The sequence below is a fragment of the Streptomyces sp. CC228A genome, from assembly GCF_021390935.1.
GTDB lineage: Bacteria > Actinomycetota > Actinomycetes > Streptomycetales > Streptomycetaceae > Streptomyces.
This window is the reverse complement of record NZ_JAJPUI010000010.1, coordinates 1-230686: the sequence shown is the minus strand read 5'-3', so window position 1 is coordinate 230686 and position 230686 is coordinate 1. Positions and strand designations below refer to the sequence as shown.

The 230686-nt window shown below is 74.9% G+C and carries 184 protein-coding genes, 2 tRNA genes and 18 pseudogenes (1 of these 204 cut by a window edge); 102 read left to right on the top strand and 102 right to left on the bottom strand.

Annotated elements, in window-relative coordinates:
- Positions 1–283: the end of an ABATE domain-containing protein gene (locus tag L6E17_RS25775; protein WP_236243116.1), read on the top strand. Its footprint begins 302 nt before the window's first position; 283 of the gene's 585 nt are visible here — the last part of the coding sequence; the start codon falls outside the window, past its left edge; its stop codon occupies positions 281–283.
- Positions 284–684: 401 nt separating this feature from the next.
- On the opposite strand, the gene L6E17_RS25770 is transcribed toward L6E17_RS25775, so the two are convergent.
- Positions 685–1383 (bottom strand): copper homeostasis protein CutC, encoded by a 699-nt coding sequence (locus L6E17_RS25770; RefSeq protein WP_236243083.1) that lies wholly within the window; start codon positions 1381–1383, stop codon positions 685–687.
- Between the two features lie 232 nt (positions 1384–1615).
- Between L6E17_RS25770 and L6E17_RS25765 the strand changes: the two genes are divergently transcribed.
- From L6E17_RS25765 to L6E17_RS25755, 3 genes are all read left to right on the top strand, one after another.
- Entirely contained in the window at positions 1616–3913 is a 2298-nt protein-coding gene (locus tag L6E17_RS25765; RefSeq protein WP_236243082.1) for a cation-translocating P-type ATPase, read from the top strand.
- A 50-nt stretch (positions 3914–3963) separates the two neighbouring features.
- A complete protein-coding gene (locus tag L6E17_RS25760) occupies positions 3964–4632 on the top strand; it encodes a hypothetical protein (protein WP_374109147.1) in 669 nt (222 codons plus the stop codon).
- A 149-nt stretch (positions 4633–4781) separates the two neighbouring features.
- Entirely contained in the window at positions 4782–6035 is a 1254-nt protein-coding gene (locus L6E17_RS25755; protein WP_236243115.1) for a Cmx/CmrA family chloramphenicol efflux MFS transporter, read from the top strand.
- Here L6E17_RS25755 and L6E17_RS25750 read toward each other — a convergent pair.
- Positions 5983–6257: pseudogene (locus L6E17_RS25750) on the bottom strand (DUF4031 domain-containing protein). The gene L6E17_RS25755 and the pseudogene L6E17_RS25750 sit on opposite strands and share 53 nt — an antisense overlap.
- 153 nt (positions 6258–6410) lie before the next feature.
- Positions 6411–6767, bottom strand: a complete 357-nt coding sequence (locus L6E17_RS25745) for a hypothetical protein (RefSeq protein WP_236243079.1) — start codon at positions 6765–6767, stop codon at positions 6411–6413.
- Between the two features lie 57 nt (positions 6768–6824).
- Between L6E17_RS25745 and L6E17_RS25740 the strand changes: the two genes are divergently transcribed.
- The 3 genes and pseudogenes from L6E17_RS25740 to L6E17_RS25730 form a co-directional block, all read left to right on the top strand.
- Positions 6825–7769, top strand: a complete 945-nt coding sequence (locus L6E17_RS25740; protein ID WP_374109146.1) for a MurR/RpiR family transcriptional regulator — start codon at positions 6825–6827, stop codon at positions 7767–7769.
- A 17-nt stretch (positions 7770–7786) separates the two neighbouring features.
- The gene (gene murQ / locus L6E17_RS25735) at positions 7787–8728 is read left to right on the top strand and encodes an N-acetylmuramic acid 6-phosphate etherase (RefSeq protein ID WP_236243078.1); all 942 of its coding nucleotides are present in this window, start codon (positions 7787–7789) and stop codon (positions 8726–8728) included.
- 75 nt (positions 8729–8803) lie between these two features.
- A pseudogene (locus tag L6E17_RS25730) lies at positions 8804–10287 on the top strand (PTS transporter subunit EIIC); the annotation flags it as partial.
- A gap of 442 nt (positions 10288–10729) precedes the next feature.
- Here the strand turns inward: L6E17_RS25730 and L6E17_RS25725 are convergent.
- Positions 10730–11635: an NADP-dependent oxidoreductase gene (locus L6E17_RS25725; RefSeq protein ID WP_236243077.1), complete on the bottom strand. Its 906-nt coding sequence runs from the start codon at positions 11633–11635 to the stop codon at positions 10730–10732.
- Positions 11636–11806: 171 nt separating this feature from the next.
- On the opposite strand from L6E17_RS25725, the gene L6E17_RS31205 reads away from it, so the two are divergent.
- A complete protein-coding gene (locus L6E17_RS31205) occupies positions 11807–12190 on the top strand; it encodes a helix-turn-helix transcriptional regulator (protein WP_308315937.1) in 384 nt (127 codons plus the stop codon).
- Positions 12172–12738 carry a hypothetical protein gene (locus tag L6E17_RS31200; protein ID WP_308315936.1) on the top strand — a complete coding sequence of 189 codons (567 nt, stop codon included), beginning with the start codon at positions 12172–12174 and terminating at the stop codon, positions 12736–12738. Before L6E17_RS31205 ends, L6E17_RS31200 begins: the two co-directional genes overlap by 19 nt.
- 302 nt (positions 12739–13040) lie before the next feature.
- On the opposite strand, the gene L6E17_RS25715 is transcribed toward L6E17_RS31200, so the two are convergent.
- Entirely contained in the window at positions 13041–13754 is a 714-nt protein-coding gene (locus L6E17_RS25715) for a GDSL-type esterase/lipase family protein (RefSeq protein WP_236243076.1), read from the bottom strand.
- 60 nt (positions 13755–13814) lie between these two features.
- Between L6E17_RS25715 and L6E17_RS25710 the strand changes: the two genes are divergently transcribed.
- Positions 13815–14831, top strand: a complete 1017-nt coding sequence (locus L6E17_RS25710) for a WD40 repeat domain-containing protein (RefSeq protein ID WP_236243075.1) — start codon at positions 13815–13817, stop codon at positions 14829–14831.
- Between the two features lie 157 nt (positions 14832–14988).
- Here the strand turns inward: L6E17_RS25710 and L6E17_RS25705 are convergent, their stop codons facing one another.
- From L6E17_RS25705 to L6E17_RS25690, 4 genes are all read right to left on the bottom strand, one after another.
- Positions 14989–15762 (bottom strand): aminotransferase class IV family protein, encoded by a 774-nt coding sequence (locus L6E17_RS25705; protein ID WP_236243074.1) that lies wholly within the window; start codon positions 15760–15762, stop codon positions 14989–14991.
- Between the two features lie 271 nt (positions 15763–16033).
- Positions 16034–16609 (bottom strand): hypothetical protein, encoded by a 576-nt coding sequence (locus L6E17_RS25700; protein ID WP_236243073.1) that lies wholly within the window; start codon positions 16607–16609, stop codon positions 16034–16036.
- Positions 16610–17235: 626 nt separating this feature from the next.
- Positions 17236–17913: a DUF4360 domain-containing protein gene (locus L6E17_RS25695; protein WP_374109145.1), complete on the bottom strand. Its 678-nt coding sequence runs from the start codon at positions 17911–17913 to the stop codon at positions 17236–17238.
- 432 nt (positions 17914–18345) lie between these two features.
- Positions 18346–18693: a helix-turn-helix domain-containing protein gene (locus tag L6E17_RS25690; protein WP_236243072.1), complete on the bottom strand. Its 348-nt coding sequence runs from the start codon at positions 18691–18693 to the stop codon at positions 18346–18348.
- A 126-nt stretch (positions 18694–18819) separates the two neighbouring features.
- Here L6E17_RS25690 and L6E17_RS25685 point away from each other — a divergent pair, with 126 nt between their 5' ends.
- Entirely contained in the window at positions 18820–19719 is a 900-nt protein-coding gene (locus L6E17_RS25685) for an NAD(P)-dependent oxidoreductase (protein ID WP_236243071.1), read from the top strand.
- A 162-nt stretch (positions 19720–19881) separates the two neighbouring features.
- Here L6E17_RS25685 and serC read toward each other — a convergent pair whose 3' ends face one another.
- From serC to L6E17_RS25655, 6 genes are all read right to left on the bottom strand, one after another.
- Entirely contained in the window at positions 19882–21000 is a 1119-nt protein-coding gene (serC, locus tag L6E17_RS25680) for a phosphoserine transaminase (protein WP_236243070.1), read from the bottom strand.
- Positions 21001–21096: 96 nt separating this feature from the next.
- Positions 21097–22362 (bottom strand): cytochrome P450, encoded by a 1266-nt coding sequence (locus L6E17_RS25675; protein ID WP_236243069.1) that lies wholly within the window; start codon positions 22360–22362, stop codon positions 21097–21099.
- Positions 22359–23597 (bottom strand): cytochrome P450, encoded by a 1239-nt coding sequence (locus tag L6E17_RS25670; RefSeq protein ID WP_236243068.1) that lies wholly within the window; start codon positions 23595–23597, stop codon positions 22359–22361. The genes L6E17_RS25675 and L6E17_RS25670 overlap by 4 nt, the downstream gene beginning before the upstream one ends.
- A complete protein-coding gene (locus tag L6E17_RS25665) occupies positions 23594–24244 on the bottom strand; it encodes an ATP/GTP-binding protein (RefSeq protein WP_236243067.1) in 651 nt (216 codons plus the stop codon). The genes L6E17_RS25670 and L6E17_RS25665 overlap by 4 nt, the downstream gene beginning before the upstream one ends.
- The gene (locus L6E17_RS25660) at positions 24225–24593 is read right to left on the bottom strand and encodes a DUF742 domain-containing protein (RefSeq protein ID WP_236243066.1); all 369 of its coding nucleotides are present in this window, start codon (positions 24591–24593) and stop codon (positions 24225–24227) included. Before L6E17_RS25660 ends, L6E17_RS25665 begins: the two co-directional genes overlap by 20 nt.
- Positions 24590–26602 (bottom strand): roadblock/LC7 domain-containing protein, encoded by a 2013-nt coding sequence (locus L6E17_RS25655; protein ID WP_236243065.1) that lies wholly within the window; start codon positions 26600–26602, stop codon positions 24590–24592. Before L6E17_RS25655 ends, L6E17_RS25660 begins: the two co-directional genes overlap by 4 nt.
- A gap of 995 nt (positions 26603–27597) precedes the next feature.
- On the opposite strand from L6E17_RS25655, the pseudogene L6E17_RS25650 reads away from it, so the two are divergent.
- Together L6E17_RS25650 and L6E17_RS25645 are read left to right on the top strand one after the other, a co-directional pair.
- Positions 27598–30406, top strand: a pseudogene (locus L6E17_RS25650) (FAD-binding and (Fe-S)-binding domain-containing protein).
- 64 nt (positions 30407–30470) lie between these two features.
- Positions 30471–31469 carry a DMT family transporter gene (locus L6E17_RS25645; protein ID WP_374109144.1) on the top strand — a complete coding sequence of 333 codons (999 nt, stop codon included), beginning with the start codon at positions 30471–30473 and terminating at the stop codon, positions 31467–31469.
- Positions 31470–31831: 362 nt separating this feature from the next.
- Here L6E17_RS25645 and L6E17_RS25640 read toward each other — a convergent pair whose 3' ends face one another.
- From L6E17_RS25640 to L6E17_RS25620, 4 genes and pseudogenes are all read right to left on the bottom strand, one after another.
- Positions 31832–32473: a fasciclin domain-containing protein gene (locus L6E17_RS25640; RefSeq protein WP_236243064.1), complete on the bottom strand. Its 642-nt coding sequence runs from the start codon at positions 32471–32473 to the stop codon at positions 31832–31834.
- Between the two features lie 247 nt (positions 32474–32720).
- Positions 32721–34369, bottom strand: a pseudogene (locus L6E17_RS25635) (molybdopterin-dependent oxidoreductase).
- A gap of 77 nt (positions 34370–34446) precedes the next feature.
- Positions 34447–35192 (bottom strand): annotated as a pseudogene (locus tag L6E17_RS25630) (anti-sigma factor domain-containing protein).
- Positions 35189–35782, bottom strand: coding sequence for a sigma-70 family RNA polymerase sigma factor (locus L6E17_RS25620; RefSeq protein ID WP_374109143.1), 594 nt, complete (start codon positions 35780–35782; stop codon positions 35189–35191). Before L6E17_RS25620 ends, L6E17_RS25630 begins: the two are co-directional and overlap by 4 nt.
- Before the next feature lie 474 nt (positions 35783–36256).
- On the opposite strand from L6E17_RS25620, the gene L6E17_RS25615 reads away from it, so the two are divergent.
- The 12 genes and pseudogenes from L6E17_RS25615 (at position 36257) to L6E17_RS25560 (ending at position 48283) form a co-directional block, all read left to right on the top strand.
- Complete coding sequence (locus L6E17_RS25615) at positions 36257–36607, top strand: DALR domain-containing protein (protein WP_236243062.1); 351 nt, start codon at positions 36257–36259, stop codon at positions 36605–36607.
- Entirely contained in the window at positions 36604–37176 is a 573-nt protein-coding gene (locus L6E17_RS25610) for a 2OG-Fe(II) oxygenase (protein WP_236243061.1), read from the top strand. Before L6E17_RS25615 ends, L6E17_RS25610 begins: the two co-directional genes overlap by 4 nt.
- A 55-nt stretch (positions 37177–37231) precedes the next feature.
- Positions 37232–38404 carry a serine hydrolase domain-containing protein gene (locus tag L6E17_RS25605; protein ID WP_236243060.1) on the top strand — a complete coding sequence of 391 codons (1173 nt, stop codon included), beginning with the start codon at positions 37232–37234 and terminating at the stop codon, positions 38402–38404.
- A 483-nt stretch (positions 38405–38887) separates the two neighbouring features.
- Positions 38888–39760, top strand: a complete 873-nt coding sequence (locus L6E17_RS25600) for a maleylpyruvate isomerase family mycothiol-dependent enzyme (RefSeq protein WP_236243111.1) — start codon at positions 38888–38890, stop codon at positions 39758–39760.
- Positions 39757–41427: an acyclic terpene utilization AtuA family protein gene (locus L6E17_RS25595; RefSeq protein ID WP_236243059.1), complete on the top strand. Its 1671-nt coding sequence runs from the start codon at positions 39757–39759 to the stop codon at positions 41425–41427. Before L6E17_RS25600 ends, L6E17_RS25595 begins: the two co-directional genes overlap by 4 nt.
- A complete protein-coding gene (locus tag L6E17_RS25590) occupies positions 41424–43022 on the top strand; it encodes a carboxyl transferase domain-containing protein (protein WP_236243058.1) in 1599 nt (532 codons plus the stop codon). The genes L6E17_RS25595 and L6E17_RS25590 overlap by 4 nt, the downstream gene beginning before the upstream one ends.
- 11 nt (positions 43023–43033) lie before the next feature.
- Positions 43034–44907 (top strand): annotated as a pseudogene (locus L6E17_RS25585) (biotin carboxylase N-terminal domain-containing protein); the annotation flags it as partial.
- Positions 44908–45089: 182 nt separating this feature from the next.
- Positions 45090–46235 carry an acyl-CoA dehydrogenase family protein gene (locus L6E17_RS25580; protein ID WP_236243057.1) on the top strand — a complete coding sequence of 382 codons (1146 nt, stop codon included), beginning with the start codon at positions 45090–45092 and terminating at the stop codon, positions 46233–46235.
- Between the two features lie 22 nt (positions 46236–46257).
- Positions 46258–46991, top strand: a pseudogene (locus L6E17_RS25575) (enoyl-CoA hydratase family protein).
- The gene (locus tag L6E17_RS25570) at positions 46979–47575 is read left to right on the top strand and encodes a TetR/AcrR family transcriptional regulator (protein ID WP_236243056.1); all 597 of its coding nucleotides are present in this window, start codon (positions 46979–46981) and stop codon (positions 47573–47575) included. Before L6E17_RS25575 ends, L6E17_RS25570 begins: the two are co-directional and overlap by 13 nt.
- A gap of 40 nt (positions 47576–47615) precedes the next feature.
- Positions 47616–47885, top strand: coding sequence for a type II toxin-antitoxin system CcdA family antitoxin (locus L6E17_RS25565; protein ID WP_236243055.1), 270 nt, complete (start codon positions 47616–47618; stop codon positions 47883–47885).
- Positions 47882–48283, top strand: coding sequence for a DNA-binding protein (locus L6E17_RS25560; RefSeq protein WP_236243054.1), 402 nt, complete (start codon positions 47882–47884; stop codon positions 48281–48283). The genes L6E17_RS25565 and L6E17_RS25560 overlap by 4 nt, the downstream gene beginning before the upstream one ends.
- A 167-nt stretch (positions 48284–48450) precedes the next feature.
- Here the strand turns inward: L6E17_RS25560 and L6E17_RS25555 are convergent, their stop codons facing one another.
- Positions 48451–49551 carry a citrate synthase 2 gene (locus tag L6E17_RS25555; RefSeq protein WP_236243053.1) on the bottom strand — a complete coding sequence of 367 codons (1101 nt, stop codon included), beginning with the start codon at positions 49549–49551 and terminating at the stop codon, positions 48451–48453.
- A 176-nt stretch (positions 49552–49727) separates the two neighbouring features.
- Here L6E17_RS25555 and pdxH point away from each other — a divergent pair, with 176 nt between their 5' ends.
- From pdxH to L6E17_RS25535, 4 genes and pseudogenes are all read left to right on the top strand, one after another.
- Positions 49728–50477 carry a pyridoxamine 5'-phosphate oxidase gene (gene pdxH, locus L6E17_RS25550; RefSeq protein WP_374109142.1) on the top strand — a complete coding sequence of 250 codons (750 nt, stop codon included), beginning with the start codon at positions 49728–49730 and terminating at the stop codon, positions 50475–50477.
- Positions 50478–50906: 429 nt separating this feature from the next.
- On the top strand, positions 50907–52337 hold the full coding sequence (locus tag L6E17_RS25545) for a PAS domain-containing protein (protein WP_236243051.1): 1431 nt from the start codon (positions 50907–50909) through the stop codon (positions 52335–52337).
- A gap of 82 nt (positions 52338–52419) precedes the next feature.
- Positions 52420–52668 (top strand): annotated as a pseudogene (locus L6E17_RS25540) (Scr1 family TA system antitoxin-like transcriptional regulator); the annotation flags it as partial.
- Positions 52649–52864, top strand: coding sequence for a DUF397 domain-containing protein (locus L6E17_RS25535; protein ID WP_236243050.1), 216 nt, complete (start codon positions 52649–52651; stop codon positions 52862–52864). The pseudogene L6E17_RS25540 and the gene L6E17_RS25535, both read left to right, overlap by 20 nt.
- 18 nt (positions 52865–52882) lie before the next feature.
- Here the strand turns inward: L6E17_RS25535 and L6E17_RS25530 are convergent, their stop codons facing one another.
- Positions 52883–53638: an SIS domain-containing protein gene (locus L6E17_RS25530; protein WP_236243049.1), complete on the bottom strand. Its 756-nt coding sequence runs from the start codon at positions 53636–53638 to the stop codon at positions 52883–52885.
- Between the two features lie 158 nt (positions 53639–53796).
- Between L6E17_RS25530 and L6E17_RS25525 the strand changes: the two genes are divergently transcribed.
- Positions 53797–54489, top strand: coding sequence for a metal-dependent transcriptional regulator (locus tag L6E17_RS25525; RefSeq protein WP_236243048.1), 693 nt, complete (start codon positions 53797–53799; stop codon positions 54487–54489).
- 512 nt (positions 54490–55001) lie between these two features.
- Entirely contained in the window at positions 55002–55880 is an 879-nt protein-coding gene (locus tag L6E17_RS25520) for an alpha/beta fold hydrolase (protein ID WP_236243047.1), read from the top strand.
- Between the two features lie 64 nt (positions 55881–55944).
- Here L6E17_RS25520 and L6E17_RS25515 read toward each other — a convergent pair whose 3' ends face one another.
- The 3 genes from L6E17_RS25515 to L6E17_RS25505 form a co-directional block, all read right to left on the bottom strand.
- Complete coding sequence (locus L6E17_RS25515) at positions 55945–57594, bottom strand: transporter (RefSeq protein ID WP_236243046.1); 1650 nt, start codon at positions 57592–57594, stop codon at positions 55945–55947.
- On the bottom strand, positions 57591–58406 hold the full coding sequence (locus L6E17_RS25510; RefSeq protein ID WP_236243045.1) for an ABC transporter ATP-binding protein: 816 nt from the start codon (positions 58404–58406) through the stop codon (positions 57591–57593). Before L6E17_RS25510 ends, L6E17_RS25515 begins: the two co-directional genes overlap by 4 nt.
- Positions 58407–58529: 123 nt before the next feature.
- Positions 58530–59216, bottom strand: a complete 687-nt coding sequence (locus L6E17_RS25505) for a bifunctional DNA primase/polymerase (RefSeq protein WP_236243044.1) — start codon at positions 59214–59216, stop codon at positions 58530–58532.
- Between the two features lie 309 nt (positions 59217–59525).
- On the opposite strand from L6E17_RS25505, the pseudogene L6E17_RS25500 reads away from it, so the two are divergent.
- A pseudogene (locus L6E17_RS25500) lies at positions 59526–60907 on the top strand (transcriptional regulator).
- Between the two features lie 106 nt (positions 60908–61013).
- Here the strand turns inward: L6E17_RS25500 and L6E17_RS25495 are convergent.
- Complete coding sequence (locus tag L6E17_RS25495) at positions 61014–61367, bottom strand: hypothetical protein (protein WP_236243043.1); 354 nt, start codon at positions 61365–61367, stop codon at positions 61014–61016.
- A gap of 57 nt (positions 61368–61424) precedes the next feature.
- Here L6E17_RS25495 and L6E17_RS25490 point away from each other — a divergent pair, with 57 nt between their 5' ends.
- Positions 61425–62501, top strand: coding sequence for a hypothetical protein (locus L6E17_RS25490; RefSeq protein ID WP_236243042.1), 1077 nt, complete (start codon positions 61425–61427; stop codon positions 62499–62501).
- 42 nt (positions 62502–62543) lie between these two features.
- On the opposite strand, the gene L6E17_RS25485 is transcribed toward L6E17_RS25490, so the two are convergent.
- Complete coding sequence (locus L6E17_RS25485; RefSeq protein WP_236243110.1) at positions 62544–63815, bottom strand: ABC transporter substrate-binding protein; 1272 nt, start codon at positions 63813–63815, stop codon at positions 62544–62546.
- A 248-nt stretch (positions 63816–64063) separates the two neighbouring features.
- On the opposite strand from L6E17_RS25485, the gene L6E17_RS25480 reads away from it, so the two are divergent.
- From L6E17_RS25480 to L6E17_RS25465, 4 genes are all read left to right on the top strand, one after another.
- On the top strand, positions 64064–64510 hold the full coding sequence (locus L6E17_RS25480; protein ID WP_236243109.1) for a hypothetical protein: 447 nt from the start codon (positions 64064–64066) through the stop codon (positions 64508–64510).
- Between the two features lie 88 nt (positions 64511–64598).
- Complete coding sequence (gene purU, locus L6E17_RS25475; RefSeq protein ID WP_236243041.1) at positions 64599–65450, top strand: formyltetrahydrofolate deformylase; 852 nt, start codon at positions 64599–64601, stop codon at positions 65448–65450.
- A 489-nt stretch (positions 65451–65939) separates the two neighbouring features.
- A complete protein-coding gene (locus L6E17_RS25470) occupies positions 65940–66323 on the top strand; it encodes a hypothetical protein (protein ID WP_236243040.1) in 384 nt (127 codons plus the stop codon).
- 448 nt (positions 66324–66771) lie between these two features.
- Positions 66772–68352, top strand: coding sequence for an IS1182 family transposase (locus tag L6E17_RS25465; protein WP_236239647.1), 1581 nt, complete (start codon positions 66772–66774; stop codon positions 68350–68352).
- Between the two features lie 82 nt (positions 68353–68434).
- Here the strand turns inward: L6E17_RS25465 and L6E17_RS25460 are convergent, their stop codons facing one another.
- The 3 genes from L6E17_RS25460 to L6E17_RS25450 all read right to left on the bottom strand — a co-directional run bounded on the left by L6E17_RS25460 (position 68435) and on the right by L6E17_RS25450 (position 71201).
- The gene (locus tag L6E17_RS25460) at positions 68435–69319 is read right to left on the bottom strand and encodes an IS982 family transposase (RefSeq protein ID WP_236238908.1); all 885 of its coding nucleotides are present in this window, start codon (positions 69317–69319) and stop codon (positions 68435–68437) included.
- A 62-nt stretch (positions 69320–69381) separates the two neighbouring features.
- The gene (locus tag L6E17_RS25455; RefSeq protein ID WP_374109141.1) at positions 69382–70608 is read right to left on the bottom strand and encodes a zf-HC2 domain-containing protein; all 1227 of its coding nucleotides are present in this window, start codon (positions 70606–70608) and stop codon (positions 69382–69384) included.
- On the bottom strand, positions 70605–71201 hold the full coding sequence (locus tag L6E17_RS25450; protein WP_236243039.1) for a sigma-70 family RNA polymerase sigma factor: 597 nt from the start codon (positions 71199–71201) through the stop codon (positions 70605–70607). Before L6E17_RS25450 ends, L6E17_RS25455 begins: the two co-directional genes overlap by 4 nt.
- Positions 71202–71390: 189 nt before the next feature.
- Here L6E17_RS25450 and L6E17_RS25445 point away from each other — a divergent pair, with 189 nt between their 5' ends.
- From L6E17_RS25445 to L6E17_RS25435, 3 genes are all read left to right on the top strand, one after another.
- A complete protein-coding gene (locus L6E17_RS25445; RefSeq protein ID WP_236243038.1) occupies positions 71391–71771 on the top strand; it encodes an STAS domain-containing protein in 381 nt (126 codons plus the stop codon).
- 75 nt (positions 71772–71846) lie between these two features.
- On the top strand, positions 71847–72362 hold the full coding sequence (locus L6E17_RS25440) for an EF-hand domain-containing protein (protein ID WP_236243037.1): 516 nt from the start codon (positions 71847–71849) through the stop codon (positions 72360–72362).
- A gap of 437 nt (positions 72363–72799) precedes the next feature.
- Positions 72800–73273 (top strand): ATP-binding protein, encoded by a 474-nt coding sequence (locus L6E17_RS25435; protein WP_236243036.1) that lies wholly within the window; start codon positions 72800–72802, stop codon positions 73271–73273.
- 904 nt (positions 73274–74177) lie between these two features.
- On the opposite strand, the pseudogene L6E17_RS25430 reads toward L6E17_RS25435, so the two are convergent.
- From L6E17_RS25430 to L6E17_RS25415, 4 genes and pseudogenes are all read right to left on the bottom strand, one after another.
- Positions 74178–75878, bottom strand: a pseudogene (locus tag L6E17_RS25430) (acetate--CoA ligase family protein).
- A gap of 154 nt (positions 75879–76032) precedes the next feature.
- Positions 76033–77307 (bottom strand): NAD(P)/FAD-dependent oxidoreductase, encoded by a 1275-nt coding sequence (locus L6E17_RS25425; protein WP_236243035.1) that lies wholly within the window; start codon positions 77305–77307, stop codon positions 76033–76035.
- A 523-nt stretch (positions 77308–77830) separates the two neighbouring features.
- Positions 77831–78519, bottom strand: a pseudogene (locus L6E17_RS25420) (pyridoxal 5'-phosphate synthase).
- Between the two features lie 560 nt (positions 78520–79079).
- Entirely contained in the window at positions 79080–79727 is a 648-nt protein-coding gene (locus L6E17_RS25415) for a TetR family transcriptional regulator (protein WP_071277708.1), read from the bottom strand.
- Between the two features lie 579 nt (positions 79728–80306).
- Between L6E17_RS25415 and L6E17_RS25410 the strand changes: the two genes are divergently transcribed.
- Positions 80307–81110: a VOC family protein gene (locus L6E17_RS25410; protein WP_236243034.1), complete on the top strand. Its 804-nt coding sequence runs from the start codon at positions 80307–80309 to the stop codon at positions 81108–81110.
- Positions 81111–81300: 190 nt separating this feature from the next.
- Positions 81301–83737: pseudogene (locus L6E17_RS25405) on the top strand (PQQ-binding-like beta-propeller repeat protein).
- 215 nt (positions 83738–83952) lie between these two features.
- On the opposite strand, the gene L6E17_RS25400 reads toward L6E17_RS25405, so the two are convergent.
- Entirely contained in the window at positions 83953–84681 is a 729-nt protein-coding gene (locus tag L6E17_RS25400; RefSeq protein WP_236243033.1) for a hypothetical protein, read from the bottom strand.
- A gap of 187 nt (positions 84682–84868) precedes the next feature.
- Here L6E17_RS25400 and L6E17_RS25395 point away from each other — a divergent pair, with 187 nt between their 5' ends.
- Positions 84869–85408, top strand: coding sequence for a hypothetical protein (locus L6E17_RS25395; protein WP_236243032.1), 540 nt, complete (start codon positions 84869–84871; stop codon positions 85406–85408).
- Positions 85409–85591: 183 nt separating this feature from the next.
- On the opposite strand, the gene L6E17_RS25390 is transcribed toward L6E17_RS25395, so the two are convergent.
- Both L6E17_RS25390 and L6E17_RS25385 read right to left on the bottom strand, forming a co-directional pair.
- Entirely contained in the window at positions 85592–85771 is a 180-nt protein-coding gene (locus L6E17_RS25390) for a sigma-like protein (RefSeq protein ID WP_236243031.1), read from the bottom strand.
- A 254-nt stretch (positions 85772–86025) separates the two neighbouring features.
- Positions 86026–88899, bottom strand: coding sequence for a BTAD domain-containing putative transcriptional regulator (locus tag L6E17_RS25385; protein ID WP_308315935.1), 2874 nt, complete (start codon positions 88897–88899; stop codon positions 86026–86028).
- Positions 88900–89766: 867 nt separating this feature from the next.
- Between L6E17_RS25385 and L6E17_RS25380 the strand changes: the two genes are divergently transcribed.
- The 7 genes from L6E17_RS25380 (at position 89767) to L6E17_RS25350 (ending at position 95690) form a co-directional block, all read left to right on the top strand.
- The gene (locus tag L6E17_RS25380; RefSeq protein WP_236243029.1) at positions 89767–90618 is read left to right on the top strand and encodes a proline hydroxylase; all 852 of its coding nucleotides are present in this window, start codon (positions 89767–89769) and stop codon (positions 90616–90618) included.
- A gap of 54 nt (positions 90619–90672) precedes the next feature.
- A complete protein-coding gene (locus L6E17_RS25375) occupies positions 90673–91602 on the top strand; it encodes a serine/threonine dehydratase (protein WP_236243028.1) in 930 nt (309 codons plus the stop codon).
- Between the two features lie 266 nt (positions 91603–91868).
- Positions 91869–92294: a PaaI family thioesterase gene (locus tag L6E17_RS25370; protein ID WP_236243027.1), complete on the top strand. Its 426-nt coding sequence runs from the start codon at positions 91869–91871 to the stop codon at positions 92292–92294.
- Between the two features lie 315 nt (positions 92295–92609).
- Entirely contained in the window at positions 92610–94178 is a 1569-nt protein-coding gene (locus L6E17_RS25365; RefSeq protein WP_236243026.1) for an APC family permease, read from the top strand.
- A gap of 217 nt (positions 94179–94395) precedes the next feature.
- Positions 94396–94713, top strand: coding sequence for a cupin (locus L6E17_RS25360; protein WP_236243025.1), 318 nt, complete (start codon positions 94396–94398; stop codon positions 94711–94713).
- 117 nt (positions 94714–94830) lie between these two features.
- The gene (locus L6E17_RS25355) at positions 94831–95445 is read left to right on the top strand and encodes a hypothetical protein (RefSeq protein ID WP_236243024.1); all 615 of its coding nucleotides are present in this window, start codon (positions 94831–94833) and stop codon (positions 95443–95445) included.
- Positions 95364–95690: a hypothetical protein gene (locus L6E17_RS25350; protein ID WP_236243023.1), complete on the top strand. Its 327-nt coding sequence runs from the start codon at positions 95364–95366 to the stop codon at positions 95688–95690. Before L6E17_RS25355 ends, L6E17_RS25350 begins: the two co-directional genes overlap by 82 nt.
- A gap of 258 nt (positions 95691–95948) precedes the next feature.
- Here L6E17_RS25350 and L6E17_RS25345 read toward each other — a convergent pair whose 3' ends face one another.
- Entirely contained in the window at positions 95949–96155 is a 207-nt protein-coding gene (locus L6E17_RS25345) for a hypothetical protein (protein WP_308315934.1), read from the bottom strand.
- Between the two features lie 166 nt (positions 96156–96321).
- Here L6E17_RS25345 and L6E17_RS25340 point away from each other — a divergent pair, with 166 nt between their 5' ends.
- The 3 genes from L6E17_RS25340 to L6E17_RS25330 are packed head-to-tail and all read left to right on the top strand — an operon-like array spanning position 96322 to position 97558.
- On the top strand, positions 96322–97170 hold the full coding sequence (locus L6E17_RS25340) for a helix-turn-helix transcriptional regulator (protein WP_236243021.1): 849 nt from the start codon (positions 96322–96324) through the stop codon (positions 97168–97170).
- On the top strand, positions 97149–97367 hold the full coding sequence (locus L6E17_RS25335) for a DUF397 domain-containing protein (protein WP_236243020.1): 219 nt from the start codon (positions 97149–97151) through the stop codon (positions 97365–97367). The genes L6E17_RS25340 and L6E17_RS25335 overlap by 22 nt, the downstream gene beginning before the upstream one ends.
- Entirely contained in the window at positions 97364–97558 is a 195-nt protein-coding gene (locus L6E17_RS25330) for a DUF397 domain-containing protein (RefSeq protein WP_236243019.1), read from the top strand. Before L6E17_RS25335 ends, L6E17_RS25330 begins: the two co-directional genes overlap by 4 nt.
- A gap of 318 nt (positions 97559–97876) precedes the next feature.
- Here L6E17_RS25330 and L6E17_RS25325 read toward each other — a convergent pair whose 3' ends face one another.
- The 3 genes from L6E17_RS25325 to L6E17_RS25315 form a co-directional block, all read right to left on the bottom strand.
- Positions 97877–99316: a hypothetical protein gene (locus L6E17_RS25325; RefSeq protein ID WP_236243018.1), complete on the bottom strand. Its 1440-nt coding sequence runs from the start codon at positions 99314–99316 to the stop codon at positions 97877–97879.
- Positions 99317–99608: 292 nt separating this feature from the next.
- Positions 99609–99938: a putative quinol monooxygenase gene (locus L6E17_RS25320; RefSeq protein WP_236243017.1), complete on the bottom strand. Its 330-nt coding sequence runs from the start codon at positions 99936–99938 to the stop codon at positions 99609–99611.
- A gap of 46 nt (positions 99939–99984) precedes the next feature.
- Positions 99985–100806: an IclR family transcriptional regulator gene (locus tag L6E17_RS25315; RefSeq protein ID WP_236243016.1), complete on the bottom strand. Its 822-nt coding sequence runs from the start codon at positions 100804–100806 to the stop codon at positions 99985–99987.
- A 371-nt stretch (positions 100807–101177) separates the two neighbouring features.
- Here L6E17_RS25315 and L6E17_RS25310 point away from each other — a divergent pair, with 371 nt between their 5' ends.
- Positions 101178–102008 (top strand): LLM class F420-dependent oxidoreductase, encoded by an 831-nt coding sequence (locus tag L6E17_RS25310; protein ID WP_236243015.1) that lies wholly within the window; start codon positions 101178–101180, stop codon positions 102006–102008.
- Complete coding sequence (locus L6E17_RS25305; RefSeq protein WP_236243014.1) at positions 101986–104751, top strand: bifunctional FO biosynthesis protein CofGH; 2766 nt, start codon at positions 101986–101988, stop codon at positions 104749–104751. Before L6E17_RS25310 ends, L6E17_RS25305 begins: the two co-directional genes overlap by 23 nt.
- Here L6E17_RS25305 and L6E17_RS25300 read toward each other — a convergent pair.
- Together L6E17_RS25300 and L6E17_RS25295 are read right to left on the bottom strand one after the other, a co-directional pair.
- Entirely contained in the window at positions 104664–105413 is a 750-nt protein-coding gene (locus L6E17_RS25300) for a permease prefix domain 1-containing protein (RefSeq protein WP_236243013.1), read from the bottom strand. The genes L6E17_RS25305 and L6E17_RS25300 overlap by 88 nt on opposite strands.
- A complete protein-coding gene (locus L6E17_RS25295) occupies positions 105410–105760 on the bottom strand; it encodes a PadR family transcriptional regulator (protein WP_236243012.1) in 351 nt (116 codons plus the stop codon). The genes L6E17_RS25300 and L6E17_RS25295 overlap by 4 nt, the downstream gene beginning before the upstream one ends.
- A gap of 80 nt (positions 105761–105840) precedes the next feature.
- On the opposite strand from L6E17_RS25295, the gene L6E17_RS25290 reads away from it, so the two are divergent.
- The 3 genes from L6E17_RS25290 (at position 105841) to L6E17_RS25280 (ending at position 107857) form a co-directional block, all read left to right on the top strand.
- A complete protein-coding gene (locus L6E17_RS25290; protein ID WP_236243011.1) occupies positions 105841–106281 on the top strand; it encodes a DUF2269 family protein in 441 nt (146 codons plus the stop codon).
- A gap of 143 nt (positions 106282–106424) precedes the next feature.
- Positions 106425–106637: a hypothetical protein gene (locus tag L6E17_RS25285; protein ID WP_308315933.1), complete on the top strand. Its 213-nt coding sequence runs from the start codon at positions 106425–106427 to the stop codon at positions 106635–106637.
- A 101-nt stretch (positions 106638–106738) separates the two neighbouring features.
- On the top strand, positions 106739–107857 hold the full coding sequence (locus L6E17_RS25280) for an ADP-ribosylglycohydrolase family protein (RefSeq protein WP_236243010.1): 1119 nt from the start codon (positions 106739–106741) through the stop codon (positions 107855–107857).
- Between the two features lie 229 nt (positions 107858–108086).
- Here L6E17_RS25280 and L6E17_RS25275 read toward each other — a convergent pair whose 3' ends face one another.
- From L6E17_RS25275 to L6E17_RS25265, 3 genes are all read right to left on the bottom strand, one after another.
- Positions 108087–108287, bottom strand: a complete 201-nt coding sequence (locus L6E17_RS25275) for a DUF397 domain-containing protein (protein WP_236243009.1) — start codon at positions 108285–108287, stop codon at positions 108087–108089.
- A 241-nt stretch (positions 108288–108528) separates the two neighbouring features.
- The gene (locus L6E17_RS25270; RefSeq protein ID WP_236243008.1) at positions 108529–109395 is read right to left on the bottom strand and encodes a helix-turn-helix transcriptional regulator; all 867 of its coding nucleotides are present in this window, start codon (positions 109393–109395) and stop codon (positions 108529–108531) included.
- A 249-nt stretch (positions 109396–109644) separates the two neighbouring features.
- Positions 109645–110382 carry a GPP34 family phosphoprotein gene (locus tag L6E17_RS25265; protein WP_236243007.1) on the bottom strand — a complete coding sequence of 246 codons (738 nt, stop codon included), beginning with the start codon at positions 110380–110382 and terminating at the stop codon, positions 109645–109647.
- A 424-nt stretch (positions 110383–110806) separates the two neighbouring features.
- Between L6E17_RS25265 and L6E17_RS25260 the strand changes: the two genes are divergently transcribed.
- Together L6E17_RS25260 and L6E17_RS25255 are read left to right on the top strand one after the other, a co-directional pair.
- Positions 110807–113224 carry a serine hydrolase gene (locus tag L6E17_RS25260; RefSeq protein WP_236243006.1) on the top strand — a complete coding sequence of 806 codons (2418 nt, stop codon included), beginning with the start codon at positions 110807–110809 and terminating at the stop codon, positions 113222–113224.
- A gap of 221 nt (positions 113225–113445) precedes the next feature.
- Positions 113446–115383 (top strand): MFS transporter, encoded by a 1938-nt coding sequence (locus L6E17_RS25255; protein ID WP_374109140.1) that lies wholly within the window; start codon positions 113446–113448, stop codon positions 115381–115383.
- A gap of 302 nt (positions 115384–115685) precedes the next feature.
- On the opposite strand, the gene L6E17_RS25250 is transcribed toward L6E17_RS25255, so the two are convergent.
- The 3 genes from L6E17_RS25250 to L6E17_RS25240 all read right to left on the bottom strand — a co-directional run bounded on the left by L6E17_RS25250 (position 115686) and on the right by L6E17_RS25240 (position 120294).
- Positions 115686–117227 carry a vanadium-dependent haloperoxidase gene (locus tag L6E17_RS25250; protein ID WP_236243005.1) on the bottom strand — a complete coding sequence of 514 codons (1542 nt, stop codon included), beginning with the start codon at positions 117225–117227 and terminating at the stop codon, positions 115686–115688.
- 659 nt (positions 117228–117886) lie between these two features.
- Positions 117887–118525: an HD domain-containing protein gene (locus L6E17_RS25245; RefSeq protein ID WP_236243004.1), complete on the bottom strand. Its 639-nt coding sequence runs from the start codon at positions 118523–118525 to the stop codon at positions 117887–117889.
- A gap of 728 nt (positions 118526–119253) precedes the next feature.
- Positions 119254–120294: a hypothetical protein gene (locus L6E17_RS25240; protein ID WP_236243003.1), complete on the bottom strand. Its 1041-nt coding sequence runs from the start codon at positions 120292–120294 to the stop codon at positions 119254–119256.
- Positions 120295–120504: 210 nt separating this feature from the next.
- Between L6E17_RS25240 and L6E17_RS25235 the strand changes: the two genes are divergently transcribed.
- A complete protein-coding gene (locus L6E17_RS25235) occupies positions 120505–121281 on the top strand; it encodes a hypothetical protein (protein ID WP_236243002.1) in 777 nt (258 codons plus the stop codon).
- Positions 121282–121588: 307 nt separating this feature from the next.
- Here the strand turns inward: L6E17_RS25235 and L6E17_RS25230 are convergent, their stop codons facing one another.
- Complete coding sequence (locus L6E17_RS25230; protein ID WP_236243105.1) at positions 121589–121807, bottom strand: cold-shock protein; 219 nt, start codon at positions 121805–121807, stop codon at positions 121589–121591.
- A 344-nt stretch (positions 121808–122151) separates the two neighbouring features.
- On the opposite strand from L6E17_RS25230, the gene L6E17_RS25225 reads away from it, so the two are divergent.
- The 3 genes from L6E17_RS25225 to L6E17_RS25215 all read left to right on the top strand — a co-directional run bounded on the left by L6E17_RS25225 (position 122152) and on the right by L6E17_RS25215 (position 124121).
- Entirely contained in the window at positions 122152–122364 is a 213-nt protein-coding gene (locus L6E17_RS25225) for a prevent-host-death protein (RefSeq protein WP_236243001.1), read from the top strand.
- Positions 122354–122836 carry a hypothetical protein gene (locus L6E17_RS25220; protein ID WP_236243000.1) on the top strand — a complete coding sequence of 161 codons (483 nt, stop codon included), beginning with the start codon at positions 122354–122356 and terminating at the stop codon, positions 122834–122836. Before L6E17_RS25225 ends, L6E17_RS25220 begins: the two co-directional genes overlap by 11 nt.
- Positions 122837–123458: 622 nt before the next feature.
- Positions 123459–124121, top strand: coding sequence for an HAD family hydrolase (locus L6E17_RS25215; protein ID WP_236242999.1), 663 nt, complete (start codon positions 123459–123461; stop codon positions 124119–124121).
- Positions 124122–124318: 197 nt separating this feature from the next.
- On the opposite strand, the gene L6E17_RS25210 is transcribed toward L6E17_RS25215, so the two are convergent.
- From L6E17_RS25210 to L6E17_RS25150, 13 genes are all read right to left on the bottom strand, one after another.
- Positions 124319–124391: transfer RNA gene (locus L6E17_RS25210), tRNA-Arg, on the bottom strand.
- A 406-nt stretch (positions 124392–124797) separates the two neighbouring features.
- Positions 124798–125793 (bottom strand): hypothetical protein, encoded by a 996-nt coding sequence (locus L6E17_RS25205; protein ID WP_236242998.1) that lies wholly within the window; start codon positions 125791–125793, stop codon positions 124798–124800.
- 5 nt (positions 125794–125798) lie between these two features.
- Positions 125799–126638 carry a dimethylargininase gene (gene ddaH / locus L6E17_RS25200; protein WP_236242997.1) on the bottom strand — a complete coding sequence of 280 codons (840 nt, stop codon included), beginning with the start codon at positions 126636–126638 and terminating at the stop codon, positions 125799–125801.
- Positions 126635–127270, bottom strand: coding sequence for a 4'-phosphopantetheinyl transferase superfamily protein (locus L6E17_RS25195; protein ID WP_374109139.1), 636 nt, complete (start codon positions 127268–127270; stop codon positions 126635–126637). The genes ddaH and L6E17_RS25195 overlap by 4 nt, the downstream gene beginning before the upstream one ends.
- Positions 127177–127701 carry a hypothetical protein gene (locus L6E17_RS25190; protein WP_236242995.1) on the bottom strand — a complete coding sequence of 175 codons (525 nt, stop codon included), beginning with the start codon at positions 127699–127701 and terminating at the stop codon, positions 127177–127179. Before L6E17_RS25190 ends, L6E17_RS25195 begins: the two co-directional genes overlap by 94 nt.
- A gap of 78 nt (positions 127702–127779) precedes the next feature.
- Positions 127780–128484, bottom strand: coding sequence for a 3-oxoacyl-ACP reductase FabG (gene fabG, locus L6E17_RS25185; RefSeq protein WP_236242994.1), 705 nt, complete (start codon positions 128482–128484; stop codon positions 127780–127782).
- A 173-nt stretch (positions 128485–128657) separates the two neighbouring features.
- Positions 128658–132554 (bottom strand): amino acid adenylation domain-containing protein, encoded by a 3897-nt coding sequence (locus L6E17_RS25180; RefSeq protein WP_236242993.1) that lies wholly within the window; start codon positions 132552–132554, stop codon positions 128658–128660.
- Positions 132555–133354: 800 nt separating this feature from the next.
- Positions 133355–134635, bottom strand: coding sequence for an aspartate aminotransferase family protein (locus L6E17_RS25175; RefSeq protein WP_236242992.1), 1281 nt, complete (start codon positions 134633–134635; stop codon positions 133355–133357).
- The gene (locus L6E17_RS25170) at positions 134632–135843 is read right to left on the bottom strand and encodes an ATP-grasp domain-containing protein (RefSeq protein WP_236242991.1); all 1212 of its coding nucleotides are present in this window, start codon (positions 135841–135843) and stop codon (positions 134632–134634) included. The genes L6E17_RS25175 and L6E17_RS25170 overlap by 4 nt, the downstream gene beginning before the upstream one ends.
- Before the next feature lie 31 nt (positions 135844–135874).
- Positions 135875–137281: an MATE family efflux transporter gene (locus tag L6E17_RS25165; protein ID WP_236242990.1), complete on the bottom strand. Its 1407-nt coding sequence runs from the start codon at positions 137279–137281 to the stop codon at positions 135875–135877.
- 28 nt (positions 137282–137309) lie between these two features.
- On the bottom strand, positions 137310–137561 hold the full coding sequence (locus L6E17_RS25160; protein WP_236242989.1) for a hypothetical protein: 252 nt from the start codon (positions 137559–137561) through the stop codon (positions 137310–137312).
- A 44-nt stretch (positions 137562–137605) separates the two neighbouring features.
- The gene (locus L6E17_RS25155) at positions 137606–138694 is read right to left on the bottom strand and encodes a hypothetical protein (protein ID WP_236242988.1); all 1089 of its coding nucleotides are present in this window, start codon (positions 138692–138694) and stop codon (positions 137606–137608) included.
- 11 nt (positions 138695–138705) lie between these two features.
- Positions 138706–139476 carry a 2OG-Fe dioxygenase family protein gene (locus tag L6E17_RS25150; RefSeq protein WP_236242987.1) on the bottom strand — a complete coding sequence of 257 codons (771 nt, stop codon included), beginning with the start codon at positions 139474–139476 and terminating at the stop codon, positions 138706–138708.
- Positions 139477–139867: 391 nt separating this feature from the next.
- Between L6E17_RS25150 and L6E17_RS25145 the strand changes: the two genes are divergently transcribed.
- From L6E17_RS25145 to L6E17_RS25125, 5 genes are all read left to right on the top strand, one after another.
- Entirely contained in the window at positions 139868–140080 is a 213-nt protein-coding gene (locus L6E17_RS25145) for an acyl carrier protein (RefSeq protein WP_236242986.1), read from the top strand.
- Between the two features lie 45 nt (positions 140081–140125).
- Positions 140126–141052 (top strand): beta-ketoacyl synthase N-terminal-like domain-containing protein, encoded by a 927-nt coding sequence (locus L6E17_RS25140; protein ID WP_236242985.1) that lies wholly within the window; start codon positions 140126–140128, stop codon positions 141050–141052.
- A gap of 17 nt (positions 141053–141069) precedes the next feature.
- Positions 141070–142263, top strand: a complete 1194-nt coding sequence (locus L6E17_RS25135) for a beta-ketoacyl synthase N-terminal-like domain-containing protein (protein WP_236242984.1) — start codon at positions 141070–141072, stop codon at positions 142261–142263.
- Positions 142260–143066 (top strand): enoyl-CoA hydratase/isomerase family protein, encoded by an 807-nt coding sequence (locus L6E17_RS25130; RefSeq protein ID WP_236242983.1) that lies wholly within the window; start codon positions 142260–142262, stop codon positions 143064–143066. The genes L6E17_RS25135 and L6E17_RS25130 overlap by 4 nt, the downstream gene beginning before the upstream one ends.
- 814 nt (positions 143067–143880) lie before the next feature.
- Positions 143881–144252 (top strand): CAP domain-containing protein, encoded by a 372-nt coding sequence (locus tag L6E17_RS25125; protein WP_236242982.1) that lies wholly within the window; start codon positions 143881–143883, stop codon positions 144250–144252.
- 563 nt (positions 144253–144815) lie between these two features.
- Here the strand turns inward: L6E17_RS25125 and L6E17_RS25120 are convergent.
- Entirely contained in the window at positions 144816–145322 is a 507-nt protein-coding gene (locus L6E17_RS25120; protein ID WP_236242981.1) for a nuclear transport factor 2 family protein, read from the bottom strand.
- Positions 145323–146140: 818 nt separating this feature from the next.
- A complete protein-coding gene (locus tag L6E17_RS25115; protein WP_236242980.1) occupies positions 146141–146410 on the bottom strand; it encodes an acyl carrier protein in 270 nt (89 codons plus the stop codon).
- Positions 146411–147006: 596 nt separating this feature from the next.
- Between L6E17_RS25115 and L6E17_RS25110 the strand changes: the two genes are divergently transcribed.
- Positions 147007–147327 carry a hypothetical protein gene (locus tag L6E17_RS25110; protein ID WP_236242979.1) on the top strand — a complete coding sequence of 107 codons (321 nt, stop codon included), beginning with the start codon at positions 147007–147009 and terminating at the stop codon, positions 147325–147327.
- A gap of 792 nt (positions 147328–148119) precedes the next feature.
- On the opposite strand, the gene L6E17_RS25105 is transcribed toward L6E17_RS25110, so the two are convergent.
- Positions 148120–148887 carry a response regulator transcription factor gene (locus L6E17_RS25105; protein WP_236242978.1) on the bottom strand — a complete coding sequence of 256 codons (768 nt, stop codon included), beginning with the start codon at positions 148885–148887 and terminating at the stop codon, positions 148120–148122.
- Positions 148888–149283: 396 nt separating this feature from the next.
- Here L6E17_RS25105 and L6E17_RS25100 point away from each other — a divergent pair, with 396 nt between their 5' ends.
- Positions 149284–150123 (top strand): ScbR family autoregulator-binding transcription factor, encoded by an 840-nt coding sequence (locus tag L6E17_RS25100; RefSeq protein ID WP_236242977.1) that lies wholly within the window; start codon positions 149284–149286, stop codon positions 150121–150123.
- 108 nt (positions 150124–150231) lie between these two features.
- Here the strand turns inward: L6E17_RS25100 and L6E17_RS25095 are convergent, their stop codons facing one another.
- The 5 genes from L6E17_RS25095 to L6E17_RS25075 all read right to left on the bottom strand — a co-directional run bounded on the left by L6E17_RS25095 (position 150232) and on the right by L6E17_RS25075 (position 157045).
- Positions 150232–151506 carry a lysine N(6)-hydroxylase/L-ornithine N(5)-oxygenase family protein gene (locus L6E17_RS25095; protein WP_236242976.1) on the bottom strand — a complete coding sequence of 425 codons (1275 nt, stop codon included), beginning with the start codon at positions 151504–151506 and terminating at the stop codon, positions 150232–150234.
- A gap of 240 nt (positions 151507–151746) precedes the next feature.
- Positions 151747–153423, bottom strand: a complete 1677-nt coding sequence (locus L6E17_RS25090; RefSeq protein ID WP_236242975.1) for a radical SAM protein — start codon at positions 153421–153423, stop codon at positions 151747–151749.
- 424 nt (positions 153424–153847) lie between these two features.
- Positions 153848–154681, bottom strand: a complete 834-nt coding sequence (locus L6E17_RS25085; protein WP_236242974.1) for a TIGR04283 family arsenosugar biosynthesis glycosyltransferase — start codon at positions 154679–154681, stop codon at positions 153848–153850.
- Complete coding sequence (locus L6E17_RS25080; protein WP_236242973.1) at positions 154678–155466, bottom strand: MTAP family purine nucleoside phosphorylase; 789 nt, start codon at positions 155464–155466, stop codon at positions 154678–154680. The genes L6E17_RS25085 and L6E17_RS25080 overlap by 4 nt, the downstream gene beginning before the upstream one ends.
- Before the next feature lie 157 nt (positions 155467–155623).
- Positions 155624–157045: an NAD(P)/FAD-dependent oxidoreductase gene (locus L6E17_RS25075; protein ID WP_236242972.1), complete on the bottom strand. Its 1422-nt coding sequence runs from the start codon at positions 157043–157045 to the stop codon at positions 155624–155626.
- A gap of 504 nt (positions 157046–157549) precedes the next feature.
- Between L6E17_RS25075 and L6E17_RS25070 the strand changes: the two genes are divergently transcribed.
- The 3 genes from L6E17_RS25070 (at position 157550) to L6E17_RS25060 (ending at position 160852) form a co-directional block, all read left to right on the top strand.
- On the top strand, positions 157550–158308 hold the full coding sequence (locus L6E17_RS25070; protein WP_236242971.1) for a class I SAM-dependent methyltransferase: 759 nt from the start codon (positions 157550–157552) through the stop codon (positions 158306–158308).
- Positions 158309–158786: 478 nt separating this feature from the next.
- On the top strand, positions 158787–159428 hold the full coding sequence (locus L6E17_RS25065; RefSeq protein WP_236242970.1) for a TVP38/TMEM64 family protein: 642 nt from the start codon (positions 158787–158789) through the stop codon (positions 159426–159428).
- A 302-nt stretch (positions 159429–159730) separates the two neighbouring features.
- Positions 159731–160852, top strand: a complete 1122-nt coding sequence (locus tag L6E17_RS25060) for a methyltransferase domain-containing protein (RefSeq protein ID WP_236242969.1) — start codon at positions 159731–159733, stop codon at positions 160850–160852.
- A 102-nt stretch (positions 160853–160954) separates the two neighbouring features.
- Here L6E17_RS25060 and L6E17_RS25055 read toward each other — a convergent pair whose 3' ends face one another.
- From L6E17_RS25055 to L6E17_RS25040, 4 genes are all read right to left on the bottom strand, one after another.
- Complete coding sequence (locus L6E17_RS25055; protein WP_236242968.1) at positions 160955–161350, bottom strand: anti-sigma factor; 396 nt, start codon at positions 161348–161350, stop codon at positions 160955–160957.
- 298 nt (positions 161351–161648) lie between these two features.
- Positions 161649–161948: a zf-HC2 domain-containing protein gene (locus L6E17_RS25050; protein ID WP_236242967.1), complete on the bottom strand. Its 300-nt coding sequence runs from the start codon at positions 161946–161948 to the stop codon at positions 161649–161651.
- Between the two features lie 5 nt (positions 161949–161953).
- Positions 161954–162532 carry an RNA polymerase sigma factor gene (locus L6E17_RS25045; RefSeq protein ID WP_236242966.1) on the bottom strand — a complete coding sequence of 193 codons (579 nt, stop codon included), beginning with the start codon at positions 162530–162532 and terminating at the stop codon, positions 161954–161956.
- Positions 162533–162897: 365 nt separating this feature from the next.
- Positions 162898–163581: a TetR family transcriptional regulator gene (locus L6E17_RS25040; protein WP_236242965.1), complete on the bottom strand. Its 684-nt coding sequence runs from the start codon at positions 163579–163581 to the stop codon at positions 162898–162900.
- Positions 163582–163705: 124 nt separating this feature from the next.
- Between L6E17_RS25040 and L6E17_RS25035 the strand changes: the two genes are divergently transcribed.
- The gene (locus L6E17_RS25035; RefSeq protein WP_236242964.1) at positions 163706–165211 is read left to right on the top strand and encodes an FAD-dependent oxidoreductase; all 1506 of its coding nucleotides are present in this window, start codon (positions 163706–163708) and stop codon (positions 165209–165211) included.
- A 139-nt stretch (positions 165212–165350) separates the two neighbouring features.
- A complete protein-coding gene (locus L6E17_RS25030) occupies positions 165351–167552 on the top strand; it encodes a class I adenylate-forming enzyme family protein (protein ID WP_236242963.1) in 2202 nt (733 codons plus the stop codon).
- 33 nt (positions 167553–167585) lie between these two features.
- Here the strand turns inward: L6E17_RS25030 and L6E17_RS25025 are convergent, their stop codons facing one another.
- Positions 167586–168974 carry a M6 family metalloprotease domain-containing protein gene (locus L6E17_RS25025; protein WP_236242962.1) on the bottom strand — a complete coding sequence of 463 codons (1389 nt, stop codon included), beginning with the start codon at positions 168972–168974 and terminating at the stop codon, positions 167586–167588.
- 530 nt (positions 168975–169504) lie between these two features.
- The gene (locus L6E17_RS25020) at positions 169505–170023 is read right to left on the bottom strand and encodes a MarR family winged helix-turn-helix transcriptional regulator (RefSeq protein WP_236242961.1); all 519 of its coding nucleotides are present in this window, start codon (positions 170021–170023) and stop codon (positions 169505–169507) included.
- A gap of 87 nt (positions 170024–170110) precedes the next feature.
- Here L6E17_RS25020 and L6E17_RS25015 point away from each other — a divergent pair, with 87 nt between their 5' ends.
- On the top strand, positions 170111–170905 hold the full coding sequence (locus tag L6E17_RS25015; protein WP_236242960.1) for a dioxygenase: 795 nt from the start codon (positions 170111–170113) through the stop codon (positions 170903–170905).
- A gap of 125 nt (positions 170906–171030) precedes the next feature.
- Here L6E17_RS25015 and L6E17_RS25010 read toward each other — a convergent pair whose 3' ends face one another.
- Positions 171031–172059, bottom strand: a complete 1029-nt coding sequence (locus L6E17_RS25010; RefSeq protein ID WP_236242959.1) for a questin oxidase family protein — start codon at positions 172057–172059, stop codon at positions 171031–171033.
- 795 nt (positions 172060–172854) lie between these two features.
- Here L6E17_RS25010 and L6E17_RS25005 point away from each other — a divergent pair.
- Positions 172855–173844 (top strand): RNA polymerase sigma factor RpoD/SigA, encoded by a 990-nt coding sequence (locus L6E17_RS25005; protein ID WP_236242958.1) that lies wholly within the window; start codon positions 172855–172857, stop codon positions 173842–173844.
- Between the two features lie 478 nt (positions 173845–174322).
- Here L6E17_RS25005 and L6E17_RS25000 read toward each other — a convergent pair whose 3' ends face one another.
- Positions 174323–175342 carry a YafY family protein gene (locus tag L6E17_RS25000; protein ID WP_236242957.1) on the bottom strand — a complete coding sequence of 340 codons (1020 nt, stop codon included), beginning with the start codon at positions 175340–175342 and terminating at the stop codon, positions 174323–174325.
- A gap of 275 nt (positions 175343–175617) precedes the next feature.
- Here L6E17_RS25000 and L6E17_RS24995 point away from each other — a divergent pair, with 275 nt between their 5' ends.
- Positions 175618–177087 carry an MFS transporter gene (locus L6E17_RS24995; RefSeq protein ID WP_236243104.1) on the top strand — a complete coding sequence of 490 codons (1470 nt, stop codon included), beginning with the start codon at positions 175618–175620 and terminating at the stop codon, positions 177085–177087.
- Positions 177088–177262: 175 nt separating this feature from the next.
- Here the strand turns inward: L6E17_RS24995 and L6E17_RS24990 are convergent, their stop codons facing one another.
- The 3 genes and pseudogenes from L6E17_RS24990 to L6E17_RS24980 all read right to left on the bottom strand — a co-directional run bounded on the left by L6E17_RS24990 (position 177263) and on the right by L6E17_RS24980 (position 180665).
- Positions 177263–178039 (bottom strand): DUF6227 family protein, encoded by a 777-nt coding sequence (locus L6E17_RS24990; protein ID WP_236242956.1) that lies wholly within the window; start codon positions 178037–178039, stop codon positions 177263–177265.
- Positions 178040–178174: 135 nt separating this feature from the next.
- A pseudogene (locus tag L6E17_RS24985) lies at positions 178175–179400 on the bottom strand (P1 family peptidase).
- Positions 179401–179450: 50 nt separating this feature from the next.
- A complete protein-coding gene (locus tag L6E17_RS24980) occupies positions 179451–180665 on the bottom strand; it encodes a low temperature requirement protein A (protein ID WP_236242954.1) in 1215 nt (404 codons plus the stop codon).
- 451 nt (positions 180666–181116) lie between these two features.
- On the opposite strand from L6E17_RS24980, the gene L6E17_RS24975 reads away from it, so the two are divergent.
- Positions 181117–181317, top strand: coding sequence for a hypothetical protein (locus L6E17_RS24975; protein WP_236242953.1), 201 nt, complete (start codon positions 181117–181119; stop codon positions 181315–181317).
- A gap of 350 nt (positions 181318–181667) precedes the next feature.
- On the opposite strand, the gene mscL is transcribed toward L6E17_RS24975, so the two are convergent.
- The 6 genes and pseudogenes from mscL to L6E17_RS24945 all read right to left on the bottom strand — a co-directional run bounded on the left by mscL (position 181668) and on the right by L6E17_RS24945 (position 188083).
- Positions 181668–182153, bottom strand: a complete 486-nt coding sequence (mscL, locus tag L6E17_RS24970) for a large conductance mechanosensitive channel protein MscL (RefSeq protein ID WP_236242952.1) — start codon at positions 182151–182153, stop codon at positions 181668–181670.
- Positions 182154–182267: 114 nt separating this feature from the next.
- Complete coding sequence (locus tag L6E17_RS24965; protein WP_236242951.1) at positions 182268–182438, bottom strand: hypothetical protein; 171 nt, start codon at positions 182436–182438, stop codon at positions 182268–182270.
- Between the two features lie 1015 nt (positions 182439–183453).
- Positions 183454–184290 (bottom strand): S-methyl-5'-thioadenosine phosphorylase, encoded by an 837-nt coding sequence (locus tag L6E17_RS24960; RefSeq protein ID WP_236242950.1) that lies wholly within the window; start codon positions 184288–184290, stop codon positions 183454–183456.
- Between the two features lie 142 nt (positions 184291–184432).
- Complete coding sequence (locus L6E17_RS24955; RefSeq protein ID WP_236242949.1) at positions 184433–184747, bottom strand: FmdB family zinc ribbon protein; 315 nt, start codon at positions 184745–184747, stop codon at positions 184433–184435.
- 68 nt (positions 184748–184815) lie between these two features.
- Positions 184816–186098 (bottom strand): annotated as a pseudogene (locus L6E17_RS24950) (MFS transporter).
- Positions 186099–186532: 434 nt separating this feature from the next.
- Complete coding sequence (locus tag L6E17_RS24945; RefSeq protein WP_236243103.1) at positions 186533–188083, bottom strand: potassium/proton antiporter; 1551 nt, start codon at positions 188081–188083, stop codon at positions 186533–186535.
- A gap of 400 nt (positions 188084–188483) precedes the next feature.
- Here L6E17_RS24945 and L6E17_RS24940 point away from each other — a divergent pair, with 400 nt between their 5' ends.
- The gene (locus L6E17_RS24940; protein WP_236242948.1) at positions 188484–191327 is read left to right on the top strand and encodes a penicillin acylase family protein; all 2844 of its coding nucleotides are present in this window, start codon (positions 188484–188486) and stop codon (positions 191325–191327) included.
- A gap of 46 nt (positions 191328–191373) precedes the next feature.
- Here the strand turns inward: L6E17_RS24940 and L6E17_RS24935 are convergent, their stop codons facing one another.
- Complete coding sequence (locus L6E17_RS24935; RefSeq protein WP_236243102.1) at positions 191374–191940, bottom strand: 5-formyltetrahydrofolate cyclo-ligase; 567 nt, start codon at positions 191938–191940, stop codon at positions 191374–191376.
- A gap of 392 nt (positions 191941–192332) precedes the next feature.
- Between L6E17_RS24935 and galU the strand changes: the two genes are divergently transcribed.
- The 7 genes from galU to L6E17_RS24900 all read left to right on the top strand — a co-directional run bounded on the left by galU (position 192333) and on the right by L6E17_RS24900 (position 197657).
- Entirely contained in the window at positions 192333–193235 is a 903-nt protein-coding gene (gene galU, locus L6E17_RS24930; protein WP_236242947.1) for a UTP--glucose-1-phosphate uridylyltransferase GalU, read from the top strand.
- Between the two features lie 5 nt (positions 193236–193240).
- Positions 193241–194551, top strand: a complete 1311-nt coding sequence (gene glp, locus L6E17_RS24925; protein WP_236242946.1) for a gephyrin-like molybdotransferase Glp — start codon at positions 193241–193243, stop codon at positions 194549–194551.
- A gap of 93 nt (positions 194552–194644) precedes the next feature.
- Positions 194645–195124 (top strand): cyclic pyranopterin monophosphate synthase MoaC, encoded by a 480-nt coding sequence (gene moaC / locus L6E17_RS24920; RefSeq protein ID WP_071266700.1) that lies wholly within the window; start codon positions 194645–194647, stop codon positions 195122–195124.
- Positions 195121–195654, top strand: a complete 534-nt coding sequence (locus tag L6E17_RS24915) for a molybdenum cofactor biosynthesis protein B (protein ID WP_236242945.1) — start codon at positions 195121–195123, stop codon at positions 195652–195654. The genes moaC and L6E17_RS24915 overlap by 4 nt, the downstream gene beginning before the upstream one ends.
- Positions 195651–196274 carry a GNAT family N-acetyltransferase gene (locus L6E17_RS24910; protein WP_236242944.1) on the top strand — a complete coding sequence of 208 codons (624 nt, stop codon included), beginning with the start codon at positions 195651–195653 and terminating at the stop codon, positions 196272–196274. The genes L6E17_RS24915 and L6E17_RS24910 overlap by 4 nt, the downstream gene beginning before the upstream one ends.
- A gap of 141 nt (positions 196275–196415) precedes the next feature.
- On the top strand, positions 196416–197498 hold the full coding sequence (gene glpR / locus L6E17_RS24905) for a gephyrin-like molybdotransferase receptor GlpR (protein WP_236242943.1): 1083 nt from the start codon (positions 196416–196418) through the stop codon (positions 197496–197498).
- A gap of 85 nt (positions 197499–197583) precedes the next feature.
- A tRNA-Ala gene (locus L6E17_RS24900) sits at positions 197584–197657 on the top strand.
- Between the two features lie 546 nt (positions 197658–198203).
- Here L6E17_RS24900 and L6E17_RS24895 read toward each other — a convergent pair.
- The 4 genes from L6E17_RS24895 to L6E17_RS24880 all read right to left on the bottom strand — a co-directional run bounded on the left by L6E17_RS24895 (position 198204) and on the right by L6E17_RS24880 (position 201009).
- Positions 198204–198581, bottom strand: a complete 378-nt coding sequence (locus L6E17_RS24895; RefSeq protein WP_268985634.1) for a DUF5958 family protein — start codon at positions 198579–198581, stop codon at positions 198204–198206.
- A gap of 14 nt (positions 198582–198595) precedes the next feature.
- Positions 198596–199252 (bottom strand): Fic family protein, encoded by a 657-nt coding sequence (locus L6E17_RS24890; protein ID WP_236242941.1) that lies wholly within the window; start codon positions 199250–199252, stop codon positions 198596–198598.
- Entirely contained in the window at positions 199249–199920 is a 672-nt protein-coding gene (locus tag L6E17_RS24885; RefSeq protein WP_236242940.1) for a hypothetical protein, read from the bottom strand. The genes L6E17_RS24890 and L6E17_RS24885 overlap by 4 nt, the downstream gene beginning before the upstream one ends.
- Positions 199921–200451: 531 nt before the next feature.
- Positions 200452–201009, bottom strand: coding sequence for a TetR/AcrR family transcriptional regulator (locus tag L6E17_RS24880; protein WP_236242939.1), 558 nt, complete (start codon positions 201007–201009; stop codon positions 200452–200454).
- A gap of 97 nt (positions 201010–201106) precedes the next feature.
- Between L6E17_RS24880 and L6E17_RS24875 the strand changes: the two genes are divergently transcribed.
- The gene (locus L6E17_RS24875; protein ID WP_236242938.1) at positions 201107–201715 is read left to right on the top strand and encodes a DUF2867 domain-containing protein; all 609 of its coding nucleotides are present in this window, start codon (positions 201107–201109) and stop codon (positions 201713–201715) included.
- Positions 201716–202212: 497 nt separating this feature from the next.
- Here L6E17_RS24875 and L6E17_RS24870 read toward each other — a convergent pair whose 3' ends face one another.
- Positions 202213–202578 (bottom strand): hypothetical protein, encoded by a 366-nt coding sequence (locus L6E17_RS24870; protein WP_236242937.1) that lies wholly within the window; start codon positions 202576–202578, stop codon positions 202213–202215.
- 142 nt (positions 202579–202720) lie between these two features.
- Positions 202721–203943, bottom strand: a pseudogene (locus L6E17_RS24865) (serine hydrolase domain-containing protein).
- A gap of 284 nt (positions 203944–204227) precedes the next feature.
- On the opposite strand from L6E17_RS24865, the gene L6E17_RS24860 reads away from it, so the two are divergent.
- Both L6E17_RS24860 and L6E17_RS24855 read left to right on the top strand, forming a co-directional pair.
- Positions 204228–204953 (top strand): GbsR/MarR family transcriptional regulator, encoded by a 726-nt coding sequence (locus L6E17_RS24860; protein ID WP_236242936.1) that lies wholly within the window; start codon positions 204228–204230, stop codon positions 204951–204953.
- 192 nt (positions 204954–205145) lie between these two features.
- Positions 205146–206042 (top strand): S-4TM family putative pore-forming effector, encoded by an 897-nt coding sequence (locus L6E17_RS24855; RefSeq protein ID WP_236242935.1) that lies wholly within the window; start codon positions 205146–205148, stop codon positions 206040–206042.
- A 136-nt stretch (positions 206043–206178) separates the two neighbouring features.
- Here the strand turns inward: L6E17_RS24855 and L6E17_RS24850 are convergent, their stop codons facing one another.
- The 3 genes from L6E17_RS24850 to L6E17_RS24840 form a co-directional block, all read right to left on the bottom strand.
- A complete protein-coding gene (locus tag L6E17_RS24850) occupies positions 206179–208755 on the bottom strand; it encodes a hypothetical protein (RefSeq protein ID WP_236243119.1) in 2577 nt (858 codons plus the stop codon).
- Positions 208756–210901: 2146 nt separating this feature from the next.
- Positions 210902–211819 carry a hypothetical protein gene (locus L6E17_RS30720; RefSeq protein WP_268985622.1) on the bottom strand — a complete coding sequence of 306 codons (918 nt, stop codon included), beginning with the start codon at positions 211817–211819 and terminating at the stop codon, positions 210902–210904.
- Between the two features lie 722 nt (positions 211820–212541).
- Complete coding sequence (locus L6E17_RS24840) at positions 212542–213756, bottom strand: hypothetical protein (RefSeq protein WP_236242934.1); 1215 nt, start codon at positions 213754–213756, stop codon at positions 212542–212544.
- A gap of 339 nt (positions 213757–214095) precedes the next feature.
- Between L6E17_RS24840 and L6E17_RS24835 the strand changes: the two genes are divergently transcribed.
- The 6 genes and pseudogenes from L6E17_RS24835 (at position 214096) to L6E17_RS24810 (ending at position 220471) form a co-directional block, all read left to right on the top strand.
- Positions 214096–214719, top strand: coding sequence for an XRE family transcriptional regulator (locus L6E17_RS24835; protein WP_236242933.1), 624 nt, complete (start codon positions 214096–214098; stop codon positions 214717–214719).
- Between the two features lie 676 nt (positions 214720–215395).
- A complete protein-coding gene (locus tag L6E17_RS24830; protein WP_236242932.1) occupies positions 215396–215965 on the top strand; it encodes a toxin in 570 nt (189 codons plus the stop codon).
- Between the two features lie 2 nt (positions 215966–215967).
- Entirely contained in the window at positions 215968–217551 is a 1584-nt protein-coding gene (locus L6E17_RS24825) for an MAB_1171c family putative transporter (RefSeq protein ID WP_236242931.1), read from the top strand.
- Positions 217548–217724, top strand: a complete 177-nt coding sequence (locus L6E17_RS24820; RefSeq protein WP_236242930.1) for a hypothetical protein — start codon at positions 217548–217550, stop codon at positions 217722–217724. Before L6E17_RS24825 ends, L6E17_RS24820 begins: the two co-directional genes overlap by 4 nt.
- A complete protein-coding gene (locus L6E17_RS24815) occupies positions 217721–219064 on the top strand; it encodes an MAB_1171c family putative transporter (protein WP_236242929.1) in 1344 nt (447 codons plus the stop codon). The genes L6E17_RS24820 and L6E17_RS24815 overlap by 4 nt, the downstream gene beginning before the upstream one ends.
- Positions 219054–220471: pseudogene (locus L6E17_RS24810) on the top strand (NAD(P)/FAD-dependent oxidoreductase). Before L6E17_RS24815 ends, L6E17_RS24810 begins: the two are co-directional and overlap by 11 nt.
- Here the strand turns inward: L6E17_RS24810 and L6E17_RS24805 are convergent.
- Positions 220454–220909 (bottom strand): Lrp/AsnC family transcriptional regulator, encoded by a 456-nt coding sequence (locus tag L6E17_RS24805; RefSeq protein ID WP_236242928.1) that lies wholly within the window; start codon positions 220907–220909, stop codon positions 220454–220456. The pseudogene L6E17_RS24810 and the gene L6E17_RS24805 sit on opposite strands and share 18 nt — an antisense overlap.
- A gap of 113 nt (positions 220910–221022) precedes the next feature.
- Between L6E17_RS24805 and L6E17_RS24800 the strand changes: the two genes are divergently transcribed.
- The 3 genes from L6E17_RS24800 (at position 221023) to L6E17_RS30715 (ending at position 226360) form a co-directional block, all read left to right on the top strand.
- Positions 221023–222159, top strand: a complete 1137-nt coding sequence (locus L6E17_RS24800; protein WP_236242927.1) for an asparaginase — start codon at positions 221023–221025, stop codon at positions 222157–222159.
- A gap of 261 nt (positions 222160–222420) precedes the next feature.
- Positions 222421–224247 carry an aspartate ammonia-lyase gene (gene aspA / locus L6E17_RS24795; RefSeq protein WP_236242926.1) on the top strand — a complete coding sequence of 609 codons (1827 nt, stop codon included), beginning with the start codon at positions 222421–222423 and terminating at the stop codon, positions 224245–224247.
- A 496-nt stretch (positions 224248–224743) separates the two neighbouring features.
- The gene (locus tag L6E17_RS30715) at positions 224744–226360 is read left to right on the top strand and encodes a ricin-type beta-trefoil lectin domain protein (protein WP_268985621.1); all 1617 of its coding nucleotides are present in this window, start codon (positions 224744–224746) and stop codon (positions 226358–226360) included.
- Positions 226361–226411: 51 nt separating this feature from the next.
- Here L6E17_RS30715 and L6E17_RS24785 read toward each other — a convergent pair.
- The 3 genes and pseudogenes from L6E17_RS24785 to L6E17_RS24775 all read right to left on the bottom strand — a co-directional run bounded on the left by L6E17_RS24785 (position 226412) and on the right by L6E17_RS24775 (position 228636).
- Positions 226412–227433 (bottom strand): annotated as a pseudogene (locus L6E17_RS24785) (serine protease).
- Positions 227434–227592: 159 nt separating this feature from the next.
- Positions 227593–228078 carry a GNAT family N-acetyltransferase gene (locus tag L6E17_RS24780; protein ID WP_236242924.1) on the bottom strand — a complete coding sequence of 162 codons (486 nt, stop codon included), beginning with the start codon at positions 228076–228078 and terminating at the stop codon, positions 227593–227595.
- Between the two features lie 312 nt (positions 228079–228390).
- A complete protein-coding gene (locus tag L6E17_RS24775) occupies positions 228391–228636 on the bottom strand; it encodes a hypothetical protein (RefSeq protein WP_236242923.1) in 246 nt (81 codons plus the stop codon).
- Between L6E17_RS24775 and L6E17_RS24770 the strand changes: the two genes are divergently transcribed.
- Positions 228629–229030, top strand: a complete 402-nt coding sequence (locus tag L6E17_RS24770; protein ID WP_236242922.1) for a hypothetical protein — start codon at positions 228629–228631, stop codon at positions 229028–229030. The two genes, L6E17_RS24775 and L6E17_RS24770, sit on opposite strands and share 8 nt — an antisense overlap.
- Positions 229027–229821: an IS21-like element helper ATPase IstB gene (gene istB / locus L6E17_RS24765; protein ID WP_236242921.1), complete on the top strand. Its 795-nt coding sequence runs from the start codon at positions 229027–229029 to the stop codon at positions 229819–229821. The genes L6E17_RS24770 and istB overlap by 4 nt, the downstream gene beginning before the upstream one ends.
- A 179-nt stretch (positions 229822–230000) precedes the next feature.
- Here istB and L6E17_RS24760 read toward each other — a convergent pair.
- Positions 230001–230686: pseudogene (locus L6E17_RS24760) on the bottom strand (dienelactone hydrolase family protein); the annotation flags it as partial.

Here is a 230686-nt window from a genome sequence, read left to right as displayed (position 1 = left end):
GGAACCGGTGGTGCCGCGCCTCGACTGGCCGGAAGGCGTTGCTCCATCCGTGCGACTGCTGTCGGCCGAGACCGACCCGCGGATACGGGTCCTCGGGGCACTGGCCCGCGACGCGGCCGAGTTCCTCAGCGGGGCGTGCGCGCAGCACCTGCGGTCCTGTACGGCGCCCCGCTGCGTGCGCTACTTCGTGAAGAACCACGGCCGCCAGGAGTGGTGCAAGCCCTCGTGCGGCAACCGCGCCCGCGCGGCCCGCCACTACCGCCGCCGCCAGGCCCCGGCCTGACCCCGGGCTCCCGGACTGCGGCTCCACGGCTGAGCCGAGAGGGGTCCGACCGAGGCGCGCGCGCCGGGCCGCAGCGGCGGGCGTTCCGGTGGGCGGGGGCAGGTGGGCCCCCGGTCGAGCGGCGGGCGTTCCGGCGGGGCCAAGGCCGTGCCGCCTTGGCGGCCGCCGGGGATCCGGCCTGCCCGGCGTCCCGGGGCGAGGCCGCCGCCCACGCCCCGTGCCCCGAGCTGTCCCCGCCACCGCCCGCACGCCCCGGTCGCCAGGCCCGCCTGCCCCGTCGCCTGCGAGCCCCGGTGTCCAGGCCCGCCTGCCCCACCGTGCGCACGCCCCGCCCGCCAGGCCCCGCCCGCCCCGTCGGCCTGGGCTGCGCCCGCCAGGCCCCGCCCTGCCGCCCGCCAGGGCTACGCCGCGTCGGTGTCCAGGGCGCGGCGCCAGGCCCGTACCGCGCCCTGGGCGACCGGGGAGGTCCAGCCCGCGGGGCGGGCCGCGCCGCCGATGTGGAAGGCGTCGACGCCGGCCGCGCGCAGGACCGGCACGTGGTCGAGGCGCAGGCCGCCGCCCACCAGCAGCTGCTGCTCGTGCCCCGGCTCGCCGCGCAGGCCCGCCTCGGCGCGCAGCACGTCGAGCCCGGTGTCGACCCCGGCCGCCGATCCCGCCGTCAGGTACGTGTCCAGGCCCGGCAGGTCGGCGAGCTGCTTGCGCAGGGCGGCGCGGTCGGCGGCGTGGTCGATCGCCCGGTGGAAGGTCCACCGGCAGCCCTCCAGCTCCGCGGCGAGCTGCTCCAGGACCGTGAGGTCCGGGTTCCCGTCCGCGTCGAGGAAGCCGAGGACGAACTCGTCCGCCCCCTCCGACCGCAGGTCGCCGGCGACCCGCTGGAGGGCCTCCACGTCGTCGGCCGTGAAACCGTCGGTGAGGCGCAGCATCACGCGCAGCGGGAGGTCGACGGCGGCGCGGATGCGGGCGTACGTCTCGCGGGACGGTGTCAGGCCGTCCGCCGCCATGTCGGTGACGAGTTCCAGTCGGTCCGCTCCTCCGGCCTGCGCGGCGATGGCGTCCTCCGCGTCGAGGGCGATCACCTCCAGGACTGCACGGTTGCTCATGGTTCCCATTCCTCCGGAAGGCGACGGGTCGACAGGTCTAGTCCAATAACGCCACCAGACTAATGCGCCGCGCCCGATCCGCCGCCCCCTCCGCAGCCCTTCCGGTCTGCCGGGCGGCGCTTTCCCGCCGCCCGACACTTGGCCGTCGATACCCCCATGGGGTATACAGAAGTCCGACATGGTTACCCCCTCGGGGTATAGTGAAGACCGAGCGACCAAGGAGCGCGCAGTCATGAGCAGCCACGCGACCGCATCCACGCCCGCCGCGGGCACCGGCGCCACCGCCGAGGTCGAGCTGGCCATCGGCGGCATGACCTGCGCCTCCTGTGCGGCCCGCATCGAGAAGAAGCTCAACCGCATGGACGGCGTCGAGGCGACCGTGAACTACGCCACGGAGAAGGCCAAGGTCGCCTACCGCGGCGCCGACGTCTCCGTGCAGGACCTCATCGCCACCGTCGAGGCCACCGGCTACACCGCCCGAGAACCCGAGCCGCCCGCGCCGAGCCCCACCGCCGGCGGGGCGCAGGGCGACGCCGCCGAGGACGACCCCGAGCTCACGGCGCTGCGCGGGCGGCTCGTCACCGCCGTCGTCCTGTCCGTACCCGTCATCGCCATGGCGATGATCCCGCCGCTCCAGTTCACGTACTGGCAGTGGCTCTCGCTGACCCTCGCCGCACCCGTCGTCGTCTACGCCGGCTGGCCGTTCCACCGCGCCGCCTGGACCAACCTCCGGCACGGCGCCGCCACCATGGACACGCTGATCTCGGTCGGCACCTCCGCGGCCTTCCTCTGGTCCCTGTGGGCGCTGTTCTTCGGTACGGCCGGCATGCCCGGCATGTCGCACCCGTTCACGTTCGCCGTCTCCCGCGGCGGGGGCGCCGGGAACATCTACCTGGAGGCCGCCGCCGGCGTCACCGCCTTCCTCCTCGCCGGGCGCTACTTCGAGGCCCGCTCCAAGCGGAAGGCCGGGGCCGCCCTGCGGGCCCTGCTGGAGCTCGGAGCCAAGGAGGTGACCGTCCTGCGCGACGGGCGGCAGCAGCTCGTCCCGACCGCCGACCTGCGCGTCGGCGACCGGTTCCTCGTCCGGCCCGGCGAGAAGATCGCCACCGACGGGACCGTCGTCGAGGGCTCCTCCGCCGTCGACGCCTCCATGCTCACCGGCGAATCCGTGCCGGTCGAGGTCGCCGTCGGCGACCCGGTCGCGGGCGCCACCCTCAACGCCGGGGGCCGCCTCGTCGTCGAGGCCACCCGCGTCGGCGCCGACACCCAGCTGGCCCGCATGGCCAAGCTCGTCGAGGACGCCCAGAACGGCAAGGCCGCCGCGCAGCGGCTCGCCGACCGCATCTCCGCGGTGTTCGTGCCGGTCGTGATCCTGCTGGCCCTCGCCACCCTCGGCGGGTGGCTCGCGCTCGGCGCCGGACTGACCGCCGCGTTCACCGCCGCCGTCGCCGTACTGATCATCGCCTGCCCGTGCGCCCTCGGACTCGCCACCCCGACCGCCCTCATGGTCGGCACCGGGCGGGGCGCCCAGCTCGGCATCCTCATCAAGGGCCCGGAAGTCCTGGAGACCACCCGCAAGGCCGACACCATCGTCCTCGACAAGACCGGCACGGTCACCACCGGCCGGATGACCCTGCTCGCCGTGCACCCCGCCGCCTCCACCACCGAGCACGAGGTGCTGCGGCTCGCCGGGGCCCTGGAGCACGCCTCCGAACACCCCGTCGCCCAGGCCGTCGCCGCCGGGGCCGCCGAGCAGACCGGCACCCTCCCCGACCCCGAGGACTTCGTGAACGTCCCCGGGCTCGGCGTCCAGGGCGTCGTCGACGGGCACGCGGTCCTCGTGGGCCGCGAGAAGCTGCTCGCCCAGTGGGCCATCGAGCTGCCCGAGGACCTCGCCCGCGCCAAGGAGGCCGCGGAGCGCTCCGGCCGCACCGCCGTCACCGTCGCCTGGGACGGCGAGGCCCGCGCCGTCCTGGAGGTCGCCGACGCGGTCAAGGACACCAGCGCCGAAGCCGTCCGCAGGCTGCGCGCCCTCGGGCTCACCCCGATCCTGCTCACCGGCGACAACCGGACCGTCGCCGACGCCGTGGCCCGCGAGGTCGGCATCGACGCCGCCCACGTCATCGCGGAGGTCATGCCCGAGGACAAGGTCGACGTGGTCAGGCGGCTCCAGGCCGAAGGACGCAGCGTCGCCATGGTCGGCGACGGGGTCAACGACGCCGCCGCCCTCGCCCAGGCCGACCTGGGCCTCGCCATGGGCACCGGCACCGACGCGGCCATGGAGGCCGGCGACCTGACCCTGGTACGGGGCGACCTGCGGGCCGCCGCCGACGCGATCCGGCTCTCCCGGAGCACCCTCGCCACCATCAAGGGCAACCTCTTCTGGGCCTTCGCCTACAACGTCGCCGCCCTGCCGCTCGCCGTGGCCGGCCTGCTGAACCCGATGATCGCGGGCGCGGCGATGGCCTTCTCGTCCGTCTTCGTCGTCGGCAACAGCCTGCGGCTGCGGGGATTCAAGGCCGCCGCCTGAACCACCGGCCGCCGTGCCCCCGGAGCGCCCTGCCGCGCCCCGGGGGCACAATGGCGTCCATGCCACGTGAGTCGCCCGAGCACCCCGCCCACGACGCACTCGTCCGCCGCTGGGTGGACACCGTGCAGCGGGCCGCCGGCCGGGCCCCGGAGGCCGACCGGTACGCCCGCGAGCTGCTGCGCCGCTGGGCCGAGCCGCAGCGCCGCTACCACACCACGGACCACCTGCTCGCCGTCCTGCGCCGGGTCGACGAACTGGCCGGGCACGCCGAGGACCTCGCCGCCGTGCAGCTCGCCGCCTGGTTCCACGACGCGTACTACCTGCCGGACCGGTCCACCAACGAGGAGCGCAGCGCCCGCCTCGCCGAACTCGCCCTGCCCGAACTGGGCGTCGCCCCGTCCCGTACGGCGGAGGTCGCCCGGCTCGTCCGGCTCACCGTCACCCACGACCCCGCCCCCGGCGACCGGGACGGCGAGGTCCTGTGCGACGCCGACCTCGCCGTCCTCGCCTCCGAGCCGGAGCGGTACGCGGCGTACGCGGCCGCCGTCCGCGAGGAGTACGGCTTCGTGCCGGACGACGCGTTCCGCGCCGGGCGGGCCGCGGTGCTGCGGCAACTGCTGGCTCTGGAACGGCTGTTCCGCACCCCGTACGGCGCGGAGCACTGGGAGGACGCGGCCCGGCGCAACCTGCGCGCCGAGCTGGGGCAGCTTTCCGTGTAGCAGGAATGCATCTGGCGCGGCCGGTGTTGGCGACTGTCATGCCCACCGATGACCAGCCCGATCCGTCCGCCTCCCCCCGCGCCACCGCTTCCCCCGCCGAAGCCGCAGAAGCCGCCGCTCCCGCCACTCCTGCTTCCCGCGGGGGCCGTATGCCGGTCGCCGTGTACATCCTCGGCCTGTCCGTCTTCGCCCTCGGAACCAGCGAGTTCATGCTGTCCGGGCTGCTGCCGGCCATCGCCGGCGACATGGACGTGTCCATCCCGAAGGCCGGACTGCTCGTCTCGGCGTTCGCCATCGGCATGGTCGTCGGCGCGCCGCTCCTCGCCGTGGCGACACTGCGGCTGCCCCGCAAGGCGACCCTCCTCGCCCTCCTCGCCGTCTTCGGCCTCGGACAGGTCGCGGGCGCCCTCGCCCCCACGTACGAGGTGCTGTTCGCCTCACGGGTCGTCAGCGCACTGGCCTGCGCGGGGTTCTGGGCCCTCGGCGCGTCCGTCGCCGTCGCCATGGTGGACCAGGGCTCCCGCGCCCGCGCCATGGCCGTCATGATCGGCGGCCTGTCCGTCGCCAACGTGCTCGGCGTCCCCGCGGGCGCCTTCCTCGGCGAGCACTTCGGCTGGCGGTCCGCGTTCTGGGCCGTCGGCGCCGCCTCCGCCGTCGCCCTCGCCGGGGTCCTCACCCGCGTCCCGCACCTGCCGCTCCCCGACCGGAAGCCCGAGCTGCGCCGCGAACTCGCCGTCTACCGGGACCGGCAGGTGTGGCTCGCCGTGGCCTTCACCGCCTGCACGGCGGGCGGGGTCTTCGGGGCGTTCTCGTACCTCGCGCCGCTCCTCACCGACGTCGCCGGACTCGCCTCCGGCTGGGTGCCCGGCGTGCTGGCGCTGTTCGGGGCCGGTGCGCTCCTCGGCACGGCGCTCGGCGGCCGCCTGGCCGACGCGCACCTCTTCGGGGTGCTGCTCAGCGGCACCGCGGCCGCGACGGTGCTGCTCGCACTGCTGGGCCTGCTCGGCGGCAGCCCGGTCGTCGCCGTCGCCGTGTCGTTCCTCGTCGGCGTCGCCGCCTTCTTCACCGCGCCCGCCCTGAACGCGCGGATGTTCCAGGTCGCCGGGGCCGCCCCCACCCTCGCCGGGGCCACCGCCACCGCGGCGTTCAACCTCGGCAACACCGGCGGCCCGTGGCTCGGCGGGCTCGTCATCGACGCGGGCCTCGGCTACCGCGCCCCCGCGTGGGCCGGTGCCGCCATGACCCTGGCCGCCCTGGCGCTGGTGGCCGTCGCGCTGCGGCGGCAGTCGCGGGAGCGCGGCGCGCCGAGCCGGGTGGTCATGGGCGCCGCGGCAGCGGGCGGGGCGGGGCTCAGGGACGCGGTGCCGGACGGCGCTTCGGGCGGCGCAGCCCCGCGGCGGTGAGCAGCCGCACCAGCTCCTTCGAACCCACCTCGACCGCGCCCGCCGCCACCGCGTCGGCGTAGCGGGTCGACGGGATGTCGTAGTGGTCGCCGTCGAAGGCGTGCGGCGGAGCGCCGAGCGCGGCGGCCGCCGCGTGCAGCTCCTCGAACGACACGTCGCTGATCAGATGCGACCACATGCGTCCGTGGCCGGGCCAGTTCGGGGGTCGATGTAGAGCGTCACGCCGCACGACCCGCCGCACGACCCCCGCCGCGCCCGCGGCCGGTGCCGCCCGCGTCACCGCAGGCTCCGCCGCCCGCGTCACCGCAGGCTCCGCCGCCCGCGTCACAGCAGACTCCGCTGCCGCCCGCGTCACCGCAGGCTCCGCCGCCCCCGTCACCGCAGGCTCCCCACCGGGGCGACCACCACGCCCGCCCGGCCGCACACCCAGTGCGGGTCCGGGCCGAGCTCCGGTTCCACGTCCAGGGCGTGCGGGTCGCCGCTGTCGCACACCGGGCACAGCGGCCACCGCCCGTACCGCTCCAGCAGCGCGTCCTGCACGTCCTGCGCGACCAGCCCGGCCACGAACGTCACCCCGTCCGGCCACTGCTCCACCCACCAGCGGCGCTGGGCCACCGCGTCCTCCACCAGCGACACGATCTCCGCCTCGGCCACCTCCCGGGCGGTCAGGTCCGCGAGGACCAGCGCGCGGGCGGCGTGCAGCGCCTGCTCCAGGGTGTCCGGGTTGCTCATGCAGCCATTCTGACCCGCGGGGTTGACGGTCACCATCGCTGAAAATACGTTTCGGATGTGACCGACAAGGCGAAGGAAACTTTCATCACGGGGTCCGGTGGCCTCCCCGTCGGTGCCGCGCCCGACGTCCTCGCCGCCAAGGTGCGCACCCTCGCCCCCTCCATGACCCGCTCCATGCAGCGCGTCGCCGAAGCCGTCGCCGCCGACCCGGCCGGGTGCGCCGCCCTCACGGTCACCGGTCTCGCCGAGCTGACCTCCACCAGCGAGGCCACCGTGGTCCGCACCGCCCGCGCCCTCGGCTACTCCGGCTACCGCGACCTGCGGCTCGCCCTCGCCGGGCTCGCCGCCCAGCGCCGCTCCGGCCGCGCCCCCGCGCTCACCGCGGACATCGCCGTCGACGACCCGCTGGAGGACGTCGTCGCCAAGCTGGCCCGCGAGGAGCAGCAGACCCTCGCCGACACCGCCGCCGCCCTCGACACCGCCCAGCTCGCCGCCGCCGTCGCCGCGGTCGCCGCCGCCCGGCGCACCGACCTGTACGGCGTCGGCGCCTCCGCCCTGGTCGCCCACGACCTGGCGCAGAAGCTGTCGCGCATCGGGCTGGTCGCGCAGGCGCACAGCGACCCGCACCTCGCCGTGACCAGCGCCGTGCAGCTCCGCCCGGGCGACGTCGCCGTGGCCGTCACCCATTCGGGCGCCACCAGCGACGTCATCGAGCCGCTGCGGGCCGCGTTCGACCGGGGCGCGACCACCATCGCCCTCACCGGCCGCCCCGACGGGCCCGTCGCCCGGTGCGCCGACCACGTCCTCACCACGTCCACGGCCCGGGAGACCGAGCTGAGACCCGCCGCCATGGCGTCCCGCACCAGCCAGCTCCTCGTCGTGGACTGCCTGTTCACCGGGGTCTGCCAGCGCACGTACGCGGCGGCCGCGCCCGCGCTCGCCGCGTCGTACGAGGCCCTCGCCCACCGCAGGGCGGCCCCCCGCCCCCGTACCAGCAGGTGAGCACGTAAGGAGCCGACATGACCGACCCGGCGACCGACGCCGCCGCCCTCCGCAGCCACCTGGACACCCTCACCACCGAGGGGTTCCGCCCCGACCTGGCCGATGTCGACACCCGGCCCACCCTCGACATCGCCCGCGCCATGAACGCCGGGGACCAGGCCGTGCCCGCCGCCGTCGCGGCCCAGCTGCCGAGCATCGCCGCCGCCGTCGACGCCGTCGCGGACCGCATGGCCCGCGGCGGGCGGCTCGTCTACGCGGGCGCGGGCACCGCCGGGCGGCTCGGCGTGCTCGACGCCAGCGAGTGCCCGCCCACCTTCAACACGGACCCCTCCCAGGTCGTCGGCCTGGTCGCGGGCGGGCCCGCCGCGCTCGTCCGCTCCGTGGAGGGCGCCGAGGACTCCGCCGACCTCGCCCACGCCGACCTCAAGGCCCTGGAGCTCACCGACGCCGACACCGTCGTCGGCGTCTCCGCCTCCGGCCGCACCCCCTACGTCCTCGCCGCCGTCGCGTACGCACGCGACCTGGGGGCCCTGACGGTCGGCCTGGCCTGCAACCCGGGCAGCGCCCTCGCCGCGGCCGCCGACCACGCGATCGAGGTCGTCGTCGGGCCGGAGTTCGTCACCGGCTCCACCCGCCTGAAGGCGGGCACCGCCCAGAAGCTGGTGCTCAACATGATCTCGACGATCACCATGATCCGGCTCGGCAAGACGTACGGGAACCTCATGGTCGACGTGCGCGCCACCAACGACAAGCTGCGGGCCCGCTCCCACCGCCTCGTCGCCCAGGCCACCGGCGCGTCCGACGCGGAGACGGCGGAGGCCCTCGCCGCGACGGGCGGCGAGGTCAAGCACGCGATCCTCGTGCTGCTCGGCGGAGTCGACGCCGCCACGGCCGCCCGCCTGCTCGCCGCCCACGGCGGACACCTGCGCGCCGCGCTCGCCGCCGCGGCCGCCCCCTGACCCGTACGAGCACCGCGGCCGCCCCCTGCGGCACCGCGGCCGCCCCCCGACCCGTACGAGCACGGTGAGAGGCCCATGACGACGACAGAGGAAGCCCACAGACGGACCGCCGCGGAGCTGCTCCCCCTCGTCGGCGGGGCCGCCAACGTCGCGGCGGTCACCCACTGCATGACCCGCCTGCGCCTCACCCTCCGGGACCGGTCCCTCGTCCGCGACGAGGAGGCGCGGGCCCACCCGGCGGTGCTGGGCGTGGTGGAGGAGGCGGCGTCGGGGTCGTACCAGCTCGTCCTCGGGCCCGGCGCGGTGGCGAAGGTGACCCGCGAGTTCGAGGCGCTCGTCACCCCGGCGGCCCTGAAGGAGGCCCAGCGGGCCCGCAACGCCAAGCCGTTCAAGCTGCTCCTGCGCCGCGTCGCGAACATCTTCGTGCCGCTGATCCCGGCGCTCATCGGCTGCGGGGTCGTCGCGGGCCTCAACGGCCTGCTGGCGAACCTGGGCTGGCTCCCCGGGCTGACCCCCGCCCTCACGGCCGTCTCCTCCGGCTTCATGGCGCTGATCGCGGTCTTCGTCGGGGCCAACACGGCCAAGGAGTTCGGCGGGACACCGGTGCTGGGCGGCGCGGTCGCGGCCGTCGTCGTCTACGCCGGGGTGTCCCGCATCGAGGTGTTCGGGCAGGAGCTCAGGCCGGGCCAGGGCGGGGTCCTCGGCGCGCTGGCGGCGGCGTTCCTCGCCACCCGCGTGGAGCGCTGGTGCCGCCGCCACGTCCCGGAGGCCGTCGACGTCCTCGTCACGCCCACGCTGACGGTCCTCGTCGCGGGCCTCGCCACGGTGTACGGCCTGATGTACGCGGCGGGGGAGGCGGCCGAAGCGATCGGCACGGCCGCGGACCGCCTCCTCGCCCACGGCGGCGCGGTCGCGGGCTTCGTCCTGGGCGGGCTGTTCCTGCCGCTGGTGATGCTGGGCCTGCACCAGGCGCTGATCCCGCTGCACGCCACGCTCATCGAGCAGCAGGGCCACACGGTGCTGCTGCCCGTGCTGGCGATGGCGGGCGCGGGCCAGGTGGGTGCGGCGGCCGCGGTGTACGTGCGGCTGCGCCACGACACGGCGATGCGCCGCACCATCAGGTCCGCGCTGCCCGCCGGGCTGCTGGGCGTGGGGGAACCGCTGATCTACGGCGTGACCCTGCCGCTCGGCCGCCCGTTCGTGACGGCGTGCCTGGGCGGCGCGGTCGGCGGCGGAGTGGTCGGCCTGTTCGGCATGTGGGGCCACACGGTCGGCTCGACGGCGATCGGCCCGTCCGGCTGGGCGCTGTTCCCCCTGCTCGCCGGCCCCGGAGGGCCCTTGGCGACGGTCGCCGCGTACGGCGCTGGCCTGCTCGCCGGGTACGCGGCGGCTTCGCCGCGACGTACCTCTGGGGGCTGCGGGGCGTACCGGCGACGGGCGCCACGCCCCAGGCCGGACCGGCGGAGGGCGGGGTGGCGGAGGGCCTACCCGCGGAGGGCGGGGCAGCGCACGGTGAGGCGGCGGAGGGCGGTGCGGCGCGGGCTGATGCCGGGGCGGACGGCGGCGTGCGGGGCAGTGCCGCCCGCGGCCGCCCCGCGCGGGGAGGCCCCGCAGGACACCCCGGCGGAGGGCGGCGCCGGGCGGCGGCCCCGCTGACGGGAGGCCGCCGCCGGAACGTACCCGCCCCACCGCCTCCGAGAACCGGCCGGCCCGGACGCGGACCCGACCCGCCCCGCCGCCTCCGAGAACCGGCCGGCCCGGGCGCGGACCCGACCCGCTCCGCCGCCTCCGAGAACCGGCCGGCCCGGACGCGGACCCGACCCGCCCCACCGCCTCCGAGAACCGGCCGGCCCGGGCGCGGACCCGACCCGCTCCGCCGCCCCCGAGAACCGGCCGGCCCGGACGCGGACCCGACCCGCCCCTGCGAAACGTCCCGGGACCGGCCCGCCCGTGGGAAACGGCCCGCCATGGGTGCCGGGGCGCGCCGTGCGGGCCCCGGCCTCAGAGGGCCAGGACGAGCTTGCCGCGGACCCGGCCGTCCGCGCTGAGCCGGTGGGCCCGCGCCGCCTCCTCCAGCGGCAGGACCTCCTGCACCTCCACGTGCACCGCCCCGGCGTCGACGAGGGCGCCGATCCGCCGCAGCGCCTCGCCGTCGGGCGCCACGATGACGCGGCGCGCCGCGACTCCCGGCACGCGGTGCGCCTCGTCCACCGGCTCCGGCAGCGTGATGAGCGTGCCGCCGTCCCGCAGCATTCCCCACGACGCGGCCTGCACGGGGCCGCCGACGGTGTCCAGGACCATGTCGAACGGCTTCAGGTCCGCCGGGTCCACCACGGTGCGGTCCACCGGCTCGTCCACACCCAGGCGGTGCAGGAACTCCACGTTCCGCCCCGAAGCGGTGGCCGTGACGTGCGCCCCCAGGTGCTTCGCGAACTGCACGGCGAAGTGGCCGACCCCGCCCGCACCCGCGTGCACCAGCACCCGCTGCCCGGCGCCGGCCCCGGCCGCCTCCAGGGCCTGCCACGCCGTCAGCCCGGCCAGCGGCACGGCCGCGGCCTGCGCCCACGACAGGCCGGCCGGCTTCGGCGCCACCGCCGACGCGGGGATCGCGGTCAGCTCCTGGTAGGCCGCCCCGTACGGCAGCGGCAGCATCCCGTACACCTCCTCGCCCACCGCGGGCCCCCCGGGGACGGTGGCGCGGACCACGCCCGCGATGTCCCAGCCCATGCCGAGCGGGAACGGCCGGTCGCTGCGCACCGCCCCCTCGCGGTGCTTCCAGTCCACCGGGTTCACCCCCGCCGCCCTGACCTCCACCAGCAGCTCCCCGGCCGCCGGTACGGGCGCGGGGCGCTCCACGAGCTCCAGAACGCTCTCGTCGCCGTACTGAGAGAAGACCACCGCACGCATGAATGCTCCCGCCATGTCGTCGCACGAACCGCCCCGCCGCCGGAGCGGTCCGGCACCGGCGGGGATGGTGCCCTCGCACCTGCCCCCACCCTCCCGGCAGCCGGCGCGCCGAACCATTACCCCGCCGGTACCCCCCTCGGGGACGGCCGCGGCGCACCGATACTGGTGGGCATGAACGCACCCAGCGAACTCGGCGGGTTCCTGCGGTCCCGCCGGGCCCGGGTCACCCCGCCGGCGGCCGGACTGCCCGACCGCGGCCGGCGCAGGGTCGCGGGGCTGCGCCGCGAGGAGGTCGCCGAACTCGCGGGCGTCAGCCTCGTCTACTACACCCGGCTGGAGCAGGGCCGCGCCCGCAACCCCTCGGACGCCGTGCTCGCCGCACTGGGCCGCGTGCTGCGCCTCGACCCCGCCGAGCAGGCCCACCTGCGGGACCTCGCCCGCGGCGTCCGGGCCGGCGCGCCCGCCACCGCGGCCCCGCAGCCCCGTCCGGCGCCGTACGGGAGAACCTGCGGCGCCTGGTGGCGGCGGTCGGTGCCGTGCCCGCGTACGTCCTGAACCCGGCCATGGACGTCCTCGCGGCCAACGACCTGGCCCGCGCGCTCGTCGCCGCCCCCGACCGGGAGCGGCTGCCTCCCAATCTGGCGCGGCAGGTCTTCCTCGACCCCGGGGCGCGGCAGCTCTACCCGCACTGGGACGAGGTGGCCCGCCAGACGGTCGGGTTCCTGCGCTACGCCGCGGGCCGCCGCCCCCAGGAGCCCGCACTGCTCCGCCTGGTCGCCGAACTCACCCCCCGGAGCGCCGAGTTCCGCGCGCTGTGGGCGGCGCGGGAGGTCGCGGAGAAGACGTACGGCACGAAGGAGTTCCGGCACCCGGTGGTCGGCGGTTTCCCCCTCGCGTACGAGACGCTCGACCTGCCCGGCGACGAGGGCCTGTCCCTCGTCGTGTTCACCGCGCCCGACGCCCGCGCGGACGCGGCGCTGCGGCTGCTGGGGAGTTGGACGACCCCCTGCCCGGCGGACGCTCCGCCGCCCGGCCGCCAGGTGCCGGGCGCGTTCGTCCCGTCGGCGGACTCCGGCGGCCGGGGCGCCGGCCACGGCGGCTGAGCGCGGCCGCGCGTCCCGCCGAACGGCGACAGTGACGGCGAGGGCGGGACGCGGATCGCCGGACGGCGACGGCGGGAGACGGCCGGAGCACGGGGCGGCGACGCGGGACCCCGCCCCGCCGGACGGCGGCGCCACCTCGCGCCTGGGCGGCGACGGCGGGAACCCGGCCCCGGCGCGACCGGTCGAGTCCCGCACCCGCACGAGGGGGCAGGCCGCAGACGAGGGGGCAGGCCGCAGACGGGTGGCCGGGCCCCGGACGAGGGTTCAGGCCCCCGACGAGGATTCAGGCCCCGGAGGAGGAGTCAGGCCCCGGCCGGGAGGTGCGCGCCCCGCCGGTACGGACCGCCCCACCCCCACGCCGCGTACAGGGCGTCGGCGAAGGCTGCGGCCACCTTGTGCTCGCCCGACGCGCTGGGATGGGTGCCGTCGTAGGTGTCGGTCCGCAGGTCGTACGGGTCCGGGGCGGCGGCCATCACCAGCGGGGACTCCGGCCGGTGCAGGTCCTGCACCGCCTGCGCCAGCAGGGCGTTGAAGCGGGCGCACTCCGCCGCGAACGACGGGTCCTTCTCCGCGCGGATGTTGGGCAGCACCGGGAGCAGGACCGCACGGACGCGAGGGTTCGCGGCGCGCGCGGACGCGAGGAACGCCCGCGCGTTGTCCGCCGTCTGCGCGCTGTTCGTGTAGAAACCCAGGTCGATCAGGCCCAGCGACACCAGCAGCACGTCCGCGCCGGACACCGCCACCGCCTCCTCGACGAGCGGCGCCATGTGCACCCAGCCCTCGCCCCAGCCCGCCAGGTGGCGCCGCGCCTCCGGCGGGAACGCCGGGTCGGCGTACGCGGACGAGACGGCGGCGTCGGCCTCCACGTCGTACAGCGCCGTGCGCGGCCCCACGATGCTGAACCCGCCGGGCCCGAGGGACGCCCGGAGGTGCTGCCACATGCGGTAGCGCCAGGTGTACTCGCCCGCGCTCCCGATGGTCATGGAGTCGCCGACGAACAGGAAACTGGGACGCATGCGCGCCATCATGGCCGGTCAACGGGCCGGAACGCCACGTGACCATGGACACTGGGAGGCATGCGCCTCGCCTCCCGTGCGGTCCCGGCCGCCGTCGCCGCCGCCCTCGCCGGCCCGCTGCTCCTCGCGCCTCCCGCCGCCGGTGCCGACGGCGACGGGTTCACGCTGAAGGACCCGCGCATCACCGAGTCCAGCGGGCTCGCCGCGAGCCGCGCCCACCCGGGCGTCTACTGGACCCACAACGACCAGGACGAGCCCCGGGTCTTCGCCGTCGACTCCCGCACCGGCGAGACCGTCGCGACCGTCACCCTGCGCGGCGTCGGCAAGCCCCGCGACATGGAGGCGGTGTCGGTGGGGCCCGACGGGCACGTGTACGTGGGGGACATCGGCGACAACCTCAACGGGTCGTGGCCGTATGTGTGGATCTACCGGTTCAAGGAGCCGGAGCGGCTGCGCGACCAGTCCGTGGACGCCGTCCAGTACACGGTGACGTACGAGGACGGGCCCCGGGACGCCGAGGCGCTGATGGTGCACCCCAAGACGGGGCGGGTGTACATCGCGTCCAAGAACGAGGAGGGCGGCGGCCTCTACGAGGGGCCCGCCCGGCTCAGCGCGCAGGGCCGCAACGTGTTCCGGCGCGTCGGCGAGGTGCCGTGGGTGACCGACGGGGCCTTCTCCCCGGACGGGACGCGGCTGGTGCTGCGCTCCTACTTCAGCGCCCGCAGCTACGCGTGGAAGGACGGGCGGCTCGGCGCCGACGAGCGCGTACGGGGGCCGATCCAGCCGCAGTCGGAGTCCGTGACGTACACGGCGGACGGGTCGGCGCTGCTGTTCGGCAGCGAGGGCGCGCAGAGCAGGGTGGTGCGGGTGCCGGTGGAAGGCACCGGCGCGGCGCCGTCCGCCCCGGCCGGCGGCGGCACGGACGCGACCGGCGGCCCGTCCGGCCCCGGCGGCGCCACCGCCACCGGCGCCGACGACGGCGGCAGCGGCACGGGCCTCACCCTCGGCGTGGTCGCGCTGGCCGCTGCCCTGCTCTTCGGCGCACGCCGCCTGCGCCGCGGACGCACGGGCGACTGAGCCGGGACTGCTGCGCCCGGCCCCGGGCGTCGGCGTCGGCTCGGCCGTGCGGCGCTTGAGCAACCCGCGCCGACCCGGACCTGGCGATCAGGTCCCGAGCTGGACCTCGCTTCCGCTGCGCGACTCCCGCCAGACAGTGAGCCCCGGGTGCGGAGTGCTACAACACGTCGCACTCGATCTCCATGTACTCCTTGCGGAGCGTGTCGATGATCGCGTGGGATGCGGGCAGCTCGACTCCGTCGATCGCACTGACGGCACGGACGCCGATGGCCGCGTTGGTGGCGAATGCGGCTCGCATGTTCGTCAGGTCGTCCAAGCGGAGTGAGCGGGTTTCGTGGTCGTGCGTCGCTTTCAGGAGGTCCATGGTCACACCGACGAGGCAGTCGGCATTCGGCCAGATCACTCGGCTTCCGTCGAAGAAGCCGATGTTCCAGGTGCCTCCCTCCGAGATCACGCCCTCCTGGTCGATGAAGAGGGCGTCGTCGAATCCGTGCAGCTGGGCCTGCCTGCGGTGGTGCAGGGCTGCGAAGAGGCCGACGCTCTTGACGCTCGGTACGTCGCGTACGTAGGTCGTCGACCGCACCTTGAGCGGCGGGAGCGGAAGGGCGCCCGCCGGCCGGGAGGTCACCAGGATGTGCGGGTCGTCGGCCTTGTTCGGATGGCCCAGGTCGAGGCTGGGGTCGAACACGGTGACGCGGACCGCGGTCGATCCGGTGGCAGGAGCGGCACGCCTGGCCAGCTCGCGTACGCGCTCCGGGTCGAGGTCAGTGCCGAACAGCGTTCGGCAGTCGCGCTGAAGCCGCTCCATGTGCAGAGACAGGCCGCGCACGCGCCCGTCGTCCACGCGCATGGACGTGAAGTGGCCGTAGTTGGTCAGGGCCAGGTTCTGAAGCTGGGCCGGCTCGACCGGTTCTCCGTTGAGTTCTGCCATGCGGGCCAGCGTGTCACCTCGCTCGCACATCCCCGCTGCGAACGATGCTGCAGTGCCACCCACGTGCGGTGAAAGTTCGGTCCTGGTGCGGTGGGAGGCCGTTCCGGGGGGACGGTCCAGACAGCAGCCCTGTGGCACGAGCTCCCGCCATGCCCTTGCTGACGCGTGGGGAGAACAGCTCCGTCCGCGGTCGGTGCACCACCTCCCCCCCTCTTCGGTGGGAGGTGATCACGGCCGTGGCCACCAACGTCAGACCGCCCGCCCCCGGGGGTCAGCCGCAGGTCACCGTGGGGCCGTCGATCATCGCGCCCGCGACCTGCTGCCCCCGCGGGGTCCAGTAGCCGAGCTTGGCGACGACCGTGGAGCAGGGGGCGCCCGGCGGCAGGGTGGCGTGGACGGTGACGGTGGCGGGGCGGCCCGGCTGGAGGTCGGTGAGGGCGCAGTCCACGGCGTGCGGGGAGCGGTCCGTCGACGGGTAGCGCCCGGTCAGCGGGTTGACGCAGCGCACGTCCGTCGAGGCCAGGCGGATGCCGGTCGGCGCGTCCCCGATCAGGCCGAGCCGGGCGCTGCCGTCGCCGTCGTCGCCGACCCGCTCGACGGTGTACGTGAGCGTGGTCGTCGTCCCGGGGCGCAGCTCCGCCGGGGCGACCTCGATGCGGTGCGACGCCTCGGGGAGGGGCGCGGCGAGGGTGAAGGTGCCGGTGACGGCGCCCGTGGCGGTGGCGGAGCGGCGGGTGTCCGCGACGCGGACCTCGGCGGTGATCTCGTACGTGCCGGGGCCCGGGTAGGCGGCGCGGAAGCCGAGCGTGCCGGAGCCCGCGGGCTCCTCCCGCGCCGCGCGGTCCACGTGCCGGAGGTCGTGCAGGCGCAGTCGGCGGAGGCGGTCACCGTCATCGACGCCCCGGCCGCGGTCACGCACAGCCCGGCGGCGACCGGCCGCCCGTCGGCGGTGCGCAGGGACGCGGCGGGCGCGCAGACGGTCGCCCCGGCGGCCGCCGCGCGGCCGGCTCGTGCGGGGGCGGCCGCGGTGCCGGGCGCCGGGGCGGGGACGGTCGCGGCGGGCGCGGAGGCGGGGCCGGGGGCGGCGCGGCCTCCGCCGGAGGGGTGCAGAGCAGCGCGGCGGCCGCGGCGGTGACGGCGGCCGCCGCGGCGGCCAGGGCGGTACGGGCGGGTGCGAGGCGCACGGGTTCCTCCTGCTGCGGTCCGGCGGATTCCCCACCCGATCCTGCGGGCCCGCACCCGGCCGCGCCCGCCGGGTGGGCCATCAGGAGGTCCGGGCCGCGGCTGTCGGGTGGGTCGTCAGGGGGCGTGCGGGGCCGTGTCCGCCGGTGATCACGGCCGTCGCCCTGCCGTCGGCGGTGCGCCGCTTCCAGCGCCTCGGGTGCTGAACGGCCCGCCGCCGCGGGGACGGGCGGGCCCGCGAAGGGGGGACGCGGGCCCGCCCGCCGGTTCAGGGAAGCGGCGCGGCGCGCCCTACTTGCGGCACTCCTTCCAGGCGAGGTTGTAGACCGTCTTGATGTCGCCGTCCGTGGAGTCCATGGCGATGAAGCTGTGGGTCTTCTTCGGGTCCGACGTGCCCGCGCCGACCCGCAGTTCGGTGTTGATGTTGAAGTTCCGCTTCACCCCGCAGGGCGCCCAGACGAGCTGGCCCCACTCGGTCTCGTCGGTCACCTGCCAGTTGTTGTCGAACGGGCCGCGGAAGGCGTGGGTACGGGCCGCCGTGTCGGACGAGCCCTGGAAGTAGTACGAGGCCTTCTGCATCGCGTTCGCGCCCTTCTCCAGGTGCGCGTAGCCGCGGTAGTCGGCGCTGGCGACCGCGTACGTGAAGCCGTGCGGCACGTGCACGATCAGGCTGAGCTGGCAGTTCTTGCGGAAGTCGGTCGGTTTGGCGCCGGGGCCCACCTGGGCGAGGTAGTCGCTGTAGGTGACGGTGAAGGCGGTGTTGTCCGGGGCGACGGCGACGGCGGCCGTACCCGCGGGGCAGCCCGAGCCGTTGACCGTCGCGACCTCGATGACGATCTTGCCGGGCGGGGCGGTGATGCCGCTGGGGGCGGCCCCCGCCGTGCCGGGTGCGAGGAGGGCGGTGGCGAGGAGGGCGGTGCCGGATCCGTAGGCGGCCAGCACGCGGCGCGGTCTTCTCGACGTGTTCACGGGTCTCCGTTCGGTTGCCGGTCGAAGTGGGGGGTTCAACCGAGATGGTCGTGCACATGTCAAACATTCAACCGGTTCGGGCCGTTCTGTCCGCACCGGAGAACGCTTCGGATCGTAGGGACCGCGCGGGCGGCTGGATAGGTCGCTTATCGGCCCCGCTCGCCGCCCCCGCCCGCCGCAGGCGGGCAAGCAGCGCGGCGGGGCGGGGTGCCGGGCGGGGAGTGCCGGGCGGGGGCCGGGGCGGCGGGTGCGCCAGGCCCGTACGGCCTGCGGGCGCGGGTCGTCAGCCGAGAAGGAGGCACGTACCACCGCCGCGGGCCGTCGCCGAGGAGGAGGCCCGTACCGCTGCCGCGGGTCGTCAGCGGAGGCGGAGGCCGTACCACTGCCGCGGGTCGTCAGCGGAGGCGGAGGCCGTACCACTGCCGCGGGTCTTCAGCCGGCCCGCGGCAGTCCTCCGGCCAGGACGTGCTCCTCGCCCCACGCGTTCAGCGGCTCCAGCGCCGTGTTGAGGGCCTGCCCCCGGGGCGTCAGCGAGTACTCGACGCGGGGCGGCACCTCGTCGTACACCTCGCGGTGCACGATGCCGTGGGCCTCCATCTCCCTCAGGTGGGAGGTGAGCACCTTCTCGGTGACGCCCGGGATGCGGCGGCGCAACTCTCCGAAACGGCGGGGTGCGCTGTGCAGCTCCCAGAGGATGAGGACCTTCCACTTGCCTGCGATCACGTCCATCGCCGCGTCGACACCGCATGTGTACGGCTCCGGTCGCCGCATGACCGCCATCTCCGCCCGCCTCCCGCCGCTCCCGCCGTGCTGGGCCGGCCGCTGCCTGCACGCTTCCCTGAAGGTAACCACCCACTTCCAAGTGGGTACTTGAGCGTTCGCACGCCTCAGACCAGCCTAAACGGCATGACTGACACTCCTTCCCGCCCTCCTCTCACCCTGCTCGGCACCGGCGACATGGGCACCGCTCTCGGCCGCGCCTGGCTGGCCGCCGGCCACCGGGTCACCGTCTGGAACCGCACCCCCGCCCGGACCGCCGCCCTCGCGGCCGCCGGCGCGACCGTCGCCGCCGGCGCCGCCGAGGCGGTGGCGGCGAACCGGCTCGTCGTCGCCTGCCTGCTCGACGACGCGTCCCTCGGCGACACCCTCGACGGCGCCGACCTGACCGGCCGCGACCTGGTCAACCTGACCACCGGCACCCCCGCCGAAGGCCGGGCCAGGGCCGCCTGGGCGCAGGCCGCGGGCGCCCGGTTCCTGGACGCGGGCATCATGGCGGTCCCGCCGATGATCGGCGCCCCGGAGTCCGGCGCGTACGTCTTCTACAGCGGTTCGCGGGCGCTCTTCGAGGAGCACCGGGAGACCCTGGCCGTCCCTGCCGCCACCACCTACGTCGGCGAGGACCCGGGCTTCGCCGCGCTGCACGACGTGGCGCTGCTGAGCGCCATGTACGGCATGTTCGGCGGGGTCCTGCACGCCTTCTCGCTCATCCGCGGGGAGGACATCGCGCCCAAGGAGTTCGCGGACCTGCTGGTGCCGTGGCTCGGCGCGATGGCGGGCCTCGCCCACCAGACCGCCGACCAGCTCCAGAGCGGCGACTACGCCAAGGGCGTCGTCTCCAACCTCGCCATGCAGGCCGCTGGCGGCACCACGCTGCTGCGCACGGCCCGCGAGCAGGGCACCAGCCCCGAACTGCTGGCGCCCTACCTGGACCTGCTGGAGCGCCGGGTCGCGGCGGGCCACGGCCATGAGGACCTCAGCGGCGCGGTGGAACTCCTCGACACCGGCGACCGCGCCGGCGCCTCCTGAGGCGCGGGGCGGCGGCGCGGGACGCGGCACGCACCGGCCGCGCACGACACCCGCCCGGCGGTCGTCCCGAGCGTCCGGCACGGGCCGCGCCGCGGCCGGGAAACGCCGAGGGCCCGGTCGCCGCGACGGCGGCGGACCGGGCCCTTCGGTGTGCGGCAGCGGTCAGAGCTGCTCGATGACGTAGTCGATGCAGGCCGTCAGCGCCTCGACGTCCGCCGGGTCCACCGCCGGGAACATCGCGATGCGCAGCTGGTTGCGGCCGAGCTTGCGGTACGGCTCGGTGTCCACGATGCCGTTGGCGCGCAGCGCCTTGGCGACGGCCGCCGCGTCGACCTCGTCGGAGAAGTCGATCGTGCCGATGACCTGCGAGCGCTTGGCCGGGTCGGACACGAACGGCGTGGCGTACTTGGACTCCTCGGCCCAGCCGTACAGGGTCCGCGACGAGGCGGCGGTGCGGCGCACGGCCCAGTCGAGGCCGCCCTGGCCGTTGATCCACTTCAGCTGCTCGTTCAGCAGGAACAGCGTGGCGAGCGCCGGGGTGTTGTACGTCTGGTTCTTCAGCGAGTTGTCGATCGCGGTCGGCAGGGAGAAGAACTCCGGGACGTGGCGGCCCGAGGCGTGCACGGAGCGGGCCCGCTCCAGCGCGGCCGGGGAGAACACGCCGATCCACAGGCCGCCGTCGGCGGCGAACGACTTCTGCGGCGCGAAGTAGTAGACGTCGGTCTCGGTGATGTCGACCGGCAGGCCGCCCGCACCGGACGTGGCGTCCACGAGGACCAGCGCGCCCTCGTCGGCGCCCGCGACCCGCTTGATCGGGGCGGCGACACCGGTGGAGGTCTCGTTGTGGGTGAAGGCGTACACGTCGACGCCCGCCTCGGCCTGCGGCTGCGGGTGCGTCCCGGGCTCGGAGGAGATGACGGTCGGCTCGGCCAGCCACGGCGCCAGCTTGGCGGCCTTCGCGAACTTGGACGAGAACTCGCCGAACGACAGGTGCTGGGACTTGGACGCGATGAGCCCGTGCGTCGCGACGTCCCAGAACGCGGTGGAGCCGCCGTTGCCGAGGACGACCTCGTACCCCTCGGGCAGCGAGAACAGGTCGCGCACGCCCGTACGCACCTCGCCCACCAGGTTCTTCACCGGGGCCTGGCGGTGGGACGTGCCCATCAGGGACGTGCCGGTGGCGGCCAGGGCGTCCAGCGCCTCCGTCCGCACCTTGGAGGGGCCCGCACCGAAACGGCCGTCGGCGGGCTTGATGTCAGCGGGAATCCGGATCTCAGCCACGGTGGGAGCCTAGCCCCTCCGATGCCTCACCGAGCGCCGTGTCCGCCCGGTGAGACATCGATGCGGGGCCGCGGGCGCCGCCCGCGGCCCCCGGGATCAGCCGCGCCGCAGCCGCACCGGCAGCTCGTACAGGTCGTTCTGGGTGACGACCGGCTTGTTCCGCAGCTCCGACGCCGGTACGGCCAGCGAGAGTTCTGGGAACCGGGCGTACAGCGCGGGCAGGGCGACGCCGGCCTCCAGACGGGACAGCGCGGCGCCGGGGCAGACGTGCGGGCCGTGGCCGAACGACATGTGCCGGATGGGCGAGCGGGTGATGTCGAACACGTCCGCGTCGGGGCCGTGCTGCTCCCGGTCCCGGCCGATCGCCGCGTACGACACGATCAGCGCGTCCCCGGCAGGCAGCACCGCGTCGCCCACCTTCACGTCCTCGGTGGCGAACCGGATCAGCACGTGCGAGGTCGGGGTGGACCAGCGCAGCGTCTCCTCGACCACCGCGTCCCAGCCCACCCGGCCGGAGCGGACCAGCTCCAGCTGCTCGGGGTGCGTCGACAGGTTCACCACCGCGTTGACGATGAGGGAGATCGTCGTCTCGTGGCCCGCCGCCACCATCAGTTGCAGGGTGGAGACGATCTCCTCGTCCGTCAGGCGGTCGCCGCCCTCGGACGCGGCGATGAGCGCGCTGGTGAGGTCGTCGCCCGGGGCGGCGCGGCGGGTCGCGACCACGTTCGCCATCATCGCGGCCAGCTCGCCGAGGGTCGCGACGACCTCCTCCGGCGGGGTCTGCGTGGAGAAGAACTTGTCGAACAGCACCTTCAGCCGCGGGTGGTCCGCCGCGTCGAGGCCCATCAGGTCGCTGATCACGTACATCGGCAGCGGGTAGGCGAACAGCGCCTTCAGGTCGACGACCGCGCCCGGCTCCTCGGCGTCGCGGGCGGCCAGCGCGTCCAGCAGGCCGTCCGCCAGCTCGGTGACGCGGTCCCGCATCAGCTCCACCCGGCGCGGGGTGAGCGCCTGGGCGACGAGGGACCGCAGGCGGCGGTGCTCCTCGCCGTCCACCGTCAGCATGGACCGCCCCGGGTTGGCCAGGCCGATCAGCGGCCAGTCCAGCGGTATCTCGCCGCGCTGCCACATGCCCCACACGCCGATGTCCTTCACCACGCGCGGATCGGTCAGCAGGGCGCGGGCCTCCGCGTGGCCGGTGACCGCCCACACCGGCACCCCGCCGGGCAGTTCGACCCGGACGAGCGGGCCGGCCTCGCGCAGCCGGGCGGTCTCGCCGGCGAGGTCCGACACGAACGGGTCCAGGGCGAGCGGGCAGCGGCCGGGGGCGGCGGTGTCGGCGGGGCGGGCGGGTCCGGTCATGCGGTGCCTCCCAGGGCGGGGGTGGGGGTGAACGTCACGGGCAGGCCCGTCAGTCCGCGCAGCCACGGCGAGGGGCGCCGGGTCAGCGTCGCGGCCGGTACGGCGAGGTCGATGTCCGGCAGCCGGTCGAGCAGCACTTCGATGCCGGTGCGGGCGATGACCTCGGCGATCTCCTGCGCCGGGAACGGGCAGCGGTGCTCGCCGTGCCCGAAGGAGAAGAAGGCGCTGTTGCCCCCGGTGAGGGAGGCGCTGTCGACGTGGACCTGCGGGTCGGAGTTGGCGGCGGCCAGCCCCAGCAGCAGCAGGTCGCCCTCGCGGATGCGGCGGCCGCCCAGGTGGGTGTCGCGGGACGCCCAGCGCCCGGCGACGTTCTGCGTCGGGGTGTCCGCCCACAGCACCTCGTTCATCGCCTCGGCGACGCTGTTGCGGCCGCCGAACAGGGAGGCGGCGAACCGCTCGTCGGTGAGCATCAGCCGCAGCGAGTTGCCGATCCAGTCGGCGGTCGGCTGGTGCCCCGCGGCCATCATCACCATGAGGTCCTGGGTGATCTCGTCGGCCGTGAAGCCCGACGTGTCGGCCAGCATGCGGGACACCACGTCGTCGCGGGGCTCCTCCTGCCGCGCGTGGATCAGCCCGTACATCGACGTCGCCAGGTGCTGCTGGCCCTCAAGGGCCCGCTCCCGGCCGTCGATCATGTCGTTGAGCGCGGTGACCAGGCCGGGGCCCTCGTCGTCCGGCACGCCGTAGATCTTCACCAGGACGCGGACCGGCAGCAGCATCGCGTACTGCCCGACGAGGTCGGCCCGGCCCTTCCCGCAGAACGCGTCGATCAGCTCGTCCGCGAAGCCCTCGGCGTACCGGCGCAGCAGGAACGGGTCGACCGACTCCAGCGCGGTCTCGATCATGCCGGCGCGCTGCCGGTGCCGCTCGCCGACGGTGTACAGGATGGACGGCTGCTTGCGGCCGATCATCGGCAGCAGCGGCCAGTCCTCGGGGATCCGGTCCCACTGGTTCCACAGGTCCGAGTCGCGGCTGAAGAGGACCGGGTCGCTCGTCACCTGGTGCAGCTCCCGGTAGTCGAGCACCAGCCAGGCCGGTACGTCGCCGTCGAGGAGGACCGGGGCGACGGCGCCGTGCTCGCGGCGCAGCTCCCGGTACAGCTCCGCCGGGTCGCGCTGGAAGCGGTCACCGGAGAGCGGGAAGGGCGCGCCCTCGGTGGTGGCCTCGGTCGTCATCGGGATCCGGCCTCCTGCAGGCGCGCGGTGGGAGAAGGGGGGGACTGGAGGGAGCGGAGGTGCTGGAGGTACTCGACGAGCGTCAGCAGGACCTGCTTGCCCGAGGCGCGCTCGCGGGCGTCGCAGACCAGCAGCGGCACGTGGGCGGGCAGGTCGAGGGCCTCGCGGAGCTGCTCCTCGGTGTGCGCGGGGCCGCCGAAGTCGTTCACGGCCACGACGAACGGCATGCCGTGGTGCTCCAGCCGGTCGATCGCGTACCAGGAGTCGGCGAGCCGCCGCGTGTCGACGAGGACGACCGCGCCGAGGGTGCCGGAGAAGAGCCGGTCCCACAGGAACCAGAACCGCTCCTGGCCCGGCGCGCCGAACAGGTACAGCACGTTCCGCGCGTCCAGCGTGATGCGGCCGAAGTCGAACGCCACGGTCGTGGACGTCTTGGCGGCGACCTGCGTCGTGTCGTCCACGTCCTCGCCGGCCCGGGTCATCGTCTCCTCGGTGTTGAGGGGGCGGATCTCGCTGACGGAGCGGACGAGGGTGGTCTTCCCGACGCCGAAGCCGCCCACGACGACGATCTTCAGGCCGTTGTCGGCGGTGGCGGCGAGCGGTGTGCGCGGGCCGGGCGCCGCCCGGTCAGAGGTTGCGGAGTCCAACGAGCACCTGCTCCAGGAGGTCGGGTTCGGGAAGGACGTACGCGGAGGGCGAGGGGCCCGTACGGGGATGGCGGGCGCTGATCCGGCCCGTGCCGAGCAGGTCGGTCAGCAGGATCCGCACGATGCTCACCGGCAGCCCGAGCTCCGCCGCGATCTCCACGACGGCGGTGGGCCGCCGGCACATCAGGAGGATCGCCGCGTGCTCCGACTGCATGCCGGCGGTCGGGTCGGACTCCGACACCACCAGGGTGACCAGGTCGAACGGTGTGTCGGGGCCGCTGCGCGTACGGCCGCCGGTGAGCGTGTACAGCCGGTCGGGGGACTCGTCCCTGGCACGGGGGCCGCTCACGAGGGGGAACTCGTGCGGGGTGCGGCGGTCAGATGCGGCCCGAGCTGCTCGACGAGCTCGCTCATGTTGTGCCCGACGAGACCGACGTCGGCGCTGTCGGCCGCCACGACGGCCAGGTGGGCGCCGTGCCCGGCCTCGACGATGAGCAGGACGCCGCCGTAGAACTCGGCCATCGCCGAGCGGACCCCGCCCGAGCCGTCGCCGAACTCCATGGAGGCGCCCTGGGAGAGGCTCTGGATGCCCGCGGCGATCGCCGCGAGCTGGTCGGCCTGGTCGACCGACAGGCCGGCGGTGCGGCACAGCTTCAGCCCGTCCCGGGACAGCACCAGGGCGTGGCGGGCGTCGGGCGTGCGCTCCAGCAGGTTCTCCAGCAGCCAGCTGAGCTTCTCGTCGGTGGTGGCGGTGGCGGTCATCGTCGGTCGGTGCCTTCCGTGGTGGGGCGTACCGCTTGGCGGAAGCTGCTGAAACGGTCCGCCGCGCGCGCGTGGGAGGGAACGGGGATGTCGGCGCGGTCCGGTGACAGGCCGGGCGCCCCGTCGGGGTGCGCGGCCGCGAGGGTGCTGCCGCGCCGCCGCCGGGGCAGCGCGGAGCCGCCGGTGGTCTCCTGGCCGTCCGCGGGCGTCTCCGGGGCGGGGCCGACGCCCGGTGCGCCGCCGGCGGCGGCGGGGGCGCGGTGGCGCGGGGGCGGTGCGGACGGCGGGCGCGGGCGGGGCCGGCAGTCCGCGCGGCGCGGAGGCGCCCGGCGCCGTGGGAGGCGCGGCGGAGGTGAGGGCGAGGCGGCCCAGCCGGTCGTCGTCGCGGGTCCGTACGACCAGCTCGTGCGGGATCAGCATCAGCGCGCCGGTGCCGCCCCGGGCGGACGGCCGGTAGGACACCGTCAGCCCGTGCTTGCGGGCGAGCCGGCCCACGACGGCCAGCCCGAGGCGGGTGCCGGACAGGCCGGACAGCCCGGAGTCCTGGTCGCAGCAGACGGCCTGCTCGGCGCGGCGCAGCTGCACGTCGCTCATGACCAGCCCGCTGTCCTCGACGGTGACGACGACCCCTGCGGGGACCTCCTCCACGTACACGTGGACCTCGGCGGTCGGCGGGGAGAAGTTGGCGGCGTTGTCGAGGAGTTCGGCGAGAGCGTGCATCACGCCCTCGGCGGCGTGCCCGGCGACCGCCGCACGGCTGGTGCAGTGCGTGCGGATCCGCTGGTAGCCGGCGATGCGCCCCATGGCGCCGCGCAGGATGGACTCCATCACGATGGGCTTGGCCCAGCGGCGGCCCGACCGGGCGCCGGTGAGGACGGCGATCGAGTCCGCGAGCCGGCCCGCCTGAGCGGTCCTGTGGTCGAGGTGCAGCAGGTCGTGCAGGACGTCCTCGTCGGTGTGCCGGTGCTCCATGGCGCGCAGCTCGGCGAGCATGCCGGTCGCCAGGGCCTGCATGCGGGCCGCGGCGTTGGCGCAGGCGGTGACCGCGGTGGTGCGGGCGGTCTCGCTGCTGCGCGCCTCGGCGCGGGCCCGGTCCGCCTCGGCGCGGGCGGCGGCGAGGGCGCCCTCGCTCTCGGCACGGGCGGCGGCGACCGCCTGCTCGGACTCCGCCCGGGCGCGCGCGGCGTCGGCGCGGGCCGCCTCGACGGCCCGGTCCGCCTCGGCGCGGGCGGCCGCGGCGGCCTCCTCGCTCTCGGCGCGGGCCGCGGCGACCGCGTGCTCGGCGTGTGCGCGGGCCTCGGCGAGGGCCCGGTGCGCGTGCGCCCGCACCTCCGCGACGGAGCGCTCCGCCTCGGCTCTCAGCGCCGCGGCGGTGTGGTCGGCGCGCGCCCGGAGCTCGGCGGCGGTGGCCTCGGCGCGCGCGCACGCCTCCCGGGCGGTGCGGGAGGCCCGCAGGGCGCGCAGGGCGGTGAGCGCGGCGGCGGTGAGCAGGACGGCGGCCAGGGCCGCCGTCCAGGCCACGGCGGTGCGCGCGGGTGCGGGCGCGGCGACCGCGGCCAGCACGGCCAGGGCGGCCGCGGCGGCGGGGACCGACACGGTCGCGGCGGTGTCGCGGCGCGTCCGGACGGACCGGAGTGAGGTGCGCAAAACGTCAGCCCTCCGGGCGAACGGGGGAGCGGAGGCATTACTTCTGGGCAAGTCGTGGTCACTATAGGTGAATTGACGATCAGTGAGGGAGCTTCCTGGTGCGTTATCGGGTTATCCCTGGTCGGTTGTGATCGAGACGTCCTTGGAGCCCGGTTTCTCCGGCTCCGCTTCCTCCGGGGAGGGTGCGCTGACGGACCGCGGGGCGCGTGCGCTTCCGGGCTGCCGGGCAGGTCCGTTTCCGGGCTCCGGGTGCATGCCCTTCCGGGGCGGGGCGCAGGGCGGGTGGGCTTCCGGGCTGCGGGGTGGGCGGGCTTCCGGGCTGCGGGGCGGGTGGACTTCCGGGCTCCGGGGTGGGCAGGCTTCCGGGCTCCGGGGCGCAGGGCGGTGGACTTCCGGGCTTCGGGGTGGGCGGGCTTCCGGGCGCAGGGCGGGTGGACTTCCGGGCTGCGCGGACCGCCCCGGGCGGTTGGGCCTGCCGGGACGGCCGGGAGGCCCTGGGCGGTTCGGGAGCGGGCGCCCCTGCCCGGGGTGGGCCTGTTCCGCGCGGCGAGCAGGCCGCAGCCCGCCGCGCGGCTGCACGCGGACGCCTGGCGCGTACCCGTTCGCCATGCACCCCGCGTGCGCGCCTGCATGCGGGGGCTGCCGCGCTCGCGGTCACAAGAGTCCGCACGCGGACGCTTGGCGCGCGTACCCGCTCACCGCGCACCTTCCGCGTGGGCGCCTGCACGCGGAAGCCCGCCGCGCACGCGCACCCGCACGCCTGCACGCGGAAGTCCGCGACGCACGCGCACCCGCACGCCTGCACGCGGAAGCCCGCCGCGCACGCGCAACCGCACGCCTGCACGCGGAAGTCCGCGACGCACGCGCACCCGCACGCCTGCACGCGGAAGCCCGCCGCGCGGCTGCGCGGGCGCGGGGGTGCGGCCGGTCGGCATCATGGGGGCATGGCTCACCGTACGGACCTGGCCCGGGACCTGCGCCGCGCCGTGCGCGGGGACGTGGACTTCGGGGCGGCGGCGCGGGCGCTGACGACCATGGACGCGTCCAACTACCGCCGCGTCCCCCTCGGCGTGGTCGCCCCGCGCGACGGCGACGACGTGGCCGCCGCCCTCCAGGTCTGCCGGGCCCACGAGGTGCCCGTGACGGCCCGCGGCGGTGGCACGTCCACCGCCGGCCAGGCCACCGGCCGGGGCGTGGTCCTGGACTTCACCCGCCACATGCGGGGCCTGCTGGACCTGGACCCCGCGGCCCGCACCGCGACCGTGCAGCCCGGCCTGGTCCTGGACCGGCTGCGGGAGGCGGCCCGCCCGCACGGGCTGACCTTCGGCCCCGACCCGTCGACGCACAGCCGCTGCACCCTCGGCGGCATGATCGGCAACAACGCCTGCGGCGCCCACTCCGTGGCCTGGGGCACCACCGCCGACAACGTCCACGAGCTGGCCGTCCTCACCTACGACGGGGACAGCCACCGCCTGGGCCGCGACGGCCGCGGAGCACCGCCCGGCCTGACCGACCTCGTCCACCGCCACCTCGCGCTCATCCGCACCGGCTTCCCGCCGGGCCTGCCCCGCCGCATCTCCGGCTACGCCCTGGACGCCCTGCTGCCGGAGCGCGGCACGGACGTGGCCCGCGCCTACTGCGGCAGCGAGGGCACCCTGGCCGTGCTGACCGAGGCGACGGTGCGGCTCGTGGAGGCGCCGCCCGCGCGGGCGCTCGCGGTGCTCGGGTACGCCGACGAGAGCGCGGCGGCCGAGGCCGCGGCCGGGCTGCTGCCGCTGGCGCCGCTGACCGTGGAGGGCATGGCCGAGGACCTGGTCCGCGACCCGGCGGCCCGCGCCCTGCTGCCGCGGGGCGCGGCGTGGCTGTTCGCGGAGGCGGGCGGCGCCACGCCCGCCGAGGCCGCGGCCCGCGCGGCGCGGCTGCTGCGCGCGGCGGACGCCCTGGACGGCGCGGTCGTCGCGGACCCGGCCGGGCAGCGGGCCCTGTGGCGGGTCCGGGAGGACGCCGCGGGCACGGCGACCCGGATGCCGGACGGCACGGAGGCGTGGCCGGGCTGGGAGGACTGCGCGGTGCCGCCGCCCCGCCTCGGCGCGTACCTGCGGGACTTCCGCGCCCTGCTGGCCGAGCACGGCCTGCGCGGCACGCCCTACGGCCACTTCGGGGAGGGCTGCGTCCACGTCCGCATCGACTTCGGGCTGGCGGAGCCGTCCGGCGTACGGGCCTTCCGGCGCTTCTCGGAGGAGCTGGCGGACCTGGTGGCGGCCCACGGAGGCTCCCTGTCGGGCGAGCACGGCGACGGGCTGGCCCGCTCGGAGCTGCTGCCGAGGATGTACGGGGACGACCTGGTCCGCCTCTTCGACCACGTCAAGGAGGTGTGGGACCCCGCGGGCGGCCTCAACCCCGGGGTGCTCGCCCACCCCGACCGCCTCGACCGGCACCTGCGGTTCGCGGCGCTGCCTCCCGAGCGCCCCGTCACGGCCTTCGCCTACCCGGACGACGGCGGCGACTTCCGCACCGCCGTGCGGCGCTGCGTCGGCGTGGCGAAGTGCCGGGCGGAGGGCCCCGAATCGGGCCCCTCCGTGATGTGCCCGTCGTACCGCGCGACCGGTGAGGAGCAGCACTCCACGCGGGGCAGGGCGCGGCTGCTGCACGAGATGCTCGCGGGCGGTCCGGTCGCGGACGGCTGGCGGTCGCCGGAGGTGCGGGAGGCCCTGGACCTGTGCCTGGGCTGCAAGGGCTGCCGCAGCGACTGCCCGGCGGGCGTCGACATGGCCACGTACAAGGCGGAGTTCCTGCACCACTACCACCCGGGCTGGGTGCGGCCGGTGAGCCACTACACGATGGGCGGCCTGCCGTCCTGGCTGCGGGTGCTGGCCCCGGCGGCGCCGCTGCTGAACGCGGCGGCCCGGGTGCCGCCGCTGGCCGCGCCGGCGAAGTGGGCGGCCGGGGTCGCGCGGCAGCGCCGGATCCCCGCCTGGCCCGCCGCACCCTCCTCGCCAGGACGCGCGAGCGGCCCCCGGTGGAGTCCCCGCAGGCGTACCTGTGGCCCGACACCTTCACCCACCACTTCGACCCGCAGGTCGGCGAGGCGGCGCTGCGGGTCATGGACGCGGCGGGCCTGCGGGTCGCCCTGCCGCCCGGCCCCCGGGTGTGCTGCGGCCTCACCTACGTCTCGACGGGCCGCCTCGACCGGGCCCGGCACGTGATGCGCCGGACCCTCGACAGGCTGGAGCCGGTCGCCGGCCGGCCCCTGGTGGTGCTGGAGCCGAGCTGCGCGGCGACCCTGCGCACCGACCTGCCGGAGCTGCTCCCCGGCGACGCGCGGGCCCGCGCGGTCGCCGCGTCCGTCCGCACCTTCGCGCAGACGCTGGAGGAGCTGGCCCCCGACTGGGAGCCGCCGCGGCTGGACCGCCCGGTGGCCGGGCAGACCCACTGCCACCAGCACGCGGTGCTGGGCGACGCGGCCGAGCGGCGGCTGCGGGAGCGCGCCGGCCTGGCCGGGGATCTCAGCGGCGGCTGCTGCGGACTGGCCGGGAACTTCGGCTTCGAACGCGGCCACTACGACGTGTCCGTGGCCTGCGCGCAGGACCGGCTGCTGCCCGCGGTGTCCGCCGCGCCCCCGGCGCCGCGCTGCTGGCGGACGGCTTCTCCTGCCGCACGCAGCTGGCGGAGCTCGCGGACCGGCGCGCCCGCCACCTCGCGGAGCTGCTGGCGGAGGCGCTGCCGGCCGGGGAGGACCGTCCCAGCACCTGAGACCGGGAACGGGTGCCATAGCCATGGCGGGGTTTCACTGCTTACCTAAGATGGGCCCCGGTCCGTGGGGCACCCCTGCGCACGGCGCGAGAGAAGGAAGAGGTCCCGTGAACGACGCCCGTACCGCCCAGCCCGCCGCGACCGGCCGTCCCGCCGCGGCCGCCCAGGCCGGGGCGGCCGCCCCGGGCGGCTCCGCGCAGCCTCGGCGGGGCCGGTGGCGCTGGTGGTGGCGGGCGGACTGTCGGTGCAGTTCGGCGCGGCGGTGGCGGTGCTGCTGATGCCGCGCGCGGGCGCCTTCGGCGTGGTGACGCTCCGCCTGACCCTGGCGGCGCTGGTCCTGATCCTGCTGTGCCGGCCGCGCGTGCGCGGCTACAGCCGGGCGGACTGGGCCACGGTGACCGCCTTCGGCGCGGCGCTCGCGGGCATGAACGTCTGCATCTACCAGGCCATCGACCGCATCCCGATGGGCGCGGCGGTCACCCTGGAGGTGCTGGGGCCGCTGCTGCTCTCGGTGATCGCCTCCCGGCGCCTGCTGAACGCGGTGTGGGCGGGGCTGGCCCTGGCGGGCGTCGTCCTGCTCGGCGGCGGGGGCTTCGACCGGCTCGACCCGGTCGGCGCGGGCTTCGCGCTCGCGGCGGGCGCGATGTGGGCCGCGTACATCGTCTTCAGCGCCCGCACGGGCCGCCGCTTCCCGCAGGTCGACGGCCTGGCCCTGGCGATGGCGGTGGGCGCGGTGCTGAGCCTGCCGCTGGGCCTGGTGGAGGCGGGCGGCGCCCTCCTGGTCCCGACGACCCTGGCGCTGGGCCTGGCGGTGGCGCTGCTGTCGTCGGTCCTGCCGTACAGCCTGGAACTGATCGCGCTGCGCAGGCTGCCCGCGGCGACGTTCGCGATCCTGATGAGCCTGGAGCCCGCGATCGCGGCCCTGGCCGGCTTCCTGGTCCTGCACCAGGCGCTGTCCGTGCTGGACGCGGCGGCCATCGCCCTGGTGATCCTGGCCAGCATGGGCGCGGTCCGCTACCGGGCGGGCCGCCGCCGGACGGCCGGGGCGGCGCCGGCGGGCTGACTGGGTAGGGCGGGGCCTTTCGGGCGCGCCGGGCGGGCGTGCAGCCGGGCCGCGGGTGGTGCGGGCGGCCGGAAGAGTCGGCCGGGGCGGCGTCGGCGGCACACTGCGCAGGGCGGGATTCTTCGGGAGCTGACTGCGCAGGCGGTCGCCGGGGCGCCGCCCGGCGGGCGTGCGGTCGGCCGGGGGCGGGAGCGGGGCGGCGCGCATCCGGGGTCAGGCGGTCCCGGGACGCGGCGGCCGGAGGAACCGGACGAGACGGAAGTCCCGGGCCACGCGGGCGGCAACGCCCCCGCAGGGCATCGGCCCGTCGGACCGGCGGCCTCGGGGGGCGGGCTGTCGGTCCGACGGGAGCAGGTCGGCCGCTACTCCGGCATGAGCACGGTGTCGATGATGTAGACGTTGGCGTTGGCCGTCTTCACATGGCCGCAGACGACCTTCGCGGTGTCGTTGACCGTGTACGACTCGCCGGAGCCCGACGTGGTGAGGGTTCCCTTCTGGAGGGTCTCGAAGGAGCCGCTCTCCAGCTGCTGCGGCGTCAGCTTCTGGCCGACCACGTGGTAGGTGAGGATCTTCGTCAGCGTCTCCTTGTCGGCGAGGACCGCGTCCAGGTCGGCCTTCGGGATCTTCGCGAAGGCGTCGTTGGTCGGCGCGAAGACCGTGATGTCCTGCGCGTTGTTGAGGGTGTCGACGAGGCCGGCCTTCTGCACGGCGGTCACCAGGGTCGACAGGGCCGGGTTGTTCGAGGCGGCGGTGGCGACCGGGTCCTTCGCCATGCCGTCGAAGCTCCCCGCGCCGTCCTCGGGCACGGCGGCGCAGGCCGGGCCGAACGGGCCGTCCATAGCCTGGGCGGCGTCGCCGGCGGGCGACGAGGCCGCCGAGCCCTCGGCCGCGGGGGCCGAGGAGGAACCGCTGCCCGCGTCCGAGCACGCGGTGAGCGTGAGCGGCAGCACGGCGGCGGCGGCCAGCGCGAGGGCGGTCCGGCGGAGGATCAGCTTGCTGGTCATGATCGTGAACTCCTTGGTGGGTGCGCGCACCGGGACCGGTGCGCGGGGGTGACGGGAAGACGGGGACGCGGCGGCGCCCCGAAGGGCAGGGCCGGGGCGTGACGGAACGTCGGGGGGCCGGGCACAGGAGCAGGTACGGGAACGGGGGCCGGTACGGGCACGGGCACGGGGACGGGGCGCGGTTCGGGGGACCGCGGCGGGGGCACGGGAGCCGAGCCGCCGGGCCCGGCTCGCGGCAGCGGCGGGTTCACGTGACCGTCACGAAGACGCTGTGGTGGCCGCTCGCCCCGTCCGGACGGGTGGGGGCGCGCTGCTCGGTCTGCACGGCACCGGTGCCATCCGTGGCGCGGACGGTGAGGGTGTGGCCGCCGGGGTCCGCCCGCCACGCGAAGGACCACTGCCGCCAGGTGTCGACCGTGGCCGGGGCGGCCAGGCGGGCCTCCTGCCACGGGCCGTCGTCCACGCGGACCTCCACCTTGCGGATGCCGCGCCGCTGGGCCCACGCCACTCCCGCCACCATGACCGTGCCGGCGGCGGGCCGCGCGAACGGTGCGGGGGTGTCGATGCGGGACTGCGTCTTGACCGGGGCCTCCCGTGCCCAGTCCCGCTTCACCCAGTACGCGTCGTACGCGTCGAAGGTGGTCAGCTCGATGTCCTCGATCCACTTGCAGGCCGAGACGTACCCGTACAGGCCGGGCACCACCATCCGCACCGGGAACCCGTGGTCGAACGGCAGGGGTTCGCCGTTCATCCCGACGGCGAGCAGGGCGTCCCTGCCGTCCATGACGTCCTCGACGGGCGTGCCGAGCGTCATGCCGTCCACGGACCGGGCGACGAGCTGGTCCGCGGGGCCGCCGCGGGAGGGCGGCCGCACCCCGGCCTCGCGCAGCAGCTCGGCCAAGGGGACGCCGAGCCACCGCGCGGTGCCGGCGTACGGCCCGCCGACCTCGTTGGAGACGCACGTCAGGGTGATGTCCCGCTCCACCAGAGGCCGGGCGAGCAGGTCCGCGAAGGTGTGGGTGCGCTCCTGGGCGACGCCTTGGCCGTGGAGGCGCAGACGCCACGTCCCGGCGTCCACCTTGGGGACGAGCAGGGCGGTGTCGACACGGTAGAAGTCCTTGTTCGGGGTGGTGAAGGGGCTGACGCCGGGCGCGGGCGCCCGAGCCTCCGCGGGCACGGGCGGTGCGGGTGACGCCGGGGCGGGCAGCCGTACGGCCTCCCGTGAGGCGACGGCGCCCCGGCCGCGCCGCGCCGCCGCGGCACGGCCGAGGGCGCCTATCCCCGTGGCGGCGGCCGTGCCGGCAGCCGCCGCCACGAGGAACCCGCGCCGGTTCCAGCCGCGGCCGGTGCCCTCGGCGGCACCGGTGGCGGCTTCTCCTCGGTTCCCCCGGCGCGGGCCACCCGGGCCGTCCCCGCGGCGCGGGGGACCCGGGAGACGAGCACGAGCAGCAGGGCGGCGGCCGCGGCCCCGGCCACCAGCGACGGCACGGCGTCCGCGGCGCCGGTCGCGTCGGGCCGCGTCACCGCCGCCGCGGCGCCCACGAGGCCGAGCAGCCCCGCGGCGGCCGCCGCCGCGAGGCGGTGCCGCAGCGCCAGCAGGCCCGCGCACACCGCGAGGGCCGCCAGCACGGCGACGACACCGGCCTGGAGGACGAGCTTGTCGTCCTCGCCGAACGTGCGGATCGCCCAGTCCTTCACGGCCTGCGGCGCACGGTCCACGGCCGCGCCGCCGACAGCGGTGACGGGGCCCGCCTGCGGGCGGACCAGTGCGGCGGCCGGTTCGGCCGCAGCGAGGCCGCCGTACGCCGCCACCAGGCCGGCGACCGCCCCCAGCGCCCGGCGCACCGGGCGGGTGACGGGGGCGGGGCTCCTTCGGGGGCTGCTCACATCCCGTATTCGGAGCCCGCCGTCCGGTGGATTGCCCCTTCACCCGGAAGAGTGAGAACCGGTTTCCGCGGTGACGGTCCCGGGGGTCAGGACGGCAGCTCCATCACGGCCAGGGGGTCCGTGGTGGGCTCCGCCGAACCGCCCGCCGGTTCCACGCTGATGCCCATGCCCGTCGCGGTGCCCACCGGGCCGTCCATGACGAGGGCGCCGTCGTCGGGCAGCAGCCCCGCCGGGCGCATGGCGCCGCCGCCGTCCGCGAACCACAGCTGGTACGTGCGGCCCTCCGGCAGCTCCGGCAGCCCGGACGCCAGGAACACCGCCCGGTCCTCGGTCCGGGACACGACCACGGTGGCGCGGGCGTCCCCGTCGACGGTGCCGCTCGCCGTGCGGGCGTCGGGCGCGGCCAGCACCCTGGCCATGGCGTCGGCCTGGCGGCGCGCCTCCTCGGCCCGCTGCTCCGCCTGCCGGGCCTCCTGGTGCTGCCAGACCGCCGCCCCGCCGAACGCGGCCGCCGCCGCGAGGCACGCGGCCAGCACAAGGCGCGACCCGAGGACGCCCCGCGCCGGGCCGCCGGGGCGGGCGCCTCGGGCCCCACGTGCGGCGGCAGTTGGCGGACGGTCGCGACGCGGTCCATCACCCGCTCCTTCATGCCGGGCGGCGGCGCGGCGGCGACGGCGGCACCGAGCCGGGCGGCGGTGGCGGTCAGCTCCCGCACCTCCTGGGCGCACGCCGAGCAGTCCCGCAGGTGCCGCTCGAACGCCGCCCGCTCGTCGTCGGGCAGGGCGTTCAGGGCGTAGGCGCCCGTGGGCGCGTGCAGGTGTTCCTCGGTCATGCGTCCACTCCCATGCAGTCCCGAAGCCTGATGAGCCCGTCGCGCAGCCGCGTCTTGACCGTCCCGAGCGGTGCCGAGAGGGAGGCGGCGACCTCACGGTAGGTGTAGCCCCGGTAGTAGGCGAGCGTCACCGCCTGCCGCTGCAGGTCCGTCAGGGACCGCAGGCAGCGGCGCACCTGCTCGCTCTCCAGCCGCACCGCCACCTCCTCGCTGACGTGGTCGTACGGCGGCGTCCCCGCGGCGCGGGCCGTGCGCTCCTCCCGGTCCGCCGCGGCCTGCTCCGAGCGGACCCGGTCGACGGCGCGGCGGTGGGCGACGGTCATCACCCACGTGAGGACCCCGCCCCGGTCGGGCCGGTAGCGGGCGGCGGAGCGCCACACCTCCAGCATCACCTCCTGGGCGACCTCCTCGGACTGCGCGGGGTCCCGCAGGACCCGCAGCACCAGGCCGTACACCGGTCCGGCGACGGCGTCGTACAGCCTGCCGAACGCCTCCTGGTCCCCTTCGGCGACCCGGGCGAGGGTGCCCGCCAGGTCGGCTCCGCGGTCCGGCGCGCACCCCTCACCGGGGATGCGGGCGATCTCCTTCACCCCGTACCTCCGGCGCGGTGCCCGCCCGCAGCGGGGGCGGGGATGCCTTGGACGCCCATGCGTCACCCTTTCCACGAGACGACGGCAGCACTGCTTCCTCTCCTGGAGGTGATTCGGAGCCGGGCCGCACTCGGATGGGTGGATTCCCCGCCGAATCCAGACAGCGGCCCGGCTTCCGTGCTGCCCCGGAGCCGGGGTCCCTGGCTCCGCTCGGCGGGGTGCCGCGCGGGCGCCCCTGTGACGGACGACCACTCGGCGGGCCGCGGGGTCAGTCCGAGCGGCACTCGATGCGTTGGACTCCCACCCCAGGACGCGGCCCGCCGACGACCTGAGTGGCTACTGCGATCTGCCGGTTCCTGTGCGACCGGGTGCACAGGAGCCGGCAGACTGGACGACTTCACCGACGCCTTCCGGAACTTCGCCCGGACCATCGACCCTGCGCACACCGACAGCCAGGCGAACGCCGTACGCGCGATGGACGCCTGGAAGGAGATGCGCGAGCGCCTGGACGACGACTTCGACACGCCTGGTGCCCTCGCCGTCCTGTTTCAGTACATCCGCGAGCAGAATCGCATGGAGGAGCCGGCCGGCCCGGCCGCCCTGCGGCTGATCGAGGACGTGAACAACCTCTTCGGAACGTTCGACATCCCCGGCTCCGCCCAGAGCGACGCCGCTGTCGACGAACTCGTGAAGGAACGCGACCGGCTCCGCGCGGCGAGGAAGTTCGCCGAGGCTGACGCGATCCGCGACCAGCTCACCCAGCAGGGCGTCGTCCTCGAGGACTCGCCCGAGGGCACCCGTTGGTGGAAGGAGGCCACCTCATGACCTGGAAGAGCCGCTTACCGCTCGTCGTAGAGAGCGCCATCCCCCTCAGCCTCTGCGGAACGCTGATGGACCGCATGAAGAACCAGACCGCCCGCCCGCGCACCTACCGGGGCGTCATCGACGAAACGCTGCGCAAGAGCGAGTACGTCGAGATCCCTCCGCACCACCTGGAAGGGGCGGTTGTCTCCCACTGCGCCGCCCACCTTCGCAGCCACTTCGGAATCGCCCCGAAGCGCATACCCACCCAGCCGGCGGTCGTCTACCGCTACGGCCCGGGCGTCGGCTTCGTCGCCCACCACGACGAGGTCACCGACATCGAGCGCGAGCGGGCCCGGACCAACGGACAGCCCGTCGTCGGCGGAGACCTCACCCTCCTGGTCTGGCTCAACACACCGGACTCCTATGGCGGCGGGGAACTGTTCTTCGAGAGCCCGGCTCAGGAGATCAAGCCGCCCTGCGGCACCCTGGTCGCCTTCCCTGCCACCCGCGACCACATCCACGGCGTACGGCCGATCACGAGGGGCGAGCGCGTGACACTCGTCGTACGTATCGATGCCGAACGCCCTTGAGAAACAGCCGGTTTCGCCTGTCGGTGAGAGCAGCACGGTTGCCAGGATGAACGGCATGACGACGATCAACGGTGAGGTTGCGCCCGGATTCGAACCGGTCCGCGAGGCGTTTGCAGCGAACTTCACCCAGCACGGGGACATCGGCGCGGCCGTGTGCGTCTACCGGCACGGCCGCCCTGTGGTCGACCTGTGGGGCGGCGTCGCCGACGTTGACACCGGCCGTCCGTGGACACGGGACACGCTGCAACTGGTCTACTCGGCGACCAAGGGAGCCACCGCGACCGCGGCGCACATGCTGGCCGAGCGCGGCATGTTGGACCTCGACGCGCCGGTGGCGAAGTACTGGCCGGAGTTCGCGGCGAACGGCAAGGCCGGCATCCCCGTCCGCTGGCTCCTGTCCCACCAGGCCGGCCTGATCGCCCTGGACGAGCCGCTCTCACTGGCCGAGGCGCTGGCCTGGGAACCCATGACAGCAGCGCTCGCGGCCCAGCGCCCGCTGTGGAACCCGGGCACTGCACACGGGTACCACGGGCGAACCTGGGGCTGGCTGGTCGGAGAGGTGATCCGCCGCGTCTCCGGCCGCTCGCCGGGCCGTTTCTTCGCCGACGAAATCGCGCGCCCCCTCGGGCTGGACTTCTTCATCGGCCTGCCGGCGAGTGAACGCGGCCGGGTCAGCCGCATGGTGTACCGATCGCCGGCCGTCGACCTCACCACCGTGCCCGCCGAGGCGGTTCCCGAGGAACTTCGCGAGCAGGTAGCCGCCTGGCGCGACCCGAACTCCTTCAGCAACCGGGCGTTCGCGGTCACCGACCCAGCCGCCATCGACTTCGACTCGCCGGAGGTGCAGGCCGCAGAACTCCCGTCCTCCAACGGAATCGGCACCGCGCAGGCACTCGCCCGCATGTACGCCGCCCTGATCGGCGAGGTGGACGGCGTGCGCCTGCTCACCCCGGAGACTCTGTCGTCGGCGACCGCAGAGCAGGCCAGCGGGAAGGACCAGGTGATGGTGATCCCGAGCCGATTCAGCACCGGATACATGCTCCCCACCGAGGGCAACCCCATGACCGGCCCGAACGCCTTCGGCCACACCGGCCGCGGCGGCTCACTCGGCTTCGCCGACCCCGCGCAGGGAATCGCCTTCGGGTACGTGATGAACCGCATCGTCAGCGGCTCCGATGACGGGCGCGCTGCTGCACTGGTCGAAGCAGTGCGGACTGGGGTGGCATAGCGATCGGCCTCGCGGCTGACGGCCTTGCTGCGCAACCGAGGCGTCATGGGTCGCTGTGGGGAACGCGTCGCCCACCGACCCAGCACCCCGGAACGCGCCGCCGCGCCGGATACGTGCTGACTCGTACCGCCCCGCCCAGCCCCCGAAGGCGTGCCCCCGCGCCGGATAACGTGCTGCCCGCAGCCGCTCCCACCGGCCCCGCCCTGGCCCGCGAAGGTCCGGCCCCCACCGGCCCCCGAGGGCGCGGCCCCCGAAAGCCCGGCCCCCGGAAGCGCGGCCCCCGGAGCCGCCCCCACCGCCCCCGAAAGCCCGGCCCCCGCAGCCGCCCCCACCGCCCCCGAAAGCCCGGCCACCGCAGCCGCCCCGCGTCCCGGTCGCCCGTCCGCAAAATTCAAGCAAGCATGCTTGATTGTTTCTGCTTCCGCTGCCATGCTCCCCACCGCACGCCGACGTGGCCCGCCCCGGAGGGAGCACACCGTGTCCGTGTCCGAACCCGCCCGCGCGCCGGGCGGTGTCCTCGACGACCTGCGGGACGAGAGCGACGCGCTCGACCGGCTCGTGGCCGCGCTGCCGCCCGAGCGGTGGGCCGCGCCCACCCCCGCGCCCCGCTGGAGCGTCGCCCACCAGATCGCGCACCTGGCGTGGACCGACGAGGCCGCGCTGCTCGCCGCCACCGACCCGGAGGCGTTCGCCGGCCACGTCGCCGAGGCGGCGGCCGCGCCCGGCACGTTCGTCGATGCCGCCGCCGCAGCCCTCGCCGCGCAGCCGCCCGACGCGCTGCGGGAGCGGTGGCGCGCGGCCCGCGCCCGCCTCCAGGACGCCCTGCGGGCGCTGCTGCCCGGTACCCGCGTCCCCTGGTACGGGCCGCCCATGAGCGTCACCGCCCTCGCCACCGCCCGGCTCATGGAGACCTGGGCCCACGGGCAGGACGTCGCCGACGCCCTCGGAGCCGTCCGCACCCCGACGGCGCGGCTGCGGCACGTCGCATGGATCGGCGTACGGGCCCGCGACTACGCCTTCGCCGTACGGGGACTGACCCCGCCCGCAGAGGAGTTCCGCGTCGAGCTCGAAGCGCCCGAGTCCGCCGTACGGGGGCTGACCCCGCCCGCCGAGGAGTTCCGCGTTGAGCTCGAAGCGCCCGACTCCGCCGCCACCTGGGCCTTCGGGCCGCCGGACGCCCCGCAGCGGGTCACCGGGCCTGCCCTCGACTTCTGCCTGCTTGTCACCCGCCGCGCCCACCGAGCCGACCTGGCCCTGCACGCGGCGGGGCCGGACGCCGACCGGTGGCTCGACATCGCGCAGGCGTTCGCGGGGCCGCCCGGCGAGGACCGCGCCCCCCGGAAGGAGACCCGGTGACCCCCCTGCGCATCGGCAACGCCTCCGGCTTCTACGGCGACCGCTTCGACGCCGTCCGCGAGATGCTCACCGGCGGCCCGCTGGACGTCCTCACCGGGGACTACCTCTCCGAGCTGACGATGCTGATCCTGGGCCGCGACCGGCTGAAGGACCCCTCCCTCGGCTACGCCCGCACCTTCCTGCGGCAGATGGAGGAGTGCCTCGGCCTCGCCCGCGAACGGGGCGTCCGCATCGTCGCCAACGCGGGCGGGCTCGACCCCGCGGGACTCGCCGCCGCCCTGCGCGGCCTCGCGGCCCGGCTCGGTCTGACCGGGCTGCGCGTCGCCCACGTCGAAGGCGACCGGCTGCCCCTCCCGCCGGGCGCCCTCGCCGCGCACGCCTACCTCGGCGGCGCCGGGATCGCCGCCTGCCTCGACGCGGGTGCCGACGTCGTCGTCACCGGACGCGTCACCGACGCGGCCCTCGTCAGCGGGCCCGCCGCCGCCCACTTCGGCTGGCGCCCCGAGGACCTCGACCCGCTCGCCGGGGCCGTCGTCGCCGGGCACGTCCTGGAGTGCGGGGCCCAGGCCACCGGCGGCAACCACCCGGACTTCCGCCGCTTCGACCTGCGCCGCCCCGGCTTCCCCCTCGCCGAGGTCCACGCCGACGGCAGCTGCGTCATCACCAAGCACCCGGGCACGGGCGGCGCCGTCACCACGTCGACCGTCACCGCCCAGCTCCTGTACGAGACGGCGGGCGCTCGCTACGCCGGGCCCGACGTCACCGCCCGCCTCGACACCGTCCGCCTCACCCGGGAGGGGCCCGACCGGGTCAGGATCAGCGGCGTACGGGGCGAGCCGCCCCCGCCGCTGCTCAAGGCCGGGGTCAACCGGCTCGGCGGCTGGCGCAACGAGGCCGTCTTCGTCCTCACCGGCCTCGACGTCGAGGCCAAGGCCGCGCTCGTACGGGAGCAGATGGCCGACGCCCTCGCGCCGGTGGCGGACGTCCGCTGGGAGCTCGCCCGCACCGACCGCCCCGACGCCGGCACCGAGGAGACCGCCAGCGCCCTGCTCCGGCTCGTCGTCCGCGACCCCGACGCGGACACCGTCGGCCGGGCCGTCACCGGGGCCGCCGTCGAGCTGGCCCTCGCCTCCTACCCGGGCTTCCACGTCACCGCGCCGCCCGGCCGCCCCGCCCCGTACGGCGTCTTCGAGGCCCGCTACGTGCCCCGCGACTCCGTCACCCACACCGCGGTCCTCCCCGACGGGCGCCGCCTCACCCTCCCGCACCCCGCCCGCACCGCGCAGCCCGCACACGTCCCCGAGCCGCCGCTGCCGCCGCCCCCGCCGCCTGGCCCCACCCGCCGCGCCCCGCTCGGCCGGGTCGCCGGGGCCCGCAGCGGCGACAAGGGCGGGGACGCCAACGTAGGGGTGTGGGCCGAGACCGACGCGGCCTGGCGGTGGCTCGCCCACACCCTCACCGCCGACCGCTTCCGCGAGCTGCTGCCCGAGACGCGGCCGCTGCCCGTGGCCCGCCACGTCCTGCCGAACCTGCGCGCCCTGAACTTCACCGTCACCGGCCTCCTCGGCGAAGGCGCCGCCGCCCGCGCCCGGTTCGACCCGCAGGCCAAGGCGCTCGGCGAATGGCTGCGGGCCCGCCACCTCGACATCCCGGAGGTCCTCCTGTGACCGTCCTCGCCTCCGCGCTGGACACCGCCGCCCCCGACTTCGTCCGCAACCGCGCCGACATGCTCGCCCGGCTCGACGAGCTGACCGCCGCCCACGCCGAGGCGCTCGCCGGAGGCGGCCCCAAGTACACCGACCGGCACCGCGCCCGCGGCAAGCTCCTCGCCCGCGAGCGGATCGAACTGCTCCTCGATCCCGACACGCCGTTCCTGGAGCTGTCGCCGCTCGCCGCCTGGGGCAGCGACCACACCACCGGCGCGTCCCTCGTGACCGGCATCGGCACCGTCGAGGGCGTCGAGTGCCTGATCACCGCCAACGACCCGACCGTACGCGGCGGCGCCTCCAACCCCTGGACCCTCAAGAAGGCCCTGCGCGCCCACGAGATCGCCTTCGCCAACCGGCTCCCCGTCATCTCCCTCGTCGAGTCGGGCGGCGCCGACCTCGCCTCCCAGAAGGAGATCTTCATCCCCGGCGGCGCGCTCTTCCGCGACCTCACCCGGCTGTCCGCTGCCGGGATCCCCACCATCGCCGTCGTGTTCGGCAACTCCACCGCAGGGGGCGCCTACATCCCCGGCATGTCGGACCACACCGTGGTCATCCGCGGCCGGTCGAAGGTGTTCCTGGGCGGGCCGCCCCTCGTGAAGATGGCCACCGGCGAGGAGACCGACGACGAGTCCCTCGGCGGCGCCGACATGCACGCCCGCACCTCCGGCCTCGCCGACCACCACGCCCTCGACGAACCGGACGCCCTGCGCCAGGCCCGCCGGATCGTCGCCCGGCTCCACCACCGCAAGGCGCACCCGCCGCCCGGCCCGTACGCACCGCCCCGGTACGACCCGGAGGAGCTCCTCGGCATCGTCCCCGGCGACCTGCGCACCCCCTTCGACCCGCGGGAGGTCGTCGCACGCCTCGTCGACGGCTCGGACTTCGACGAGTTCAAGCCGCTGTACGGCGCCGGGCTGACCACCGGCTGGGCCCGGCTGCACGGCTACCCGCTCGGCGTCCTCGCCAACGCCCGGGGCGTCCTGTTCAGCGAGGAGTCCCAGAAGGCCGCCCAGTTCGTCCAGCTCGCCAACCAGCGGGACATCCCGCTGCTGTTCCTCCACAACACCACCGGCTACATGGTGGGCGCCGCGTACGAGCAGGGCGGCATCATCAAGCACGGCGCCATGATGATCAACGCGGTCGCCAACTCCCGCGTCCCGCACCTGTCGGTCCTCCTCGGGGCCTCCTACGGCGCCGGGCACTACGGCATGTGCGGCCGCGCCTACGACCCCCGCTTCCTCTTCGCCTGGCCCAGCGCCAAGTCCGCCGTCATGGGCCCGCAGCAGCTCGCCGGGGTCCTGTCGATCGTCGCCCGCCAGTCCGCCGCCGCGAAGGGCAGGCCGTACGACGAGGACGGCGACGCCGCCCTGCGCGCCCTCGTGGAGCAGCAGGTGGAGGCCGAGTCGCTCCCGATGTTCCTGTCCGGGCGGCTGTACGACGACGGCGTCATCGACCCGCGAGACACCCGCACCGTCCTCGGGCTGTGCCTGTCCGCGATCCACACCGCCCCGGTCGAAGGCGCACGCGGCGGCTTCGGCGTGTTCCGGATGTGAGAGGCACCGACATGATCACCTCGCTGCTCGTCGCCAACCGCGGCGAGATCGCCTGCCGGGTCCTGCGCACCTGCCGCGACCTCGGCATCACCACCGTCGCCGTGCACTCCGACCCGGACGCCGGTGCCCGCCACGTGCGCCTCGCGGACGCGGCCGTGCGGCTGCCGGGCGCCGCCCCCGCCGAGACCTACCTGCGCGGCGACCTGCTCGTGCGGGCCGCGCTCGCGGCGGGCGCCGACGCCGTCCACCCCGGATACGGCTTCCTGTCGGAGAGCGCCGCCTTCGCCCGGGAGGTGCGGGCGGCGGGTCTGACCTGGGTCGGGCCGCCCCGGACGCCATCGAGGCCATGGCGTCCAAGACCCGCGCGAAGAAGCTCATGGGCGTGGCGCCCCTGGACCCGGCCGCGCTCACGGCGGCCGACCTGCCCGTCCTCGTCAAGGCGGCCGCGGGCGGCGGCGGGCGCGGCATGCGCGTGGTGCGGGACCTGGCGGAGCTGCCCGCGGCCCTGGAGGCGGCCCGCGCGGAGGCGCGCTCCGCGTTCGGCGACGACGAGGTCTTCGCGGAGCCGTACGTCGAGGGCGGCCGCCACGTCGAGGTGCAGGTCCTCGCCGACGCCCACGGCACCGTCTGGGCGCTCGGCACCCGCGACTGCTCCCTCCAGCGCCGCCACCAGAAGGTCGTCGAGGAGGCGCCCGCCCCCGGCCTGCCGCCGGGGCTCGCCGCCGCACTCCAGGACACGGCCGTCCGCGCGGCCGGGTCCCTCGGCTACACCGGGGCGGGCACGGTCGAGTTCCTCGTCGCGCCCGACGGGACGCCGCACTTCCTGGAGATGAACACCCGCCTCCAGGTCGAGCACCCTGTCACGGAGGCGGTGTACGGCATCGACCTGGTGGCGCTGCAACTCCGCGTCGCCGAGGGCGCCCGGCTCCCGGCAGGCCCGCCCGCTCCCTCCGGGCACGCCGTCGAGGCCCGGCTCTACGCGGAGGACCCGGCCCGCGGCTTCGCCCCGCAGACGGGTGCCGTCCACGCCCTGGACGTCGACGGCGTCCGCGTCGACACCGGCTACGAGGCGGGGGACGCCGTCACCGTCCACTACGACGCCCTGCTGGCGAAGGCCGTCGCCCACGCCCCCACCCGCGAGGAGGCCGTGCGCGCCCTGGCGGCGGCCCTGCGCAGGGCCCGCGTCCACGGCCCGGCCACCAACCGCGACCTGCTCGTGCGCACCCTCGGCCACGAGGACTTCACCCGGCCGGGCCGCGCCGACACCGGGTTCTACGACCGCGTGCTCCCCGAGCTGACCGGCCCGCCGCCGGGCGAGGAGTACGCCGCCGTCGCCGCGGCCCTCGCGGACGCCGCCGGCCGCCCCGGGCCGGGGGCCTGGCGGAACCTTCCGTCGCAGCCCCAGACGAAGGCGTACGGCGGGCACGAGGTCCGCTACCACCGCACCCGCGGCGGCTACACGCTCCCGGACCACCCCGGCGTCCGCGTCGTGTCGGCGCAGCCCGGCCTGGTCCGCCTGGAGCTGTCCGGCGTCGTGCGGCCCTACCGCGTCGCGTCGTACGGCGACGGCACGGTGTACGTCGACACCCCGCAGGCCGCGTACCGCCTCACCCCCCGGCCGCGGTTCGCCGACCCCGCCCCCCGCACGGCCCCCGGTTCCCTCCTCGCGCCCATGCCGGGCACGGTCGTCCGCCTGGCCGAGGGCCTCGCGGAGGGCTGCCGTGTGGAAGCGGGCCGACCGCTGCTGTGGCTGGAGGCCATGAAGATGGAGCACCGCGTCACCGCGCCCGCCTCCGGCACCCTCACCGCTCTCCACGCCGCGCCCGGCCGCCAGGTCGAGCACGGCGCGCTGCTCGCCGTCGTCCGGCCCGAGGAGCCCGTACCGGAGCCCGCGCAGCCGGATCAGCCCGTGCAGCCGGGACAGGCCGAACCGCCCGGGCGGCCGGAGCAGACCGAACCGCCCGGGCGGCCGGGACAGCCCGCGCGGCCCGTACCGGAGCCCGTACAGCGCGAACCGCACGTCCCGGAGCCCGTACACCCCGTGCAGCCCGTACTGGAGGAGGACGCATGACCGCCATCCGCACCGCCGTCCTGGAGACCCCCGAGCAGCAGGACCTCCGCGCCGCCGTGGCCGCCTTCGGGCGCAAGCACCGGGAGGGCGGCGACCAGGACGCCCTGTGGGCCGAGGCCGGAGCCCTCGGCTACCTGGGCGTGAACCTGCCCGCCGCGTACGGCGGCGGAGGCGCCGGGGTCACGGAGCTGTCCCTCGTGCTGGAGGAGCTGGGCGCGGCCGGATGCCCGCTGCTGATGATGATCGTGTCGCCCGCGATCTGCGGCACGGTCATCGCCCGCTTCGGCACGGACGAGCAGCGGCGGCGCTGGCTGCCCGGGCTGGCCGACGGCTCCCGCACCATGGCGTTCGGGATCACCGAGCCCGACGCGGGCTCCAACGCGCACCGCATCACCACCACCGCCCGCCGCACCCCCGGCGGCTGGACCCTCACCGGCCGCAAGGTCTTCGTGTCGGGCGTCGACATCGCGCAGTCCACGCTCGTCGTGGGCCGCACCGAGGACGAGCGCACCGGCAGGCTGAAGCCCTGCCTGTTCGTGGTGGACCGGGACGCGCCCGGCTTCCACCGCACCCCGATCCCCATGGAACTCGACGCGCGGGAGAAGCAGTTCGAGCTGGTCTTCGACGACGTGCGGCTCCCGGCGGACGCGCTCGTCGGCGACGAGGACGCGGGCCTCCTCCAGCTCTTCGCCGGGCTGAACCCGGAGCGGATCATGACCGCCGCGTTCGCCCTGGGCATGGGCCGGTACGCGCTGGAGCGTGCCGTGGCGTACGCGAAGGAGCGCCAGGTGTGGCGCACCCCGATCGGCGCCCACCAGGCGATCGCCCACCCGCTGGCCCAGGCCCGCATCGAGCTGGAGTGCGCCGCGCTCATGATGCGCAAGGCGGCGGCGCTGTACGACGCCGGGGACGACCTCGGCGCGGGGGAGGCCGCCAACATGGCGAAGTACGCGGCCGCCGAGGCGTGCGTGAAGGCGGTGGACCAGGCCGTGCACACCCTCGGCGGCAACGGCCTCACCCGGGAGTTCGGGCTGGCCCGCCTCATCGCCGCCTCCCGCGTGGCCCGCATCGCGCCGGTGAGCCGGGAGATGATCCTGAACTACGTCTCCCACCAGACCCTCGGCCTGCCCAAGTCGTACTGACCCGCCGGAGGAGGCGAACGCGATGACCCTGCTGAGGACCACCCGCGACCGGGGCGTCACCACCCTGGCCCTCGACGCCCCCGGCACGCGCAACGCCCTGTCGGCGCCGCTGGTCGCGGAGCTCGCGGACGCGCTGGCGGACTGCGCCGGGGACCCCGCCGTCCGCGCGGTGGTGCTGACCCACACCGGGGGGACGTTCTGCGCGGGCGCGGACCTGGCGGCGCCCCGGACCCGGACGCGTTCGTGGCGCTGCTGCGGCGCGTCGTGGAGGTGCCGAAGCCGGTGGTGGCGCGCGTCGACGGGCACGTGCGGGCCGGGGGCCTGGGGCTGCTGGGCGCGTGCGACGTCGTCGTCGTGTCGGAGCGCTCCGACTTCGCCCTCACGGAGGTGCGGTTGGGGCTCGCCCCGGCGGTCGTCTCGCTCACCCTGCTGCCGCGCCTCGACCCCCGCGCGGCGGCCCGGTACTACCTCACCGGGGAGCGGTTCGGCGCGGCCGAGGCGGTGCGGATCGGGCTGGCCACGGCGGCGGCCGAGGACGCCGACGAGGCGCTGCGGCCGGTGCTCGACGCCCTGCGGCGGGCCTCGCCCCAGGGCCTTGCGGCGTCGAAGGCCCTGGTGGCGGCTAGGGTGCTGGCAACCTTCGAGCGCGACGCGGACGCTCTCGTGCGGCGCTCCGCGTCGCTGTTCGCCTCGGCGGAGGCGCGCGAGGGAATGACGGCCTTCCTAGAACGACGGGACCCCGCATGGGTGATCTGACCGAGGCGACCGCCGCCCGCGCCCCGAAGCAGGACCGCAGCCGCGCCACCCGGCGGCGGCTCCTGGAGGCGGCGGTGGCCTGCCTCGCCGAACGCGGCTGGGCGGGGTCCACGGTCTCGGTGGTGGCGGAGCACGCGGGGGTCTCGCGGGGCGCCGCCCAGCACCACTTCCCGACCCGGGAGGACCTCTTCACTGCGGCGGTCGAGTACGTGGCGGAGGAGCGGTCCGAGGCGCTGCGCGCCCTGGACGGCAGGAGCCGCACCGAGGTCGTCGAGGGGCTCGTCGGCCTCTACACGGGCCCCCTGTTCCGGGCCGCCCTCCACCTGTGGGTGGCGGCCTCCGGCGAGGACCAGCTGCGGCCCCGCGTCACCGAACTGGAGGCCCGCGTCGGCCGGGAGGCCCACCGCATGGCCGTGGAGCTGCTCGGCGCGGACGAGTCCCGCCCCGGCGTACGGGAGACGGTCCAGGGCCTCCTGGACATGGCCCGCGGCCTCGGCCTCGCCACCCTGCTGACGGACGACTCGGCCCGCCGCCGCCGCGTGGTCGCCCAGTGGGCGCGGCTGCTGGACGAGGCCCTGGGCTGAAACGTATCTGCATACCGGTGGTATGCGTATCGTGGTGGGCATGGCCGAGACCACCAGAATCACGGTGACGCTGCCCACCGAGCACGTCGAGCAGCTCAAGAAGATGACGGACAACGTGTCCGCCTACGTCGCCGAAGCCGTGGCCCGCCACATCCGGCGCGAACTCATGGGCGAGGAACTGCGGCGCTACCAGGACGAGCACGGCGAGTTCACCGAAGCCGAGCTCGCCGAGGCGCGCGCGGTGATCGACGCCGCGCTGCGTCCCGACACGTCGGCGGACGGCCCCCGGGGCGAAGCGAGGGCTGCATGAGGGACGCGGTCAGCACCCTGGTCCTGGATTCCGCCGGGCTGTCCGGCTGGATCGCCCAGGACCGGAAGATCGCCGGACTGCTCCAGGCCTTCTATGAGCTGGGTGCCGATCCGGTGGTCGGCGCGAACACGATCATCGAGGTGACGCACGCACGGGTGAACGCCCGCCGCCTGGACTGGGTCCTCTCCCGCGTACGCGTGGAACCGGTCACCGAGCAGGCCGCCAGGGCTGCCGCCCGCCTGCTGAAGGGTGCCGGTCTGCACGGCCACAAGTACGCCATCGACGCCACCGTCGCGGAGATGGCCCTTCGGCAGCCCGGTCCGGTCGTCATGCTGACGTCCGATGTCGACGACATGTCCCGCCTGTGCGGCGGAAAGGTCGGGCTCATCGGCCTGTGACCCGGCGCGGGCGTGTGCTCCCCCCGGTGCCGCAGACGGGGCGCACGCCCGCACCACCGCAGGCACATCCGCCGCACACGCAGGAGGCGCGCCCCGCCGGGAAGCGGGGCGCGCCTCGGGGCGGGCGGGTGCCCCCGGCGGCCGGTGCCGTCGGGGGCACCGGCGGCTCAGCCCGCGATGCCGGAGAAGCCCGCGATCTCGCGCGGGTCCCGCGGGCCGGGGCCCACGTACCGCGCCGACGGGCGGACCAGGCGGCCCGTGCGCTTCTGCTCCAGGATGTGCGCCGACCAGCCCGCCGTGCGGGCGCAGGTGAACATGGACGTGAACATGTGCGCCGGGACCTCCGCGAAGTCCAGCACGATCGCCGCCCAGAACTCCACGTTCGTCGCCAGCACCCGGTCCGGGCGCCGGTTGTGCAGCTCCTCCAGCGCGGCCTTCTCCAGGGCCTCCGCAACCTCGAAGCGCGGCGCGGCCAGCTCCTTCGCGGTGCGGCGCAGCACGCGGGCGCGCGGGTCCTCCGCGCGGTACACGCGGTGCCCGAAGCCCATGAGGCGCTCGCCCTTGTCGAGGGCCTGCTTCACGTAGGCCGCGGCGTCACCGGTGCGCTCGATCTCCTCGATCATGCCGAGCACCCGCGACGGGGCGCCGCCGTGCAGCGGCCCGGACATGGCGCCCACCGCGCCCGAGAGGGCCGCCGCCACGTCCGCGCCCGTCGACGCGATGACGCGCGCGGTGAACGTGGAGGCGTTCATGCCGTGCTCCGCCGCCGACGTCCAGTAGGCGTCGACCGCCTTCACGTGCTTGGGGTCGGGCTCACCGCGCCAGCGGATCATGAACCGCTCGACCACCGACTGCGCCTTGTCGATCTCGCTCTGCGGCACCATCGGCAGGCCCTGCCCGCGCGCGCTCTGCGCGACGTACGACAGCGCCATGACCGCCGCCCGCGCCAGGTCCTCGCGGGCCTGCTCGGCGTCGATGTCCAGCAGCGGTTTCAGGCCCCACACGGGCGCCAGCATCGCCAGCGCGGACTGGACGTCCACCCGGATGTCGCCCGAGTGCACGGGGATGGGGAAGGGCTCGGCCGGGGGCAGGCCCGGGTCGAACGCCCCGTCCACCAGCAGGCCCCAGACGTTGCCGAAGGACACCTGGCCCACCAGGTCCTCGATGTCGACGCCGCGGTAGCGGAGGGCGCCACCCTCCTTGTCCGGTTCGGCGATCTCCGTCTCGAACGCGACGACTCCTTCGAGCCCGGGTACGAAGTCGGACATCTGGCGGCTCCTCGTAGTGGTGTCCTTGCGGAATGTGTGAAGGGAACAGTGACCCAGCCCACGAGTCTGTCGGGTTCCCCCGATGCGGGGAAGCGTGACATCAGGCACAGTGCGCCGTTCCGGACGGTGAGGATTACCCGCCCTGAGCGCCGGGCACACTCACCTGCTGCGGCAGGATGGGCGGTGTGACCGATGCTCTCGATCCAGCCGCCCGGGAATCCGACCTCGATCCCGCCTCCGAAGCCGGAGCCTCCGGATCCGGAGCCGCACCGGACGCCGCACCGGACCCTGCGCCGATGCGCGAGCAGTACCACACGGCCGAGCTGTGCGAGCAGGACCTCGCCGCCGCGCCGATGGACCAGTTCGCCCGCTGGTTCGGGGACGCCACCGAGAGCCGCGAGATCCACGAGCCGAACGCCATGGTCGTGTCGACCGCCACGCCCGAGGGCCGCCCCTCGTCCCGCACGGTCCTGCTGAAGCACTACGACGCGCGCGGCTTCGTCTTCTTCACCAACTACACGTCCCGCAAGGGGCACGAGCTCGCCGCCAACCCGTACGCGTCGCTGCTCTTCCCCTGGCACCCGATCGCCCGCCAGGTCGTCGTCACCGGCACCGCCACCCGCGTCGGCCGCGACGAGACCGCGGCGTACTTCCGCACCCGCCCGCACGGCTCCCGGCTCGGCGCCTGGGCCAGCGACCAGTCGTCCGTCATCGCCTCCCGCGCGGAGCTGCTCGCCGCGTACGAGGAGCTGGCCGCCCGCTACCCGGAGGGCGAGCAGGTGCCGGTACCGCCGCACTGGGGCGGCTACCTCGTCGTGCCGGACGCGGTGGAGTTCTGGCAGGGCCACGAGAACCGGCTGCACGACCGGCTGCGGTACGTCCGCGACGGGGAGCGCGGCTGGCGGGTCGAGCGCCTGGCCCCCTGACGCGCCGCGCCCGGACCGGCCGTACCGGTCGGTGCCGCGTCTGCCGCCCCGCCCCGGATGCGTCCCGGGCCGGATGCGTCCCGCGCCGTAGGCGCCCGGACATGAGAGAACCCGCGGGCCCGGTGCTCCCCTGCTGCGCAAGGGGAGGTCGGCCGGATGTGCCGACGGGCCCGCGGGTCGGTGACTGCTGGGATGTACGGCAGGAGGCCTGCCGCCATGTGACGACAGGCCTCAGCCCGCAGCCACCTCACGCATCCGAATAACCATCTTTCGGATCACCTCCTCTCTCGTGTGCCGCCACGATAGGAACCGCGCCGCGGCCGCCACAACCGAATTTCGCGAACCGCGTGTGTCCTGGGTCACGGTGACGGTTGAATGGCCGGGCACGTGCAGTTGCACGTGAGGACACGTCCTTGCAGGGGGTCCGGGATGAGTGCGTCCGGCGGCGGTACGGATACGGACACGGGCACGCACGCGGCCCCGGGTCCGGACGGGGACCCGGGCGCGGACGGAGGCGCGGGCGCCGGGGCCCGCCCGGACATCGGGCGGGCGGGCGCCGACCTGCTGGCCACGCTGCTCGACGGGATGGACGCGGCGCTCTGCGCGTTCGACGCGGACGGCACGGTCACCCACTGGAACCGCGAGGCCGAGCGGATCCTCGGCTGGCCCGCCGAGGAGGCCGTCGGGCGCAGCGGCCTGGCGGGCTGGGCGGTGCGCCCGGCGGACGCCGCGGGCGTGGCGGACCGGCTCGCCGCCGCCATGGCGAGCACCCCGGAGCGCCGGGTGCACGAGTGCGCGCTGCTGCGCAAGGACGGCGGCCGGGTCCTCGTGCGGGTGCAGTCGGCGGGCGTGCGCGGCGCTGACGGCCGGCCGGCCGGGGCGTACTGGGCCTTCGGCGAGGTGCACACCCAGCTGGACTTCGAGCGGTCCGTCGCCCTGAGCGAGGCCCTGTTCGCCGACGCGCCCTGGGGCCTGGTCATGGTGGACGCCGACCTGCGCCCGGCGGTCGTGAACGCGCAGGCCGCGCGGGCGCTGGGCCGGACCCGCACGTCCCTGCTCGGCCGCCCGCTGGGCGACGTGCTCCTGCAGGGCGTCGAGCAGGTGGAGGCGGCGCTGGAGCACGCCCTCGTCGAGGACGCGGGGCCCCGGCCGCCCGCCGACCTGTGGGTGGCCGTCCGCACCGCGGACGGCGAGGCTCGGCGCTGCTGGCGCAGCGGTTTCGTGCGGCTGCAGACGCCGCTGTCGCAGGAACCGGCCCCGCTGGGCGTGGCCTGGCTGTTCCAGGACGTGACGGGGGAGCGGCTCGCCGAGCAGGACGCCGACCGGCTGCGGTTCCGCGCCGGGCAGCTGCACCGGGCGGGCGGCGCGGCCGCCGAGTGCGAGGACCCGATGGAGGCGGCGACGGTCCACCTGGACTTCGCCCTGGCCGGGTTCGCGGACTCGGCGCTGCTGGACCTGGCGACCGGCCCTCAGGGGCGCCTGGTCCGGGTGGCCGCGAGCCCCTCCGGTGCCCTCGGCCCGGTCGCGCGGACCCCGGGCGCGGGCCTCCCTGTGCCGTACCGCGCAGGGCACCCGGCGCTGCGGGCCCTGGACCGCGCGGGCGCGGTGCGGGTCAGCGCCTGGTCGCAGGCGGCGGGCCGGGCCGGTGCGGCCGACCGGTGGGCGGCGGAGCGCCAGTGGCCCGGGGACGCGGCGCACGCGCTGTGCGCGCCCCTGCGCAGCCGCGGCCGGACGCTGGGCGTGGTGACGTTCCTCCGCGCGGCGCCGCGGCCCGCCTTCGCCCGGCCGGACACGGCGTACGCGGAGAGCGTGGCCGCGCGGGTCGCCGCGTCGGTGGACCTGGCGCAGTCCGCCTGCTGACCGGGGGCTACGAACCCCCACTCGCCCGCGCGAAGAGTGACGAAACCATCACGCGGAGCAGTGGTCGCGCGTAGCGCGGGTCGTGTCGAGCTCCGCTTCCACGCATCCGTTCATGATGGGTTCCGCGCGGCTGATGACTTTCCGGGATGCTCCGCCCGTCGTGTACACGGAGGGCCTCCACAGCGGCCAACTCATCGACGATCCAGGGCTCGTGTGCCTGTACCGCGAGTCGTACGATCTGCTCAGGGCCGCCGCACTGCCGCCTGAGGCGTCCCTGGCCATGGTCGAGGAAGCGGCAGAGGATTTCCGAAATGGCACACACCGGCATTGACGTGAGCGCCGCGCTCTGGCGCAAGTCCAGCTACAGCAACGGCACCGGCGGCGACTGCGTCGAGGTGGCCGACGGTCTGCCCGGCGTCGTCCCCGTCCGGGACTCCAAAGACCCCGACGGGCCCGCACTCGTCGTGCGGGCCCCCGCCTGGGTGCCGTTCGTCGCCGCCCTGAAGGCGGGGCGCCTCGGCGCCTGACGGGCGTACCCGCGGCGGCTACCGCCGGTAGAAGATGCGGTCCGCGTACTGCTCCATCACGCGGCCGTTCCACTCGTGGCCGCCGTCGACGTTGCCGGAGCGCAGCAGCGGCGGCTCGATCCCGCGGCGCACCAGCTCCTCGGCGGCGGTGGCCATCACGGCCTGCATGAGGGCGCTGGTGACCACCGTGGAGGCGGGCGCGAAGGGGGCGTCGACGCCCTCGTGCGTCAGCTCCGCGTCCCCGACGGCGATCTTGGAGTCGAGGACGATGTCGCAGTGGTCCTTCAGGAAGGTGCCCGACGCGTGCCGCGAGCGGGTCTCCTTCGCGTATGCCGCGGAGGTCACGCCGACGACGGTGAGGCCGAGGGCGCGGGCGTTCAGGGCCATCTCGACGGGCAGCGCGTTGCGGCCGGACAGGGAGATGACGAAGAGCAGGTCGCCGGAGCGCGCGGGGGAGGAGTCCAGCACGGCGGCGGCGAGGCCGTCGACGCGCTCCAGCGCGGAGCCGAGCGGCGCGGGGACCACGTCGACGCCGACCGCGCCGGGCACGGCGAGCAGGTTCATCAGGGCCAGGCCGCCGGCCCGGTACACCACGTCCTGGGCGGGCAGGGACGAGTGCCCCGCGCCGAACGCGAAGAGCCGCCCGCCGGAGGCGACGGTCTCGGCGACGGCCGCCCCCGCCGCGGCGACGTGCTGCGCCTCCTCGTCCCGCGCCCGCCGCAGCAGGTCGATCGCCGCGTCGAAGAACTGACCGGCCAGATTGCCGTCGCCCATCGCTGTCGCTCCCTCTCTCTGTGTCGCGGATCACGGTGCGGTCTGGACCATTGCGCTGTCAATACCGGGGGTTTCCGCACCGGGCACGGTTGTCGGCGGCATGCGCCACAATTGGTGGAGGGCCGCGCAGGTTGCATGACACGCACGGAGGGGCACGTATGTCCGGATTGATCGACACGACGGAGATGTATCTCCGCACCATCCTCGAACTGGAAGAGGAAGGTGTGGTCCCGATGCGTGCCCGTATCGCGGAGCGGCTCGACCAGAGCGGTCCGACGGTGAGCCAGACGGTCGCGAGGATGGAACGGGACGGGCTGGTCACGGTGGCCGGCGACCGCCACCTGGAGCTGACGGAGGAGGGGCGCCGGCTGGCGACCCGCGTGATGCGCAAGCACCGGCTCGCCGAGTGCCTGCTCGTCGACGTCATCGGCCTGGAGTGGGAGCAGGTCCACGCCGAGGCGTGCCGCTGGGAGCACGTGATGAGCGAGGCCGTCGAGCGCCGTGTGCTGGAGCTGCTGCGGCACCCCACCGAGTCGCCGTACGGGAACCCGATCCCGGGGCTGGAGGAGCTCGGCGAGGAGGGCGAGGCGGATCCGTTCCTCGACGAGAACATGGTGTCGCTGTCCGAGCTGGACCCCGGCACCGGCGGCAAGACCGTCGTCGTCCGGCGGATCGGCGAGCCGATCCAGACGGACGCCCAGCTCATGTACACGCTGCGGCGGGCGGGAGTGCAGCCGGGAGCGGTGGTGAGCGTGACGGAGTCGCCCGGCGGGGTGCTGGTCGGCAGCGGCGGCGAGGCCGCCGAGCTGGGCGCCGACGTGGCGTCCCACGTGTTCGTGGCCAAGCGCTGACGGCCCGGCCCGCCACTCGAAAGGGCCATTCACGCGGAATGGCAGCGCCGGTCTCCGGCGCGTGCCACGCTTGCTCCAGGCATCCGTCCTGACTGTGCGCGAGCCGGGGCCCTGCGGTACGGGGCCCGGGGAGGGGAGCAGCGCCGATGCGCCCGCCGCTGTCCGCGTCGAAGCGCGCCCCTGTGCCCGGGGCGTCCGCGCCGCGGTCCGCCGTGCCCGGAGGCTGCCGGGTCCCCCGAGACGGAGAAGGTCCCGGTGCCGTCACCCGGCACCGGGACCCGACCTCCCCTGTGCTGACCCGGAGCCCCGAGCTCCCAGGGTCATTCCCGTCGGACCGTTCTCCCCGAGTGGTCCGCCTCCCGGTGAAGATCTCCCCTCGGCGGCGCGGGTCAACCCTTGAGCGGGGTCACTCGAATGAGCGGTGTTGCCGCCGGGATCCGTGCTTTCGAATGTGCGTTCGATAGTCTGCGCGCAGGGATGTCCGAGCGGGACAGAAGGGGGTGCCTGGTCACATGGTGCGACGCGTCGACCTGACCGGAGCCGACGGCGTACGCCTCGTGGCGTGGGAGTTCGCCGAGCCGCCCAAGGGCCCCGGCGCCGACGACGGCGGCACGGCCCCGGCACCCGGCGTGTTACTCCTCCACGGGCTGATGGGACGGGCGGGGCACTGGGCCACCACCGCCCGCTGGCTCGCCGAGCGGTTCCGCGCGGTCGCGCTGGACCAGCGGGGCCACGGCCACAGTGCGAAGCCCGCCGACGGGCGGTACACCCGCGAGGCGTACATCGAGGACGCGGCGGCGGCGATCGAGCACCTCGGCCTCGCCCCTGTCACCCTCGTCGGCCACTCCATGGGCGCGCTCACCGCCTGGCAGCTCGCGGCCCACCGCCCCGAGCTGGTGCGGTCCCTCGTCATCAGCGACATGCGGGCCTCCGCGCTCGGCGCGGCCTCCCAGCGCGAGTGGCAGAACTGGTTCCGCACCTGGCCGGTGCCCTTCGCGACACTGGCCGACGTGCGCAAGTGGTTCGGCGAGGACGACCCCCGGGTGGAGCGGCCCAACCCCGCGCGCGGCGCGTACTTCGCCGAGGTCATGGCCGAGTCGGCCGACGGGTGGCGCCCCGTGTTCGCCCCCGAGCAGATGCTGGCGGCCCGCGAGACCTGGGTCCACGACGCCCACTGGGACTCGCTCGCCCAGGTCGCGTGCCCCACCCTGGTGGTCCGCGGACTGGACGGCGAGCTGGGGCGCGCCGAGGCCCAGGAGATGGTGCGGGTCCTGCCGCAGGGACGCTACGCCGAGGTGCCCGACGCGGGCCACTACCTCCACTACGACCAGCCGGAGGCGTGGCGCGCGGCGATCGAACCCTTCCTGGCGGAGACCGCCGGTCTGGCCTGACCCCCGCCCCGGCCCGCCCCGGCGCACCGGGAGGCGGGCCGGGAGGCGGGCCGGACCCGCGGCGTCAGGCCTTGCTGACGGCGGTCAGGATCTCCGGCAGCCGGGCCGCCGTGCGGGTGGCGGACCACCGCAGGCCCGCCCACGCCAGCAGGGCGCCCCACGAGGCCCCCACGACGAGGACGAGCCACCCCAGCGACGGCCGGCCGGACAGGACGGTCCACGCCTGCAGGCCCGCCACGGGCGCCGTCAGCAGCGTCATGCCGACGAAGGCCGCGCCCATCGAGATCCACGCCAGGGCGCCCTGCCCCGGCGCCGCGTTCTTGTACGCGCTGTCCTGCGGGATCGAGTACGGAAAGAACGCCGAGCTCAGCGCCCCCAGGGCCACCAGCGACCCCAGCAGCCCGTACGACAGGCCCAGCGCGCCCGGCAGCGCGACCCAGTCGCCCAGCACCGCCGCCATCACCGCAGTCACCAGCGTCACGTACGGCAGGCTCACCACCAGCAGCGCCAGCGCCCGCGCCCGCAGCTCCTCGTACGCGTCACGCGGCGACGAGATGGTCAGGGCGACCATCCAGAACGCCGACGTGTCCTGGCCGAACTGGTTGAACATCAGGAACCCGAGCATCGCCACGCCGAAGCACGCCCAGTAGATCGTGCCCGCCCCCTGCACGGCGTTGAACAGCGGGATGATCAGGCCGAGCACCAGCGACGTCACCCACGCCGACTTGGTCTTCGGGTCCCGCCAGGCGTACCGCAGGGCGCGCTGCACCACCGCGCCCGTACGCCCCTCCGGCCACAGGCCGCCGGCCCGCCCGCCCCGCTGCTTCGCCGCGCCCCCGGCCGCCGCGATCGTCGACGCGTCCGGGGCGGTCATCAGCTTCGTCAGGCTCCGCTGCCACCAGAAGAGCAGCAGCCCCAGCGCCACCACCGACAGCAGCAGCTGCGCCGCCGCCTGGGCCCACGCGCCGCGGCTCGCCGAATCCACCGCGGCCACCGCCGACGCCGGCGGCACCCACCGCGCCACGGCCGCCGCGGGCTCCAGCGGCGCGAGGCCCGTGCCCGCGGCGCCCAGCCGCTGCGCGCCGAAGTTCACCACCTGGATCCCCACCGCGACCACGAGGCCGCTCAGCAGCGCCAGGTCCCGGCCCTTGCGGGAGGTCAGCAGCCGGATGTTGGCCGCGGCGACCGCCCGCGCCAGCGCCACGCACACCAGCAGCGCGACGAGCACCGCCGGCACGGCCAGTGCCACCGCTCCGGCGCCGTGCGCCACGGACAGGCCCGCGCCCACCGCCGCGCAGACGGTGAACAGCGGCCCGACCCCCACGAGCGAGGCGACCAGCAGCCCCCGCACCAGCGGCGCCGCCCGCAGCGGCAGCATCACCAGACGTGTCGGGTCCAGCGTCTCGTCACCGCTCGGGAAGAACAGCGGCATCACCGCCCACCCCAGCCCCAGCACCGCCAGGGACAGCACCGCGACCGTCGCCGCGGCGTCCGTGCCGCGCAGCAGCAGCAGACCGACCAGCTGCGCCGCCGCGAACAGCACCGCGAACACGACGGAGACGACGAAGGCCGCCGTCCTGCCCGACGACTGGCGCAGCCCGTTGCGCAGCAGGGACAGCTTCAGGCGCACCAGGGTCGCGGTGAGCGACGCGGAGGAGGCGGCAGGGGCGGAGGGCGAAGGGCGCGGGGCGGCGGACACCGTCTGCGTGCTCATCGCGCACCGCCCAGCCAGTCCAGCGACGCGCCCGCGTCCCGGCCCTCGGCGCCCACCAGCTCCAGGAACCGCCGCTGGAGCGTCGGGGCATCACCCCGGACCTCCGCAAGGGTGCCGTGCGCGCGGATCGTGCCCGCCGCCATCACCGCCACCCAGTCGCACAGCGACTCCACCAGCTCCATCACGTGGCTGGAGAAGACCACCGTGGCACCGGAGGCCGTGTAGCGCTCCAGCACGCCGCGGATGGTCTGCGCCGACACCGGGTCGACGCCCTCGAACGGCTCGTCCAGGAACAGCACGTCCGGGTTGTGCAGCAGCGCCGCCGCCAGGCCGATCTTCTTGCGCATGCCGGTCGAGTAGTCGATGACCAGCTTGTGCTGGGACCCGGCCAGGTCCAGGACGTCCAGCAGCTGCGCCGCCCGCTTGTCGACCTCGGCACCCGGCAGGCCCCGCAGCCGGCCCGTGTACGCGAGGAGTTCGCGGCCCGACAGCCGCTCGAAGAGCCGCAGCCCCTCCGGCAGGACGCCGATCCTGGCCTTCACCGCCGCCGGGTCCTGCCAGACGTCGCGGCCCGCGACCTCGATCCGGCCCTGGTCGGGGCGCAGCAGGCCGGTGATCATGGAGAGGGTGGTGGTCTTGCCCGCGCCGTTGGGGCCCACCAGTCCGACGAACTTGCCCGCGGGGAGCGTCAGGTCCACCCCGGCCACCGCGACCTGGGCGCCGAAGCGCTTCCAGAGCCCCTCCACGCGGACGGCGGGCGGCGCCGCCCCGGGCGCTCCACCCGCCATGTCTTCACTCTGCTGCTCGGGCATGGTCGGTGCCCCTCGCTTTCCCCGTCGGTGTGCGTCCACGTGAACGGGGGCCAGCTTACGTACCGACGGGTACGGTCACAGGTGGATCATCCGGCAGTCCTCGGCGGTCGCTGTTGCCGGGGTTCAGCGCTGCCGGGACCGGGCCGCGGCCGCCTCCCGGCCGCACGCGTACGCCAGCGGGCTGATCAGCTCCTCCACGTCCGGCAGCCAGCGGTTGGCCGGGGTGGGCCGCCGCGCCCACTGCACCGCCCCCTGGCCGCCCACCCGGGTCGGCGGCGCGGCCACGTAGTGGCCCTCGCCCTTCGCCACGAGATCGATCCCGGTCGGCGACCAGCCCAGCTTCCGCACCAGGTCCGCCGCCTTCGCCGTGGCGCCCGGCAGTACGAAGAACTGCACCCGCCGGTCCGGGGTGCACAGCACCGGGCCGAGCGTCAGCTCCATCCGCTCCATCCGGGCCAGTGCGAGGAAGCCCGCCGACTCCGGCACGTCGAGCACGTCGAAGGTCCGTCCCGTCGGCAGCAGGATCGAGGCCTTCGGGTGCTTCCCCCACAGCCTGCGGGCCGCGACCGCGCTGCCCGTCGCCTGCGTCGCCCAGTCCGGCCGGGCCGGGTGCGCGCCCGGCGCGGGGCAGGCCGCGTCACCGCACGAGCAGTGCTCCCGGCCCTCGACCGCCTCCAACCACGTGCCGGGGAACACGTCCCAGTGCCGCTCTTCCGCATACCGCACGGCGCTGTCCAGCAGCTGATCCCCGCGCTGCTTCGGGATCGGTGCGGCTTCCGTGACTCCGATGGTCTCTTCCACGGACAGCACAACTCCGCACCCCCACGGGGGTTACGGGGCGCAAAGCCGAAGGGCGGGATGCATCGATTCGGCATGCGGGGCGCATGGGTGCACTCCCGGGGGCGCGCACGGGCGGCGGGAGCCGCGGGCGGGTAGCCACCGTCGGGGAAGGGGGCCGATGCGTCCGACCACACGTCAATACGGGCGTCTCCCGGTATTGCACCGTATTGCCCGGCAATACCGATGTTTTGGTATGACAGCGCCAAGTTCTGCATTCTCCGGACACCAGCCGGGCAGTGATCGACCGACTGATCGCCACCGGCACCACAGGGGGTAGTCATGGCAGCGAGGCCGCTCGTAGCCCGTCAGCCGAACGAACGGCTGCAGGCTCTCATCCAGGAAGCAGGATGCTCCAACGCCGGGCTCGCCCGCCGCGTCAACATGGTGGGGTCGGAACGCGGGCTGGACCTGCGGTACGACAAGACCTCGGTGGCGCGCTGGCTGCGCGGGCAGCAGCCGCGGGGCCGCGCACCCGGGATCATCGCCGAGGCGCTCGGCCGCAAGCTGGGGCGCACCGTCACCATCGACGAGATCGGCATGGCGAACGGCAAGAACCTGGCCGGCGGTGTGGGCCTGCAGTTCTCGCCGACCGTGCTGGGCGCCGTCGAGCAGGTCTGCGAGCTGTGGCGCAGCGACGTGGGGCGCCGGGACTTCCTGTCCGGTTCCGCCGTGGCCGCCTCCGCGCTCGTCGAGCCCAGCCGCGACTGGCTGATCACCGCCCCCGACGCGTCGGTCGCCAGGAACGCGGGCGCGCGCGTGGGGCTTTCGGACGTGCGGGCCGTCCAGGCCATGACCGACGCCCTCGTGGAGCTCGACCACCGGTTCGGCAGCGGCCACGTGCGGCCCGTGGTGGTCCACTACCTCAACAGCGTGGTGTCGGGGATGCTCGCCGGCTCCTACCGGGACGCCGTCGGGCGCCGCCTCTTCGCGGCCGTGGCCCGGCTCACGGAACTCGCCGGGTACATGGCCGTCGACACGGGCCAACCGGGCCTGGCGCAGCGGTACTACATCCAGGCGCTGCGCCTCGCCCAGGCCGCGGGCGACCGGGCCTACGGCGGGTACGTGCTGGCCGCGTCCATGAGCCACCTCGCCGCGCAGCTCGGCAACCCGCGGGAGATCGCCCAGTTGGCGCGGGCCGCGCAGGAGGGCGCCCGCGGGCACGCCACCCCCGGGCGCAGGCCATGTTCCTGGCCGCCGAGGCCCGCGGGCACGCCCTGCTGGGCGACGCGCGCGCCTGCCAGGACGTGGCGGGGCGGGCCGCGGCCGCCCTGGACCGGGCGGACCCGGAGGCGGGCGACGACCCGGTGTGGATCGCCCACTTCGACCACGCGTACCTCGCCGACGAGTTGGCGCACTGCCACCGGGACCTCGGCCAGGCGCAGGCCGCCGCGCGGGCGGCCGGGGAGGCCCTGGACGGGCACCCGGAGGGGCGGGCCCGGCGGCGGGCGATCGGCATGCTGCTGCTGGCCGCGGCGCAGGTCCAGCAGCGCGAGGTGGAGCAGGCGTGCCACACGGGGACCCGGGCCGCGGAGCTGCTGGCGGGGCTGCGGTCGTCGCGGGGCGCGGAGTACCTGGACGATCTGCGGCACCGGCTCGAACCGTACGGGGACGAGCCCGCGGTGCGGGAGTTCGCGGCCCGGACGGAGGCGCAGCCGGTGTAACGGGCCCGGCGGCGGGGCGGGTTGGGCCGGTTCGCCGTGGTACGTGACACACCCGTGTGCGGGGGCGGCGATACACCCGGTAGCGTGAGCCGACGCTTCCGTAGGTTCACACGTAGGAGTCCCGGTGACGCAGAGCGGACATGGCCAGGAGGGCCAGACGTGGGGTCAGCCCCCCGGCCAGCCCTGGGGGCCGCCGCCCCCGCAGCATCCCGGGGCGTACGGGACTCCGCCGCCGGCTCCGCACCAGCCGCCGCACCAGCCGGAGCAGCACCAGCCGGAGCAGCACCAGCCCCTGCCGCTGCCGCCGGAGCAGCAGGCGCAGCAGCACCAGCCGCCCTATCAGCCCCCGCAGCCGCACCAGCTCGACCAGCACCCGCAGCACCCGCAGCCCCACCAGCCGCAGCAGCACCCGCAGTCCCAGCAGCAGTACCAGCAGCCCCTCCAGCCGCCGCACCAGCATCAGGCGTCGCAGCGGCAGCCGGAGGGCGGGGACCCTGCGACGCAGTATCTGCGGCCCGTGCCGCAGTCCCCGCCGGAGAGCCCCGCCGAGTCCACCCAGGTCCTCGGCACCGGCTACGCCGCCAGGCACGGGTCCCCGCAGCCAGGACCCTCGTCCCGGCAGCACGCGCAGCCCCACCGGTCCCCGCAGTCCGGTCCGCCTCCGCAGCAGCAGCCGGCCGGGGGTCCGGACGCCGAGGCCACCCAGTACATACCGCCCGTCACCGGGCATGCCGGGCCGTCCGGTCCGCCCGCGGAGTTCGACAACCTCTTCCGCGACGACTCCCCGGGCGCCACTCAGCAGATCCCGCGCTTCGACTCCGGCCTGCCCCCGGCGGCCCCGCAGGGCTACGGGCAGCAGCGCTACGGCCGTCCGCAGCCCGCACCGTACGGGCAGCACGCCCACCCCGACGACTACTACGACGACGGGCCCGAGCCGCGCCGCCGCTCCTCGAAGCTGGCGCTGGGCGCCGCGGTCGTCGTCGGCTGCGCCGTGATCGGCCTCGGCGCGGGCGCCCTGATGAGCGGTGGCGAGAAGGACGACAGGACCGGCAGCGCGGGGGCCGCCGTGTCCGTCTCCGCGCCGGCCCCGGACACGTCGCCGTCCGCCGAGCCCTCCCCGTCCGAGAAGCCGGTCGACCCGGCGGAGCAGCAGGCCGGGGAGCTGGACAAGCTGCTCGCGGACAGCGGGGCCAGCCGCGCCTCGGTGATCAGCTCCGTGGAGAAGATCAAGCAGTGCAAGGACCTCGACCGGGCGGCCGCCGACCTGAAGGCCGCCGCCGCCCAGCGCCGCGAGCTGGTGACCCGGCTCCAGGCCATCGAGATCGACAAGCTGCCGGACCACGGTGAGCTGAGTGCCTCCCTCACCAAGGCGTGGCAGGCGTCGGCGACCGCGGACGACCACTACGCCGCCTGGGCCGTGCAGGTGAAGAAGCCGAAGTACTGCAAGGACGGCGAGGCGCAGCGCACCAAGCACACCGCGCAGGCGTCCCGTTCGAGCGGTGAGGCCACCGCGGCCAAGCAGAAGGCCGCACGTCTCTGGAACGGCATCGCCGAGACGTACGGCCTGACGAAGCGGCAGCCCACCCAGCTCTAGCCGACCCGGGGCGCTCCCGGTGGGGCCGGGCCCGCGAGCGGGTCAGGAGCGGGCGTCCAGCAGGGTCCGGCCGACGTCGACGAAGCCGGACTTCTGTGCCACGAGGCGGCCCCTGCGCACCACCTGGAAGGTCACCTCGGGGTTCACGATCCGCGGGTAGCCCGGCGTGCCCAGCATGTCCTCGTAGCGCCAGCGCAGGTCCGGGGTGAGCCCGCCGGTGTCCACGCGCAGGCCGCGGTCCAGGGCGAGCACGACCCGGCCCGCGGTGACGTCCTCGTCGCCCAGTGCCTCGACGGCCTTGCGCAGCACGGTGTAGGCGATCCACGTGGTCTGGACGCCGGCGTCCGCCGGGTCGATCCGGTTGTCGCCGAAGGCGTGCTGCTGGATCACCTGCTTCATCGGGTCCCAGCGCGGGTCGCCCGCGTCGGGGTACCAGCCGGTGATGTAGGCGCCCTCGAAGGGGCCGGAGGCGCCGCCTGTGCGGTCGACGAGGAGCTGGTCGACGCTGCCCAGCACGGACGAGACCCGCACCTGCCGGCCGTCCGACGGGAGCCGCCGGAAGGAGTCGAAGAAGTGCGCGGTGCGCTCGCCGAGCGCGGCCGTGACGCAGCCGCCCTCCTCGCCGGCCCGGGAGCGGGAGCGGTGCGCGACCGCGGCGTACTCGCCGGCGTCGTCGGCGGCCGGGATGTCGATGGCCCGCTGGTGGCTGCCCTGTGCGAGCCCGGAGTTGAGCAGGGGCGGCAGCGCGTCGCCGGCCACGGTGTCGGGCCGGACGAGGGAGACCCGCTCGCAGGAGTCGGCGAGCTGCATGCCGTTCCCGGCGAGGAGGGCGATCTGCCCGCCGTTGACGGGGTAGGAGAGGTGGCTGGTGAACTCCTCGTCGGACAGGCCGTAGCCGCCGATGTAGGGGATGTTCGCCGCCTCCAGGATGGCCATGAAGGCGCGGCCGTGCTGGCTGTACGAGCCCACGACGGCCACCGCGCCCTCCCTCACCGCCTCGCGGGCGCAGGCGGCGGCGCCCGCGGCGGAGTTCCCTTCGTTGCAGGTGAGCACACGCAGCTCGTGCCCGTTGATGCCGCCCTGCTCGTTGATCCAGCGGCCGTACGCCTCGGCCATGGCGGGCATGCCGGGCATGTTGGTGGCCTTGGTGCTGTCCGGGGCCCAGGTCATCACCGTGAGCGGCTCCCTGGAGCCCCCCGTGGCTCCGGGGAGAGCACCGCAGCCGGTGAGGAGGGAGGCCATGACGAGCGCGAGGGCACCCGCGGCCGCGGACGTGACGGAGGTGGGGATACGTCGCCTGCCGGTACCGGTCATGGACACGCACACTTCCGCCTCATGGGTAACGGTGCAGTGTGGGTGGTTCAACAGCGGGTGACACCGCGGTGAATTGCGGGATCCGGTGGCCGGGCGCGGTCCCCGACGGCCGGGACGTTACGATCGCGAAGTGCCGCACGCCGGTCGGCACGTGCGCCGATAGCTCCTCCGGGCCCGGTTCCGCAAGGACCGAGGCCACAAGGTGAACGATGATGAACTCTTCCCGTCGCGGCCGTCGCTCATCCACCATGGGCGGCATGCCGCTCAACGACATGCCGTGGTGGCGCTGGCGGGCGAACGTCCGCTCGGCGCTGCACATGCTCTCCGACCCCCGCTTCCACGAGGAGTGCTGGCTGGCGGGCAGGGAAGGGTACGGGGACGTCACGGACGCCGTGTACCGCCTGGTGGAGGACACCTGGCTGGACAATTGGTCCGCCGAGAAGTACGTCGGGACGATATTCCGCGACTCGGGCGAGGCGGCCCTGGTCGACGTGGCGGTGCTGCGCGTCCTGCGGATCCTGCACCAGGTCGGCGCGGACGCCCCCGTGAAGGCGTTCCTCGACCACCACGCCTGGCCCGAGGCCGTACGGGCGGCCCGTGAGGCGCACGTGCTGCTCGCCGCGAACGACGGCGAGGACCCGGACGAGCCGCCGCGGAGCCTGGAGGTCCTGCGCATCGCGACGGGCGCGCGCTAGCCGCGCCCCGCAGGGCCTCGGGTTTCGCCCGGTCCCGCCCTGCGGACGGGGTTCGGGACGACCGCGGCGGATATGGCATCCTGCGAGGATGACCGACCAGTACGTCCTCACTCTCTCCTGCCCGGACAAACAGGGCATCGTGCACGCCGTGTCGAGCTACCTGTTCATCACGGGATGCAACATCGAGGACAGCCGGCAGTTCGGCGACCGCGACACCGGCCTGTTCTTCATGCGGGTGCACTTCTCCGCGGAGGCGCCGGTCACGGTGGACAAGCTGCGGGCCAGCTTCGCGGCGGTCGGGGACTCCTTCGCGATGGACTGGCAGATCCACCGCGCCGACGAGCGCATGCGGGTCGTGCTCATGGTGTCGAAGTTCGGCCACTGCCTCAACGACCTGCTGTTCCGCACGCGGATCGGCGCGCTGCCGGTGGACATCGTGGCGGTGGTCTCCAACCACACGGACTTCGCCGAGCTCGTGGCGTCGTACGACGTCCCCTTCCACCACATCCCGGTGACGAAGGACACGAAGCCGGAGGCCGAGGCGCAGCTGCTGGAGCTGGTCCGGTCGGAGAACGTCGAGCTCGTGGTGCTGGCCCGGTACATGCAGGTCCTGTCGGACGACCTGTGCAAGCAGCTCAGCGGCCGGATCATCAACATCCACCACTCGTTCCTGCCGAGCTTCAAGGGCGCCAAGCCGTACCACCAGGCGCACGCGCGCGGGGTGAAGCTGATCGGTGCGACGGCCCACTACGTGACGGCCGACCTCGACGAGGGCCCGATCATCGAGCAGGAGGTCGAGCGCGTCGGCCACGAGGTCACCCCCGACCAGCTCGTCGCCGTCGGCCGCGACGTCGAGTGCCAGGCCCTGGCCCGCGCGGTCAAGTGGCACGCCGAGCACCGCATCCTCCTCAACGGCACCCGCACGGTCGTCTTCGCGTAGCCGCGGCGCCCGCCGCCGGGTCCGCGGCCGTGCGGCCCTGCGGCGCCTCCGCGGGCGGGCCGCGGCCGCTGACACCTACCGGCCGTCAGGCCCGGCGCGGCTGCCCGGCAGCTCCCCGCGGTGCGGGACGGCGGCGCAACCCCGGGCCGTGCGGGGGCCGCCACGGCTGGTTTCGCCCGCCCGGTTGGATCGTTTTGCCCGGGTTCGGCCACCGGAGTCGGAGATTCCTGTGGCCAGTGTGACGTGATGTGGGTCGTTTGTGGCCGGTTGCGGTGCATCCTCCGCGCGGCCGGAGAGCCGGACGTGGAGCCCGAAGCGTGTACGGCGCAGCGAGGAGCAGGGCCGTCGGCCGCCTGCGCCCGCCGCTGCCGGGCCGGGGCCGTGTCAAGGGGGCTCCGCGGAGGACCGGGGCAGGAAGTCGCCTTACCGCACACCCCCCACCCCGCGAGGATGGCGTGCGTACGTGCTGACCGACGCGAAGGGAACATCATGCGCACCGCACGCAAGGCCGCGGCGGCCGCCGCGGGAGCCGCCGCCCTGCTCGCCATGAGCGTCACCGGCGCCCAGGCCGCCGACACCCGGCAGGCCGAGCCCGCCGCCGCGCCCGCGAAGGCCCTCAACACCCAGGTCCACGCATGGCTGCGGGCCAACGTCCGGGAGTCGCCGAACACCAGCGGCGCGATCCTCAGCTACGTGTCGCCGGGCTACACCTACAGCGCGATCTGCTGGACCTACGGCGAGAAGGTCACGCTTGAGGGGTACACCAGCAGCAAGTGGGTGCTGATCGACCGGCCGTGGCCCAAGAAGAACGGCTACGTCACGGCCATCGCTCTCAGCGGGGACAGCACCGGAGGCGTACCGAACCGCTGCTGAACCCCGGCGCGCACCGGTCCGCTTCGCCGGACCGCCGCGGACGGCAGGGCGCTCCGCCACGGCAGGGAGGCGGGGCGTCCTGCCCCCTTCCGGCGCCCGCGGCGGGGTGTCCGCGTGACCCCGCCGAACGGAAGGGGCAGTTCCGCCCGCGGCGGTGACAGCGGCCCTGCCCTCGACCCACCGCCCGCCTGCCGGCGCCCGGCCCGCAGGGCCGCCCGCGGCTGCCGCGCGGCGCCGCCACGGCACTTGCGGTGTGCGCGCCCGGGCGCCCTGCTGCCCGCCCCGACGCGCCGCCGCCGACCGCCTGTGCCCCGCGGGGCTCCCTCCTCCGGCCTGCGCCCGCACCCACCGGATGCCGCGCGGCCCGCCCCGCGGACGGCTAGAAGACTGCTGAAAATGTTGGGTTCTGGCCTCGCCGCGTCAGCGGCGGGGCCAGACTCGTCTTGTGGTGCAAGGGGAGTGGGTTGGGGAGACGATCGGGCCGGATGTGTGGGAGACCTGCCGGGAGTTGATCCCGGCTGGGAGTGTCTTCGCGTTCCTGGCCGAGCATCGTGGGCAGCTGTTTCCCGCGGTGATGTTCGAGGACATGTATCCGTCGGCGAACGGCCGTCCGTCGATGCCTCCGCAGGTCCTGGCCGCGGCGATCACGCTGCAGGCCCTGCATGGGATGTCGGACTTCGAGACGGTCCAGGAATTACGCTGTGACCTGCGGTGGAAGGCCGCGTGCGGGCTCGGCTTGCACGATATGGCGTTCGATCCTTCGCTGCTGGCCTACTTCCGCCGTCGTCTGGCCCGCTCGGCTTGCCCGAACCGGGTCTTCGAGGCGGTGCGCGAGGTCGTGAAGGCCACCGGCGTGCTGAAGGGAAAGCACCGGCGGGCACTGGACTCCACCGTCCTCGATGACGCGGTGGCCACCCAGGACACCGTCACCCAGCTGATCTCCGCCGTGCGGGCGGTGATCCGTGAGGTCCCCGGCGCCGGACCTGCCGCGGCCGTGCAGTGCACCGCCCACGACTACAGCGACCCTGGCAAACCGAGGATCGCCTGGAACGACCGGCAGGCCAGGGCGGACCTGGTGGACGCCCTCGTCGGTGACGCACTGCGGCTGCTGGGCCACCTGCCCGAACAGGAACTCGGCGAGAAGGCCGCGAACGCGGCCGGCCTGCTGGCCCTGGTCGCAGGCCAGGACGTCGAACCGGCCCAGGAGTCCGACGGCCGTGACGGACGCTGGCGCATCACCCGGGGGACCGCACCCGACCGCGTGGTTTCCACGGTTGATCCCGAGGCCCGGCACATCCACAAGAACCGGACCCGCCACCAGGAGGGCTTCCGTGCGCATGCCGCGTTCGAGCCCGAGGCGGGACTGTTCACCGAGGTCGCTCTCACCGCCGGCAGCGGAGCCGGCAACCACGAGGCCGCCGTCGCCCAAGACCTCCTCGCCGACGAGGACCAGGACCTGACCGTCCTCGGTGACACCGCCTACGGAACCGGCGAACTCCGCGAAGCCCTCGAAGCCGACGGCCACACCCTCGTGATCAAGCCCCCGCCCCTGCGGCAGGCCATCCCCGGCGGCTTCACGACCGACGACTTCCACGTCGACACCCAGGCCGGCCACGTCACCTGCCCGGCCGGCCACACCAAAGCCCTCGGCCGCCCCCTCTCGGGCGGCAACCGCCAGGCCCAGTTCAAAAAACTCTGCCTCGATTGCCCTTTGCGCGAACGCTGCACCAGGTCCAAGACCGGACGCGTCTTCAGCGTCCATCCCCAGTACGACCTCCTCAAAACCGCCCGGGACCAGGCCGCCACCAGCCAGGAATGGCAGGACGAGTACCGCCGCTGGCGACCACCCGTCGAACGCGCCATCGCCTGGCTCGTCGCCAAAGGCAACCGCCGCGTCCCCTACCGAGGCGTCCTCAAGAACAACACCTGGCTCCACAACCGGGCAGCCGCCCTCAACCTCCGCCGCCTCATCAACCTCGGACTCACCCACACCGGCACCACCTGGACCCTCACCCCCACCACCACATAGACCAAAGGGCCGCCCGGCCTACGGCCGGACAGCCCCCCAACAAGATCTTCATCGGCCTTCTAGATGAATGAGTCCGATGTCTTCAGTGGTCGTAGGCGATCAGTGATCGCTTGACGGGGGCGTTGGTGGCCCAGTTGTGCCAGATGCCGGCGGCGAGGGCGAGGAGTCGTTGGCCGGTGCGGGCGAAGACTCCGGCTGGGGTTCTGCCGCCGTGCTGTTCGAGGCTGAGCTGGCCCTTGAGGGTGTCGATGACGGCTTCGATCCACTGCCGGACCCGGGCGATCTTTCCGTGCCGGGCCGGTTCGTCCTCGCGGTCCGGCCGCACCAGATGAACCCCGAGCCGCTCGGAGCAGAACGCTTCGAACTCCTTCCCGGCGAAGCCCTTGTCGGCGAGGATCACCTGTCCTTGGCGGACGAGGTGGTGGTCGCGTTCGAGTAGCGCGGCCATCACCTCCCGTTCGCCGATCTTGGGGTTGGCCAGGCACCAGGTGACGGGCATGCCTTCGGCGGTGGTGACCAGGTAGAGGCGGAAGCCCCAGAAGAAGCGGGAGTGGCTGCGGCAGTAGCCGTACCCGCAGTGTCCGGCCAGGTCGGAGCGTTTGACGGTCTCGCGGGAGGCCGCGCAGGGCAGCGGGGTGGAGTCGATCAGCCGCAGGTCGTCGTTCCAGGTCGGCACCTGCCGGGCCAGTGCCTCGATCACGCGGCTGATCAGGGGGCCTGCGGCGTTGAGGCGCTTGTTGTAGGCGGACTGCTGGGGCAGGTAGCGGAACAGGTGGCCGAGGCGGGCGTGGGCGAAGCGGATCCAGTGCCGGGCCGAGGGAAAACCGAGCAGGACCTGGGCGACCGCCAGGCACAGCAGTTCGGCGTCCGTCAGTTTCGGGGGTCGCCCGATCCGGCGACAAGGCGCCACATGGTCGTCGATGAACACGTACAGTGCCGCCAGAAGGGCGTCCAGGTTTGTCTTCACACACTGACCAACGGGCGCCCTTCGCCATGGTCGCGACCAGCACGAACATCGGACTCATTCATCTAGATGCGGCTCATGGACGCCGCCGCGTACAGCACCTCCCTGACCGCCGCGCGGTCCCCCGCCTGGCCGGCCGCCGCCTCCTCCGGCGTCACCCGCCCCGCCACCAGCCGGCAGAACTCCACGGCGTCCAGCGCCACCTGGGCCACCACGCGGTCCGGCGAACCGGCGGCCGCGGGCGAGTCCAGCGCGACGTACCACTCGCCGCCGCCCGCGCCCTCGATCTCCAGGTGCAGGGACCGGCCCGGCGCCCCCGCCGCCACGAGACCCCGCGGAGCGGCCGCGAGGCCCGCGCGCCGCCGCTGAGCCAGGACCACCGGCAGCTGCTCGGCGGCCAGCGCGACCATGCCGCGCAGATGCGCACCCGCCGGCGGCTCGTACGGGTAGTCGACGGCCGCCGCGATGTCCTCGGCGTGCGTCCAGCACTCGAAGGCCCGGTCCAGGAAGGCGTCCCGCAGCGGCAGCGAGAAGCCGCCGTACCCGACGGGCAGTTCCGCCACGCCCCGCCCCGCGAAGGACACCGTCCGCACCAGGGTGTGGGCCTGCTCCCGCCACGGGCCCCGCACCTCCCTGGTGGGCGGGCGGCCGTCCAGCCGCCAGAACGCCTCCGTCCGCTCCGCCGGGCCGCACGCCGCCGAAGGCGCCTCCCGCAGCGGGTCGTCCAGTTGCAGCGCCGCCGCGACCAGGCCGTCCACCGCCAGCAGGTGGGCGATCACTGCGGCCACCGAGGTGCGGCGCTGCACCGGCCGGTCGTCCTCGAACCACCGCAGCCGCACCGGCGCGTGCCACTCCGGCTCCCCGAAGTCCCGGAGCAGCGCGTCGAGCCGCGCCGTCTCCGCGTCGTACGGCCCCGCCCACGCGGGCACGGGGATGCGGGCCGGGCGGCGGCCCAGGCAGTTCTCCAGCACGCTGGACCGCAGCAGCGGGTCCAGGTCCAGGTCGCGCTCGCTGTGCAGCAGCGCCACCGCGTCCCGCAGCCGCAGCGCCTCGTCGGCGCAGGGCGCGCACTCCGTCAGGTGGGCCTCCACCGCCGCCGTCTCCTCCGCGGAGCACGCCGCCAGCGCCCACGCGCCGAGAAGGGACCTCAGGACGCCGTGGGGCAGCTCCACCGGCGGCCCCGGGGACGGGCGGTCGTCGGCCGGCTGCCGGGGCGGCGGTATGCGGGTCGCGCCGTCCGCCTGCCCGCCGTACCCCTCCGCGGGGCCCTCCCCGCCGGTCGGCCCGCTCACAGCGGCCGCCCGGCGCCGCCCGGCGGCGGGGGCCCTTCCAGGGGGCGGGTGTGCGCGGTGGCCAGCAGTTGGAGGCCCAGCCGCAGCCGGCGCCGCGCCTCGTCGTCCGTCACCCCGAGGTCCGCCGCCGTCTGCCGGTAGTCGCGGCGCTGGAAATAGGCCAGTTCCAGCGCCTTGCGCAGCGGTACGGGCATGGACGTGACGATGTAGTCGGCGCGGGCCGCCACCGCCGCCCGGCGCACCCGCTGCTCCAGCCGCTCCGCCTCCTCCGCGGACCCGTCGCCCCGCTCGGCGAGTTCCCGGGCGCCGCTCTGCCGCAGCCGGTACACGGCCTGCCGGCGGGTGAGGCGGGCGATCCAGGAGCGCAGGGACCCCTCCTGGCGGGGATCGAACGCGTCGGGGTTCTCCCACACGTACCCGAACACCTCGCGGGTGACCTGGTCGGCCGCGTCCTGGTCCTCCAGCACCCGGTGGGCGGTGTTGTGGACGAGTGAGGCGAACCGGTCGTAGAGCTCGCCCAGCGCGGCCGCCTCGCCCCGCGCCAGCCGCTGCTGCATCCGGCGGTCCCAGCGCGGTGGTGTGTCCTTGCCCATCCTTCGAATGTAGAGGGCGTACGCCGCGGCGCACGCGGCTTTGCGGAAGACCCGCACGGCGGCGACGGCCGGGGTGGGGAAGCGGTCACCTTGCGCGCGGGGTGTTTCGGTCGGGCAGGATGGGGCAGCGGGGACGGGAAGAGCGGCCTGGCGGAGGCCCGGCACGCGGGTGGGAAGGTGCGGCACTTGATGCTGAGCGTGGAGCGTGCCGAGCACGGGGACTGGGCGGTCCTGCACATCTCCGGCGAACTGGACCTGGTCTCCTCGGCGGTGGTGCGGCGCCGGGTGCACGAGGTGGTGGCCGACGGGTGCCACCACCTCGTCCTGGACCTGTCCGGGGTGCGCTTCTGCGACTCCAGCGGCGTCGGTGTGCTCATCGCCGCCCGGCGGCTGCTGCACTCCTGCCGGGGTGCGCTGCGGCTGATACTCCCGGCGCGCGGCGCCCTTGAGGGCTCGCACGTCAACCGGGTGCTCGCGGCGCTCGGCGTGCGCCGGCTGTTCGACGTCCACCCCGACGTGGCGGCGGCCACCGGCGGCGTCGCGGACGGGCCCGGCACCCTCACCGCCTGACGCCGCGGCCCGTGCCCCGGCCGTGCTCCTCCCTGCGCCTCCCGAACCCCTGTACCTCCGTCGTACGCTCCCGGCATGGACGACGCAGAGGAGCTGTACCAGCGCCGGATCGCCTCCCGGTTCGCCGTGCTGGACCAGGAAGGCAGCGGCTACATCTCGCGCGAGGACTTCACCACGGCGGCGGGCCGGCTGCTCGCCGAGTTCGGTGTGCCGCACCGGTCCGACCGGGGCCAGGCGCTCGCGTACGGCGCGGAGGCGTTCTGGCAGGGCCTCGCGGGCATCGCCGACGTGGACGGGGACCAGCGGGTCACCCACGAGGAGTTCGCGCACGGCGCGGTGAAGCGGCTGCACGACAACCCGGAGCGGTTCGCGGAGATCGCCAGGCCCTTCGTGCGGGCCGTGCTCGCCCTCCCGGACGAGGACGGCGGCGGACGCGGCGGCACGGCCGGCGTGGAGCGTGCCCTGCGGGTGCTCGGCGTGCCCGGGGAGACCGCGGCGCAGGCCGCCGGGTCCCTCGACGCACGGGGGGACGGGCGGGTGGCGGAGGAGGACGCGGTCGCGGCGCTGGCCCGGTACTTCATGCTCCGGTGACGCCTCGGCGGCGCCCTCGCGGCGGCGCACCGCCCGCCTTGCACCCTGCGGACGCGGAGCGCTCCCGGGCGGCAGGGGCGGCGGCGTTCGGCGGCGGGAGCCGTGACAGCCCGCGGGGCGCGGCGACTTCAGTGACGGGCGGTGACGGTCAGAGCGGTGGCCGTCCGCGGCCGCCCCGCGCCTGCCGCCCGGCGCCGCCGGCCGGCCGCTCCGGTACGCGCCGCGACGGGTGTGCAGCCGTGGGGGCACAGGGGTGCGGCACGCCCTCGCGTTCGACTGCCCGGCGTGAGCGTCGCACAGTATGCACTACCCGTACTCCTTCGCGCGGGAATATGCCTGAAGCGCTTGTTGCGGTGACTGTACGTCAACCATGCTGTCCCGCAACGAAGACTGTGAGGCGCGAGGCGATGTGTCCGCCGGTTCGGATGGTGTGAGCGGTGCAGGTGCTTCAGGTGCAGATCGAGATCGGACCCGATCCCGCCGACGTGGGCCGAGCCCGCAGATGGACGAGGTCCCGGCTCGCCGGGTCGGGCATAGCTGCGGACGAGCCGCTGGCCGAGACGCTGGTGCTGCTGGTCTCCGAGCTGGTGACGAACGCCGTGGTGCACACGGGCTGTCCGGCCGTGCTGCGGCTGCTGTTCGGCCCGGGCGGCGCGGGAGCGGGGATCGTCCGCGTGGAGGTCGCCGACGGCAGCGCGGTGCCGCCGCAGCAGCGGCACGCGGACGGCGGCGACACCCACGGCCGCGGACTGGAGCTCGTCGACGGGCTCGCGGACCGGTGGGGCTGGCAGCCGGAAGGGGCGGGCAAGCGCATCTGGTGCGAGCTCGACCGGCGCGCGCCGGTGTTCACGCCGGTGGTGTGTGATCCGGGTGCGTACGGGACCCCGCGCGCCGTCACGAATACCGCTTAACGGTTGTTTCGTCGCATACCTGTTGACGAGCCGTCGCGGTCTGATCACTCTTGGATCAGCGATTCGTGGCGAGGGGACGCCGAGGGCTTGACGCCCTCGGCGAGTGCGGGTCGTCACGCGGTGGCAGCTTCCGTACGGGAGCGTCGGCGGGACTGCACGCCGCGGCGGGTGGCGGCCGCCGTGCCGTGCTCGGGGCGCGCAGGAGCGGGCCGCCACCCCCAGTCAGCGCAACCCGGAGCCGGGCGGCGCAGGCGCGCCGTACCGGCCCGGCCCCTTCGGAGCGCGAGGCGGTCGGCCTTCGGCGCCACGGAGCGCTCGGCGCGCACCCCGGCGCACTCCCGGCACCTTCCGGGCGCGTGCCGCCCCGGCGACCGGGCGGCGCCGAAGGGCCGCACGGCGGACCGCCTCGTGGTTCGGAGGGACGGCTGGCGCCGGTGTGCGGCAGACGTGTTCACCCGTCACCAGCGAACGGCGTCCCGCCCGAGCGCGGGAGCTGAAGGAAGCGGTCCACCCCATGCCTCCCGCGGCCGCCGAGCTGCACAGCCGGATCGGCTCGACGAGTCAGGAGGACGTCAACCGCCGAAAATCGCTTTGTCGTAGACGGACTTGCACTGGGAGCACTTCATGCGATTGGTGCTGGTCGGATGCACCGTGTGCGTGCCGCACACCGGGCACTTGTGTCCCTTGGCCATCTATATCCTCCCGCCTGCCCGGGTCCAGGTGACCGAGCGTCGTACCTTTGGGGCGGAGGGTATCGCTTGATCTGCACAGATGGCAGCAGGATCAGCTAATCATCAGTTAGGTGCAGCGGCTGGCGGGGGCAGCGGTCCCGTGATCAGCCTGCAACGCCCTTCCTGAAGGCCGGGCGCGGTGCCCCCGCCGGTGCGGTGGAGCAGCCGCCATGTCAGAGGCGGGGCGCAGCCCCCGGGTCGGGGGGCGTGGCGAAGGCGGCCACGGCGTCCAGGGCCACCGCGCCCCGCCCGCGCTCCCCGACCACCAGCGGGTCGACGCGCAGTTCCACGAGGTCGTCGCCCAGTTCCAGGGCCAGGCGCTGGATCCGCAGCAGCACCTCCACGAGCGCGTCGACGTCGCCGAGCAGCGCCCGGCAGGGCAGCGCGTCGACCAGGGCGCGCGCCGCCGCCTCACCGAACGGCGGGACGCGCACCACCGCCCCGCCCAGGGCGGCCAGCGGCCCGCCCGGTGCGACGGTGACGACGGGGCCGAACCGCTCGTCGTGCCGCAGTGAGGCGGTCAACTCGACGCCTTGCGCGACGAGTTGGGCGACCAGTACGCCGTCGCGCGACACCCTCGCGGCGGGCCGCGGCGGCGATGTCCCGGTACGCCTCGCGCACCTGCCCGGCGGACGTCACCCCCACCCGCAGCAGACCGCGCTCCGCCCGCCGGGCGAGGCGGGGGCGGACGCCTTCAGCACCACCGGGTAGCCGACCTGGCCCGCCGCCCGCACGGCCGCCGCGGCGCTCGTCACCAACTGCTCGCGCGGCACGCGCACCCCGTACGTCCGCAGGATCTGCTTGGCGGCGTGCTCGCTGAGCCGCCGGTCGTGCGGGGCCGCCGACTCCAGCAGCAGGCGGGCTTTGCGCAGGGAGGGCGACGGCGTGCGCGGGGCCTCGTCGAAGGGGGAGCGGTACGGGGTGGTGAAGCGCCGGTGGGCCAGGTAGGCCCCGACGGCCGCGACGCAGTTCCCGTACGTGCGGAAGGTGACCGCGCGCGACGAGCCGAGCAGCGTGTCGCGGTAGGCCGGCTCGGTGCCCGGGGCGAGCCCCAGACCACGCACACCGGCTTGCCGGCGCGCTCGGCGGCGGCGGCGAGGTCGCGGGCGAGGACGTCGGTCGCGGGCGGGTCGGCCGACAGGACCGGGCAGACGACCACCGCGACGGCGGGATCGGCCAGCGCCTCGTCGAGGTCCTGGAGGACGGCGTGCAGCCCGGCGGCCGCCGCCAGTCCGGCGACGTGCCGCCCGGCCCGCGTCGGCGGCACGGCGACGCGGTCGCCCCGGCGGGCCCGCCGGTCGGCCGGGGGCCCGGGCGAACAGGGTCGCGGTGTCGAGGAGCCGGTCGGGCGCGTCGACCACCACGGCGCCCGACTGCCGCAGCGCGGCCTCCAGGACGGGATCGGCGCCGTCACCGGGCGCGGTGAGGACGACGACGGGCACACCGCGGCGGGCAGCGTGGTCGAGGGCGAGCAGCAGTCCCCGCCCCTCGCGGACCCCGTCCAGGTGCAGGGCGACCACCCCGACGTCGGCCCGCTCCGCGAAGTACGCCACGAAGTCGGCAACCGCGCCCTCCGGACCGACGGTGACCCGGTCGGCGACCCGTACGCCCAGCTCCTGCACGGCGCCCGCCGCGGCGGTCAGCTCGGCGCACCGCGAGACGATCGCGACACCGGGCCCGTGCAGGTCCCGTCGCACCGCCCCGAAGGCGCCGACGCCGGGCCGGGCCAGCCACTGCGGATCGGGCGCCGCGATGCTCAGCGGGCGCCCGGAGACGTCCCGTTCGCCGCCGCCGGCTGTGGCGTCCCGCCCGCGGGTGGCGCTCGCGCGCCCCCGGGGACCGGTGGTGAAGGTGCCGTGCGTCGATCCCAGCATCGCTCCGCACTCCCGCCCGCGCGTCCCGCTCCGACAGGTTACTGACGTGGCGTCAGTTCGTTCGCACGGAACTGATACCCCGTCAGTAACCGCGCATGCGTCGCCCGCACGGACCGGCCCCGCGGCTCCCCTCCGGGGGCGGGGGTCCTGTGCGTCAGCGGGGCAGGCTCACCGGGGGCATCGACGCGGGGCGCGGGCCCCGCGGTGCGGGCAGGTCGGCCGCGGGCGCCGTGCGCGGCGCGGGCACGGGGGCGGCCGCGGCCAGCGTTCTGGCGATCTTCCGTGCCTCCGCGGCGAGTTCGCGCAGCGCGCCGCTGGCGGGCCGGGTGAAACCGGTGAAGTGGAGGTGCGGGGCGCCGGGAGCGGTCCTGGCGCCGTGCACGAGGGGGCGGCCGGCGGCGTCGAGCACGCCCAGGTGGCCGACCAGCGGGTCCAGCGCGGGGCGGTAGCCGGTCGCGGCGATCACCGTGTCAGGCCGCAGCCGGGTGCCGTCGGACAGCGCGACCTCGCCGTCACCGGTGAAGGACTCCAGCGCCGCCACCGGCTCGACCAGCCCCTGCCGCACCGCCTCCACCAGGCCCGTGTCGTGCACCGGCAGCGCCCCGTCGCGGCGGATCCGGGTGCACGGCCCGGTGGTCGCCCGCGGCAGCCCGTACGGCGCGAGGTCGGGCACCGTCGCCCGCTCCAGCAGCCGCAGCAGCGGGTCGGCGGGCCACGCGGGCAGGCGCCGCACCAGGATGCCGGTGGCCTGTGCGGGCCAGCCCGCCACCGAGCGGCGCATGATGTGCGGCGCCGTGCGGACGGCCAGCCGCACCCGGGCCGCCCCGCCCTCGGCCAGGTCCACGGCGATCTCCGCCCCGCTGTTGCCCGCGCCCACCACCAGCACGTCCTTGCCGCGGTACGGGGCCGGGTTCCGGTACGCCGCAGCGTGCAGCAGCTCGCCCGGCCAGCCGCCGGCGCCCGGCCAGTCGGGCAGCAGCGGCGCGCTGTCGCCACCCGTGGCGACGACGACGGCCCGGGAGGTGAGGCGGCGGCCCCCGGTGGCGTGCAGCACCCAGGCGCCGGGTCCGCCCCCGTCGGCGCCGGTCCGCTCCAGGCGGGAGACCTCCACGCCGTACACGATCTCCAGGTCGTGCACCCGCGCGTAGCGCTCCAGGTAGCGCACCAGGTCGTCGCGGGCCACCCAGCGGCCGAACGAGCGGGGCATCGGCAGGCCGGGCAGCGAGGACATCCGGCGCGTGGTGTGCAGCCGCAGCCGGTCGTGGTGGCGGCGCCAGGACGCCCCGAGCTCCTGCGCCCGCTCCAGGACCACGGCCCGCACGCCCCGCCGGCGCAGCGCGGCGGCGACGGCGAGCCCTCCTGGACCGCCGCCGACGACGTACACGGGCGGCCCGAGGAGCGGGGAGGGGCGGTCGGTTGATGGAGCCATGGACGCTGAGCGTAACGGCCCCTGCTGTTGTTGGGTCCCGGTCAAGTGGGGAATCGGTTGCAAAAGGATCACGAAACCGGCTCGGTGGGTGCGCGGTGCCGCCGGTGGCGCGCAACAGGGCGCACGCCCCACGCCCCACGCCCCGCGCCCCGCACCCGACCCCGCACAGCGGTCCGCGGGTACGGCCCGCGCCGGCACCCGACTTCGCACCGACAGTCCGAGCACCCGGGCTGCGCCCCGCGCCCGGCGGCACGCTCCCGCCCCCGCACCGCAGGGCGCGCGCGCCCGGCGACCGCGCCCGGCCGCCCGCGCCCCCGGCTGCGTCCGGCTGTGCCCGGGGCCCGGCGGGCCGCGCGTCCGGAGGCACTCGGCGTCCTGGACCCTGCGTGCCCGGCCTCCTGCGCCCGGCGCCCGGCGTCCTGCGCCCGGCCTCCTGCGCCCGGCGCCCGGCCTCCTGCGCCCGGCCTCCTGCGCCCGGGGCCTGGCGTCCTGCGCCCGGGGCCTGCGGTTCGTGCCCTGTCCGCTACGGCCAGAGCAGTTCCCTGTCCCAGCCGTCCGCCCCGGTCCGGGTGTAGCGCAGCCGGATGTGGCGGCGGCGGGCGTCGCCCTGGAAGAACTCCACCTCGTACGGCTCGACGCGGTACCGCGTCCAGGTCGGTGCGTGCGCGTCGGGTTCCGTGCGCGCGCGGTCCCAGGCCGCGTCGCTCGCCTCGGCCAGGACCGCCAGGGAGGGCAGGGGCTCGCTCTGCCGGCCCACCAGCGCCGCGGCGAGCGCGCCCGCGGACCGCACGTGGAGGTCCTCGTACGCCTCCGCGGCGGTGCCCGTCGAGACGCGGCCGCGCACCCGGACCTGCCGCCCTGGACCGGCCAGTAGAAGCCGAGCGCGGCCTGCGGGCGGGCGGCGAGCTGGCGGCCCTTGGCGCTGGTGGAGTGCGACGCGAAGTGCCAGCCGCGCTCGTCGGCGCCGTGCAGGATGACCGTGCGCACGTCGGGACGGCCCTCCGGGTCGACGGTGGCCAGGTGCACGGCGTGCGGCTCGGCCTGCCCCGCGCGGGCGGCCGCCACGAACCAGTCGCGGAAGAGGGGCAGGGGCGCGGCCGGTGCGTCCGAGGGATCGAAGGGCGGCAGGGGGCTGTCCCACACGGTCAGCGAGCGCAGGGTCGCCTCGAACGCGTCGGGCACCGGGGCGGCGGAATCAGCGGTGTCGGCCATGGGGGCCATCATCCGCCCCCACCGCCCGGGCGCGGCGCCGGGGTGCACGCACGCGTGCCGGACCCGCGCCGTGCGCACCCGGCGGCGCGGCGCGGGGCCGTGCGGGGCCGTGCGGGAGGGCGTACGCGCCGGGGTGCGGAGCCCGGCCAGGTGGCCATGCGGCCCATGTGGCTCATGCGGCCCAGGTGGCAAGGGGAAGTACGTCGGCGGTGCGGTGCCCGGCGTCATGCGGCGGGGAGGCGTACGAGTCGGCAGTGCGGTACGCGGCCGGAAGCAGAAGGGACCGTGCGGATGCGGTCGTGCGGGGAAGGGCCGTCCTGAGTCCGCCGTGCGGGCAGGGGCCGTGCGGGTCGGCGTGCGGGCCCGGCTGCGGGGCGAGGGGCGTACGGACCGCCGGTGCGGAACGCGGCCGCGCCGCGGGGAGCCTACGGGCCGGGAGGGCGGGACCCAGCCGTGCGGGCAGGGACCGTGCGGAACCCGGGCGCCCGGCAGGGGGCGTGCGGCTGCCGCCAGGGACGTGCGGCGGCGGGCGGTGCGGGGCGCTGCGTGGCCCCGGCGGGCTACTTCGCGGGCTTCTTGCCCGTGATGCCCAGGTGGACCAGCATCGTGAGGTGAGGCCGGAGTTCGGCCTGCTTGACGCCCCACGTCTGGAAGCCCTTCTGGTGCGAGGCGCACGCGGCCAGCATCATGACCATCGCGCCCGCGACCGCCGCCGGATTCACGTCCTTGTCGACCCGGTTCTTGGACTGGAGCTCCTTCACCGCGTCCGTCAGGGAGTTGGTGACGGAGTTCAGGATCTTCATGCGGATCTTGTAGAACCGCTTGTCGCCTTCCGCGGCTCCGAGATCCACCACGCGCAGGATCGCGTCGTTGCGCCGCCAGAAGTCCAGGAACGCGTCGACGAGATCCTCCGCCGTCTGCCGCCCGGCCTTTCCGGCCCAGGAGCGGCCGGCGACCACATCGGTCAATCCCGTTCCCTCCTGCGCCATTTCCTCCGCGATTTCCAGGACGGCGCCTTCGACGTCCGGGAAATACTGGTAGAAGGTCGCAGGTGAAGTGCCCGCCTTACGGGCCACGTCGATGACTTTGACGTCCCGGTACGGCGAGGAGCTGAGCATCTCGCTGAGGCAGTCGAGCAGCTTCTGCCGCGTCGCCTGGCCGCGCCGACCGGCCACGCGGCCGTCGACGGTGCGTACTTGTCCTGTCATGCCGTCAGCTTACCGACGGGGGATCGGGGCGCGATTCGGCCGACTGCAAATGGGGTGCGCTCTTGCCTTCGGCCCCTCACCCGCCCCGTTCCGGCACATGTGCCGCCCCGTTCCCGTACGCCCGCACGGGCTTCTGCGCCGGGCCGGCGGCTCCGCGTGCGCGATTGATCAGCGGAAACCGCGCAAGCCGCGCCCGTCGAGAGCGCCGCACCCGCGGGGACCGGGAGCGCGGAAGCCGCGACTGCCGCAGCCGCGCAAGCCGCCGAATGCACGGAAGCCGCCGAAGCCGCCGAAGCCACAGAAACCGCAGAAGCCGCTGAAATCACGGATGCGACGACCCGGGCGGAGAAGAGCCGGGCCCCGGGGTCATGCGGCCAATAGGATGATTAACAGCCTGTGGAAAACTTCGGCGGATACGCCCGCACGAGCGCGTCCCCGCCCGGCCCGCCCCGGGAATGCACGGGGCGCGCCTCGCATATGGGCGTATATCCCGCCCCGGATGCCGCTCTCCTTTCTCCTGCGCCCCGCCCGCCCCCGCATTAGCGTGACGACGAGGTGACCGCAGGAAGGACCACGTCCATGGCCGCGACGACGGACGCGAAGGCGGAGGGCACCCCGTGCTGGGCGGACGTGCTGCTCCCCGACCTCGAAGCCGGTAAGCGCTTCTACGGCGAGCTGTTCGGCTGGACCTTCGCCGACAGCTCCGAGACCTACGGGCCCTACGCCACGGCGTTCAGCGAGGGCCTGCTCACCGCGGGGCTCGTGCCCAAGGGCGACGGCCGCATGCCCACCGCGTGGGGCGTCCACCTCGCCGCCTCCGACGCCGTGGCCCTCACCGCCCGGATCGAGGACGCCGGCGGGCGGGTCATCACCCGGCCCACGCGGGTCGGCTCCGCCGGGATCACCGCCCTCGTCGCCGACCCGGGCGGTGCCGTGTTCGGCCTGTGGCAGGCGCAGGACCGCGCCGGCTTCGAGAAGCAGGGCCGCCCCGGCTCCTTCGCCTGGGCCGAGGTGTACACGCGCGCGGCCGACAAGGACGCCGTCGACGCCTTCTACGAGACGGTCTTCGGCTACCGCACGCGCGACCTGGACGACCCGGCCGTCGACTACCGCGTCTGGTCGCCCCGCACCGCGCAGGAGGCGAGCGACGAGACGGCGATCGGCGGGCGCAGCGTCATCGGCCCGGCCTTCCCCGCGGAGATGCCCGCCCACTTCCTCGTGTACTTCGCCGTCGAGGACTGCGACGCCGCCGCCGCCGAGGCCGTACGGCTCGGCGGCCGCGTCACCGAGGAGCCGTTCGACACGCCGTACGGGCGGATCGCGGTGCTCGCGGACAACCAGGGCGCGGTCTTCGCGGTCCTGGCCGAGCCGAAAGCGGCCTGACGCCCGGCGGCCGCCGGCCGGAACCGCCGGCCCGGGCGTCGCTCCGGCCCCGCCCGTCCCTCACAGGCGTGTCCGGATCGGGGTGAGACACCCCGATCCGCCCCCGGGTTCGCCACCGCCGCCTCGGACAGGAAGAATCAGGGGGCACAGGGCCGTACCCTCATGGCCCTGACGGGGAGGTGGCAGGCAAGTGGAGCAGCTCACGCAGCACGACCCGAGACGGATCGGTCCGTTCGAGGTGCTGGGCCGGCTCGGCGCCGGCGGCATGGGCCTGGTCTATCTGGCGCGGTCGGCGTCCGGCCGGCGGGTGGCGATCAAGACGGTCCGGACCGAGCTCGCCGAGGACCAGCTGTTCCGCGTCCGCTTCACGCGCGAGGTCGAAGCCGCACGCAAGGTGTCCGGCTTCTACACGGCGGCGGTCGTGGACGCGGACCCGCGCGCCGCCGTGCCCTGGCTGGCCACCGCGTACGTCCCCGCGCCCTCCCTGGAGGAGATCGTGAACGAGTGCGGGCCGCTGCCCGCGCCCGCCGTGCGCTGGCTGGCCGCCGGCATCGCCGAGGCCCTCCAGTCCATCCACCGCGCCCAGCTCGTGCACCGCGACCTCAAGCCGTCGAACGTCCTCGTCGTGGAGGACGGCCCCCGCGTCATCGACTTCGGCATCGCCTCCGGTGTCTCGAACACCCGGCTCACCATGACCAACGTCGCCGTGGGCACGCCCGCCTACATGTCCCCCGAGCAGGCGCGCGACTCGCGCAGCGTCACCGGGGCCAGCGACGTCTTCTCGCTCGGCTCCACCCTCGTCTTCGCCGCCACCGGGCACGCCCCCTACCACGGTGCCAACCCGGTGGAGACGGTCTTCATGCTGCTGCGCGAGGGCCCCGACCTGGAGGGGCTGCCCGAGGAGCTGCGGCCGCTGATCGAGGCGTGCATGCAGATGGACGCCGCCCGCCGCCCCACCCCGGCCGACCTCCAGGCGCAGCTGGCGCCGCACCTGTTCGCCGGGGGCGACGACAGCGGCACCGCGTCGGCCTGGCTGCCCCCCTCCGCGACCGGCATGATCGAGCGGCGCCGCGGCGGCCGCCCGGCCCCGCCCCCGCCGACCGCCCCGCCGGGCCCGCCGCGCGGCGGGCCCGCGCCCGGGCAGGGCTGGGACCCGGCGCGCCGGCCGGCCTCCCCGACCCGCGTACGGGGCACGCGCCCGCCGGCGGCGGGGTTCCGCCGCCCCGGGCGCCCCGGTGCGGCTGCCGGGCTCGAACGTGCCGATCGGGCCGGGCCCCGGGGCCGCCGCGGGCGCGGCGCGGCGCACCTCGCACGTGGACGCGGGGCCCACGACCGGCTGGATCCGGCCGCCCGCCGGGGTCCTCGCGGACCCGCCGCCCGCCGGCCGGCCACTGCCCGGCACCGGCCGCGGCCCGGTCGTCCCCGGCCAGGCCACGACCGGCCCCGACGGCGGGCCGACGGTGGCCGCGCCGCCGCCGCCCGGCCCGTGGCGCCCGTGGCGCTTCCGCATGTCGAACGACGTGTGGGGCACCCCGGTCGTGGACGGCGACCTGCTGTACGTGACGTCGTTCGAGGTGCACGCCCTCGACGTGGGGACCGGCCGCCGCCAGTTCAAGACCCGGGACGTGGCCTGGTCCATGACGGTGGCGTCGGGCCGTATCCACGCCACCGACGGCCCCACCCTGTACGCGCTGGACGCGCAGGACGCGGGCGAGTTGTGGCGGGTCCAGACGGACGCCTGGACGTTCTCGCTGGGCGTCGACCGGGGCACCGTCGTGACGGGCACCCGGGGCGGCGGCGTCCAGGCGTGGGAGGCGTCCAACGGCGCCAAGCTGTGGGAGCTGGCCGGGGCCCAGACCGACTTCGAGACCGCTGAGGCGGGGCCCGCCGTGCACGGCGACACCGTGTACGTGTGGCAGGACGCACGGCTGCGGGCCCTGGACGCCCGTACGGGCGGTGAGCGCTGGTCGTACCCGATCGGCGACGCGGCGTCCTGCGGCGGCGTGCCGGTGCGGGTGGCCCCGGCGGACGACGGCTATGTGTACGTGGCCGCCGGGACGCGGGTGCTGTCCGTGGACGTCATGTCCGGCCGCGTCCGCTGGCACTTCGAGGCGCCCGCCGTCTTCCTCTCCGCTCCCGTGTTCGTGCCGGGCCCGGCGGTGACGGGCGGCGGCGTGTACCTGGCGGACTACCTCGGCACGGTGTACGCGCTGGACGCGGCGACCGGCAAGGACCGGTGGCGGATCGCCACGGAGGCCCGCCAGTCCACCGAGCCGGTGCTCGTCGCGGACGGCAGCATCCACGTGGCCAGCGGCAGCGCGCTGTACACGCTGGACGCGGTGACGGGCACCCCGAAGTGGCGGTTCGCGGCGGGCGGCGAGATCGTCGGCGCCCCGGTGGCCGCCGACGGCCGGCTGCACTTCGGCTCCGCGGACCACGTGCTGTACACGCTGGACGCGGCGGGCGGCCAGCTCCGCTGGAAGCTCACCACGGGCGGGGAGATCACCGGCTCGCCGGTGGCCCGCGCGGGCGTGGTGTACGCGTGCAGCAAGGACCGCTGCGTGTACGCGCTGGACGCGGTGAAGGGCACGGCGACGGGCCGGGGCGCCACCGCCCGCCAGCCGTAGCCGCACCCTGACGGCGTCCGTACGGGCGCCTCGTGCCGCCCTCCGCACGGCCACGGCGGCGGGGACCGCCCGCCGCACGGCCACGGCGGCGGGGGCCGCCGTGCGTCCGGGACCGGCCCGGCCGCAGCGCCGGGGCGCAGGCCGGCGGTCGTACCGTACGGCCCCGGGGCTGCCCGCCGCGTCCCCGGCGAGCAGCGTCGTGCAGCGTCCCGGGGTCAGTAGCCCGGCGGCCGGTCGCGGCCCGGGGAGTCCGGCGGTTCGGACGGTCCGGGCTGCTCGGGGTAGCCCGGGTACTCGGGGCGGTCGGGACCGGGGATGGCGTCGTGCCGGGTGCCGTGGGGCCGTGCGTGCCGGGGCCCGGGGCCGGGGTCGTACGGCTGCCCGTGGCCCTCGTCGTACCGCCGGCCGTGGCCCTCGTCGTACGGCTGCCCGTGGCCCTCGTCGTACGGCCGGCCGTAGCCGGGGTCGTCCGGGTGGTGGGGCTCGCCGTAGCCGTGCTCGTCGGCCGGCCCCGCGGGTGCGACGCGGCGCCGCCTCGGCCGGCCCGCCATGACGGCGGCCGCCAGCAGCAGGAGGACACCGCCGCCCAGCGCCAGGGCGACGCCCCAGCCGAGGCCGTCGTCGGCGCCCGCCGACAGGCCGTCCGCGGCCTGCCCCTGGCGGACCATCCACAGGACGGTGAAGCCGAGGACGACCACCCCGGCGGCGGCGACCGTCAGCCGGGACCGCAGCAGCAGGCCGATCACGGTGAGGAGCGCGGCGAAGGCGAGCGGCAGCAGCAGCGACCACCACAGGTCGGCGCGCTCGGCGGTGATGCCGGTGAACAGGTCGTCGACCTCGTAGTACCGCCCCTGCCGGCCGTCGTACCAGACACGGAAGGGGCTCCAGACGGCGGCCGCCGCTCCGACCAGTGCGAGGACGGCCCCGATGACGTTGCGGATCATCCCGCGCCTCCGGGTGCGTGGGGGAGTGTAGGGCGCTCCCGCGAGTACCCGGCTGGGGGCAGGGCAACCTTCGGGAGCCGGGCCCCGGCAGAGCGGCGACGGCGGGTGGCGCCCCGTACCGCTGCTAGGGTGACGTGCACTCGCCAATCGGGCGGGCTATTTTTCCACTTTCAACGGGGGTTGAAACATGAAAACGCGTCATGTTCGCGCGCTGGCCGTGTTCGGCATCGCCCTGGTCGCCCTGACCGGTGCACGCGGTTCGAACGGCGGAAGCTGCAGTGGTTCGAGCGGCAGCAGCTCCAGCAGCGGGTCGAGCGGCGACCACGGCTCGGACGACGGCGTGGGCAAGAGCGACACCGGCACCGACGCCTCGTCCTCCGGTTCCGGTTCCTCCGGGGGCGGCTCGGTCCCCGGCGGCGGCAGCGGCGACGGCGCCATGCGGGACGTCCGCATCGCCGGGTGCGAGATGGACCCGGCGACGAAGAAGCTCGTCGCCCGGCTCACCGTGACGAACAACGGGGCGCTGGACTACGCGTACGACTTCACGGTCCAGTTCAAGGGCGACGCGGGCGGCACGGCCCTCCCGGCGACCGCCGAGGTGGACGACCTGAAGGTCGCGGTCGGCGCCAAGAGCACCACCGAGGCGTCCACCCCGTACACCGGCGGGGGCGACGGCTCCGAGTACACCCGCTGCGTCGTCACGAAGGCCTCCCGCACCCTGGCCTGACCCGCTCCCGGCCCGGCCCCACCCGGAGGCCCGCCCGGGCCGGGTCGGGCCTGCGGCGACCGGGCCGTGCCGCACACGCCGAAGGACCCGCAGCGCCCGTTCCCGGGCACTGCGGGTCCTTCGGCGTCCCGGCCGCGGCGGCTCCCCCTCCGTGCCGCCGCGGCCGCCTTCGCCGGCCCGGGCCTACTTGGCGGGCGGGGCGGGCGCGTGGCTGTCGCCCAGCGTGGTGAGCTGCTGGTCCTTGCCCGACGGCGCAGGTGCCGGGTTGTCCAGGGTGGCGGGCTCGGATTCGGTGCCCATGGGCGGGGCCGGAGCGTGGCTGTCCCCCATAGTCCTGATCTCTTCGTTCTTGCTGTTGTCCATAACGGGCCTCCCCAGGTCGGGCTTCATGACGGATGAACACCCGCTCGGCGACTCCCCCGAGGGCCGCCGAACGGGTGCTCCGGATGGTCGCTCACCCTAGTGGTGAGGGGCCATGCGGCTCGTCTCCCCCCGGTGCGACGAGCCGATGTCCCACACGATGTCAGTCGCCCATAAACGTTCGGTGAACGGCCTGGCTGTCCTCTCGCGGACTCGGTCGCCCTCTGGAAGTGGCTGCCAGGACGAGGGACGGCAACTCAGGCGACGTCCCTGGTCCGGGCGAGAAGGCGCCGCACCTCGGCCGCCTCGGGCGATCCGCACTTCTCGTAGATGGAGAGTGCCTGCCGCCAGCACGCTCGGGCCCGGTCGCCTTGGCCGAGCTGCTCCAGGGCCCTGCCGACCAGTGTCAACGCGTTGGCCTGCATCCAATCGCCTCCGATACATCCGAGCGCGAGGGCCTGCTCGGCGTGCCGGGCTGCGTTTCCCGGTCGGGCGGAAGCGAGGTGCACCTGAGCGATCCGGTAGTGCGTTGTCCCCTCCCAGAGCCGCTGCCGGCTCTCGCGGAAGATGCCCAGCGCCTGGGACAGCTCATCCAGGGCGTCCGATCGCCGCTCCGCTTGGGCCAGCACGATTCCCAGCGCGTATCTGGCGTTGGCGAGGCGCAGCGTGAGGCCGAGATCGTCGTAGATCGCGACGCCTTGCCGGGCCACCGCCACCGCGTCATCGATGTGCCCCATGGACGCCATGACCCGTGACAGGTTGCACAGAGCGCTGGCTTCACCCGCCCGGTTGGCGTCCTCCCGGAACGCCTCGACGGCTCGCAGGAGATGAGTCCTGCCGGCGGTGTGGTCGTTCGTGCAGATGGCGATGATGCCGAGCTCGTTAGGCGCGTTACCGCACGTCCACGGGTCTCCGGTGGCACTGCCGAGTCCGACTGCACGACTCGCTTCTTCCCGCGCCTGGTCGAAGCGGCCGGCGGTGCTGTGCACCTGGGCGAGGGTGACACGGGCCCGGGCCTCGGCGTGGGTGTCGTCGGCGTCGGCTGCAGCATCCCGGACCGCGGTGGCGGCTGCCTCGTACCGGAGGGCGTTCGCGCCCGACTCCCGGAGGTCCTTGGAGCAGAGCAAGAGGTCGAGGGCGCGTCGCAGAGTGGACGGCGCCAGCGACTGCTGGACGCAGGCCAGGACGCAGTCGGCTTCCCGATGCAGCCAGTCCTGCGCCGTGTGCCGGTCGTCGAAGACGAGGCCCGCCGTCGGGGACGTCGGCTCCAGGTGGTCCACCAAGCGGTCGCCGGGCCGCTCCACGGCGTAGACGCGGGCCGCGGTGGCCAGGTAGAAGTCCAGCAGCCGGGACATCGCCGCCTCCCGCTCCGCCGGGGGGTGCTCGTCCCGCTCGGCGCACGCACGCGCGTAGAGCCGTACGAGGTCGTGGAAGCGGTAGCGGCCCGGAGCCGCCGACTCCAGCAGCGACGTGTCGACCAGCGCCTCCAGCAGGTCCTCGGCCTCCTGCTCCGGCAGGTCCAGGGCCGCCGCCGCGGCGGCCAGCGACACGTCCGGGCCGTCGGCCAGCCCCAGCAGCCGGAACGCCCGGGCCTGCGCCGGCTCCAGCTGGCCGTAGCCCAGCTCGAACGTCGCCTTGACCGCCAGGTCCCCGGCCTGCAGCTCGTCCAGCCGGCGCCGCTCGTCGGCCAGCTTCGCCGCCAGCACCGACACCGTCCACGTGCGCCGCGCCGCCAGCCGGGACGCCGCGATGCGGATCGCCAGCGGCAGGAACCCGCAGGCGGCCACCACGTCGAGTGCCGCCTCGCGCTCCGCCCGCACCCGTTCCTCACCCACGATCCGGGTGAACAGCTGCAGCGCCTCCTCCGGCGACATCACGTCCAGGTCGACCAGGTGCGCCCCCGCCAGGTCCACCATCCGGATCCGGCTCGTCACCAGCGCCGCGCAGCCCTCCGTGCCGGGCAGCAGCGGCCGCACCTGCGCCGCGTCCCGCGCGTTGTCCAGCAGCACCAGGACCCGCCGCCCGGCGAGCGTCGACCGGTATAGCGCGGCCCGCTCCTCCAGGGTCTCGGGGATCCGCTCGTCCGGGGTGCCGAGGGCCCGCAGGAACGACCCCAGCACCGTCTCCGGCTCCGCCGCCCGCGGGCCCGCGCCCATCAGGTCGGCGTACAGCTGCCCGTCGGGGAAGCGCGGCCGCGCCCGGTGCGCCACGTGCACCGCCAGCGTCGTCTTGCCGACGCCGCCGATGCCGGCGAGCGCCGACACCGCCATCACCGACCCCTCGGCGGTGGCCAGCAGCTCCCCCAGCTCCCGTACGAACGCGGCCCGCCCCGTGAAGTCCGGGACCGTCGCGGGCAGCTGGGCGGGACGCGCCACCGGCGCCACCGGTGACGGCTCCGCCACGGGCCGCGCCAACTCGTCGTCGGCCCGCAGGATCCGCTCCTGGAGCCGCGACAGCTCGGGGCAGGGGTCCACGCCCAGCTCGTCCGCGAGCAGCCGCCGCGTGTCCGCGTACACCGCGAGGGCCTCCGCCTGCCGCCCGCTGCGGTACAGGGCCAGCATCAGCAGCTCCCGCAGCCGCTCCCGCAGCGGGTGCGCCGCCGTCAGCGCGGTCAGTTCCGACACCGTCTCCGCGTGCTGCCCGCATTCCAGCGCCAGGTCGAGCCGGGTCTCGGTCAGCTGGAGGCGCCATTCCTCCAGCCGGGCCCGCTGCGTCTGGGCGTACGGCCCCGGCACGGACGCGAGCGGTTCTCCGTCCCACAGGCCCAGCGCCTTGGTGACCAGGGCCCGCGCCTGCGCGCGGTCCCCGGCCGCCCGCGCCTTCTCGGCCTCGGCGGCCAGCTCCTGCGCCACGTTCAGGTCGAGCGCGTCGGCGCGGCCCCGCAGGGCGTACCCGCCGGACTCACTGACCAGCACCCCAGCGGGCAGCACCTTCCGCAGCCGGGAGGCGTACGTCCGCACGGCGGCGAGCGCCTGGGAGGGCGGCTCGGGGCCCCACAGCGCGTCGATCAGCTCGGCTGCGGTAGCGGTCCGCCCGTCGCGCAGCAGCAGCGCGGCGAGCAGCGCCCGCTGCTGCGGCGACCCGGACGGCAGGGGCTCCCCGCCCCGCCAGGCCCGGACCGGCCCGAGCACCGCGAACCGCAGGTCGTCGGGCCCGCCGCCGACGGCCCCGCTCGGCGGGGCGCCGGGCGCCGGGCCGCCGCCTGGTGCGGGCTCCGTCGCCGCGGGGGCCGACGCCGGCTCCGTCGCCGTGGCGGTGGGCGCCGGGCCGCCGGCGCGGTCGCGGTCCTGTCCGGGCTGCGGGGGCTGTGCGGAATGTGTGGGCTGCCCCGGCTCTCCAGGCTGCCCGGGCTCTCCGGGCTCTCCGGGCTGTCCGGGCTCTCCGGGCTCCACGGGGGGCGAGGGCTGCGCGTCCCGCTGGCCGGGCTCTGCGCGGTGCGCGGGCTCCCCGCCGTGGGAGGGGGCGGGTACGGGGGCCCCGCGCCGCGCCGGGCCCGCGGCAGGCTCCTGCTGCGGAGGGGGCGCGTGCTGTGCGGGCTCCACGTGCTCCCCGTGCTCCCCGCGCGGGGAGGGCTCCGGACGCACCGCGTCCGGGAGCGCGTCGTCCGCGGTGCCGGGGTGGCCGGTTCTGTTCGCCGCGCGGCCGTCCGGCGCCTGGCCGCCCCGTGCTCGCGCCGCTCCCGCAGCACGCTGCCTCGGCACCCGCGGCCCGCCGTCACGGCCCATAGCTCCCCCTGCCCGTACCGCTGCTATCGCCGCTGACAGTGTGCCTTGTCCTGGCGGACCCGTCAGTAGCGGGGCGACGCTCCGCACAGGCTCGTGACACGATCCGCCACACTCCACCCCGTCCCCGGCACGGGCGCTGCCGGGCCCGCGGAGCGCCCGGTGCCCCGGCCCCGGCATGCGGCCCCGCGGTCCCCGGCGTACCGTCGAAAGGCGCGCGCGACGCTCCGCACGACCGAACGCCCTGCCCGTCAGGACGACCGGAGGAGGTGCGCCATGGCCACCGCAGGCCGTACCACCGCTCCCGCGCACGACGACGTGCTCGATCCGCTCTTCCGGGCCGTGGACGCCCCGGCCTTCACCGACCGCCACCTGTCGCGGCTGGCGGCCGGGACGCTCGCCGCCGTCCGCGTCCCCCTGTTCCTGGACGCCCCGACGTGCCGTGCCGTGACCGAGGCGCTGACCCGCCTCCCCACCGCCCCGTACGACCCGGCCCGCGTGCCGACGCCCGTCCTCCGCTTCGGCCCGGCGCTCAACGACTACCGCCTCCCCGGCGGCCGGCTCGACGCGGACCGGTACTGGCCCGACGCCGAGTCCGCCCGCAAGGAGTGGCGCCAGTGGAACCGCACCGCCGACCTGGGCGTCGACCCCGTGGCGTACTGCCTCGACCGCCTCGGCGCGGCCTGGGGCACGGCCGCGGCCCCCGCCACGGTGGACGGCCGCCCCGTCTTCGGCGGCACCCTGCGGGAGATCAACGCGGGGCTGCTCATGCACTACGACGACATCAACCGCGAGTTCTCCGACGGCCTCTTCGACCAGGACGTCCTGGCCCAGCTCGCCTTCAACCTGTACGTGAGCGTCGCGGAGGCCGGCGGTGGCGCCACCACGGTGTGGCGCCACCGCTGGGAGCCGTCCGACGAGCACCACCGGGAGGCGTACGGCTACGCCCCCGCCGCCGTGGCGGACCGCCAGCGCGTCGACCTGCCGCCGCATCTCGGCGACGCCCTCCTCTTCAACCCCGCCAACTTCCACGCTGTGGAGCCCAACGCCCCGGGCCTGGGCCGCCGCATCGCCTTCGCGTTCTTCCTGGGCCTCACGTCGACGGGCCGACCGGTGGTGTGGTCGTGAGGGGCGGGGCCGAGGCGGGATGAGCGCCCGGTGCCGTCGGCGTATCGTCGAAGCATGATCCACCTCACGTACGAGGACGTCACCGCCGCCGCGCGGCGCGTGTCCGGGCAGGTGCGTCCGCTGGTCGTGGCGCCCGCGGACGGCGACACCTGGCTGGCGCTGGAGATGCTCCAGCACACGGGCACGTTCAAGGCCCGCGGCGCCGCCAACTTCGTCCGGGCCCACCAGGAGGCCGGGACCCTGCCCGACGCCGGGGTCACCATCGCCTCCGGCGGCAACGCCGGGCTCGCCTGCGCCTGGGCCGCCCGGGAGCAGGGGGTGCGCGCCACCGTGTTCCTGCCCGCGAACGCCCCCGCCGTCAAGGTGGGCCGGCTCCGGGCGTACGACGCGGACGTCCGGCTCGTGGGCAGCGAGTACGCCGAGGCGGCGGAGGCGTGCCGGGCCTTCGCCGAGCAGTCGGGGGCGCTGGCCTCGCACGCGTACGACCACCCGCTCATCGCGGCCGGCGCGGGCACCCTCATGGAGGAGCTGCACCAGCGGCTGCCCGGGCTGGACACGGTCGTGGTGGCCGTCGGGGGCGGCGGCCTCTTCGCCGGGGTCGCCACGGCCGCGCACGAGCACGGTGTGCGGGTCGTCGCCGTGGAACCGGCGGACTGCCGCGCCCTGAACGCGGCCCTCGCGGCCGGGGAGGTCGTGGACGTGCCGGTGGCGTCCGTCGCCGCCGACTCGCTCGGCGCCCGGCGCGTCACCCCCATGGCGCTGTACGCCGCCCAGGAGTACGACGTGGCCTCGGTCCTCGTACCGGACGCCGACATCGTGCGGGCCCGGCAGGAACTGTGGGACGAGCACCGGCTCGCCGTCGAGCACGCCGCCGGCACCGCGCTGGCAGGACTGCGCGCGTACGGGCCCGCCGAGGGCGAGCGGGTCGCGGTCGTGGTCTGCGGGGCCAACACCGACCCGGCCGACCTGGTGCCCCGCGACTGACGCCGGCGCGCCGGACAGCCCGGAGGCCCGGGCGCCCCGCGGGGGCGGGGCTCCATGCGGGGGCGGGGCGTCACACGGGGGTGGCCCTTTCGCGGGGGTGGGCCCTCTCGCGGGGATGGGGCCCTCTCCCGGGGTGGGCCTTCCCGCCGGGGCGGTCACCTTTGCGGGCGGGCCTTCCCCCAGGGTGGGGGCTTGCCGCGCCGGTGGGCCTTCCGCGAGGGCGCGGGCTTCTGGTGGGGCGGGCCGGGGCACGGCACCATCGGTCCATGACGCCCACGCCTTCGTACACGCCCGCCGAAGCCGACAAGATCCTCGCCGACAACTTCGCCCCCTGGGTGCTCGCACTCGGCCTGTCCGTGGAAGAGACGGGCGAGCGCCACGCCGTGCTGCGGTTGCCCTGGTCGACCGCGCTCGCCCGGGAGGGCGGCGCGCTGTCGGGCCAGGCGCTGATGGCCGCCGCCGACACGGCGACCGTCGTCGCGGTGTCCTGCGCCCGGGGGGCGTACGTCCCGATGACGACGGTCCAGCAGTCCACGTCCTTCCAGCGTCCGGTCGTCGGGGCGGACGTGCTGGTGGAGGTGCGGATCACCAAGCTCGGTAAGCGGCTGGCCTTCGCGGACGTCGTCATGACCGCGGAGGGAGAGGCGGAGGCAGCGGCCCGCGCGTCCACGGTGTACGCCCTGCTGGGATAGGCGCGGGGAGGCAGACGCTCCGGGGCGGGGCCGACCCGGGCCAGGGGGCCGGGGAGCGGCCCCGTGAACGGAGGGCGGCCCCCGGGAAGCGGGCGGGCAAAACAAGCACGGGAAATTTTTAAAGCCGACAAATCGGTCACACCTTCGGTTCCCGTATATCGAACACCCTTGGTCGGGTTCCCTGTTTGCTTGATTGAAGAGAAAACCGATCTTTCATTCCATGCCCAGCGACCGTTTCGTCCCGCAGGAACGAAGGGGTGGGGTCCGGAGCCTTGTCCTCCGGATGTGGAAACCGCAGCGCCTACCTTCCTCTTCATGACTCAGGTGGAAGCCCGGCCCCCGGCCGGAGACACGGTAAGGAACGCCCCCGCGGCGGGCGGATCCGGCGGCGGCGTCCGCGCGAAGGGCCTCGGCGGGAACTCCGTCGGGCTGATGGGCGGTGCCGTCATCGGCGTCTCGACCGTCGCCCCCGTCTACTGTCTGACCTCGACCCTCGGCCCGACGGTCGGCGAGGTCGGCCTGCAGATGCCCGCCATCTTCCTGGCCGGGTTCCTCCCCATGCTGCTCGTGGCGTTCGCGTACCGCGAGCTCAACAGGTCCGTCCCGGACTGCGGCACGTCCTTCACGTGGTCCGTCAAGGCGTTCGGGCCGAAGGTCGGCTGGATGTGCGGCTGGGGCCTGCTCGTGGCCACGGTGGTGGTCCTGTCGAACCTCGCCGGTGTCGCCACGTCCTTCTTCTGGCTCACGATGGGCGAGATCACCGGCAATCCGGACATCGCGGCCCTCGACGGGAACAAGGCCGTCCACATCGCCACCACCCTGGCGTTCGTGGCCGCCGCCACCGTCGTCAGCTACCGCGGCATCACCGCCACCAAGTGGCTGCAGTACGCCCTCGTGGGCCTCCAGCTCGCCGTGATCGTGCTGTTCGCCGCCATGGCCGTGGCGAACGCCGGGGAGGTCGCCGGGTCGCTCTCCTTCTCCTGGTCCTGGATGAACCCCTTCGAGGTCGAGTCCTTCGCCGCCTTCACCGCAGGCCTCTCCCTCTCGATCTTCATCTACTGGGGCTGGGACACCTGCCTGTCCGTGAACGAGGAGACCACCGGCAGCGCCCGCACCCCCGGCCGCGCCGCCCTGCTCGCGATCGTCGTCATCGTGTCCTCGTACCTGATGGTCGCCATCGCCGTGCAGATGTACGCCGGTATCGGCGAGGAGGGCCTCGGCCTCGGCAACCCGGACACCTCCGACAACGTCTTCGCCGCGCTCGCCGCGCCGATCATGGGTTCCGGCCTCGGCATCCTGCTCTTCACGGCCGTCCTGGCCTCCGCTGCCGCCAGCCTCCAGACCACCTTCATCCCGGTCGCCCGCACCGCGCTCGCGATGTCGACGTACGAGGCGTTCCCGCCGGCCTTCGCGAAGGTCCACCCCGTCCACAAGACGCCCGGCCGCGCCACGGTCGTCGCGGGTGTCGCCACCGGCGTCTTCTACTCGGTCATGTCCCTGGTCAGCGAGAACGTCCTGGTCGACACCATCTACGCCCTCGGCCTGATGATCTGCTTCTACTACGCGATCACCGCCTTCGCCTGCGTCTGGTACTTCCGCGGCGACCTGCGCCGCTCCACCCGCGACCTGTTCGTCAAGGGGATCCTGCCGGGCCTCGGCGGCCTGATGCTGACGGCCGTCTTCCTGCAGACCCTGAAGGACATGTGGGACCCGGCGTACGGCAGCGGCTCGGCGGTCTTCGGTGTCGGCTCCGTCTTCGTGATCGGTGTGGGGCTGCTCCTGCTGGGCGCGGTGCTCATGTTCTGGATGCAGCGCCGCAGCCCCGCGTTCTTCCGGGGCGAGGTGCTGACGAAGGAGACGCCGGCGCTCGTCGTCCAGGACTGAGCCGGGCCCCTCTTCCCTCCCCCTTCCACCGAGTCCTTCTTCCACCGGGTCGCCGGCACGGCCGTGCGGCCGGGGCACCAGCCCCGACCGCACGGCCGTCCGCATGTGCGGGCGGGTGCGGGCGGGTGCGGGCGGCCGCGGCGGACACCCGGCCGGAGTGGCGTACGGGGCGCGGGCCGACATGCGCTCCCGCTGCCGCCGGTGCAGGCTGGGGCCTATGTACGACCTCTACGCCATCGCCGAGGAACATCTGGTCGCCGCACACCGCAGTGAGCACGGCCGCAGCGCCAACCTGCTGCTGAGGCAGCAGCCGCTGCGCCAGACGGTCATCGCGCTCACCGCGGGAACCAAGCTCGACGAGCACAACGCGCCACCGGCCGCGTCGCTCCAGGTGCTGCGCGGGGTCCTGAAGCTGCGGACCGCGACGGAGGAGATCGAGCTGACCAACGGCGACCTCTACCTGGTGCCGCAGGAGCGGCACAGCCTCGTGGCGGTCACGGACGTGGCGTTCCTGCTGACGGCGGTCAACGACTGAGCCGCCCGGCGAGCGGCGGCCCCGCGTCAGGCGGGGGCGGGGGAGCGACTGTGAAGTAGAGAACTTTTCTAGAAAAGAACTCCAATCCAATGGCCCGGATGCGCCACACTCGGGCCCATGACAGGTCACGCCCCGGAACCCGAACCGCTCGAATACCTGGAACGCTTCCTGCACGAAGCCTTCACCGAGGCATGTGCGGCCCTGCGCGAGCGGGGCGGGGTGCCCGAGACGATCCGGGCCTACCGCCCTCCCCGCACCGAGATGGTCGGCTCCGTCACCGCCGACGCGCTGCAGAACGGTTTCCACGGCTCGCCGCAGTCGACCCGGCTCCTGCTGGAGGCGATGGAGGCCGAGTGCGCCGTCCACACCCTCGAAGCGGTGCGGACCGGCGGGCAGCGGCTGGTGGTCGCGGTCGCCGTGTGGCCGCGCCGGAACCTGTCTGCCCTGCGGATCGCCGCCCTGCGGGCCGACGGCACGCTGGAGCAACTCGACACGGAGGGCCTGAGCCCGGAGGCCGCCGGCCTGGACACCGCCTGGCTGCGGGCCTGCCTGCCCGGCGGCGCCCGCCCGGGCGGCGCGGCGGGACGGGCGCCGGGCGGGGATCGGACGGCGGGGCGGGGACCCCCGCCACGACTGCGGGCGAGGCCCGGATGCCACGCGGGGGAGGACTCGTCATCGGGCTGGGCGTACTGGCCGCGTTCGGCGGCGCGATCTTCCTGCTGGTCGGACTGATCGGCCTGGCGACCCGGGGCGGCGAGCCGAAGTGCGGCAGCACCACCATGACGCCGGGCTCGCTGTGCCGCTCCCTCAACTCGGGCGAGGACACGACGTACGAGGAGATGAAGACCCGCGAGCAGGAGGCCCCCGTCCGCCAGAGCCTCATCGGCGGCGCGATGGTGGTCGGCGGCGTCGGCGCGATCAAGCTCTGGGACGCCCGGGCGAAGCGATACGAGGCGGAGACCGGCGGGAGCCGTTGAGGCCCACGGCCGTCAAGGGCCACCGCCGTTGAGGCCCGAGGGCGGGGCGTCGCCCCGGGCGTCACTCGGCTGGTGGCGCCTGCCGGCCCCCTTGGGGAACCTCGTGGGCCATCCAGTAGCCGAGGTGCCCGCCCACGAACGACTGGAGGTATGACCGCGGGGGTTCCCCGGCCCCGTGCCCTTCCCGTGGTCGCGGTGCTGGGGGCGACGCCCCCGCTGTCCGCGCGGACCTCCGCCACCGCCACCACCGGACCCGACTCACTTCGCCGCACCCCGTGCGATCACCGCGGCCAGCGCGTGTGCCACGGGCGCGGCGCAGACGCCGAGCTCGACGAGCCCGTACCCGGGGTCGTCCGCCCGCCCCGTGACGCGGACGTCCAGCGCGGGCAGTTGGATGCCCGCCTGCCGCAGCGCGCTCGCGAGCGCGTCCCGCGCGTCCATGACTTCCCTGAACTTCGCGTACATGGGCCTACTCCGTTCCGCCATGTGAGTGTGACGCACATCACTATGGCTACGCTGGGTGTGCTTGTCGTGACGAGCATGCCCTTGGATTGCGGGAGGAGTTGGTGTGGCGGGGACGCCCTTCAACGCCGTACGCGAGTGCTTCCACACGTTCCACAAAGGGGGCTGCATGGAGCCGAACCACGGGGTCACCGGCCGAAGCCAGGAGCCGCGCATCCGGTTCGCCGAGGAGCTGAGGTCGCTGCGGGACCAGCGCGGGGACAGCCTGCGCGACCTGGGCAGGGCGCTCGGCTGGGACTGGTCGCTGTTCGGGAAGATGGAGAAGGGCGCCACGCTCGGCAGTGAGGACGTCGTCAAGGCACTGGACCAGTACTACGGCACGTCCGGGGTGCTGCTGACACTCTGGGACCTGGCCGTCGCGGACACACCGCAGTTCAAGGCGCGGTACCGCCGCTACATGAAGCTGGAGGCTCAGGCGACGAGCATTCAGCAGTATTCGCCCTGCGTGGTGCCGGGCTTGCTTCAGACGAGAGAGTACGCCCGCGGGGTGCTCAAGCTGGGCGGGTTGGAACCGGGCAGAAGACTTGAGCAGCAGGTGGAAGCCCGTCTTGGCCGCCACAAGCAGCTGACCCGTGACGAAGCACCGCAGTTCCGCGCCATTCTTGACGAGTCGGTACTTCGCCGCGGGCTGACGGACCTGGCGGCGTGGCATGAGCAGTTGGCACACCTTGTCGAGGTGGCCACGTGGTGGAACGTCAGGATGCAAGTCATTCCGCTTGCGGCCGGGCTGCACGAGATGCTCACCACCGACGCTACGTTTCTACGCCTGCCGGATGGCATGGCGGTCGCCTGGGTGGAGACTGGACGCAGCGGGGAACTGGTCGAGGACGCAGAAAGGGTCGGCCAACTGCTGCAAAGTTACGATCGGCTTCGCGACCGTGCCCTCTCCCCGCATGAGTCGGTGGAGTTCGTACAGCGAGTCCTGGAGGAAACCCTATGTCCGCCGCCCGTGTCATAGCCCTGAGCGCCGCGACGTGGCGCAAGTCCAGCTACAGCAACCAGGACGGGGGCAACTGCGTCGAGGTCGCCGACAGCGTTCCCGGCGCCGTCCCCGTCCGTGACAGCAAGGACCCCGCCCGTACGCCCCTGTCGTTCACGCCCCACGTGTGGCAGCAGTTCGTCACCGGCGTTCGCCAAGGCACGCTGACGGCATGACCGCCCCAGGTTGGCGCAAGTCGAGCTACAGCAACCAGGACGGGGGCGACTGCGTCGAGGTCGCCGACAGCGTCCCCGGCGCCGTCCCCGTCCGTGACAGCAAGGCCCCCGACCTTGCCCCGCTGTCCTTCACGTCCCGGGCGTGGGCCTCGTTCGTCGCGGCCGTCCGCAGTGACGACCTCGCCGTCTGACGGCGCCCGCGAGTTCGTGCTCGCGGGCGGCGCGCATCCGGCCGACGCCGCGGTCGTCCACCGGCAGGCCCTGCACGTGCTGCGGCCCTCCATTCGATCGGCGCGAGGGCTGGAAGAGCGGGCGGCTGGTCTTCAGCGCGGGTGACACGGGCACGTCCCTGTGGTTCACCGCCACCAGGCAGCAGGAGCAGGCGCTGCGGGCACGGCTGCGAGGGCGGGGCGTCCTGGACGGCGCACTGGTGGTGCATACGCCCCGCCCTCGGGCCCGGTGGCCGCTGACCGCGGTGTTCGGGGCCGCGCGCAGCCGGGTGCAGGCGGCTACTCGTGGACGGTGAGGTCGCCGTGGGCACGGAGCTGCTCGGCCGGGTCGCCCGACCGGCCGCGGAGCGCGGAGTCCAGGAACGCGGTGGTGGCCTCCGCGGTGACCCGCAGCCCCTCCGTGCGGCCCACCGTGCCCAGCAGCGAGGGCAGGGGCGGGAAGTAGAGCGCGGCGTCGGTGAAGGAGAGGTGCCCGGTGTCGGGGATGCTCAAGCGGTAGGACGTGGCGGAGCCCGCGGTGAGCACGTCGTCGAGGTCGGAGACGAAGTCGGCGTTCTCCCTCACGGAGACCGGGCTGGTGATCGCGAGAGCGGGCTGGGGGAACGGGCGCACGCCCGCGTCCCGCAGACCCCCGTCGATGTTGATCACCGCGCGGAACCGCGTGTCCTGAGCAGCCGCCAGGGCGGCCGCACCGCCGCGTGAGTGCCCGACCGCCGCAGCCCGACGCGTGTCCAGGAACCCCGCCGCCGGCCCGGTGACCTCGCCCCGGTCGAGCCGCTCCAACTGGCTGAGGACGAAGCGGATGTCGGCCGCGCGCACGTCGACGTTGGCTTTCACGGCACGTCGATCCTTCTCCGGGTCGCCGGTGACGGCGTCCTGGTTGCGGCTGCGGACCGGCTTGCCGCCAGTGGAGGTGAGCGCCGAGTCGTACGGGTGGTCCAGCGTCGCCACGACGTAGCCGCGACTGGCCCATTCCTGCGCCAGGACGATGTTCGACGTGCGTACGCCGCTCAGCCCCGGGGAGAACACGATGACCGGGAACTTCCCGGAGTCCTCCACCACCGGGGCGTCGAAGACGGCGGCGGTGCGGGCGCTCGTCACGTCGGACGCCAGGAAGCGGGGTATCCCGAACGAGTCGGCCAGCGCGTTCTGCACGTCGCGTGCCTCCTGCGCGGTGCGGGCGCCTTGGAACGACCGCGCGGCCTTCGCCTGACCCGCCTGTGCGGGGTACCACAGCTGCACCGGGACGGTGCGGCGGTCGCCGGGGTCGGCGGTGAAGGGCTCCGGGCGCTCGGGATCGGTCCACTCCAGCACGGTGGTGCCGACCGCGTACGGCCCGGAGGGCGCGGGGAACACCGGGGTCGGCAGCGCCCAGGCCGCCAGCGGGCCGACGGAGATCAGCGCGAGCATCGCGGCCGTGCCCGGCAGCGCCAGCCACCACCTCACCCGCCGGGGACGCTGCCCGGCGCGCTGCCGCAGCACCGGCACCACGGCGAAGGGGAGCGCGATCGCGGTGCCCGCGAGGACCGGCACCAGCTGCCAACGCAGCCCGGACACGACGAGTATCGCCGTCACCACGACGGCCACCGCCGCCGCGGCGAGTGCCACGGGGCGCCGGACGCCGGCCGGGAACCAGCGGACCAGGGCCAGAACGGCCGTGCTGAGCACGGCCAGGATCTCCCAGGGGGACATGCGGACTCCAGTGATCGTCGCCAACACGTCCCATCCTTCGCGGGGTTCCGCGCCGCGGCGTCAGCCCTCAGGCTCTGCTTCCGTGCGACCTGGGAGGTACGTCACCTGTCGGCCCACCACCTCAGGTAGCACGGCCCGGATCCGCGCCCGGACGCGGTGCCGCACAGCGCTGTGCGGGCGGCCGACGTGGGGGTCGGGGCGCGCCGGCTTCCGGCGCCCCGCAGCCGCGACCGTGCGGCCCGTGGCGGCCGGGTGGCGCCGGGGTGCCCGCCGAGCGGCCCCCCGTACCGTTCGGCGGGCTGCTCGCCCCGCGTGAGGGCTACGCCTGCGGGGCCAGCTCCGCCATCGCGCCCCAGCCGTCCGCCTCCGGGATGTCCACGTTGATGATCTCCGGGGTCTCCGCGATCGCGGGGGCCATGGCGTCCAGTCCCGCCCTGAAGTGGGGCGCCGCGACGTGCGCCGCACCGGCGTCGGCGTCGGCGAAGGCTTCCAGCAGGACGAAGCGGTCCGGGTTCTCCACGTCGCGGGACCAGTCGAAGAAGAGGTTGCCCGGCTCCGCGCGCGTGGCGCGGGTGAAGTCGTCGACCAGGGTCAGCCACTGGTCGCGGTACTCGGGGCGGACGGTGAACCTGACAGCGATGAAAATCATGGGCCCCAGGGTGGGAGGGCGCGCCCCGTCCCGCAAGGCGACGTGCCTAGCGTTCCGGCAGTGTCGGAAAACCGGCCGCCGCCGCCCGCAGCGCGTCGCGCAGCGCACTGCGCCGGTGCGCGAGGTCGGCGGTCGGGAAGGAGACCGACAGCGCGTGCAGCGCCGTGCCGTCGGCCGGGCCCGGCAGCCGCACCGCCAGGCACGTGTACGCGGGGTCCGCCTCGCCCACCGACAGGGCGAGGCCGCCGTCGGCCCGTATCCGGCACATCTCCGCCTCGAAGCGGTCGGCGGACGTGATCGTCCGGGGCGTGAAGCGCGCCATGCCGTGATCGGTGAGGTAGCGGCGGCGGGCCGCCCGGCCGAGGCCGGACAGCAGGACCTTGCCGTGGGCGGTCGCGTGGGCGCGGGGGTCGGGGCCGGGGGTGAAGGGGTGGGCGGTGTCCGTGACCGGCGCGGTCGAGTCCACGACGGTGATGTGGCCGTCCCGGTACGCCGTGAAGTACGCCTCCGCGCCGCAGGCCCGGCGCAGTCGGGCCAGCGCTTCCGCGACGCCCGGGGCGCAGCCCACGTGGCGCTGCAGGGAGCGGTGCAGGGCCGCGGCCCGCGGACCGGGTGCGTACCCGCCGCCGGGCGACCGCACGACGTGGCCGCGTGCCGTGAGCGGGCCGAGCAGGTGGTAGACGGTGGACAGCGAGCAGCCCAGCCGCCGGGCCAGGGCCCTCGCCGCCACCGGCCCGTCGGCGTCGGCGACCGCGTCGAGGATCTCCAGGGCGCGGTCCACCGACTGCGGGCCGGAGCCGGTGCCGGTGCCGGTGCCGCCGGGGACGTGGGCGGGCCCGGGGGCGGGGGTGCGGGGCTCGGGGGGCATGGCTGGGGGTCCTTCCGACGTGGCCCTGCGAGCGTAGGCCAGAGCGCGGCTGCGGTGGCCGATTCACTCGAACGAGTGTTGGGATGCGGAAATCCTCGGCGAACGTCGCACGTTGTCCGGTCAGGAAGGCGCCGGAGCCGGGCGGGGAGGGTCCCGGCGGAGACGAGCCGGGCAGGGATGGTCCCGGCAGTGAGGAACCGGGCCGAGCCGGGCAGTGATGAGCCGGAGCGCAGGCAGCCGGAAGCAGAGGGCCGGAAGCAGAGGGCTGGGCAGCGGAGAGTCGGGCAGCAGAGGGTCGGGCAGCAGAGGGTCGGGCAGCAGAGGGTCGGGCAGCGGGGACGCCGCCGGGCCGCGACAGCGGGAGGGGACACATGCGTATCGCCACCACCATCTTCCTCACGGACGAGACCATCAGCCCCGTCCGGCTCGCCCGCGAGCTGGAGGAGCGCGGGTTCGCCGGACTGTACGTGCCGGAGCACACGCACATTCCCGTGGACAGGACCAGCGACTATCCGGCAGGCGGTGAGCTGCCGAGGGAGTACGGGCGCACCCTCGACCCGTTCGTGGCGCTGGCGCAGGCCGCCGCCGTCACCGAGCGGCTCGCGCTGGGCACCGGCATCACCCTGGTCGCGCAGCACGACCCGATCGACCTGGCCAAGCAGGTCGCCACGCTCGACCACCTGTCCGGCGGCCGGTTCACGCTCGGCGTCGGCTTCGGCTGGAACAGGGAGGAGGCCGCCGACCACGGCGTGGAGTGGCGGACCCGCCGGGCCCGCGTCCGCGACCACCTGGCCCTCATGCGCGCCCTGTGGGCCGAAGAACCGCAGGCGTACGAAGGCGAGTTCGCGTCCGTGGCCGCGTCCCTCGCCCATCCCAAGCCCGTCCGGGGCGGAGCGCCGCGCATCCTCGTCGGCGGTTCCGCCGGGCCGCGGCTCTTCGCGGACATCGCCGCCTACGCGGACGGCTGGCTGCCCATCGGCGGCAGCGGACTGGCCGACAGCATCCCGCAGCTGAGCGAGGCTTGGGAGCGGGCCGGGCGGCACCCCAAGGACCTCCGGGTCGTGCCGTACGCCGTGCGCCCCACCCCCGGGAAGCTCGCGCACTACGCGGAGCTGGGCGTGGACGAGGTCGTCGTGCAGCTCCCGCCCGCGGGCGAGGCGGAGGTCCTGGGGGTGCTGGATGAGTACGGCCAGTACCTCTGACCCCGGGGGAGCGCCCCCGGCCCGCTCGTATGCTCGGGGCGTGACCTCCACAGGACCCCAGGACCGGCCCACCGAGAACGCGCTGCGCCGCGCCCTGAGACGCGCCCGGGACGGTGTCGCGCTCGACGTCTCCGAGGCCGCCGTGCTGCTCCAGGCGCGCGGCGCCCACCTGGACGCGCTGGCCGCGTCGGCCGCGCGGATCCGGGACGCGGGGCTCGCGGCGGCCGGGCGCCCCGGGGTCATCACCTACTCGAAGAGCGTCTTCGTGCCGCTCACCCGGCTGTGCCGGGACCGGTGCCACTACTGCACCTTCGCGACGGTCCCCGGCCGGCTGCGGCGCGACGGGCACGGGATGTTCATGTCGCCGGACGAGGTGCTGGACATCGCACGCAAGGGCGCCGCGCTGGGCTGCAAGGAAGCGCTGATCACGCTCGGGGACAAGCCGGAGGACCGGTGGCCCGAGGCGCGGGAGTGGCTGGACGCGCACGGCTACGACGACACCCTCGCCTACGTGCGGGCGATCTCCATCCGCATCCTGGAGGAGACCGGGCTGCTGCCCCACCTCAACCCCGGGGTCATGTCGTGGACGGACTTCCAGCGGCTGAAGCCCGTCGCACCCTCCATGGGCATGATGCTGGAGACCACGGCGGAACGGCTGTGGAGCGAGCCCGGGCAGCCCCACCACGGCTCGCCCGACAAGGAACCCGCCGTGCGGCTGCGGGTGCTGGAGGACGCGGGCCGCACGTCGGTGCCGTTCACCAGCGGGCTGCTCATCGGCATCGGCGAGACGTACGAGGAGCGCGCCGAGTCGCTGTTCGCGCTGCGCCGCGTCTCCCGCGCCTACCACGGCATCCAGGAGCTCATCATCCAGAACTTCCGCGCCAAGCCGGACACGGCGATGCGCGGGATGCCGGACGCCGAGCTGGACGAGCTCGTCGCCACCGTGGCCGTGGCGCGGCACATCCTGGGGCCGTCCGCCTGCCTCCAGGCCCCGCCGAACCTCGTGGACGGCGAGTACGGGCGGCTGATCGGCGCGGGCGTCGATGACTGGGGCGGGGTGTCCCCGCTCACCATCGACCACGTCAACCCGGAGCGGCCCTGGCCGCAGATCGAGCGCCTCGCCGAGCAGTCGGCGGCGGCCGGCTTCACACTGCGGGAACGGCTCTGCGTGTACCCCGAGTTCGTGCGGCGCGGAGAACCGTGGCTGGACCCGCGGCTGCGCCCGCACGTGGCCGCGCTCGCCGACCCCGGGACGGGGCTCGCACGGGAGGACGCCGTGCCGAGGGGGCTGCCATGGCAGGAGCCGGACGAGGCGTTCCCCGCCCCCGGCGGCCGCACCGACCTGCACCGCACCATCGACACCGAGGGGCGCACGACCGACCGGCGCGACGACTTCGACTCCGTGTACGGGGACTGGGACGCCCTGCGCGAAGCCGCCGAAGCCGCCGCGGGCACCCCGGCCGATCACGCCGCGGGCACTCCGGCAGGCGCCCCCGCGGGCGATCCCGCGGGAGGTCCCGCGGTCGGTCCTCCGGGTCCGCGAAACGCCACCGGTCCGGGCTCCGCACCGGAGCGGATCGACACCGACGTGCGGGCCGCGCTCGCCGTCGCCGCCGACGATCCCGAGAAGCTCACCGACGCCCAGGCGCTCGCCCTCCTGCACGCCGACGGCCCGGCCCTCGACGCCCTGTGCGGCGTCGCCGACGCCGTACGGAAGGCGGCCGTCGGCGACGACGTCACCTACATCGTCACGCGCAACATCAACTTCACCAACGTCTGCTACACCGGCTGCCGTTTCTGCGCCTTCGCCCAGCGCAGGACCGACGCCGACGCCTACACCCTGTCCGTGGAGCAGGTCGCGGACCGCGCCGCGCAGGCGTGGGAGGTCGGCGCGGTGGAGGTGTGCATGCAGGGCGGCATCCACCCGGACCTGCCCGGCACCGCGTACGCCGACATCGTGCGGGCGGTGAAGCAGCGCGTGCCGGGCATCCACGTGCACGCCTTCTCGCCCATGGAGATCGTCAACGGCGCCGCGCGCACCGGCCTCCCGGTGCGGGACTGGCTGTGCGCCGCCAAGGAAGCGGGGCTCGACTCCATCCCCGGCACGGCGGCGGAGATCCTCGACGACGAGGTGCGGTGGATCCTCACCAAGGGCAAGCTGCCCGCCGCCACCTGGATCGACGTGGTGAAGACGGCACACGGACTCGGCATACGGTCGTCGTCGACGATGATGTACGGCCACGTCGACCAGCCCCGGCACTGGCTGGGCCACCTGCGCACGCTCACCCGCGTCCAGCAGGAGACGGGCGGGTTCACGGAGTTCGTGACGCTGCCGTTCGTGCACACCAACGCGCCCGTGTACCTCGCGGGCATCGCCCGGCCCGGCCCGACCGTGCGGGACAACCGCGCCGTGACGGCCATGGCGCGGCTCCTGCTCCACCCGCACATCAGGAACATCCAGACGAGCTGGGTGAAGCTGGGTGCCGACGGCGCCGCGGAGATGCTGCGCTCCGGCGCGAACGACCTGGGCGGCACGCTCATGGAGGAGACGATCTCGCGGATGGCCGGGTCGGGTTACGGCTCGTACAAGTCCGTCCGGGACCTCGTCGCGATAGCGGAGGCGGCGGGCCGGCCCGCCCGGCCCCGGACGACCCTCTACGGGGAGGTACCGGAAGAGCGCCGGGCCGCCGCCGCGGCCTCGGACGGGCACCTGCCCGCGCTGCTGCCCCTGGCGACCGACTGACACGCCGCCCGCGCGGCCGCGGCGTCAGGGTGCGGCGGGCAGCCGGGCGCAGATGCGGCAGGTGCGGGCGGAGCGGGCGGTGACGGCGTGGGCCGCGACGGCCAGGGCGCCGCCCCCGCGGCCGCTGCCCACTCGGTGGCCAGCACCGCCAGCACCGCGAGGCACACGGCGGCGACGGCCATGGCGACGCTCGCGGCGGTGCCCACCCAGGCCACCGCGAGCGGCAGCCGGTGCGGCGTCGGCAGCCGCCTGGCGAGCGGGCCGGTCGCGGCCAGGGTCCCCGCGGCGAGCAGCGCGGCGACGACGGCGACGGCCGCCAGATGGGCGGTCAGGAAGGGCACGGCCGCGTGGCCTGCGCCGTCCACGAGCCGTACGTGCAGCCAGCACACGGCGGCGAAGGGGACGGTGAGGGCGGCCGTGCGGGCGGTGCTGCGCGCCTGTGCGACGGTCAGCTCCCGCTGGAGGGCGGGCGCCAGTTCGGTGGGCGTGCCGAAGTCCCGCACGGCGGCCGCGGCGGCCTGCCCGGCCGTCAGGCCGGCCTCCTCGTAGGCGTCCGCGGTGTCCGCCAGGCCGGTGCGCACCTCGTCGACCATGTGGGCCTTGACCCGGGCGGGGCCGTGCAGGGCGCCGGACAGGTCGGCGGCGAACCGCTCGGTGTTCATGTCGCGAGGCCCGGCGACGCGGGCGCGTCCGGGTTCAGCACGGAGCCGATGGCGCGCGTGAACTCCTGCCAGGAGGAGCGCTCGTCGGCGAGGCTGCGGCGGCCCGCGTCCGTCAGCTCGTAGCTGCGGCGGCGCCGCTCGCCTGCGGAGGAGTCCCAGCTGCTGCGCAGCAGGCCGAGGCGCTCCAGGCGCTGGAGCGCCGGATAGATGGTGCCGGTGCGCAGTTCCAGCGCGCCTCCGCTGCGCCGCTGGACGGCGGCGATGATCGCGTAGCCGTGCAGCGGTCCGGGTTCGAGTACGGCCAGCAGGAGCCCGTCCAGGTGGCCGCGTACCGCGTCTGCCCTCATAGGTAGGCAGCCTACCTAATCAAGCGGTAGGCGTGCTATCTATTGGCAGCCAACATATCGTCGCGTGGGGGAGTCCTGCCGTGACCAAGTTCCTGCTGTCCGTCCACGTCCTCGCCGCCATCCTGGCGGTGGGCTCGGTCGCCGTGGCGGCCTCCCTGTTCCCGCGGTACGTGCGGGAGTCGGTGAAGGTCGCGGTGTTCCTGCACCGGGTGTGCCGGGGCTACGCCGTCGCCGGTGTCGTCGTCCCGGTCTTCGGCATCGCCACCGGCGCGCAGATGGGCGTCCTCACGGACGCCTGGCTCGTCGTGTCGATGGGGCTGACCGTCGTTGCCGCCGCCCTCCTCGGCCTCGTCGTCCTGCCGGCCCAGAGCCGCCTGCTGGCCCGGGCCGAGGGCGGCGAGCAGGACCTGCCCCGGCCGGCGACGGCCCGGCTGGCGATGGCCACGGGCGTCTTCAACCTGCTGTGGTCGGTCGTGGTGGTCCTGATGATCGTCCGGCCCGGCTCCACGACGGGGGCGTGAGCGCTGTGAGCCGTCCCGGCCCCGCGCCCCGTCCCGGCCCCGGGGCCCACCCCCGTCCCGGTCCCGCGCCCTATCCCGGCCCCGGGCCCCACCCCCATCCCTGCCCCCGTCCCCGCTCCCGGCCACTGCGCCTGGCCGCCGCCGTGGAGGCGGCCTCCCTGCTGGCGCTCCTCCTGAACCTGGCCACCGTGCACGCAGGGCCCGTCACCTCGCTCGGCGGCCCCGTGCACGGAGCGGCGTACCTCGCGGTGATCGCCCTGACCTTCGCCGCGGGGCCGCGGGCGACGCCCGCCGCCCGCTGGTGCTCGCTCGTCCCCGGGGCCGGCGGCCTCCTGGTGCTGCGACTGCTGCGCTGAACCCCCCGGTGCTGCGCTGAACCCCCCGTCGCAGGGGACCCGTTCGATTACAGTGCTGGCCGGAGCAGTGCTGGGCGGAGCTACCTCGTGGAGGGCCTGCGGTGAGTACCACGGCGGCAGCGGTCTGGGGCCGTGCCGAGCAGCAGGACTTCCGGTCCCGCGTACGGGGCTGCCTGCTCGGCACCGCGATCGGCGACGCCCTCGGCGCGGGCGTCGCGCACCTGCCCGTGGAGTCCATCCGTGCCGCTCACGGGGCCGACGGGCTCACCGACCTCGCACCCGCCTACGGGCGCCGGGGGGCCGTCACCTCCGCCACGCAGCTCGCCCTCTTCACCGTCGACGGGCTGATCCGCGCGCACGTGCGGCGCGACACGGGCACCTGGCACCCTCCCACCGACCTGCACCGCGCCTACCTGCGCTGGGCGGCCACCCAGCGGGACTGGGGCCCGGACGAGCGGCGCAAGGACAACGGATGGCTCGCCGCCCAGGAGTGGCTGTACTCCCGCCGCGGCCCCGACCGCGCCACGCTCACCGGGCTCGGCGACGACGTCCTCGGCACCCTCGACCGGCCGAAGAACCCCGCCGCGCGGGACGCCGGCGCCCTCGCCCGCTCCGCTCCCTTCGGCCTGCTCGTCGGCTGGGAGCCGCACCTGGTGTGCCAGTTGGCCGTGGAGTGCGCCGCTCAGACGCACGGCCACCCCGAGGCGTACCTCGCGGCAGGGGCGTACGCCGTCGTGGTGCACGGCGTCGCGCGCGGCCAGGACATCGCCGCGGCCGTCCGCGGCGCATCCGCCCAACTGGCGCCGCGGCCCGGCCACGAACCGGTCGCCGCGGCCATGGACCAGGCCCTCGCGGCCGTACGGCAGGGGGCGCCTTCGCCGGACCGGATCGCGTCCCTGGGCGACACGGACGGCGAGGCCGCCGTGGACGCACTGGCCATCGCGCTGTACTGCGCCCAGGTCGGCGAGGACGTACGGCACGGCCTGCGGCTGGCCGTGAACCACGACGGGCCCTCGCAGCTCACGGGCGCGCTGACCGGCGGGCTGCTGGGCGTCCTGCATGGCGAGACGGCGCTGCCGCCCGCCTGGCTCGCCGAACTGGAAGGACGGTCGACGGTCCTGGAAATGGCCGACGACTTCGCGATGGAGATGACGCAGGGCCCCGCGCTGCACGGCCCGACGGCCGCGTCACCGGGCTGGCTCGCGCGCTATCCGCGGTAGCGGGGCGGTACGACCGGTCCGGGCGGGAAGGGGGAGGCTGGACCGGTGGCGCCGCTCAGAGGCCACCCTGCCGGGTACTGACCGGTATGTCGACCAACTTCACAGAAAAGGCCGGAAAAGCAACGGCCAAGACACCGCCCGGCAGGCCCGGGGAAAAGGCCGAGCCCCCTCGGCCGGGACGGCGACCAGTCGAGAGGGCTCTACGGCGGTGCGCGGAGGAGCGGGGTGCTCAGAGGGACTCGGTGCCCACCTCGCGGACGAAGGCGTTCCACGCGTCCGCGACGAACGTGATCGAAGGGCCCGCCGGGACCTTGGAGTCGCGGACCGCGACGGAGGCGACGACAGGGGACTTGACCTCGACGCATGCGCCGTTGCCGCCGGAGTAGGAGGACTTGGTCCAGGTGTCGGTGGCGCCCTGAGTGATGGCCATGTGCTTTCGCTCCCGGTTCTGGCTGATTCTGGCTGGTAGGAGTCACGCCAACCCGGAGGCTGGCGTGATCGACGCTACTCGCCGACCTCCGCGTGCGGGACGGGCGTTCACTCGACCGGATGGCATATGCAGGCGCGGTCTTCCGCTGGGAGCCGGCAGCGGTGTACGGTGCCGGCTTTCTCGGCCACGGTTCGGTCGAATCCGGCAAACCGTGCATGCGGGGCCGCGGGATCCGCACCCCTCAGCGCGCCGCCTCGGCGTGCTCCTTGGCGACCTTGGCGAGGAACTGCCGGGTCTGCTCGACACCCAGGGCCTGCGCGCGCAGGTACTCGTACATAAGGCTGTAGCGCTGCACGTCGTTCGGCTTCTCCAGGTACAGGTCGCTGGTGACGCCCTCGATGTAGACGACCGACGAGTCGGTCGCGTCGGGGAACTCCAGGATCGCGTAGTGCCCGCTGATCCCCGGGTGCGCGCCCATCTCGAACGGCAGGACCTGTACGGTGACGTGCGGCAGGTGCGACTGCTCGATCAGCGACTCCAGCTGCTCCACCATCACCTGCGGCGTGCCGACGACCCGGCGCAGCGCGGACTCGTCGATCACAGCCCACAGCCGCAGCGGCTTGTCCGTGTCCTTGACGCGGTCCTGGCGCCGCGTGCGGACGTTGACCCGCTTCTCGATGTCGGCGGCCGGCGCCTCCGGCAGCGCCCCGGTGATCACCGCCTCCGCGTACGCCCGGGTCTGCAGCAGCCCCGGCACGATCTGCGGCTCGTACACGCGCAGCGACGCCGCATCCGTCTCCAGGCCGATGTAGACGCTGTACGGGATGTCCCCGAACGCGTGCCACCACCCCTGCTGGCGGGAGTCCTTGGCCATCTGCATCAGCGAGTCCACCATCCGGCGGTCCTCGACCTCGTACACCTCGCACAGGTCGCGGACGTCGCGCTGGCTGATGGAGCGGCGCCCGTTCTCCAACCGGCTGATCTTCGACTGGGAGACCAGGAGGCGCTCCGCGACCTCCTCCGCCGTCATGCCTTTCTGTTCTCGCAGTCGGCGGAGCTCCATGCCCAGTCTGCGCCGCCTGACGGTGGGGTTGACGTTCGACGCCACGGGAACTGCACCTCCGGCTGCCTGCTCTGTCGCGGGCGTTGCTCTGCGTATCTACCGCTCAGCAGACTGCCACCAAAGGCCGTGCCGCGCTGGAGAATTGCCACACGGGTGAGCGATCGCGAACGCGCGGAACGGCCTGGAAGACCGTCCCGCGCGCTCGTGCGGCTCCCGGACCGGGCCTGGTGGGGACGTCGGTACGGCGGGCGTGCGGTTGTGCGACGGGTGGGGCACCCGTGTCCTGCGGGACGTTCAGCTCGCGGCGGCCCGGGCCATGGACCCGGGCCGGCGCGACGGCGACCGCAGGGGCGCGCCGGGGGACTGCCGGCCGGCGCCACCCGGGGCGGCGGCCCGGCGCGGCTGCGCGGCCGCGCCGTTCTGGACGTCCAGCACGGCGTGCGCCACGAGGCCGCCCATGGGGTCGTGCCTGATCAGGTCCCGGAGCCGGGAACGCGACGAGCGCCCTTCGTTCCCCGGGTACAGATGCTTGCCCAGCCCGACGGCGTGCGCGAGCGCGGCGAGCGCGGCGGTCCGCGGGTCCGGCGGGACGCCGGTGCGGATCGCACTGTCCAGCCGGGCCCTGATCTCCCGGCTGATCGCCGTGTCCGTCGCCTGGTAGCGCGTCGTCGGCAGCACCCCGCACATCTGGCTCTCCACGGCGTGGACCATGCCGCAGCGCTCCAGGTGCGAGAGGTACGTCTGGCGCAGCCCCAGCCGGGGCCCGCCTATCCAGTGGACGGCCCGTACCGGACTGCCGCGCCTGCGCAGCAGCTCCAGTGCGGAGTCCAGGGTCGGATCTCCTGTCGGCCGTGGCATCACCACGGCGATACGATCCCCGTCAGGGGCTATCCGCCCTGCCAGAGCCAGCTCCACTAGCTGCGCTCCGGCGAGGCCGAGGTCGAGCGACTGCGGCTGCGCTGTGGTACCCGTCGCCGGGTCCAGAGCGAGCAGCAGAAGCTCCTCCGGAAGTGTTCTGCGGCTCCTGCCCATCCATGCCTCCCCGCGTGGATGAATGACAGGGTGACCCCTCTCACATTCATCTGTCGAGAGTGCCTGGGTGCTTCGTGCGGGAACCAGTAGGTATGTCGTTCTCGTCTTGCACGGGTGGCCATGTGCTCACACAGGACACTGGTACACGGTTCGGACAAGGCGTTGGTTGAGGAGGCACGGTGGCGGGCGAGTCCCCCGACAAGTCGGAGCAGCGGAGGTCACCGGGGGAGACGGCTGCGGACGGCTCTGCCGGACGGCGCGACCCCCGGCTCGCGGAGTCGACCGCCACGGGACTGCCGGCGGGCGACCAGCCCACGGCGGTGTTCCGGGCGCCCCGGCCGGACCCTGAGCCCGCGGACGAGCCGGCCGTGAGCGAGACCCCCGAGGCGGACGGCGAGGGCGGTGCCGGGGCTCCGCCGAGGCGGTGGCGGATGCCCGGCGCGCCGGTGCGGCCGACCGGGCGGCCCCCGCCGACGGCACGCTCGTCATGCGCCCCTCGGGTGAGCGCGCAGGAAGCAGCAGGAACGTCGCAGCGGCCGGCACGGCTGACGCGGCCGACGCGCCCGACGCGGTCGCGGACTCGGGTGCGGGCGACACGTCGGACAAGGGCGCCGGGTCTGCACAGTCCGGCAGGCCCCCTCAGTCCGGTCAGCCGGAGAGGGTGCAGGACTCCGAGGGCTCCGCGGGCGCCGAGGCCGGCCAGTCGGAGCCTGAGCGCGCCGAGGCCGACCGCGAGGATGCCGAGGCGAACGGCGCCGAGGCGGACGGTGCCGGTGCCGAGACGGGGGGCAAGCGGTCCTCCGGGGCCGTGGACCAGCCCACCGCGGTCTTCCACGCCTTCCAGAAGCGCGCCCAGCCGCGCCCCGAGGTCGATCAGCCCACCGCCGTCTTCACGTCCGTCACGCCCGGTTCGACGCCTGCACGCGCGAACGGCGAGCCGGCCGAGCCCGACACGCACTCCGCTGAGCCGGACCCGGCCACGGCGGCCCCCACCAAGGCGGCCCCCACCAAGGCCGAGCCCAGCAAGGCGGCCCCCGCCGACGCCGCAACCTCCGACGCAGGTACCTCTGACACCAGGGCCTCCGACGCCGCGCGCGCCGACGCCGGGCCCTCCAACGCCGCGCGCGCCGCCGCCGTGCCCGGCGACGCTGTGCCCGGCGGCGGCACGCCCACCGATGCTGCCCCCGCCAAGAACGCCTCCGCCAAGCAGGAGGCCGCCAAGCACGACCCGGCCAAGCCGGCGCCCGCCTCTGCCGCGGCGGAGCCGACCGGGCCCGCCGCCGGCAAGGCCGCGCCCCAGTGGGCCGCCGCCGACACCGACGGGGACGCCGAGCGGACGAGCAGGTTCGTTCCGCTGCGGCCCGGTGACGCACGGGCCGCGAAGCCCGCCGCCGGAGGCCCGGCCGCCACCGCTCCCGCTGCCGCCGACAGCTCTGCCGACGCCGCCGGGGCCGAGGCTCCGGCGGAGTCCTCCACCGCTTCCGTCACCGCGACCGTGCCCACTCCGGCGTCTCTGACCGAGGCTGAGCGGACCAGGCAGCAGCCGGTTCCCCCGCTGCCGCCGCTCGACCTCCTGGCGGAGCTGACGAACACCCCGCCGCCTCCGGAGACCCTGCTGCGCACGACGGCCCGCCGGGTCAAGATCTGGACGCCGCTGGTCCTCCTGCTGGTGATCGTCTTTGCGACCGTGCAGCTGCTGCGGCCGCTCCCGGAACCGACCCTGCGGCTCACCGCCGAGGAGTCGTACACCTTCCAGGGCGGCACGCTCGACATGCCGTGGCCGGGAGAGGGGCAGGGCGCCGTCGAGGTCGAGGGCGTCGGGCTCATCGGCACGTACGGGCCGCAGAAGCCGCAGCCCACGGCCAGTGTCGCCAAGGCGATGACGGCCTACGTCATCCTCAAGGGCCACCCGCTGAAGGACAAGGACGGCGGGCCGAAGATAGAGATCGACAAGCTGACCGAGGAGCAGGCGAGCAACCCGGACTGGTCGGTCGCCCCCGTCAAGGAGGGGCAGGTCTACACCCAGGGCGAGCTGCTCCAGTTGCTGATGGTGCAGTCCGCGAACAACGTGGCGCACCTGCTGGCGCGGTGGGACGCGGGCAGCGAGGAGGCGTTCCTCAAGAAGATGAACGACGCCGCCAAGGAACTCGGCATGAAGGACACGGTCTACACCGACCCCAGCGGCTTCGAGAAGACCACCGTGTCCACGCCGCTCGACCAGCTGAAGCTGGCGAAGGCGGCCATGCAGGACAAGGTGTTCCGCGAGATCGTCGACCTGCCGCAGATCACCCTGCCGCAGATCGGCCACACCCTGCACAACGGCAACAGGATCCTGCTCAAGGGCGGCGTCGCCGGCATCAAGACCGGCACCTCCACCCCGGCGGGCGGAAACCTGCTGTGGGCCGCGTACACGAAGGTCGACGGCAAGCTCCGCCGGATCCTCGGTGTCGTCATGGGCGTCAAGAGCCCCCAGCAGCTGCACCTGAAGACGAAGCTGGCCATCGAGACGTACAGCTACGACCTCATCAAGAAGGCGCAGGACGGGGTCGTGTCGCAGACCGTCGTGGAGAAGGGCGAGGTGGTCGGCCACATCGACGACGGCCTCGGCGGCCGGACCCCCGTCGTGGCGACCGAGGACCTCAAGCCCGTCGGCTGGGGCGGCCTCACCGTCGACCTGGAGCTCACGGACGGCGGGAAGGCCCTGCCGGGCTCCGCCCCCGACGGCACGGTCGTCGGTACCCTCACCGTCGGTGAGGGCGAGGGGCGGGTGGCCGTGCCGGTCGCGCTCCAGAAGGACCTTGAGGAACCCGGGATCGGCGCGAAGCTCACCAGGCTCGGCTGACCCACCGCACAGGCGCCCCGGACTTCGCCGTCCGGGGCGCCTTTGCTGACGGACGAGGTGACGGACCGGCCGGCGGATCGGGCCGGCGGACGAGACCGGCAGACGAGGCCGGCGGAAGAGGCTGACGGACGAGACCGGCAGACGAAGCCGGCGGAAGAGGCCGGCGGAAGAGGCCGGCGGACGAGGCTGACGGACGAGGGAGAAGGAGAGGGGGGTACGGGGTGACCACCGCGGAGGAGGCGGCAGGCACCGGCCGCCGCGCGGACGCCCCCGCGGCCGCGGGGGGCGCAGGGGGCGCGGAGCGCACGGGGGGCCGTCTCCTCGCGCGCCTGGCGCGGGTACCCGCCGCGTACCCCGTGGCGGCCGCGACCGGACTGGCCGCGGTCCTGCACATGCTGTGGTTCCTGCTGCTCGCGAACAGCGGCGGCGACCTGGCCGCGCAGGACGCCTGGGCCCGGTTCGCCGCCGACCACCCGGGCAGCGCGTACAACCTCTCCTGGTACGGCGGGATGCACACCGCCTCGTACAGCCTGCTCTCGCCGTACGTGATGGCGGTGCTCGGCGTGCGGACGACGATGATGCTCGCGGGCACGGTCTCCGCCGGGCTCGTCGCGCTGCTGCTGGTGCGCGCGCGGGCCGTCCGGAACGTGCCGGCCTGCTCGTTCGCCGCGGTGTCGGCGCTGCTGGGCAACGCCCTGTCAGGGCGGGTGACGTTCGGGCTCGGTCTCGCCTTCGCCCTGGGCGCGGTCGCGGTGCTGGTGTGCCGCCTCGACCCGGAAGCGCCGGCCGCGGCCCCGGTACGGCGCCGGGGCCGGCACCTGCTCGCCGTCGGGGCGCTGGGCGGACTGGCCACGGCGGCCAGCCCCGTGGCCGGGCTGTTCCTGGGGTTCGTGGCGGCGGCCCTCTTCCTGCGGGGCCGGTTCGCGCCGTCGCTGGCGGCGGGTCTGCCGGCGGTGGCGGTGGTGGCGCTCTCGGCGTGGCTCTTCCCCTTCGCGGGGACGCAGCCGATGGGGCTCGGCACGGTCGTGCTGCCGTTCGCGTGCGCGGTCTTGGCCTTCGGCCTCGTACCCGCGCAGTGGCGGACGGTCCGCGCGGTCGCCGCCGTCTACGCGCTCGCGACGCTGCTGACGTGGCTCGCCGACTCGCAGATCGGCTCCAACGTGACCCGTCTCGCGATGCTGTTCGGTGGCGTCGTGCTGCTCGCGGCCCTGCCCCACGCGCGCAGGGACGCCCCGGGCCCGCCGGACGCAGGTGCGGGCGGCGGTGAGGGCGCCGACGCCCCGGGCACGCGCCGCGAGGGTGCGGGCAGCAGCCCTCCTCGTGCGGGTGCGAGCCGTACCGGCGGGGACGCGCACCGCCGAGGCGCCACCGGAACGGCCGCGGGCCCGCGGGGCGGTCGCGGGCGCCGCTGGTACGCGCTGGCCCTGGCGCTCGTCGTGTTCCACGCGTGGGTCGGGTTCAAGAGCGTCGACGACGTGGTGCGCACCACCCCGAAGGGATCGTGGGCGCACGACCCCGCCCCGCTGGTCGCGGAGCTGACCGACCGGGGCGCGAACCTCGCGCGGGTGGAGGTGGTGCCCGCGCGCAGCCACCGCGAGTCGTCCGCGCTCGCCCCCTACGTCACCCTGGCGCGCGGCTGGAACCGCCAGGCCGACCTGGAACGCAACCCGCTCTTCTACGACGGGTCCCTGACCGCAGCGACGTACCGGGCCTGGCTGCACCGGTGGGCCGTGCGGTACGTGGTCCTGCCGACCGGCGGCACACCCGACATGGGCGCCCGCGAGGAGGCTGCGCTGGTGGCGGGCGGACTGCCGTACCTGGAGGAGGTGTGGTCCGACACCGACTGGCGCCTGTTCGCCGTGCGGGACGCCACCCCGCTGGCCGACCCACCCGCCACCGTCGAGCACGCCGGTGCGGGCGGGATGCTGCTGCGCGTCGACGAGCCGGGGCGGGTCCTGATCCGCGTCGCCCACTCGCCGTGGCTGGCCCTGGTCGACGGGGCGGGCCGACGGCTGTCCGCGGACGACGGCCGCGGCTGCCTGCGCGGGGCGCCCGAGACGGCGGACGGCGACCGGTGGACCGAACTGGTGGCCCCGCAGGCCGGGCTGTACCGGCTGGAAGCGCCCTACGGGCTGCTGTCGCGGGGCACACCCTGCTGAAGCGGCCCCGCCGTCGCGGGACGAGGCGGCGGCGATCCGCGCAGACATCCGGGCCGCGCCGGCACGCACGGCACGCCCCGTCCCGGCGGCCCCGCGGTGCGGGACGGCCGGGACGGGGACCAGCACGGCGTGGCAGGGCGCCCGCGGGTGCCCGGGGGAGTCGGGGCACGGCGGTCGCGGGCGCCCGGGACGCCCGGCCGCGGGCATCCGGCGGCGGAGGAGGCCGCCGCGCCCCCGGCCGGGCCGGTCACGCCCCGGCCGCCCGCTTCCCCGCCTCCTGACGTGCGGTGCTTCCGTACCTGCTACCGCCCGGCGTTGGTGTGGGTGCCGTCGAAGAGCGCCTGGGTGTGCTTCCAGACGTCCCGGGCCAGCTCCTGGCCCTGCTGGTAGGCGGCGTCGTGGTCGTAGTACCAGTGCGCGCCGCCGTAGATGCGGGACTGGCCCACCTCCTGGGCGGCGGCCGAGAACGTGTCCCACTTCAGCGGCACGTCCTTCGACGGCATGCCGGGCTCGATCGCGGAGCTGCCTGCCTTGATGACGCCGGTGGCGCCGTAGCGGTCGGAGCCCGTGAAGAGCTTGAGCGTCTCGGCGGCCACGGCGGTGAACCCGGTGTGCCCGGAGCCGTACGCGGCGAAGGGCGGGGTCTTCAGGTACGGGGTCCACTTCTCGCCGTCGATGATCCGGGTGCCCTTGCCGGGGCCTGCCCAGCCCGGGATCCGCTGCCCCGACATGGCGTGGCGGACCATCGTGATCGGGCGCCCGTAGTCGAACGAGACCTTGGTCAGCCAGGCCACCACCGACTCCTCGCCCTCGGCGAGGTTGAGGGCGAAGAACATCTTCACGTCCTGGTCCAGGGTGTACCCGTCCCGCTGGGATACGTACGCGGCCCACTCCTGGGGGATGGCCGACGAGCTGGAGCCGGGGTACTGCCAGTGCTCTGCCAGCGCCTTCTGGCGCTCCGTCAGCGTGGCGTTGACCAGGATCTGGTGGTAGATGGCCCGCTTGGCCTCGTTGGTGCCGTACGCGGGCGGCGCCGGCGGCAGGTACTTCTTCGGGTCCTTCACGACGAACGGGTCGACCGTGGCGAAGTGCGGGGTGGCGAACTCCTGCACTTTGCCGTTGACCCGCAGCGGCGTCCAGCGGTCGGGGTGGGTCAGCGCCGCCTTGTCGAACGCGTCGACGTCCTGCGGCGCGTTGACCGGGGTGTAGTAGCCCTTCGGCGTCGCGTAGGCCGGAGTGGCGTGCTGGTTCGAGCCGTCACCCGCACGCTTCTCCAGCAGCGCGTCGGCGGCGGTGAGCGCCACGTCCGCCGGGCTGCCGGCGACCGGGGCCACCAGGTCGGACGGGCTGTAGCCGAGGGCGGTCAACCGCGCGTCGAAGGCGGCGCGCTGCCCGGGGAAGAGGTCGGTCAGGGCGCGGTGGGCCGCGTAGCTGACCGCGGCCTTCTTGTTGGCCTCGGTCCGCTCGGCGGCGGGCCGCCGCAGCTCTCCGCCCAGCACGGTGCCGACGGCCTTCGCGTCGTACGCCGCCCAGGCGTCGTACATCGCGGCGTGGACGATCGCGAACGCGCGGGCACCGACCGGCGGAGCCGTCGGGCGGCCGAGCGTGGCGGACTCGGTGCTGAGGGCCTGGCTGATCTGCTGGTTCCACTGGACGACGAGGCTGCCGGACGCGGCGGCAGGGGCCGCTGCGCCCGCTGCGGCGCCGGCGCCCGGTGCGGGAGCGGCGACGGCCTGGAAACCGGTGGCGGTCACCGTCAGCACGAGCGCGGCGGCGGCCGAGATGCCGGAGCGCAGGCGGACGGGGTTGCGGTACGTGCGGTTGCGCGGGGTGCGGGTATGCACGACGGGTTCCTTAAGGGATGAGTGGGTGCGTGGGTGAGTGCGCGCGGGCCCGGCGGCAGGCTGCGCACGGTTGTGGCAAGGGGGGCGGCGTGGCGGCGCGCGGAGGCCACGGGGACGTACGTACGGGGTGGTCGGATCCGTGCCCGTGCCCGTGCCCGTGCCCGTGGGCGTGGTGGTGGCAGCGGTGGTACCGGGGGCTGAGCGCGCCGGTACGGCCGGGGCGCATGGGGTGGTCGTGCCCGGGTCGTACGGGTCGGTGGTCTCCGCAGCCGTACGGGTCGTCGGATGCGTGCCGGCGGGCTCCCGGCGGTGCGGGCGGTCGGGGCCGTGGTCGTACGGCGCGGTCGTGCCCGGGGTCGTGCGGGCGGGTGCGCCCTCGGCCCCGGTCGGTTCGGAGCGGGTGCGCGGGGCCCGCGGCGGCCGGTGCGCGGGGGCTCGTGGCCGTACGGGGGCGGGCTCTTGGCCGTACGGGTGGCGGGTTCGTGGCGGCGAGCAGGCCTGCGGGGTTGGGCGGGTCCCGCGGGTTTCACGGGGTGCCGCAGAGCCCGGCGGACCGTGCGGGTGACGGCGGGCTCAGCGCCGTGCTGCGGCAGGGTTGTTCCCGCGGGTGCCCCGCCGGCCCGGTGGCGGGTGGGGTCCGGGCCGGGTCGGGGCTCCGGTCACTCGGACCAGGGCGAGCCCTCGATGACCTGCACGAAGTTCGGCCGGACGTAGCCGTCGGTGAACCGCTCCAGGACGTCGGCCTTGACGTTGCCGAACGTGGTGGCCGGGCGGCGGGTGATGCCGTCGTTGAACGCCTGGAGGATGCGCCGCTTGAAGTCGGGGCGCGGGTGCGCGGCGACGACCGCGCCGCGGGTCTCGTCCGACACGTCGTGGTAGCCGATGCCGAGGACGTCCAGCTCCACGCCCGCCGTCACCAGGGCGATCTCCGGGGCCATCCGGGTGGGGATCTCCGGGGTGGTGTGCAGCGCGATGGCCTCCCACACGACCCGCGCGCGCTCCGCGTCGATCCCGCGGGAGACGAGGAACTTGCGGGCCTCGTCGGCGCCGTCGATCTCGAAGCGGGTGCCGTTGTCGCGGTACGGCTCGGTGAGCCCCAGGTCGTGGAACATGGCCCCGACGTAGAGCAGTTCCGCGTCGAAGGACAGCCCGCGGTTCTGCCCCTGGAGCGCGCCCCAGATGAAGACCCGGCGGGAGTGGTGGTAGATCAGCTCATCCGTGGCGTCGCGGATCAGCTCGGTCGCCTCCTTGGCGATCGTGCTGTCGGGAATGGCGACACCGGCGATGATTTCGGACATGAAGTGACACCTCACGGGGAGTTGCGCGGTCGGAAGCGCGAAAGTGAGCAGCCGAAGCGGCGGCGCACGAGCACGCCGCCGGAGTGGAAGCCGCATTCATGGAACAGCCACGTACTCGTCGCGCGATCCAGAACGGCTCGAATGTCCGCGCTGACCAGGTGTGTTGCGTGTGTTGCGCCCCCGGCAAAGACCGGGGCCGACCGGCGCGGACCGGGGCCCTCCGGCGCGGGCCGGCGCGACCTGGGCCGGCCGGGGCGGGCCGGGGTCGACCGCCGAAGACCGGCGCAGATCGGGGCGGACCGGGGTGGACCGGCGCGGACCGCCGCAGATCAGGGCGGGCCGGGGCCGACCGGCGCCGGCCGAGCCGAGGGGCAAGCAGCCCCCGGGCCCGGCCGGTCCGAGGGCCGCCGGTTGGGCCTTGGGCGGGCCCGGCGGCTGGGCCGAGTGGGGCGCGGCGGCCGGTCACGTGCGGGCGCACCGGCCGACCCGGTGGGGGCCCGGCGGAGGCGTACCGGCTGGTCACGTGCCGGCGTACCGGGTGCCCATGTGTCGGCGTACCGGCTGGTCACGTGCCGGCGTACCGGGTGGCCACGTGCCGGCGTACCGGCTGGTCAGCCGGGGGTGCGCGGACCGGCTGACCAGCCGGAAGTGCGCCGACCGGTGAGGGACGGCCCACCGGCCCGTCAGCCGGAGGTGCGCCGGCCGGTCGGGGTGCGCCGGGCCACCGGTCAGGAGCGGTTGCGCCGCGCCGCCCCCAGAGCGGCGGTGCCGCGGGCCAGGTCGAACGCCGCCACGATGTCCCGCTCGTCGTCCCACGGACCGGCCCCGCACCAGGGGCCGATCAGCCGGAACTGCTCCAAGGCCTCCTCGTACAGCCCCGTCCGCAGCAGGTGGTGGGCCAGCAGGTGGCGCAGCCGGGGCAGGCGCCGGTCGCCGGCGGGCACGGTGCCGAGCGAGCGGGCGGCGGCGACGAGGAGGTCCTGGGCCCGCCGCCCGGACGGCAGCCGGCTGCCGCGCTGCTCCAACTCCTGCAGGGCGTGCAGATAGATGCCGGCGAGCGGGCTGCCCTCCGGGGCGATCCGCAGGGCGTGCTCCGCGAACTCCAGCATCTGCCGGTCGGAGCCGAACCACTTGGCGCACCAGTACTGCATCGCCTGCCAGTGGCCTTCGTAGTGGTACGGGGCGCGGGCCGCGAGCTCCGCCCACAGGGGGACGAACTGGTGGGGGGAGTACTGGGCGCCGCGGGCGGCGGTGACCATCACCACCCACGGGCCGGGGTGGCCGGGCGCGGCGAGGGACGCCTTGCGGGCCGCCTCGATGGAGGCGGGGACGAGCTGCCGGAAGCGGCTCATCCGCTCCTCGGGGACCTCGTGCGCGTACGCGCTGCCGCGGATCGCCCAGGCGCGGCGCAGCAGCAGGAGCGCGTGCAGCGTCGCGGCGTCGCCGTCCTCGGGCCGGGCGGCGCGCCAGGCGTCGAGCCAGCCGTCGTCCTCGGCGGCGACCTGCTGGAGCAGTTCCATGCGGGACCAGTGCTCGTCCCAGTCCTGCCCGGCCGCCTCCAGGTGGGCGGCGGCGGTCTGCCAGTCCCCGTCCCAGGCGGCGTCCGCGAGGGCCTGCGCGGCCTTGGCCTCGTGCAGCGGCGGGGGCGGCCCCGGCCAGCGGTCGTCGAGCTCCGCGCGCGGTACGAGCCCGTGGGCCGAAGGGTCGAACTGGTCGGGGACGCGCGCGGCGAGCCGGGAGCGGCGGAGGGAGGCGGTCAGACGGATCACCCGATGATCTTCCGTCCGACGCTGTCCGAAAGCAACGCCGGCGGCGCGCGGGACTCTCCGCAGGGCACAGGGCGCTCCGCAGGCAGTGCTGTCCGTATGCGGCCCCTGACGGAATCGACGACCGAACGTTATCGGCCACGTGCCGGGGCGTGACCTGGGCGGGCTAGGTTCACCGGGACAGCTGTGACCACGGGGCAGGGGGAGACGACGATGCGCATCGCACGCGGACTGGTGGCGGGCGGTGTGGCGACGGCCCTGCTGGGCGGGGCGGCCGTGGGCTGCGACGGACCGGACGCGGCTCCGGCGGCGAAGCCCCGGGCGTCGCAGTCCTCCGCGCCGGCGGCCCCGGAGCCGACCCGTACCCCCGTACCGACCCCGACTCCGACCGTGACCGCGCCCCCGGCATCGGCGGCGGCCCCGACGCCGTCGGCAGCGCAGCCGAACGCCAAGCGGCCGACCACCGCACCGCCGAGCACCCCGGCCCCGCGGGCCGAGCCCACCCGCGGGGAGGCGCCCGCGCGGACGGCGCCGCCGGCGCCGACGTACCTGGCGATGGCGGTGCGGACGGCCGGCGGCCGGATCGACCTGGCACGGGGAGGGGCGCCGCAGGAGTTCACGGTCACGCTCGACAACGGCAACACACGCGCGTACACGCACCTGAAGCTGGCGTTCCAGATGGAGATGCTGATCGACGGCAGGTCCGCGGAGCAGGCACCCCAGGACGGCTTCCTGCTCCAGCGCTGGGACCCGGCGGCCGGCATGTGGCGCGACGAACCGCTGCGGATCGCCAACGACACGATGCCGCCGCACCTCCACAGCGGCGGCACCCCGCTGGCCCGCGACGCGGTACGGAGCACGCGCTACCGCCTGACCGCCCTGAACCAGGGCCCCACGGGCAGCACCCCGCTGATGGTGACGCTCATCGACACGGCGGCCGACACCCGCGTCGCGTACCGCTCCCTGCCGCACACCACACGCAACCCGTAGCCCCCCGCGGGCACACCGGGCGGGCGGGTGCCCCTGTGGCCCGCGGCCCTCCGCCGGACCAACCACCGCGCCCGGCAGCAGACCCCGCAGGCAGCGACCCCAGCGCTGCCCCCGTGCACGGCGGCTGCTTGCCTACGCGCACAGGAGCAAAGCTCCGCAGACAGCGAGCCCCGTGGGGACCGCGGGTCCGCAGGCAGCGAGCCCCGCACAGGGTCGCGGGCGCGCAGGCAGCGAGCCCCGCACGAGGTCGCGGGCCCGCAGGCGGTGAGCCCGTACCGTCAGCAGCCCGTCCCGGGCCCGTACGGCCTCAGAGGACGACGACGCTCAGGGCCCGGTACGCGTACCCGTCCTGCAGGAAGCCGGGGTCCTCCCATCGAAGCCGCACCCGCTGCCCGACAGCCAAGGCCCGGAACCCGTCCATCTCCAGGCAGGAGTAGTGCGCCCAGCACCCGCCGGGCGTCTCGGCCGAGTCGAGCACGCCCCACCCCTCCTCGTCGTGCCACTCCCGGACCGTCGCCACCACCACGCGCCCCACCTCCACCTATGTCTCCCCCGCGCTTCCCGCCCATCGAACCATCCCGGCGACGCCAGGACTCTGCGCGACCTGTCCAGCCACCGCCGACGGGCGGGTCCGGCGCTACCTCCACCCACCGGACCGCCTCGTACTGTCACCGTGCCGCGGTAGGAGGCGTCTCCGTGGCCCCGGCCCAATCGACCACCGAACGCCATACCGGCCGCTACGACCGGAGGGACGTCGATGCAAGCCCTTGGGCGCCATGTGCTACCTGGTGGCACCGGCGCCACCGTGGTGAGGGGAGCATTCAGCCCGAAATCACCCAACGGGATCTACGCAGCCGGTCCCGAGAAATCATGGATGCCGTACAGAGCGGGCAGTCGTTCACCGTCACCCGCGACGGACATCCGATCGGCCGGCTCGTCCCGCTGCGTCGACGCCGTCGGTTCGTCTCTCGCCAGGAGTTCGCCGCGATGTCCAGGACCGCCCCGGGCATCGACCTTGACAGGTTCCGGGCCGATCAGGCTGCCACGGCCGACCCCTACCCGGTCGATCCCTATGACCGCTGACGTCTCGACGCATCGCCAGGGCATTCTCGACACCGACATCATGATTCTGCGCCGCTGGGTGGCGCCAGAGGAGCTGCCGGACGAGATGGCGATCACCGCCATCACCCTGGCCGAGTTGTCCGCCGGTCCGCACGAGGTCCGTCGCAACGACGAACAGAGCAGCTACGACGAACACGCCGAACGCGCCCGCAGGCTCGACATCCTGCAACGCGCCGAGAACGAGTTCGACCCCATCCCCTTCGCCCCCATCCCCTTCGACGCCGAAGCGGCGCGCATCTACGGCCGGAAAAGGCTGACGGCAGGACACCGGTGCGGTGGGACCAGACCGGAGTTCATGGTTCGCCGTGGCAGGGCTGTGATGACGCGGCAGGGCCGGTTCGAGGGACGAAGCCTCCGAACCGTCCCTGTGCCGTGTGCCCTCGGCACGATGCGAACCTGCGACACCCGCTTGAGGAGTTCGATCGGAAGCTGATCCTGGCGGGGTGGCCTGGTACTGCTGCGGTCTGGCAGGAGCGTTCGCAGACGCCCCCGTCCGACGTCGTTGAAGCCGGCTGTGGATGTCAGTCGCCCCCTCGATGCGACGAGCTACGGGCGGGAGGGTTGCCGAGGTCTGCAAGGCTGGTCGAGCGGCTGCATGGGGCGGTGGCGGTCGACTGCGGTCGTGGTGGTTGCTGTACTTTCCTGCTGTACCGCGGCCGCACGATCGGGGAGATCATGGCAGCGCTGGGGTTCTTCTTCGTCATCCTGCCGTGCCTCGCCGTCGCCGGCTTCACATGCTTCGCTGCATGTCGAGCCCAGAGACACAAGGCGTTCAAGGCTTTGGCCTACGCATGCCTGTGCCTCGGCCTCCTATGCGGCCTCACTCCCATCGGGATAGTCGTCTGGGCCTCTTCCCTGTAGGTGCCGTGCGCCGGCCTCGTCGTACGCGGACGTGGGCTGACCTGGGAGAACGCTGAGCTGCACGTTCGCTCGGGAGTCGCCGGCGTTCCCCGCGGCTCCCCCGCCCCCTGCTCCCCCGCGGGAGGGCAGGGGGCGGCTGCGTCATGCCCGGATCCTGCTGACGCCGCATCCCCCGAACTGGCTAGGCTGCGGGCATGATTCGCGCTGTGGTGTTCGACGTTGGTGAGTGCCTGGTAGACGAGACCCGCGAGTACGGAACGTGGGCGGACTGGCTGGGGGTCCCCCGCCACACGTTCGCCGCGATGTTCGGCGCCGTCATCGCACAGGGCCGGGACTACCGCGAGACGTTCCAGGAGTTCCAGCCCGGATTCGACCTGTACGCCGAGCGCGAGAAGCGCGCGGAGGCCGACCAGCCCGAGTGGTTCGGCGAGGACGACCTGTACCCGGATGTCCGCCCCGCCCTCGCCCAGCTGCGCGCCGACGGGCTGTGGCTCGGCATCGCGGGGAACCAGACCGTGCGTGCCGGCGGCCTCCTGCGTGAGCTGTTCACCAAGGACGTGGACCTGATCGGCACCTCGGACGACTGGGGCGCCAGCAAACCCGACCCGGAGTTCTTCCGCCGGGTCGCCGAAGTCACCCCGTTCACCAGCTCGGAGATCCTGTACGTCGGGGACCGCGTCGACAACGACCTGCGCCCGGCAGCCGCCGCCGGCATGCACTCGGCGCTCATCCACCGTGGCCCGTGGGCGACGATCCAGTGGAACACCGAGGAAGCGGTGAAGCTCCCGACCTTCCGCATTGAAAGCCTCACCGAGCTGCCGTCTCTGATCGGCGACTTCAACGCGCGAGCGCGCTGAGCGTCGTCCCCCACCCGTACAACCGCTCGCGGGTCGTTTAGGCGATATTTAGGGGATGGGGGTCCGTAGTAGGGCCGTAGTGAGGCCGTAGGCGGGGCGTAGGCGGGGCGTAGGCAAAGTGCGGAAGGTAGGCGAAAGGCCCAGGCGAGACAGTGTCGGACCTGGGCCTTCGAGGGTGACCTAGCTGGTCACGAGCGTGCCCCCGGCAGGATTCGAACCTGCGACACCCGCTTTAGGAGAGCGGTGCTCTATCCCCTGAGCTACGAAGGCGGGGCCTTGCATGGAGCTTGGTGGAGCACTCTGGGTGAGTGTCCCGTTCCGCTGTGGCAAGGCCAGGGACCGCCCCGTAGGGAGGTCCCTGAACAGGGTAGCGGATCAGCGGAGGGGAGCGGGTGGAGGAGGAGGGCTCCGGCTCGTTCCCGGTCCGCGCTCCCGCCACCGCGGCCCCGCCACCGCTGGTCACCGCAGTCCGTGGCCACCCCGAACGGCGGCCACGGCCCCGACCGGCAAGCACGCCCACAGCCACCGCCGCCCCGCCACCGTGCCCCCGACACCGGGCACCCCGCCCCGCGCCCCCGCCCCGCGGCCCCGACACCGGGCACCCCGCCCCGCGCCCCCGCCCCGCGCCCCCGCCACCGGCCCCCGCACCGCGGCCGCGCCGCCGCGGCGCCCCCGGTCACCCCCCGGGCTTTGCCACGGACTCCCACAGGCGGGTGGTCGTCTCGTCGAGCTGCTGGAAGCGCTGGGTGATCCGTTTCAGGACCGACGGCGCGGACGTCGCCTCGTAGCGCAGGGCGAGGACGCCCATGGCCTCCCAGTGCCGCATGGCCTCCTCGTGCAGGGCGAGGGTGTGCTCGGGGGCGCCGGCGGTTCGCAGGGAGCGGGCCATCAGCTTCAGGCTGGGGACCGCGTAGAGGACCGAGGCGTGGTGGAAGAGCCGGCGGGCGCCGTGGGCGGAGCGCTCGGGCGGGCCGGCGAAGCACTCCTCGCACAGCTCCTGGTAGCGGCGGATCGCCTGGCGGAACCGCTCCTCGGCGAAGAACCGCTCCGCCTGGCGGGCCAGCGCGCCGCTCAGTTCCGTCCCGTCCGGGGACCCGGCTGCGGGGCCGGAGTCGTCGGAGACTGCGTAGAAGAAGCCCATCGCGTCGTGCGCGTCGCTCTTGATGCGGTCGGCCGCCGACCGGACGAGGTCGTCGAAGGCGACCGCGGCCCGGCAGCTGTACGGCTGGGGGCCCACGACGAGGCTGTCGTGCACGGCGACGTGGCCCCGGTCGGCGGCGATGCCGTGCACCACGACCGCGTGCAGGTACGGGTTGTTGTCCCGGTAGACGTCGGCGTAGTGCAGGTGGGCCGTGTTGACCCACACGATGACCGCCTTGTGCCGTGCCAGCAGCGCCTCCAGCTGCGGAGCCGGCGCGTCGAACGCGATGGGTTCCTTGTGCACGGTGAACCCGGAGCGCGTCATGCCGAGTGCGCCGGCCTCCTCGACGGGGAAGATGTACTCGGGGTATCCCGACTCGTCCAGACCCGCCTGGAACAGGTAGCCGTCCCCCCGCTCGAAGACGGTCTGCTCCGCCACGGGGCGGCCGGCGATCCCGGCGAGGAACGAGTAGCTCCCGGTGAGGCAGTTGACGGCGGCCTCGTCGTACCGCTCGGTGATGTGGCTGTCCATCGGCGTCAGCCCCGCAGTTCCAGGGTGCAGCACTTCACGCTGCCGCCGGCCTTGAGGAGCTCCGTCAGGTCCACCCCGATCGGCTCGAAGCCGCGGGCGGCGAGCTGTGCGGCGAGGCCGGTGGCGGCCTGGGGCAGCAGGACGTGCTTGCCGTCGGAGAGCATGTTCAGCCCGAACACCGCCGCGTCCTCGTCGGACGCGAGGACCGCGTCCGGGAACATCGCGCGCAGGACGGCCTGGCTGCCCTCGCTGAACGCCTTCGGGTAGTACGCCACCTCGTCGTCGGACAGCACCGCGAGCGCCGTGTCCAGGTGGTAGTACGACGGGTTCACGAGCCGGAGGCTGGTGACGGGCAGTCCGAAGAACTCCTGCGCCTCGAAGTGGGAGCGCTGGTCGGTGCGGAAGCCGGTGCCGGCGAGCAGCCGGCGGCCGGCGACCAGGTAGTCCCCCTCGCCCTCGTTGATGTGCTCCGGCCAGTACAGCTCCGCGAAGCCCTGCCGCCGGAACCACTCCAGGTACAGGGGGCCCTCCGCGGTGCGCTCGACGTGCCGGAAGCGGGCACCGAGCACCTTGCCGTCGACCACGGTCGCGCCGTTGGCGGCGAAGACCATGTCGGGCAGCCCGGGGGCGGGCTCTATTTCCTGCACGGTGTGCCCGAGTTCCCGGTACAGGTCGCGCAGCCCCTCCCACTGGCGCAGCGCGAGGCCGCCGTCCACGGGCTTGCCGGGGTGCATCCACGGGTTGATGGAGTAGGTGACGTCGAAGTGGCGCGGGGGGCACATCAGGAACCGGCGCGGGGTCGCCGTCCGGTTCCGGTTGCCTGCCTGGGGCTGGTGCGCAGTCATGCGTGTCGCTCTCCTGAATAGGCGAACAGAGGGGAACGGGGTTCGCTCCCCCCGTCGATGGCGGGGGTGGTGTGCGCGGCGGCGGCGGCGATCAGGCGGCCGTCCGGGCTGCTCCAGTCGGCGAACCGCCACGCCGCGAGGCGCTCCGGCCGGATGGACCGCCCGTCGGTAGGCCGCCCGTCGGCGGGGCGCTCGATGGCGGTGACTCGTCCGTGTGTGGGGCTGTCCACGTCGGCGGGCCGTCCGTCGGCGGGGCGCTCGACGGCGGTGACTCGTCCGTCGGTGGGGCTGTCCACGTGGGTGGACCGTCCGTCGGCGGGGCGCTCGGCGGCGGGGCCCTCCGGGGCGGCGGGCCGCTGCTGGGCGGGGTGCTCCCGGTCGGTGGGCCACCACCCGGCGGGGTGCTCCCGCTCGGCGGGTCGGCCGGCCGCGAGGCGCGCGGTGGCGGGCGGCTCGGCGCCGGGGCGCCCGGGGGCCGGTGCGCCGGACGCCGTGAGGTCGATCTCCCGCAGCGCGCCGAGCGTCGTGACGCCCACCTTCACCAGGGACTCCTTGCGCGCCCACAGGCGGAGGAAGGCCCGTGCGGGGTCGGGGGCGGCCCGGACCGCGGCGAGTTCCGCGGGGGCCAGCACGCGGGCGGCCACCCGGGGGAGAACACCGCGTCCACGGCGTCCTCCACGTCCACGCCGACCGGGCCCGGGCCCGCGGCGGCGGCGACGGCGCCCCGGGTGTGGGACAGGCTCACGCCGACGCCGGGCAGGCCGCGCAGGAACGGCCGGCCGTGGTCCTCGCCGCCGCACCCGGCGCAGCGCTGGCCGAGGACCAGGACGGCCGGGTCCACGCCGAGGAGCCGCGCCGCGCACACGCGTACCAGCACGTGGGCGGCCAGGTAGTCGTCGCGCTGCTGCCCCGGGGCCAGCCGGGCGGCACGGTCCTGCTCGTACGGGGCGAGGGCGACGGCGTCCAGCAGCGGGAGGACGTCCGCCGTGGCACGCACCAGGGCGAGGGGCGCCGGGGCGGCGGGCGCCGCCGGGCCCGGGGTGTGCGGCGGGCTTGTGGGCACTGCGGGCTCCTCCTCGGGTGGTTCGGTCCGGCCGTGGCTGCTGCGGTGCCGGGTCGGTGCGGGTGCCGGGGCGCGGGGTCAGTGGCCCATGCCGACGCCTCCGTCGACGCGGAGCACGGTGCCGGTGACGTAGCCGGCGTCCTCGCCGGTGAGGTAGCCGACGGCCGCGGCGACCTCGGCGGGCGCGGCCATGCGGCGCATCGGCACGGTCGCCAGCAGGCTCTGCCGCTTGTCCTCGGGCATGGCCGCCACCATGTCGGTGTCCGTGTAGCCGGGCGCGACGACGTTGGCGGTGATGCCGTGGGCGGCCACCTCCAGCGCCAGGGACCGGGCGAGACCGATCAGGCCGGCTTTGGAGGCCGCGTAGTTGGTCTGGCCGACCGCGCCGGACAGCGCCACGGTGGACGACATCAGGACGATGCGGCCCCAGCGGGCGCGCATCATGCCGCGGAGCACCGGCTTGATGCCGTGGAACGCGCCGAGGAGGTTGGTCTGCAGCGGCGCCTGGAAGTCCTCGGCGGTCATGGCTGCGAGCGGCCGGTCCCGGGTGATGCCCGCGTTGTGGACGAGCACCTCGATGGGGCCCAGCTCGTCCTTGACGCGGGCGCACGCCTCGGCCACCGCCTCCGCGTCGGTGACGTCGCAGCGTACGGAGAACAGCCCGGCGGGCGGCTCACCGGTGCGGTGGCTGACGGCGACGCGGTCGCCGCGGGCGGCGAGGTGCCGGGCGACGGCGAGGCCGATTCCGCGGTTCCCGCCGAGTACGAGGGCGGTACGGGGCATAGTGCGGGCCCTTCTTCGTTGCGTGTCCAGTCGTACGGGGCGGCCGGGTCGGTGGGGCGACGCCCCGGCTGCCCGCCGGCGTCCCGGGCGCGAACTCGCCGCGTCGCCGCGGTCGCGCCCCCGACCCGGCCCGGTGCGTCGTCCGGGGGGGACGGCTGCTGTGCGGGCGCTCCCTAGCGGTCCCGCTCCGGGCCGGTGCTGTCGAGCGCGTCGAGCGCCTTGGCCAGCACGTCACCGATCTCGCGGGCCGGGCGGGCGTCCATCATCTGCATGTGGGTGCAGGGGATCCGGTGCTCCAGCAGGCGGCCGTCCACGTACGGCAGCCACGGTTCGCCGAAGGCCGGCGGCCGGTCCGGCTCCTTGTCGGCGACGAAGAACAGCACGTCACCGCGGTACCGTTCGGGCCGGAACTCGTCGCGGACGCGGATCAGGTTCTCCACGACCGCCAGCAGCCGCTGCTCGTCGGGCACGACCTGGCGTACGGCGGCGGTCTCCGCCTCGATCAGCTCCCACAGGTCCTCCGGCGTGTACTCGTCTCCGGAGACCATCACCGTGTCCAGCATGGCGAGCAGCTCGACCTGCTCGCCCTCGGCCTGGAGCCGTGCCGCCAGCGAGTGGGCGACGAGGCCGCCGAACGACCAGCCGAGCAGCCGGTAGGGGCCGTGCGGGCGGACGGCGCGGACCTGGGCCAGGTAGTCGTCGAGGAGTTCCCCGTAACCGGCGGACATCTCGTCGGCGGGGGTGATCCCGCGGGCCTGGAGGGCGTACACCGGCTGCTCGGGGTGGAGGGCGCGCATCAGCGCGGCGTAGCTCCAGCTGAGTCCGAACCCCGGGTGGACGCAGAACAGCGGGGGCCGGTCGCCGCGGGTGCGCAGCGGCAGCAGCACCCCGAAGTCGTCGGTCCGCGCCGCCGCGCCTGCGGTCCTCGCGGGCCCGCCGGGGGCCGGGCGCAGCCGCTGGGCCAGGCCCTCCACGGTGGGCGTCTCGAAGAGGTCCCGGACGGTCAGGTCGGCGCCGAGCCGTGCGCGGATGCCGCGGACCAGCCGGATCGCCAGCAGTGAGTGCCCGCCGAGGTCGAAGAAGCCGTCGGTGGCGGCCACCTCGGGCACACCCAGCGCCTCGGCGAACAGCGCGGCGAGGGCGGCCTCGTCACCGGCGCGGGGAGGCCGGCCGGTGCGGGTGCCGAAGCCGGGGTCGGGCAGCCGGCCGCGGTCCAGCTTGCCGGCGGGCGACAGCGGCAGCGCGTCGAGCGGGACGACGGCGGCCGGGACCATGTAGGCGGGCAGCAGCCGGGCCAGCGCGGCGCGCAGCCGGTCGGGGTCCGGGGCGGCGCCCGCCGCCGGGGTGACGTAGCCGACCAGCCGCCGTTCGCCCTGGTGGTCCTCGCGTACGACGACGACGGCCTGGGCCACCTCGGGCTGCGCGCCGAGGACCGCTTCCACCTCGCTCGGTTCGACCCGGAAGCCGCGCAGCTTGACCTGGTCGTCGGCGCGGCCGACGTACTGGAGCTGCCCGTCGGGGCGGCGGAGCACGATGTCGCCGGAGCGGTACATCCGCGCGCCGGGCGGGCCGAAGGGGTCGGGGACGAAACGGGCCTCGGTGAGGTCGGGCCGGTGCAGGTAACCGCGGGTGACACCGGCGCCGGCGATGTACAGCTCGCCGGGCACGCCCACGGGCAGCGGCCGCATCCGGTCGTCGAGGACGTACAGCCGGGTGTTGCGCAGCGGCCGCCCGATGGGCGGCGCCTCCTGCGCGGGGCCGTCGCCGCCGCGGTCCCGGGTGTCGGACGCGCTGGCGTACACCGTCGTCTCGGTGGGGCCGTAGGCGTTGACCAGGCGGGCGCCGGGCACGGCGGCCCGCAGCCGGGCGGAGACCTGCGGGGACAGGGCCTCGCCGGCGAGGACGAGGTGGTCGGCCCGCAGGTCGGGGGCGCCGTCGGCGATCAGCCGGTCCAGGACGGACGGGACGCCGCTGACGAGGGTGCCCTGCCAGCCGCCGCGTTCGCCGATCTCCAGCAGGTCGCGGACGACTTCGATGCTGCCGCCGTTGAGCAGGGGGCAGAGGACCTCGAAGACGGACACGTCGAAGCTGAGGGACGTGGCGGCGAGCACCCGGGCCAGCCCGTCGCCGAAGGCGTCGGCCGCCCAGGCGGCGAGGTTGGCGACGTTGCGGTGGGTGACCTCGACGCCCTTGGGCCGACCGGTCGAGCCGGACGTGTAGATGACGTAGGCGGTGTGGTCGGCGGTCGCGGGGGAGGCGACCGGGGCGTCGCCGGGCTCCTCCAGCAGGGCCGCCGTGCGCGGGTCGTCGAGCAGCAGGACCGGGGGCGTGCCCGGGCCGGTGGGGAGCCGGTCGGCGGAGGAGGTGTCGGTGACCAGCAGGGCGGGGGCGGCGTCCCGCACCATGAAGGCCAGCCGGTCCTGCGGGTAGGCGGGGTCGAGCGGCACATAGGCGGCTCCGGCGCGCAGCACGCCGAGCAGGGCGACGACGGCGGCGGCGGACCTGCGGGTCGCCAGGCCCACGAAGTCGCCCTCCCGGACGCCGTGTTCGGTGAGCATGCGGGCCATGCGGGCGGAGCGCCGGTCGAGGTCCCGGTAGCTGAGGCGGTCGGTGCCGCAGACGACGGCGGTGGCGTCGCCCCGCCGTGCCGCCTGCCGGGCGAGAAGGGCCGGGACGGTGTCGTCGGTGAGGGGGGCGCCGGTGTCGTTCCAGTGGTGCAGGACCCGCTGCCGCTCCTCCTCGCCCATCAGGTCGAGGTCGGCGAGGGGGGCGGTGGGCTCGGCGCAGACGGCGGCGAGCAGGTGGGCGAGGTGGTCCGCGAGGGCGTGGACGGCGCCGGCGTCGAAGCGCTCCGTGTCGTACTCGGCGTAGAAGCGGATGTCGTCCCCGGCCTCCACGAAGGTGAGCATCAGCTCGAACGCGGCCGTGGCGTTGGCGACCGGCAGCGGCTCCGCGACCAGCCCCGCGGCGGGCCGGCCCGCCGGGCCGGTGCGGACGTGGTTGAGGGCCAGCTGGAACACCGGCTGCCGACCGGCCGAGCGGGGCGGGTTGACCTCCTGGACCAGCTCGTGGAAGGCCACGCCCTGGTGGCGCAGCGCCTGGAAGGTGCGGCCCTGCACCTGGCGCAGCAGCGGCAGGAAGTCCTGTCCGGTGTCGCACGCCACGCGCAGCGGCATGGTGTTGACCGTCAGGGCGACCAGGCCCTCGGAGCCCGGTTCCAGCCGGGTCGACAGGGGCACGCCGAGCACCAGGTCGCTCTCGCCGGTGTAGCGGCCGACCAGGGCGAACGCGCCGGCGGCGAGTACGGAGAACAGGCTGGCCCGGTGCTCGGCGGCGAGCGCGCGCAGCCCGTCCGCCACGGGGCGCGGCAGGTCCCGGCGGTGGGTGGCCGCGTGCCGGCGCGTCGTGCCGCCGAGCCGGGCCATGGGCAGGTCCAGGGTGGCCGGTGCGCCGTCGAGTGCGGTGCGCCAGTGCTCCAGGGACCGGGCTCGGCGCCGGTCGGAGGCGCCGGAGAGCCGGGCGGTGATGTGGTCGGCGTAGCTCACGGCGAGGGGCGGGAGCGGGTTCGGGCGCCCTTCGGCGCAGGCCGCGTACAGGGGCGGGAACTCGCGGGCGAGCACGTCGAGGGAGTCGCCGTCGGCGATGCTGTGGTGAGCCACGAGCAGCAGGACGTGCCGCTGCTCGCCGAGCCGGAAGAGGGTGGCCCGCAGCAGGGGTGCCCGGTCCAGCGGGAACGGCCGGTCCTGGGCTTCGGTGAGGTACCGGTCGGGGACGGTGTCGGCGGGGCCCTCGCCCGGCGAGCCGAGGTCGACCTCGTCGAGCGGCACGGCCACGGTGTCCGCGATCGTCTGCCGCAGCTCGCCGTCGTGCTCGGTGATGCGCACCCGCAGGGCCTCGTGCCGCTCGGTCAGGGCCCGCAGTGCGCCGTCGACGGCGGCCCGGTCGAGTGGACCGGTGAGCCGCAGGGCCAGCGCCAGGTTGTGGGTGCCCGGCCTGCCGTGCGCCGCCTCGGCGAACAGCACGCTCTCTTGGGTGGGGAGAAGGGGAAGGGTCCTGGCCTCAGTGTTCATGTCTGGTTCCGTCGGCAGGGGGCGGGCGGTCCGGCGTCCGGGCGACGCGGACGCCGACCCGGTCGGTGCGGGGCTGGGGTGCTGAGGGGCGTGGTGGGGCGGTGGCGCGGGGGCGGGTGCTGAAGGCGGTGGTGGTGCTTGTGGCACAGAGGTGTGCGAGGCGTCGGAGGTAGACGTGGCAGGGGAGTCAGGTGCGGTGCACGAGGTGGGTGAGGTGACGGCGATGTCGTGGGGCGCGGCGGGCGGGACGTGCGGCCCGCCGAACCCCGCACCGGCCGCCGGGTTCGGCCACCCCGCTGGGTCCGGTCGGCCCGCCGAACCCCGCACCGGCTGCCGGGTTCGCTCGTACACGGGCTCCGTCGGCACGCCGGGCTCCAGGCGCACCGGGCTCCGCCGGCCGCCCGGTTCGGTCGGCCACGGAGCTCTGTCGGCCGCCGGGTTCGGCCACCCCGCTGGGTCCGGTCGGCACGCCGAGCCCCGCCGCCGCCGATCGCGGCGACCCGCCGAGCCCCTCCGGCCGCGGGGTCGCGCCGACGCCCCGAGCCCCGCCGGGCCGTGAGCCCCGCCGGGCCGTGAGCCCCGCCGGGTGGGCCGCCGGTCGGCGGCCCACCGCCCAGTGGCGCCCCGCCCGGCGTGGCCGGAGGGGCCTCGTCCCGGCAGGGAAGGCCCCGGGACCCGGGGGCGGCCCCAGGAGGGGCCGCCCGGGGACCGGAACCGGCGGGAGGAGGCTTCCCCGAGGTCCCCGCCCGGTCCCGTCCGCCGCTGCGCGCACGGACCGCCCGCCACCGCGCGGGCGCGCCTCAGGCCGGACTGACCCGCGGGGTGTCCGGGTCGGTGGCGAGGAGGGCGACGGCGCGGGCCGCGAAGTCCTCCAGGGTCTCGTCCGGCGTCGCGGCGGAGACGTACATCGGCTCCTCGATGTCCGGCGCCAGGTGGTAGCCGTCCTTCCGCATGCCCGCGTACAGCGTGGTGTACGGGGACTGCGCCTGGGCCGCGACATCCGCCTTGCGCCGGACCTGCGCGGCGCGCGGGACGAAGATGAACGCGAAGATGCTGCCGGTGCGGACGAACCGGAAGTCGAGCCCGTGCGCGGCCCGGTGGCGCTCCACCGCGGCTTCGAGCAGCGCCCCCTTGCGCTCCAGCTCCTCGTAGAAGCCGGGCTCCGCCAGCACGTCGAGCGTGGCGAGGCCGGCCGCCATCGTCAGCGGGTTGCCCGCCAGGGTGCCGCCCTGCAGGACCCGCTGCTCGTCCAGCAGCCGCATGACGTCGCGGCGGCCGCCGAACGCGCCGACGGGCGTGCCACCACCGATGATCTTGCCGAAGGCGGTGAGGTCGGGGGTGGTTCCGAGCAGGTTGGACGCCGGGCCGTAGGTGAGCCGGAAGCCGGTGATGACCTCGTCGAAGACCAGCAGCGCGCCCTCGCGGTCGCAGATGCGGCGCAGGTCGGCGAGGAAGCCGTCCTCGGGCAGCACGAGCGACATGTTGCAGGCGACCGGCTCCACGACGATGGCGGCGATCTCGCCGGGGTGCTCGGCGAAGGCCCGCTCGACGCTCTCCGCGTCGTTGTACTCGGCGTAGAGGTTGGACCGCATCGCGGCCGGGTCGAGGCCGGCGTCGCGCATCCGGGACTCGTCCTTGTTCTGCACCAGGTCGAAGTGACCGTGGTAGCCGCCGTTGAAGCGCAGCACACGGGTGCGGCCGGTGTAGGCGCGGGCCAGCCGCAGCGTGGACATCACGGCCTCGGTGCCGCTGCACACGAAGCGCAGCTGCTCCAGGTGCCCGGCGGTCGCGGTGATGCGCTCGGCGAGCTCGATCTCCTGCATGCAGTACGTGCCGAAGAGGGTGCCGGCCGCGGCCTGGCGGGCGAGGGCGGAGCTGACGGCCTCCGGCGCGTGGCCGAGGATCAGCGGCCCGAAGCCGTACATGAAGTCGACGTACCGGGTGCCGTCGATGTCGTGGAGGTACTGGCCGCGGGCCTCGGCCACGACCAGCGGCTCCGTCCCCACGTTGCGGCAGGCGCGGAGCGGGGAGCTGGCGCCGATCGGGATGCTGTGCAGGGCGCGCTTGATTTCCGGCCTCATGGCGACTTTTCCGTTTCCGTCTCGATCGTGCAGTCGGTCATCAGGACGTCCAGCAGCGCCTCGGCCTCTTCACGGGTGTCCCGTGCGAAGTAGGCGGTCAGGACCGTCTCGAAGTTGAGCGGCGGGGCGAGCACGAACTGCCCGTCAGGGCGGTGCAGGTGCACGGTGGTGACATCGTTCTTGCGGCACACCTCGACCGCGCGGGCCGTGTTCTTCAGGAAGCCGCTGCGCTCGATGGGGGCGTCGTACTCCAGCGCCACCCGGTGGTGCAGCGGCTTCGGGTCGACGGCCTCACGGCCCAGCCGGTGCAGCAGGTCGTAGGCGTCGATAGCGGTGCAGATGCGCAGCTGCTGGTACGTGGTGGTGCCGCCGCCGCAGAGGCGGGGGGCGAGTTCGAGGATGCGCAGCCGGCCCTGCCCGTCGAACCGGAACTCGGCGTGGAAAGGCGAGTCGTCCAGCCCGACGCCCGGGATCACGTCCGCCAGCAGGGCGCTGAAGCCGCGTCCCAGCTCCGCGTCGAACGGCTCCGTCAGATAGGCCACTTCGTGGAACAGGGGGCCGACCAGCGGAGGGAGCTTGCGGTGGACCTGGAGCGGGATGATCCTGCCGCGGCTGACGACGCCGTCGATGGCGTACTCGTTGCCGTCGAGGTACTCCTCCGCGAGCATCCGGGACTGGCCGTTGCCCTCCCGCAGCACGGTGCAGACGCGCTTGGTCTGGAGGAACGCCTTGGGGAAGTCCTCCGGTGCCTCGGCCTTCACCACGCCCGCGCTGTAGAAGCCGTTCGACGGCTTGACCACGACGGGGAAGGACAGGGCCTCCGTGACGGCGGCCAGCGCCTGGGGCGCCTTCGCCGAGGGGTCGATCTCGATGTGGCGGGTGATGTGGTCGCGGACCGCCGGGTGGGCCTTGAACCGGGTCTTGTCGGCCAGGCACAGCAGGGTGTCGATGTCCCTGGTGGGCAGGGAGAGTTCGCCGCGGAGCAGCTCCAGCTGGATCTGGTAGCTGTCGTGGAAGGAGATGACGTCGTCGAGGCCGTCGAGGTCGACGGCGGCGCGCGCCGCGTCGATGACGGTGCGGCGCCACTGCTCGCGGTCGTCGCCGGTGAGCTGCGGCGGGTCGAAGAAGCGGACGGCGAAGCCCCGCTGCTGCGCGTAGTCGAGGTAGTCGCGGCAGTCTTCCTCGCGACCGAGGAGGAGTACGTTCACGGAAATGGCCACACTCTCTGTGGGGGACGGGTCAGGCGGGCTGCGGGGTGGGGCTGTCGGTGTGGAGCCGGTTCTCCCCGCCGGCGACGGCGCGGCGGATGCGCCACAGGCACACCGCGGCCATCACGGCCTCGAAGGCGGAGAAGATCACCCACATCACCGGCAGCATGTCCGGGTCGTCCCGGGAGAGCAGCACGAACACGATGAGCGTGGGCACGCACAGGCACCACATGAGGACGATCCGCGCCACGAAACCGAAGCGCGCGAGCCCGAGGCATTCGAGGACGCCCGAGCCGACCATGGAGAACATGAAGGCGGCGGCGTACGTCCACAGCACCCGCGAGGTGTCCACGGCGTGGTCCGTCACGGCGGAGCCGGCGCCGCCGAGGCCGAACGGGCTCAGCAGCAGGGACGGTGTGAGGATCTGGAGGGCCGCGACCGCGGCCACGTACCCGCCGGAGATCGTCAGGGTGACCCGCATGATGTGCGGGATGTCGCCGTGCCGGCCTGCGCCGACGGCCCTGCCGCACAGGATGTTGCAGCCCATCCCCAGGCCGATCAGGGGGATGACGGCGGCGTAGTTGAGGGCCAGGGCGACGTTGTTCGCGGCGAGCGCCACGGGTCCGAGGACCCCGGCCAGCCACACGAACGCCGTCTGCCCCAGCTCCTCCAGGCTGAGCGAGCCGCCCGCGGGGGCGCCGCGCCGCAGCCGCAGCCACAGCACCCCGGCGACGCGGCCGGCGCCCTGGCGCAGCAGCCGGCCGAAGCCCGCCGCGTAGCCGCGGGGCAGGCACACGGCGTAGCCGGCGAACATGACGGACACCGCGCACAGCGTGCCGAGCGCGGAGCCCCGCATGCCCATCTCCGGCAGTCCGAAGCGGCCGAAGACCAGGCCGACGGTCATCACGACGCCGACCACCTGCCCGATGATCCCGACGGTCATCGGGATCCGGGTCCTGCCCAGCCCGTTGAAGTACGACGACAGCGCCATGTTGAGGGTCATGACGGCGCCGAACAGGGTGGACAGGCCGAGGTACTGCGCCTCCAGCTCCTGGATGTGCGGGGGGTGCCCGCCCAGTTGCGGCACCCGCGTCAGCAGCGGGGTGGCGGCCAGCAGCAGCGCGGCGAGCAGCAGGCCGAGGGCGAACCCGTTGGCACCCTCGTCCATGGTGCCGCGCTTGTCGCCGCGGCCGTGGGCCTGTGCCACGTAGGAGCGGGTGATGCCGACCGCCCCCGTGGTCACCATGATCACGGTGGTCGCGGTGAAGACGGCGGGGCCGGACGCCTTCAGCGCGTCCTCCGAGTAGCGGGCCAGGCAGATGCGGTCGACCAGCATCAGGACCAGGTTGCCGACCATGCCGAACATCAGCGGCACCGAGACGCGTACGACCTCGCCCATCGCCCTCAGGTCGAGCAGCCGGCTCCGGGTGGTGCTCATCGCCCGTCACCGCCGGCGGGGCCGGAGGTCACAGGGTCACTCCGGATTCCTCTAGCAGCTCGTGGACGCTCTTGAGCAGCGCCTCGCGGTCGGACAGGTCGAAGGGCAGCACGTCGCCGACGTCGAGCATGGCGTCCAGCCGCTCCTCAAGCCCGACGAGGAAGCGCATCTGGTCGAGCGAGCTGACGATGATCTGCGACGGCTCCGCGTCGGCCGGCACGTCCCGCGCCTGCGCGAGCTGCTGCAGCAGGTCGTCGACGACCGTCTTCAGGTCTTCCATGGAACTCTTTCCCTCTGTGGGTACGGTGGCGGTGTGCGGCCGGGTCAGGCCGCGGCACCGAGCAGGCCGTAGGACAGCAGCGCGTACGTGAGCCGGTCCAGGCCGATGCCCGCGCAGCAGGTTCCGTCGGCGCCGAGCCCGCGCAGGCCGAAGGCGTCGGCGAACACCTCGCCGTGCGCGTTGACGCTGGCCACGGACAGTTCGCCGGTGCCCAGCGGCACCCGTACCTCGAACTTGCTCTTGTTGAGCAGCTGCGCCTCGCGGGTCATGGTCGGCGCGTCCCCGAAGAAGGCGTCGGAGGCGCTGACGATGCGGTGCGGCACGCCGAGGTCGGCGAAGAACTCCGTGAACGCCTCCAGCATGCGCGCGAAGTCGCCCGCGACCTCCTCGGTGCCGCCCATCCGCACCAGTTCGAACATGCGGAACTCGCCGAGCCGGGTGGGGCTGTGGTTGTGCGACTCGTGCCGGAACACCGGCCCTTCGATGCCGAACAGCCCCGTGTCGTAGCGCTCCTTGAGCTCCGCCGCGTTGGCGTAGACGTGGTAGCAGGTGACCGGTGTGAGGACGGTGTCGGCCGGACGGTAGAAGGAGTCCCGCGCGTCGGTCTGACCGGGCCGGAGCTGCGAGACGGTGACGCCGTCCCAGTAGTGGTCGCGGATCCGGGCGACCGCGTTCACCAGGTTCGGGAACTTCTGGTAGTACCCGGCCCGGACCAGCACGTCGCGGGAGAGCTGCGCCGGTCCGGTCAGCAGCGGCGCGCCGAACGGCTCGGCGAGCCGCTCCCGGCACAGCCGGCGCACCCCGTCCATCGCCGCCGTCCACTCCGGGCCCTGCAGGTAGGCGCCCCGGGCCACGGCGACCCGGTGGTCGTCCTCGGGGGCGCGGCAGGTCAGGCCCGGCCGCCCGGGGTGCTCGGCGACGACCGTCACCGGCACCTCGCGGTGGCCGCGCAGGAAGTGGCGGACCATCTCCCCGAGCTCCGACTCGGTCGGCCCGGCGGGGACGCGGACCTCGACGCCCTTGTCCAGCGGCTCGACGGTGGCGCCGGCGTAGTGGAACGCGAGGGCCTTGCGCAGTTCGCCGGCCGCCTCGGCGCTCACCGGACGCTCATGGCGGTAACGCACGCCGTTCATGTGCCGCCCTCTCAGATGCGGTGGCGCATCGGGACCCAGTCGGCCAGCAGGATGGCCCGCTCGCCGGGCCGGTCGGCGCCGCCCTTGCGGATCGGGCCGACGTAGTGGCTGACGAGGTGGTCGGTGATGGCGTACGCCTCGAGGGGGTTCTCCATCTGGAACTCGGCGAGGCGGTCCGCCGGCGGGACGTCCTCCGGCTGCTTGCCCCGGTACTCGGGGGTGGCGATGAGGTTGGCGCCGCCCTCGGCGTTGTCCCGGTAGATCAGGTGGGCGAAGACGTAGGGCTCGCCGTCCTGGTGCAGTTCGTTCGGGGACGAGACGGCCTCCCGGCCGTCCTCCTCGATGTGCAGCTTGATCAGGTGGACGCCGACGTAGAGCGGCCAGACCGCGTCGTCCTCACTCCAGCGGGTCTGCGAGAAGTCGAACTGGATCATGTCCAGCAGGAGCTTGTTGCCGCAGATCTCCTCGCTGATGGCCGGCAGGTTCCGCGTGACGTTCACGTACTCGGGATTGTTGTCGCCCTGGTAGTAGCCGTTCATGCCCTCCCGGGCCTGGCTCTCCGTGGCCGGCATCCAGAAGAATTCCCTGGACCACGGCAGGAAGACACCTCGGGCGTAGCGCCGGTACCGGCCGGAGCCGGTCGCGTACGGATCTTCCGGGAGGTCGTCGTACGCGGCCCGGAGCGCGCGGTAGTCGCTGTCCGTCTCGTCGATACCGAATTCCGTACCGAGATTCCAGCGGTCCCAGCCCTGGCGGGAGAGGGTCGAAGGATTTGCAGGCATAGCGAAAAGCTCCCCCGTTTTCGTAAGTCAACAACAGGCACCGGAATTTAGTGCAGTCCGGGAGTCGCGGGCAACGTGACGTGGGTCACGAAAGATTCCAGCCGTAAGCCAACTTGGCCGAAAATGGTCTCGGAATCTGGCGCCTGATCAGGGAATTCTGCGCGGGCTACGCGATTCGGCCTGGTGGGCCGGGTAACCGGTGGGGCGCATTCCGCCCGTTTTCGCCCTGTGTAATGGCGCCGTACTGCAATCGCTGCGAGCGCCCGGGGGCGTTCTTCGTTCGTTGACAAGCCAGTTGGCGCCTGGTTAGGGTTCGTAGCCGTCAAGCATCTGTTTTTGAATTAATGGGGGAATAATGTCGGACAGCGTTATCGACGGTCGAATTGCTGCGGTGCTGAGGGAGATTGCCGAACTCCCGGATTCGTTCGAGATCACGCCCGAGCAGGACCTCAAGGCGGACCTGAACATCGATTCGCTCAAGCTGATAGACGTCGTCGTCCAGGTGGAGGCCGTCCTGGACGTCGAGCTCGGCGACGACTTCTCCCGCGACCTCGTCACGGTGGGGGACCTCCAGCGGCACGTGAGCGAGCACGTCGCCGGCTGACCCGCGCGTACCCGCCCCTCCGAAGCACCGCCCTGGAGAGTTGCGTTGTTTGAGTTCTCCCTCGGCCCGGTCGCGCTGTGCGCTCCGGGCCCGACGAACGGCACGGACGAGCACGAGGGCCTGCCGACCGACCTGCACGAGGTGATCGGCACCGCCGGCGACCAGTTCCGCGACGCGTTCACCCGGACCTGCCTGTACCTCGCGCTCGGGGCCGCGGACGCCTCCGGGGCGCGCGCGGACGGCGCGACGCGCACCGACGACACCGTCGTGATCGGCACCGAGTACGGCAACACGGCCGCCCTGACCCGGCTCCAGCGCCACGCCGCGGAGAAGGGGAAGCTGCTGTCCGCCCAGTACTTCCCCAACGCCACGTCGAGCTCGGCGTCGGCGTTCGTGAACCTGCGCATCGGCTCGACGGGCCGCAACATGACCGTCAACGCGGGCGTCCTCACGCCGGTCCTCGCCCTGTGGCAGGCCCTGTCCGCCCTGGAGCGCGGACGCTCCGACGTCAGCCGCCTCCTCGTCGGCGACGTCTACGGGCCGGAGGCCGTCGCCGACGCCCGGCTCGACGCGCCCGACGTGCCGTGCCGGGACGGTGTCGTCCACGCGTTCCTGCACAGCGGCGCCGACCTCACCGCGGAGTTCGCGTTCGGCACCGCCGACGCACCGCGGCCGGGCCTCCTGCGCACCGTCTGCAAGACCGCCGCCCGAAGCACCGAAGCGGAAGGCGACGGCCTCGGCGAAGGCGACGGCGCGGCGCGCATCGCCTTCGCGGAGCACAACAGTGCCTTCGCCACCCGCGCCTTCCTGGACCTCGTGCACACGCTGGCGCCCACCGAACGGGCCGTCCTCGCCTGCCACGCCCCGGACGGCCGCCACGCCGCGGTGACGGTGACCCGGCGACACGCGGACACCGCGGACACCACGGACAGCGCGGACAGCGCGGACAGCATGGACGGGGGACCCCGGTGAGCCAGGGAGCAGCAAGGATGGACCAGGGAGCGGCGCGGGTCTTCATCACCGGTCTCGGCGTCATCTCGCCGGCCGGCGCGGGCACGGCCCCCTTCTGGGACGACCTGTGCGCGGGCCGCAGCCGCTTCGTGGAACTGCCGCCGCTCTACGCCGGGATGAAGCCCGGCATCCTCGGCGGCCGGGTGCCGCAGGAGGCCCGCGAGACAGCCCTGGCCGCCGTGGACGCGGTCACCCGCGAACGGCCCCGCGCCGCGTCGCTGTTCGCGGAGTTCGCCGCGCTGGAAGCCCTGCGGGACGCCGGGCTGGCACCCGGCGACCCGGCGCTGCGCGGCGCCGTCGTCTGCGTCGGCAGCAGCGACGGCCAGGCCGAGGCGCTGGAGGACGTGGTCGCCGGGCGCAGGGACCCCGCCGGGATCGGCGGCTTCTCCAGCTACTCCATCGCCCAGGGCGTGGCCCGTACGGTCGGCGCCACCGGCCCGGCCTACCTGCTGCAGAGCACCTGCGCCTCCGCGAACGTGGCGCTGTCGTGCGCCCTGGAGATGCTGCGCGCGGGCGTCGCCGACACCGCGGTCGTCGGGGGCTGCGACCCGTACTCGGAGAAGAACATCATCGGGTTCAACACCCTGCAGGCGATCGGGCCCGTCCCCTGCAAGCCGTTCACCCGCGGCCGGCGCTACGTCACGCCCTCCGAGGGCGCGGGCATGTTCGTCCTGCAGACCGAGCGCGCCCTGCACGCCGGCGCCACCCCGTACGCGGAGGTGCTGGCCACCGCCGTCAGCAACGACGCGAACCACCCCACCGCGCCGGACCGCGACGGTGTCGCCGCCTGCCACCGCAGGTCGCTGGAGGAGGCCGGACTCAAGGCCGACGACATCGACGTGGTCTTCGCCCACGGCACCGGGAGCCGCGCCAACGACACCATCGAGGGCGGCATCTTCGCGGAGCACTACCCGAGGGCGGCGGTCACCGCCATCAAGGGCACCGTCGGCCACCTGATGGGAGCCGCCGGAGCCGCCAACGCCGTCGCGGCCTGCCTGGCGCTGCGGCACCGCCTCGTCCCGCCGACGGCGGTCGACCCCGACGACGTGGAGCCGGGCGTCAACCTCGTCACCGGCGCCCCGCTGGCCGTGCCGGACCTGCGGTACGTCCAGAACAACGCCTTCGGTTTCGGCGGCAACAACGCGATCAGCATCTTCCGGAACGTGTCGTGACCCCTCCTCCGTCCCTCACCGGCGACAGCGCGGTCCTCCGGCTGTCCTGCGACGGCCCGCTGGCCGTGCTCACCCTGCACAGCCCGCCCATGAACCTCTTCGACGAGGCGATGTGGGCGGCCTGGGCGGACGCGGTGGCCTGGCTGACCGCCCACCCGCCGCGGGCCCTGCTGGTGCGGGCGGAGGGCCGGGTCGTCAGCGCCGGGGTCGACGTGCGGGTCTTCGCCGAGCTCGCCCCGCAGGACGCGGAAGCCTTCTGGCGGACCCAACTGGACCTCACCCGGGCACTGGAGGCGCTGCCCTGCCCCACGGTGTTCGCCGCGCACTCACTGACGCTCACCGCGGCCTTCGAACTGGCCCTGGCCTGCGACCTCGTGGTCGCCACCCCGCAGGCCCGGTTCGGACTGGTCGAACGGAAGGTCGCGTTCACCCCGGCGATGGGCGGCACCCAGCGGCTGGCCGAGCGGGTCGGCCCCGCCCGCGCCCGCGAACTCGTCATGACCGGCGACCTCTACCGCGGGTCCGTGCTGGCGGACTGGGGCGTGGTCAACGCCCTCTTCCCACCGGAGTCGTTCGACGCCGACGCGCACGCCTACGCGATGCGGCTCGCCACCGGTCCCACCCGGGCGCACACGGCCACCAAGGAGGTCGTCCGGCGCTGCATGGACGGCGGAGTGCCCGCGGCCGACGCCTGCCTGCCCGCCCTCGCCGCGGCGGTGGCCGCCACCCGCGACCACAGCCGTGCCGTGCGCGCCTTCCTGGCGGAGGGGCCGGACCACTCGACGGACTACGAGGGGCACTGACAGCCCACGGCGTGGTCCGCGACCCGCCGGCACCCCCTGCCGGCGGGCCCGAGCCGCAGGCTGTCGCCCGACGAGCGCCCCGGTCGTGCCCGACCGGGGCGCTCCCGCTTTTCCGTGCCACGTCCATGAGCCCGGCGGCGCAGGAAGTGTTGTCGGCGCGGGGCGTGCGGGTCTCCCTGTCGGCGGCCGTCAGAGCGGCGGACGCGGACAGGGAGGAGCGGTCATGGGACAGCGCGGTGAGCGGTCGGGGCGGGCGGCGGGCAGCCGGGGCGGTGGGCACCGGCGCGGGCGCCGGGTGGAGGAGCGCCGTCACCGGCGGCGGCGCCGAGGGGGCAGGGCGGGTGCCGCCCTGGCCGGTGTCGTCGTCGCCGGTATGGCCGTGGTGGGCGCGGTCGGACTGGGCGGTCGGGACGCGGGCCCCCTCGGTGCGACCGGTGCGACCGGTGCGGCCTCGCCGGCCGCTGCCGGCGGTGGTGCGGCCGACGAGGCGGTGACGGCGGGGACCCCTGGGGAGGGCGCGGCGGGCGCACCTTCCGCGGGCATGTCCCCGACGTCCTCGGGCGCGCCGTCGGCTGCTCCCTCGCCGTCTCCGTCACGGTCGGCCCCGCCGTCGGCCGGGGCGTCGGCCGGGCGGTCGGCGGCCCCCGGCGCCGCGGCCTCCCCGGCGCGGAGCCGTACTCCCGAGGCGCGCTCCCCGCGCCCCGAGGTCCCCGCCACGAAGCGGGGGCCGGTGTCCGGGAGCGGTCCCGTAGGGCCCGACCCGACCCTTCCCGGGCCCCGCTCGGACTCCACGAGCGCGAGCGAGGCGGAGGCCATGTCGCTGCGGCTGCTCAACGCCGAGCGGGCGACCGTCGGCCTGCCCCCGCTGGCCCTGCGTACGGACCTGAGCGATTTCGCCCGGGGGTGGGCCGCGCACATGCGCGCCTCGGGCTTCGGCCACTCCGGTGACGCGGACAGGCAGTACCTGGTGACCGGCGGCCGCACCTGGGTCGGCGAGAACATCGTGTGGTGGAGCGACGCGTCGATGTCCGCGCAGGAGGTGGCGGAGAAGTTCCAGTCCATGTGGCGGCACAGCCCCGGGCACTACAAGGCGCAGACGGACGCGTCGTTCACCGAGGTCGGGGTGGGGATCCACCGCGACGGGTCCGGCTGGTGGGGCGTGCACAACTTCTCCGACGGCCGCTGATCCGGCGGCCCGGCGGGCGGGGAGGTGTTCGGGCGGGGGCCCTCCGGGCCCGTACGCGGCAGCGGTCCTGAGGGGGTGGCTGCGGCGGCGGCCCCCGCCGTGCCGGAGGCGCTCCGGGTGCCCGGTGGTGCCCGGCCTGCGGGGCCGGGCGCGGGGTGCTTCCGGCGGACGCGCGCCACGCGCGCCCGCCGGGGCCCCGCCCGCGGGCCGAGGCGAACAGGCCCGCCGGCGACGTGGTGCCGCAGCAGCGAAGCCTCCTGGCGGCCGCGCGGTGCGCTCATGCCACGGGTCAGCCCCGCGGGTCGCGGGCGCCGTCCGAGGCGGTCCCGCCGCGCCGACCGCACCAGCCGTTCCGGTCGGGCCGGTGGTACGGGTGGTTCCGGTCGGGCCGGCGGTACGGGCCGTTCCGGTCGGGCCGGTGGTACGGGTGGTTCCGGTGGTACGGGCCGTGGCGGTCGTACGGGTCCGGGCCGCGGAGGCGGCGCCGCGGCGGGGCAGCACCGCGTGCAGGCACCGGACGACGCGCCGGCGGAGCAGGCTTCTGAGGGGGACCGGGCCGTCCATCAGAACACCGCCCCGGCCGCCGACGGCAGCGGCCTGCCGAGGGCCGACACCACGTGGAACGTCAGCGCGTCGAGCCGCCAGCCCTCCGCGGTGAGCCGGGCGCGCGCGTCGTAGTAGCCGCTGACCACGTACGGGTCGTCCCCGTGGGCGGGTCCCGAGCGCCGGTGGCTGGCCACCTGGTGGGCGCGCACCCGGGCACGGTCGCCGTCCAGGTCCACGAGCAGGGTGCCGCCGAGGCGGTGGGTGCGGTCCCAGCGCGCCTGCGCCGCACGCCGGAAGGCCGCGAAGCCGCGGACGCCCCGGTGGGTGCCCGCCGGCACGTCGAGTCGGGCGTCCTCGGTGAAGACGGTCCGGTACCAGTCGTCGTCGTACCCGGGCTCGTCGGCCCGGTCCAGGGCCTCGACGTACCGGTCGAGGAGGTCCTTGACGGCCAGGCGGTCGGCCAGCGCCCCGAGCGGGGCGCCGAGCGGCGCGACCTGGGCGTCGGTCGAGGGTGTTGCGGGCATGGGCAGGCTCCTGCGTGTTCTGTCGGGTGGTGGGTGTCGGTCAGCGCGGTGTGCGTGAGGGGGCGGGCCGGTGCGGCGGGCGGGCATGCCGACGTCCCGGGGCGCGGCGGGAGCGCCTCGGGGCGGTGGCGGTCAAGGGACGCGGTGGGCGGGCTGGTGCCGAGCCCGCGGCCCGGCCGAAGCGGGTCGTGCGCGGCGGTGGCCTCGCCCTCCGTGGGGGCGGTCGGGCCGCCGCTCTCCGCCGTGGCCGGTCGGGTGCGCGCGGAGCCGGGTGCCGCGCGTACGGCCGTGGCCCCCGGAATGGGCGCGGAGTTTCGTCCTCCGCCGCGCGGAACAGAGAATTCCGGAAAGGCGGCGAGAACGGCGGCGAGAACGGCCGGGAGAATGTCTGCGGGGCCGGCGGGGAGAACGGCGGTGAAGGTGCCGCGTGATGGCGTCCCTTTCGCGTCCGGCCCGCCGCGATCGGCGTGCGGCGACCGTCGCGGATACGTCCGGTTCCGGCGGCGTGGTGGCCGCGGTTCTCCGGCACGGAAAACGCCTTTCGCATACGGTGAATTACGGGAGGCCGTGAGCCGTCCGCGGGGGGAACGGCGGATGGCGGGTATTCCGCGGCGGCCGCGGTTGCGCGGGTGTGTCCCGCTGTCCGCCCGCCGCCGGTGCCTCCGCTCCGGCGCGCCCGGACGTGCGCTGCCCGGGCGGGGGTTGCTGTGGACCGCGGCCGCCGTGCCTGGGGGGAGGGATCGGGTCGGCACGGCAGCCGCGGTGCTGTGGGGCGGGACGGGGCGCGGCCGGTCCACAGGGTCCGGCCGCACCCGGCATCAGGCCGGGACGGACGGTTCCAGCCGGGCGTTGACGGCGGCGATCAGCCCGCGCGGGGTCGGGTTGTCGCTGCACACGTCGTCGTCCAGCGCGATGCCGTACTCGCGCTCGATCCTGCCCAGCGTCTCCGCGAGGGCCGGCGGCGGGTAGCCCAACTCGTCGAACCCGACGTCGAGGATGTCCCGGTCGAGGTCGACGCTCTGGTCGGGGCCGGCGTCCTCCAGCAGAACGAGCCTGAAGGCCTCAAGGGTGAACTCGTGCTTGTACATGCCCGTTCCCTTTCCTGCGTATGGCGGGGCCCGTCGGTGGGGACGGCGCGATCGGCGTGCTCGGCACGGTCCGGCTGAGCTGCGAAGAAGACTGTCCTCATCCGTCACGGGAGTCAACGCGGACGGTGTCAGATCTCTGTCAGGTTGTGTCAGGGATTTTCAGGCGCTTGCGGGCTGGGAAAAGATGTCCACAAAGGTGAGGGATCCGTCTTGTCCCGCCGCCGAGCGGCCACTTACCTTGGCGGAAATTCGATGATGGGGGGTCCAGGTGAGTCAGCGAACGATTCCGTCGCCCACGGTCACGAAAGAGTGCGAGGGTGCGGGCTGCCGCCGCCAGGAGGCGTCCGGCCGTCCGCGGCGCAGCGCCGAGCGGGGGGCCCGCCTGTGCTTCGGCTGCGGGCACCGCTTCGTCGGGGAGCTGGAGAGGCTGCCCGCCCTGTACGACGAGTGCGGGACGCTGCCCGCCGCGCCGGAGGGCGGCGCGGCGGCAGAGGTGCGCGCCTCCATCGTCGACGTGCTGCGTTCCTGGGCGGCCCTGGTCGCCGACGAACTGCCGTCCGGCGGGGCCCGCGAGGGCCCCGCGGCCGGCGCGCACGGTGGCCGAGCTGGCCGCGCTGCTGGTGCGCCACTCCTCGTGGCTCGCCGCGCACGATGCCGCGGCGGACGTCACGGAGGAGGTGGCCCGGCTGGTGCGCAGGGCCCGGCAGGTCGTGGACCCCGATCCGCGGCGCCGGGTGCCGATCGGCGCCTGTGTCGAGCCGGGGTGCCCCGGAGGGCTCACGGCCGCCGTCCAGCCGGACCGGCCGCAGCTGCCCGCCAGGATCGTCTGCGACGCGGACCCGTCCCACCGGTGGCTGGGCCACGAGTGGCTGCAGATGAGCCGCCTCGCGGCGGGGGGCCGGCGCAGGACGCGGTAGGCGTCGACGCACGGGGACGGCCCCGCCCTGGAGGGCGGGGCCGTCCCCTGTCGCGTACGTGTCCGGGAGCCGTGCGGTGCTCCGGCGATGAGGGGCCGCCGGTGCGGTGCGGTGCGGTGCGGACGTCGGCGTGCGGGCCGGGGGCGCGCGCCGGCGTCGAGCCCGGTGGGTACGGGTCGCCGGGCGTCGGTGGCACGGTCGCTGAACGGGCGTGCGGGCGCTGGACGCTGGTGCCGGGGTGCACCCGCCGGTCGGCGGAGGCGCCTCTGCCCGGGGCGGCACAGGCGGCGCCCCGGTGTGCCGGTCCCGCTTCGCCGGGCGGCGTTGCGGCCGGTCGTCGGATTCCTGCGGTTCGCCCCCGGTCGGATGCTGCCGCGGTGCCGTGGCCGCCGGCCACCGGAGCGGGCTGCGCCGGGGCGTCGTTCGCTGCTCGGCGGCCTGCTCGGCGGCCTGCTCGGCGGCCTGCTCGGCGGCCTGCTCGGCGGCCTGCTGGGGGCCGGATCGGGCTCCGCGCCGGGGGTGGGGTCGGCGGATCCCGAGACGGGTGCGGAGCCGGTGGTTTCTCCGCGGCGGCAACGGATGGGCTCCCGGGTGTTCCCGGAGCGGGTCGGCCGATTGCCGGGTGCGCCCCGTGCGGGCAGGGCGCCGACCGGGACGGAGACCAGGCGGACTCGGGGCGGTCGGACTCCGGGGCGGTCGGACCTGCCGGCGGAGCGGCTGGCCGGAGCGGCCGGAGGGAGCGGCCGGAGGGAGCGGCGGGTCGGAGCGGCTGCAGGGGTGGCCGGTCCGCGTTCAGGCGTGGCCGAAGCGGAAGCCCACGCCCCGTACCGTGATGATCCAGCTGCTGGAGCCGAGCTTGCCGCGCAGGCTGCTGACGTGGGTGTCGATGGTCCGGCCGGGGCGCGACCAGGAGTCGTCCCACACCTGCGTCATCAGCTGCTTGCGCGAGACCACGGTCTCGGGCTGGGAGGCGAGCAGGTACAGCAGGTCGAACTCCTTGCGGGTGACCTCGACGGGCCGCCCGTCGAGCCGTACCTGCCGGGTGCGCGCGTCGATGCTCAGCGGGCCGCTGGTGATGACGTGGGCGGCCGGCGGACGGGGCCGCACCCGCCGCATCACGGCCTCGATACGGGCCATCAGCTCGCGGAACCCGTACGGCTTGACCATGTAGTCGTCCGACCCGGCCTGCAGCCCGAGCACGCGGTCCAGTTCGGTGTCGCGTGCGGTGATGGCGATGATCGGGGTGTCGGAGGCGGCCCTGATGCCCCGGCACACCTCCAGGCCGTCGAGGTCGGGCAGGTCCAAGTCGAGCAGCACCAGGTCGGTCTCGGTGTGGGCCTGCAGGGCCCTCGCGCCGGTGTTGACGCTGTCCGCCTCGTACCCGTGCCGGCGCAGGCCCAGGACCAGGGACTCGGCGGCGCGCGCTTCGTTCTCGACCACCAGGACGCGCAGGCCCGTACGGGCGTCCGGTGCGGTGCCGCGCGGCGGCGTGGGCGCGCGCCGGGCGGGCTGCTGGTGCAGTATGCGGGCTTCGAGGAGACTTGCGGTCTGCTGATTCATCTGCTGGCTCCTGCACGTTCGCGCGGCCTGGGATGCCGCTAGCCGACCGTTCGTCAGAAGATTACAAACCGCTTCGGCGGTTTGTCAAAGGTTCGAAAGGCTTGTTCGGTCGTCTCTGCGCCAAGCGGGCACGGTCCCGACTATCGCACCGGAGCGCCCGATCCGCCTCCTGGATACGGGTGTTACCGGTGGTCGTGCGGGGTGGCAGGGGGGTCTTCCCGCCGGTCGGAACGGCGTACCGATTGCGTCACGCGCACGGACGTCACTGGAAAACAAACCAGGGAGATGGTTTGATACCTGCATGCTGCAGTCCCATCGCGTGCAGGAGACCCGCACTCCCGCGCCCACACGTCCGGGCCGCCCCACCCGGCCCTCCACTGTCGAGGGGAGGCTCCGTTGAGCAAGCAGGAACGGGCCGAGCGCACCCGCCGTGCCCTGATCAAGTCGGCTGCCGCGGTGTTCGAGGAGTATGGCTACGCCCAGGCGAGGCTCGCACTGATCTCCACAGGGGCCGGGGTCAGCACGGGGGCCCTCCATTTCCACTTCGAGAACAAGGCGGCCGTCGCCGCGGCCGTGGAGACCGAGGCGTCCCGCGCCCTGCGCGCCGCCTACCGCGGAGTGCGGCGAGGAGCACGCGGGGGGCGCGCCGTCAGCCCCGCCCTGCAGGCGCTGACGGACGCCTCGCACGCCCTGGCGCACCTGCTGCGCCGGGACGCCGTCACCCGGGCCGGCTTCCGGCTCAGCTGCGACACCACCCGCACCGGCGAGGTGGACCTGCGCCGCGAGTGGCAGCAGTTCGTCCAGCAGATGCTGGCCGAGGCAGCCGGTGAGGGCAGCCTCGCGGCGGGCGTGAACCGCGGGGACATGGCCGCCGCCGTGGTCGCCGCGACCATCGGCTTCGAGGTGCTGGGGCGGCGCAACCAGGAGTGGCTGTCCCGGTACTCGGTGACCGGCTTCTGGCAGCTGCTGCTGCCCCGGCTGGCGACCCCGGAGGAACTGGAACGCCTCGACCCGGCGGGCACCGACGGGGTCATCACCCCGCAGCAGAGCCTGGCCGACGTGCGGCCCGCCGCCAAGTCCCCCGCGGTGCCGCCGTCCCCGCCGCTGTCCCCGCCTGCCGGTCCGCCGCACGGGACGCCGCGCGCCGCGGCGGCGGGGCCCGCCCGGAGCGCCCCGCCCCGCAACGCCTCCACCCGGGGCGCCGCCCACGCAACCACCCTGCACGGCAGCCGGTGACGCCGGACCGTACCGGCGCCGCGCGTCCCCGCCGTACGGCGGGCCGCCGCGACGTGCTCCCCGCCGCCCGGCGCGGCCGGTCGGACCGGGCCGGTCCGGCGCCCACGGCTACCCGTCCGTACCGGACCGCGCGGCGGCGCCGGGCTGCGCGGCGTACGCACCGGCGACCTCGTCGACCTGCTCGTAACCGCTGCGCAGCAGGAAGGTGTTGAGGCGGCCGTACGACTTGGCGCCCAGCACGAAGAAGTGCGGTTCCGGACTGCGCAACTGGTCGATGCCGGCGGCCGGCTGGGCGAGGCAGTCGGCACCCGCGCCCCCCGCGGACAGGAGCGCCGCCGACAGGGCCATGGGGGCGCCCGTCGCGTAGCACTCGTGGACCTGGAGCTGGCGGTGGAGCACCGGGTCGCCGGTGTAACCGGTGAGGGAGACGACGTGGTCGGCCGCCACCTCCCGGGGCCCGGCGCCGGTGTCCAGGACCGCCGTCACCCGGCCGTCCTGCGACGCCTTCAGGGACGCCACCCGGGCGCCCGTGTGGACCGTGACGCGCTCAAGGCCGCCTCCCGCGAGCGCACGGGACGCGTCGACGAGGCCCTGCCGGGCGGGCAGCGTGTCGTCGGGGACCTCGCCCCAGTCGGGCGCCGGGTTGCGCACCGCCCAGACGAGCCGGGTGCCGGGGAGCGCGGCGAGGTCGCGGGCGGCGGTCTGCGCGGACTTGCCGGCGCCCACCAGCAGGACGGTGCCCGCCCAGCGGGACGGGTCGGCGGTGTCGGGGATGGTGCGGGTGATGCGGTGGCCGAGGGACCGCTCGCCGGGCGCGGGGATGCCGCCGTCCCCGAGCGTGTTCGGGTGGGCGTAGGTGCCGCTGCAGTCGAGGACGAGGGTCGCCGCGGCGCTCTCCTCGCCGTGCGGGGTGTCCAGCAGCAGCGTGAACGGCGCGCCCGCCCGGGTGGGGGTGCCGATGTGCTCGTGCTTGAGCAGGCCGGCGCGGGCGATCCCGGCGACACGGGTCCGGTAGCGGATCCGGTCCCGCAGCACGGGCAGTTCGGCGACGGGCCGCAGGAGCCGGGCGACGAGTTCGGCGCCCGTCGGGCAGTCGCCCCCGCGCGGCGCGTCGGCGAGGTGGGCGCGCATCCGGGGTGACACGTTCAGATCCCACGGGGTGAACAGGCGGACGTGCCCCCAGGCGCCGACGTGCGCGGCCGGGCCGTCCGCGGCCTCGTACACGGTGAACGGCCAGCCGGCGTCGGCGCAGGCCAGCGCCGCGTCGAGGCCGACGGGTCCGGCGCCGACGATCGCGACGTGCGGGACGCCGCCCGCGGCGGGCCCGCGGGCGGCGGAGGCGGGCGCGGAGGCTGTCGCGGGCGCGGAAGTGGCTTGCGGCATGGGCGTGGGGCCTTTCGGTTGCGGTTCTGCGGTTCTGCGGTTCTGCGGCTCTGCAGTGGTGCGGTGGTGCGCTGGGGGCGCTGCTCGGGGCGGTGCGGTGCGGTGCGGTGCGGCGCCGCGTGGTGGTGCGGTGCGGTGGTGCGGCCGGGCGTCGGACGGAGCCGGGGTGGGGCCGGGGCCGGGGACAGGGCCGCGTCAGGGGCGGGCGGCAGTTGGGGCAGTGGTCAGATGGCGCAGTGGTCAGATGGCGCAGTGGACCGGGCGGGGGAGGCTGCCGTCCGCCAGGCGGGCCGCGAAGAACCGTTCGGTGACGAGCTGCTTGCCCCGCTCCAGCGGTGTGCCCGCGGGCGCCAGGTGCATGTCCGGGCTGGTGGCCGTGTCGGCGCCCGCGGGGTGCCAGTGCAGGCCGTCCCCGCTCACCGTCAGCTCGGGCACGGACGTGTCCTCGCCGATCTCCACGCCGGTCTCGGCGAACCCGCGCCGCAGCAGCGGCCGCACCGCGAAGTGGTCCTCCGGCAGTCCGAGCCCGGCCAGCAGGGCAGCGGTCGCGGGGACCTCCGCGGTGTTCTCGGGCGTCTCGGTGAGCGCGACCCGCGGCGGCAGCCCCAGGTCGATCAGGTGGCGGATACCGGCGACGGTGCGCTGCCAGGAGCCCGCGCCGCGGTGCCGGTCGTGGGTGGCGGCCGTGGCCCCGTCCAGCGAGGTCTGCACGGTCAGCTTGCGCCCGGCGAGGTCCCCCAGTCCCTGCGCCCTGCGGCCGCGCAGCAGCATGGCGTTGGTCATGACGACCGTGGGGAGCTGCGCGGAGGCGTAGTCGAGCAGGGCCACGATGTCCGGGTGCAGGAAGGGCTCGCCCCCCGTCACGTACAGCTCGGCGAAGCCCGCGGCGACCGCCTCGTCGACGAGCCCGCGGAAGTGGTCCGCCGTCAGCACGCGCGGCGCCGCCTTGGGGGACGAGGCGACGGCGCAGTAGTCGCAGGCCAGGTTGCAGTGGAAGTTGGTGTAGAGCCACAGGCGGGACGGGAAGTACGCGCTGCCGAAGAGCGGCACGACCGGCCGGTCCTCCGAGAGGTCCGCGCCCGGCGCGGAGCCCCAGCCGTCGTCGGCGGGGCGGAAGCCGGTGGGCAGCGTGGAGCGGTAGAGGTGGTAGCGGCCGCGGGAGCGCTCCGCCGGCGGCAGCACCTCCAGGCAGGTGGTCCACCAGCCGGTCTCGATGGTCTCGACGAACACCTCGGGCAGCCCCGCGGCCCGCATGGAGGCGGCCTGCGCCCGCCAGTCGTAGTCCAGGGGGACGAGTTCCGCCTCGGCGCGCCCCTCGTCGAGGTCGAGCAGCGCGTACCAGACGTTCCGCTTCCCGTCGTTGGCCGGCTTGCCGAGCACTCCGACGTTCACGACGAGGGTGTCGTCGACCCGCTTCTGCCAGGGCAGCCCGCTGTGGGTGCACAGGACGACGCCGGCGCCGGAGGCCGCCGCCCGCAGCCGGTGCTGCTCCTCCGGCAGCGACTCCCACCAGAAGTCGTTCAGGGCGAGGGTGGACCCGTGCACCATGTGCACGTCGACCCCGCCGAGGGTCTCCCGGCGCTCGGTGGGCAGCGCCCCCATCCAGGCGGCGAAGTCGCGGCTGGTGGTGGCCAGCGTGTGGTCGTAGATGAGCTGGGCGAACTCGTTGTCCTTCGGGTCGCGGTAGCCGCAGCCGCAGTCCGTGTCGCCGCGGGCGACGGCCACGTCGTAGTTGCCCGCCACGCAGGTGACGTCGGCGCCGGTGAGGATCGGCCACAGGGCGTCCACCTCCGCGCCGAAGCCGCCCAGGTCGCCCAGGCAGTAGAGGCGCTGGGCGCCGCGGGCGCGGGCGTCGTCCACGAAGGCCCGGAGGGCGTACGGGTTGCCGTAGGGGCCGCCGCATACTGCGATCCGCATGAGCTGTCTCCAAAGGGTGTACGGAAGGGGCGTGTTCCGGTGGTGGTGCCGGACGGGTCGGGGGCGGTGCCGGACGGGTTGGGGGGGCGGTGCCGGACGGGCTGGGGGGCGGTGCCGGCCCGGCCGCGACCTGTGGCGGTGCGGTCAGGCCGCGGTGCGGGCTGAGGCGGGCCATGGACGGAGGAGTGCGGAGGACGGAGGCGCGGCGCGGGGCGGACCGGGGCGGCGCGGGGGCGGCGGGACCCGAGCCCGCGGCGCCCGTGGGCCGGGGCCCGCATCGCCGTCCGGGCCGCGGACCGGAGCCGGCGGCCGTACGCGCGAGCCCGGGCGGCCGTCGAACCGCGGCCGCCCGCCGCCACGGGAGCAGTGCCGCAGCCGTCCGCCGCCGCGGCGGCAGAGCCGCGGCCGGTCCGCCGGCACGGGGTCAGGGCCGCGGCCGGTCCGCCGGCACGGCACGTGGGAGGCGCCGGTTCCGCCCGCCGTCCGGGCGGCGTGGCGGGCGGCGCCGCAGGAGGCGGGGCGGGCCCGCCGCGTAGCGCCGGCCGATGCGTTCCGGGTCGACGCCCGCGAAGTACAGCACCTTCAGGTACTGCATGAACACGGTCATCCGCCACACGCCGTGCGCGACGAGGCGCCGCGCCGACGCCGTGGACGTGGCGGGCAGCAGCGCCAGCCGGCCGCGCCGGTCGAGGCGGCGGGACATCTCCAGGTCCTCCATGATGGCCAGGTCCGGGAAGCCGCCGAGCTCGTCGAAGACGCCGCGCCGGACGAACATGGCCTGGTCGCCGAAGATGTGCCGCAGGTGCCGGGCGCGCGCGTTGGACGTGTACGCGAGGTAGTCCAGGCCAGGGCTGCGGCGGTCGAAGCGCAGGGTCAGCCCGCCGCCCACCACCCGCGGGTCGGACATCGCCGTGCGGATCTGGTCCAGCGCGGCGGGCGCGATCTCCGTGTCGACGTGGACGAACCAGAGCACGTCCCCGGTGCAGTGCCGGGCGCCGGCGTTCATCTGCCGGGCCCTGCCCCGCTCGCTGCGTACGAGGGTGGCGTGCGGCGCGGCCAGTTCCGCGGTCGCGTCCGTGGACCCGCCGTCGACCACGACGAGCTCGCAGCCGGGGAAGTCGCGCCGCAGCCGGCGCACCGCCGCCACGATCGTGTCCTCCTCGTTCAGCACCGGCACGACGATCGACACGGTCGGCAGCGGGGCCGCGGGCGCGGGCCCCGAGCCGTTTCCGGACTTCTCGCGGTGCGGGCCGCTCATGACCCGAACCGGTAGACGAATCCGGCCGGTTCCACCGCCTCCAGCCCCGACACCGCCCGCCCCACGAGCTCCGCGAAGACGCCCTTGCTGGCGGCCATGCGCTCCAGCAGCGCTTCCACCGGCTCCGGTTCGGGGGCCACGCCGTTGGCGTAGTCGGTGACGAAGCCGACGAGGGCCAGGGGGAGTTCCGCCTCCCCCGCCAGGACGACTTCCGGGCCCGCGGTCTGGCTGACCGCCGTGACCCCGGCGGCCGCCAGTGCCGCGATCTCGCTGCGCGTGTTGAACCGGGGCCCGTCGACGTGCCCGTACACCCCGCCCGCCAGGACGGGCACGCCGAGGCCCTCCGCGCCGGCGAGCAGGGCGCGCCGCAGCGGCTCGCTGAAGGGCCTGTCGAAGATCCAGTGCCCCCGGCCGGCCTCGCCGGGCGCCGTGAACCACGTGCACGGCGAGCCGTCGGGCAGCCTGTTCGACGGGAAGTACAGGTCGTCGAAGACCACGAGCGAGCCGGGCGCGGCGCCCGCGTCAGCCGCCCCGCACACCGTCAGCGAGATCACGCCGTCCACGGAACAGGCGCGCAGGGCCGCGAGGTTGGCCTTGTGGTCGACCTGGTGGGACAGGCGGTGGTGCTGTGCGCCGTGCCGGGACAGCTGCACGATCTCGGTCCCCTTGAGCCGCCCCCGGGTGACGGGCACGTCGCCGTACTCCGTGCCGACCGTCTCGTCGGACGCGTCGTCCAGGTGGGGCCAGGCATAGCTGCCCGAGCCGGTGATGACACCGATGCGCATGTGGGTTCCTCCCCTTGTGCCGTGCCTGCTACTGATGCGGGCGCCGCGCGCCCCGCGCCCGTACGCGTCCGCCGAGGGCCCGCGCCCGTACGCGTCCGCCGGGCGCGTCCCCGTCCGGGCGGGCCCGGCCGCCCCCGCGGAGGGCGGACCTCCCCGGTCACGGGCGCACCCGCCGCCGCAGCCCGACGAGGCCGCCGATGACCCGGCTGTGCCGGGCCAGCCGCTGGTGCACGTCGAGGATCGCGGCGTGCCACGGCCCGTCGGCGTACGTCGGGTACGGGTGGACGGTCCCCGCGTACCGCGACGCCGTCCAGCCGAGCCTTACCGCGGTCGCCAGGTGCGCGATGGTCTCCCCGGCGCGCGGTGCCACCACGGTCGCTCCGACGACGCGGCCCCGCGGGTCGAGCACCAGGGTGGTGAAGCCCTCGGTGCGGCCGTCGGCGACGGCCCGGTCCACGCGGTCGTGCCGCAGCGTGCGGACCCGCACCCGGTCGCCGTGCGCCGCGCGGCCCTCGTCGGCGGTCAGCCCGACGCGGGCCACCTCCGGGTCGGTGTACGTCACCCACGGGACCGCCCGGTGGTCGATGCGGCGCACCGGCCCGAGCAGCGCGTTGGTGGCGGCGGTGCCGCCCTGGACGCCGCCCAGGTGCGTGAACGCCGACGTGCCGGTCACGTCCCCGGCCGCGAACACCCGGGGGTTGGTGGTGCGCAGCCGGTCGTCGACGCGGATGTGGCCGCGGCCGTCCACCTCCACCCCGGCCGCCGCCGGGTCCAGGCCGTCCGTGCGGGGGCGGCGCCCGGTGACCGCGAGGAGCGCGTCGTACGGGACGGTCTCGCCGCCGGGGCCGTGCAGGGCGCCGTCGGCGACCTTCTCCACCTGGTACCCGGTCAGGACGGTCACCCCCTCGGCCTCCAGCCGTTCCCGTACGACCCGGGAGGCGTCGGGTTCCTCGCGGGGCAGCAGCCGGTCCTGCGCCTCGACGAGCGTCACCCGGGACCCGAGCCGGCCGAGGGCCTGCGCCAGCTCGCAGCCGATGGGGCCGCCGCCCAGCACCGCGAGCCGCTCCGGCAGCCGCTCCAGGTCCCACACGGAGTCACTGGTCAGCGGCGCGGCCTCGGCGAGACCCGGCACCGGGGCGAGGGCGGGCGCGGAACCGGTCGCGACCAGCGCGTACCGGAAGGAGACCCGCCGCTCGCCGACCGACAGCGTGCGGGGGCCGGTGAAGACGGCCGGGCCGTACGCCACCTCCACGCCGAACGGCCGCAGGGCCTCGGGCGAGTCGTGCGGCTCGATGGCCGCGATGGCGCCCTTGACGTCCCGCATCACGGCGGCCAGGTCGGCGGGGCCGGCGGGCGCGGCGAGCCCGTAGCGGTCGACCCCGCGGGCCGCGTGCACCTCGGCGGCCACGTGCAGCAGCGCCTTGCTGGGCACGCAGCCGGTCCACAGGCAGTCGCCGCCCAGCCGGTCGCGCTCCACCAGCAGGGTGCGGGCGCCGAAACGGCCCGCGGTGCGGGCGGCCGTCAGGCCGGCGCTGCCGCCCCCGATGACCACGAGGTCGTACGCGCGTGCACTGCTCATGGGTGGATTCCCTCATTCCGCCGCTTGGGCCCGCTCGGTGGTGCTGTGTCCTGCTCTCCGGCTCCCTGCTGCGTCGGAAACCCGCCATGCCCCGTGGCGCCTTCCCTTCTCCTCCTCTTCCCATCCCCCCTTCCTCGTGTGCCCCCCTTTCCACGCCTGCCTCCCGTGCCCGCGTGCCTTCGGCGCCCTCGCGTGCCCTCTGTGGCCTCGCGCGCCTTCTGTGCCGTGTGTGGCCGGGTTCCTCGCGTGCGGGCGGTGCATGCTGCGGCCGGGCCGCGGGAGACGTACGGGGCAGGAACGGGAACGCGGGCGTGGAGGGAACGGGGGCAGGGACGGGGTGGAGGGCGTGGAGGGAACGGGGGCAGGGACGGGAACGAGGGCCCCGGCGGGAATGACCGGGTGCACCGGCCGGGTTCCCGGCGCGGGGTAGCACGGGTCGGGAACCCGGCATGAGGCAGGGTGGCCGGGTTCCCGACGCGGTCAGGACGGAAGGAGGCGGCCGTGATGGACGAACGGTCCTGGCGCCGGTACGTGAGCGCCTACCACGACGCGCGTCCCGGCATCACCGAGCGGCTGCTCGGGCTGGCCGAGACGTCCCCGTACGCGTGGCTGGCCGAGCCCCTGCGGACCGTGCCGGGCCCCGTGCTGGACCTGGCGTGCGGATCGGCACCCACCCGCGCGGAACTGGCCGGTGCCGACTGGGTCGGAGTGGACCTCTCCGCGGGGGAGCTCGCGGAGGCCGCCCGGCGCGGCCGGGGCCCGCTGGTCCGGGCCGGGGCCGACGCCCTGCCCTTCGGCGCGGCCACAGCGGGAGCGGTGTGCGCCGCGATGTGCCTCCCGGTGCTCACGCCCCTGCCGCGGGTGCTGAGCGAGGCACGGCGGGTGCTGCGCCCCGGCGGGGTGCTGGCCGCGCTGGTGCCGTCCGGCTCCGGGCTGTCCCCGCGCGGGCTGCTCGGATGGGCGCGGGTGATGGGCGCGCTGCGCGCCGTCCGCCAGCCGTGGCCGAACCCGCAGGCACGGGACGGACTGGCCGGGGTCCTGCGCGGGGCGGGCTTCACGGTCCGCTCCGACGAGCGCCGGGTGTTCCGCCTCGCCCTGGAGACGCCCGCCGCGGTGTCGCTGCTGGTCGAGGGGCTGTACCTGCCCGGCGTCCCGCCGGAGCGCACCGCGTCGGCCGGACGCGCCCTCGCCGCCTGGGCGCGCCCCGGGCGCCGACTGGAACTCCCGCTGCGGCGGGTCGTCGCCGTACCCACCGCACCGTGACGGCCGGCGCCCGCACCCGTCACCGCTGAACGCCCCGCGGTCCGCCCGGCCCCGTACCGCACCCGGCACCACACCGACCGGCCCACCGACCTACGGGCCCCGCGCCCCGACCGGCCCACCCACCACCTGGCACCGCGCCCCGACTGGCCCCACACACCACCAGGCACCGCGCCCCGGCCGGGCGCCGCCCGCAGCCGTGAGGACGGACCCGCATGATCCCTGGAACCGGCACGGACACCGACACCGGCGGCACCGGCAGCCCGCGCAGCGCCGACCCCCACGACCCCCACGCACCCCATGCCCCGCACGACCCGCACGCCCCGGACACGGGCACCGGCACCGATGGCACGACCGGCGACGGCACGGCCCCCGCACCGGTGCCGGAAGCACCGGCGCCGACGGCACCGTCGCGGGCCGAGCCCGGCGCGGCGGGGCGGGGCGGCCGCGGGGCCCCCTGCTGCGGCTGCTGGCGTTCGCCGTGCTGCTCGGCGGCCTGGCGGCGTGGGCCGCCCTGGACGGGGCCCGGCTGCTGGCCGGCGTCGGCGAACGGGTCGACGCACTCGGCGCCTGGGCCCCCTTCGTCTTCGCCCTGTGCTACGCGCTGGCGGTGACCGGGCTGCTGCCCGGCGCGGTGCTGTCCGCGACCGCGGGCGCGCTGTTCGGCGTGCCGGTGGGCGCGGCGGCCGTCCTGGTGGGGGCGACCGCCGGCGCGTCCCTGTCGTTCGGTATCGGCCGCCGGCTGGGCCGCCCGGCCGTCGAACGGTACGCGGGAACGGGGCGGCTGGCCCGGCTGGACGACTTCCTCGCACGGCGCGGCTTCCTGGCCGTACTGGTCATGCGGCTGGTGCCGCTGTTCCCCTTCAACCTCGTCAACTATGGTGCGGGCGTGTCCGGGGTGCGCTTCCTGCCGTTCGTGACGGCCACCGCGCTCGGCATCGTGCCGGGCACGCTCACCCTGGTCGGCCTGGGCGGCGCCCTGCGTCAGCCCGGCTCCCCGATGCTGTGGGCGGCCATCGGCGCCTTGGTGGTGCTGAGCGTCGGCGGCGGCTGGGCTGCCCGCCGCTACGGGAGGGCGGCGAAGAGGGAGGGCGCGAAGACCGTCGAGCAGCGGGGGCGTTGACCAGGTCTTCTCCAGTCCATTCGGCACTGCGGCGCCCACGGCCCCACGGCCCCACCGCTCCACGGCTCGACAGCTCGACAGCTCGACGGCTCCACCGCTCCACGGCCCGACGGCTCGGGTGAGGCGTCGCGGCGGATGGCGGCGGAGTCACGGGCCGGGCCGGGAGACCCGGAAGGCGGGGACGGGAAGGCAAGGGCAGGAAGGGCGGGCGGCGGGAAGGTGGGCGGCGGGTCGCCGGGTTCCCGACGCACGGCCCGCTCGGTGCGTACGGGCGCGGGCGACTGACGACGTGAGGAAGAGGCATGACGACCGAAGTGACCCAGCAGCCAGGCCAGTCCCAGCAGTCCCAGCAGTCCGAGCAGCCCGGGCAGCCCGGGCCGTCGCAGGTGGCAGAGGCCGTCAAGGACTACTACGGCAAGGTGCTGGCGTCCTCCGCCGACCTGAAGACCACCGCCTGCTGCACGGCGACCGCTCCTCCGCCGCACATCGCCGCCGCCCTCAATCGCGTACACGAGGAGGTCAAGGACCGCTACTACGGCTGCGGTTCCCCCATCCCCCCGGCCCTGGAGGGCGCCACGGTCCTGGACCTCGGCTGCGGCAGCGGCCGCGACGTGTACGTCCTGGCCCAGCTGGTCGGGCCGACGGGCCGGGTGATCGGCGTCGACATGACGGACGAGCAGCTGGCCGTGGCCCGCCGCCACGCCGACTGGCACGCCGAGGAGTTCGGCTACGCGAACGTGGAGTTCCGCCAGGGCTACATCGAGGACCTCGCCGCCGCCGGCATCGAGGACGGGTCCGTGGACCTGGTCGTCTCCAACTGCGTGCTCAACCTGTCCCCGGACAAGCCGCGGGTCCTCGCCGAGATCTTCCGGGTGCTCAGGGAAGGCGGCGAGATGTACGTCTCCGACATCTTCGCCGACCGCCGGCTGCCCGCCGGCCTGCTGGACAACCCCGTCCTGGTGGGGGAGTGCCTCGCCGGCGCCCTCTACACCGAGGACTTCCGCCGCGTGCTGGACCGGGCCGGCTGCGCGGACGCCCGTACGGTGGCGGAGTCGCCGGTGGAGCTGACCGACCCCGAGGTGGCGCGGGAGATCGGTTTCGCCACGTTCACCTCGCGCACGGTGCGCGCCTTCAAGTTGCCGCTGGAGGACCTCTGCGAGGACTACGGGCAGGTGGCGGTCTACCGGGGGACCCTGCCGGAGCACCCGCACGCCTTCGACCTCGACGACCACCACCACTTCCCGACCGGGAAGCCCCTGCTGGTCTGCGGGAACACGGCGGACATGCTCTCCGCGACCCGCTACGCGCCCCACTTCACCGTCACAGGGGACAAGTCCACCCACTTCGGCCCGTTTCCGTGCGGCCCCGCGACGGCGGCCGGTGCGTCCTCGGCGCCGGGTCAGGGCGCGGCCGCCTGCTGCTGACCACCGCGCGGCCGCCTGCCGCTGCCCCCTCCCACCGGGTCCACCGGCTCCACCGGCTCCACCGGGTCCACCAGGTCCACCGGGTCCACCGGGTCCACCGGTTCAAAGGGGGTACGGGGGTAAGGGGTCAGGAGACCGGTGGGCGGCTTGACTTCGCCCGCCCCCCGCCCGGTGTGCCGGGGCCGCTGCCCACGGGTGGCGCCGGCGCGGAGGGATCGCCGGCCAGCCGGTGCGCGTAGCGGTGGAGGCGGGCGGCGGCGAGGAGGCGGGTGCGCGCTGCGGGCCGCGGCGCAGCGAGGACTTGACGAGGCGCAGGGTCTCCAGGGTGCCGCTGCACACCCAGCAGCGGGCGATGTGCTCGGCGACCCGTGCCCGCGCGGCGCCGGTGAGCTCCCCGTCCGCGTACGGCCCCACCGATCTCCGCAGCCGCAAGTGGAGCAGCCTTTCACGGCACTGGGACCATATGCCGGGAGTCCGCCGGCAAAGCAGCGTCTTCATATGCCGGAAACCCGCTCGCCATGTCACGCATTCCGCCCATTCCACCCGGTGGGGCCGGTGCCGGTGTGGCGGGCCTCCCGAAGTGGCCGGCGTCCCGGCGGTGCGGAGCCCCGGTCCCGACCGGAGCCTCGGCTTCCGGCGGGCCGCGGGTCTCCGCTGGCGCGGCGCCCCCGGCTTCCGCGGGCCGCGGTCTCGGCCGGGGTGCGGTGCACCGGGTCGGCGAGCGCGGCCCTCCGGCACGCCCCGCGCAGGGGGCGGGCGGCCGTACGCAAGCCCCGCAGGGAGGGCGTCGCCGGGCTCAGCCCTCGTCGGGCCGCAGCAGCGACTCCCCGAAATGCCGCAGCCGTCGCAGCGCGTCCGGGTCGGGCTCCCGGCGCCGGGTCAGGGCCCCTTTGATCGCCTGGTACGTCCGCGCCTCCAGGCCGCAGTGGCGGCACTGCTCCAGGTGCGCGGCCACGCGCTGCGCGGTGCCCCCGCCGGTCTCGCCGTCCAGGTGCGCCTGCAGCACGCGGCCCACCTGAGCGCAGTCCATCGGCCGGTCGGGCCCGGCGCGCCGCAGCAGCATCCGTACCGCCCGCAGCACCCGCACGGTACGCATGGACCTCACCGCCCGCCCCGCCCCGGTACGAGCCCGGCGGCCGCCAGGCGCACGCGGATCCGCTTGCGCGCCCGGTGCAGTCTGCTCATCACGGTCCCCTCCGGTACGCCCAGCAGCCGGGCGGTCTCCGCGTAGGACAGGCCGTCGATGTCGACGAGCCGTAAGACCTGCTGGTGCGCGGGCGGCAGGGCGTCCATCGCCGCGTCCACGACCTCGTCGAACAGGTCGCCGACCACCAGGGACTCCGGCGACGGCTCCGTGTCCCCGGAGGCCGCCGTCAGGCGCTCCAGGTCGCCTTCCCGGTCCAGCAGGTGCGGTCTTCTGCGCCGGTGCCGGTTGATCTCGGCCCGCCGCATGATGGTCAGCAGCCAGGCGCGCGGGTGCCGCCCGTCGAACCTGTCCACCGCCTTGTAGGCGCGCAGCAGGGTCTCCTGGACCAGGTCCTCGGCGTCGGCCTGCTGGGAGGTCAGCGTCATCGCGACCCTCAGCAGCACCTCCACCTCGGGCAGTACGTACGCGGCGAACGCCTCCGCGCGGCGCGTCTCCTCGCGCTGCGCCGCGGCGCTCGGCAGCCGTTGCTCCACGGTCCTGGACCCCCCGGTCTCGACTCCCCGACGGCCTGTGCCACGGACGCTGCGTGAGGGCACGGCCGATCTTCTGTCACCGTGCAACAGTGGGCCACGCCACTCGAAGCCGGATGGAAAACCGGGGAAGTGGTTTGTTCCGTTCCGGTTGCGGCGGCCGCGGGTCCCGAAATCGCCCTGTTATGCGGTCACTCGGCCCGCGGCGGCCGCGTCCTTGGCCGCCGGGCCCTGTGGCGGCCGTGTCCTGTGTCGCCGAGGACCCGCGGGCGCCCGGGCCCGCGGACGCCCCGGGGACCCTGCGCCCGCCGTGCAGCCTGCGCCCGCCGCAGGCCCTGCGGGCGCGGGATGCCCGCGCGTGCCGGGTCCTACGGCCGCTCCGCGGTGAGGTAGCGCTGCACGGTCGGGGCGAGCCACGCGACGATCTCGTCCCGCGTCAGGTCGGCGGCGGGCGGCAGTTTCACGACGTAGCGGACGAGGGCCATGCCCAGGATCTGCGAGGCGACGAGCGCGGCGCGCCGGGGTGCCTCGGCCGGGTCCGGGCACAGGCCGGCGACCAGCGGGCCGAGCTGCTCCCGGAAGATCGCGTGCATGCGCTCCGCCCCCGCCGGGTTGGTGATGCCGCCGCGGAGCACTGCGGTGAGCACGTCGTCGGCCTCCCAGCGGTCGAGGAAGTGGCCGACGAGGGCCGCTCCCACGTGCTGGACGGGCAGCGCGCCCAGCCGCGGCAGGCGCAGGTCGATCTCGGACGCGGCGGTGAAGAGCCGCTCCTTGTTGCCGTAGTAGCGCATCACCATCGACGGGTCGATGCCCGCGTCACGGGCGATGGCGCGGATGGTGGCGCGCTCGTAGCCGTCGGCGGCGAAGCGCTCCCGGGCGGCCGCCAGGATCGCGGCACGCGTGGCGTCCGAGCGGCGCGGGGCCTCCGGCGCGGTGCCGCCCGGGGCCGGGGGCTCCGGGGCGTGCGGACCCTGGCCGGGGGTCGGGGGCTCCGGGGCGTACGGACCCTGGCCGGGGGTTCCGGGCGCGAGGGCTGGGACTTCCGTCATCATGCCAACGAATGTAGGCCAACACCTGTTGACAAGCCAGCCGCGGCGGGAGCAGACTTGCCAACAAGCGTTGACCAACAGGCGTTGGCCAACGACTGTTGACGCTCGTCTGCCATGGGAGGGCGGCATGAACCGGACGCTGCACACGGGCACCGACACGGACACGGGCACAGGCGCGGACACCGGTCCGCAGGAGGGGGCGCACAGGGGCGGCGGTGGCACGGAGGCGGATGTCGCCGTGGTGGGCGCGGGCCCGACGGGGCTGCTGCTCGCCGGAGACCTCGCCGCGGCCGGCCTGCGGGTGACACTCGTCGAGCGCCGACCCGCCGGCACCGGCAACCTCACGCGCGCCTTCGGTGTCCACGCCCGCACCCTCGAAGCGCTCGACGCCCGGGGCGTGGCCGACGAACTGGTCGACACGGGCAGCCGCCTCACCCGGCTGCGCCTCTTCGGGCGCGCCCGGCTCGACTTCTCCGGGCTGCGGTCCCGCTTCCCGTACCTGCTCGTCACACCCCAGTACGAGGTGGAGCGCGTGCTGCGGCGGCGCGCGGCGGAGGCCGGCGTCGACTTCCGGTACGAGACGGCCCTGCGGCACCTGCGCCAGGACGCCGAGGGGGTCACGGCGGAGCTCGACGCACCCGGCGGCGGCGCGTCCGTGCTGAGGGTCCGGTACCTCGTCGGAGCGGACGGGCTGCGCAGCACCGTGCGGGGGCTGCTGGGGCTGCCCTTCCCGGGCGAAGCGGTGATCCGCTCGATGGTCCTCGCCGACGTGCGGTTCACGCGGGAGCCGGAAGACCTGGTCGCCGTGCAGGCCGCAGACGGCGCCTTCGCGTTCGTGGCGCCTTTCGGCGACGGCTGGTACCGGGTGATGGGCTGGGACCGCGACCGGGAGGCGCCCGACAGCGAACCGGTCGGGCTGGAGGAGGTCCGCGGCATCCTGCGCCGGGCCCACGGCACCGACTACGGCATGCACGACCCGCGCTGGCTCTCCCGTTTCCACAGCGACGAACGGCAGGTGCCGGCGTACCGCGCCGGGCGGGTCTTCCTCGCGGGCGACGCCGCCCACATCCACTCGCCCGCGGGCGGGCAGGGCATGAACACGGGGCTGCAGGACGCGGCCAACCTCTCGTGGAAGCTGGCCGCCGTGCTGCGCGGCCACGCCCCGGACCCCGAGGCGCTGCTGGACAGCTACCACGCGGAGCGCCACCCGGTCGGCAGGGCCGTGCTGCGCAGCAGCGGCGGCATCCTGCGCCTCGCCATGGCGGACACCCCGGCGCAGCGCGCCCTGCGTGCCGCCGTCACCGGTCTGCTCGGCGCCGCCCGGCCGGTGTCGGACAGGGCCGTCGGCCAGATCAGCGGCGTCGGCATCCGCTACCGCGCCCCACGCGGCGCCCACCGCCTCACAGGGCGGCGCGCGCCGGACCTGGCCCTGGAGGAGGGCCGCCTCTACGAACTCCTCAGGAAGGGCGCGTTCGTCCTGGTGCACCCGCCGGGCGCGGCGGCGGCCGCCGCGCGGTGCGCTCCCGCCTCGGCTGTGGCCGGGGAGGTCGTCCACGCGACCTGGGCCCGCGCCGGCCGGGGCACGACCCTGCTGGTCCGGCCCGACGGCTACATAGCCTGGGCCGCCGACTGACGGCCGGACGCCGCCGGGCCGGGCGGAGCGGGCGCCGTTCGGGCGGATGCCCGGGACGGGCGGAGCGGACGCCCGGGACGGGTGGGGAGCGGTGACGGGGGCCACGGCCCCATGCCGGTGGCTGCGGTAGCTTCCGAGCATGTCGTACCGCCGCCCGGACCAGCCGGCCCCCGCCGCCTCGCCCGGCGGACCCACCGCCACCCACGCGCAGCCCGGCCCCGCGGCCGAGACCCCCGCGGCCGAGACCCCCGCAGCGGAGACCCCCGCAGCGGAGACCCCCGCGGCGGAGACCCCCTCGGCGGAGACCGGTGTGGCCGCCGGCGCCGGCGGCGTCGCCGCGCTGAGCGCGCCTGGGGCGCCGTTCGCCACCGTCCGCGGAGAGGACGGGCGGCTGCGGTACGTCCGAGGTCCCCGCACGCTGCCGGAGGTCCTGGAAGCCACCCGGGGCTTCGGGACGCGGACGTTCCTGGTCGCGGACGACGGGACGGCGTACAGCTACGCCGCCTTCCACGCGGCCGCGGCGGGCCTGGCGCGCCGGCTGTCCGGCGCGTACGGTCTGCGGCCGGGCGACCGGGCGGTGATCGCCGGACGCAACAGCCCGGAGTGGCAGGTCGCGTTCTGGGCGGCGCAGCTCGCCGGACTCGTCGCCGTACCGCTGAACGCCTGGTGGACGGCGGCGGAGTGCGCGTACGCCCTGGACGACTGCGAGCCGGGCATCCTGCTCGTGGACGGCGAGCGGGCCGAGCGGCTCGCCCCGTGGGCGCGGCGCCGGGGCGTGCCCGGGATCGTCTTCCACGGGGACCCGCAGCGGGGGTTCGGGACGTACGGGTTCGAGCCGCACGGGTTCGAGCCGTACGGGACGGGCGAGTACGGCCCGTACGGCCCGCCGGGACCGGGGGAGTACGGCCCCCACGGCCCCAATGGTCCGCGCAGTCCGGAGGGGCCGGGGGCCCACGGCCCGCACCGCTCATCCGGCCCGCACGGCCCGCAGGGCCTGCACGGCCCGCACGGTCCCCACGGCTCGCGGGGGTCCGAGGGGCGCGGTCCGCATGGCTCGCCGGGGACCGGGGCGTACGGCGGCGGGGCTCCGGACCCGTCGGGCGCCGCGCCCCGCGTCACCGTGCGGCCCGAGGACGACGCCACGATCACGTACACCTCCGGCACCACCGGCCGCCCCAAGGGGGCCGTCGCCACGCAGCTCGCCCAGGCCGCCGCGGCGGTCAACCCGCGGTTCCAGGCCGCCGCGGCCGCCATGGAACGCGGTGACCACCCGGGCAGGGGCCGCGTGCCCGTGTCGCTGACGACGTTCCCCTTCTTCCACGCGGCCGCCTTCACCTCCCTCTACGGGATCATGGCCGCCGGCGGGACCCTCGTGACGATGCGCAAGTGGGACCCGGACACCGCCCTGGACCTGATCGACCGCTACGGCGCCACGCACTACGCGGGTGTCCCGGCCACCGCTCTCCAGCTCCTCGACGCGGCGGAGGCCCGCGGCCACCGCCTCCCGAGCCTCACCAACCTCAACACCGGAGGGGCCCCCGCACCGCCCTCGCTCGTACGGCGGCTGACCGCGGCGTACGGCGAGCGCATCGAGCCGCGCAACGGCTACGGCCTCACCGAGACGTGCGGCGGCGTCCTCGCCCACTACGGCGACGCCTACCGCCGCCGCCCCGACAGCGTGGGCCGCCCCACGCCCGTCACCGAGACGCGGATCGCCGGACCCGGGGGGCGCCCCCTGCCGACCGGAGAGGTCGGCGAGCTGTGGCTGCGCGGCCAGAGCCTGGTGCGCGGCTACTGGCGGGACGAGCGGGCCACCGCGGAGGCGTTCACCGGCGACGGCTGGTTCCGCACCGGCGACCTGGCCCTGGTCCGCGAGGACGGGCGGGTGTCCGTCGTCGACCGGATCAAGGACGTCGTCATCCGGGGCGGCGAGAACGTGTACTGCGTCGAGGTGGAGGCCGCCCTGTTCGCGGACCCCGCCGTCGCCGACGCGGCCGTCCTGGGCGTCCCGCACCCCGTGCTCGGCGAGGAGGTCGCCGCCGTCGTACGCCCCCGCGTCCCGGCGGCACCCGCCGCCCACTCCTCCGCGGACGCTCCCGCCTCCCCGGCCCCCGGCGGGCGCGGAGACGGCCCCCGGCCCCCGGGACGCCCGGCACCACGGAGGCACCCGGCACCACGGAGGCACCCGGCGCCACGGAGGCACCCGGTACCACCGGGGCGGGGCTCACCGCGGACGCGCTGCGGGACCGGCTCCGAGCGGGCCTCGCGCCGTTCAAGGTGCCCGCGCACATCCTCGTACGGGACGCGCCGCTGCCCCGGAACGCGGCCGGCAAGGTCCTGAAGGACCGGCTGCGCGAGGAGGTCCTGGAGGCGCTCACTCGCGGGTGACGCGCACCCGGTGCGTGCCGTCTCCCTTGCGTGCCAGTACCGAGATGCGGATCCCCGCCTTCCGGTCGACGAACGACTCGCCCGGCCGGTAGGGCGCGTCGGACAGCTCCGCGTGGACGTTCGGCCGCCGGGTGCAGCCGCCGCTGTCCGGCTCGCTGTCCAGGACCCTGACGGGCCCCTGCCCGGTGTCCACGTCGGACCGCACCCGGTAGATGAGCACGCCCGGCTCGCACACGGCCTCGTCGTTGCCTTCCGGCGTGCGCACCTCCACCACGTACCCGGACCGCCGGTCGAGCGGGACGAGCGCCAGCTTCGGTCCGCCGTCGTTGCGGCCCAGCGGTGTCAGCGTGTAGTCGCGGGTGCCGCTCGCCGCCGCGCACCGCACCTGGCCGGGGTCGAGCCAGCCCAGCTTCCACTTGTGCCAGCCCAGCAGGTCGTTGTTGGCGCCCCAGTCCTCGGACATGATGTCCCAGTGCCCCACCGCGGCGCCGCCCTCGCTGGTGTACAGGTCGGGCAGGCCGAAGACGTGGCCGTTCTCGTGGGGCAGCACCCGGTAGCCGGTCTCGTGGAACGATCCCGAGCCGTCGTCCTGGCGGCTGTACACGAACGACGTGTTCGCGAGGGCCACCCCGTCCGCCTCCGGTGCGTCGCTGTTGCCGGAGAAGGTCACCGACAGCACCGTGTCCAGCGCGGAAGGGCCCGCGTTCGGCGTGACGAGGACGTTCACCAGGTCGTACGCGCTGAAGTCCACCCGGTCGTCGGACGCGGCCACGATGTCCTCGACGAGCTGCCGGTAGCCGGGCTCGTAGGGGGCGCCGCGCGCGATCCCGTACGCGCGGAAGGGGCGGGGCATCCGCAGCCAGTCCGGCACGGGCGTCTCGGGCACGTAGTGGAGCCTGCCGTAGGAGCTGGTGCGGAACCAGTCCGAGGTCTGCGGGAAGAACTCCGCGTACCGCCTCATGGCGAGGCCCTCACCGGGTGCGTCCGGGAAGTCGATCATCAGGGTGAGGGCCCGGATGACGCCGGTCGAGCGGCTGTAGCCGGGAGGCGTCGGCAGGCCCTCCGACATCTGCACGCCGGACGTCGTCCGGATCCGGCACGGCGCGAGGGACTGCGCGTCGGCCCGGGGCCCGGGCCCCGCCGTGGCGGCGGCCTCGGTGTCGGCGGCGGGTCCCGCGGTGGCGGGGACGGGACCGCCGAGGCCGACGCTGCCGGAGGCGAGGGCGGCGATGGCCAGGGTGGCGGCGGTGCCGAGGGCGGCCGAACGGCGTATGCCGCGGGTCCCGCGCGCCTCCCGCGCGCCCGGGGGCGGACCGCCTCGCGCGCCCTGTCGTCTGCCTCGTATTCGCCGTCGCCGGCGGGTCTGCTGCTGCATGCCCACACGCCCTTGGCTCGGCGGCAGCCGGCCGGTTCCGGGCTGCGCTCCGTGGGCTCAGCCTGTGCCGGGCGGTGTGCGGGCGCGCGCCGGGTGGCCCGATCGTGGGAACCGCGGCAACCCGGGAGAACCGCGTCGGTCGTGGAACGGTACGGCCGCCCCGACGGCCCCCGACGGCCCCGGCCGGCGGGGGCCGTCGGGCCGCTCGCGGGAAGGGCGTGCTGGGGCCGGCGAGCGGTACGGCCGCCCCCGCGGGAGGGCCGCGTAGGCCCGTTCAGCGGTATCACCCCACCGGCGGCCAAGAGGCCCAGCCCCCACCGGGTGGTGCTGCCTTTCCCGTAGGCCGATCGCCCCTGCCCCACCGGGCGGTACGGCCGCCCTCGCGGCCCGCCCCGCCCTCCCGCCGGGCGCTCCGGCCGCCAGTGAGACCGTGCCGTCCCATCGAAGCGGAACTGCCGCCCCCGAGGGCGGGGGTGAGGACGGCCGTGCGGGGGCCGCGCCTGCTGCGGTGACGGCGGACCTGCTCGGGGTCAGCGGAGCCAGGGCAGGTCCGTGTTGGCGTCGGGCTGCTGGAGCCCGTCGGCCATCGCGCGCATGATCTCGCCGAGCTGCTCGGTCTGCTCGGGGGTGAGCCGGTCGAAGAGGGCCTGTCGGACGGCGGCGACGTGACCGGGGGCGCTGCGCTTGAGCACCTCGTACCCCTCGTCCGTCAGGTAGGCGTTCTGGCCGCGCTTGTCGGAGGGGCAGTCCTCGCGGCGGACCCAGCCGTTCTTCTCCAGCCGGGCGATCGCGTGGGACAGGCGCGAGCGGGTGATCTTGGCGTCCTTGGCCAGCTGCGTCATCCGCATGCGCCGGCGCGGGGCCTGCGAGAGCTGGACCAGCAGCCCGTAGTAGATGTGCGGCATTCCGGCGTCGCGCTGGAGCTGGCGGTCGAGGTGGTCCTCGAGCAGGGTGGTGGCGTGCCGGTACGAGCGCCAGACGTCCTGCTCGCGGTCGGTCAGCCAGCGCGGCTCGGCACCGCCCTCGCGGTCGGCGGAGGCAGCGTTCATGTATCCACCCTACTTGTTCTTGAAGCTTCAACTAAAGCGAGTTAGCCTGGCCCCGAGAGCCTGCAAGCTCACCATTCTGGATGCGCCATGAACGACACCCGCACCACCGAGGGGCGCCTGCCGGCGCTCTACCTCTCGCACGGCGCGCCGCCGCTGGCCGACGACCCCGTCTGGCCCGGCGAACTCGCCGCCTGGGCCGCCGCGCTCCCGCGGCCGGACGCGATCCTGATGGTCTCCGCCCACTGGGAGGAGGCCCCGCTGGCCCTCGGCGCCACCAGGACCGTCCCCCTCGTCCACGACTTCTGGGGGTTCCCCGAGCACTACTACTGCGTCCGCTACCCCGCGCCCGGCGCACCCGGACCGGCCGACGCCGTCCGCAAGCTGCTGCACGGCCCCGGTACGCCCGTGCAGGACGTCCCGGACCGCGGGCTGGACCACGGGGCGTACGTCCCGCTGGTCGAGATGTACCCGGACGCCGACGTGCCGGTGCTCCAGATCTCCCTGCCCACCCTGGACCCGCGCAGGCTCATGGAGGTCGGCCGCAGGCTCGCGCCGCTGCGCGACGAGGGCGTGCTCATCGTCGGCAGCGGCTTCTTCACCCACAACCTGGCCGCCCTGCGCCACGCCGGCGGGGTGCCGGGCTGGTCGTCCGACTTCGACGACTGGGGCGGCAGGGCGCTGGCCGCCGGGGACGTGGACGCGCTGCTCGACTTCGCGCACAAGTCCCCGGCCGGAAGGCTCGCCCATCCCCGTACGGAGCACTTCGCGCCGCTGTTCGTGGCGCTCGGCGCGGCGGACGCCGCGGGCGACCTGGACTCGGCCCGCAGCGTGATCGACGGGTTCTGGATGGGCATGGCGAAACGCTCGGTCCAGTTCGGCTGAGCGCCGCGCCGTCGACCGCTGCCGCCGCCGGCGGACACGGTCCATCCGGCCCTCACAGGCCGCCCCGCGGTCCACCCGGCCGCCGCCCCGCGGTCCTTCCAGCCGTCGTCGGCCGCCCGCAGGGCTCACCCCTCCAGGGGATCGATGAGCTCGACCGCCCGGACCGCTGCGGTCAGCGCGGCGGCGTCACCGACGTCCAGCGCGGTGTCGGCGAACTTGATCACGTGCTCGTCGCCGTGCACGGCCGCCCGCTCCAGCACCTCCCCCGCGTGCAGCGGGCCCGTCTCATACGGAACGGGCTCGCGCGGCCGGTACGCCGCCGTGACCGCCGCGGACGCGGCCCACGCGGCGCCCAGGCTGGGCACCCACAGCTCCCGGGGCAGCGCCGGCAGGGTGCGCAGCACGGCGTTCGGCGCGGTCGCCGCGTGGACCAGCATGACCGGCGAACCGTGCGCGTGGGCGGCGTACCGGTGCGTGGCGGCCGTCACCAGTTCGGCGAGCCGGTCGCGTGCCTCGTCGGGCCCGGCGGCCGAGCCCCACTGCGGGAACGCCGTCAGCCGGGCGAGCCGCTCCCGGATCCCGCCGTCCTGCACCGCGGCGGCCGGTACGGCGTCCAGCGCGGCGGCCGCGGTCGGCGCGGCGGCCAGGGTCCCGAGCGGGGGCAGCGGCGCGTGGCGCGCCGCCCAGTAGCCGAGCGCGTGGGCGAGCTCGGCGCGGCGGGGCGCCGTGGCCTCCCCGGCCAGCAGGGTCCGTACCGCGTGCCCGACCCGGATCACCGGGTGGGTGGCGCCGCCCGCGATCCCGGGCAGCAGCCGCGGCCACCACTCCGCGAGGACGTCCCGCCAGGGCCGCTCCTCGGTCTCCGCCTCGAAGAAGCGCGTCCAGTCCGTGATCCGCGCGGGGTCGCCGAGCGCCTCCCGCCAGGTGTCGGCCGTCACCCGCACGGAGGGGGCGGGCATGTCCTCCAGCCGGTCCCGGTAGGCGTCCAGCCAGCGGTGGACGCGTGGCGCGTGGCCGTGCCGCACCAGCGCCTCGACGGCCATGGGGGCGTGGTTGGAGAGCCAGTCGTCCCGCTCGGGGCCGGACGCGTGCAGCCGCTCCAGCGCTTCGTCGAGGATGCCGGTCGTGTCGTCGCCTGTGCCCTTGGTGTCCATGCCCGGGACCTTAGGGGTGCCGCGCGGTCCCGGGCATCGGGCCGGGGGCGGATCCGGCCGGACGGTGCGGACCTAGGCCGACGGTCCCAGGGCGGCCGAACCCGAACGGGTGAGCCGCCCGCCCGCGTCCCCCAGCCCCGTCCCACAGGAGTCACCCGCCACGCCTTCCGCGCGGCACACCCACGGCACACCCACGGCGCCCCGCGGCCGCCCTCCACCGCGCCTTGCGGCCCGCTGCGACGGTTGCGCTGCGACGGGCTCCGCAGCGGGGCAACCCTGCGGCAGTGCCCGTCGTCTTCAAGGGCGGGAAAGGAGCCGCGCAGGGCCCCGGCGGGAGCGGGCCTGGAGGGGCAGCCGCAGCGGCGGGGGAGGCCGAGGCGGCCAGGGCGGTGGGCGGCCGTGCGGGGGTCACCGTCCGCCTCGGCCGACCGGGTGCCGCGTCAGCCGACGGGTGCCGCGTCAGCCGACGGGGGCCGTCCGCCGACCGGTGCCGCGTCGCCGTGCCGGACCCCCGCGCGCATGCCCCGGCGGACCGACCGCAAGGGGGACGGCCAGGGAGATCCGGCCAAGCGGGAAGGCCGCACACGGGCAGTCGCGGGGCCTGCTGCACACGCTCCCACCTGCGCGTCCAACCGATCGATCATCGTTCGGCGGCGGCTGCGGCCGGACAGGGTACTGCATGATCACAAAAAAGGATGTGCCGCGTGGGAATTCTGTCCGGTTTCCAGTCGTTGTTTCCCACGGATGCAGGGCACCCGTCAGGGTGTCGCGACCTACTCAGCCAAGGGAGCTCGCATGGCAACCCGTGCCGTCGTCCGTGACCAGTCCTCCACCACCGGGACGCAGCGGGCAGACAGCGTTCGCGGGGAGATCGCCGACCGCGACCTGGTCGGCATGTACCTCGACGAGATCGCGCGGACTCCGCTGCTCGACGCCGCCAGGGAGGTCGAGCTGTCCCAGATCATCGAGGCCGGGGTGTACGCCCGGCAGATCCTGGACGGCGAGATCGACGCGCCCGCGGGCGGTGCCACCCGCGAGGAGCTGGAGCTTCTGGCAGCCGAGGGGGAGCGCGCCAAGGACGTCTTCATCCGCTCGAACCTGCGGCTCGTGGTCGCGGTCGCCCGTCGCTACCCGCGCAGCGGCCTGCCCCTGCTGGACCTGATCCAGGAGGGCAACGCCGGCCTGGTGCGCGCGGTGGAGAAGTTCGACTACACCAAGGGCTTCAAGTTCTCCACGTATGCGACGTGGTGGATCCGCCAGGCCATCACCCGGTCCATAGCGGACCAGTCGCGCACGATCCGGCTGCCCGTGCACCTCGTGGAGGAGCTGGGCCGGATCCGGCGGGTGCAGCGCGAGTTCAACCGCGAGCACGGCCGCGAGCCGGAGCCCGCGGAGATCGCCGCCGACCTGGGGTCGACCCCGGAGCGGGTCAGCGACGTGCTGGACTGGGCGCGCGACCCGGTGTCGCTGAACATGTCGGTGGACGACGCGGGGGAGACCCAGTTCGGCGACCTGCTGGAGGACACCTCGGCGGTGTCGCCCGAGCAGTCGGTGCTCACCCTGCTGCGCAGTGAGGAACTGGACGACCTGATCGACCGGCTCGACCACCGGACCGCCTCCATCATCCGGATGCGGTACGGCATCGAGGACGGCCGCGAGCGGACCCTCACCGAGGTCGGCAAGCAGCACGGGCTGACCCGCGAGCGCATCCGCCAGATCGAGAAGCACGCCCTGCTGGAGCTGAAGCGCCTGGCCCGCGACACGGGCTTCGACGCCGCGGCCTGACCCCCGCCCGGCCCGCGAGGGCCGGGCCCCAGACCCACCGCCCTGCCCGGATCCCCCCCCTGGGGTGGGGCGGTGGCCCACCCGCAGCGCTCTGCCCACCCCCCCCGGCAGGGCGCTGCGGCCTACCACCCACGAGCCCGCCGCCGCCCCGGACCTCCCGCTTTCCCGGGCCGCCCCCTTGGCCTGCCGGCCTCCCGGGCCGCTTCGCGCCCCGGGCCGCCGCCACCCGGGACCGCCGTCACGCCAAGCCGGCGCACCGCGTTCTCCCGCCTGTCCGGCCGCCGTCACACCAGGCACCGTGTCCGCCCGCCCGCCGTCAGGCCGGGTCGGCGTCCCTCACCCGGCCGCCGCACTCGCCGGGCTCCGGCAGCCGGCCCGGTCGCCACGACCCCGGGCCGGCGCCCGCCCACCGGGCTCCGGGCACCGGCCCGACCGCCGCCCCGAGCCGCCGCGCCCGCCGGAGCCCGGCCGCCTTCACTCACCGGCCCCCGCCATCCACCCGCCCCCAGTCACCCCGCAGGCCGCCGCGCCGGGTCGGCGCCCGTTCTCCCGCCTGCGACAGGCGCGCCCCCAGCTCCGCCACGTGCGCCACCAGCGCGTCCGGGCCGTGGAGCGTGAAGTCGCAGCCCGTCAGGGCCAGCCGCACCGCGAGCCATTCCACGGACTCGGCGACCCGGGCCGTCAGCCGGCATGTCCCCTCGCCGGTTGCGACCGGCGCCAGATGCGGCGGGAGGCGCGCCGCCACCCGCTCGGCCGGCGCCGCGAACGTGACGTCCAGCTCCACTTCTTCCCGGCGCCGCCGCAGCGACCGCTCCAGCAGCGTCGCCGCGTCCCCTGTCGGCAGCTCCCGCGGGGTGAAACGGGCCCCGGTCGGGAAGGGGTCGCCGACGCGGTCGACGCGGAACGTGCGCCAGTCCTCCCGTTCCAGGTCGTACGCCACCAGGTACCAGCGGTAGCCGGTGGACACCAGCCGGTACGGCTCCACCTGCCGCCGCGACTCGGCGCCGTCCCCCGCCCGGTACGCGAAGCGCACCCGCTCCTGCCCGGTGACCGCGCCCGCCAGCGTGGTCAGCACGCGCGCGTCGACCGTCGCGCCGTCGCCGCGCGTCAGCGGCAGGGTCGCGCTCTGCAGCGTCGACACCCGGTGCCGCAGCCGGGACGGCAGGACCTGCTCCAGCTTGGCCAGGGCCCGTACGGATGCCTCCTCCACCCCCTCGACGGCGTGGCCCGCGCCCGCCCGCAGGCCCACCGCGATGGCGACGGCCTCGTCGTCGTCCAGGACCAGGGGCGGCATCGCCGTACCGGCGACCAGGCGGTACCCGCCGACGGCGCCCTTGGACGCCTCCACCGGGTAGCCGAGTTCGCGCAGCCGGTCGATGTCGCGCCGGATCGTGCGGGGACTGACGTCGAGCCGCTCGGCCAGCTCAGGGCCTGGCCATTCGCGCGGCGTCTGGAGCAGGGACAGGAGCCGCAGAAGACGTGCCGGTGTGTCCGTCATGCCTCCACCATGACGCACCATGAGGACACAAACTGTCCTAGTGCCGTCCTAGCGTCTGCCGCATGACCGCCGAGACCTCACCGCGGACCTCCACGCGGACCTCCCCGCGCGGGAACGAGCACCCGGGCCGCCACCCCGAACCCGCCACCGACCGGAACCCGCACCCGGCCCCGCCCCGGCACCCCGACCCGGCCCCGCGCCCCGGCGGGGCCGCGGGCCCGGACGCTGCGGGCGCCGTACCGGACCGGCGGCGCTGGTTCGCCCTGGCGATCGTCATGACCGCGGCGTTCATGGACCTGGTCGACGTCACGATCGTCAACATCGCCATCCCGGCGATCCAGCGGGACCTGGGCGCCGGCTTCGGCGCCATCCAGTGGATCACCGCCGGATACGCCCTCGCCTTCGCCGCGGGCCTCATCACCGGCGGCCGCCTCGGCGACATCCACGGCCGCAAGCGCCTGTTCCTCATCGGCGTCGCGGGGTTCACGCTGGCGTCCGCGCTCTGCGGGTTCGCCGCGTCCCAGGAGATACTGGTCGCCGCCCGCATCCTGCAGGGCGGCACCGCCGCGCTGATGGTGCCGCAGGTCCTGTCCCTCGTGCACGCGACGTTCCCGGCGCACGAGCGCGGCAGGGTCTTCGGCCTCTTCGGCGCGGTCGTCGGTCTCGGCGCGGTGTCGGGACCGCTGCTCGGGGCGCTGCTCACCCAGTGGGACCTGTTCGGCCTCGGCTGGCGGCCGATCTTCCTCATCAACCTGCCCGTCGGCATCGCCGCGCTGCTCCTCGGCCGGGCGTTCATCACCGAGTCCCGGGCCCCGAAGGCGCTGCGCCTCGACCTGCCCGGTGTCGTCGTCGCGGTCGCCGCGATGCTGCTCCTGATGTACCCGCTGACCCGGGGCGCCGAACTGGACTGGCCCCTGTGGTGCTTCGCCGCGATGGCGGCCGCGCTGCCGGTGTTCGCGGGCTTCGTCGCGTACGAGAAGCGCAAGGCGCGCCGTGACGGTTCGCCGCTCGTCGAGCTGTCCCTGTTCCGGGTGAGGAGCTTCGCGGCGGGTGTCGCCGTCCAACTCGTCTTCGGTGTCAGCCTCGGCATCTTCTTCCTGGTCTGGACGCTGTACATGCAGATCGGGCTCGGCTGGAGCGTGCTGCGGGCCGGACTGACCGGGGTGCCGTTCTCGGTCGCGGTATCCGTCGCCGCGGGGATCTCCGTGCAGAAGCTGGTGCCGCGCTTCGGGCGCAAGGTCCTCCAGGCCGGCGCGCTGACGATGATGGCGGGCATCGGACTGTACGTGTGGGAGTCCGACCGGTACGGCATGGGCATCACGTCCTGGCAGATGGCGCTGCCTCTGGTGGTGATGGGGGCCGGCATGGGCCTGATCGTGGCGCCGCTGACGGACGCGGTGCTGTCGGAGGTGCCGCGGGAACACGCCGGTTCGGCGTCCGGGCTCATCAACTCCGTGATGCAGATGGGCAACGCGCTGGGGCTCGGCCTGGTGTCCGTGGTGTTCGTGCCGGGCGGCGCGGGCCCCGCCGTCGTGGCGGCGTTCGAGGGAGCGCTCGGGTGGGTGGCCGCGGTGCTCGGCGCGGTGTTCCTGCTGATGTGCGCGCTCCCCGCGAAGCCGCGGCTGCACACCGAGGCGGAGGCGGCGGGTGCGGCGGCCGCCGTCGGCGGGGTCGGGAACAGCGCCGCGGCGGGCACCGTGCCCGCGGAGCGGTCCGCGGGCCGGGAGGCCGCCCCGGCGGGGTGACGGCGGGCGCCCCGTGGTGACGGCCCCGTGGTGACGGCCCCGGGGTGACGGCCCCGTGGTGACGGCCCCGTGGTGACGGCCCCGCCGGGCGTCAGTTCCCGGCGGGGCCGCCGGTCGAAAAGCACCGCGCCCGCGGTGCGGGGCCCCGCCGTCGCGGGGCTCACCCGGGTGGCGGTCAGCGCACCCGCGACGCCCGCAGCTCCATCGCGGCACGCGCGGTGCGCTCGTCCTCGTACACCTCGCACATGTGGCGCCCGTCCGGCGTCGCCGTGTGCTCGACCTCCCAGACGCTCATCTCGGTGCCGTCGAGCAGCAGGAACGCGTGCTCGTACAGGGAGAAGCCCGCGTCCCTCCCCGCCACACTGCACTGCCGCCCGAAGACCTGCTGGATGTGGTGCGCGAACGCGCCGCGCAGCCGCGCCGCCACCGCGTCGCCCGGCCGGTTCCGGTTCTCCGCGCGGCGCAGCACCCGGCGGGCGTGGTCCGCCGAGTCGTCCGGCACGTACACCCGCGGCGCGGGCTCCGGCGGGCGCACCAGCAGTGCGCTCAGCAGCTCCAGGTCCGCGTCGAGGTCGTCGTCCAGCGGGTCTCCGAGCCCCACGGCCTCGGGCAGGCCGAACGCCTCCGACAACCGGACGGCGGCCAGCCGCACCTCCGTCTTGTCGGCGTACAGCTCGTGGTGGTCGCGGCCGTCCGCGCCCGTGTGGTGCACCAGCTCCCACAGCGTCAGCGACGCCCCGTCGGCCAGCAGGAACGTGTGGCGGTACGTCGTGCGGTGGAGCGCCGCACTGTGGTGCGAGGCGTGCAGCGCACTGGCGTGCGCCAGCGCCGTACGGAGCCGCTCGACCAAAGCGTCGGGCAGGTCGAAGGAGTTGAGCGCCCGACCCAGGAGCCGCTCGACGTGCTGCTCCGTGGTCTCGTACGGATCGTTCCGATCGATCGGATCGTTCAAGATGGGTCTCCAGGGCCGTCGCCGCGTGTTACTCGGTGCTTGCTCAAGGTAGTGCCTCGGTACGACAACGCGTCCGGGTTCCGTGAAACGTACGGCGCACGTGGCCGGTTCCCGCGCGCCCCCGCCCCGATTCCTTCAACGCTCTGCACCCGTACGCCAGTTCATACCCGGCAGCGGCCCGTACAGGCCCCGGTATGACGGAAAGTCTCCCCCCGGGCCCCGCAGGTCCTCCGCGGCCAGGACCGCCCGGACGATGGCCCGGGACACGACCTCGGCGCTCGCCGCGAGCACCGCGTTCAGCGCCAGCGGGTCACCGCTCCCCGCCGGCGGTCCGCCCCGGTCCGCCGCCGCGGCCACGGCCCCCTGCTCCCCGGTCTCCGGCGCGGGGCCCTCCGCACGCGGCGCGCGCCCCCGGTGAGCGGGCGTGCGCCGGTCGCGAGGGTGAACACGGTGTCGCCGTCGTTCAGCAGGTGCACCGGTCGCACGGCGCGCGCGATGCCGTCGTGCGCCGTCCCGGCCACCTTCTGGGCCTGCGCCCGCGTCAGCTCCGCGTCCGTGCCCACGACGACCAGTGTGGTGTTCATCGGCGGCATCCCGCTGCGCTCCCGCGCCTCCGCCAGCCGCAGCATCGCCGCCGCGTGCACCGCCGGGTCCGGGTACGCGGGTCCGCCGCCGCGCGCGCCCTCCGCAGCGAAGTGCGGGTCGCCGTACGCGCCGTACAGCACGCCCGTCACCGGATCGAGCGGCGACCCGACGCCGTTCGCGACGACCAGCGCGGCCACCGTCACCCCGGAACCCTCCAGCACCGTGCTCGCCGTGCCGACGCCGCCGCGCAGCCCGCCGACCACCGCGCCCGTCCCCGCGCCCACGCACCCGCACTCCACCGGCGACCCCGGCTCCGCCGCCGCGGCCGCCGACACCGCGGCCCGGCCGGTCGCCCCGTCGGGGCGCGCCCGCCACTCGCCGCCCCGGCCGAGATCGAACAGGCAGGCCGCCGGCACCACGGGCACCACGTGCGTGGGCTCGGGCCCCACCCGCACCCCGCGCCCCCGCTCCTCCAGCCACGCCATGACCCCGGCCGCGGCGTCCAGCCCGTACGCGCTGCCGCCCGTCAAAACCACCGCGTCGACCTTCTGCACCAGGTTCCGCGGGTCCAGGGCGTCCGTCTCGCGGGTGCCGGGGCCGCCGCCCCGCACGTCCACGGCGGCCACGGCGCCGCCCCCAGGCGCGAGGACCACCGTCGTCCCGCTCAAGGCGGAGCCGCCCGGCACACGCGCGTGCCCCACCCGCAGCCCCGCCACATCCGTCAGCCCGTCCCCGGGCGCGCCGACCCCGGCCGGGGTCCCGTCCTTGGCATCCATGCCGCATGCCTAGCACGCGGCGCCCCCGTCCGGCAGCGGGCACCGCGGGATCACGCCGCCGCGCCCTCCCGGGCCCCCGCGCCGTCCTGCCGGTCCGCCTCCCGGGCCGCCAGCACCACCCCGGCAGCCACCGCGGCCGCAGCGACGAACCCGGCCGCGAGGACGGCCCAGTGCCCGGCGAAGGTGCACAGCAGTACGCCCAGCGCCGCGCACGGCAGCACCAGTTGCCGCGCCAGACCCGCCTTGAAGTAGCGGGCGTGCAGCAGCCACACCAGCAGCAGGTACAGCGCGGACGGCAGCGTCACGGCGGCCGCCGCCGCGAGGCCCGAGAGGTGGGCCGCGCCCACGGCGTGCTCCACCGACACCTCCAGGCCGGCGCCGATCGCGGCCGCCGACGCGAAGACCAGGTAGTGCCCGTAGCCCCAGAGGAAACCCTCCCGGTTCGACCGGAGGCGCGCGTGGGCGGGCACCACGAAGTAGATCCACCACGCGGAGAACACCAGCAGCAGCCCGCCCGCCGCGATCGGCGCCAGCTCGTCGAGCGCGTCGTTCTCCGCCACACCCGACTGCACGGCGACGGTCGCCGCCGCGATGGTCTCGCCCAGCACGATGATGGTGAACAGCCCGTACCGCTCGGCGATGTGGTGCGCGTGCCAGCTCGACGCGGAACGCCGCTCGGCGTAGAGCGGCACGGACAGCTCGGCCGCCGCCATCACCAGGAACACCCCCGGCGCGGCCCACGCGGGCCCCAGCACCAGGGCGCTCCACCCCGCCTGGCAGGCCAGCACCCCGCCCGCGTACCGCAGCGCCATCGCCCGCTCGGCGGCGTCCGAGGCGTCGCGGGCCACGCGCAGCCACTGGAAGACCAGCCCCAGCCGCATCACCACGTACCCCAGGTACACCATCAGCCAGTCGCCCTCGTCGAACGCCCGGGACACCCCGGCGGCCAGCAGCAGCACGCCCGCGATCTGCACCAGCGTCACCAACCGGTACAGCGCGTCGTCGTTGTCGTACGCCGAGGCGAACCACGTGAAGTTCATCCACGCCCACCACACGGCGAAGAAGACCATGACGTACTCCACGAGCCCCTCGGCCGCGTGCCCTTCGGCGACCGCGTGCACCAGCCCGGCGACCGCCTGGGCGACCGCCACGACGAAGCACAGGTCGAAGAACAGCTCCAGGGGCGTCGCGGAGCGGTGCTCCTCGTCGCGGTCGCGCGACACCAGCGGCCGCACCGGCCGTGCACTCACAAACGGGTGTGTCATGCGTCACAGCAGAGCAGACGGCAGGCCCGTGCACCGGATGAGACGCGCCAGCAGGTCCCGACGCCGCCGCCGACGTGTGAACGCTTTCACAAGCGGGGCTCGGCTTCGCCTGACGCCGGGCCCGCCTGCCCCGTCTGCCCCGCCTGGCCCGCCCGGACAAGGAGGCCCACGTCCGCTTCGTGCTCGCCCGGGCCTCACGGACGCCCCGCCGGCATCGAGGGGCGTCGCGGACTTCGCCGCCGGGCTCGGCAACGTCACCCGGGTCGACGTGCTGCCCTTCCACAAGCCGGCCGAGCCGAAGCGGCGGGCCCTGGGCAAGCCTTCACCCTCCACGACACCCCCGCACCGAACCCGACCAGGTGGCCCGGGCGAGTGCGGTCTTCGGCTCCCGCGGCCCCACGGCCGTGGAGCAGCCGCCCGGCCGCGGCCTCAGGCCCCGTAGGCTGGACGCATGAGTACTGCCCCCGGCTCCGATGCCCGCCCCTCGGCGGAACGGTCCGCGCCCGAGACCCGGCCGCCGGCGCTCGTCTTCGACGACCCGCTGGAGCAGCAGTCCGCGGACGACACGGACCGCGGGTGGGGCGACCGGACGCACACCTCCGCTGACGACCTGGCCCGCTTCCTCGACGAGAAGCCCCCGCACCACCTCTGACCCGCACCACCTCTGACCGCCCCCTGGGGCCCCCACGACGGCTGCGCCCCTCGCGGCCTCCACTCCCCGGCGGCCGCTCCCCCTTGGGGCCTGCACTCCCTGTGGCCCGCATCCCCTGGCGGCCGCACCCCCCGCGGCCGCATGCTCCTGTGGCTCGTACCCCGCCCGTGGCGTGCACCCCCTTGTGGCCGCACCCCGTGGCGCCTGCACTCTCTGCGCTCCACGCCCCCGTGGCGCGCGCCCCCTCGGTGCTCCCGTGGGCTCGCGGCTCGCGGCCGTGTGCGGGTCGGAACCGGTGGGGGTCGATGGGGGCCGGGGCGCGGGCGGGGCCCGGCCCCCACGGGTCCGCGTCAGCGCCGGCTGCTCGCCGCGGTGGCGCTGTCGCCGCGCTGGTGGACCAGGTGGTCGCGGATCTCCTTGAGCACCTCCAGCTCGGTGACCTCCAGGGTCTCCTTGACGCTCTCCGCCTCCTTGTTCCGTGCGGCCTTCCGGGCCAGGTACTTGGCCATCGGCAGCACCATCAGGAAGTAGACGACCGCGGCCGTGATCAGGAAGCTCAGCGTCGCGCTCAGCACGGAGCCCCACAGGATGGCGACACCGGTGCTGACCTCGCCGCCCTCCACCACGCACGGCCCCTTCAGGCAGAGCTGGTAGCCGTCCAGGTTCTTCGAGCCGAAGGCGCCCACGAGGGGACTGATGACGCCTTTCACGATCGAGTTCACGATGTTCGTGAACGCCGCGCCGATGACCACCGCCACGGCCAGATCGATCACGTTCCCCCGCATGAGGAACGCCTTGAAGCCTTCCAGCAGGCTTGTCCTGTTCTCCTGGCTCACTGAGGTGCCTTTCGTCGACGCGGGTGCAGTTGGCGCAGCCATTAGGCCGCGTCCCGCGGACAGCCGTCCAATCGGTACACACGGACCGGTGACGCGACAGCGCGCGCGTACGAGTCAGCACAAGGCCACCGCCAGGCGGGACGTCGCTCCCGCCGCCGCGAGTTCCGCGGCCGTCGCCCGCGGCACGGACAGCACCACCAGCGCACCGCCCTCGCCGTGGCCGGCGCCCGGTTCGGCGGCCGCTTCCGTGCCCGGCACCCGGACCACGCGGGCGGCCGACGCCACCACCCGGGCCGCGGGCCCCCGCCCGCCGGTGCTCCCGCGGGCAGCGGCGCGGCGATCACGTCCACCCGGTCTCCCGCCTTCAGGAGCCGTACGGCCTCCGGGTCCGCGATGCGCACCGGCGCCGACACGAGGGTCTCGCGGCGACCGGCCGCGGGACAGCCGCGGGCGCCTCCACGGGGCTCGGGGAGCCGCGGAAGCCCGACGCCGCCAGGGCGGCGGCCGTCATCGCGAGCCCGGCCGCCAGCGCCCGTCGCCGCCGCCGCGCCGACCAGTGCGCTCGGTACCGGCCGCCCCGGATCCGCAGCGGGGGGAACTGCGGGACCGTCCCGGGCGCGGGGACGAAGCCGGGCAAAGGGGAGTGCGGGGTCCCGGGCGGGGAGATGTGCGGGGACGCGGCCGGCAGCGACTGCGGGAGCCCGGACGCGGGGACGAAAGCGGGCGGAGGGGAGTGCGGGATCGCGGGCAGGAGCGGGTGCGGGGCCGCAGATGCGGGGACGTGCGGGCAGGACGACATGGCTCTCACCGCCTGGTCTGGAGGCCGGCCGCCGGGCTCTTCGCCGGCGGCCTCCCCACCATCCCGCGATCGCGCGCCGCCCGCTGGGGCCTGTGGACAGGCCGCCGGCTGTGGACAAGTCCCTCACTCGCCAGAGGGAGGCCACATGCCAGGAGGAGAAGCCCGTCCGCCAGGAGGCAAGCCCAGACGCCCCGTGAACCACTCACCCGCCGGCAGCAGGACCCACCGCCTGGAGAAGGCCCGACCTACCGGCGCAGGACCCACCCGCCGCAAGGAGGACCCGCCCGCCGGGGGAAGGGCCTACCGCCTGGAGGGCCTACCGTCTGGAGAAGGCCTGCCCGCCGGGAGGAGGACCCACCTGCCGGCAGCAGGACCCACTGCCTGGAGAAGGCCCGACCTGCCGGCAGCAGGGCCCCCGCCCGCCGGCAGCAGGGCCCCGCCCGCCGGCAGCAGGACCCACCCGCCGCAAGGAGGACCCGCGCCCGCCGGTAAGGCTGCTCGTCAGGGAAGCTCGATGCCCAGGTCCCAGCCGTCGTGCGCATGCGTGCACAGGCACGCCCGCGCGTCATTCTCCGGCAGCGCCGCCACCGCGTGGAACAGCACGGTCCGCAGCCGCTCCACGTTCTCCCCGAACACCCGCAGCACCTCGGTGTGCGAGACGCCCTCGCCGGTCTCGGCGCCCGCGTCCAGGTCGGTGACCAGCGCCATCGACGTGTAGCAGAGGCCCAGCTCACGGGCCAGGACGGCCTCCGGGTGGCCCGTCATGCCGACGACCGACCACCCCATCGCCGCGTGCCACCGCGACTCGGCGCGGGTCGAGAAGCGCGGGCCTTCGACGACCACCATCGTGCCGCCGTCGACCGCTGCCCAGCCCTGCCCGTGCGCTGCCGCCAGCGCCACCTTGCGGCCCTCGGGGCAGTACGGGTCGGCGAACGTCGTGTGCACCACGTTCGGCACCGTGCCGTCCGGCAGCGGCTCCCCGTCGAAGTACGTCTGCGTGCGCGACTTCGTACGGTCCACCAGCTGGTCCGGCACCAGCAGCGTGCCCGGCCCGTACTCCTCGCGCAGTCCGCCGACCGCGCACGGCCCGAGCACCTGGCGCACCCCGACCGACCGCAGCGCCCACAGGTTCGCGCGGTAGTTGATCCGGTGCGGCGGCAGCCGGTGGGCGCGCCCGTGCCGGGGCAGGAAGGCCACGCGGCGCCCGGCCACCTCCCCGAGGAACAGGGAGTCGCTGGGGCTGCCGTACGGGGTGCTGACCCGGAGCTCGGTCACGTCCTCCAGGAAGGAGTAGAAGCCGGAGCCGCCGATCACGCCGATCTCTGCGTTCGTCGCCATGCCGCTCACCCTAGACGGGGTTTCGGCCGTGCCGGCAGGTCCGCCCGTCCATGGGCCGCCGCCACGGCCCCGGTCGCCGCCCTGCCCCGGGCACACCGAAGGCCCCGCCGTGGGGAACGGCAGGGCCCTGGGGTGAGCCGTGTCAGGCGGCGGAGCTGCTGGTGCTCGACGACGTGGTGGACTTCGCGTCGGACGAGCCGGACGACGAAGCCGACGCAGACGTCGACGAGGAGGCGGCAGCCGGCTTCGACGAGGACGCCGGCGAGCTGCTCGACGAGGAGCCGCGGCTGTCGTTGCGGTAGAAGCCGGAGCCCTTGAAGACGATGCCGACCGCGGAGAACACCTTCTTCAGGCGTCCCTGGCAGCTCGGGCACTCGGTCAGGGCGTCATCGGTGAACTTCTGCACCGCCTCGAGGCCCTCGCCGCACTCGGTGCACTGGTACTGGTAGGTCGGCACTTGTCTTCCTCCTGGCACTCTCACTCGATGAGTGCTAACGAGCATCAATAGTGACGCATTCCCTCGCGTCAGTCCACCGTCACCGGCACGCGGTGACCGATGCCACGCGCGATGGTGCGGCCCGGAGGGTGCGCCTCCAGCCGGGACCGCAGCGCCACCACCGTGAGCAGGGCCAGGGCCGTGCCGCCCAGCGGCACCAGGAACCCGGCGCTCGACCCGTACGCGTCCGCCAGACGCCCCGCCACGGTCACCGCGGCAGCCTGGCCGAGTGCGACGGCGCCGGTCAGCCAGGTGAACGCCTCCGTGCGGGCGCCCGCCGGCACCAGGGACTCCACGAGCGTGAAGCCGGTGATCAGCGCGGGCGCGATGCACAGGCCCACGACCAGGCCGACCGCGCCCAGCAGCACCACGGAGTGGGCCGCCCACAGCACGGACGTGGCGGCGGTCAGCGCCGTGTAGCCGAGGACCAGGCGCCGGCGCGGCCCGGTCTTCCAGGCGATGGCGCCGACCGCGATGCCGGCCAGCATGTTGCCCGCCGCGAACAGCCCGTACATCAGGCCGTTGGCGCCGGGGTCGCCGATCTCCTCGGTGAAGGCGGTCAGCGAGACCTGCATGCCGCCGAAGACGGTACCGATGCCGAGGAAGGCCACCACCAGGACGCGGACACCCGGCACGGACAGCGCCGACGTGCCGCCGCGCCGCCGGCCGTGGCCCGCGGTGATCCGGTCGTGTGCGGGCTGGGTGCCCTTCTGGGCGGCGAACAGCAGACCGCCCACCAGGGTCAGGGCCGCTTCCGCGGCGAGGCCGGCCGCCGGGTGGACGCCGGTGCACAGGGCGGTCGCGAGGACCGGGCCGACGACGAACGTGAACTCGTCCGTGACGGACTCGAACGCCGCCGCCGTGGACATCAGGGGCGAGCCCTCCAGCTTCGCCGCCCAGCGGGCCCGCACCATGGGGCCGACCTGCGGCACGGAGGCGCCCGTCGGCACGGCGGCGGCGAACAGCGCCCACAGGGGCGCGCCCGTCAGGGCCAGCGCCGTCAGGACCGCGCCGGACGCGGTGTGCACCAGCACGCCGGGGAGGAGGACGGCGCGCTGCCCGAACCGGTCGGCGAGCTTGCCGCTCTGCGGGGCGAACAGCGCCATGGAGACGCCGGTGACGGCGGCGACGGCCCCGCGCTGCCGTACGAACCGGTGGTGTGCTGCACCAGCAGGACGATGCCGATGGTGAGCATGGCGAACGGCTGCCGCGCGGCGAATCCGGGCAGCAGGAACGTCCAGGCGCCGGGCGTACGAAGGAGCTGCCCGTATCCGGGACGCTTCGCAGCGTCGGAGGTGACCGTGGATGCCACGGCCCGTGCCTTTCTGCCGCCTGGTAGCGCTCACCGGGGTGCCGGGAGTCGCCGAGGGCTGTCCTCTTGCGCGGAAGCGCGGTAGATACCGGGGCCCTCGTCAGAGGTGGGCGGACCCGGCCGCCATACGGTCGCGCCAGCCCTGCGTCAGGCAGAGTTGGTCGATCAGTGTGCCTTCATGCTACAGGGAGGCGCCGGAGTGGTGCCTGTGAAATGCACGACCCGGGCCCCGGCGGACCTGGGAATGCGGCCCCTGCGCGTGCGTAGAGGCGGGAAGGAAGCGGCGGGGAGCGGCGCCCTGCGCGCGTAAGGACGGGGTCCCGTCCCGTGCGAGATCGGCCGGTCCTGCGGCCACACCCCGCCCGCACCACCGCACTACGCGTCCCGCCGCGACGGCATTCCCTGCCCGCATCCGGCGTCCAGCCCCCGGCGCTTCACGGGGGCCCGTCCGTGCCGAGCCAGCCCGCCAGCTTGCCGCCCCGGCCGACCGCGTGCAGACGCCGCTCCGCCGCGTCCCGCACCGGGTCCGTCGCCACGACCAGCAGCTCGTCGCCGCGCCGCAGCACGGTCGTGGGCGATGGGACGAAGCTCCTGCCGTCCCGTACGACCAGGGTGACGGCCGCGCCCGGGGGCAGCCGCAGCTCCGCGACCTCCACGCCGTGCATCCGGGAACGGTCGGGGACGGACAGCGACAGCAGATGGCCGCGCAGCCGCTCCAGGGGCGCGGACTCGACACCCAGGTCCGTGGCCTCGTCGCCCTCGCCGAGCCGCAGCACCTTGGCCAGCCACGGCAGGGTCGGCGCCTGGATCAGCGTGTAGACGACCACCAGCACGAAGACGATGTTGAAGACCTTCCTGCTGCCCTCGATGCCGGTCACCATGGGGATGGTCGCCAGGATGATGGGCACCGCCCCGCGCAGCCCCGCCCAGGACATCAGCACCTGCTCCTGCCACGGGATCCGGAACGGCAGCAGGCTGAGCAGGACCGACAGCGGACGGGCGACCACCGTCAGCACCAGGCCGATGATCACGGCGGGCCAGAAGTCCTCGAACAGCTCGTGGGGCGTCACCAGCAGGCCGAGCAGGACGAACATGCCGATCTGCGCGATCCACCCGAGCCCCTCCGCGAAGCCGCGCGTCGCGGGCTGGTGCGGCAGCCGGGCGTTGCCGAGCACCACGGCGGCCAGGTAGACGGCGAGGAAGCCGCTGCCGTGGGCCAGGGCGCACCCGGCGTACGCGGTGACGGCGATGGCCATGACGGCGATCGGGTACAGGCCGGAGGCCGGCAGGGCGACGCGCTTGAGCCCGTACGAGCCGAGGAAGCCCACGGCCAGTCCGACGGCGGCGCCGATGGCGAGCTCCAGGGCGATCTTCCCGACCAGGACGTACCAGCTGTCGACGGGTCCCGTGGTGGAGAAGGCCACGACCAGGATGACCACGGGCGCGTCGTTGAACCCCGACTCGGCCTCCAAGGTGCCCGTCACGCGCCTGGGGAGGGGCACTTTGCGCAGCACGGAGAACACGGCGGCGGCGTCGGTGGAGGACACGACCGCCCCGATCAGCAGGGCCTGGCGCCATTCGAGGCCGACCAGATAGTGCGCCGCGGCCGCGGTGACGCCCACGCTCACCGCGATGCCGCAGGTCGACAGGACGGCCGCCGCGGGCAGCGCGGGTCTGATCTCCTTCCACTTCGTGCCCAGGCCGCCCTCGGCGAGGATCACGACGAGGGCGCCGTAGCCGATGACCTGGGTCAGCTCGGCGTTGTCGAAGGCGACGTTGCCGATGCCGTCCTGGCCGATGGCGATGCCGATCCCCAGGTACAGGAGCAGGCTGGGGAGCCCGCTGCGGCTGGAGATGCGCACCGCGACGACGGCGACGAGCAGGACGATGGAGCCGATGAGCAGGAGTGCGTTGAGCTGGTGGACAGTCAGGGGCCGATCCTTCCCGGTGCTGTACGTGCTGTACGTGCTGTACGTGCTGTGCAGGTCGTGCTGTGCTCTGTGTTCTGTGTCCCGTGTCTCGGGTTCTGCGTTCCGCGTGCTGCGTTCCGCGTGCTGCGTTCCGCGTTATGGGTTCTGTGTGCTGCGCGTACGTGTATGTCTACGCGCTGGTGCACATGTGCGGCGTGAGGCACCTGTACGCGCATAGGCGGACAAGTCGGGCTTAGGTGAACGTTCCGGGGAACTTCAGCTGCCCAGCCTTCGGGGTACTTCGTTACCTTACCTAATCTTTAACGCGTCCTTGATGCGCCTTCCGGGCTCCGGGGGCCGCCGTACCAGGGGCTCCTTCACAGCTCCTCCCTGACTCCGCGTCCGGGCCGTGCGACGGCTGCGCCTATGGTTGCTCCAGCACTCCAGGACCAAGCCTGCGCCTCGAAGGACAGCGATGCCCGCCAACACCACCGTCTCTTCCACCAAGAAGAAGGGGCGACGTGCCCGCTTGCTCGTGATCGCCCTGGTGCTGGCGCTCGTCGCGGGCGTCGGGTACGGCGCCTACTGGGGCGTCAGCACGGTGCGTGCGCCGTTCCCGCAGACGACCGGCACCCTCCGGCTCGCGGGACTCGCGGGCCCCGTGGACGTCAAGCGCGACGCGTACGGCGTCCCGCAGATCTACGCCTCCACCGACGAGGACCTGTTCCGCGCCCAGGGGTACGTCCAGGCGCAGGACCGGTTCTGGGAGATGGACGTGCGCCGGCACATGACCGCGGGCCGCCTCTCCGAGCTGCTCGGTGACGGGCTCGTCGACACCGACGCCTTCCTGCGCACCCTCGGCTGGCACCGGGTCGCGAAGGAGGAGTACGACACCAAGCTCTCCGAGGAGACGAAGAAGAACCTCCAGGCGTACGCGGACGGCGTCAACGCCTACCTGGAGGACAAGCAGCCGCGGGACGTCTCCGTCGAGTACTCCGCCCTCGCCTTCGCGCACGACTACACGATCGAGCCGTGGACGCCGGTCGACTCGGTCGCCTGGCTCAAGGCCATGGCGTGGGACCTCCGCGGCAACATGGAGGACGAGATCGACCGCTCGCTGATGCTCGACCGCCTCAGCCCCGAGCAGGTCGAGCAGCTCTACCCCGAGTACCCGTACGACCTGCACCGCCCGATCGTCGAGGACTTCGAGGTCGAGGGAGCGGACTCCGACGCGGACTCCGGCAGTGGTACGGGTACGGGTACGGGTACGGGCAGCGGCACGGGTACTGGCAGCGGCACGGGTGCCGGGACAGGCAACGGCACGGGTGCCGGCGCCGGCTTCCAGGGCGGCGCTCAGGGCGGCGCCAACGGCCTCCAGGGCTCCGCGGGCGGGCAGGGCTCCACCGCCGCCCGGAGCGGCCTCCAGGCGCAGCTCTCCGGCCTTTCGGAGGCGCTGGACGACATCCCGGCGCTGCTCGGACCGAACGGCAACGGCATCGGCTCGAACTCCTGGGTCGTGTCCGGCGAGTACACGACCACCGGCAAGCCGCTGCTCGCCAACGACCCGCACCTCGCCCCCCAGCTGCCGTCGGTCTGGTACCAGATGGGCCTGCACTGCCGGCCCGTCTCCGCCACCTGCGGCTACGACGTCGCCGGCTACAGCTTCGCCGGCATGCCGGGCGTCGTCATCGGCCACAACCAGGACATCGCCTGGGGCATGACGAACCTCGGCACCGACGTCACCGACCTGTACCTGGAGAAGGTCACCGACCGCGGCTACCTGCGCGGCAGCAAGGAAGTGCCGTTCGAGACCCGTGAAGAGGTCATCAAGGTCGCGGGCGGCAGCAGCCGCACCATCACCGTGCGCACCACCAACAACGGCCCCCTCATCTCCGACCGCAGCGACGAGCAGGAGAAGGTCGGCCAGGAGGCGCCCGTCACCAACGGCGCGCCCGACCGCGGCGACGGATACGCCGTGGCACTGCGCTGGACCGCGCTGGACCCGGGCACCTCCATGGAGGCCCTGTTCAAGCTGAACCGCGCCAAGGACTTCAAGGAGTTCCGCGACGCGGCCCGCGACTTCGACGTGCCCGCGCAGAACCTCGTCTACGCCGACACCGAGGGCAACATCGGCTACCAGGCCCCGGGCCGGGTGCCCGTCCGCGCCGAGGGCCACGACGGCCGCTACCCGGCGCCCGGCTGGGACCCGGCGTACGACTGGAAGAAGGAGTACGTCCCCTTCGAGGAGCTGCCCTACGAGCTGAACCCGAAGCGCGGCTACATCACCACCGCCAACCAGGCCGTCGTCGGCGCCTCCTACCCGCACCTGCTGACCGAGGACTGGGGCTACGGCTCCCGCAGCCAGCGGATCAACGACCTCATCGAGTCGAAGATCAAGGACGGCGGCAAGATCTCCACGGACGACATGCGCACCATGCAGACGGACAACAGCAGCGAGATCGCCAAGATGCTGACGCCGTACCTGCTGAAGATCGACGTCTCCGACCCGTACGTCCGTGAGGCGCAGCAGCTGCTGGAGGGCTGGGACTACACCCAGGAGAGCGACTCGGCGGCCGCGGCCTACTTCAACGCGGTCTGGCGCAACGTCCTCATGCTGGCGTTCGGCGACAAGCTCCCCAAGGAGCTCCGCGTCGAGGGCGACTGCCTCAACGTGAAGCCGGTCGACCCGACCGTTCCGGAGGACCAGCGCGACAAGCTGGTACGGGAGTGCGGCAAGCGGGCTCCGGACAAGGCGCAGCCGGACGGCGGGGACCGCTGGTACGAGGTGGTCCGCCCCCTCCTCAAGGACGAGGAGAACGCCTGGTGGCACACCCCGGCGACCCGTCTCGACCCGGCCACCGCAACCCGCGACGAGCTGCTGGCCCGCGCCATGGACGACGCCCGCTGGGAGCTGACGGCGAAGCTGGGCAAGGACATCTCCACCTGGAGCTGGGGGCGCCTGCACCAGCTGAACCTGCGGAACCAGACCCTCGGCACGGAGGGGCCCGCCGTCGTGAAGCAGCTGCTCAACCGGGGGCCGTGGAACCTCAGCGGCGGTGAGGCGGCGGTCAACGCCACCGGCTGGAACGCGGCGGGCGGCTACGACGTCGTCTGGGTGCCGTCGATGCGGATGGTCGTCAACGTCGGCGACTGGGACAAGTCCCGGTGGATCAACCTCACCGGCGCCTCGGGCCACGCCTACCACCCGCACTACACCGACCAGACGGACCTGTGGGCCAGGGGCGAGCTGCTCGACTGGCCGTACAGCGCCCCGGCGGTGGACCGGGCGAAGGTCGACCACCTGGTACTGAAGCCCTGACCGGGCCACCGGGCGCCATGGGAGCGCCCGACGCCGAGGCGGCCCCTCAGGGCGCCGCGAAGCGGCGGACGCCCTCGGGCGTCACCACGGCACGGACGGGGTGGTCGTGCGGTTCCTCCGGGACCCGTGCGACCACCTCGTGCGCGTAGAGGAGCACCACGAGCGCCGGGTCCGCGCCTGCGCGCGCGAGGCGGGCCAGCACGCGGTCGTACGAGCCGCCGCCCCGCCCCAGCCGCATGCCGCGCCCGTCCACGGCGAGCCCCGGCAGCAGCACCGCGTCCGCCTCCAGGACGGCGTCCGGGCCCAGCCGGGGCCCCGCGGGCTCCAGCAGGCCGAACCTGGCCCGCACCAGCCGGTCCGCACCCTCGTGGACGGCCCAGTCCAGGTCGTTGTCGGGCAGCAGCACCGGCAGCAGCACCCGGATGCCACGCGCGCGTAGCGCCTCGATCAGGTCCCTGGTGCCCGGTTCGCGGCCCACCGAGACGTACGCCGCGACCGTGCCCGCCGCGGCGAGTTCGGGCAGCCGCAGCGCCTCGTCCGCCAGCGCCCCGGCGGCCTGCCGGACGTCCTCCGCGGTCAGCAGGGTCCGCGCGGCCAGCAGCCGGCTCCGCAGCGCCGCCTTGTCGGGTGCGGCCTGTTCCGCGGCCCTGCCCCCGCCTGCTCCGGCACCGGCTCCGGCTCCGGCGCCGATGCCGGGGCTCCGGCCCCCGCCTGCCCCGCGGGCGCCTCCCGGCCCGCCCCCGCCTCGGCGCCCGGGTCCGCGCCGGCCGCCGACTCCGCGCCTCCCTCGGCGGAGGAGCCCGCGCCCGCGCCGAGGCCGGCATCTCCGCGGCGGCCGCCGCCCCCGCCCGCTTCGGACCCACCACTCACTCTGTCCACGTCCCTCCGACCCGCGGGCGTCCGGCGGCCAACGTGCGCCGCAGAACGCCCCGTATACGTCTATATGAGGAGGAAGTTAACCGAAGGATCATCTTCCTCCCATAGGCACCGGCTATGGTGCTCCGCATGACTCAGTCGCACTCCAGGATCACCAAGGCTGTCATCCCGGCCGCGGGTCTCGGCACCCGGTTCCTCCCCGCCACGAAGGCCACTCCCAAGGAGATGCTCCCCGTCGTGGACAAGCCCGCCATCCAGTACGTGGTGGAGGAGGCGGTGGGGGCCGGTCTGCACGACGTCCTGATGATCACGGGGCGCAACAAGCGGCCCCTGGAGGACCACTTCGACCGCAACTACGAGCTCGAAGAGGCCCTGTTCAGGAAGGGCGACCTGGAGCGGCTGGACAAGGTCAAGGAGTCCAACGGCCTGGCCACGATGCACTACGTCCGCCAGGGCGACCCGCGGGGTCTCGGCCACGCCGTGCTGTGCGCCGCCCCGCACGTCGGCGACCAGCCCTTCGCGGTGCTCCTCGGCGACGACCTGATCGACCCGCGAGACCCCCTGCTGGCCCGCATGATGGAGGTCCAGGAGCAGCAGGGCGGCAGCGTCATCGCCCTCATGGAGGTCGACCCGTCGCAGATCCACCTCTACGGCTGCGCGGCGGTGGCGCCCACCAACGACGCCGACGTGGTGCGGGTGACCGACCTGGTCGAGAAGCCGGACGCGGCCGACGCCCCCAGCAACTACGCCATCATCGGCCGGTACGTCCTGGACCCGGCCGTCTTCGGGATACTGCGCGAGACGGAGCCGGGCCGCGGCGGCGAGATCCAGATCACCGACGCCCTGCACAAGCTCGCCACGGACAGCTCCCGGGGCGGCCCCGTCCACGGCGTGGTCTTCAAGGGCCGCCGCTACGACACCGGGGACCGCGGAGACTATCTCCGGGCGATTGTCAGACTCGCGTGCGAACGTGATGATCTGGGACCGGAGTTCCGGTCCTGGCTCCGCCGTTACGTCACCGAGGAGATGTAGGCCCCGTGAGCAGCACTGTGCGTACGACCTGGTCGGTGGACGAGCACCTGGACGACATCCTCGGCTCGATCCGCCCGCTCGACCCCATCGAGCTGCAGCTGCCCGACGCGCAGGGCTGCGTCCTCGTCGACGACGTCACGGTGCCCGTCGCCCTGCCCCCCTTCGACAACAGCTCCATGGACGGGTACGCGGTGCGCGTCGCCGACGTCGCGGGCGCAGGCGAGGAGTACCCGGCCGTGCTCACCGTCATCGGCGACGTCGCCGCGGGCAGCGGCGAACTCCCCGAGGTCGGCCCCGGGCAGGCCGCCCGCATCATGACCGGGGCGCCGCTGCCGCCCGGCGCGGAGGCGGTCGTCCCGGTCGAGTGGACCGACGGCGGCGCCGGCGGCGGTGCGGCCACCACGATGCGCGCCGCGAGCGCCGACCCCGAGGGGGCGAGCGGCGAGGTCCGCGTCCACCGCCCCGTCGAGGCCCGCGCCCACGTGCGGGCGCGCGGCAGCGACGTCCAGGCCGGCGAGCCCGCGCTGGCGGCCGGTACGGTCCTCGGCCCGGCGCAGATCGGCCTGCTCGCCGCCATCGGCCGCGGCACGGTCCGGGTGCGGCCCCGCCCCCGCGTGGTCGTCATGTCGACCGGCAGCGAGCTCGTCCAGCCGGGCGAGGCGCTCGGGCCTGGCCAGATCTACGACTCCAACAGCTACGCCCTGAGCGCCGCCGCCCGCGACGCCGGGGCCCTCGCCTACCGGGTCGGCGCCGTCACCGACGACGCGGACGGCCTGCGCGCCGCCATCGAGGACCAGCTCGTCCGCGCGGACCTCCTGGTCACCACCGGCGGCGTCAGCGTCGGCGCGTACGACGTGGTGAAGGAGGCGCTGTCGGCACCCGACGGCGCCGAGGGCGGCGGCAGCGGCGTCGAGTTCCGCCGGCTCGCCATGCAGCCCGGCAAGCCGCAGGGTTTCGGCACGGTCGGCCCCGACCACATCCCGCTCCTCGCCCTGCCGGGGAACCCGGTGTCCTCGTACGTGTCGTTCGAGCTGTTCGTCCGGCCCGCGATCCGCACCCTCATGGGCCTCAAGGACGTGCACCGCCCACGCGCGCGTGCCGCCCTGTCCGCGGACAAGCCGCTCACCTCGCCGGCCGGCAAGCGGCAGTTCCTGCGCGGGACGTACGACGCGGAGGCGGGTACCGTCACTCCTGTGGGCGGTGCGGGCTCCCACCTGGTCGCCGCCCTGGCGCACGCCGACGCGCTGCTCGTCGTACCGGAGGACACCACGCTCGTGGAGCCCGGCGCGGAGCTGGAGGTGGTGCTCATCCGCTGAACCACCCGGCCGTGTACGGCGCCCGTGGCGGTACGGTGTCTGCCGCCGTGCCGACAAAGACGAACCGGCGCCAGAATCGCGAGGCGGAGTGCAGTGAGTACGCAAGGCAGTCTGACCCACATCGACGAGGCGGGGGCCGCCCGCATGGTGGACGTCTCCGCCAAGGACGTCACCGCACGCACCGCGCGGGCCACGGGCCGCGTCCTGGTCTCCCCGCGCGTGGTGGAGCTGCTGCGGGGCGAGGGCGTGCCGAAGGGCGACGCGCTGGCCACGGCCCGCATCGCCGGGATCATGGGCGCCAAGCGCACCCCCGACCTCATCCCGCTGTGCCACCCGCTCGCGGTGTCCGGGGTGAAGCTGGACCTGGCGGTGGCGGACGACGCGGTGGAGATCAGCGCCACGGTGAAGACCACCGACCGCACGGGCGTCGAGATGGAGGCCCTCACGGCGGTGTCCGTCGCGGCGCTGACGGTCGTCGACATGGTGAAGGCCGTCGACAAGGCAGCCGTGATCACCGACGTGCGGGTGGAGGAGAAGACGGGCGGCAAGTCCGGGGACTGGAGCCGGTCGTGAGCGCGGCGGACGGCGGCGCCCTCGGCGGCGCGCTGACCGCGCCCTACAGCGCGCTGGTCGTCACCGCCTCCAACCGGGCCGCGGCGGGGGTGTACGAGGACAAGGGCGGCCCGATCCTCGCCGAGGGCCTGCGGGCGCTGGGCTTCGCCGTCGACGGCCCGCAGGTCGTGCCCGACGGCGACCCCGTGGAGGCGGCCCTGCGCGCCGGTGTCGACGCCGGCTACGACGTCATCCTCACCACCGGCGGCACCGGCATCTCCCCGACGGACGCCACCCCCGAGGCGACCCGCCGCGTCCTCGACCACGAGATCCCGGGCATCCCCGAGGCCATCCGGGCGCACGGCCGCGGCAAGGTCCCGACGGCCGCGCTGTCCCGCGGCCTCGCCGGCGTCGCACGCGGCACCCTGATCGTGAACCTGCCCGGCTCCACCGGAGGGGTGCGCGACGGCCTCGCCGTCCTGGACAAGCTGCTGGTCCACGCGGTGGACCAGCTCCGCGGCGGCGACCATCCGAGGCCGGCGGCGTCATGAACCCGGCCTGGCCGGCCACCCTGGCGGACGGCGACGTGGTCCTGCGCCCCATAAGGGCGCGCGACCAGAAGGAGTGGCGCGAGGTCAACCAGCGCAACCGCGACTGGCTGCGCCCCTGGGAGGCCACCGTCCCGCCGCCCCCGCCGGGCGCCCCGCCGGTGCAGCGGCCCACGTACCGCCAGATGGTCCGCCACCTGCGCGCGGAGGCGAACGCGGGCCGCATGCTGCCCTTCGTCATCGAGTACCGGGGGCGGCTGGCCGGCCAGCTCACCGTGGCCGGGATCACCTGGGGCTCGATGTGCTCGGGGCACGTCGGCTACTGGGTGGACCGGGACGTCGCCGGGCGCGGTGTCATGCCGACGGCGGTGGCCCTGGCCGTCGACCACTGCTTCCGCACACTGGGCCTGCACCGCATCGAGGTGTGCATCCGGCCCGAGAACGTGCCGAGCCGCAGGGTCGTGGAGAAGCTCGGTTTCCGCGAGGAGGGGCTGCGCCCCCGCTACCTGCACATCGACGGAGCGTGGCGGGACCACCTGGTGTTCGCGCTGACGGCGGAGGAAGTACCGGAGGGCCTGCTGCGCCGCTGGCACACGGCGCGCCGGCAACACCCGGCAAAATAAAACGTGTATTCGAATAAAGTCGGTCGTTGAGCACAATCGATCCGAACAATCACAAAAAATGTCAGTGATATCAGCCAGATCGTGCGACACACCGGCCCAATTGGCCGATGGGCTCACGCGAAGACCTCTACCGTGTGAGGCGTGAGCAGCAGCGGCCTCATCTACGCAGTCATCGTCGGAGCCTGGGCCGCCTACCTGGTGCCGATGTGGCTCCGCAGGCAGGACGAGCTGAACGAGGCTCGACCGACGGAACGCTTCAGCACCGCCATCCGGCTCCTGTCCGGACGGGCGGGGATGGAACGCCGGTACGCCAAGGAGCTGCGCGCCCGCGGCACCGACGAGGAGTGGCGGGAACCCGACGCGGACCCGGACGCCCTGACCGAGCAGCTCGACTCGGTCGACGTCCGGGCCTTCGCCGCGCCCCCGGACCACACGGAAGCCCGCCTGGAGCCGCCCGCCCCCAAGGCGGCGGCCCCCGCGCCCGAGCCGCACCGGCCCGCCCGCCCGTCGCCCGCCAGGACCCCCAAGGCGTCCCGCACCGCCGCCGAGCGTGCCCGCCGCTCCCGCGTGCTGGCACGCCGCCGCCGCACCACCGTGGTCCTCTTCCTCGCGTTCACCCTCGGTGCGGTCGTCGCCGCCGTCGGCGGCCTCGCCTTCCTCTGGGCCCCCGGCATCCCCGCCGTCCTCCTCAGCGCGTACATCGCCTACCTCCGCCGCCAGGAGCGCCGCCGCTTCGTGTACGTCATGGACCGGCGCCGCGCCGAGGCCGCCGCGCAGCGGCTGCGCGACAACCGGGCGCCCCGCCGCCCGCAGCCCCCGCACGACGAGGCCGCCCCCGCCCCCGCGGGCGAGCCCGCCCCGCCGGTCTCCCCGGCGGAGGCCGACCGGCGCGCCCTGGTCGAGCAGACCGACCACGCGGAGTGGGTGGACCAGCAGCGCGACCGCGGCCCCGTGCGCGGCGACAGCTGGGACCCCGTCCCGGTACCGCTCCCCACCTACGTCACTGCCCCCGTCGCCCCCCGCGCCACGGGCGGCGTCGACGTGACCGACCCGGAGACCTGGAGCGCCGCCCGCTCCTCCCCGGCGGAACCCACCCCGCCCCCGGCCACCCGCAAGAACCCCCACCCGTCCGCAACACCCCCGCGCCGCCCCCGCGACCGCAGCCGCACCCCCCTCTTCGACCAGTACGCCGACGACGACCGCCCCCGCGCCGCCAACGAGTGACCGGAGTGATCCACCTCTCCGCGCCCGCCCGCCCAACGGATTTCCGGGCACGCTGATCGGGGTGCTAAGGTTTCACACGTCGCAAGGGCCTGTGGCGCAGTCCGGTAGCGCACCTCGTTCGCATCGAGGGGGTCAGGGGTTCGAATCCCCTCAGGTCCACAGACACGACTGTTCTTGAGTTCGCTCAGGAAGAGTTCACGAGGTCCCGTCCGATCTGATTGATCGGGCGGGATTTCGGCGTTTCCGGGGCCTGTGCGAGGTGTTGTCCGAGCGGGTTCGGTGCAGGGCCTGTTGCCTGGTGGTCGTCGGCCTGAAGTTTCGGGGTGGTCCGGGTGCCTGGGGCGTTCTGGGCAGCCGACGGGCATGCGTGATCCCCGCTTGTCGTGCTGAGGTCGCAGGTGGGCGTGCCGATCTCCGGGCCCCTTGGGTGGGGGCAGGCCGGCCGCGTCGGGTGGCCGTGCGGCAGGCCCGGGAATGGGGGCGACTTCATGAGCGGTCGTGGGTGCTCGGGCTCCGGTGGTCTGGTGCCGGCTGAAGAGGACGTGCAGGTTGGTGCTGCAGATCATCAGCGCGAGCAGGATGGTCTGCGCGGCCCGTCCGTGAGCGAGTCGCGTCGTGGGGCCGGGGACTGGGCGCGCAGGTTCCCCGCCATCATCGCGGGACCCGTCGACGGGGAACTGGCCTTCAGAGTGTGGTGCTGGGGTGTCAGGCGACGGACAGCCTGTGCCGCCAGTGACTGCAGCCGCCGCAGCAGAAGCGCTCGCGCCGTCGCGCGTCGGCGATCGTGAGCACCGCGAGCAGCAGCCGGAACGCCTTGCGGCGTTCGTCCAGAGGCGTGAGACCGGCGATTTTTCCCAGCTGCTCGTCGATCCGGCCTCGTGAGATCAGCACTGCGGGCGTATGCGTCGGTCGCAGCCCGGCGCGGCGGATGCTCTCGGGTGCGTCCTCGGTGACTGCGCGCGCCTTGATGCAGTGATGGCGCAGAAGCGGCAGCACCTCGGGCTGCTCTCCCTGGCCGAGGCCGTGGAACCGTTCGACGCCCTCTGACATCGGGCGCAGCCCCTGTGCGAGCTCGTTGAGCAGGACGTCGCGTTCGTTTACGACTGCCTTCCGCGGGACGGACGCCGCTCCGCAGCAGTGATCAGGATTCCGAGCAGCACCGCCAGATCGGTCGCGCCTTCGGCGTCGTCGGCCCAGCGGGTGGTCTGCAGCGGGTGAATCTGGTCGAGGAGGACGCCTTCGCGGGCCAGGACGAAGGCCAGCGCCAGCATGGCCGCGCGGGCGTTGCCGTCCTCGAACGGATGGAAGAAGAGGCTGTCGAGGTAGGTCCGGGCAGCACGTGACGGGAGGGGCAGATCCGGTTGAAGGCTCTCGGACAGACAGTGCTCGAACAGCGCCTGCGTGTCGGGTGCAAGACCGTAGCGCTCCCGTCCGCCCTTCGCGAAGGCCGGCATCGTGCGGAAGCCGACCCGGTCGTGGCCCAGCACAGCCCGCTGCCACTTCGCCATGAGGGCGAAGGTCAGCGGCCTGCCTTGCTCAGCGTCGGTGAAGGCCATGTCGAGGGCGGTCAGGACCTGCGCCGTTCCTTCGCTGTCACGTTCGCCTCGCGTTGCCATGAAGAAGTTTCGGAAGCCGCCGCTGGCTGGTGCTCCAGAGACAGGGGATGCGCCGCGCCAGGATGGCCAGGAGATCTCCGGCCGGAGGAGCAGCCAGTCGGCAAGGCTGTCCTTCGGCCGGCCGGGCCGGGAGGTCATCGGATGCCACCCACGCCTCTGGCGAACCGCGAACTCACTGCGTCGACCACCGGAACGTCAGGTGCGATCCAACTGCCGAACCGGCCGCCGACCGCGTTCTCGACGATCTCCTGGGCCTGGCCCTCGTCGATGCCGTTGTAGGCGAGGAACCATCGGAGGACTTGCATGCAGTGCCCGTACCACCCGCTCTCGGCCTGGGTGCGGTCGGCCACCACGGTGACCAGGCGCGTGCACGCCCGCTCCCAGTGCCAGAGGTCCGCCGAAGACACCGGCGTGCCATCCGGTGGGGCCAGGGCCGCGAACCGCTCCGCCAAGTCCTCCAGCCAACCACGCCATTCCTGAAGAGCCTCGACAACCAGCGGGGCAGTCGCATCCGGGGTTGTCAGGGAGTCGGATGAACAGCACCACACCTCGACCACGCCTCCGTCGACGTCACCCTCGCCGACGGACCAGTTCCATCCGCAGGCCCATCGGCCGTACCGGCCCGCCAGGAACTCGGTGACGGGATCCAGCGAACGCCAGCGATCCTCGCGAGCCACCTCAGCGTTGGGCAGCAAGGGCGCGACAAGGCTCGCCAACTTCTCCGCCGCATCGTCGTCCATCTCGAACGGATGCTGAGCCGGATCCACATCCGCCCACGTCAGGGTATGTGCCCACAGTTCACTCACCGTCCCACTCTGCCTTGCGTGGCCGCCCCGCCTCCACTCCATATCGAGCGGCCGCCCCGTCAGTGGGAAGCGGTCTTCGGCTAATGGGCAAGCGAGCTTCAACCGCCTCTGTCCCGCCTGGTCGGGCGTACTCGTGAACACCCCACAGACGACGGTTCTTGAGTTCGCTCAGGAAGAGTTCACGAGATCCCGTCCGATCTGATTGATCGGGCGGGATCTCGCGTTTCCGGGGTCTGTGCGAGGTGTTGTCCGAACGGGCCGGTACGGGAGGTGGCTCGGGCTCCGGTGGTCTGCTGTCAGTGATACTGCAGATCATCAGCGCGAGCAGGACGGTGTGCGCGCCCCGTCCCCGGGCCAGTCGCTTGGTGGGGTCGGAGATGTCGATGCCGTGGCTCTCGGTCCTGCCGTTGAGGCCCTCGATCTTCGCCCGCTCGGGCCGGTAGGCCTCCCGTGGACGGCGGACGGCCCGACACCACCCGCCGCTGAAGTTGCGGTAAAAGCAGGGCTGGTTGGGGTCTGGGCTTGTTCCGCTCAGCCCAGCAACCGCTTCCTGACCGCGGCGAGGACTTCCGTGCGGCTGCGCGGGCCGTCGTCGGCTGCGATGAGGGGGTCGCCGATGCGCAGTGAGAAGGTGATCAGGCAGCGGGCCTCGACATCGTCCTCATCAGGACAGAAGGCCCCGTAGAGCTCGCGCAGGTAGTCCATGCGCCGGTTGTCGGCACGGCGGAGGCAACGTGCGGCGCCTTCGTCGCGCCGGGCCCAGTCGCGGATCGCGAGCTCGACCCCGGCGCTGGTCACGGGAGCCTCGCCGGACCCCACGAAGTCGAAGAGACGCCCGAGCCGCTCGCGGGCGTCGCCTCCGTCGTGCTCGATCCGTTCGATGACATCCTCGGTGACCCCGCGCTCCCAGGTTTCGAGCATCTCCTCCAGGAGGGCGGCGCGGTTGCGGAAGTAGCCGTAGAAGCCGCCTTTGCTGACGCCGAGCGCCTGGGCAAGGGCCTCGACCCGGACGGCCTCCGGGCCGCCGACGGCCAGTGCCCGCAGCCCCTCCTCGATCCACTTGTCCCGCGGCGTACGGATCGCGCCCATACCGTGTCTCCCCTCACATTGCCCCGCCAAGTATACGGAGCCGTATAGGCGGGTCTATGCTCGATCTATACGTCGCCGTATAGACAGGGGTCAGCCCATGAGCGAACTGCGCCTTCCCCCAACCGACCACACGTCGCGTCCCTGGCGGATCCACGAGATAGCCGGCGACTTCCGGCTTGAGGATGTGTGGGCGCTGCCGACGCCGGGCGGCCCGGACGACCTGCACCACCTGGTCCAGCAGATCGCGGACGGCAAGGGCGGTCCGGACGGCGGCAACCCCGTGGGCCGCTTCCTTTTCGCGGTGCGCTGGAAGCTCGGCGCGCTGCTCGGCTGGGACAAGCCGGACTCGGGCGTCGGCGGCCGGGTGGCGACGCTGCGTGACCGGCTGCCGGACGATCTGCGCGAGGGCCCGCGGGGCCCCGATCTCAGCGCGGCGCCCTTCACGTCGGTCTTCCAGACGCATGACGAGTGGGCCGCCGAGTACGCCAACAAGACCATGCATGGGGTCATGCACATCGGCTGGGTCTCGGACGGGGAAGGCGGCTATCGCGGCCAGATGGCCGTCCTGGTGAAGCCCAACGGCCGCCTCGGCTCCCTGTACATGCTCGCCATCAAGCCTTTCCGGTACCTGGGGGTGTACCCGGCCTTGATGCGATCGATCGGCCGGGAGTGGCGAGACAACACGACGGGGCGAACGGCACGCTGACGCCTGCTGCCGGGGAACGGTCACTCGGCGCACGGGGAAGGATCTTCAGAGCGGCACGGCATCACAGGTGGCGAGCGCTCGTGAACACCCGACAGACGACTGTTTTTGAGTCCGTTCAGGAAGAGTTCGCGAGATCCCGTCCGATCTGATTGATCGGGCGGGATGTCGCGTTCTCGGGGTTTGTGCGAGGTGCGTCCGCACGAGGTCGGCGGCGGCGGGTACCGGGCGGCCGTCGGCCCGGGGTCTCGGGGCGGCTCGGGTGCGTGGAGTGTTCCGGGGCCGTCGGCGGACGCGCGTGGCCCCGGATTCCGGTGGCGATGGCTCAGGCGGTCATGCGGTTCTCGCGGTTCTTCGGAGGCGCGGGTGGAGGCAGGCCGGCCCTGTCGGGCGGTCCTGCCGGAGGGGCGGCGAGCTCGCTGGCCGCGTGAAGGGTGTCGGTCGCTTCGGTCCCGGTGGTCTGCTGCCGGCTGAAGAAGGCGTGCGTGCGGGTGCGCGGGTCAGTACTCGCCGTCGAGGGCGGAAGCCGATTCCGCGCGGAAGCACGCCGAGACGACCTTGAAGTTGAGCATGGTCTGGTTGCCCCCGCCCTTGTGAGCGGTCACGTGGAAGGCGAACTGCTCGGTCCTGTTCTCGGCGTGGATCTCGGGGTCCCGGCCCGCGCTGTGGGCCTTGCCGTCTTTGGTGATCTTCCAGCCGTTGTCGCCGAGCGCCTTGCGCAGGTTCTGCATGCCGGTGTCCACCTGGTCGTCGGTCAGGCCGTACACCGACCAGGGGTGCGACGTGGAGAACAGATCGTCGCCGTACTCGCCGCAGCGCGAGACACTCGGGCCCGGCTCGGTGACCTTGCCCTTGATCGCGGTCATCTCCAGCAGGCGGCGGCGACCTCCTTCGCTTTCGTGCGTGCCTGGTCGGGATCCGTCCGCACCGGCGTGTAGTCAAGTTCCTTGGCGGTCAGGGTGAGGGACCTGGTGGTGTGCCCCTGCCGTCGACCGGGTTGGAGCGGTGTCAGTTGTCTACCGCCTGGTAGAGCGTGGTCCAGAAGTCGTGGATCAGCCGCGCCGGGTCGGGGACGGACATCCCGACCTGGGTGAGCAGGATTCCGGTGAGCTGGTTCTCCGGGTCGGCGTGGACCGAGGTGCCGCTTCCGCCGTCCCAGCCGAACTGTCCGATGGGTCGCCGCGGTAGGTGCGCACCGCCATTCCGAAGCCCCAGCCGCCGTGCTGCCCTTGGCCGAAGGACACGTGGACGCTGTCGCGGGCCATGGCGGTTCGGGCGGCCTGCTGCTCGGGCGTGAGGCGGTTGGTGGTCATCAGCTGGACGGCGGGCCGGGACAGGATGCGTTCCGTCCCGTGCATCCCCTGGTTCAGCAGCATCCGGAAGTAGGCGTGGTAGTCGTCAGCGGTGGAGGAGAGGCCGAAGCCGCCGCCCTGGAACGCCGGAGGCGCGCTGTGGCGTCCCCCCTCGGCCTCGTCCCACACGAGGAACTCGCCGGTGCGCGGGTCGGGGGCGTAGAGGGGCGGCAGCCGGTCCATCTTGCCGACGGGCACGTGGAAGCCGGTGTCCCTCATGCCCAGGGGGCCGAAGAGGCGTTCGCGCAGGAACGACTCCAGCGGCTGGCCCGTGACCCTGGCCACGAGCACGCCGAGCAGGTCGTCGCTGATGTGGTACTGCCAGCGCTCTCCGGGCTGGTGCATCAGCGGCAGCGCGCCGAGGCGGCGTATCCACTCGTCCGGCTCGGGCATCGGCTCCGGCAGGTCGGGCGTGAGCCCCTGCTCGAAGAGCGCGTTCATGAGGGGCGTGCCCAACGCCGTCCTGTCCATGCCGAGTCCGAAGGTGGAGGTCAGCACGTCCCGTACGGTGATCGGCCGCCGCGCCGGCACGGTGTCGTCCAGCGGACCGTCGATCCGCTTCAGCACCCGACGGTCGGCGAGTTCCGGCAGCCACGTCTCCACCAGGTCGTCCAAGCGCAGCCTGCACTCGTCGAGCAGGATCATCGCCGCGGCGACAGCGACGGGCTTGGTCGTCGAGGCCATCCGGAAGATCGTGTCCCTGCGCATCGGCTCGCCGCCGTCATGGCGCATGGTCCCGAGCGTTTCGACGTGCGTCTCGCCGCCCCGACTGAACAGGGCGACGGCCCCCGGAATGCGCCCGGACTCGACATGCCGCTCCAGCACGTCGCGCACCCTGCGCAGTCCCGCTGCGGAGAAGCCGCTGTTGCTCTTTCCCATCATGGGCCTCCTTGGCCGTGGGCGTTCGGGAACTTCTGAACACGTGTGAAGTTACGTTGCGTTCAGAGAAGTGTAAACGGTGGAGGAAGCGCTGAACTGCCGCTTCTATAGGGGTACTCGCGTTCGGGCGTTGCAATGAGGCGCCGCTGGAGTGAGAAGGGAGGCCATGGCGGGCTTTGCAATGAGGTGTGGGTCGATGCATACTGCGCGGCAGGGTCGGCGGGCGGCGCCGCTCGCGTGCGGACGCCGCTGCGCGCATGCCGACAGAGGGGAGAGGGGTACCGATGCCGGGAGGCAGGCTCACCAGTGAGGACCGGCAGCGCATCGCCGCGGGGCTGGCCGAGGGACTCGGATACGCGGAGATCGCCCGGCGTCTGGAACGTCCCGCCTCGACCGTCATGCGGGAGGTCACCCGCAACGGCGGACCCGACGACTACCGGGCGGAACGGGCCCAGGAGGCCACACGGCATCGCGCGCGCCGATCCAGGCGGGCACAGCCCGCGGCATGGCCGGCCCCGGACGGCGATCACGGGCGCGACCCTCAGGCGGTCCGGGACTTCGCGGAGTCCTTCACCACCCTCCTCGAACAGCAGGGGCTGCCCCGGATGGCGGCCAAGGTGCTGGTCTGCCTGTACGTCACCGACTCCGGCACCCTCACCGCCGCCGACCTGGTCCAGCGCCTTCGCGTCAGTCCGGCGTCCGTCTCGCACGCCGTCGCCTTCCTCGAACAGCAGGGGCTGCTCAGGCGGGAGCGGACCCCCGGCGGGCGCCGCGAACGCTATGTCCTCGACGACGAGATCTGGCTCCGCTCCACCCTGGCAGCGGTGCAGATGAACGACGTCCTGACGGCCGCAGCGCGGCGCGGGGCCGAGATCCTGGGAGCCGCGACCCCGGCCGGCGCCCGCTTCGGCACCTCGGCCGAGTTCCTCCACGTCATGGGGGAGTCCCTCCGGGAGGGCATGGAGCGGTGGCGGCAGATCTCGACCGCCCGGCAGACGGCACAGGAGTAGCCCTCGTTCATGGCCTCCGGGTGCGGTTGGCGCCTGGACGCGGCCGCGGGGAGCGCCCGGCCGGGGGCAGGAGCGGGGGCGCGCGGGGACAGGCGCAGGAGTAGGGCGGGGGGCGGGCGGACACAAAGGGAGGGGAGGTCTCCCGTCGGCGGGGCGGGAGGCGGGCGCTCAGGGCAGGGGGACCGCGTGGGGATGCCGACGTCCGACATACCGAGCCGTCAGAACGAACCGGGGACGATCCGGCTGCTGCGTGCCGCGGCCGCCTCCCATCGGCAGGCGCAGCTCCTCGCGGCCCTGCATCTCACCGTGTCCGCGGTGCTGGCCGGCGGGGCGGTGCTGGCCCTCCTGGTGCCGTCCGTGAACACCGCCGTCAGCCTGCTCGGCATGCTGTGGGCCCTGGTGTACGCGCTGTGGGCGGCGGAGTGGTCCAAGGGCGCCTACCGCAGGGCCGCGGTGATCCAGGAAGTCGTCGACACCGAGCTGTTCGGCCTGCCGTGGAACCGCGCCATCGCCGGGGACCCGCCGGAGGCGCACGAGGTCAGCCGGCTCGCCCGCCGCTACCGCGGGGACGAGGCGCGGCTGCGCGACTACTACGAGATCGACGCCCTGCCCCGCCCGCTGGACGTGCTCGCCTGCCAGTTGCAGAACCTCGGTTGGGGTACGCGGGTGCGCCGCCGCTACGGGATCGCCATCCAGTGGGCCCTGGTCGCCTGGTGCCTGGCGGGCCTGGTCGTGGGGGTGTCGGCGAGGATGAGCGTCACCGACGTGCTGACGACGTGGTTCGTGCCGTCGCTCGGTCTGCTGCTGCTCGGCGTCGACACGTACCGCGCGCAGCGCGACACGGCGGCGTCCCGGGAGCGTGCGCACCGCGAACTGTCCGAGCGGATCGACGCGTACGTCGCGGACGGGTCGCCGACGGCCCGCCACTCCGAGCTGCTGGAGCTGTCCCGGCAGGTCCAGGACGTGCTGCTGCAGACCAGGCTCGCCCATGTGCGGGTGCCCGACTGGTTCTTCGACCGGTTCCACGGCACCGACCGCGCCGACTTCGCCGCGGATCTCGCCGACCTGCACCGGCGCACCGGCGTGTAGCCGCCCCTCGGCGGCCACCCGCCCTCAGCCCGGGGCCGGGGCTGCCGGCGCGCTGTCGGGCGCCGGCTCGCTGGAGGGGGTCCCGAGGCGCCGGGTGTGAGCCACCGGGCGGAACCGCCTTGTCGGGCGCGGTTGTTCAGTCGGACGGGGCTGCCTCGCCGGGCGGCGTGCGCGGCCCGTGGGGTCGGGTGGCCGCCTCGGGCGGGTGCGGTGTGCCGGGCGTCCCCAGGGTGTCGGGCGGGGCCGCCTCGGCCGGCGTCGAGGGTGGGTCGGGGGTCGGGTCCTCGGCGGCGGGCTGGGGCGGTGCGGCGTTCGCCGCTGCGCGGAGGCGGTCGAGGACGTCCGGGTCGACGGGGACGCCCGCGCCGAACGGGTCGGCGCGGTTCGCCTCGTCGACGAGGGCCGTCACCCGCCGGGCCAGTTCCGGTCCCCGCGGGTCGTCCGGGCGCGCCGCCAGCCACCGGTCGGTGCGTACGGCGATCTCGCCCTTCTGCCCGGCCGCCGGCCGCCGGTCCTTGACCAGCCGCACCGCGGTGGGCAGGGAGCCGCGGCCCTCGTTCGGGATGCCCAGCGGCGCCGCCCCCAGCCAGTCCACCAGATCGTCCATCATCCGCTCCTCCCAACTGCGGTGGCCGAACCGCTGCCTCAGGTACCGGGGGCGGCGCACCATCGCCTCGGCGAGGTACGGGGCGGAGGCCAGCTCGTGGTGGTGGTGCCACCAGCCGCGGGCGTGCTCCATCGCCGTACGCTCCTCGGGCTCGTCCAGGTCGTCCCGTTCGAGCAGGTGCTGGAGGAGCAGGCCCGTCTCCCGCTCGTACAGATGGTCGGCCACCAGCGTCAGGGCCTGCTCGCGGACCCCGGCGCTCTGCCCGGCCGTGAGCGTCCGGCAGCGCAGCAGACCGCTCAGGACCAGGATGGCCCGCCGCCAGTGCGTGCCCTCCCGCAGTACCCGCAGCGCGAAGTCGACGGCCCGGCGGTCCTCCGGAGACGTCAGCGGCAGCAGCCGGGCGAGGACGGGCGCGGCCTTGTCGGCGGCGGGCCCGGTCGACAGCCACGCGGTGCCGGCCTGCACCGCCGCCCGCCGGGTCACGGGGTCGGTGTCGTCCCTTCCGAGCAGCAGCCCTGCGAGGCTGCCGGTCTCCGGGTGCTCGGGGTGGGCGGCGAGCCAGACCCGCGTGGCGGCGCACATGCGGACGTGCTCGTCGGAGCCCGCGACGATCTCCCTGCGGCGGACGAGCCCTTTCAGGGCGTAGCCCGCCTGCTCCGTGCCCGCCAGCACCGCCAGCCAGCGCAGCGCGTACGCGACGACCTCCGCCGCGAACCCGGCGGGCAGGTCGCGGGGGCCCAGCAGCGACTGGAGCAGCATGCCGCGCTGCCCGCTCAGGTCGCTGTCGGCCAGCAGCCGCCGGGCGTGCTGGAGCAGGCGGGCGGTGCGCTCCGGGTCCGGCCGCTGCTCCAGCGCGGCCCGCAGCATCGGCAGGTGGACGTGCAGGGAGGACACCGGGATGCGGGGGGTCGCCGCGAGCCTGTCCAGCAGCGCGACGACGTGGTCGACGGCGGCCGCGAGCTGCTCGGGGCGCGGCGCCTGCCGTTTGAACGCCAGCAGCAGCCACCGGGCGACGTGGGTGTCGGTCGGGTGCCCGCCGCGGTGCAGGTCGAGCCAGCCGAGGGCGTACGTGTACGCCGCCCGCGCCTCGTCGCCCTTCAGGTCCTCCAGCCGCAGCAGCTCCTGGAGCACCAGGGTCGCGCTCTCCCGCCGGTGGTGGCCGCGCAGCCACCTCATCGAGGGTCCCACGGCCTCCGCCCCGAGCGGCAGCCCCGGTCCCGACGCGGCGAGCACGGCGTTCAGAGCGGGATACGCCCTGCTCTGACCGGAGTTCCTCTGCGCCCAGGACAGTACGGCCCGGGCCAGGTCGCGGCCCCCGCTGGTCCGCTGGGTCAGGCGCAGCACCTTGGCGGCGGTGTCGACGGCGACCGCCTCACGCTCCCACTGGGCGAGCCAGTTGCCCGTCACCGCGGCGAGGCGGGGCAGGAGCTCGGCGGGCAGCAGCGGCTGCCCGAGGTCGTCCGCGTACCGCTTCTGGGCGTTCATCAGGTCGGTGAGGACCCAGATGGCGGGGCGCCGGCGCCAGTTGAGCTCCAGCCAGTCCACGGACAGCGCGGCCGCCGTGCGGCGGCGCGCCTCGGTGCCCCGCCGGTCCAGCAGGACACCGGACAGGACATGGGCGGCGTGCGGGTGCGTGGCGTTCTCCGCCAGCCAGGCGTCCGCCGCGGCCATCGCCGCGCGGTGGTCGGCGGCGGACGGCTCCGGGCGTACCAGGAGCCACTTCAGCACCTCGTTCGAGGACGGTGCGAGGGGGTGGCGCGCCAGGTGCGCCCGGCCCGCCTCCAGGGCCTCGGCCAGGGCCCGCTCCTCGGTGTCGCGCCGCGAGAGCAGCGCGGCGAGCAGCGGCGCGTTGGTCTCCGCCCCGGGGTCCTCGCGCAGCTCGGCCAGGGCCCGCCGGGCCAGCGGGCCGGTACGGGACGGGTCGTCGGCGTGCTGGACGAGGGCCGCCGCGAGCACGTGGTTGGGCCGTACGTGGGGGTTGGCCCGCAGGAACGCGTCGGCCAGCGCGAGCGCGCGGTCCCGTACGGCGTCGCGGGTCTCGTGCGGCGCAGCAGCCAGCGCAGGACCGGGGCGGCGACCGGCTCGCGCGCGTGGCGCTCCAGCCACGCGAAGGCCAGGTCGATGATTCGCAGGCGCTCTTCGTTGCGGTCCTCGTACAGCGCGCGGGCCAGCAGCAGCGGGTCGACGCGCGACGCCGAGGGCCGCTCGAACCAGGGGCCCGCCAGCGGGCTCCAGTGCACGTACGTGAGCTGGTGCCACGGCCGGGTGTACAGCAGGAACTCCAGGGCGCCGGCCCCGCCGGGGTCGGCCGTGGCCAGGGTGCTGCCCAGCGCCTCGGCGTGCCCGGCCAGCCACCGGCCCGCCTGCCGGTCGAACCCCCTGCGGACCGCCGCCGGGGCGAGCGGGTACCAGCGGGTCACCGAGGCGGCCGTGTGGGCGAACGCGCCGACGTCCCCGACGCGGCGTCCAGGACCACGTCGAGCCCGGGGCCCTCGGTGCCGCAGCGGGTGGTGTACTCCAGGAACGCGTCGCAGGCGGCGGGTGCGACACCACCAGGACCCCGCAGGTGGCGGAGCCCGCGGACGTCGGGTCGAGGTGCAGCAGGCCGGTGTCGCGCAGGCACCGCACCACGTCCTCACCGGTGCGGGGCGCGGTGCGGTGCAGGGCCCGCGCCGTGCCGGACAGCGCCCTGGCGGCGACGGCGGCGAGCCGGTCGGCCGGCAGTGGAGCCGCGGCCAGGACGGCCGCCGCGGGCAGCAGGACCAGCCTGCCGGCCGTCTCCGCATCGCTCGCCGCGCCCAGGAGCACCTGGTGCAGGGCTTCGGGCAGCGACTCGGGCAGCGGTGGGGCCGCTGCCGCGGGAAGCGGGGCGGTCGCCGGTGGTGCGACGGCGGGTTCGGCGGGGTGCGGGGGCCGGGGTCGTGGGCTGCTTGGCCGCTGCGGGGGCGACGCGTGCTCCGGGCGCCGCCGTGTGCGCGTGCGGGGCGGTCCTGGCGTGGGGTGCGGTCTTCGCGGTGCCGGCCTGGGGTGTGGTCTTCGCCGTCCTCTCCTGTGGTGCTGCCGTCGCCTACGGCACGGTGTCCTCGTGCGGGACGGCCGTCGCGCACGGGGCGGGCGCCGCCGCGGGGGCCGGGTGAGGTGCCACCGGCCCGGGTGGAGCGGGACGAGCGGGAGGAGCGCGCGGCGGGCGAGGCGGCGGTGAGGTGTTCGAGGATCCGGGACCACATCGCGGCGACGCCCGGCGGGAGGGGCGCCTCCGGATCGTTGTGCAGTGCGGCCAGGACAGTGCTCGCGCCGAGGGCCCGTACCGTGTGCGGCGCGGACCGGCGCAGCACCGAGCGCAGCAGGGGCCGCCGGTACTCCGGTGCGGACGGCAGGTGCATCTCCGTGGGCAGCAGCGTGGCGGCCCCCCGGCGCAGCTGCGCGGTCCAGTGCGCGCCGTGCCGCGAGGTGGCGAGCAGGGCCACCGGCCTGCCCCGGTACGCCGACTCGACGAGGGCGTCGTGCAGTGCGGGCAGGTCCAGCCCCGGGAAGCGGTCGAGCCCGTCGATGACCAGCAGCGCCGTACGGGTCGCGGCCCCCGCCCGCACGCCGCCGGATGCGGGCGCCGCGAGTGCGGCACCGGACGCGTCGGGCACGGCAGGGGCGCCGGACGGGCCCCCGCGGGCGGGGGCCCACGGCCCCGTGGTCGGACGCGGCCGGCGTGCCCCATGCGGTCTCTGCGGGTGCCGCCCCCGCCGCCGTGGCCGCCCCGCCGGAAGGCCCGCCCCGCGCGCCGAAGGGCAGGCCGTCGGGCACGTGGCCGGGCGCCCCGCCCAGCACGCCGTCAGCCATGCCGTCAGGCAGGTCCCCGGGCCCCCTGCCCGGCACGCCGTGGAGCGCGGCCGCCAGCTCCGCGACGACCTCCTCCGTCGACACCGGCAGCAGTTCGGCCGAACCGCCGTCGATCCCGCCCAGGAAGTACACGGGGAGCCGGCCTCCTCGGCCCTGGCCGCGGCCTCCAGGCACCACCGGGACTTGCCGGTCCCCGGCGCGCCGAGCAGCACCACCCGCAAGGGCAGGCGGTCGCCCGCCGGCGCCGGGGCGAGCACGTCCGGGGCGGGGGCGGGCGCCTTCCTGAAGAACGGCAGCTCGTCCGGCAGCAGGAGCCGCCCGCGCACCGCCGCCGCGACCTCCGCCCGGCTGCGCAGCACGCGCGCCGGTGCCGGGCGGCCCCGGCGTGCCGCCGCCGCCCGTGGCCCGACCAGCGGGATCACCGCGGCGGGCGGCGCCGAGGGAGGGCGGCTTCCGGGGTCCGCCGGCGGGCCTCGTCGAGGGCGGCGCGGGCGGCGTGGGCGGCGAGCCGGGAGTACCACCAGCGCACCCTTTCCCCGGCCGCCTCGTACGAGGTGTGCACCAGGGCCTCGGCGACGACCGACCACAGGTACTGGGCGCGCCACACCTCCCGGTCGCCGGGCAGGCTCTGCCGGCACACCTCGTCGACGGCCCGTACCGCGTCGACCACGCCGGCACCGATGCCCGGGCCGACCGGGCGCGCCGGGTCGACGACGACGGAGAGGAGGGCGCCCGCCTCGCCGGCCGCGTCCGCCGGCAGGTCGGTGACGCGCCGCCGCATCAGGGCGAGCACCAGCGACGCGACGTCACGGCTGAGCGGCACGTCCTCCTCGTAGTGCGCCAGGTCGATCAGCCAGTGCCGTCCCGCCACCGGTCTCCCGTCGCGCCGAGCCACCAGGACGTTCTCCAGGTGCAGGTCGCCGTGGGCGCGGCCGACGAAGCAGTCGAGGGGCAGCGCGCCGGCCGGGTTGCCGGGCGCGGTCAGCAGGGCCGGGTTGGGCAGGATGAGGTGCGGCTCCTCCTCGTCGCGGATCCACGGGCCCGCGTCGGCCCCGGCCATGAGGACGCCGTGCGCCCAGGCGCGGGCCGAGCGGCCCGGCTCCATGGCCGACCGCAGCTCCCCGGCGACGAACTCCCCGACGGTGGTGCGCCGCAGTGCGCGGTCGGGGTTCCAGGAGGTGAACAGCGACGCGGTCAACCGCGCGCAGGGCTCGGCCAGTTCACCGTTCAGGGCGGCGCCCAGCGGCATGACCTCGTCGGCCGCCGGCGGCAGCCGCTGGAACATCAGCCGGCGGCCGTCGGGCAGATCGTGCGGCGGGTACGCCTGGGCGACCACGTGGGCGTCGGTGAAGCCGGGAGCGGCGGCCCGCGCCCGGTCGTGGCGGTCGGCCTCGGTGGTGTCGGGCCCGGCGGGCAGCAGCTTGACGACGATCCGCTCGTCCGACCGGTCAGGGTGGCCGAGGACGGCCAGGCCCAGGCGTGCGCCGCTGTGCCCGGAGTGCCGCCACGGCTCGGCCTGGGCCCGTACGGTGACACCGCGCCCGGCCCAGTGGGCGTGCAGTGCTTCGGCGGCGGACGGACCGAACAGGGCGGTGAGACCGTCGTCTCGGGCTCCGTCTTCGAAGGCCGGGGCCGGGGGAGGGGGAGCGGCGGGGGCGCGGCGGCGTGGGGAGTGCCGTGCCGGTGGGGAGGGGGCCGGGCGGGTCGTGGGGGGTGTCCCGGCCGGCGGGTTCCGCCGCGCCGCCGTGCGGGTGAGGTCCGTGCACGTCGCCCATCCCGCGCCCCCTTCGCTCCGCTGCGGCGCCCCCGCGCCACGCGCCTGATACCCCGTGGCGCCCGGCGTACGCGGAGAGCGGGCGGTGGGGTCGTGCCGGTGGCCGCTCCCGTGGCGGGCGGAGCGGCGGTCCGTACGGGTTTCGCCGGGGGGCGCCTGAGGGGGCGAGGATCTGCCGGGGGCCTGCAGGGCGTGTGAGGGCGGGACCGGGTCGGGCGGGGCCCCGGGGCCGGGTCCGGGCGGGGCCCGTCGGGTCCCGATGCGTGGTGCCGCGGGTGCCGCCGTCAGGGGGCTTCCTGGGTGCGGAGGGCGTGGTAGTCGGCCTCGACCACGGGGGCAGGGCCGCTCAGGACGATCTCGCCCGTGGCGGCGCCCGCCGCGGAGGCGTGGTCGGTGACGCGGACCACGGTCGGCAGGTGCGGAAGGGCGTGCAGGAGGCGGGCGTCCGCCTCCGGGGTGGGGTGGCGGTGGACCCGCACGATGTGGTGGCCGGTGGGGACGAGCTCCGGCCGCAGGGAGGGGCGCGGGCGGATCACCGTGTCCAGCGCGTCGAGGAAGCGGTGGCGGCCGGTCGCCGCGTGCAGGGCCTCGTCGGCGGGCGTGCTGTGGGCGACGGCCAGGCAGGCGAGGTGCAGGGGGCCGGTGCGGCGGCTGTAGGCGAGGCGGGTCGTGGCGGGGCCCTGCGTGATGCCGAGGACGTCGAGGGTCCGCAGGACGCGCAGCGACAGCACGCGGGCCAGGGTGTGCCGGCGGGGCATCAGGTCAGTGCGGTCCGGGCGCCCTTCGGGGGTCAGCGTCTCCCGCCAGACGTCCGTGACGATGTGCCGGGGGCCGGTCGCGGGGTCGGTACGGGTGAGGGTGTTCACCACGTAGCGGGGGCCCGGCACGTGCAGGGCCAGGACCAGGTGCGGGTCGCCGCAGTGCGCGAAGGCGCTGTGCCGCAGGTCCGCCCAGGCGGCGCGGAGCTCCTCCCGGCCGCGGCACACCACGGGCGCCGCCGGGGCGTCCGCGGCGGCCGGGGCCAGTTCGTATGCCGGCAGCCGCAGTTCGTCGGCCCGGGTGAGGGCCTCGTCCAGGCGGGCGGTGCGGAGGAAGGCGGCGGTGGGGATGCCCGCCGCGGCGAGGGCGTGGGCCTGGACGCCTCGGTCCCGGCGTAACCGCGAGGTGTGCGGGTCGGCGCCGGGCAGTCGCAGGCGGTGGGTGAGCTCGTCGGCCAGGGCGATGCCCGCGGCGCTGCCGGCGACGACGGCCCGGACGCCCAGCGTGCGCAGCCGGGTCGCGGTGCGCTGCGGGTCGCCGGTGTGCACGACCGTGGCCGTGTACGGGCCTTCGGGGAGGCGGGGCGCCGGGTGGGCCGTGGCGGACGGCGCCGGGGTGACGGCTATGGCGAGCGCCCCCTGCCTGCTGAGGGCGGTGGCGTACCCGGTGTCGTCCGGGAGCGGGGCGACGACCGCGGCCACGGTGCGGGTCGCGGGCACGGCGGCGAGGACGGTGGCCATCGGGCTCTCCCGGGGCTTGAGGACGGGACGTACCGGCGGGCGGGCGGTGCCTCAGGGGCGGGCGGAGCGCGAGCATGTGCACGGGGGGGGGTGCGGCGGAGCCGCCGGGCCGCGGACGCGCGGGGTGCCGCCACCCCCGTGAGCGGCACCCCCGCGGACCGGTCTGCGACCGGATCATTGCGTTGCGCGTTGATCCTGCTACCCAGCGCTCAGATGTGTCAACTATTCCTGCCTAAAGGGGCAGGCTTGGTTGGCCATCTGGTCCGGGATGGCAGGAGCGGTTACCCTCGCGTCAGCACTCAGCCAGTGATCAGACGAAGTGCCGAGGGAGACCTCCCGGTGACAGACGCCCACGCTCCCCTCGCCGACGTGCTCGCACGCATCTCGGAGCTGACCGGCCGGCCGGGCCGCCTCCCCGACGTACTGGACGTCGGCGACCTGTCGTACCGCACCGGTGTCCCCGCCGGCATCGTCGCCGACCTGCTCGCGGGCCGCCGCGTCCCCGAGGTGCCGCTGGCCGACCGGGTGCGGCAGCGGCTGGAGTTCGTCCGCGAGACCCGCCGCAGGCCCGACGGCAAGCGGTACTCCCTGGACGAGATGGCGAAGGTCGCCGGGGTGAGCCGCCAGTCGCTGACCGAGTGGCACAGGAGCAGTCTGCCGAAGCTGGAGCACGCCGACCGGCTGCGGCGGTTCTTCGGGCTGCCCGCGGGCTTCTTCACTGCCGACGAGGCCGAGGCGCTGTGCCACGCGCTGCAGCCCGTGGTGCAGGAACTGGAGGCCAGGGCCGACCCGCTGGGCCGACTGCGGGAGAGCGGTCTGGTCAGCCTCGCGTCCCGCGCCCATGAGATGACGCCCCGTCAGTTGGCTGCGCTGGCGCAGATGGCCGAGGTGATCGTCGCCAAGAACGGCGGGAGCGGCGACGGCGCGGACCTCCCGGAACCCCGGCGGCCCGAGAACGGCTGAGACCGCACCGCGCCCCGGCGCCCCGGCGCGGCTTGTGCCCGTGCCCGGGTTGGTGTCGCGGTGCTCCGGTGTGGGCCGTGCCCGTGCCCGGGTTGGTGTCGCGGTGCCCGGGTGCGGCTCGTGCCCGCGGCCCGGGTTGGTGTCGCGGTGCCCGGGTGCGGCTCGTGCCCGCGGCCCGGGTTGGTGTCGCGGTGCTCCGGTGTGGGCCGTTCTCGTGCCCGGGTCGGTGTCGCGGCGCCCCGGTGCGGCTCGTGCCCGTGCCCGCGGCCCGGTGCGGTCCGTGCCCGTGCCCGTGCCCGTGCCCGTGCGTACGCGGGTCCCGTGCAGCCGCCTCATCCCGTCCGTGTCGGGTGGCGACCGGGACCTCCGCGCCGGTACGGCTGCCCATCGGGACCTCCACGCCGGTACGGCTGCCCATCGGGCCCCGCCCGGAACGGCTGCGACCCCTCGGCCCGCGCGCGCAGCCCCGCACGCCGCCGCCGAGCGCCCGAGCTCCCGGCAGCGCAAGGGGAATACCGGCCTTCCGGGGCGCGGTGCGCCGTCTGCGTTGTCCTGCTGCGTCGCTTTCGCGTACCCCTCAGGTTCCTGCTGCGCTGCGGGAAGTTGTGGCTCAACGCGCGTCCGACTTGGCATATTTGCCGGTGCCCACACCATGACGTCGCTTCCGGGGGGAAGGGTGAGCAAGAGCAAGGAGATGCGGCGGCTCGCCGACGACATCGCCGGTCGCATGCGGCTGTGCCCTCCCACCACCCGCGAGGAGCTGTTCGCGGCCCTGGTGGCGGCCGTGGCCGAGATCCGGGGCCGCCGCGTCGTCCTCTGCGAGGAGGTCTTCCCGCCCCACACGGCCAGCGGACTGTGGCTGGAGCTGAAGACGCACGACATCATCGTCGTGGAGAAGCGGGCCGCCCCCATGCACCAGCTCGTGATCTTCTTCCACGAGGTCTGGCACATGCTGAAGGGCGACTGCGGTCTCCACGTCGGCGGCGCCGCCGTCGCCTCCCGCCTGCTGACCGGCGACGACGACCCGCGGCAGGCCGCGGCCGCCGCCGTCAGCATCGCCGCCCGCACCGACTTCAGCCTGCACACCGAGCAGGAGGCCGAGCGGTTCGGCCTCTTCATGGGGCGCCGCCTGCGCAGTTGGCTGCACGGCTCGCCCTGCTCCGGCCCCGGGCACTCCGCCGGGCACGACGACGGGATCGCCGGACGCATCGGGACGGCGCTGGGGTACCGCGGGCCGCGGATCTGACCGTGCAGGGACTCAGCCAGTACGTCGGCGCCGCCGCGCTGTGCCTCGGGCTCGCCGTGAAGGCCCCCGACCTGCTGCGGCACCGGCGCGAACCCATGGTGCTCGCCATCACCGCCGTGTTCGTGCTGGGCGCCGCCTCCTTCCTGCTGGGCGCGCCGTCGACGATCGCCGCGGTCAACCGGCTCAGCGGCGTCCCCAACCTCGCCGCCCCCCTCACGTACTCGGTCATCACCGCTTTCAGCGCGTCCTGCCTGGTGCTGCTCGTGCACTGGCGGGGCGGTCCGGGCGTGCGGACCGCCACCCGCCGCTGGATCGGCGGGTACGCGCTGCTCGTCGCGGCCATCGTGGTGCTGTTCGTGCTCGGGGACGCCCCCGTGGAGCGCCGCGCCGACCTCGACACGTACTACGCCGCCACGCCGTTCATCCGCGAGATGGTGCTGCTGTACCTGGCGGGGCTGCTCACCGCGGCCGCGGCCACCTGCGTCCTGTGCCGGCGGTGGGCCCGGGAGGTGCGCGGCTGGGTGCTGGCCGGGCTGCGGCTGCTGACGGCGGGTTCGGCGGGGATCGCGGCGTTCGCGCTGGCCAAGCTGGCGGCCGTGGTGGCGCGCTGGTCGGGCCGGGACTGGGCGGAGCTCAGTACGACGGTCGCCCCGCGGGCCATCGCCGTCGCCGCCGTGCTGTCCGCCGTGGGATACGTCATCCCGCTGGTGGGTCCGCGGCTGGCGGAGGGCGCCCGCGACTGGCGCACCTACCGGCGGCTCGGTCCGCTGGAGCGCGAACTGGCGCCCGTGCTGGCCCGCCGCGCGCTGCGGGCGCCCGGCTCGTGCGGGCTGTCGCCCGCCGCCCTCCTGGTGTGCCGGGAGAGCAGCATCCACAACGCCCTCGCGCACTTGGCGCCGCTCTTCGACCGGGCCCTGCACGAGCACACCTACCAGGCCGCCCTGCGCGCCACCGGCGACCGGGCGCGGGCCGAGGCCACCGCCTGGGCCGCCGTCATCGCCGCGGCGGCCCGCACCCCGCTGACCGACCCCGCAGGACCGGGAAGCGCGGGGCGTGCGGGGGAGGCGGCGGGCGGCACGGAGTCGCGGGGCGGTACGGACCGGGGGCGTCCGCTGCGCCGGGGGGAACCCCGGCCTGCCTCGCGCGGCCGGCCCCCGCCGCCTGGCCCGCCGTGTCACTCCACCTCGGCGCGGCCGCGGCGCCCCCGACGCCGACCGCCCCCGCCGCGGCCGTCCGCGGCACGTCAGCGGGCGCCCCCGCCGGCGGCGACCCGCGGGGCTTCCTGGAGCCGGGCCACAGCAGTACCGCGTCTGGAGACCCTGCCGCTGCGGCCGTCCGCGGCACGTCAGCGGGCGCCCCCGCCGGCGGCGACCGGCGGGGCTTGCCGGAGCCGGGCCACAGCAGTACCGCGTCTGGAAATGCCGCCGCGGCCGTCCGCGCCGCGCTGCCAGGCGGCCCCGCCGCCGTCAGCGAGCCGCCGTCCACCCCCGCCGTCAGCGAGCCGCCGTCCACCCCCGCCGCAGGGCCCCTGCCGCCGGATCCGCCGCCCGCAGCGCCCCTGCTCTGGGACTCCCCGCCGGCGATGACCGCGTCCTGGGACGCCCCGGCCGCGGGACCCCTGCCGCCGGGCGGCCCGGCCGGCGCGCCCGTGCCCGCCGCGCTGGTGCAGATCGCGCGGGCCCTGCACACCTCGCCGCTCGTCGCCGCCGCCCGTACCGCCACCGTCGCCGGGACCGTGGTGGAGGGCGGAGCCGCATGAGCCTCGTGGTCTACCTGGCCGCGGCCATGCTGCTGCTGGCCATGGCGGTGAAGCTGCGCCGTCCCCGCACCGCGCTGCGCGATCCGCTGATCCGGTCCGTCTGCACGGCGATCCTGCTCAGCGCCCTGACGTTCATCCTCGCCGCGCCCCACACCATCGCCGCCGTCAACGACGCCACCGGCATCCCCAACTTCGGCGCGCCCCTCACCTACTCCGTGCTGTCGGCGATGAGCTGCTCGCTGATGGTGGTGCTGCTGCACTGGCGGGGCGGGCCCGTGGAACGCATCCGGCGCACCGCCCGCGCCTGCGTCGCCGCCTACGGGCTGCTGATCGCCGCGATCGTCGTCCTCTTCGCGTGCGCCGACGCACCCGTGGAGCGGCTCTCCGACCTCGACACCCACTACGCGAACACCCCGTACATGCGGGAGATGATCCTGCTGTACCTGCTCGGCCACAGCGTCTCCGAGCTGGTGCTGCTGGCCTGGTGCTGGTCCTGGCAGCGGGAGGTGAGCGGCGTCCTGCGCACGGGGCTGCGGCTGATCGCCGTGGGCTGCCTGCTGGACGTGGTCGGCTTCCAGGCCACCAAGTACGTTGCCGTGGGCGCCCGCTGGCACGGCTACGACTGGGACTTCCTGTCCACCTTCGTGGCGCCGCCCCTGGCCTCGCTCGGCGCGCTGACCTGCGCCGTCGGCTTCATCCTGCCGCGCGTCGGCCCGGCCGTCGCCGCCGTCGCCACCGCGCTGCGCGACCACCGCAGGCTCGCCCCGCTGTGGGGTGAGGTCAGCGCCCTCGCGACCGCCCCCAAACCGCCGACCGCGTGGTGGCACTCCCCGCAGGAGCGGCTGCACCAGCGCGAGGTGTCCATCCACGACGGCCTGCTCGTCCTCGCCCCGCACCTCGACGACGGTGTCCGCCTCGCCGCCAGGACCACCGCCCTCGCCCAGGGCCTCGGGGAGCACGACGCCCGCGTGGTCGCGGAGGCCGCGATGCTCGCCGACGCCGCCCGCCGCGCCCGCAACGGCGCGCCGCCGCAGGAGACCCCGAGCCCGTACCAGCTGTACGCCACCGAGGCGGCTGACCCCAGCGCCCTGGTGGAACTGGCGCGGGCTCTCGCCACCTCGCCCGTCGCCACCGCCGCCCGCGAGGGGACCCTCAGCCTCCCCACTGCCAACCCCGAGGGGTCCCTCAGCCTTCCCACTGCCGCCCGCGAGGGGCCCCGCACCCTCGACGCCGCCGCCTCCGAGGGGTCCCTCAGCCTCCCCACCGCCGCCTCCGAGGGGCCCCGCACCCTCGACGCCCCCGCCCGCACCCCCCAGGACAGGACGCACCATGCCCCGTAGCGCAGTCGTCATCGGAGCAGGGCTGGCCGGCATGCTCGCCGCCGCCGCCCTGGCACCGGTCGCCGACACCGTGACCGTGCTCGACCGCGACACGCTGCCGGACGAGCCCCGGCCCCGCAAGGGCCTCCCGCAGGGGCGGCACGCCCACATCCTGCTGCCCGGCGGGGCCCGCGCCATGGAGGAACTCGTCCCCGGGGCGCACGGGCAGCTGCTCGCCGCCGGGGCGCACCACATCTCCATGACGTCCGGCATGGTGCTGTTCACGTCCGACGGCTGGCTGCGCCGCTGGCGCCACGACGGCCACCGCCTCACCACGTGCAGCCGCGACCTGATCGACCACACCGTCCGCGCCGCCGTCCTCGCGCGCGCCGGCGTCACCCTGCGCGCCCGCACGCAGGCCGTACGGCTCCTCGGCACCGCCCGGCGCGTCACCGGGGTGCGCGTCGCACCGGACGGCGGCCCGGAGGAGGACCTGCACGCCGACCTCGTCGTCGACGCCAGTGGCCGCGGCTCACGCGCCGTGCACTGGCTCGACGCCCTCGGCATCACCGGCGTCCCGGAAGACGTCGTGGACTCCGGGCTCGTCAACGCGTCCCGCATCTACCGCGTCCCCGAAGGCGCCGAAGGGTTCCCGCTCACCACCGTGCACGCCGACCCCTACGGCGGCCGCCCCGGCACGTGCGGCACCGTCGTCCCCATCGAGGGCGGCCGCTGGATGGTCAGCCTGTGCGGCACCCGCGGCGCCGAACCGCCCGCCGACCCCGACGGCTTCCTCCGGTACGCGCTCGACCTGCGCCACCCCGTCGTCGGCCGGCTCGTCTCCGGTGCGGAGCCGCTCACCGGCGTCACCCTCAGCCGCAGCACCCGCAACGGCCGCCGCCGCTTCGAGAAGAGCCGGCTGTGGCCGGACGGCCTCGTCGTCCTCGGCGACGCCGTCGCCACCTTCAACCCGGTGTACGGGCAGGGGATGTCCGTCGCCGCGCTCGGCGCCCGCTCCCTCGCGGACGAGGCGCGCGCCGCCGGCCTCGCCGCCCCGGGCTCGCCCGGCGCGTGCAGCGGGCCGCCGCGCGCTGGGTCGAGGCGGCGTGGGCGCTCAGCACCGCGCAGGACATATGGTTCCCCGACGTACGCGGCAAGCGGCCCACCCTCGCCGACCACCTGGTCACCGGCTACGCCCGCCGCCTGACGCGGGCCGCCACCGGTTCGTACCGCGTCACCACGGCCATGGCCGACGTCACCAACCTCACCGCGGACGCCACCCGCCTCCTGCGGCCGTCCCTGCTGCTGGCCGCCCTGGCGGGCCCCGCCCTGCCGCCGCTGGCCGGACCGCCCCTCACCCCGGCGGAACAAGCCGTGCTGGACCGGCTCGACCGCGCCGAGCCCGCGGGGTCAGCCGTCCACGGGTAGGCCCCGGGGCTCCTTGATGCGTTTCATGATGATCTGCGAGTTGACCTCCGTCACCCCGGCGAGGGCGGTCAGCTTCTCGATCCAGAGGCGCTCGTACGCGCGCAGGTCGGCCACGGCGATCCGCAGCAGGCAGCCGGGGCTGCCGAACAGGCGGTACGCCTCGATGACGTCCGGGATGTCCTGGAGGGCGGCCTCGAACGACTCCACCACCTCGCGGTCCCGTCTGACCTCGATGGACACCAGCACCTCGAAGCCGCGGTCCACGGCCTCCGGGTCGATCACCGCGCGGTAGCCGCGGATCACCCCGTCCTCCTCCAACTGCCGCACCCGGCGCATACAGGGGGAGGGGGTGAGCCCGACCCGCTGGGCCAGCTCCTGGTTGGTGAGCCGCCCATCGTTCTGAAGCTCACGCAAGATTGCCCGGTCGATCGCGTCCATGGCGCAATTATCCGCCACGTGAGCCCGCTGGGCCGAGCGAACTGGCGATCACATTGCGCACAGATTTTCCTATCCTTGCGCTCAGTGTTCTGAGCGAGGGAGAGGCGGACACCGTGGCACGGATCGTCGTCATCAGCACCGGCGGCACCATAGCCAGCCGCTGGCAGGGCTCCGGCTTCGCCGCCGACGCCGACGGGCAGGAGGTCATGGCGACCGCCGCCGTACCGGAGGGCGTCACCATCGAGGTCGTCGACCTCTTCAGCGTCAACAGCCCGCGGCTCACCACCGCGCACCAGCTCACCCTGCTGCGCACCGTGCACGAGGTGCTCAAGGACCCGGGCGTCGACGGCGTCGTCGTCACGCACGGCACCGACACGCTGGAGGAGTCCGCGTTCCTGGTGGACCTCCACCACGACGACCCGCGCCCCGTCGTGTTCACCGGTGCCCAGCTGCCGCTCGACGCGGAGGACGGCGACGGGCCCCGCAACCTCCACGACGCCCTGCTCACCGCCGCCCGCACCCGCGGTCTCGGCGTGCTCGTCGCCTTCGACGGCAAGGCGCACGCCGCCCGCGGCACGGTGAAGACGCAGACCGTCGCCGCCGACGCCTTCGCCGACCCGTCCGGCCCCCGGATCGGCACCATCGGCTTCGGGAAGGTCTCCGTCCTGCGCCACCCCCGGCGGCCCGCCGCGCTGCCGCTGCCGGACGTGTCCTCCCCGCTGCCCCGGGTGGACATGGTCATGCACCACGCCGACGGCGACGCCCTGCTGCTGAACGCCGCCGTGGACGCCGGGGCGCAGGGCGTCGTCCTGGTCGCGACCGGCGCCGGCAACGCCACCCCCGAGATCGTCGACGCCGTCGCCGCCGCCCGGGCCCGCGGTGTGCTGGTCGCCCTCACCACGCGGGTCCCCTCCGGGCCCGTCACCGAGATCTACACCCACGGCGGCGCCGTCGACCTCGTCGCCGCGGGCGCCGTGCCGACCGGCACCCTGCGCGCCGGGCAGGCCAGGATCGCCGTGCTGAGCGCGCTCCTCGCGGCCACCGGGCCCGCCGAACGGGAGCGGGTCCTGCGGCACGCCCTGCAAACGCCCGCCGAGGAGCCCGCGGAGCCCGCGGAGTCCGGGAAGTCCGGGAAGTCCGCGGAGCCCGGGAAGCCCGCGGAGTCCGCGGAGTTCGGGAAGTCCGCCGAGCCCGCCATGGCCTCGGAGGCCCTCGGCGCCCGGGGCCCCGGCGGGCTGGTGCGGGCCTGAACGCCGAGCCCCGCCCCGCCGCCCTGGGCGGGGCCTGACCCCGCCCGTCCCCCTCCCGGGTGCCGTCCCCTCCGGGGGTTCGTCCCCTGCCGAGTTCGGTCGTCCGCCGAGCTCCTTCCCCTGCCGAGTTCGGTCGTCCGCCGAGTTCCCTCCCCTGCCGAGAACCGGCTGCCGGTACGGCGCTCCGCACGCCCCCGGCCGCCGCTTCTGCCGCTCCCCGCACCGCCCCTACCCTCCCGCGCACGAGAGAGCCCCACCGCCATGGGCACGAGCCCCCGCCCCACCGCCGCCACGTCCGGTCCCTCCGCCCTCGACTCCTCCGCCCCCTCGCCGGTCGCCCCCTCGCCGGTCGCCCCCTCGCCGGTCGCCCCCTCGCCGGTCGGCTCCTCCGGAGCCACGGAGCCCGGCCCCGCCGCTGCCACGGTCCCCGCCGGCCGCGCTCCCGAACCGGCCCCCGCCTGCGCCTCCGGTCCCGCCGCGGCCCCCGCCTTCCGCAGCGAGCACGACCTGCTCGGCGACCGGGACGTCCCCGCCGACGCGTACTACGGCATCCACACCCTGCGGGCCGTGGAGAACTTCCCGATCACCGGCACCCCCATCTCCGCCTACCCGGACCTCGTCACGGCCCTCGCCTGCGTCAAGCAGGCCGCCGCGCTCGCCCACCGCGACCTCGGCCTGCTCGACGCGCGCAAGGCGGACGCCGTGGTCGCGGCCTGCGAGGAGATCCGCGGCGGCGGGCTGCACGACGCGTTCGTCGTCGACGTCATCCAGGGCGGCGCTGGCACGTCCACCAACATGAACGCCAACGAGGTCGTCGCCAACCGCGCCCTGGAACTACTCGGCCACGCCAAGGGCGACTACCGGCACCTGCACCCGCTGGAGGACGTCAACCTCGGCCAGAGCACCAACGACGTCTACCCGACCGCCGTCAAGATCGCCCTGGACTTCACCGCCCGCCGGCTGCTCGACGCCATGGCGGTCCTGCGGGACGCCTTCGCCGCGAAGGCGGAGGAGTTCGCCGACGTCCTGAAGATGGGCCGCACACAGCTCCAGGACGCCGTCCCCATGACGCTGGGCCAGGAGTTCGCCACGTACGCCGTCATGGTCGAGGAGGACCGCAAGCGGCTCGGGGAGGCGTGCGCCCTCATCCGGGAGATCAACCTGGGCGGTACGGCCATCGGCACCGGGCTCAACGCCCACCCCCGGTACGCCGCGCTGGCCTCCCGCCACCTGCGGGAGATCACCGGGCTGCCGCTCGTGGTGGCCGACGACCTCGTGGAGGCCACCCAGGACGCCGGGGCGTTCGTGCAGCTCTCCGGAGTGCTGAAGCGGATCGCCGTGAAGCTCTCCAAGACCTGCAACGACCTGCGGCTGCTGTCGTGCGGGCCGCGCGCCGGCTTCGGTGAGATCGACCTGCCGCCGGTGCAGGCCGGTTCGAGCATCATGCCCGGCAAGGTCAACCCGGTCGTGCCCGAGGTGGTCAACCAGATCGCGTACGAGGTCATCGGGAACGACATGGCCGTCACCATGGCGGCCGAGGCGGGCCAGCTCCAGCTCAACGCCTTCGAACCGGTCATCGCCCACAGCCTCCTCAAGAGCCTCACCCACCTGCGGGCCGGCTGCCTCACCCTCGCGGAGCGGTGCGTCCGCGGCATCACCGCGAACCGGGACCACCTGGCCCGGCTCGTCGACCACTCCATCGGCCTGGTGACCGCGCTCAACCCGTACATCGGCTACGAGCAGGCCACCGCCGTGGCGAAGGAGGCGCTGGAGACCGGGCGCGGGGTCCGCGAACTCGTCCTGGTCAAGGGGCTGCTGACGGAGGAGCGGCTGCGCGAGGTGCTCCACCCCGACAACCTCGCCCGCCCGCACGCCGCTGCCCGCGCGGCTGCCGCCGCTGACGGGCGCGCCGCCGTCTCCGCCGTCTCCGCCGCTGACGGGTGCGCCGCTGTCTCCGCCGTCTCCGTCGCTGACGAGTGCGCCGCCGTCTCCGTTGCCGGAGGCGCCGCGGCCACCGCGGGAGGGGCCGCCCCCGCGTGCGCTGAGGGGACCGCCGGCCCCGCCTCGGCCGCCCGCACCGCCGGCTGAGCCACGAAACCCGGCCGGGCCCGCACCCTCCACGGGGCCCGGCCGTCCCCGGGCCCGACCGTGCCGGGCCCAGGCCCGCGAGTGCGGCGGGCCCCGAGCCCCCGGTCGCCCCACCCCCGTGGCACCGGGGGCTCGTGCTGCCAGGGCCGGGGCCCGGGTGTCGGCGTGCGTGGCCGGTGAGGGCCGCTCGTGCCGCCCGTGCGCCAGGGAGCCCGGGTCCCGGCGTGCGTGGCCGGTGGGGGCCGCTCGTCCGGCCCGCGCCAGGAATCCCGGAGCCGGGCGTGGTGCGTAGGCGGCAGGTGCCGCTCGTACCGCCCGTGCGCCAGGGAGAGCCGGGGGAGCGCCTCTCCTGCCGGTATGCGGAACTCTTGTTCCGTCAGGGGCGGTTATGGAAAAGTGAGGCCCCTCGCAGCCCACCAGGCTGCCCCCGCCGGCGTGTTGGCCCCCATCGGTGCACCCTCCCACCGCCACACTCGGCCCGGACGGAAGAACCGCCATGCACCAGCACACCTCGGCTCCCACCGGGGACTCCGACGCACGCCTCCTCGAAGTCCTGCACGGTACAGCCCCCGGCACCTCCCTCGGCGCCCCCGCCGATCCCGCCCTCGCCCCCGCCGACCCCGATCCCGACCCCGCCTCCGGCGCCGCGGCCCTGCTCCTCGCCCGGCACTGGCAGGCCCTGCACGCCTACACCGCGCTCTTCACGCCGTCCGGGCGGACGGCGGGCATGGCCGCCGCCGCGGTGTTCGCCCGGCTGGCCTCCGCGCCCCCGGAGCGGCCCGAGCCGCCCGCGGGACCTCCCGCGCCCGCCGCCCTGCGCCCGCGACTCCTGGTGGAGGCCCGCCGGGTCCTGGCGGAGTGGGCGCGGCCGGGCCGCGTCGCCGCCGCCCTGCCGGGCGTCCGCGCGCCCGCCGAGCCCGCCGAGAGCCGGCGGCTCGTCGCCCTCGCCTTCCACGCCCTGCCCGAGGACGCTCAGGTCCTGCTGTGGCACAGGGAGGTGGAGGCCGAAGGGCTGTCCGTCCCCGCCGCCCTCCTCGCCCTCGACCCGCGCGAGGCCGGGTGGCGGCTCGACGAGGCCCGCACGCTGCTGCGCGCGGGCTGCGCCGACGCGCACCAGGCGCTCGCGCCCGACCGGGAGTGCCGCCACTTCGGCAGGCTGCTGGACCTCTCGCTGCGCCGGACCGGGCCGCTCATCCCCGACATCCGGCGCCACCTCGCCCGCTGCGCGTTCTGCCGCCGCAGCGCCGACCAGCTGCGGCAGGCGGACGGGCGGCTGCCGCTGCTCCTCGCCGAGGCGGTGCTGGGCGGCGGCGCGGAACGCTACCTGGAGACCCGCCCCGGCCGCCTGCGCGCCGCCGCCGGAAGCCCGCCCGGGACGGGTGCCCACCGGGAGCGGCTGCGCCGGGCGGGCCGCCACGCCCGGGCGGTACGGCGCCGCCTCGCGCACCCCGCCCTGCGGCGGCCGGACGGCGGGACGCTGCTCACCGGCCTCGGCTTCGGCCTCAGCGCCCTGCTGCTGGCGGCGGCGGTCTCCGGGCTGTGGCCCGCGGCGGACGGCGGCGACCGGGCCGCAGGCCCGCAGGCGCCGCCCACGGCGACCGCCGCGCCGCCGCCGGCACCGGCCGGTCACCCCGAGGACGGCGCCGCGCTGCGGACCCGGCTGCGCACCGCCGCCCCGCACGGCGGTGTCCTGTGCGTGGACGTGCGAGGCGGCGCGGGGGACGGGGCCGCCCTGACGCTCGCCGCGTGCACGGGGGCGGTGACCCAGACGTGGCTGCACGAACCGGACGGGCTGCTGCGCAGTGCGGCCGCGCCGGAACTGTGCGCCGACTCCGGCCGGCCGGACGGGAGCGTGGCGCTGGCCGTCTGCCGGACGGGCCCGGAGGTGCGGTACGACGTGACCGTGCGGGGCGCGGTGGTCCCGCGCGGGGACGCGGCGCTGGCCCTGGCGGCGGTCACGGCCGAGCCGGGCTCGGACCTCGTCGTACGGCTCCGGGAGGCGGCGTCCGAGCAGCGGTGGCTGATCGACGGGCCGGGCGGGGAGGGTGCCGCGCACGCGGCCGGGACGCAGCCGGCGGCGCCCGGCCCCCTGTGGGGCGCGGGCGCCGCGTGAGCGTGCGCGGCGGCCGGGGCTCGGGATCCGCCCCGGCCCCGGCCGCGGGCGCTAGGAGGTCTGCGCCTTGCTGTAGAGCGCCTGGGCCTCGTTGCCGAAGTACGGGCCGAACATGCGGTTGGGCAGGAAGGCGTAGCCGAAGCTGTTCACCGACACCTGCAGGCCGGTGCCGCTCGCCTCGCTGAAGCCGGTGAACCAGGGGCCGCCGCTGGAGCCGCCGGTCATGTTGCAGCCGAGGCTGTGGTCCTGGCTGAGCAGGAAGTCCTTCGACGAGTTGCCGCTGCAGTAGACGAGCTTCGAGCCGTCGTACGGGGACGCGGCCGGGAAGCCGAAGGCGTACATCGGCTTGTTGTAGCCGCCGTTGAACTGGAGGCCCTGGGCGCCGGTGACGTCGGTGAGCTTCCGGCCGTTCAGCGGGGCGACGACGGCCGCGCCGACGTCGTGGTTGATGTCCTCTCCGGACTCCCACTGGGGGGTGGTCAGCGTCTTGGTCGCGGTCCACTGCCCGTAGGGGGCGTTGCCGTCGGCGTAGGCGGGGACGAACACCCAGTTGGTGTGCCAGCTGCCCTGGTACTTCACGCAGTGCCCGGCGGTGATGACGGTGGACTGGTTCTGGCTGGTCACCGCGTTCCCTGAGCAGGAGGCCGTGCGTCCGTCGAAGGTGAAGAACACCCGGCCCGAGGTCTTCACGACGGCCCCGCCCGAGCTCCACGAGCCGCCGGCCTGCGGGAAGGCGAGCGGCCCTGCGGCGCCGGCCGCGCCGGCCGCGGTGTCCGCGGCGGCGGTCGGGGCGACGGTGGTGGTCGCCCCGCCGGGCTCCGGGGTCTTCAGCTGCTTCAGCTGCCCGGGCGTCAGCTTCAGGTCCAGGGGGCGGCGCCGCGCATGCGCTCGGCGGTCCAGAAGGCGGCGGCGTCGCGCTGCTCCTCCGCGGTGATCGCGTGGGTGGCGGCAGCGGCGGTGGCGCCGGAGGTGTCGGGGGAGGGGGCGGCACTCGCCGGGGCGGCGGCCAGCGCGCCCGCGAGCAGGGCTGCGGCGCCGAGCAGGGTGGCCGCGGAGGAACGATGGCGTCTCACACATGTCTCCTTCTGCCGTGCCCGGGGCCGTGGGGGCGCCCGGGCAGGGGGGTGGGGGGAACGAAGGGATGCGGTGCGGATCGCGGTACCGGGATGCGTGGTGCGAGAGGCAGCGTGCCACGCGCCCCCGGAAATGTCAGGAGCGCGTCACGAGTCGCTTTACCGGCCGATGAGCGGTTTCGCGAAGCAGCGGCTGGATTCGTACGTGCGGTAGTAGCCGAACTTCGTGCACGGCTCGTATCCGCTCGACTCGTACAGGGCGATGGCCTCCGGCTGCATGGTCCCGGTCTCCAGCACCATCCGGAGGCGGCCCGCCGCGCGGGCGTCCTCCTCCAGAAGGGCCAGAATCCGCCTGGCTATGCCCAGGCCCCGCGCCTCGGGTATCACGTACATCCGCTTCAGCTCGGCGTCGCCGTCGGAGTACCCCTCGTCGTTCTCGTCCTGCGCGCGCCACCCGCCGGTGGCGACGGGCCGCTCCCGGTCGTCGTACGCGATCAGGTACAGCCCGCGGGGCGGCTGGAAGTGGTCCGCTTCCAGGTGCGTCACGTCCCCTTCCCCGTCGTACCGCTCGGCGTACTCCAGCTGGACTTGGTCGTTGAGCTTGAGGGCGTCGGGGTGGTCGAACGGCACAGGGCGAATATTCATGCGGGGGATCGTACTTCTATGCGGAGGGATGGGGGGAGGAGCTTCTGTCGTATTGTGCCGGGATGCTCACCGTGACGACCGCCAACGTGTGAGAAACGTCCGCTCGGCGCGTGTGTCGCGAGGTGGGTCGTCGCCCGGGGAAGGCCCGACCGTACGTGTCCGGTCGGGGCTGCCGTGTCCCGCCCCGCCGTGATCCGCCGTGACCGCGGCCGGGTGGGAGCCTTCACGCCCTCCCTGCGGGAGGCCTCGTGGATCTGGTGCGGTAGGGCCCCGGTCGGCCGGGGGGATGGATGCCGGCCGGGGCAGTCGGGGTCACGTCCAGGCGGGTTCGAGGGCGCGGAGGTGCGCCGTACGGACCTGCACTTCGGCGAAGAACGTGTCCGGGCCGGCGTCCAGGTGGGCGACGAGGTCGGCGTACACCTGCTGGGACGCTTCGTCGATCTCCCATCGGCACGACCCGCACCGGTACCAGCCGGGCGCGCCGGGTACCGCGGGCAGGCGGCAGTGCGGGCAGTCCACCGCGGCTGCGGGGACTTGGGCGCGGAGGTGGGTGGCCATATTCCACGACGCCTGGTGGGGCCAGGCCCGCAAGGTTCACGGCGAGCGGGACGGCACCCGGGCGTTGATCGAGGTCCTGCTGCTGAACCGTCACCTCGCCCACGAGCACGTGGTCGCGGGCCTGGCCACCGCACTGCGGGCCGGCGCCCTGACCGCCGACGCGGTCGCCCTGGAGGCCCGCAAAGCCGCCCAGACGGAGGACGAGCCAACCATCGGCGCATCCATCCCGGCGATTCCTGGGCAGATGCCGGCCACTGTCACGTCACTGCACGAGTGGCGGCTCGCGCACCTCCCACCGGACACCAGACCACTGCCGTCGGTGACCCCCTATGACCAACTGCTCCGACGCCGCCGCACCAGCGGCAGCGGACACCGTGAGGGAGAAGCCCAGTGACCCTGCCCCGCCAGCGAGGCTTGACCGAGCAGGCCGCCGACGCCGCGATCGACACCGCCTGTCGTTTGCTGCGGCTGCCCTCGATCCGTAACGAGTTCAACGACATCGTCGACCGGGCGGTCAAGGACCAGATGACCTACCGCGACTTCCTCGCCGAATTGCTGATGACCGAGTGCGATGACCGGGCCCGCCGCCGCTCGGAACGACGGATCAAAGCAGCGGGCTTCCCGCGGGAGAAGTCCCTGCGGGCCTTCGACTTCGACGCCAACCCGAACATCGACGCGGCCACCGTCCACACCCTCGCCAGCTGCGAGTGGATCAGGAAGAGCCAGCCGCTCTGCCTGATCGGGGACTCCGGCACCGGCAAGTCCCATATGCTCATCGCCCTGGGCACCGAGGCCGCCATGAAGGGCTACCGAGTCCGCTACACGCCGGCCACGAAGCTGGTCAACGAGCTGGTCGAGGCCGCCGACGAGAAGCAGCTCAACAACACTATCGCCCGCTACGGCCGCGTCGATCTCCTCTGCATCGACGAACTCGGCTACATGGAACTCGACCGCCACGGCGCCGAACTCCTCTTCCAGGTGCTGACCGAGCGGGAGGAGAAGAACAGCGTCGCCATCGCCTCCAACGAGTCCTTCGGCGGCTGGACCAAGACCTTTACTGATCCGCGCCTCTGCGCGGCCATCGTTGACCGTCTCACCTTCAACGGCACGCTCATCGAAACCGGCACCGACTCCTACCGCCTCGCCAGCACCCGGGCCCGAGCCGAAGAGCAGATCACCAGCTGAAGATCTTCCCTCCCGGCCCTCCGGACACATCCCCAGGGCCGGGAGGCCCAAGGGCACAAGGCGATCAACCCTGCCGCCGTTTCTGCGAAGCCGCAGGCATCGAAGTAGAACGATCGCAAGGGGGAGGAGACTGCCAGTGCGCGACGCTGACCAGTCCTGGCGCCAGCATGTTTGAGGCATGCCCCCAGGTCCTCCGTCACGACAAGCACTCGGCGAGCAGGTCGACGACGTCGCGCCAGGCTCGCTGCGCGTGCTGTGGGTGGTAGCCGACACCGGGGACCACGGGGTGGTCGACCGGTGGGTGGTGGAAGGCGTGCAAGGCGCCGCCATAGACCACCAGGCGCCAGTCGACGCCCGCGGCCTGCATCTCAGCGGTGAACGCGTTTCGTTGCGCGGGCGGCATGATCGGGTCTTCCGATCCGACCCCGGCCCACACCGGGCAGCGGATGCGCGCTGCCTCGCCCGGTCGGCCCGTGGTAGTTGCGTTGACTGTCCCGATCGCGCGCAGGTTGACGCCGCCTCGCCCGAGTTCCAGCGCGATGGCGCCCCCGGTGCCGTAGCCGATGGCGGCGATCCGGTCGGGGTCGGTCCGGGGCTCGGTGCGCAACTCGTCGAGTGCCGCGTGGCCGATGCGCCGCATCCGGTCGGGATCAGCGAGCAGTGGCATGCAACGGGCCAGCATCTCCTCGGGGTCACTCAAATAGCGCCCGCCGTGAAGGTCGAAGGCCAGCGCTACATATCCCAGCTCGGCGAGAGCATCGGCCCGGCGGCGCTCGACGTCGCTGAGCCCCACGCCCTCTGGTCCGAGCAGCACTGCGGGCCGGCGGTCGACACCGGCCGGGAGCGCGAGGTGCCCGATCATCGT

Coding starts and splice junctions, on each gene's coding strand:
- L6E17_RS25770 (WP_236243083.1), bottom strand. CDS start 1,383: ATGAGCAACCGTGCAGTCCTGGAGGTGATCGCCCTCGACGCGGAGGAC.
- L6E17_RS25765 (WP_236243082.1), top strand. CDS start 1,616: ATGAGCAGCCACGCGACCGCATCCACGCCCGCCGCGGGCACCGGCGCC.
- L6E17_RS25760 (WP_374109147.1), top strand. CDS start 3,964: ATGGCGTCCATGCCACGTGAGTCGCCCGAGCACCCCGCCCACGACGCA.
- L6E17_RS25755 (WP_236243115.1), top strand. CDS start 4,782: ATGCCGGTCGCCGTGTACATCCTCGGCCTGTCCGTCTTCGCCCTCGGA.
- L6E17_RS25745 (WP_236243079.1), bottom strand. CDS start 6,767: ATGAGCAACCCGGACACCCTGGAGCAGGCGCTGCACGCCGCCCGCGCG.
- murQ (WP_236243078.1), top strand. CDS start 7,787: ATGACCGACCCGGCGACCGACGCCGCCGCCCTCCGCAGCCACCTGGAC.
- L6E17_RS25725 (WP_236243077.1), bottom strand. CDS start 11,635: ATGCGTGCGGTGGTCTTCTCTCAGTACGGCGACGAGAGCGTTCTGGAG.
- L6E17_RS31205 (WP_308315937.1), top strand. CDS start 11,807: ATGAACGCACCCAGCGAACTCGGCGGGTTCCTGCGGTCCCGCCGGGCC.
- L6E17_RS25715 (WP_236243076.1), bottom strand. CDS start 13,754: ATGCGTCCCAGTTTCCTGTTCGTCGGCGACTCCATGACCATCGGGAGC.
- L6E17_RS25710 (WP_236243075.1), top strand. CDS start 13,815: ATGCGCCTCGCCTCCCGTGCGGTCCCGGCCGCCGTCGCCGCCGCCCTC.
- L6E17_RS25705 (WP_236243074.1), bottom strand. CDS start 15,762: ATGGCAGAACTCAACGGAGAACCGGTCGAGCCGGCCCAGCTTCAGAAC.
- L6E17_RS25690 (WP_236243072.1), bottom strand. CDS start 18,693: ATGGCGGTCATGCGGCGACCGGAGCCGTACACATGCGGTGTCGACGCG.
- L6E17_RS25685 (WP_236243071.1), top strand. CDS start 18,820: ATGACTGACACTCCTTCCCGCCCTCCTCTCACCCTGCTCGGCACCGGC.
- L6E17_RS25675 (WP_236243069.1), bottom strand. CDS start 22,362: ATGACCGGACCCGCCCGCCCCGCCGACACCGCCGCCCCCGGCCGCTGC.
- L6E17_RS25670 (WP_236243068.1), bottom strand. CDS start 23,597: ATGACGACCGAGGCCACCACCGAGGGCGCGCCCTTCCCGCTCTCCGGT.
- L6E17_RS25640 (WP_236243064.1), bottom strand. CDS start 32,473: ATGACCAGCAAGCTGATCCTCCGCCGGACCGCCCTCGCGCTGGCCGCC.
- L6E17_RS25615 (WP_236243062.1), top strand. CDS start 36,257: ATGGACGCCTGGAAGGAGATGCGCGAGCGCCTGGACGACGACTTCGAC.
- L6E17_RS25610 (WP_236243061.1), top strand. CDS start 36,604: ATGACCTGGAAGAGCCGCTTACCGCTCGTCGTAGAGAGCGCCATCCCC.
- L6E17_RS25605 (WP_236243060.1), top strand. CDS start 37,232: ATGACGACGATCAACGGTGAGGTTGCGCCCGGATTCGAACCGGTCCGC.
- L6E17_RS25580 (WP_236243057.1), top strand. CDS start 45,090: ATGACCGCCATCCGCACCGCCGTCCTGGAGACCCCCGAGCAGCAGGAC.
- L6E17_RS25570 (WP_236243056.1), top strand. CDS start 46,979: ATGGGTGATCTGACCGAGGCGACCGCCGCCCGCGCCCCGAAGCAGGAC.
- L6E17_RS25565 (WP_236243055.1), top strand. CDS start 47,616: ATGGCCGAGACCACCAGAATCACGGTGACGCTGCCCACCGAGCACGTC.
- L6E17_RS25560 (WP_236243054.1), top strand. CDS start 47,882: ATGAGGGACGCGGTCAGCACCCTGGTCCTGGATTCCGCCGGGCTGTCC.
- L6E17_RS25555 (WP_236243053.1), bottom strand. CDS start 49,551: ATGTCCGACTTCGTACCCGGGCTCGAAGGAGTCGTCGCGTTCGAGACG.
- pdxH (WP_374109142.1), top strand. CDS start 49,728: ATGGGCGGTGTGACCGATGCTCTCGATCCAGCCGCCCGGGAATCCGAC.
- L6E17_RS25545 (WP_236243051.1), top strand. CDS start 50,907: ATGAGTGCGTCCGGCGGCGGTACGGATACGGACACGGGCACGCACGCG.
- L6E17_RS25535 (WP_236243050.1), top strand. CDS start 52,649: ATGGCACACACCGGCATTGACGTGAGCGCCGCGCTCTGGCGCAAGTCC.
- L6E17_RS25530 (WP_236243049.1), bottom strand. CDS start 53,638: ATGGGCGACGGCAATCTGGCCGGTCAGTTCTTCGACGCGGCGATCGAC.
- L6E17_RS25525 (WP_236243048.1), top strand. CDS start 53,797: ATGTCCGGATTGATCGACACGACGGAGATGTATCTCCGCACCATCCTC.
- L6E17_RS25520 (WP_236243047.1), top strand. CDS start 55,002: ATGGTGCGACGCGTCGACCTGACCGGAGCCGACGGCGTACGCCTCGTG.
- L6E17_RS25515 (WP_236243046.1), bottom strand. CDS start 57,594: ATGAGCACGCAGACGGTGTCCGCCGCCCCGCGCCCTTCGCCCTCCGCC.
- L6E17_RS25510 (WP_236243045.1), bottom strand. CDS start 58,406: ATGCCCGAGCAGCAGAGTGAAGACATGGCGGGTGGAGCGCCCGGGGCG.
- L6E17_RS25495 (WP_236243043.1), bottom strand. CDS start 61,367: ATGCTGGTGCGGCGGCTGGAGGGGCTGCTGGTACTGCTGCTGGGACTG.
- L6E17_RS25485 (WP_236243110.1), bottom strand. CDS start 63,815: ATGACCGGTACCGGCAGGCGACGTATCCCCACCTCCGTCACGTCCGCG.
- L6E17_RS25480 (WP_236243109.1), top strand. CDS start 64,064: ATGGGCGGCATGCCGCTCAACGACATGCCGTGGTGGCGCTGGCGGGCG.
- purU (WP_236243041.1), top strand. CDS start 64,599: ATGACCGACCAGTACGTCCTCACTCTCTCCTGCCCGGACAAACAGGGC.
- L6E17_RS25470 (WP_236243040.1), top strand. CDS start 65,940: ATGCGCACCGCACGCAAGGCCGCGGCGGCCGCCGCGGGAGCCGCCGCC.
- L6E17_RS25450 (WP_236243039.1), bottom strand. CDS start 71,201: ATGGGCAAGGACACACCACCGCGCTGGGACCGCCGGATGCAGCAGCGG.
- L6E17_RS25445 (WP_236243038.1), top strand. CDS start 71,391: ATGCTGAGCGTGGAGCGTGCCGAGCACGGGGACTGGGCGGTCCTGCAC.
- L6E17_RS25440 (WP_236243037.1), top strand. CDS start 71,847: ATGGACGACGCAGAGGAGCTGTACCAGCGCCGGATCGCCTCCCGGTTC.
- L6E17_RS25425 (WP_236243035.1), bottom strand. CDS start 77,307: ATGGCTCCATCAACCGACCGCCCCTCCCCGCTCCTCGGGCCGCCCGTG.
- L6E17_RS25415 (WP_071277708.1), bottom strand. CDS start 79,727: ATGACAGGACAAGTACGCACCGTCGACGGCCGCGTGGCCGGTCGGCGC.
- L6E17_RS25410 (WP_236243034.1), top strand. CDS start 80,307: ATGGCCGCGACGACGGACGCGAAGGCGGAGGGCACCCCGTGCTGGGCG.
- L6E17_RS25400 (WP_236243033.1), bottom strand. CDS start 84,681: ATGATCCGCAACGTCATCGGGGCCGTCCTCGCACTGGTCGGAGCGGCG.
- L6E17_RS25395 (WP_236243032.1), top strand. CDS start 84,869: ATGAAAACGCGTCATGTTCGCGCGCTGGCCGTGTTCGGCATCGCCCTG.
- L6E17_RS25390 (WP_236243031.1), bottom strand. CDS start 85,771: ATGGACAACAGCAAGAACGAAGAGATCAGGACTATGGGGGACAGCCAC.
- L6E17_RS25380 (WP_236243029.1), top strand. CDS start 89,767: ATGGCCACCGCAGGCCGTACCACCGCTCCCGCGCACGACGACGTGCTC.
- L6E17_RS25375 (WP_236243028.1), top strand. CDS start 90,673: ATGATCCACCTCACGTACGAGGACGTCACCGCCGCCGCGCGGCGCGTG.
- L6E17_RS25370 (WP_236243027.1), top strand. CDS start 91,869: ATGACGCCCACGCCTTCGTACACGCCCGCCGAAGCCGACAAGATCCTC.
- L6E17_RS25365 (WP_236243026.1), top strand. CDS start 92,610: ATGACTCAGGTGGAAGCCCGGCCCCCGGCCGGAGACACGGTAAGGAAC.
- L6E17_RS25360 (WP_236243025.1), top strand. CDS start 94,396: ATGTACGACCTCTACGCCATCGCCGAGGAACATCTGGTCGCCGCACAC.
- L6E17_RS25355 (WP_236243024.1), top strand. CDS start 94,831: ATGACAGGTCACGCCCCGGAACCCGAACCGCTCGAATACCTGGAACGC.
- L6E17_RS25350 (WP_236243023.1), top strand. CDS start 95,364: ATGCCACGCGGGGGAGGACTCGTCATCGGGCTGGGCGTACTGGCCGCG.
- L6E17_RS25345 (WP_308315934.1), bottom strand. CDS start 96,155: ATGTACGCGAAGTTCAGGGAAGTCATGGACGCGCGGGACGCGCTCGCG.
- L6E17_RS25340 (WP_236243021.1), top strand. CDS start 96,322: ATGGAGCCGAACCACGGGGTCACCGGCCGAAGCCAGGAGCCGCGCATC.
- L6E17_RS25335 (WP_236243020.1), top strand. CDS start 97,149: ATGTCCGCCGCCCGTGTCATAGCCCTGAGCGCCGCGACGTGGCGCAAG.
- L6E17_RS25330 (WP_236243019.1), top strand. CDS start 97,364: ATGACCGCCCCAGGTTGGCGCAAGTCGAGCTACAGCAACCAGGACGGG.
- L6E17_RS25320 (WP_236243017.1), bottom strand. CDS start 99,938: ATGATTTTCATCGCTGTCAGGTTCACCGTCCGCCCCGAGTACCGCGAC.
- L6E17_RS25315 (WP_236243016.1), bottom strand. CDS start 100,806: ATGCCCCCCGAGCCCCGCACCCCCGCCCCCGGGCCCGCCCACGTCCCC.
- L6E17_RS25310 (WP_236243015.1), top strand. CDS start 101,178: ATGCGTATCGCCACCACCATCTTCCTCACGGACGAGACCATCAGCCCC.
- L6E17_RS25305 (WP_236243014.1), top strand. CDS start 101,986: ATGAGTACGGCCAGTACCTCTGACCCCGGGGGAGCGCCCCCGGCCCGC.
- L6E17_RS25300 (WP_236243013.1), bottom strand. CDS start 105,413: ATGAACACCGAGCGGTTCGCCGCCGACCTGTCCGGCGCCCTGCACGGC.
- L6E17_RS25295 (WP_236243012.1), bottom strand. CDS start 105,760: ATGAGGGCAGACGCGGTACGCGGCCACCTGGACGGGCTCCTGCTGGCC.
- L6E17_RS25275 (WP_236243009.1), bottom strand. CDS start 108,287: ATGGCCATCACTCAGGGCGCCACCGACACCTGGACCAAGTCCTCCTAC.
- L6E17_RS25265 (WP_236243007.1), bottom strand. CDS start 110,382: ATGGGCAGGAGCCGCAGAACACTTCCGGAGGAGCTTCTGCTGCTCGCT.
- L6E17_RS25245 (WP_236243004.1), bottom strand. CDS start 118,525: ATGTCCGAAATCATCGCCGGTGTCGCCATTCCCGACAGCACGATCGCC.
- L6E17_RS25235 (WP_236243002.1), top strand. CDS start 120,505: ATGCGCATCGCACGCGGACTGGTGGCGGGCGGTGTGGCGACGGCCCTG.
- L6E17_RS25225 (WP_236243001.1), top strand. CDS start 122,152: ATGGATGCCGTACAGAGCGGGCAGTCGTTCACCGTCACCCGCGACGGA.
- L6E17_RS25220 (WP_236243000.1), top strand. CDS start 122,354: ATGACCGCTGACGTCTCGACGCATCGCCAGGGCATTCTCGACACCGAC.
- L6E17_RS25215 (WP_236242999.1), top strand. CDS start 123,459: ATGATTCGCGCTGTGGTGTTCGACGTTGGTGAGTGCCTGGTAGACGAG.
- L6E17_RS25205 (WP_236242998.1), bottom strand. CDS start 125,793: ATGGACAGCCACATCACCGAGCGGTACGACGAGGCCGCCGTCAACTGC.
- ddaH (WP_236242997.1), bottom strand. CDS start 126,638: ATGACTGCGCACCAGCCCCAGGCAGGCAACCGGAACCGGACGGCGACC.
- fabG (WP_236242994.1), bottom strand. CDS start 128,484: ATGCCCCGTACCGCCCTCGTACTCGGCGGGAACCGCGGAATCGGCCTC.
- L6E17_RS25180 (WP_236242993.1), bottom strand. CDS start 132,554: ATGAACACTGAGGCCAGGACCCTTCCCCTTCTCCCCACCCAAGAGAGC.
- L6E17_RS25175 (WP_236242992.1), bottom strand. CDS start 134,635: ATGAGGCCGGAAATCAAGCGCGCCCTGCACAGCATCCCGATCGGCGCC.
- L6E17_RS25165 (WP_236242990.1), bottom strand. CDS start 137,281: ATGAGCACCACCCGGAGCCGGCTGCTCGACCTGAGGGCGATGGGCGAG.
- L6E17_RS25160 (WP_236242989.1), bottom strand. CDS start 137,561: ATGGAAGACCTGAAGACGGTCGTCGACGACCTGCTGCAGCAGCTCGCG.
- L6E17_RS25155 (WP_236242988.1), bottom strand. CDS start 138,694: ATGAACGGCGTGCGTTACCGCCATGAGCGTCCGGTGAGCGCCGAGGCG.
- L6E17_RS25150 (WP_236242987.1), bottom strand. CDS start 139,476: ATGCCTGCAAATCCTTCGACCCTCTCCCGCCAGGGCTGGGACCGCTGG.
- L6E17_RS25135 (WP_236242984.1), top strand. CDS start 141,070: ATGGACCAGGGAGCGGCGCGGGTCTTCATCACCGGTCTCGGCGTCATC.
- L6E17_RS25125 (WP_236242982.1), top strand. CDS start 143,881: ATGTCGCTGCGGCTGCTCAACGCCGAGCGGGCGACCGTCGGCCTGCCC.
- L6E17_RS25120 (WP_236242981.1), bottom strand. CDS start 145,322: ATGCCCGCAACACCCTCGACCGACGCCCAGGTCGCGCCGCTCGGCGCC.
- L6E17_RS25115 (WP_236242980.1), bottom strand. CDS start 146,410: ATGTACAAGCACGAGTTCACCCTTGAGGCCTTCAGGCTCGTTCTGCTG.
- L6E17_RS25105 (WP_236242978.1), bottom strand. CDS start 148,887: ATGAATCAGCAGACCGCAAGTCTCCTCGAAGCCCGCATACTGCACCAG.
- L6E17_RS25095 (WP_236242976.1), bottom strand. CDS start 151,506: ATGCCGCAAGCCACTTCCGCGCCCGCGACAGCCTCCGCGCCCGCCTCC.
- L6E17_RS25090 (WP_236242975.1), bottom strand. CDS start 153,423: ATGCGGATCGCAGTATGCGGCGGCCCCTACGGCAACCCGTACGCCCTC.
- L6E17_RS25085 (WP_236242974.1), bottom strand. CDS start 154,681: ATGAGCGGCCCGCACCGCGAGAAGTCCGGAAACGGCTCGGGGCCCGCG.
- L6E17_RS25080 (WP_236242973.1), bottom strand. CDS start 155,466: ATGCGCATCGGTGTCATCACCGGCTCGGGCAGCTATGCCTGGCCCCAC.
- L6E17_RS25075 (WP_236242972.1), bottom strand. CDS start 157,045: ATGAGCAGTGCACGCGCGTACGACCTCGTGGTCATCGGGGGCGGCAGC.
- L6E17_RS25070 (WP_236242971.1), top strand. CDS start 157,550: ATGGACGAACGGTCCTGGCGCCGGTACGTGAGCGCCTACCACGACGCG.
- L6E17_RS25060 (WP_236242969.1), top strand. CDS start 159,731: ATGACGACCGAAGTGACCCAGCAGCCAGGCCAGTCCCAGCAGTCCCAG.
- L6E17_RS25055 (WP_236242968.1), bottom strand. CDS start 161,350: ATGAAGACGCTGCTTTGCCGGCGGACTCCCGGCATATGGTCCCAGTGC.
- L6E17_RS25050 (WP_236242967.1), bottom strand. CDS start 161,948: ATGCGTACCGTGCGGGTGCTGCGGGCGGTACGGATGCTGCTGCGGCGC.
- L6E17_RS25040 (WP_236242965.1), bottom strand. CDS start 163,581: ATGATGACGGAAGTCCCAGCCCTCGCGCCCGGAACCCCCGGCCAGGGT.
- L6E17_RS25035 (WP_236242964.1), top strand. CDS start 163,706: ATGAACCGGACGCTGCACACGGGCACCGACACGGACACGGGCACAGGC.
- L6E17_RS25030 (WP_236242963.1), top strand. CDS start 165,351: ATGTCGTACCGCCGCCCGGACCAGCCGGCCCCCGCCGCCTCGCCCGGC.
- L6E17_RS25025 (WP_236242962.1), bottom strand. CDS start 168,974: ATGCAGCAGCAGACCCGCCGGCGACGGCGAATACGAGGCAGACGACAG.
- L6E17_RS25020 (WP_236242961.1), bottom strand. CDS start 170,023: ATGAACGCTGCCTCCGCCGACCGCGAGGGCGGTGCCGAGCCGCGCTGG.
- L6E17_RS25015 (WP_236242960.1), top strand. CDS start 170,111: ATGAACGACACCCGCACCACCGAGGGGCGCCTGCCGGCGCTCTACCTC.
- L6E17_RS25010 (WP_236242959.1), bottom strand. CDS start 172,059: ATGGACACCAAGGGCACAGGCGACGACACGACCGGCATCCTCGACGAA.
- L6E17_RS25005 (WP_236242958.1), top strand. CDS start 172,855: ATGGCAACCCGTGCCGTCGTCCGTGACCAGTCCTCCACCACCGGGACG.
- L6E17_RS25000 (WP_236242957.1), bottom strand. CDS start 175,342: ATGACGGACACACCGGCACGTCTTCTGCGGCTCCTGTCCCTGCTCCAG.
- L6E17_RS24995 (WP_236243104.1), top strand. CDS start 175,618: ATGACCGCGGCGTTCATGGACCTGGTCGACGTCACGATCGTCAACATC.
- L6E17_RS24980 (WP_236242954.1), bottom strand. CDS start 180,665: ATGACACACCCGTTTGTGAGTGCACGGCCGGTGCGGCCGCTGGTGTCG.
- L6E17_RS24975 (WP_236242953.1), top strand. CDS start 181,117: ATGAGTACTGCCCCCGGCTCCGATGCCCGCCCCTCGGCGGAACGGTCC.
- L6E17_RS24960 (WP_236242950.1), bottom strand. CDS start 184,290: ATGGCGACGAACGCAGAGATCGGCGTGATCGGCGGCTCCGGCTTCTAC.
- L6E17_RS24940 (WP_236242948.1), top strand. CDS start 188,484: ATGCCCGCCAACACCACCGTCTCTTCCACCAAGAAGAAGGGGCGACGT.
- galU (WP_236242947.1), top strand. CDS start 192,333: ATGACTCAGTCGCACTCCAGGATCACCAAGGCTGTCATCCCGGCCGCG.
- L6E17_RS24910 (WP_236242944.1), top strand. CDS start 195,651: ATGAACCCGGCCTGGCCGGCCACCCTGGCGGACGGCGACGTGGTCCTG.
- L6E17_RS24890 (WP_236242941.1), bottom strand. CDS start 199,252: ATGACCTCCCGGCCCGGCCGGCCGAAGGACAGCCTTGCCGACTGGCTG.
- L6E17_RS24880 (WP_236242939.1), bottom strand. CDS start 201,009: ATGGGCGCGATCCGTACGCCGCGGGACAAGTGGATCGAGGAGGGGCTG.
- L6E17_RS24875 (WP_236242938.1), top strand. CDS start 201,107: ATGAGCGAACTGCGCCTTCCCCCAACCGACCACACGTCGCGTCCCTGG.
- L6E17_RS24870 (WP_236242937.1), bottom strand. CDS start 202,578: ATGACCGCGATCAAGGGCAAGGTCACCGAGCCGGGCCCGAGTGTCTCG.
- L6E17_RS24860 (WP_236242936.1), top strand. CDS start 204,228: ATGCCGGGAGGCAGGCTCACCAGTGAGGACCGGCAGCGCATCGCCGCG.
- L6E17_RS24855 (WP_236242935.1), top strand. CDS start 205,146: ATGCCGACGTCCGACATACCGAGCCGTCAGAACGAACCGGGGACGATC.
- L6E17_RS24840 (WP_236242934.1), bottom strand. CDS start 213,756: ATGGCCACCGTCCTCGCCGCCGTGCCCGCGACCCGCACCGTGGCCGCG.
- L6E17_RS24820 (WP_236242930.1), top strand. CDS start 217,548: ATGACCGCGTCCTGGGACGCCCCGGCCGCGGGACCCCTGCCGCCGGGC.
- L6E17_RS24815 (WP_236242929.1), top strand. CDS start 217,721: ATGAGCCTCGTGGTCTACCTGGCCGCGGCCATGCTGCTGCTGGCCATG.
- L6E17_RS24805 (WP_236242928.1), bottom strand. CDS start 220,909: ATGGACGCGATCGACCGGGCAATCTTGCGTGAGCTTCAGAACGATGGG.
- aspA (WP_236242926.1), top strand. CDS start 222,421: ATGGGCACGAGCCCCCGCCCCACCGCCGCCACGTCCGGTCCCTCCGCC.
- L6E17_RS30715 (WP_268985621.1), top strand. CDS start 224,744: ATGCACCAGCACACCTCGGCTCCCACCGGGGACTCCGACGCACGCCTC.
- L6E17_RS24780 (WP_236242924.1), bottom strand. CDS start 228,078: ATGAATATTCGCCCTGTGCCGTTCGACCACCCCGACGCCCTCAAGCTC.
- L6E17_RS24775 (WP_236242923.1), bottom strand. CDS start 228,636: ATGGCCACCCACCTCCGCGCCCAAGTCCCCGCAGCCGCGGTGGACTGC.